We start from the raw sequence: 227573 nt of genomic DNA, 5'->3' as shown, positions 1-227573 counted from the left end.
GCGACCGACGCGCTGGTGGCCGCCGGTTTTCCGAAGGCGAACGTGATCGCGGCGCCGCAGGCGAAGACCGACACCGAGAACGCGTTCAACGCGGCGAACATCGCGCTCACGAAGAACCCGCAGTTCAAGCACTGGGTCGCGTACGGCCTGAACGACGAGGCCGTGCTCGGCGCGGTGCGTGCGGCCGAAGGGCGCGGCTTCAAGTCGGACAACATGATCGGCATCGGCATCGGCGGTTCCGATTCGGCGCTGAACGAGTTCAAGAAGCCGCAGCCGACGGGCTTCTACGGCACCGTGATCATCAGCCCGAAGCGCCACGGCGAGGAAACCTCGGACCTGATGTACTCGTGGATCACGCAAGGCAAGGCACCGCCGGCGCTGACGCTGACGACGGGCATGCTCGCGACGCGCGACAACGTGTCGAAGGTGCGGGAGGAGATGGGGCTCGCGTCGAAGTAAGCGGCCCGCCGGCTGCCGCGGCGATGCGGCGGCCGGCGGTCGATCGATTGGGAAGTGAGGAGACGACGTGTCAGCGGCACTGCGTTTTGACAATATCGGCAAGGTATTTCCCGGCGTGCGCGCACTCGACGGCATTTCGTTCGACGTGCATGCGGGCGAGGTGCATGGCCTGATGGGCGAGAACGGCGCGGGCAAGTCGACGCTGCTGAAGATTCTCGGCGGCGAATACCAGCCCGATGCGGGCAGCGTGCTGGTCGACGGCCAGCCCGTGCAGTTCGCGAGTGCGGCGGCGTCGATCGCGGCCGGCATCGCGGTGATTCACCAGGAGCTGCAGTACGTACCCGACCTGACGGTCGCGGAAAACCTGCTGCTCGGCCGCCTGCCGAACGCGTTCGGCTGGGTGAAAAAGCGCGAGGCGAAGCGCTACGTGCGCGAGCGGCTCGCCGCGATGGGCGTCGATCTCGATCCCGACGCGAAGCTCGGGCGGCTGTCGATCGCTCAGCGGCAGATGGTCGAGATCTGCAAGGCGCTGATGCGCAATGCGCGCGTGATCGCGCTCGACGAACCGACGAGCTCGCTGTCGCATCGCGAGACGGAGGTGCTGTTCAAGCTCGTCGACGACCTGCGCGCGCAGGGCCGCGCGCTGATCTACATCTCGCACCGGATGGACGAGATCTACCGGCTGTGCGATGCGTGCACGATCTTCCGCGACGGGCGCAAGATCGCATCGCACGATGCGCTCGCCGACGTGCCGCGCGAGCGGCTCGTCGCCGAGATGGTCGGACGCGAGATTTCGGATATCTACCATTACGCGCCGCGCGCGCTCGGCGACGTGCGGTTTTCCGCCGAAGGCGTCGACGGCCCGGCGCTGCGCGAACCCGCGAGCTTCTCGGTGCGCGCGGGCGAGATCGTCGGTTTCTTCGGGCTGGTCGGCGCGGGCCGCAGCGAACTGATGCGGCTCGTGTACGGCGCGGACCGCCGGCGCGCGGGCGTGCTGACGCTCGACGGCGCGCGCATCGACGTGAAGCGCACCGGCGACGCGATCCGCCACGGCATCGTGCTGTGCCCCGAGGACCGCAAGGAAGAAGGGATCATCGCGATCGCGTCGGTCGCGGAGAACATCAACATCAGCTGCCGCCGCCATTCGCTGCGCGCGGGGCTGTTCATCGACCGCAAGACCGAAAGCGAAACGGCCGACCGCTTCATCCAGCGGCTGAAGATCAAGACGCCGAACCGGCGGCAGAAGATCCGCTTCCTGTCCGGCGGCAACCAGCAGAAGGCGATCCTGTCGCGCTGGCTCGCGGAGCCCGACCTGAAGGTCGTGATCCTCGACGAGCCGACGCGTGGGATCGACGTCGGCGCGAAGCACGAGATCTACGACGTGATCTACCGGCTCGCGGAGCGCGGCTGCGCGATCGTGATGGTGTCGTCGGAACTGCCGGAAGTGCTCGGCGTGTCCGATCGCATCGTCGTGATGCGCGAAGGCCGGATCGCGGGCGAGCTGCCGCGCGAACAGGCGAACGAGCACGCGGTGCTGAACCTCGCGCTGCCGCAGACGAGCGCCACCCAGGCGGCCTGACGCGGCGCACGACATTCGAATCGATCAGGCGCGGCGTGAGCCGCGCGATGCAGGAGCAGGAGACACAATCATGCAAGTCAGGGAAAACCTCGCCGGCGCAGCCGTGAAGCAGTCGGCCGACGCGCTGGTTCCGCAGCAAAGCGACCGGCAGAAGTGGTGGCAGCACCTCACCGAGTACAGCCTCATCGCGATCTTCGCGGTGATGTTCATCACGATGTCGCTGACGGTCGATCACTTCTTCTCGATCGACAACATGCTCGGCCTCGCGCTGTCGATCTCGCAGATCGGCATGGTCGCGTGCACGATGATGTTCTGTCTCGCGTCGCGCGATTTCGACCTGTCGATCGGCTCGACCGTTGCGTTCTCGGGCGTGCTGTGCGCGATGGTGCTGAACGCGACCGACAACACGTTCGTCGCGATCATTGCGGCGGTCGCGGCCGGCGCCGCGATCGGCTTCGTGAACGGCGCGGTGATCGCGTACCTGCGCATCAACGCGCTGATCACGACGCTCGCGACGATGGAGATCGTGCGCGGGCTCGGCTTCATCGTGTCGAAGGGGCAGGCGGTCGGCGTGTCGTCGGATACGTTCATCGCGCTCGGCGGCTTGTCGCTGTTCGGCGTATCGCTGCCGATCTGGGTCACGCTGCTGTGCTTCATCGCGTTCGGCGTGCTGCTGAACCAGACCGTGTACGGCCGCAACACGCTCGCGATCGGCGGCAACCCCGAGGCGTCGCGTCTCGCGGGGATCAACGTCGAACGCACGCGCGTGTACATCTTCCTGATCCAGGGCGCGGTGACCGCGCTCGCGGGCGTGATCCTCGCGTCGCGCATCACGTCGGGCCAGCCGAACGCCGCGCAGGGCTTCGAGCTGAACGTGATCTCCGCGTGCGTGCTCGGCGGCGTGTCGCTGATGGGCGGCCGCGCGACGATCTCGGGCGTCGTGATCGGCGTGCTGATCATGGGCACCGTCGAGAACGTGATGAACCTGCTGAACATCGACGCGTTCTACCAGTACCTGGTGCGCGGCGCGATCCTGCTCGCGGCGGTGCTGCTCGACCAGCTGAAGAACCGCGGCGTACGCGACTGACCTGATTTCACGGAGACGAACCGCATGACCATCGACAATTCCGCGCACGACCCGCACGCCGCGAGCCATGCGCGCTTTGCGCGATACCCGAGCCTCGAGGATCGCGCGGTGCTGATCACGGGCGGCGCGACCGGCATCGGCGCGTCGTTCGTCGAGCACTTCGTGCAGCAGGGCGCGCGCGTCGCGTTCGTCGACCTTGATGCGGCCGCCGGCGCTGCGCTGGCGGAAAGCCTCGCGCACGCACGTCATGCGCCGCTGTTCATCCAGTGCGACCTGACCGACATCGATGCGCTGCGCCACGCGATCGACGCGATCCGCGCGCGCATCGGCGCGATCGCGGTGCTCGTGAACAACGCGGCGAACGACACGCGCCACGCGATCGGCGACGTGACGCCCGAGTCGTTCGACGCGGGCATCGCGGTGAACCTGCGCCACCAGTTCTTCGCCGCGCAGGCGGTGATCGACGACATGAAGCAGCAGGGCGGCGGCGCGATCGTCAATCTCGGCTCGATCAGCTGGATGCTGAAAAACGGCGGCTATCCCGTCTACGTGATGGCGAAGGCGGCCGTGCAGGGCCTGACGCGCGGCCTCGCGCGCGACCTCGGTCCGTTCGGCATCCGCGTGAACTCGCTGGTGCCCGGCTGGGTGATGACCGACAAGCAGCGCCGGCTGTGGCTCGACGACGCGGGCCGTGCGGCGATCAAGGCCGGCCAGTGCCTCGATGCCGAACTGCTGCCGGCCGACCTCGCGCGGATGGCGCTGTTCCTCGCGGCCGACGACAGCCGGATGATCACCGCGCAGGACGTGATCGTCGACGGCGGCTGGGCCTGACCGTTCGCACCGACCCGCATCGTTTCTTCGACGAAGGAAAGGAGCTCATCATGACCGCCACGTCCTCGCGCGCATCGTCGTCCACGAGCCAGTCGCGCCGTGCCCGCCTGGCCGCCGCCGCGCAGCCGGTCAGCCCCGGCCCGCAGACGGCCGCATTCGCGCAGGGCGTGGGCGCCGCGCATGCGGCGGCCGTCTCGCTGTCGAATGCGTCGCTGCGGCTCGACGTGCTGCCGCATCTGGGCGGCGGCATCGCGCGCTTCGACTGGCGCGGCGACAACGGTGCGCTGGTGCCGGTGTTTCGCCGCTGCGAGCATCCGGAGACGGCGACGGACCCGAACGAGCTCGCGTGTTATCCGCTGCTGCCTTACTCGAACCGGATCGGCGGCGCGCGCTTCGAATGCGACGGGCGCAAGGTCGCGGTGCCGCGCAACCGGCGCGACGAGCCGCTGCCGATCCACGGCGACGGCTGGCTCGCGCCGTGGCAGGTGGACGAGGCGACCGACACGACGCTGCAGCTGTCGCTCGATCGCGCGGCCGGCGCGCCGTATGCGTTCCGCGCGATCCAGTCGTTCGAACTCGACGACACGACGCTGTCGATCGCGCTGACGATCGAGAACGCGGGGCGCGCCCGGCTGCCGTTCGGGCTCGGCGTGCATCCGTTCCTGGTGCGCGACGCGGTGACCGAGCTGGCCGCGGCGGCCGGCGGGCTGTGGTTGTCGGGCCCCGATTTCCTGCCGGTGCGGCACGTGAGCGTGCCGCCGGCCTGGCAGTTCGGCGTCGCGTATCCGCTGCCGGGCGCGCTCGTCAATCACGCGTTCACCGGCTGGGGCGGCCACGCGACGGTGAGCTGGCCGCGCCGCGGGCTGTCGCTGACGGTCGCGGCCGACGCCGACGCGTACGTGCTCTATACACCGCCCGGCGAGGATTTCTTCTGCTTCGAGCCGGTCGATCATCCGATCAATGCGGTGAACCTGCCGGGCGGCGCGGCCGCGCACGGAATGACGCTGCTCGCGCCGGGCGAGCGGCTCACGCGGCGTTTCGCGTTCACCGTCGGGCGCGCCGATGCGCGCGGCAATGCCGCGACTCGCGAGGCGCGCCGAAGACGCGGGTAAAATACGCGGTCTACCAATGGTTTGCCGCGAGTACCCGCCATGTCTTCCCCGCTTACTTTCATCGAATCGCTGCGCGCCGCGTGGCAGCGCACGAATTCGCTGCTGTGCGTCGGCCTCGATCCCGAGCCGTCGCGCTTTCCCGTGCAGTTCGACGGCCAGCCCGACGCGATCTTCGAATTCTGCCGGCAGATCGTCGACGCGACCGCGCAGTACGCGAGCGCGTTCAAGCCGCAGATCGCCTATTTCGCCGCGCATCGCGCGGAAGACCAGCTCGAACGGCTGATCGCGCACATCCACCTTCAGCATCAGGGCCTGCCCGTGATCCTCGACGCGAAGCGCGGCGACATCGGCAGCACGGCCGAGCAGTACGCGCGCGAAGCGTTCGAGCGCTATCGCGCGGACGCGGTCACGGTGAACCCGTACATGGGCTACGACTCGGTCGAGCCGTACTTCGAGCACGACGGCAAGGGCGTGATCGTGCTGTGCCGCACGTCGAACCCGGGCGGCTCCGACCTGCAGTTCCTGGAAACGGGGGGGCGGCCGCTGTACCAGGTCGTCGCGGATCTCGCGGCGAACAAGTGGAACGCGAAGAACGGCCAGCTCGGCCTCGTGGTCGGCGCGACGTTCCCGAAGGAAATCGAGATCGTGCGCGGGATCGTCGGCGACATGCCGCTGCTGATTCCCGGCATCGGCGCGCAGGGCGGCGACGTGCAGGCGACCGTCAGCGCCGGCCGCACGGCCGACGGCACGGGCATGATGATCAACTCGTCGCGCGCGATCCTGTACGCGAGCAACGGCGAGGATTTCGCCGAAGCCGCGGCGCTCGCCGCGCAGAAGACCCGCGATACGATCAACGCGCATCGCTAAAACGCTCCGGTCGCCCCTTCGGGCGGCCGACTTTCCGGCAGGCCCGCACCGGCGGGCCGGTGCCGCGTTCCCGCGCAACTTTCCCGCTTCGTCCGCCTGCCCGGTCAGCCCTCGCGCTCGTCGAGCAGCTTCAATAGCCCGCGCAGCGCATGCACGGCCGCCTGCGTGCGGATCTGTTCGCGGTCGCCCTTGAACACGAGCGTTTCGACGTCGGTATGAAGCCGGTTGCTCCAGCCGAACGACACGGTGCCGACCGGCTTTTTCTCGCTGCCGCCCGCCGGGCCCGCGATGCCCGTGACGGACAGCGCGACCTGCGCGCGGCTGTTGCGCAGCGCGCCTTCGGCCATCGCGCGCGCGACGGGCTCGCTGACGGCGCCGTGCTTGTCGATCAGGTCGGGCGGCACGCCGATCATGTCGATCTTGGCCTGGTTCGAATACGTGACGAAGCCGCGCTCGAACCACTGGCTGCTGCCGGAGATGTCGGTGATCGCCGCGGCGATCATGCCGCCGGTGCAGGATTCGGCGGTGGCGAGCGTCAGGTGCTCGTCACGCAGCTTGTTGCCTGCGCGGATCGCAAGCTGGTGGACGACGGAATCGGTTGGCATGCGCGTCGGGAAACGGGAGTCGGGAAATCGGTCAGCCGACGACGGAGCGCCACAGGGCGATCACGAGCAGCGTCATGAACGCGGCGACCAGGTCGTCGATCATGATGCCGAGCCCGCCTTTCAGGCGGCGGTCGAAATAGCGGATCGGCGGCGGCTTGAGCATGTCGAAGAAGCGGAACGCGACGAACGCCCACAACTGGCCGATGAAGGTCGCCGGCGTGACGAACAGCATCACGAGCCAGATCGCGACGATCTCGTCCCAGACGACGGCGCCCGGATCGGACGTGCCCATCTTCCTCGCGGTGAAACCGGTGATCCACGTGCCCGCCGCGAAGCCGGCCGCGATCAGCACCCACCATTCGGGTACCGTCAGGTAGCGGCTCAGCACGACGAACGTGAGCCAGCCGAACAGCGAACCGAACGTGCCGGGCATGATCGGCGCGAGCCCGCTGCCGAAACCGAGCGACACGAGGTGCGCCGGATGCGACAGCATGAAGCGCGCGCTCGCGCGCTTCGGCGCATTCCCGTTCGGTGCGGCGCCGGGTTCGGCCGCGGCGTGCGCGGGCGTCGGGTCAGTCTGCATGGAAGTGGTCGAAGCCGTGCAACGTGAGAGCCAGGGGCGCGCCGGCGGCGTCGCGCCACGCGATCGCGGGCCGCTCCGACGGCGCGGACAACGCGCGTATTGTACCGATTCGCGCGACCGGCACGCCGGCCGTCGCGCCGGCCGCTTCGACCGCCGCGCGGGCCGCGGCCGGGGCCGTGAAGCACAGCTCGTAGTCGTCGCCGCCCGCCAGCGTGCAGCGGCGCTGCACGTCGGGCGGCAGCGTCGCGAGCGCGGCCGAGCGCGGTACCGCGTCGGCGTCGATCTCGGCGCGCACGTTCGAGCGCGCCAGGATGTGCTGCAGGTCGCCGGCGAGGCCGTCGGAGATGTCGAGCGCCGCGTGCGCGACCCCCGCGAGCGCGAGGCCGAGCGCGACGCGCGGTTCGGGGCGCTCGAGCGCGTGCCGGAACGCGGCCGCTTCGTTCGCGCCGGCCGCCCATTCGCCGCGTGCGACGCCGAGGCCGGCGCGTGCGTCGCCGAGCGTGCCGGACACCCAGACGTCGTCGCCGTCGCGCGCGGCATCGCGCCGCAGCGCCGCGTCGGGCGCGACTTCGCCGAATACGGTCACGCACAGGTTCAGCGGCCCGCTCGTCGTGTCGCCGCCGACCAGCTCGCAGCCGAATCGCTCGGCGAGCGCGAACAGCCCGTTGCTGAACGCCTCGAGCCACGCCGCGTCGGCGCGCGGCAGTGCGCACGCGAGCGTGAACGCGCGCGGCTCGGCGCCCATCGCCGCGAGGTCGGACAGGTTGACCGCGAGCGTCTTGTGGCCGAGCGCGTCGGGCGCGACGTCGGGGAAGAAGTGGCGGCCCTCGACCAGCATGTCCGTCGAAATGGCCAGCAATTTCCCGGATCGAGGTGCGATCAGCGCGCAATCGTCGCCGATGCCGAGCGTCGACGCGCGTGCGCCCTGTGCCGCGCGGCGCGCGAAGAAGCGATCGATCAGCGAAAACTCGGAGAGGGCGGCTGGCACGGCGGGTGGATCCGATACGGTTCAGGGAACGGCATTGTACGAGGCGAACGGCGGCGTTCCTGCACCGTTCGGTTCATTTTTGTCGCGGCTGTCGCACCCGAATCGCCGGTCTGGCGGCCTTCGATTGGCGCTACAATGCCGTCGAACAGTTATTCTAATCCGCCCGTCACGAGACACATGTCCACCCAAGCCTCCTCCAAAGCCAAGCTCCGCGAAGCCGCGCTCGACTATCACGAATTCCCGACTCCGGGGAAGATCGCGATCGCCCCGACCAAGCAGATGATCAACCAGCGCGACCTCGCGCTCGCGTATTCGCCGGGCGTGGCGTATGCGTGCGAGGAGATCGTCGAGAACCCGCTCAACGCGGCGCGTTTCACCGCGCGCAGCAACCTGGTCGGCGTCGTCACGAACGGCACGGCGGTGCTCGGTCTCGGCAACATCGGCCCGCTCGCGTCGAAGCCGGTGATGGAAGGCAAGGCCGTGCTGTTCAAGAAGTTCGCCGGCATCGACGTGTTCGACATCGAGCTGAACGAGTCGGACCCGCACAAGCTCGTCGACGTGATCGCCGCGCTGGAGCCGACCTTCGGCGGGATCAACCTGGAAGACATCAAGGCGCCTGACTGCTTCATCGTCGAGCGCGAAGCGCGCAAGCGGATGAAGATCCCGGTGTTCCACGACGACCAGCACGGCACCGCGATCGTCGTGGCCGCGGCCGTCACGAACGGCCTGAAGGTCGTCGGCAAGGACATCAAGAAGGTGAAGCTCGTCGCGTCCGGCGCGGGCGCGGCCGCGCTCGCGTGTCTCGACCTGCTGGTCGACATCGGCCTGCCGATCGAGAACATCCTGGTGACCGACCTGGCCGGCGTGGTCTACAAGGGCCGCACCGAACTGATGGACCCGGACAAGGAGCGTTTCGCACGCGAAACCGACGCGCGGACGCTGGCCGAAGTGATCGAAGGCGCGGACATCTTCCTCGGCCTGTCGGCCGCGGGCGTGCTGAAGCAGGAGATGGTGAAGGGCATGGCCGAGCGCCCGCTGATCCTCGCGCTCGCGAACCCGACGCCGGAAATCCTGCCGGAACTCGCGCTCGAAGTGCGCCCGGACGCGGTGCTGGCCACGGGCCGTACCGACTACCCGAACCAGGTCAACAACGTCCTGTGCTTCCCGTTCATCTTCCGCGGCGCGCTCGACGTCGGCGCGACGACGATCACGCGTGAAATGGAGATCGCGGCCGTCAATGCGATCGCCGAGCTCGCGCAGCAGGAACAGAGCGACATCGTCGCGACCGCGTACGGCATCCAGGATCTGTCGTTCGGCCCCGAATACCTGATTCCGAAGCCGTTCGACCCGCGCCTGATCGTGAAGATCGCGCCGGCCGTCGCGCAGGCCGCGATGGACGGCGGCGTCGCGACGCGCCCGATCGAGGACATGGAGGCGTACCGCGTCCATCTGCAGCAGTTCGTGTATCACAGCGGCACGACGATGAAGCCGATCTTCCAGATCGCGCGCAGCGCGCCGGTGGAGAAGAAGCGCGTCGTGTTCGCGGAAGGCGAAGAAGAGCGCGTGTTGCGCGCCGTTCAGATCATCGTCGACGAAAAACTCGCGACGCCGATCCTGATCGGCCGGCCGTCGGTGATCGAGCACCGTATCCAGCGCTACGGCCTGCGCCTGAATCCGGGTGTCGACTTCACGGTTGTCAACACCGAGCACGACGAGCGCTACCGCGACTTCTGGCAGTCGTACCACAAGCTGATGGCGCGCAAGGGCATCAGCGAGCAGCTCGCGCGCGTCGAGATGCGCCGCCGCACGACGCTGATCGGCGCGATGCTGGTGAAACGGGGCGAAGCGGACGGGATGATCTGCGGCACGATCAGCACCACGCACCGCCACCTGCACTTCATCGACCAGGTGATCGGCAAGCGCCCCGGCTGCAGCGTTTATGCGGCAATGAACGGCCTCGTGCTGCCGGGCCGCCAGATCTTCCTGGTCGACACGCACGTGAACGTCGATCCGACCCCGGAGCAACTGGCCGAGATCACGATCATGGCCGCGGAAGAAGTACGCCGCTTCGGTATCGAGCCGAAGGTCGCGCTGCTGTCGCATTCGAATTTCGGCACGAGCAACGCGCCTTCGGCGCAGAAGATGCGCGATACGCTCGCGATCCTGCACGAAACCGCACCGGAACTGAAGGTCGACGGCGAGATGCACGGCGACGTCGCGCTCGACGCGGCGCTGCGCAAGGAAATCCTGCCGGAATCGACGCTGGAAGGCGACGCGAACCTGCTGATCCTGCCGAACATCGACGCCGCGAACATCGCGTACAACCTGCTGAAGACGGCCGCCGGCAACAACATCGCGATCGGGCCGATCCTGCTGGGTGCTGCCCAGCCGGTGCACGTGCTGACCGAATCGGCGACCGTTCGCCGCATCGTCAACATGGCGGCGCTGCTGGTCGCCGACGTGAACGCCGCGCGCTGAGCGAAAACGAACGCGCCAGGCCGGTCGAACCGGCGTGGCGCGTCGGGCGAAATTGTAAACAAAAGCAAAAAGAAGCGTGCCCGCAATGGGCACGCCGTCGGGCAGGGCGCAAACGCGCTTCCCTCAAAGCAACAGCAGCATCTCTCCACTCCAGGTAACGAGCGTGGCAAGGAGGCAGGGTCTTGCCATACGAAAGATGCCGCCTGCATTTTATCTTATGTAAGATAAATGTAGTGTAAATTCGGTAAGAAATACGCACATCCGCACATCGTCGGGCTTTCGATTCCCAAACGGACATTGATTCGCGCGGCCAATAACGCTACGCTAACGCCTTTGTTGGTCGTCAACTACTTGATTTAACAGCGGGAACCCTGGTTCATGGCACGCAAGTGGCTCCGCAACGGCGCGCTCGCGTCCGTCTTCGCGATGTTCGCGATGGGTATCGTCGGCACGCCGACGGGCAGTCTGGTTTCCGCCGCTTACGCACGGGAGGCCGTTTCGGCCGACGTGGCCGCCAGCGGGCTCGATACGATCCCGACCGCCCGTCTTCCGCGCGAGGCCGTGACCACGCTGGGACTGATCGGCGCCGGCGGCCCCTATCCGTACGAGAAAGACGGCGTCGTGTTCGGCAACCGCGAGCGGATTTTGCCGAAGGCGAAGCGCGGCTACTACCATGAGTACACGGTGCCGACGCCGCGTGCCCGCAATCGCGGCGCGCGCCGGATCGTCTGTGGCGGGCCATTGCGCCGGATCGACAACTGTTATTACACGGGCGACCACTACAACAGTTTTAAACGTATTGTTGAATGACTTCGGGACGAATGGCATGAGCGACTCCATCTACGCGCACGATTCGGCGGCGGCGGAACTGTTCGCGGCCGGCGACGGCAACCTGTTTCAGCGCGTGATTCAACTGAACGCGGCGGCACAGGCCGTCGGCGCGCCGGAGCAACAGGAAGCCGAGCCCGGGCTTTCATCGAACGAGGAGCCTATGAGCCTTTTCACGACCGTGCGACCCAATCTCGTGCAGTCGATCCGCGCGTTCCGCGTGCAGGATCTCGCCGACGAAGCCGGTCGGCTCGGCCAGCACTTCCTGTACGCGTATTGCGGCGCCGCGCAGTCGAAGCAGGAAGTGATGGAAACGATCGCGACGTCGTTCCTGTTCCCGAAGCATTTCGGGAAGAACTACGACGCGCTGTACGACTGCCTGACCGACCTCGTCGCGAAGGCCGGCGCGCAGCCCGGTTTCGTGATCGTCCTCGAAGGGCTGCCGATCGCGCAGAAGTTCGACAAGGAAGGGCGCGAGACGCTGCTCGACGTGTTCCGCGAGGCGGCCGAGTTCTGGGCCGAGCGCAAGGTCGCGTTCCGCGTGTTCTACTCGTTCGCGTAAGCGCGAATCGGCCTGCGGCACGGCGAAAAGCCCGCTTCGAGCGGGCTTTTTTGCGTGTGCGCGGCCGGCCCGACAAAATTCCTTATCGATATCGAGCCGTTGAAAGCGGCGCGCTAACGCGCATCGCCGCGCGTCGACGTCATGCCGCGGCGCCTGCCCGGTCGCGCATCACCATCCGCCCCAGCGCGCTGCCAATGCCGCGAGCACGGCCGCGCCGGCCGTCTCGGTGCGCAGCACGCGGGGCCCAAGCGACAACGCGGTGAAGCCGCGCGCGCGGGCCGCGTTTTCCTCGTCGGGCGACAGTCCGCCTTCGGGCCCGATCAGCAGCGTGACGGGCGCTCCGGGCGGCGTGTCTGGCAGCGACGCGAACGGGATGCTCGCGCGCGGCGACAGCAGCAGCCGCAGTTCGCCGTCGGCCGGCGCGGCCGGCAGCGCATCGAGCCACGCGTTGAAGCCGAGTACCGGCGCAACCTCGGGCAAGCGGTTGCGCCCGCACTGTTCGCACGACGCGCGCACGACGCCGCGCCAGTGCGCGACGCGCTTGTCCGCGCGTTCGCCGGCGAGCTTCACGACGCCGCGTGCGGTCGACAGCGGCACGATCGCCGCGACGCCGAGCTCGACGGCCTTCTCGATCACCCAGTCCATCTTGTCGCCGCCGGCGATCCCTTGCGCGAGCGTCACGCGATAGGGCGGCTCGGCCTCGGCCGGCTCGAACGCGTCGATCTGCGCGAGTGCGCTGCGCTTGTCGATCTCGACGAGCCGCGCGCGGTATTGGCCGCCCGTGCCGTCGAACAGCGCGAGCACGTCGCCGGGCTGCAGGCGCAGCACCTGAGCGTGGCGCGCGACGTCGGCCGGCAGCGCGAGCGTGGCGTCGGCGCGCAGTGCCGCGTCGACGAAAAAGCGCGGCACGGCCGCGGTGGTGGTGGCTTCGTTCATGCGTGTGGCGGTTTCGGTCATGCGTCGAGATGGCGCGCGAGTGCCCAGCGGTAGCCGTCGAGATCCTCGATCTGCGCGAACCGGTCGCCCCAGAACTGGTCCTGCGGCGCGCTCAGCGATTTCGCGCCCGCGTCCAGCGCGCGCTGCCAGGTTGCGTCGACATCGTCGACGTACAGATAGAACGACTGCGGCGCGGTGGCGTGCGCGCTTTTCGGCGTGAGCGCGATCGAGCCGAATGCACCTTCGGGTGCGAACATCACGATCAACTGGCCGCGGTAGACCATCTCGACGTGCATGATCGCGCCGTCCTCGTCGTGCACGTCGCGCAGCTCGAAGCCGAATGCGGCCTTGAAGAAATCGATGGCCGCGCGCGCGTTGCGTACGGCCAGGTATGGCGTCAACCAAGGCACGTTGGCCGGACGTGGATCGGTCATCGGTAGTTCTCCTGCATGGGGGAAAGCGGAACGGCTCGGCTGCCCGGACGCTCAGCGGCGAGCGCCCAGTGTATCGCGCAGCGTGTGCGGCAGGGCAAAGAGGGACGCATGCAGCCGCGCGTCGTAGTAGCGCAAGCCCTGGACGTGGCGCGCGGCGAGCCGTTCGTCGATGTCGTGCGCGAACAGCGCGGCCGCATCGAGCGTGTCGCTCGCGATCGCCATCAGCCACTGCGAACCGTACAGCGGCACGTGCGCGGACAGCGGATCGACGACCGCGAAGCTCGCGCGCAGGTCGTCGAGCAGCGCGGCGATGCGCGCGGCGTGGAACACCGGCGAGCCGAGATGCATCGAGATCGCGCCGCACGGCGTGAGGATCCGCTTGAGCCGCGCGTAGAACGCGCGTGTGTAGAGGCCGGCCGCCGGCGAATCGGGCGGCGTGAGGTCGAACACGACGAGATCGAAATGCTCGATGGTCGACTCGACGAAATGCGCGGCGTCGCCGATCACGAGCTCGACGCGCGGGTCGTCGAGCGCGCCCTGGTGCACGTCGTCGAGATAACGACGCGCCATCCCGACCACCTCGTCGTCGAGCTCGGCGATCACGATCCGCTCGATGCACGCGTGCTTGAGCAACTGGCGCGCCGCACCGCCGTCGCCGCCGCCGAGCACGAGCGCCTTCTTCGGTGACGGATGCGCAAGCGCGGCCGGGTGCGTCATGCACTCGTGATAGACGTATTCGTCGCCGACCGACGTCATCGGCCGGCCGTCGAGCGTAAACAGGCGGCCGAGCTGCGGGGTTTCCCAGACTTCGATCTGCTGGTGCAGGGACGCGACGCGCGCGAGCCGCCGGGCATTCGGGAAGCCGTAGGTGGCATCGGGCGTGGGGTGAAAGAGTAGCGTGGTGCTCACGGGCGGGCCGCTAGGGGCAGTCGGTTCTGACGTCTGAATTATAGGAGGCGCGCGGTTTGGCGGAAAACCGTGCCGGAACACCGCGCGCCGACAAGGGAAATGTCGGCCCATCTGTTAAAATGACGAGCTTTGCAGCCCCGTCCGTAGGCTCCGTCCGCTTCGCGTCCGTCAGGCGCCGCACCGCGCGCCGGGAACGATTGACGCTCGAGCTTCCGGATGCCGCCGTGCCCCCGTTTCCTCGACTCGTTCTCCGGACTCGACATGACGACTTCGTCTCCCGCCTCCACCACCCTGATGGCCAACGCGATCCGTGCGCTCGCGATGGACGCCGTCCAGCAAGCGAACTCCGGCCACCCCGGCATGCCGATGGGCATGGCCGAAATCGGCGTCGCGCTCTGGTCGCGCCATCTGAAGCACAACCCGACGAACCCGCACTGGGCAGACCGCGACCGCTTCGTGCTGTCGAACGGCCATGGCTCGATGCTGCTGTACTCGCTGCTGCACCTGACCGGCTACGACCTGCCGATCGAAGAGCTGAAGAACTTCCGCCAGCTGCACTCGAAGACGCCGGGCCACCCGGAATACGGGATCACGCCGGGTGTCGAGACGACCACCGGCCCGCTCGGCCAGGGCCTCGCGAACGCGGTCGGCATGGCGCTCGGCGAAGCGCTGATGGCCGACGAGTTCAACCGTGACGGCGCGAAGATCGTCGATCACCACACGTACGTGTTCCTCGGCGACGGCTGCCTGATGGAAGGCATCTCGCACGAAGCCTGCTCGCTCGCGGGCACGCTGAAGCTGAACAAGCTGATCGCGCTGTACGACGACAACGGCATCTCGATCGACGGCGACGTCGTGAACTGGTTCCACGACGACACGCCGAAGCGCTTCGAAGCGTACGGCTGGAACGTGATCCCGAACGTGAACGGCCATGACGTCGACGCGGTCGACGCGGCGATCGCGAACGCGAAGCTGTCGGACAAGCCGACGCTGATCTGCTGCAAGACGGTGATCGGCAAGGGCGCGGCGACCAAGGCCGGCGGCCACGACGTGCACGGCGCGGCGCTCGGCGCGGAAGAAATCGCGAAGACGCGCGAAGCGCTCGGCTGGAAGTGGGAGCCGTTCGTGATTCCGCAGGAAGTCTATGCGGCATGGGACGCGAAGGAAGCCGGCAAGCGTGCCGAGAACGACTGGGACGCGACGTTCGCGCAATATCGCGCGAAGTTCCCGGCAGAAGCCGCCGAATTCGAGCGCCGGATGGCCAACCAGCTGCCGGCCGACTGGGCGCAGAAGGCTGCGGCGATCATCGCCGGCGCGAACGAGCGCGCCGAGACGGTCGCGACCCGCAAGGCTTCGCAGCAGGCGATCGAAGGGCTGGCCGCTGCGCTGCCCGAACTGCTCGGCGGCTCGGCCGACCTGACCGGCTCGAACCTGACCAACTGGAAGGCGTCGAAGGCGGTTCGCGCGAATCCGGAAGGCGCGGGCGTCGTGCTGGGCAACCACATCAACTACGGCGTGCGCGAATTCGGCATGAGCGCCGCGATCAACGGCCTCGCGCTGCACGGCGGCCACAAGCCGTTCGGCGGCACGTTCCTGACGTTCTCCGACTACAGCCGCAACGCGCTGCGCGTGGCCGCGCTGATGAAGGTGCCGTCGATCTTCGTGTTCACGCACGATTCGATCGGCCTCGGCGAAGACGGCCCGACGCACCAGTCGATCGAGCACGTGTCGAGCCTGCGCCTGATCCCGAACCACGACGTGTGGCGTCCGGCCGACACGGTCGAGACGGCCGTTGCCTGGACGCACGCGGTTGCCGCGGATCGTCCGTCGAGCCTGATCTTCAGCCGCCAGAACCTCGCGTTCAACCCGCGTACCGACGCGCAGATCGCCAACATCGAGAAGGGCGGCTACGTACTGAAGGACTGGGACGAGGAAATCGTCGCGCGCAAGATCATCCTGATCGCGACGGGTTCGGAAGTCGAGCTCGCGATGAAGGCCGTCGAGCCGCTCGCGCAGCAGGGTATCGCGGCGCGCGTCGTGTCGATGCCGTCGACCAACGTGTTCGACCGCCAGGACGCCGAATACCGCGAACGCGTGCTGCCGCACGGCGTGCGCCGCGTCGCGATCGAAGCCGGCGTGACGTCCTTCTGGCACAAGTACGTCGGCCTCGAAGGCGGCGTCGTCGGGATCGACACGTTCGGCGAATCGGCGCCGGCCGGCGTGCTGTTCAAGTACTTCGGCTTCACCGTCGAGCACGTCGTCGAGACGGCCAAGGCCGTGCTGGCCTAAAAGCAATTCGCGACGCGCGCCACCCGTTGCGCGCGTCGCACCGTGAAGCTGCACGAAACGAATTTTTTCAGCCATCAGGAGATAGACCATGACGATTCGCGTCGCAATCAACGGCTACGGCCGTATCGGCCGCAACACGCTGCGCGCGTTTTATGAAAACGGCAAGAAGCACGATCTCGAGATCGTCGCGATCAACGACCTGGGCGATGCGAAGACCAACGCGCACCTGACCCAGTACGACACCGCGCACGGCAAGTTCCCGGGCGAAGTGTCGGTCGACGGCGACTACCTCGTCGTGAACGGCGACAAGATCCGCGTGCTGGCGAACCGCAACCCGGCCGAACTGCCGTGGGGCGAGCTCGGCGTCGACGTCGTGATGGAGTGCACGGGCTTCTTCACGACCAAGGAAAAGGCGAGCGCGCACCTGAAGGGCGGCGCGAAGAAGGTGATCATCTCGGCACCGGGCGGCAAGGACGTCGACGCGACGATCGTCTACGGCGTGAACCACAACGTGCTGAAGGCCGAGCACACCGTCATCTCGAACGCATCGTGCACGACGAACTGCCTCGCGCCGCTCGTCAAGCCGCTGAACGACAAGATCGGCCTCGAAACCGGCCTGATGACGACGATCCACGCGTACACGAACGACCAGGTGCTGACGGACGTCTATCACGAAGACCTGCGCCGCGCGCGTTCGGCCACGCACAGCCAGATCCCGACGAAGACGGGCGCTGCTTCGGCCGTCGGCCTCGTGCTGCCGGAACTGAACGGCAAGCTCGACGGTTACGCGATCCGCGTCCCGACGATCAACGTGTCGATCGTCGACCTGTCGTTCATCGCCAAGCGCGACACGACGGTCGAGGAAGTCAACGCGATCATGAAGGAAGCGTCGGAAGGCTCGCTGAAGGGCATCCTCGGCTACAACGACGCACCGCTGGTGTCGATCGACTTCAACCACAACCCGGCTTCGTCGACGTTCGACGCGACGCTGACCAAGGTGTCGGGCCGCCTCGTCAAGGTGTCGAGCTGGTACGACAACGAGTGGGGTTTCTCGAACCGCATGCTGGATACGGCTGTCGCGTTCGCGAACGCGAAGTAATCCCGCACGTTGCGCGGCCGCGGCAACGCGGCACGCACGGCGAACGAGCCCGGCCCGGTTTTCCGGCCGGGCTTTTTTGTTGTCGCGAGCCGCGAATGCGTCGTCACCGCGCCGCCGTCACCTGCTCGAGCGCGTCGACGAACGCACGCTTCAGCGGGCTGTCGAGGTCGGTCCACGCGAGGCCGATGCCGCTCCGGTGGCCGGCCAGGTCGAGCGGCCGCGCGAGCACGTTCGGCGGCAGCGCGCTGGCGGCTTCCGCCGGGATCAGCCCAATGCCCATCCCCGCCGCGACGAGCGCGAGCATCGTCGTGAATTCCCCGAACTCCTGCGCGATTTCGAGCGTCGTACCCGCGCGGCTCAGCGCGAGCAGCATGTCGTCGTGAAAGCCGGGCGCATAGCGGCGCGCGAGCACGAACGCGGGCTGGCCGCGTAGCGCCGCCGGCGGGATTGTGTCGTGCGCGGCGAGCGGATGGTCGAGCGGCAGCGCGACGACGAAGCCTTCTTCCAGCACCACGCGCGTGTCGATGCCCGCATACGCGGCCGGCAGCCGGATCATCCCGAAATCGATCCGCCGGTCGCGCAGCGCGGCGATCTGGTCGGGCGTCGGCATGTCCTTCAGTTCGAGCGCGATCAGCGGATAGCGCTCGCGCATCGTGCGCAGCACGGCCGGCAGCAGCGCGGGCAGCACCGACGACACGAACGCGATCCTCAGCGTGCCGATCTCGCCGCGGCTCGACAGCCGCGCCATCTGTTCCGCGCGCGCGGCCTGCTGCAGTGTCGCGCGCGCTTCCGGCAGGAACACGCGCCCCGTGTCGCTCAGTTCGACCTTGTGGCGGTCGCGCTCGAACAGCCGCGCACCGAGCTCTTCCTCGAGCGCCTTGATCTGCATGCTCAGCGCGGGCTGCACGATGAACAGGCGCTGCGCCGCGCGCCCGAAATGCAGCTCTTCCGCGAGCGTGACGAAGGCGCGCAATTGCTTGAGTTCCATGGGCGGCGGGCAGGAGAGGGCGGTAATCAGATTTCATGATAACCGGATCAAAAAAGACCATTGGCGCAGCCTCGGGCCGGCAGCAGAAGATACCGTCGACGCGAGACCGGCCGCGACGGGCAGCCGGCTCCACTGGCACGAGGAGACATGCATGACCAACGCACTTGAACGGTTCCGTCTCGACGGCCGCCGCGCACTGATCACGGGTTCCGGACGCGGGATCGGGCTGACGCTCGCCCGCGGGCTCGCGGAAGCAGGCGCGGCGATCGTCATCAACGATCGTAATGAAGAGAAGGCTGCGACGCTCGCGCGCCATTTTCGCGACGAAGGCTTCGCGGCCGACCATGCGGTGTTCGACGTCTCCGAGCATGCGCAGGTGCGCGCGGCGATCGACGACTTCGAGGCGCGCGTCGGTGCGATCGACATCCTCGTGAACAACGCGGGCATCCAGCGCCGCGCGCCGCTCGACGCATTCGAGCCCGACGACTGGCATGCGCTGATGCGCGTGAATCTCGACGGCGTGTTCAACGTCGCGCAGGCCGTCGCGCGTCACATGATCGCGCGCGGCCATGGGAAGATCATCAACATCTGCTCCGTGCAGAGCGAGCTCGCGCGGCCGACGATCGCGCCGTACGCGGCGTCGAAGGGCGCGGTGCGGATGCTGACGAAAGGGATGTGCGCCGACTGGGCGCGCCACGGCATCCAGGCCAACGGCCTCGCGCCCGGCTATTTCGAAACGGAGCTGAATCGCGCGCTGGTCGACGACGCGGCGTTCTCGGACTGGCTGTGCAAGCGCACCCCGGCCGGCCGCTGGGGGCGCGTCGACGAGCTGTGCGGCGCGGCGATTTTCCTTGCGTCGGCCGCATCCGATTTCGTCAACGGCCAGACGCTGTTCGTCGACGGCGGCCTGACGAGCGCCGTATAGGGAGGAAGGTCATGCGTATGCGTTGCATGTGTGTCGTGATCCACGGGCCGAACGACCTGCGGGTCGAGGAACAGGACGCGGGCGAGATCGGCCCGGGCCAGGTGCGCGTCGATGTCGCGATGGGCGGCATCTGCGGGTCCGACCTGCATTACTTCCGGCACGGCGGCTTCGGCGCGATCCGGCTGCAGCAGCCGATGGTGCTCGGCCACGAGGTTGCCGGCACGGTCGCGGAGGTCGCGCCGGACGTGACGTCGGTGAAGGTCGGCGATCGCGTCGCGGTCAATCCGAGCCGGCCGTGCGGTGCGTGCCGCTACTGCCTCGAAGGCCTGCCGAACCAGTGTCTGGACATGCGCTTCTACGGCAGCGCGATGCGGATGCCGCACGTGCAGGGCGCGTTTCGCAACGCGCTCGTGTGCGACGCGGCACAGTGCGTGAAGGTCGCCGATCAAGTGCCGCTGTCGCTCGCGGCGCTCGCCGAGCCGTTCGCGGTCGGGCTGCATGCGGTGTCGCGTGCGGGCCCGCTGATCGGCAAGCGCGTGCTCGTGTCGGGCTGCGGGCCGATCGGCGTGCTGGCGGTCGCGGCGGCGCGCGTGCACGGCGCGGCGGAGATCGTCGCGACCGACGTCGTCGAAGCACCGCTGGAAGTGGCCCGCGCGCTCGGCGCCGACCATACGATCAATGCGGCGGCCGATGCCGGATGGGTCGAGCGCTACGGCGCCGACAAGGGCACGTTCGACGTGATGATCGAGTGTTCGGGCAATGCGCGCGCGTTGCGCGACGGGCTGGACGTGATGCGTCCGCGCGGCGTCGTCGTGCAGCTCGGGCTCGGCGGCGATGTCAGCCTGCCGCAGAACGTCGTGGTCGCGAAGGAGTTGTCGATCTGCGGATCGTTCCGCTTCCATGCGGAATTCGCGCTCGCGGTGCAACTGATCAACGCGGCGCGCGTCGACCTGCGGCCGGCCATCACGCGCGTGTTCCCGATGCGCGACGCGAACCTCGCGTTCGAACTGGCCGGCGACCGGCAGCGCGCGATGAAGGTGCTGATCGATTTCGCGGGCGAGGCCGCGTGATCGTCCGGCGCCAGCGCGTGCTTTTTTCGTGATCGACGCGAATCCGATCGCTGCGGTGTGATGTGCTCGTGCGGCGCGCGCCGCACGGCCGTCAGGCGCCCGGTGTCGGAAAGAAGATGCCCGCGCGCTGCGCGGCGTTCGCGATGTGCGTTTCGATCGCGCTGCCCGCGGCGGCCGCATCGCGCGCGATCAGCGCATCGACGATCGCGCGGTGCTCGTGCCACGTCGACAGCAGCAGCTCGCGCCGGTAGAACGGCATGCGCTGGCTTTCCTTCATGATGTCCGCGCTGCCGCGCAGGATCGATTCGATCGCCGCGTTGCCGGCGAGATGGATGATCCGCATGTGGAAATCGAAGTCGAGCTGCGACGCCTCGTCGAGCGCGTTTTCGGTCAGCGCGACGTGCAGGTCGGCGAGATTGTCCTCGAACCACGCGATGTCGTCGTCGCTGACCACGCGCGCGGCCATCCGCGCGGCGAACCCTTCGAGCGCGTAGCGCATCTGGTAGGTATCGGGCGGCGACGACTGCTCGGCAAACTGCCACGCATGCGCGGCCGTTGCCTGCGCGCTTTCGACGTACACGCCCTTGCCCGCGCGGATGCGCAGCATCCCGAGCGCCTCGAGCGTCGACAGCGCCTCGCGCAGCGACGCACGGCTGATCTCCAGCTCTTCGGAGAGCTGACGCTGGGCCGGCAGCAGGCTGCCGACCGGATAAACGCCTGCCTCGATCCGGTCGCGGATCGTCGCGATGGCGGCGTCGGTCACGGTATGCGGAACATTTTTCATGATGTGAACGATGGCCGGTCTGACCGGCATTGTAATCCGCACGGGCGCAGTGCACGACCGCACTACGGGAAAGCCACGATCAGACCCGTTTTCGGGGCCGCCGGACGCATGCGAAGGGGGGCGGGAAATCCCTATTTTGTCCGTCCTTGACGTCACTATATCGGCTTCCTACTATCCACCATAACATCACTGGTCTTACCAGTATGAACAGACGAAACTGCAACCGTTGGATCGGGAGAGCGCCGTGTCGAAATTCCTCAATTCGCTGTTTGGCCGGGTAGTCGTCGCATTGATCCTGGGGGTCGCGCTCGGCGCGTTCTTCCCGCATTTCGCCGAGTCGCTGCGACCGCTCGGCGACGGCTTCCTGAAGCTCATCAAGATGGTCATCGGCCCGATCGTGTTCTGCGTCGTGGTCAGCGGGATGGCCAACGCGGGCGACCTGAAGAAGGTCGGCCGGGTCGGCCTGAAGGCCGTCATCTACTTCGAGATCATGACGACGCTCGCGCTCGGCATCGGCCTCGTGCTCGCATGGGTCACGCGCCCGGGCGTCGGGATGAACATCGACCTGCATTCGCTCGACGCGTCGTCGCTCGCGTCGTACGCGAAGAACGCCGAAAGCCTGAAGGACACGGCCGGCTACCTGATGAAGATCATCCCCGACACCGCGATCGACGCGTTCGCGAAGGGCGACATCCTGCAGATCCTCGTGTTCGCGGTGCTGTTCGGCTCCGCGCTGTCGCTGCTCGGCGACAAGGCGCAGCGCGTCAACTCGCTGATCGAGGAGCTGTCGCACGTGTTCTTCCGGATCATCGGCTTCATCATCAAGCTCGCGCCGCTCGGCGTGCTCGGCGCGATCGCATTCACGACCGGCAAGTACGGCGTCTCGTCGCTCAAGCAGCTCGGCTACCTGGTCGCGGTGTTCTACCTGAGCTGCTTCGTGTTCGTCACGGTCGTGCTCGGCATCGTGATGCGGCTCGCGGGCTTCTCGGTGTTCAAGCTGATCCGCTACCTGCGCGAGGAGCTGTCGATCGTGCTCGGCACGGCGTCGTCGGATGCGGTGCTGCCGCAGGTGATGCGCAAGCTCGAATACATGGGCGTCAAGGATTCGACGGTCGGCCTCGTGATCCCGACCGGCTATTCGTTCAACCTCGACGGCTTCTCGATCTACCTGACGCTCGCCGTGCTGTTCATCGCGCAGGCCACCAACACGCCGCTGTCGACGCATGACCTGATCGTCGTGCTGCTCGTGTCGCTCGTCACGTCGAAGGGCGCGCACGGGATTCCCGGTTCGGCGATCGTGATCCTCGCGGCGACGCTGTCGGCGATCCCGGCGATTCCGGTGCTCGGCCTCGTGCTGATCCTGCCGGTCGACTGGTTCGTCGGCATCGCCCGCGCGCTGACCAACCTGATCGGCAACTGCGTCGCGACGGTCGTCGTCGCGGTGTGGGAGAACGATATCGACAAGGTTCGCGCGAAGCGCGTGCTGAACCGCGAGCTGCGCTACGTGCCGGCCGAAGAGGAAGGCCGCGCGACCCCGGTCGCCGGCGACCAGGCCCACGCGCTCTGAGCGCGGCTTGTCGCGCGGGGCGGCTTTGCCCCCGGTAGTCCCGCGCGATCGATTTACATGCGGCCGGCGCCTCGATGCGCCGGAACTTAATCAGAAATTGCTTTGCATGGGACGGGAGTAAGCGCTGAAGCGCTAACTCCCATCGACAGGAGACGACATGGCAGCCCCCATCCTCGATCCGAACGCGCCGGCCTTCACGCGGCGCTACATGAACCTCGCCGACCCGCGCCTCGGTGCGCAGGCTTTGTTTGCGAGCGACGAGTTCTTCGCGCCGAAAGAGCGCATGCTGAACCCCGAGCCGGCGGTGTTCATTCCCGGCAAGTACGACGACCACGGCAAGTGGATGGACGGCTGGGAAACGCGCCGCAAGCGCACGACCGGCCACGACTTCTGCGTGGTGCGGCTCGCGCGGCCGGGCGTGATTTTCGGCGTCGATCTCGATACGAGCCACTTCACCGGCAACTTCCCGCCGGCCGCGTCGATCGAGGCGTGCGTCGCCGACGGCGACACGCCGCCCGACGATGCCGAATGGCGCACGATCGTCCCCGCGACGACGCTGCAGGGCAATTCGCATCACTACGTGAGCGTCGACGACGCGCAGCCGGTCACGCACCTGCGCGTGAACCTGTATCCGGACGGCGGGCTCGCGCGGCTGCGCGTGTACGGCCAGCCGCAGCGCGACTGGCGCCATGTGCCGGCCGGCGAACTCGTCGATCTCGCGGCGATCGAGAACGGCGGTTATCTGGTGGCCGCGAACAACCAGCACTTCGGCCCGGCATCGCAGATGCTGATGCCGGGGCGCGGCGCGAACATGGGCGACGGCTGGGAAACGCGGCGCCGCCGCGAGCCCGGCAACGACTGGGCGATCGTCGCGCTCGCGCGGCCGGGCATCATCCGGCGCGTCGAGGTCGACACGGCGTTCTTCAAGGGCAACTTCCCCGACCGCTGCTCGCTGCAGGCCGCGCGGGTCGCGGGCGGCACCGACGATTCTCTGGTCACGCAGGCGATGTTCTGGGCCGAATTGCTCGGCGAGCAGAAGCTGTCGATGGACCACGTGCATACGTTCGACCAGCTCGCGGCGCTCGGCCCCGTCACGCACGTGCGTTTCGACATCTTCCCGGACGGCGGCGTGTCGCGCCTGCGTCTGTGGGGCGAGCCGGCTTGAAGGAGGGCGACGGCATGAGCGGACCCCATATCCTGCGCGTCGAGCGCCTGACCCGCGAAGCGTTCGCGCCGTTCGGCGACGTGATCGCGCTCGAAGGCGCGCGGCATTTCCCGATCAACGGCGGCACGACCGAGCGCTTCCACGATCTCGCGACGATCGACGTCTGCGCGGACGGCGGCCGGCCGCTCGTCAGCGTGTTTCGCGCGCAGCCGCGCGCGCTGCCGGTCGCGGTCACGCTGATGGAGCGCCATCCGCACGGCAGCCAGGCGTTCATCCCGCTCGCGGCCGTGTCGCGCTACGCGATCGTCGTCGCGCCTGCCGGCGAATTCAGGCCCGAAGCGATGCGCGCGTTCCTGGCCGAAGGCTGGCAGGGCGTGAACTATGCGAAGGGCGTCTGGCACCATCCGCTGCTCGCGCTCGACGCGGTCAGCGATTTCGTGATCGTCGATCGCGGCGGCCCGCAGCCGAACTGCGACGAGATCCCGCTCGACCGTGCGTGGGCGCTCGAGTTCGAGCCGGCCTGCGCGAGCACGGCCTGACGCGGCGCGCAGCCGGGGTCGGGTTCCGGTTGCGGGCCGCGCGAGATCGCCGAAGGGCGTTCGGCAGCATTCCGAACCGGCTCGTGCGCGATGCGCGGCACGATCCTGAAAAGAACACGGCCCGGGCGGCGAGATGCCGGCCGGGCCGTGCTTCGTGCGCGGGTGGCGCGATTCAGTGCTTGCGGTGCGGGCAGTTCTCGGTCGTGCAGGAACCGTACATCGCGAGCGAGTGCTCCTGGAGCCGGAAGCCGCGCTCCTTCGCGATCGCCTGCTGGCGGCCTTCGATCTCGGCGTCGAAGAATTCCTCGACGCGGCCGCAATCGAGGCACACGAGGTGGTCGTGGTGCGAGCCTTCGTTCAGTTCGAACACGGCCTTGCCGGATTCGAAGTTGCTGCGCGAGAGCAGGCCGGCCTGCTCGAACTGCGTCAGCACGCGGTAGACGGTGGCGAGCCCGATGTCGAGCTGCTCGTTGAGCAGGTTCCGGTAGACGTCTTCCGCCGTCAGGTGGCGCACGGGGCTCTGCTGGAAGATCTCGAGAATCTTGAGGCGCGGTAGGGTGGCCTTTAGCCCGATATTCTTGAGATCCGTCGGATTGGTCATGGCTAGGCATCCCTAGAGTACAATGCAGGGCTTCAATGTTACCGGCTTTTCGCCGTTCCAGATACACGCGCGGCCTGCGACGCAGGCCAGCACGGTGAAGGAAATGATCCCAGAAACGCTTTCGCACTTTCAGAGGAGTCGCATGCGGAGTGCCATCATCGCTGCCGCCGCCGTTGCGGCGCTGGCTGGTTGTTCGTCGTACGACAGCGTGACGCAGCGCATCGCGCAGAGCATCACGCCCTATCGGATCACCGTCGTGCAGGGCAACTTCGTGTCGCAGGAGAAGGCCGCACAACTGCAGGTCGGCATGACGCGCGAGCAGGTGCGCGCATTGCTCGGCACGCCGCTGCTGGCGGACATGTTCCACGCCGACCGCTGGGATTACCTCTTCTACTTCAAGCGCGGCTCGACGTCGATCGTCCAGCAGCGCGATCTCGTCGTGACCTTCTCGGGCGATCGCCTCGCGGGCTGGACCGGCGCCGAGAACCTGCCGTCCGAGCTCGACCTGCTGGCCGATATCGACGGCGATCGCGGCGGCAAGAAGGCGAAGGCGGCCGCGGCGGCGAAGGCCGCTTCCGAGGCGGCTGCCGCGCGCGCTGCACAAGCGGCGAGCGCGTCGGCGCCGGAGGCTGTCGCCAGCCCGTCCGCCGTGCCGGCGTCCGGCGCGGTGGTCGACCAGGATGCGAACGCGCAGGCCGCCCGCGCGGCGAACCGCGCGACCAACCAGGTGTCGGGTCAGGGCTCGAACGCGCGCCGCTTCACGCCGTCCACGCAGGCTGCCGGCGGTGCGCCGGTGCCGGGCGGCCAGCCGCCGGGCGCGGTGCCGGCGATCCAGCCGCAGTTCCAGTTCCATCGTCCGCCGCAGCCGAATGCGTCGAGCGAGGCGTCGCCGCCGGTCGGCCCGCAAGGCTCGGACACGCTGCAGAACCAGCCGATCACCGCGCCGGCCCAGTCGCAGTAAGCGGCCGGCGTGCGGAAACGGGGCGGCTCGCGCCGCCCGCCTTTAGACCTGTCGTGTAGAAAGCCATGAAGATTGCGATTGCCGGCGCATCGGGCCGAATGGGCCGGATGCTGATCGAAGCCGTTCTCAACGATCCCGACGCACAGCTCGTCGGCGCGCTCGACCGCGCCGATTCGCCGTTCCTCGGCCAGGACGCCGGCGCGTTCCTCGGCAAGGAAACCGGGATCAAGCTGACCGACGACCTCGACGCCGTGTTCGCGCAGGCCGACTACCTGATCGATTTCACGCGCCCGGAAGGTACGATCGCACACGTCGAGGCCGCGCTGCGCCACGACGTGAAGCTCGTGATCGGCACGACCGGCTTCACCGCCGAGCAGAAGGCCGAACTGCAGGCCGCCGCGGGCAAGATCGGCATCGTGTTCGCGGCGAACATGAGCGTCGGCGTGAACGTCACGCTGAAGCTGCTCGAATTCGCGGCCAAGCATTTCTCGCACGGCTACGACATCGAGATCATCGAGGCGCACCACCGCCACAAGGTCGATGCGCCGTCGGGCACCGCGCTGATGATGGGCGAAGCCGTCGCCGGCGCGCTCGGGCGCTCGCTCGACGATTGCGCGGTGTACGGCCGCCACGGCGTGACGGGCGAACGCGATCCGTCGTCGATCGGCTTTGCCGCGGTGCGCGGCGGCGACATCGTCGGCGATCACACCGTGCTGTTCGCCGGGATCGGCGAGCGCATCGAGATCACGCACAAGTCGTCGAGCCGCGTGTCGTATGCGCAGGGCGCGCTGCGTGCGGTCCGCTTCCTGTCGGCGCGCGGCGCCGGCCTGTTCGACATGCAGGACGTGCTCGGCCTGCGCTGACACCCAACGGGGAAACTCCGATGGCGATTCCCACCGGCGTTGTCCACTACCTCGAAAGCGGCGATGCGATCACGCATGCCGTTGCCTATGTGCTGCTGGCGATGTCCGTCGCCAGCTGGTGCTTCCTCTTCATGAAAGCCTGGCTGCTGGTCCGCGCGAAGCGGCAGGGGCCGCGCGCGCTCGCCGCGTTCTGGCGTGCGCCGTCGCTCGACGCGGGCATCGCCGCGCTCGCCGGCGCCGATCGCGAGCGCGTATTCGCGCCGCTCGCCGAAGCCGCGCGCGACGCGGCCGACGATCACGATCCGGCCACGCTGGCCGCACGCGTCGAGCGCAGTGAGCGCGTGCTGCGCGCGTTGCGCCACGCGATGCTGCGCTCGCAGCGGCGTCTCGAATTCGGCCAGGTGCTGCTCGCGTCGATCGGCAGCACCGCGCCGTTCGTCGGGCTGCTCGGCACCGTGTGGGGCATCTACCACGCGCTCGGCAGCATTGCCGCGAGCGGGCAGGCGCAGATCGAGAACGTCGCGGGGCCGGTCGGCGAGGCGCTGATCATGACCGCGTTCGGGCTCGTCGTCGCGATTCCGGCCGTGCTGGCCTACAACATCCTCGGGCGGCTCGTGCGGCAGCTCGCCGAGGAGCTCGACGGCTTCGCGCGCGACCTGCACGTGTTCGTGTGCGCGCAGGAATCCTGACGCGCCCATCCGGGAGGAGCAACCATGGCATTCGGCGGACTCGAGCACCACAAGACCTCCGCGCCGATGGCGGAGATCAACATGACGCCGCTGATCGACGTGATGCTCGTGCTGCTCGTCATCTTCATCATTACCGCGCCGCTGATGACGCATGCGATCCGGCTCGACCTGCCGAAGGTCGCGGCCAGCGTCGCGCGCGACACGCCGCAATCCGTCACGCTGTCGATCGACGACGCGGGCAAGCTGTACTGGGACGACGCGCCGGTTGCGCTTGACGCGCTGCCCGCGCGCTTCCGGGCCGCCGCCGCGGGCGGCGCGCCGCCCGAGCTGCGGCTGCGTGCGTCGCGCGCGACGCGCTACGACGTGATCGCGCAGGTGATGGGCGCCGCGCAGGCCGCGGGCCTCGTGCGGATCGGCTTCGTGACCGACGTGCCGCCGCAGGCGGGCGGTTCCGTCGTGCCGTCTGCGGTGCCGGCGAACCGCTGAGCGGATCTTCCGGCCGGTCCGCGCCCGCCGCGGGATCGGCCGACCGCCGCGAGACCGGCCGAATGGGCCGGCGCGGGCGGTATAATCATCGTTTTTCCCGGTGCAGGCTTTTTCAGGTAACCCGGAATTTTCCAGGCTACCCGGGCATGCTGCGGGTTACCCGGAAAATACCCGGAAACCGTGAACAGGTCCGGCAACAGCGAACCTGCAGGTCCGCCGGGCAAGCACGACTTTCGATCCACTCCAGCGCGCGAGCTGTCGCTGCGCGCCGCTTAAAGCCTAGTCCGAACCACACCATGCACGAGAGATACGTACCCGCCGACGTCGAAGCCGCCGCCCAGGGCGACTGGCGCGCAGCCGATGCCTACAAGACGAAGGAAGATTCGCAGAAGCCGAAGTTCTACTGCGTGTCGATGCTGCCGTACCCGTCCGGCAAGCTGCACATGGGTCACGTGCGCAACTACACGATCAACGACGTGATGTACCGCTATCTGCGGATGAACGGCTACAACACGCTGATGCCGATGGGCTGGGATGCGTTCGGGATGCCGGCCGAGAACGCCGCGATGGCGAACGGCGTGCCGCCCGCGAAGTGGACCTACGACAACATCGACTACATGAAGGGCCAGATGCAGTCGATGGGCCTCGCGATCGACTGGTCGCGCGAGATCGCGACGTGCAAGCCCGACTACTACAAGTGGAACCAGTGGTTGTTCCTGAAGATGCTCGAGAAGGGCATCGCGTACAAGAAGACGGGCACCGTGAACTGGGACCCGGTCGACCAGACCGTGCTCGCGAACGAGCAGGTGATCGACGGCCGCGGCTGGCGTTCGGGTGCGCTCGTCGAGAAGCGCGAGATCCCGATGTACTACCTGCGGATCACGCAGTATGCGGATGAGCTGCTGAACGATCTCGACGGCCTCGGCTGGCCCGAGCGCGTGAAGATCATGCAGCAGAACTGGATCGGCAAGAGCTTCGGCGTGAACTTCGGCTTCCCGTACGAACTCGACGGCGAGAAGAAGCTGCTGCGCGTGTTCACGACGCGCGCCGACACGATCATGGGCGTCACGTTCTGCGCGGTCGCGGCCGAGCATCCGCTCGCCACGCGCCTCGCACAGGACAAGCCCGAGCTGCTGGCGTTCATCGACGAATGCAAGTGCGGCGGCGTCGCCGAGGCCGACGTCGCGACGATGGAGAAGAAGGGCGTCGCGACGGGCTTCTCGGTCACGCATCCGCTGACGGGCGAGCCCGTCGAGGTGTGGATCGGCAACTACGTGCTGATGAGCTATGGCGAAGGCGCGGTGATGGGCGTGCCCGCGCACGACGAGCGCGACTTCGCGTTCGCGAAGAAATACGACCTGCCGATCAAGCAGGTGATCGCGGCCGAAGGCCAGACGTACTCGCTCGACGCGTGGCAGGAGTGGTACGGCGACAAGGAAGTCGCGGCCTGCGTGAACAGCGGCAAGTACGACGGCCTCGCTTACGGCGCGGCGGTCGACGCGATCGCGGCCGACCTGAAGGCCGGCGGCTTCGGCGACAAGCAGGTCACGTGGCGCCTGCGCGACTGGGGCGTATCGCGCCAGCGCTACTGGGGCACGCCGATCCCGATCATCCACTGCCCGTCGTGCGGCGACGTGCCGGTGCCGGAGAAGGATCTGCCTGTCGTGCTGCCGGAAGACCTCGTGCCGGACGGCTCGGGCAACCCGCTCGCGAAGTCGGAAGCGTTCCTGAACTGCACGTGCCCGAAGTGCGGCGCGGCCGCGAAGCGCGAAACCGACACGATGGATACCTTCGTCGATTCGTCGTGGTACTTCTCGCGCTACACGGCGCCGGACGCCGAGACGATGGTCGACGCGCGCACCGACTACTGGATGCCGATGGATCAATACATCGGCGGCATCGAGCACGCGATCCTGCACCTGCTGTATTCGCGCTTCTGGACCAAGGTGATGCGCGACCTCGGCCTCGTGAAGTTCGGCGAGCCGGCGAAGAACCTGCTCACGCAGGGGATGGTGCTGAACGAGACGTTCTACCGCGAAGACGCATCGGGCAAGAAGACCTGGTACAACCCGGCCGACGTGACGGTCACGCACGACGACAAGGGCCGCCCGGTCGGCGCGACGCTGAACACGGACGGCCAGCCGGTCGTGCTCGGCGGCATCGAGAAGATGTCGAAGTCGAAGAACAACGGCGTCGATCCGCAGGTGCTGATCGACCTGTACGGCGCCGATACCGCGCGCCTGTTCACGATGTTCGCCGCACCGCCCGAGCAGCAGCTCGAGTGGTCGGGCGCCGGCGTCGAGGGTGCGAGCCGCTTCCTGCGCCGCGTGTGGAGCTTCGGTTACGCAAACCGCGAAGCGCTCGCCGCGCGCGCGGGCTTCGATGCGGCCGCGCTCGGCGAAGCCGACAAGGCGCTGCGCCGCGAGATCTACAGCGTGTTGAAGCAGGCCGATTTCGACTACCAGCGCCTGCAGTACAACACGGTCGTATCGGCCGCGATGAAGATGCTGAACGCGGTCGACGGCGCGAAGGGCGCGACGCCCGGCGTGCTGCGCGAAACGTACGGCGTGCTGCTGCGCGTGCTGTACCCGGTCGTGCCGCACGTCACGTTCGAGCTGTGGAAGGCGCTCGGCTACGCGGACGAATTCGGCCCGCTGCTCGATGCGCCGTGGCCGAAGGTCGACGAAGCCGCGCTCGAGCAGGCCGAGATCGAACTCGTGCTGCAGGTGAACGGCAAGGTGCGCGGCGCGCTGAAGGTCGCGAAGGACGCGAGCCGCGAGGCGATCGAAGCCGCGGCGGTGGCCGACGACGCGTTCGCGAAGTTCAGCGACGGCAAGCCGGCGAAGAAGATCGTCGTCGTGCCGGGCCGCCTCGTGAACATCGTCGTCTGACGGCCGCCGGCCGTCGGACGTACCCAGAAGGAGCGAAGGTGATCCGCAGATCGTTTTTGATGCTCGTCGGCAGCGCGGTCGCGCTGTCAGCATGCGGCTTCCAGTTGCGGGGCCAGCAGGACTATGCGTTCAAGCACCTGCTGGTGGCCGGCGCGCCGGCGCCCGTCGAGGCGCGGCTGACGCGCCTCGTCGAGGCCGGCAGCGACACGAAGATCGTCAAGTCGGCGGACGACGCCGACGCCGTGCTGCGCATGTGGGAGTCGCGTGGCCAGAACACGCTGACGCTCAACAAGTACGGTTCGGCGCAGGAATACGCGCTGTTCTATACGCTGAACTACACGCTGACGAGCAAGGACGGCACCGTGCTGATCCCGCCGAGCGCGATCGCGCTGAACCGCGCGATGACGTACAGCGACCAGTACACGAACGCGAAGGCGCAGGAAGCCGACATCCTGTACGGCGACATGCAGAACGATGCGGTCGACCAGTTGATGCGGCGTCTCGCGATCGTCCACTCGCTGACGCCGGCGCCGGAGGACGTGGTGCCGGGCGTCGCGCCGCGCGCGCCGCTGCCGCCGCCGCCGCTCTGATCGACGGCGCACGCACCGATGCAATTGCGACTTGATGCGCTGGAGCCGCACCTCGCGAAGGGGTTGGCCGGGCTCTATACCGTCTACGGCGACGAGCCGCTGCTCGCGCAGGAAGCATGCGACCGCATTCGTGCGGCCGCGCGCGCGGCCGGCTTCACCGAGCGTTCGGTGCATACGGTCGAGCGCGGCTTCGACTGGAGCGTGCTGCTCGGCGCGACCCAGGCGATGTCGCTGTTCGGCGAGCGCCAGCTGATCGAGCTGCGCATTCCGTCGGGCAAGCCCGGCAAGGAAGGCGCCGACGCGCTGAAGACGCTCGCGGCCACCGCCAATCCCGATGCGCTGTTGCTTGTCACGCTGCCGCGTCTCGATGCGGCCACGCAGAAATCCGCGTGGTTTACCGCGCTGCAGAACGGCGGCGTCGCGCTGAAGATCGATCCGGTCGACCGCGCGCAGCTGCCGAACTGGATCGGCCAGCGTCTGTCGATGCAGGGCCAGCGCGTCGCGGCCGGCGACGACGGGCGGCGCGCGCTGCAGTTCATCGCGGAGCGCGTCGAGGGCAACCTGCTCGCCGCGCACCAGGAAATCCAGAAGCTCGGGCTGCTGTATCCGCAGGGCGCGCTGTCGTTCGAGCAGGTGCACGATGCGGTGCTGAACGTCGCGCGCTACGACGTGTTCAAGCTGAACGAAGCGATGCTCGCCGGCGACGCCGCGCGGCTCGCGCGGATGATCGACGGGCTGAAGGGCGAGGGTGAGGCGATCGTGCTCGTGATGTGGGCCGTCGTCGAGGAACTGCGCACGCTGCTGCGGATCAAGCGCGGCGCGACGGCCGGCAAGCCGCTGGCGACGCTGCTGCGCGAGAACCGCGTGTGGGGCCCGCGCGAACGGCTGATCGGCCCCGCGCTGAACCGCGTGTCGGAACCCATGCTCGAGAAGGCGCTCGCGTTCGCCGCGCAGCTCGACCGGCAGGTCAAGGGGCTTACGGCCGTCGTGCCGGGCCGCCGCACGCAGGACCAACCGCCGCCCGATCCGTGGGACGGGCTGTTCCAGCTCGCGATGACGGTTGCGGGCGCACGCGGCGAGCGACCGCCGACCGCGGGTCGCGTGCGGCGTTAAGCCCCGTTCGGGCCTTCAGCGCGCGCTGCACAACCCGCTTACAATGCTTCGAAAGCCGGGGCGGCCATCCGCGGCGCGGCCTTTCGGCCGCCGCACCATACGGATGGCCCACCCGCGGATAGCCGCCCCTCGCTTCCCCACGAATTCATGCCGCCCAGCGCGGCTTGCTTCTCGAGTCACACGATGGATATCGATCAGTACATGACCGACCTGGGCCGTCGCGCCCGGCACGCTTCCCGCGCGATGGCGCGCGCCAGCACGGCCGCGAAGAACGCGGCGCTCGACGCCGTGGCCCGCGCGATCGAACGCGACGCGCAGGCGCTGAAGGACGCGAATGCACGCGACGTCGCCCGCGCCCGTGAAAAGGGGCTCGATGCGGCGTTCGTCGACCGCCTGACGCTGTCCGACAAGGCGCTGACGACGATGGTCGAAGGCCTGCGCCAGGTTGCGGCGCTGGCCGATCCGATCGGCGAGATCGGCAACCTCAAGTACCGCCCGAGCGGGATCCAGGTCGGCCAGATGCGCGTGCCGCTCGGCGTGATCGGCATTATCTACGAGTCGCGCCCGAACGTGACGATCGACGCGGCCGCGCTGTGCCTGAAGTCGGGCAACGCGACGATCCTGCGCGGCGGTTCCGAAGCGCTCGAGTCGAACACGGCGCTCGCGAAGCTGATCGGCGAAGGGCTCGCGGCGGCCGGCCTGCCGCAGGACGCGGTGCAGGTCGTCGCGACGGCCGATCGCGCGGCGGTCGGCAAGCTGATCACGATGACCGAGTACGTCGACGTGATCGTGCCGCGCGGCGGCAAGAGCCTGATCGAACGCCTGATCAACGAGGCACGCGTGCCGATGATCAAGCACCTCGACGGCATCTGCCACGTGTATGTCGACGATCGCGCCGATCTCGACAAGGCACTGACCGTCTGCGACAACGCGAAGACGCACCGCTACGGCACCTGCAACACGATGGAGACGCTGCTCGTCGCGAGCGGTATCGCGGCGAAGCTGCTGCCGCCGCTCGGCAAGCTGTATCGCGACAAGCAGGTCGAACTGCGCGTCGACGCGGCCGCGCGCGCGGTGCTCGACGATGCGGGCGTCGGCCCGCTCGTCGATGCGACCGAGGAAGACTGGCATACCGAATATCTCGCGCCGGTGCTCGCGATCAAGGTCGTCGACGGCCTCGACGCCGCGATCGAGCACATCAACCAATACGGCTCGCATCACACCGATGCGATCGTCACCGAGGATCACGACCGCGCGATGCGTTTCCTGCGCGAGGTCGATTCGGCGAGCGTGATGGTCAACGCGTCGACGCGCTTCGCGGACGGCTTCGAATTCGGCCTCGGCGCGGAAATCGGCATCTCGAACGACAAGCTGCACGCACGCGGCCCCGTCGGCCTGGAAGGGCTGACGTCGCTGAAGTACGTCGTGCTCGGGCACGGCGAAGGCCGCCAGTAAAGCGAGGCGCACAACCGATGGCAATGCTCTGGGTCAAGACGTTCCATATCGTTCTGATCGCCGCGTGGTTCGCGGGGCTGTTCTACCTGCCGCGCATCTACGTGAACCTGGCCATGGAAACCGATCCGGCCGCCGTGCGACGCCTGCTGCTGATGGCGCGCAAGCTGTTCCGCTTCATGACGATGATCGCGGTGCCGGCGCTGGCCTGCGGGCTGTGGCTCTGGCTCGCGATCGGCATCGGCCAGGGGCAGGGCTGGATCCATGCGAAGGTGACGGTCGTGCTGCTGCTCGTCGTCTATCACGCATACTGCGGGCACCTGCTGCGGGTGTTCGAGCGCGGTGAGAACCGCCGCACCGACAAGTGGTACCGCGTGTTCAACGAGCTGCCGGTGCTCGGCATGCTCGCGGCGGTCGCGCTGGTCGTGATCAAGCCGTTCTGAGCGGTGCGGCCGGCGAGGCTGCCGGCACAGATTCATGCGCAACGGCGCCCTTCGGGGCGCCGTTGTTCGTATACGCACGGGTTCCGTGTGATTCTGTTCAATCCTTCGTGCCGTCGTCGATCCGCCGGCGCGTGATCGCTTCCTTCGCGCGGCCGACCCGTTCCATCAGCGCGGGGCCGCGCGACAGCGCGACGCCGACCGCGAGGATGTCGCCGATCGCGAGATGCGACATCCGCGACGTCATCGGCGAGAACACGTCGGTTTCCTCGGCGACGTTCGACGCGAGGCTCACCGTCGCGAGCTTCGCGAGCGGCGAATGGCTCTGCGTGATCGCGACGACTTTCGCGCCGCACGCGAGCGCGGAGCGCGCGGCGTCGACGATGTCGCGCGTGCGGCCGGTGTTCGAGATCGCGACGACGACGTCGTGCGGCCCGAGCAGCGCCGACGACATCGAGAACGTGTGCGGATCCGAATACGCGACGCTCGGCACGCCGAGCCGGAAGAACTTGTGCTGGATGTCCTGCGCGGCGATGCCCGAGCCGCCGGCGCCGTAGAACTCGATGCGCGACGCGTTCGACAGCAGCGCGATCGCATCGGCGACGCTGCCCGCGGACAGGCTGTTGCGCACCTCGATCAGCGCGCCGATCGTGCGGTCGAACACCTTGCCGATGATGCCGGGCGCCGGTTCGTCGGGCTCGACGTCGCGATACACCGACGACACGCCCGGCGCGACGCTCTGCGCGAGCCGGATCTTGAATTCGCGAAAGCCGCTGCAGCCGAGTGCCTGGCAGAAGCGCGCGATCGTCGGCTGGCTGACGCCCGCGCGCGTCGACAGCTCGGTCATCGCGAGATCGAGCACCTCGCGCGGTGCGGCGAGGATGTAGTCGGCGAGCTTGCGCTCGGACGGGCGCAGTTCGGCGCGGATCGCTTCAATGCGAGGCAGCATGGGGCAGTGGCTGGAAATCGGGTTCGGATGAGCGAGTGTATCGCAATCGAATTGTAGAAAATCTACAAGAAAATACTAGCGTTATTGCAGTGCCTCTGGTGCGATGGCGATGAGGGTAATTAGGGTTTTCACTAGGTAAAGCCTTACTGGTGGCGGGAATGAGGGTTGCGCGCGAATCGATCTGCATTGCATGCTTGTAGTTTTTCTACTAGACTGGCTTCGTTCGGTCGATGCATTCGACCGTCCCCACGATTCCAACCGCCGGTGTCGGCCGGCATACAGGAGCGCCCAGCATGACGTCGCTGCACCCCACTCTGGCGAAGGTCACCGAACGCGTGATCGCCCGCAGCCAATCGACCCGTTCCGCCTATCTGCACCGCATCGACGGCGCGCAGGGCAAGTTCCCGGCGCGCGGCGCGCTGTCCTGCGCGAACCTCGCGCACGGCTTCGCGGGCCTCGAGGGCAGCGACAAGTTCGCGATCAAGACGATTCGCGAGCCGAACATCGGCATCGTGTCCTCGTACAACGAGATGCTGTCCGCGCATGCGCCGTACAAGGATTTCCCCGACATCATCAAGGCCGCCGCGCGCGAGAACGGCGGGGTCGCGCAGTTCGCGGGCGGCGTGCCGGCGATGTGCGACGGCGTCACGCAGGGCAACCCGGGGATGGAGCTGTCGCTGTTCTCGCGCGAGGCGATCGCGATGGGCACGGCGATCGCGCTCACGCACAACATGTTCGACGCGGCGCTCTGCCTCGGCATCTGCGACAAGATCGTGCCGGGCCTCCTGATCGGCGCGCTGCAGTTCGGCCACCTGCCGACCATCTTCGTGCCGGCCGGCCCGATGACGAGCGGCCTGTCGAACGACGACAAGGCGAAGATCCGCCAGCAGTTCGCGACCGGCCAGGTCGGCCGCGACGCGCTGCTCGAAGCCGAATCGGCCGCGTATCACGGCCACGGTACCTGCACGTTCTACGGCACCGCGAACAGCAACCAGATGCTGATGGAGCTGATGGGCCTGCACCTGCCGGGTTCGGCGTTCGTCCATCCGCACACGCCGCTGCGCACCGCGCTGACGGCCGAGGCCGCGCGCCGCGTGCTCGACCTGACCGTCGAGCGCGGCCGCTACACGCCGATCGGCCATGTGATCGACGAGAAGGCGATCGTCAACGGGATCGTCGCGCTGCTCGCGACGGGCGGCTCGACCAACCACACGCTGCACCTCGTCGCGATCGCGCGCGCGGCCGGCATCCTGATCGACTGGAACGATTTCGACGAACTGTCGGCCGTCGTGCCGCTGCTCGCGAAGATCTACCCGAACGGCAAGGCTGACGTGAACCACTTCCACGCGGCGGGCGGCGTCGCGTTCCTGGTGCGCAACCTGCTCGAAGGCGGGCTGCTGCACGAGGACGTGACGACAGTTGCCGGCAAGGGGCTGTCGCACTACACGAAGGAGCCGAAGCTGATCGACGGCAAGCTCACGTGGGTCGACGGTGCGGCCGAGAGCCACGACACGAAGGTGCTGCGCGGCATCCGCGATCCGTTCCAGCCGGACGGCGGCCTGCGCCTGATGCAGGGCCGGCTCGGCCGCGGCGTGATCAAGATTTCGGCGGTCGCGCCCGAGCACCGCAAGGTGACGGCACCCGCGATCGTGTTCGATTCGCAGGAGGCCGTGCAGGAAGCGTTCGATCGCGGCGAGCTGAAGCGCGATTTCGTCGCGGTCGTGCGCTTCCAGGGCGCGCGCGCGAACGGGATGCCCGAGCTGCACCGTTTGACGCCGCTGCTCGGCGTGCTGCAGGATCAGGGCTTCCACGTCGCGCTCGTCACCGACGGCCGCATGTCGGGCGCGTCGGGCAAGGTGCCGGCGGTGATCCACGTGTCGCCGGAAGCGCTGCTGGCCGGCCCGCTCGGCAAGGTGAAGACGGGCGACACACTCGTGATCGACGCGGAAGCCGGCGTGCTCGACATCGAGGTCGACGACGCCGAGTGGCAGTCGCGCCCGGTCGCGCAGCCGCAGCACCAGGCCGAGAACGAGGTCGGTTTCGGGCGCGAACTGTTCGGCGTGTTCCGCGCGGCCGCGGCGCCGGCCGAGCAGGGCGCATCGGTTTTCGGGACGCTGGTCGGCGAAACGGCCGTCCGCGTCGACGCATGAATTTCAAGGAGCGAATTTGATGAAGACGATTGCTGAAATCGTGAAGCTGGGCCCGGTCATTCCGGTGCTCGCATTCGACTCGGTCGAGCAGGGCGAGCACGTGTCGCGCGCGTTGCACGCGGGCGGCGTGAAGGTGCTCGAGATCACGCTGCGCACGCCGGCCGGCCTGGAGGCGATCCAGCGCGCGAGCCAGCTCGCGGACGACATCGTCGTCGGCGTCGGCACGATCACGAAGCCCGAGCACTGCGCGCAGGCGAAGAAGGCCGGCGCGAAGTTCGGCGTGTCGCCGGGCCTGACGAAGGACCTGCACCTCGCGTCGCTCGACGCGGGCCTGCCGCTGCTGCCGGGTGTGATGACGCCGAGCGACATCATCCAGGCGCTCGAATTCGGCTACGAGATCGTGAAGTTCTTCCCCGCGCAGCAGGCGGGCGGCGTGCCGATGCTGCAGGCGTTCCACGGCCCGTTCCCGGCGCTGAAGTTCTGCCCGACGGGCGGCATCACGGTCGACACCGCGCCGAATTTCCTGAAGCTGCCGAACGTCGTGTGCGTCGGCGGCTCGTGGCTCACGCCGAAGGCTGCGCTCGCCGCGCAGGACTGGGCCGAAGTCACGCGCCTGGCGCAAGCTGCGAGCCAGCTGCCCCGTTAAGACTTGTACGGAATGACGGTTTGACCCTCGGAAGACAAGCGCTTAGTGCTTGTTTTACCGAGGGTTTTTGCTGATGGAACCGGTTCTATCCGCGAACCGTAAAGATAAGTAAAATTCAGCGTCCTGACGGTGGGGGTCTCCCCGCTGTTTCGGAGACCTGCATAGCCGGGCATACTCGCAACGATCCGCCCGGTTCGAATAATCCCAAGGAGGAGTCCACATGGGGGCTGTCCAAGGCAGCATGCTGCTCATCTATACCGTGATCGCGATCGTGGCGTTGATCGTGATGATCGCGCGGTTCAAGATCTATCCGTTCCTGGTGCTCATCATCGTGTCGCTCGGCCTCGGCCTGGTGGTCGGGATGCCGATGGACAAGATCGTCAAGTCGTTCGAGACGGGCAACGGCAATACGCTCGGCCACATCGCGATCGTCGTCGGCCTCGGCACGATGCTCGGCAAGATGATGGCCGAATCGGGCGGCGCCGAACGGATCGCGACCACGCTGATCGACTGGTTTGGTGAAAAGAACATCCACTGGGCGATGATGTTCGTCGCGATCATCGTCGGCCTGCCGGTGTTCTTCGAAGTCGGCTTCGTGCTGCTGATCCCGATCGCGTTCAACGTCGCGAAGCGCACCGGCAAGTCGCTGCTCGTCGTCGGCCTGCCGATGGTGGCCGGCCTGTCGGTCGTGCACGGGTTGATCCCGCCGCACCCGGCCGCGCTGCTCGCGGTCCAGCAGTACGGCGCCGATATCGGCAAGACGATCGCATTCGGCCTGATCGTCGGCGTGCCGACCGCGATCGTCGCGGGCCCGCTGTTCGCGCTGACGATCTCGAAGTTCGTGAAGCTGCCGGAGAACAACCCGCTCGCCGCGCAATTCGTCGACACGCACACCGAAGGCAAGAAGCGCGAACTGCCGGGCTTCGGCATCACGCTCTTCACGATCCTGCTGCCGGTGATCCTGATGCTGGTCGGCAGTTGGGCCGACCTGGTGTTCGCGCCGAAGACGCTGCCGAACAACCTGCTGCGCTTTGCCGGCAACTCGGACGTTGCGCTGCTGATCGCCGTGCTCGTGAGCTTCTTCACGTTCGGCAAGCTGCAGGGCTTCAACCGCGACCAGATCCAGAAGTTCTGCGGCGAGTGCCTGGCGCCGATCGCCGGGATCACGCTGATCGTCGGCGCGGGCGGCGGCTTTGGCGGTATCCTGCGTGATAGCGGGATCTCGCAGCAGATCGTCGCAACCGCCACGCAGGCGCACCTGTCGCCGCTGCTGCTCGGCTGGTTCGTCGCCGCGCTGATTCGTCTGGCCACGGGCTCGGCAACGGTCGCGATGACGACGGCCTGCGGCATCGTCGCACCGATCGCGGCGGCATCGGGCGCGGCGGTCCGTCCGGAACTGCTGGTGCTCGCGACGGGCTCGGGCTCGCTGATCTTCTCGCACGTGAACGACGGCGGCTTCTGGCTGATCAAGGAATATTTCGGGATGACGGTCGGCCAGACGTTCAAGACCTGGACGCTGCTCGAAACGATCATCTCGGTGCTCGGCCTGAGCTTCACGCTGCTGCTGAGCATGGTTTTGTAACAAGGGGTAGTCAATGATTCTGATCGCAATGGGCGTGTCGGGCGCGGGCAAGTCGCGAATCGGCGAAATGCTGGCGGAACGCCTGTCGTGCAGCTATACCGATGGCGACGCGTTTCACAGCGCGGCGAACAAGGAAAAGATGCACAACGGCATTCCGCTCACCGACGACGACCGCTGGCCGTGGCTGCGCTCGATCCGCGAGGCCATCGAGGAAAAGCAGCGCGCGGGCGAGACGGCCGTGTTCACGTGCTCGTCGCTGAAGCGTTCGTACCGCGACGTGCTGCGCGGCACCGACACCGACGTGCGGTTCGTGTACCTGCAGGGTTCGTTCGACGTATTGCGCGAGCGCCTGAAAACCCGCACCGGCCATTTCTTCGATCCGTCGCTGCTGAAGAGCCAGCTCGACACGCTCGAGGAGCCGGGCCCGGACGAAGCGATCGTGGTCAGCATCGAGCTGACGCCCGAACAGATCGTCGATCAGGTGATGGTGAAGATCGGCCTCGCGCAGCAGCACTGAGCGCGGTTCGCGGCAATCGTGATGAAAAAGGCGCCCTTCGGGGCGCCTTTTTCATTGGCGGCGCGCCAGCCGGTCAGGCCGCGTGCGCGCGCTTCGCGATGCCGTCGAGCAACACGTCGAGCATCGTGTCGTGCACGATCTCCGGATCGAGCTGCGCATAGAGCGGGGCGGCCGACCTGACGAGCGGATGCTCGGTGTCCGACAGCGCGTTCATTTCCTCCAGCTCCACGTCGTTCGCGGGCCGCGTGAGACCGCCGGCCTCGGCGGCGGCAAGCCCGATCACGCTCGCATACCAGCCGACGCACACCGACGGCAGCGCCGCGCGCGGGATGCCGGCGTCGACCAGCGCGCGGTGCACGGCCTCGATGTGCGCGAGATCGGCCGGCCCCGTGCTCATGTGACGCTGCAGCAGCGCGAACGCGGCCGGGTGGCGCAGCGCGAGCGCGCGGTACTGGCGCGCGAGATCGCGCAGCCGCTCGCGCCACGGCAGCGCGTCGTCGACCGGCACGAGCGAGCGCGACAGCGCGTTCGCGATCGCGCGGCTCAGGCCGTCCTTCGACTTGAAGTGATACAGCACGCTCATCGGGTCGCAGCCGACCGACTGCGCGAGCTTGCGGACGCTGAACGCGGCTTCGCCGACGTCTTCGAGCAGCGCGAGCGCGGCCGCGACGATCGCGTCCTTGTCGAGGCCGCGCGGGCCCTGGGCGGGTTTGTCTTTCATCGATGCGGGCTGGCAGCCGGAGCGGGGCCGGTCGTAAACTTGACGAAAGCTTATTCTACACTGTAGAATTATTTCTGCGGTGTAGAAATTGGGTGTCCCGGCACTTTTCAATGCGTGCTTTCGCACGGTCCGGGACCCAGGCGGCACGAGCGTGTCCGCCGTCAACACGGGCCATCGCGCCCTTTATCTCGTTGACACCCAAGTGGAACCGGCTGCCCCACCCGCGAAGCCAGAACGGCTCATCGTCAGGCGGCCCAAGACCATGCAAGTGCAATCATGACTTCCAATCACCAACCCCTGATCCAGGGCGAATCGCGTTTCGAGCAAACGCAACTGAACATCGAGAAAGACAACTGGAACTGGTGCAACCCGGCCCGCTACGACGGCGAGCGCCCGGCCAACTGGTACGAGGCGTCGCTGTCGCGCCCCGAGAATAGCGCGCCGCTCGCGCACGACGTGGTGTGCGACGTGCTCGTGATCGGCGCGGGCCTGCTCGGCGCATCGGCCGCGCTGCATCTCGCGGAAGCGGGCGTCGACACGATCCTCGTCGACAAGCATCACGTCGGCTCGGCCGCATCGGGCCGCAACGGCGGGCAGTTGACGCCCGGCCTCGCGCGCTGGGAAGCGGCCGACATGATCGACCACCTGTCGCACGACGATGCGAAGCGGCTGTGGCGCTTCGCGTCGACCGAATCGATGGACCTGATCGATGCGATCGGCGCGCGTTACGCGCTCGATCTCGACCGCAAGCGCGGCCACGTCACGGCGGCGGTCCACCCCGGCCACATGAGCGCGCTGCTCGACGGCGCGGATGCGCGCCGCCATCTCGGCGACGCGGGCGTGACGCTCGTCGGCCGCCATCAACTGCACGACGAATACGTGCGCTCGGGGCTGTACCACGGCGCGGCGATCGACGCGATCGGCGGCCAGATCCATCCGCTCGCGCTGGTGCGCGGCCTCGTGCACGGCTTCCGGCTGAACGGCGGCGCGCTGTTCGAGGGCACCGAGGTGCTCGAGCTCGACGAAACGCCGGCAGGCGTCGTCGCGACGACGCCGGGCGGCACGATCACCGCGCGCAAGGGCGTCGTGCTCGCGCTGCACAACACGACGTTCCGGCTGCTCGACGGCGGCAGCACGACGACCGTGCCGTTCTTCACGTACGTGAGCGTGACGGCGCCGCTCGATGTCGATGTCGCGACGCTGATGCCGGCCGGCATGCCCGTGTACGACACGCAGTTCCAGATCGACTACTACCGGCCGGTGCGCGGCAACCGGCTGCTGTTCGGCGGGCAGGGCACCGGGTCCTGCTGGGCACAACCCGACGTCAACGCGTATCTGCTGACGCGGCTGAACACGGTGTTTCCGCAGGCCGACGGCAGCTTCGCGCTCGACTACTGCTGGAGCGGCGTCAGCGACTTCACGCTGAACGGCGCCACCGACAGCCGCAAGACCGACGGCCGCGTGCCGATGTACATGGTGCAGGGCTGGAGCGGCCACGGCGTTGCGCAGACGGTGCGGATCGGCAAGGCGATCTGCGACGATTTCGTCGGCCGCAACGACGATTTCTCGATGCTGACCGGCATCGACCATCGCGAGATTCCGCTCGGCCGGCAGTTGTCGCCGATCGCGATCCCGGCCGCGAAGGCGGCGATGAGCGTGATGAGCGCGCTCAACCCGGGCCGGATGATTTCGTTCTGAGCGCCTGAAAGGAAAAAGCCCGATGCGATTGTTCGCATCGGGCTTTTGTTCGTCCTGCGACGGCGGTGCTTACGCGATCCGCTTCGCGAGTTCGACGGCCTTGCCGATGTACGACGCGGGCGTCATCGCGAGCAGGCGGTCCTTCGCGTCCTGCGGGATCGCGAGCGTGCCGACGAACTGCTGCAGCGCTTCGCGCGTGATGCCCTTGCCGCGCGTCAGTTCCTTCAGCTGCTCGTACGGGTTCTCGATGCCGTAGCGGCGCATCACCGTCTGCACCGGCTCGGCGAGCACTTCCCAGCAGTTGTCGAGATCTTCGTTCAGGCGCTGCGGGTTCACTTCGAGCTTGTCGAGGCCGCGGATCAGCGAGTCGTATGCGAGCAGCGAGTAGCCGAGCGCGACGCCCATGTTGCGCAGCACCGTCGAGTCGGTCAGGTCGCGCTGCCAGCGCGATACCGGCAGCTTGTCGGCGAGGTGGCGCAGCGTCGCGTTAGCGAGGCCGAGGTTGCCTTCCGAGTTCTCGAAGTCGATCGGGTTGACCTTGTGCGGCATCGTCGACGAGCCGATCTCGCCGGCCTTCGTCTTCTGCTTGAAGTAGCCGACCGAGATGTAGCCCCACACGTCGCGGTCGAGGTCGAGCAGGATCGTGTTCGCGCGCGCGACCGCGTCGAACAGCTCGGCCATGTAGTCGTGCGGCTCGATCTGGATCGTGTACGGGTTGAACGTGAGCTTCAGGCGGTTTTCGATCACGTCGCGCGAGAACGCTTCCCAGTCGAATTCCGGATACGCGGACAGGTGCGCGTTGAAGTTGCCGACCGCGCCGTTCATCTTGCCGAGGATCTCGACCTTCTCGATGCGGGCGATCGCACGTGCGAGACGCGCGGCGACGTTCGCGAGTTCCTTGCCGAGCGTCGTCGGGCTGGCCGGCTGGCCGTGCGTGCGCGACAGCATCGGCTGTTCGGCATGCGCGTGCGCGAGCGCGACGAGGCGCTGGTAGACCGTGCGCAGCGCCGGCACGATCACGTGTTCGCGCGCGCCGGCGAGCATCATCCCGTGCGACGTGTTGTTGATGTCCTCGGACGTGCACGCGAAGTGGATGAATTCGCTTGCCTTCTCGAGTTCGGCCTGGCCCTTCACCGATTCCTTCAGCCAGTATTCGACGGCCTTCACGTCGTGGTTCGTCACGCGCTCGATTTCCTTGATGCGCGCGGCGTCGTGCGCGGTGAAGCGCTCGGCGAGCTGCAGCAGGAACTGCTCGGATGCGTCGGAGAAGCGCGGGACTTCCGCGAAGCCGGCGCGCGACAGCGCGATCAGCCAGTGCACCTCGACGGTGACGCGGTGGCGCATGAAGGCGGCTTCGGAGAGCCAGTCGCGCAGCGCTTCGGTCTTGCTGGCGTAGCGGCCGTCGATGGGCGAGAGCGCGGTGAGGGCGAAAAGCGTATCGGGACGAGTGTCGGACATGATCGGGCGGGCCTTGGGGCCGGGTCGAGCGAGGGTAGGGAGAATCCGGCATTTTACCATTGGCGCGCGACGATCCCGGCCGCGCGCAGCCGGCGGGCGCCGCCGCGTGCCGACGCCGCCCCGGAGCCGGTGCGCAGCGGGCCGCCGGGCCGGGCGCGACGCCGCCGGCCGGGCCCGCCCGCCGGTAGAATGCAGGCTTCTTCCCGACCGCCGCCCGCCGCGCCCGCCTGCATGGAACTGAAATGGCTCGAAGACTTCGTTTCGCTCGCGGAAACGCGCAGCTTTAGCCGGTCCGCCGAACTGCGGCACGTGTCGCAGCCGGCGTTTTCGCGGCGCATCCAGGCGCTCGAAGCGTGGCTCGCGACCGAACTGATCGACCGTTCGGTCTATCCGACGCGGCTCACGCAGGCCGGGCAGATCTTCTACGAGCAGGCGCTGACGATGCTGTCGCAGGCGCACGAGGCGCGCACGCTCCTGCGCGGCCACGTCGGCGCGCCGGTGCCGACGATCGAGTTCGCGGTGCCGCACACGCTGTCGCTCACCTATTTCCCGCGCTGGCTGCAGCGGATCGAGGCGAAGATGGGCCAGGTCCACACGCGGCTGCGCGCGCTGAACGTGCACGACGCCGTGCTGTCGCTGGTCGAGGGCGGCTGCGATCTCGTGATGGGCTACCACCACCCGAGCCACCCGGTCGCGCTCGATCCGGCGCGCTACGACATGCTGATCCTCGGCAGCGAGCCGATCAGCCCGTTCTCGGCGCCCGGCCGCGCGGGCCGGCCGCGCTATACGCTGCCCGGCACGGCCGACGCGCGCGTGCCGTACCTGTCGTATACGCCGAACGCGTATCTCGGCCGGATGACGGAAGTCATCATCGCGAACGCGCCGACGCGGCTGTTCCTCGATCGCGTCTACGAAACCGACATGGCCGAAGGGCTGAAGGCGATGGCGCTCGCGGGGCACGGCGTCGCGTTCCTGCCGCACAGCGCGGTCGAGGACTCGGTCGCGGGCGGCCGGCTGATCCGGCTCGACCGTGCGGCGCGCGGCGGCGCGCATCCGTTCACGCTGACGATGGAGATCCGGCTCTATTGCGACAAGCTCGCGCTGCAGGGCGACGATCCGCGGCAGAAGCTCGTGCGCGCGCTGTGGGAGGTCGTGCGCGACGAACTGCGCGAGACCGCCGGTTAGCAACTGGCTAGCCATCGGCGAGTGCGCACGATCGACCGCGACCGGCTGACGGCGAGCTTGCCGCGCCTGTCGGACGGCTGTCCGGCGGCCGGCCCGCGCGCGGGCAACGTGATTGTTCGCGGACGCGATGCGCGGCCGATCGCGTGCGTTCTTGCGCAAATCGACCGCAGATTTGCGAAAAATCGCGATCATGCAAGAAACGCATAATCGAATAAGCAAACGGCATTGGATAAAAAAAACGGGTTTTTCGACAATGTGCGCACCTGTTGACCGTTGGAGCATCCATGTCTTCGCAATTGCAGTCCATCCCGTCCTACCTGCACGCCGACGATCTCGGCCCGTGGGGCAACTATCTTCAGCAAGTCGATCGCGTCGCGCCGTACCTCGGCTCGCTGTCGCGCTGGCTCGAAACGCTGAAGCGCCCGAAGCGCATCCTGATCGTCGATGTGCCCATCGAGCTCGACAACGGTACCGTCGCGCACTTCGAGGGCTATCGCGTGCAGCACAACGTGTCGCGCGGCCCGGGCAAGGGCGGCGTGCGCTACCACCAGGACGTGACGCTGTCGGAAGTGATGGCGCTGTCCGCATGGATGTCGGTGAAGAACGCGGCCGTGAACGTGCCGTACGGCGGTGCGAAGGGCGGCATCCGCGTCGACCCGCGCAAGCTGTCGCGCGGTGAGCTCGAGCGCGTGACGCGCCGCTACACCAGCGAAATCGGCATCATCATCGGCCCGAACACCGACATTCCGGCGCCGGACGTCAACACCAACGAACAGGTGATGGCGTGGATGATGGACACCTTCTCGATGAACCAGGGCCAGACGTCGACCGGCGTCGTGACCGGCAAGCCGATCGCGCTCGGCGGTTCGCTCGGCCGCAAGGAAGCGACGGGCCGCGGCGTGTTCGTCGTCGGCTGCGAAGCGGCGAAGAAGAAGGGCCTCGAGATCGAAGGCGCGCGCATCGCGGTGCAGGGTTTCGGCAACGTCGGCGGCATCGCGGCGAAGCTGTTCCAGGAAGCGGGCGCGAAGGTGATCGCGGTGCAGGATCACACCGGCACGATCTACCGGCCGGCCGGCCTCGATTCGAACAAGCTGCTCGACCACGTCGCACGCACGGGCGGCGTCGCGGGCTTCGAAGGCGCGGAGCCGATGCCGAACGACGAGTTCTGGACGGTCGAGACCGACATCCTGATCCCGGCGGCACTGGAAAACCAGATCACCGAGAAGAACGCGGCGAAGATCCGCACGAAGATCGTCGTCGAAGGCGCGAACGGCCCGACGACGACGGCGGCGGACGACATCCTGAGCGCGAACGGCGTGCTCGTGATCCCCGACGTGATCGCGAACGCGGGCGGCGTGACCGTGTCGTACTTCGAGTGGGTGCAGGATTTCTCGAGCTTCTTCTGGACGGAAGACGAGATCAACCATCGTCTCGAGCGCGTGATGCGCGAAGCGTTCGCCGGCGTGTGGGCGGTCGCGGAAGAGCACAAGGTGACGGTGCGTACGGCGGCGTTCATCGTTGCGTGCACGCGCATCCTGATGGCGCGCGAAATGCGCGGCCTCTACCCCTGATCATTGACTATGATCTAGCCATGACGCAATCCAACCGGTTGCGTGCATGAACCCTCGCGGGCGGTGCCGAATCCGGTGCCGCCCGCGCGCGCATTGGGGCGCGCAAAGGGTGCCCGGAGCCGGGAGGAAGGCGCCGGACAGCGCGATTCGTAGTTCGGTAAACAACCAGTACTTTCAAAAATATTACTTTGATACACTGGCGCGGGTTTTAGCCAAGGAGATGACCAAAATGAAATACCACAAGGCAGTCCTGATGGTCGCGGCGCTCTGCGCGTTCGCAAGCGGCGCGCATGCTCAGGAGACGGGCACGCTGAAGAAGATCAAGGACACGGGCGTAATCGCGCTGGGCCACCGCGAATCGTCGATCCCCTTCTCCTACTACGACCAGAGCCAGCAGGTCGTCGGCTATTCGCGCGAATTCCAGCTGAAGGTGGTCGACGCGGTGAAGAAGAAGCTGAACCTGCCGAACCTGCAGGTGAAGAACATCCCGGTCACGTCGCAGAACCGCATTCCGCTGGTGCAGAACGGCACGGTCGATATCGAGTGCGGCTCGACGACCAACAACACCGAGCGTCAGCAGCAAGCTGCGTTCTCCGACACGATCTTCGTGATCGGCACGCGCCTGATGACGAAGAAGGATTCGGGCGTCAAGGATTTCGCGGACCTGAAGGGCAAGACGGTCGTGACCACCGCCGGCACGACGTCGGAGCGCCTGCTGCGCAAGATGAACAACGACAAGCAGCTCGGCATGAACATCATCAGCGCGAAGGATCACGGCGACTCGTTCAACACGCTGGAATCGGGCCGCGCGGTCGCGTTCATGATGGATGACGCGCTGCTCGCGGGCGAGCGCGCGAAGGCGAAGCAGCCGGGCGAGTGGGTGATCGTCGGCACGCCGCAATCGGAAGAAGCGTACGGCTGCATGATGCGCAAGGGCGATGCTGACTTCAAGAAGGTCGTCGACGACGCGATCTCGCAAGTCGAGAAGTCGGGCGAAGCCGCGAAGATCTACGCGAAGTGGTTCGAGAACCCGATCCCGCCGAAGGGGCTGAACCTGAACTTCCCGCTGTCCGAATCGATGAAGAAGCTGTACGCGAACCCGAACGACAAGGCACTCGACTGACCGCACGGCCGTTGATGCAGAAATGACGCTAATGAGACGGAAGAGGCCACGCTTCTTCCGTTTCTTTTTGCTGGAGTCTTGCCCATGTCTTACCACTGGAACTGGGGCATCTTCCTGAGCCCCGTGTCGACCGGCGAGCCGACGACTTATTTCGGATGGCTGATGTCCGGCTTCCGGGTGACGATCGAAGTGTCGCTCGCCGCCTGGGTCATCGCGCTGATCGTCGGTTCGTTGTTCGGCGTGCTGCGCACGGTGCCGAACAAATGGCTGTCCGCGATCGGCACCGCGTACGTGTCGATCTTCCGGAACATTCCGCTGATCGTGCAGTTCTTCATCTGGTATCTCGTGATACCGGAACTGCTGCCCGCATCGATCGGCACCTGGATCAAGCAGTTGCCGCCGGGCACGCAGTTCTTTACCGCGTCGATCGTCTGTCTCGGCCTGTTCACGGGCGCGCGCGTGTGCGAACAGGTGCGCTCGGGGATCAACGCGCTGCCGAAGGGCCAGCGCGCCGCCGGCCTCGCGATGGGCTTCACGCAATGGCAGACGTACCGCTACGTGCTGCTGCCCGTTGCGTACCGGATCATCGTGCCGCCGCTCACGTCGGAATTCCTGAACATCTTCAAGAACTCCGCCGTCGCGTCGACGATCGGCCTGCTCGACCTGTCCGCGCAGGCGCGCCAGCTCGTCGACTACACCGCGCAGACCTATGAGTCGTTCATCGCGGTCACGCTCGCGTACGTGCTGATCAACCTCGTCGTGATGTCGCTCATGCGCTGGATCGAAGGCCGTACGCGGCTGCCCGGCTATATCGGAGGCAAGTGATGCATCAGTTCGACTGGAGTAGTATTCCCGGCGCGCTGCCGACGCTGTGGACGGGTGCGATCGTCACGCTGCAGATCACGCTGATCGCGATCGTCGTCGGGATCGTGTGGGGCACGCTGCTGGCACTGATGCGGCTGTCGGGCGTCAAGCCGCTCGCGTGGTTCGCGCAGGGCTACGTGACGGTGTTCCGCTCGATCCCGCTCGTGATGGTGCTGCTGTGGTTCTTCCTGATCGTGCCGCAGCTGCTGCAGGGCGTGCTCGGGTTGTCGCCGACGATCGACATCCGCCTCGCGTCGGCGATGGTCGCGTTCTCGCTGTTCGAAGCCGCGTATTATTCCGAGATCATCCGTGCCGGCATCCAGTCGGTGCCGCGCGGGCAGGTGAACGCCGCGTTCGCGCTCGGCATGAACTACGCGCAGGCGATGCGCCTCGTGATCCTGCCGCAGGCGTTCCGCGCGATGGTGCCGCTGCTGCTCACGCAGGCGATCGTCCTGTTCCAGGATACGTCGCTCGTGTACGTGATCAGTCTCGCGGACTTCTTCCGCACGGCCGCCAACGTCGGCGATCGCGACGGCACGACCGTCGAGATGGTCCTGTTCGCCGGCGCATGCTATTTCGTGATTTGCTCGTTGGCGTCTGTTCTCGTCAAGAGTCTCCAGAAAAAGGTCACACGATGATTTCCATCAAGAACGTTTCCAAGTGGTACGGCCAGTTTCAGGTTCTTACCGACTGCACGACCGAGGTCAAGAAAGGCGAAGTGGTCGTCGTGTGCGGCCCGTCGGGCTCCGGCAAGTCGACGCTGATCAAGACCGTCAACGGCCTCGAGCCGTTCCAGCAGGGCGAGATCCTCGTGAACGGCCAGTCGGTCGGCGACAAGAAGACGAACCTGTCGAAGCTGCGCTCGAAGGTCGGGATGGTGTTCCAGCATTTCGAGCTGTTCCCGCACCTGTCGATCACCGAGAACCTGACGCTCGCGCAGATCAAGGTGCTCGGCCGCGGCAAGGACGAAGCGGCCGACAAGGGCATGAAGCTGCTCGATCGCGTCGGCCTGAAGGCGCATGCGCACAAGTATCCGGGCCAGCTGTCGGGCGGCCAGCAGCAGCGTGTCGCGATCGCGCGCGCGCTGTCGATGGACCCGATCGCGATGCTGTTCGACGAACCGACGTCCGCGCTCGATCCGGAGATGATCAACGAAGTGCTCGACGTGATGGTCGAACTCGCGCAGGAAGGGATGACGATGATGGTCGTCACGCACGAGATGGGCTTCGCGAAGAAGGTCGCGCATCGCGTGATCTTCATGGACAAGGGCGCGATCGTCGAGGACGACCGCAAGGACGATTTCTTCTCGAATCCGAAATCGGAGCGCGCGAAGGACTTCCTCGCGAAGATCCTGCACTGAGCGTTCGTGCACTGCGTGCGTTTCGCGCGCGCCAATGCGAAACCGCCCGGCCGAGCGCCGGGCGGTTTTTTTTGTGCGCCGTTACCAGCTGTACCGGTAGCCGACCTGCCCGACGATGCCGCGCCGGTACGCGCCGCCGATGTTGCGCGCGATCTTCGCGTTCGCGTACAGCTCGCCCGACTTGCCGAAGCCCGCGGTCACGCCGACGCCGAGCTCGTACCACGTGCGGCCGAGATGCGTCGCGAACGGCGTGCCGCCGACGACGGTCTGGCCGGGCGACAGGAAGTCGTGCAGCACGTCGGCCGTGAAGTACGGCGTCGCGGCGCCGCCGCCCGAGTTCGCCTCGAGGTTCGGCCGGAAGATGCGCACGCCGACGCGGCCGCGCAGCGCATGCGTCGTCGTGCCCGACACGGCGGACACGTTGTCGTTGAACCCGTTGAGCTTCAGGTACTGGTACATCAGTTGCGCCTGCGGCTCGATCGCGATCGGCGTGCCGCCGATGCCGAACGGCTTGCCGACCTCCTGCGACAGCGCGATGCCGAAGCCGTTCTGCGACGCCTCGTTGCCGTAGCTGTCGCGATAGCGGTTGCCGTAGTGCGTGACCTGCCCGACGCTGTCGAAGTACGTACCGTCCGTCAGGTAGCGCGTCCAGTAGCCGCCGACGCTCTGCGCATGCATCTCGACCGAGCCCGTCGACGTCGACAGGTTCGGCGAGTCGGCGCGCGCCATGTCGCTGAAGCTCGCGTTCGACACGCCGATGCTGGCCGTCACGCCCGCATGCGTGCTGCCGCCGCCGGGCGCCTGGTCGAGCGTCCAGTCCTTGCCGAACTGCGCGAAGAACGTGCGCTCGTCGGCCGCGAAGCGGCCCGCGTCCGCATCGAGGCTCTGGCCGCCGATGCGGCCCCACACGCCATCGCGGTTGCCGGGCTGCTGCTTGCCGAGGTTGTAGATGTCGCCGACGCGCTCGTGCAGCTTGCCGAGCGTCGAGAAGCCGTAGTCGGCGTTCAGCAGCGGCGTCAGTGAGTAGCCGGCGACGCCCGGACGATACGCGAGCGTGCCGCTGCCGCCATTTCCGCTGCCGCCGCCGGACGGGTGGATCGTCGGGTCGCCGGGGTCCGTCGGATCGAGCTGCGAGCGCAGGTACCAGCCGTTCGCGTCGCCCTGGCCGCCGCGATAGAGCCGGTATTCGTATGCGCCGGCCTGTACCGGGCCCGCGAGATGGAACGCCGACGCGGCGGTCGTGCCGCCGTTGGCCGTGACGACCACGGGAATCCCGTCGCCGGTCGTCTTCGCGCCGGTGCCGGCCGTGTTGGCGATCTTCAGGCCGGTCGTGCCGCTTGCGGCGCCGCCGTTCACGATCAGCCGGTCGGTCGGCGATGCATCGGCGCCGAGATACGTGTTGAGTGCGATCGTGCCGCCGTTGCCGATATAGCTGCCGGTCGTCAGCGTCTTGTAGCTGCCCGTGAGCGTCGGCGAGCCGGCCGGCGCGGCGAACGCGACCAGACCCGCGTTGTTCAGGCTGCTCAGCACCGAGCTGCCCGTCATGCGCCACGTGCTCGTGCCGTCGATCGTCAGCGCGACCGGATCGATCGTGCCGGTCAGCGTCGTGCCGTTCGCGAGGAACACGTTGCCGGTGCACGACGCGTCGGAGACGATGTCGCCCGTGAGGTTCACCGCCGATGCGTTGAACGTCACGTTGCTGCCGTTCGCGAGGTTCAGCAGCGTGCCGTTGCCGGCCGTCACGACCGTGCCGTTGCGCACCGCGATGTCGGCCGTGCCGCCGCGCGCGGCGAATGCCGGCCCGGCGGCGGCCGTCACGCTGCCGCCGTCGACGAGCACCGAGCTCGTCGCGCCGTTCGCGAGCGTGTCGGACGTCAGCACGCCGGCCGTCGCGCCCTTGAGCGTCGTGCCGGTCAACGCGAGCACGCCGCCGCTGTCCGCGGTCGCGCCGTTGCCGGCCGCGCTGGCGATCGCCGATCCCGTATCGCCGATGCGGCCGCCGTTGCGCGCGACGACGCCGTCGGCCGCGGCACCCGATGCGGTGACTTTCGCGCCCGACAGCAGCGCCGTCGCGCCACCGTCCATGACGATCGCGTGCGCGCCGGCGCCCGTCGTCGCGACGGTCGTGCCGTTGGCCGTGAGCGTCGAATCCGCGCCCGATACGAACAGTCCGCGCGCGTTGGCGCCGGCGGTGCGGACGACCGTTGCCGCGTCGGTCGCGATGCGCGCGCCCGCGCCGGTCGATGCGAGGCCGTCGGCGCCATTGCCGGTGGTCGCGACCTGCGTGCCCGACAACGCGATCGCGGTGTTCGCGCCGAGGTTGCGGACCCCGCTGCCCGAGCCGCCGACCGCGATCGACGTCGCGCCGGCCGCGAGCCCGCCGCCCGATACGGTCGAGTCGATCAGCACGCCGTCGGCGCTGCCGTTCGCGACGACGGTGCCCGCGCCCGACAGCGCGACCGATGCGCCCGCGCCCGTCAGGCGCACGCCCGCGATGCCATCGTCGGCTTCGATCGAACCCGTGTTGGCGAGCGTCGCCGACGCACCCTGCACGAGCGCGCCGGTGCCGTCGGCTACGCGGATCGTCGACGCGTTGTTCACCGTGCCGAGCGTGCCGGCCACGACGCCCGTCGAGCCGGCGCCCGTCAGCAGCACCGTGTCGCGGTTCTCGAGCGTGCCGAGGTTTTGCGCGACGAAGCCCGTTACGCCGGCGGTCGACGACGCGACGGCGGCGTCGTTGATCAGCGTCGTCGCGACCGGCGCGCCGGCATTCGCGCCGGCGAGGTCGTGCGCCTGGCCGTCGACGACGCCCGCGGTCGCGCCGGCCGCGTTCAGGTTGATCGTCGCGCCCGCATCGATCGTGCCCTTCGCGCCGCCTTCGACCGCGATCGCGATGCCGTTCGCGCCGTTGACGTTGTAGATTGCGTTGCCCGTCGACAGCGTGGTGCCGGCGTCGGTCGCGAGCACGCCGCGCGAATGCTGGCCGTTGACGTCGGTCGTCAGCGCGCCGGCTGCCGACCTGCCCGTGTAGGTCGCGCCGCCCGCGACACGGAACAGCGTCGAGTCGTCGGTGTCGACGCTGAGGCGCCGCGCGGCGACGTTGATCTTCGAGCCCGCGCCATACGCGTAGAAGCCGATCTGGTTCGTGCCCGACATGAAGGCCGGCACCGCGTTCGCGCCGACGTCGATCGTCGCGCCCGAGCGCGCGTGCACGCCGATCGCGCCGGTGCCCGTCAGGTTGAGCGCGCCGTCGAGCGTGGCCTTCGCGAGCGGCCCTTCGGCCCAGACGCCGTAGTTGCGCGTGCCCGAGGCCGGATCGAGGCCGCCGGCCACGTTGATCGTGCCGGTCGACGTCACGACCGTCGCTTTCGTGCCGGTCCCGACGACCATGATGCCGATGCCGTTCACGCCGTTCAGCGTGATCGTGCCCATGTTGGTCACGGTCGCGGCGCTATCGGCCGCAAGCATGCCGACGTTCGCGAGCGGCGTGCCGTTGACGACGATCGAGCCCGCGTTGGTCAGCGTGCCGGACGACGAGCCGATGCTCGCCAGCGCGGCGCCGTTCTGCGTCTGCGAGCCGATCACGATCGTGCCGAGGTTGCTCGCGGTGCCCGATGCGCCGAGCAGGATGCCGTACGCATGCGCGGAAAGTGCGACGTCGTTCGCGGCCTCCGTCGACGCGGCGTCATACTGGGCCGCGCGGCCGAGGTAGATCGTGCCGCCGGCTTCGTTCGTGAAGCTGCCGCCGGCGACGAGGCCGCCGATCACCTGGCTGTCGAGCGTCGTCGCGTTGACGCCGACGTTGATCGTGCCGGTGTTCGACCCGCTCGCGCCGTCCGTCGCGGCCACCGCGTAGTTCTGCAGGTCCGGGCGATTGCCGACGAGGTTCCACGCGCCGACGTTCATCACGCCGTTGTTGACGAACGTCGTGCCCGCGCCATTCGCGTATACGCCGTTGCCTTCCGTGTACGCGTTGAAGCCGAAATTGCCCGGCTGCGCGCTGCCGCCCGTGTTGAAGTTGTCGCCGGACGCGTACCCGGACGAGATCGCGCCGTTGTTGACGCCGCTTGCGCCGGTCAGCAGGCGCACGAGCGTGAAGTCGCCCGACAGGCGGCCGTCGTTGACGAAGCGCGCGCCGTTTTCCGCGAGGACCGCCGAGCTGGAGTCGATCGTATCGGTGCCGCGGAAGTCGATCTGGCCGTCCTTGCCGATGTGCAGCGTCGCATTCGCGCCGGTGCCGTGCATCACCGACAGGTGATCGATCGGCAGCGTGTTCTTGTCGCCCGCGGATACGTTGTTCGCGTACTGGAAGGTTTGCTGCGAGAACGTGACGGCCTGGCCGAACGCGCTGTCGTAGGCTGCTTGCGAGCCGAGCGCACCGCTTTGCACCGAGCGCACCAGAAAGTCGTTGTAGGCGGCCAGCGACGCGGCATCGGTGACGCTCCAGGCGCTGCCGTCGAACGCGGTGAATTTGCCCGCGTAGGCCGGCACGTCGAGCCGGATGCTGCCGACCGGGCCGCCGCTCGCGAGATAGTCGCCGGTGCCGAGCCAGATCTGGTTGCGCGAATTCCAGTTGACGACGCTTTTCGCCGAGCCCGTACCGTCCGCGAAGGTCAGGTCGGTCTGCTTCGGCGCGATCGAGATCGCGTTGCCGGCCGCGTCGGGCGCGTTCGCCGGATTGCCGATCGACACGTTCAGCGTGCCGCCGGAGTTGTCGACGGTGCCGATCCGCGTGTTGACGTACTGGTTGCCGTTCACGTCATGGTAGACGGGCACGTTGGTCGAGCCGGCCGTCGACGCGGAGAACGCGGACGAGTTGTAGGTGGCGACCGACGTCCGGGTGTCCGTGATCGAATCGGGCGTGCTGATGCTCTGCGTCTTGCCGCCGAGCGACAGCAGCGGCTGGTTCGGGTTGCCCGAGACGACGGTCGCGCTGCCGATCGGCGTGAGGGTGTAGCCGGGGTCGCCGCCGGCGCCGGTCCATGCACCCGTCACGCCGACCGTGTCGCCGCCCGACACGGTGGTTGCGCCGGCCAGGTTGTCGTTGACGGTCGGGCTGAAACTGCCGAGCGCGCAGGTGCCGCCGCTCGCGACGGCCGCGCCGCTGCCGCAGGTCGATGCGTACGCGGAGCCGGCCGACAGCGCGGCCAGCGCGGCGCCGAGCGCGGCGACGCGAAGCGGCGACCGGCGTGTTGCCGTGTGTGCAGCGCCGCGGCTTGCGCCGGATTCGCCGCCCGAGCGCTTGCCGCGCGCCCGTGCCGTTTCCGCAACCGCGACCCAGCAGCCGGCGGTTTCGCTCCATATCGATCGAAATGAGTGATTCACGACAAGCCCCTCTCTCTTTTTTTGAAGTGGTATTCACCGCGGTGCAGTGAAATCGCAATCCGCGGTGGAGTAATGGCCTGAATGGACGTGCAGCGGCCGTGGCCGTTTCTGCGCCAATCGTGATTCGTTACACCGAGGATGGGAGGAGTCTAATGATCGGAAGGGTGGCCGATTGTCAAAAAAATAATGAATGTGGCAATAATGCCGACTTCATTCGGTATTTTTTGATTGTGTGATGAATCGAACTGAAAGCCTTTGTGGGTAAGGGTTTGGGTGGTTTTGTCAGCGTGGGCGCGTGATTGCCGGATCGGTGGGGTGGCGCACGGTTCGCATCGGGGTGGTGCGTTAGAATGCGGTTTCCGGATTATATGTGCTCCGGATTTTCGGATTTATTTATTTCGGATTTGAGTTATTTTCGCTTGGAAATTAATAAAATCAAGCGAATGTTGTGTCGCATTGAATCGATATGCCGGAATGTAGTCCGGATGAAACGAAACCGGCGCGCGGCAGGCGATTTTCCCCGACGGTGAAAGCCGTACGCATCGCGTGCGCACGAAATCGCCCGCCACGCCCGAACGTTGCGGACGACGGTCTCGCCGTGCGGGAATTGGAAAGCGGGAAGGGCGCCGGCGCGCGGCGCTCAGAAGTCGATCGCGTCGTCGGAATCGCCGTCGGCGGCGGTGGCGAGCGCTTCGCGTGATTCGTGCGGTGCCGAGGCCGACGCGTCGAGCGCCGGATTGCGCAGCTTCTCGAGCACGCGTTCGGGCACCGGGATCTGCATCCGCGCGGCGACGTCGCCGCACTGGAACATGATCAGCTCGCCCGGCTCGAACGCGGTCCAGACCTCGTTGTCGGTGAGCGGCTGCGTCGCGATCACCGCGACACGATCCTCGGGCGTCGTGTATTTCGCGAAGTCGATCGACAGGTCTTCGTCGACGAGATGCGCGGTCGAGAACGGCCAGCGCCGCACGAGGTAGTGCAGCCGCGTCGAGCAGTGCGCGAAGAGCGCCTGGCCGTTCGACATCAGGAAGTTGAACACGCCGTGATCGGTGATGCCGCGCGTGAGCTCGCCGACGCGTTCGAACAGTTCCGGCAGCGGCGGCTGCGCGCCGGGAAATGCCTCGCGCAGCCCCTGCATCAGCACGCAGAACGCCTGTTCGCTGTCGGTCGTGCCGACCGGGTGGTAGACGCTGCCGTCCATGTTCGGCGCGTAGTCCTGCAGGTCGCCGTTATGCGCGAAGATCCAGTGCCGGCCCCACAGCTCGCGCATGAACGGATGGCTGTTCTCGAGCAGGATGTGCCCTTGCGTCGCCTTGCGGATGTGCGCGATCGTGTTCTTGGACTTGATCGGGTAGCGCTTCACCATTTCGGCGATCGGCGAGGTAGCCGATGCCTGGTGATCGATGAACAGGCGGCAGGCCTTGTCTTCGAAGAACGCGATGCCCCAGCCGTCGGCATGGTGATCGGTGAGCCCGCCCCGGGCCGCGAAACCTGTGAAGGAGAATGTGACGTCCGTCGGCGCGGCGCAGTTCATTCCTAGGAGTTGGCACATTTTACTTGGGGCGGCAGGCAGAAGCGGGGGGGTAACGAACCGGGCGAACCCCGGTACAATGCGGCTTCTAGCATATCACCGAGCCCTGAGCGGTAAAAAGCGGATTCCGCTGGCCAAAGGCCTCGTGTTGCGGTTTGCCGTCAGTCGGCCCGCGCACGTGTGTTCCGGCCCCGCTGATGGCCAGTCCGTTCCTCACGACGCCTCCTATGACTGCCTCGAACGCTTCCTCCCCGGCGACGCTTTCGCTCGCCCGTCCCGACGACTGGCACCTGCACCTGCGAGACGGCGACATGCTGGCCGCCGTGCTGCCGCACACCGCGCGCCAGTTCGGCCGCGCGATCGTCATGCCGAACCTGAAGCCGCCGGTGACGACCACCGCACAGGCGCAGGCCTATCGCGAGCGCATCCTCGCCGCGCTGCCGGCCGGGATGACGTTCGAACCGCTGATGACGCTGTACCTGACCGACAACACGCCGCCCGACGAAATCCGCCGCGCGCGCGAAAGCGGCTTCGTGCACGGCGTGAAGCTGTATCCGGCAGGCGCTACGACGAACTCGGACCACGGCGTCACCGATCTCGCGAAATGCGCGAAGACGCTCGAGGCGATGCAGGAAACGGGCATGCCGCTGCTCGTGCACGGCGAGGTGACCGATGCGTCGATCGACCTGTTCGACCGCGAGAAAGTCTTCATCGACCGCGTGATGACGCCGCTGCGCCGCGATTTCCCGGGCCTGAAGGTCGTGTTCGAGCACATCACGACGAAGGACGCGGCCGACTACGTGCGCGATGCCGACGCGGCGCCCGGCCTGCTCGGCGCGACGATCACCGCGCATCACCTGCTGTACAACCGCAACGCGCTGTTCGTCGGCGGGATTCGCCCGCATTACTACTGCCTGCCCGTGCTGAAGCGCGAGACGCATCGCGTCGCGCTGGTCGAGGCCGCGACCTCGGGCAACCCGCGCTTCTTCCTCGGTACCGACAGCGCACCGCATGCGCGCGGCGCGAAGGAAACCGCGTGCGGCTGCGCAGGCTGCTACACGGCGCTGCACGCGCTCGAACTGTATGCGGAAGCGTTCGACCACGCCGGCGCGCTCGACAAGCTGGAAGGTTTCGCGAGCTTCTTCGGCGCCGATTTCTACGGGCTGCCGCGCAGCGCCGAGACGGTCACGCTGCGCCGCGAGGCGTGGGAACTGCCGCGCGAGATCTTCGCGGGCGATACGCCGGTCGTGCCGCTGCGCGGCGGCGAGACGATCGGCTGGAAACTCGTGTGACCGGCGCGCCGCCGCGCGAAGCCGGCCACACGGCCGGCAGCGGGGCGGCGGATTTCGCGCGGATCGACTGGTCCGCGCCGTGGCTTGCGCAGTACGCGGAGCCCGGCCGAGCCGCGCAGGCGGCCGCACGGGCGGGCGATGCCGCGCTGCTCGACGCGCTGAACGGCGTTTTGCGCGACGGCGGGCGCGTCAGCGGTCGCGGCAGGCCGCTGCGGTTCGTGCCGCAGGCCGAACTGCCGCCTGGTGTCGCGTACGAGACCCATATTGCCGACACCGGCGGCGTGCCGACCCGCCACAATCTTCACGACTTCTTCAATGCGCTCGTCTGGTTCGCGTATCCGCACATCAAGGCCGCGTTGAACGCGCGCCAGGCCGCCGCGATCGACGCGGCGGGCGGCGTCGGGCCCGTGCGCGGCACGCTGCGCGATGCGCTCACGCTGTTCGACGAGAATGCCGCGCTGTTCGTGACGGCCGACCGCGCGCTCGTCGATGCGCTGCGCGGCTTCGACTGGCCGCGGCTGCTGGTCGCCGCACGCGACGCGTGGGGCACGCGCTGCGAAGCGCGGCTCGTCGGCCATGCGCTGCTCGAGAAGCTCGTCGCGCCTTACAAGTCCTGCACGGCGCACACGTGGATCGTCGAAGTGAGCGCCGACTATTTTTCGTGGCCCGACGCGCAGCGCACTGCGCATGTCGATGCGCGTGTCGCCGCCGAACTCGCGACGCGCGAGTTGGCGAGCCGCGATTTCTCGCCGCTGCCGGTGCTCGGCGTACCGGGCTGGTGCGACGCGAATGCCGGCGCCGCGTTCTACGACGATCCGGCCGTATTCCGCAGCGGTCGCCGCACGCGCGCAGCCGGCGGCGGCGCGCAGTGCTAGAATGCGCGTCGCAAAGCAGGCTAGGCAGTCGCGGCCTCGCCGCCTTCGGGCGCGCGGGGGCGAGGAAAGTCCGGACTCCACAGGGCAGGGTGATGGCTAACGGCCATCCGTGGCGACACGCGGAACAGGGCAACAGAAAGCAAACCGCCGATGGCCCGGCGCAAGCCGGGATCAGGTAAGGGTGAAACGGTGCGGTAAGAGCGCACCGCGGCGACGGCGACGTTCGCCGGCACGGTAACCTCCACCCGGAGCAATTCCAAGTAGGCAGGCGCGCATCTTCGGATGCAGGACGGGGCCCCCGTCTCGTCTGCGGGTAGGAAGCTTGAGCGCGTCAGCAATGGCGCGCCTAGAGGAATGGCTGCCACGCGCTGTGCGCTTCGGCGCGCAGCGTGCACAGAATCCGGCTTATCGGCCTGCTTTGCCATTCGAATGCGAAAGGGCCGGCGTCTCCTTGCGGAGCGCCGGCCCTTTTTTCGTGCGCGAGCGCCGTGCGTTCAGGCGGCGACGATGTCGAACGAATGCGTGAGTTCGGCCGTCTTCGCGATCATGATTGACGCGGAGCAGTACTTGTCGTGCGACAGGTTGATCGCGCGTTCGACCGTGGCCGGGTTCAGGTTGCGGCCGGTGACGGTGAAGTGGAAGTGCACCTTCGTGAACACCTTCGGGTCTTCGCTCGCGCGTTCGGCCTTCAGCGTGACCGAGCAGCCGGTGACTTCCTGGCGGCTCTTCTTCAGGATCAGCACGACGTCATAGGCCGTGCAGCCGCCGGTGCCGAGCAGCACCATTTCCATCGGGCGCGGCGCGAGATTATGGCCGCCGCCTTCGGGCGCGCCGTCCATCGTGACGAGATGCCCGCTTCCGGTCTGGGCCGAAAACGCCATGCCGTCCTGACCCATCCAGCTTACTTTGCATTCCATGCTTGCACTCCAGCGTTGCCTGATTCGGATTCGATCCGGCATTGTAGCCCGCAGCGCTTCGGTCGGCTGATGCGGTGCACGACGTGCAGCACCGGAGCCGCGCGAGCGGTGCGCGACAGCGTGCCGAGCGGCGATTTCCCTGTTGTTTTTAGGGGTTTTACTCTAGGTGTGGGCTATCTTTGTTCGCCTTGGTCGGAGTCATGTGGTTGATTTTAAACAGGAAATTGAATTTTTCTGCCAATCGTCCGAAATTTCGCATTATGGTCTTTGATTTCGCAATGTAAATTTTCTTGTGAAGCCGGCGGCACGTTCGTATAATGAGCCTCATTGGTTGTCGCGCTGCGGCAACCTCCGAATGTCTCCTCCACCCTCCTCCTAAGGTGGATTAAGCCCGAACCAGCCGTTCGGGCTTTTTTTCGTCCCATGCAAACATCGGCGCGCGGCTTGCGCGCCCCGGCATCCCCCGGCATTCATTACGCAGGCTGCCGTGCGGCCGGCTGCGATGTCGCGTCGGGCGGTGTGCCGCGCAAGCGTGCGTCGGGTGCCGGCGCGGTCACGGCCGACGCATGGCCGTGGCCACGTGCGCAGAAGTGGCGGACGCGTTCGCGCACCGCACGCAGGCGGGCGACGCGATCCTCGGCATGGGCGGTCCGGGCTTCGGCAATGCGCGCATCGAGCGCGTCGAGCTTGGCTTCGCAGCCGACCTGGGCGGCGACGGCAGGCGCCGCGGCGGCCAGCAGCGCGGCCGCGAAGAAGGGCGTAAGTCGTTGTTTCATCATGCTTGTTTGTTGTTTTCCGTATTCGGCCGGTCTGGCGCGGCAAGGTCATGTGCCGCGCGTCGATGGGTGCCTCCCCGGGCGCTCGGATCGCCTGGCTTGTCGGGGCACGACCGAATTTTCGCCCATTTCGGGCGCCGCGGACACGGGACGTGGATTCCCTTTGACCGCGTTGCCGTATTTCCTTTATAATTCAGGGCTTTTCCGCATTCATGCCCACGGAAAAAGAACAGGGAGAGCCTGCACCGCGCCTCGAAGCGCACACAGACAAGCAGGAAGAACACATCGGGCAAAGCATTTTTTTTGGATCGATCATGAAGACGTTTTCCGCAAAAGCCCATGAGGTGACGCGCGAATGGTACGTGATTGACGCGACGGATAAGGTTCTCGGCCGTGTTGCCAGCGAAGTGGCACGCCGTCTGCGCGGCAAGCACAAGCCTGAGTTCACCCCGCACGTCGACACTGGTGATTTCATCATCATCATCAACGCGAGCAAGTTGAAGGTCACGGGCAACAAGACGCTGGACAAGAAGTACTACCGTCACTCGGGCTACCCGGGCGGTATCTATGAAACGACGTTCGGCAAGATGCAGGAACGCTTCCCGGGCCGCGCGCTCGAGAAGGCGGTCAAGGGCATGCTGCCGAAGGGCCCGCTCGGCTACGCGATGATCAAGAAGCTGAAGGTCTACGCAGAAGCGACGCATCCGCATTCGGCTCAACAGCCGAAGGCGCTCGAGATCTAAGGGGACCCACATGATCGGTAACTGGAACTACGGTACGGGCCGCCGCAAGAGCGCAGTCGCACGTGTCTTCATCAAGGCTGGCAAGGGCGACATCATCGTCAACGGCAAGCCCATCGCTGACTACTTCTCGCGCGAAACGTCGCTGATGATCGTGCGTCAACCGCTGGAACTCACGAACCACGGCCAGACGTTCGACATCAAGGTGAACGTGAACGGCGGCGGTGAAACGGGTCAGGCAGGCGCAGTGCGCCACGGCATCACCCGTGCACTGATCGACTACGATGCGACGCTGAAGCCGTCGCTGTCGAGCGCAGGCTTCGTGACGCGCGATGCGCGTGAAGTCGAGCGTAAGAAGGTCGGTCTGCGCAAGGCACGCCGCGCCAAGCAGTTCTCGAAGCGTTAATTTCCGCTTCATGGCCGCGCCGCTTTCGGGCGGCGCCCGCCGGAAAAACCGCCAGCTTTCGCGCTGGCGGTTTTTTTATGCCCGCTGCGAGGCCCGTGCTGCGGCGGCTTGCACGGGCAGGTTTGATGAAATCGACAAGAACCTATTGATTTCATGGACTTCAGCACGATCTTCTGATCGGCCCTACAATAGCGGCTAAAGCTTCTTGGAGAGTTCGCAATGAACGCTGTTACCGAATCCGCAGCAACGACGACCGAAATGCCGCTTCCGTTCGTCTTTACCGACGCAGCGGCCGACAAGGTCAAGCAACTGATCGACGAAGAGGGCAATCCCGACCTGAAGCTGCGCGTGTTCGTGCAGGGTGGCGGCTGTTCCGGCTTCCAGTACGGCTTTACGTTCGACGAGGAAGTCAACGAGGACGACACCGTGATGAACAAGAACGGTGTCCAGCTCCTGATCGACTCGATGAGCTACCAGTATCTGGTCGGCGCCGAGATCGACTACAAGGACGACATCAACGGCGCCCAGTTCGTGATCAAGAACCCGAACGCGACCACCACCTGCGGGTGCGGTTCGTCGTTCTCGGTCTGAGCGCACGACAGATCAGCGCCGGTTCGCCGGAATGAAAAACGGGGCATGAAGCCCCGTTTTTTTATGCTCGTGCGCGGCGCCTGCCGGGCGGCAGGCTTTACGTCAGCCCGGATAGAGCGCGCCGAGCACGCGGTGGCCGGCCGCACCGGTGACCGTCGCGAGATTGCCGGGCTGGCGCGCGGTGAAGCGATACGCGAGCCACGCGAACGCGAGCGCCTCGACCTGTTGCGGCGGCACGCCGAGCGCGGCCGTCGTATCGACCGTGGCCGGCACGCCGGCCTCGCGCAGCGCGTGCCGGAGCGCGTCGAGCAGCACCGGATTGCGTGCACCGCCGCCGCACACGAAGACGGCCTTGCAGCCGGGTGCGTGCTGCGCGATCTCCCGTGCGACCGAGACCGCGGTGAGTGCCGTGAGGGTCGCCTGCACGTCCTCCGGCGCGACCTGCGCGAACGCGGCGAGCTTCGCGTCGAGCCACGCGGGATTGAACAGGTCGCGTCCGGTGCTTTTCGGCGGCGGCGCGGCGAAATACGGTTCGTCGAGCAGCGCATCGAGCAGCGGCGCGTGTACGGTGCCGCGCGCGGCGAACTTGCCGCCGTCGTCGTAAGGCTTGCCCAGATGGCGGGTCGCCCACGCGTCGATCAGCGCATTCGCGGGGCCGCAGTCGAAGCCGCGCACGTTGCCGCCTTCGCCGGGCAGAATCGTGATGTTGCTGATCCCGCCGAGATTGCAGACGACGCGCGTCTCGCCCGGCGCACCGAACACCGTCGCATGGAACGCCGGCGCGAGCGGCGCGCCGTGGCCGCCGGCAGCCACGTCGCGGCTGCGGAAATCGGCGATCACATCGACATGGGTCAGCTCGGCGAGCAGCGCCGGGTTGTTGAGTTGCCGCGTATAGCCGCGTTCGGGGCGATGGCGCACCGTCTGGCCGTGCACGCCGATCGCGCGAATCTCGTCGCGCGACAGCCCCGCGGTGCGCTGCAATTCGTGGCAGCACACCGCGTAGCGCGTGACGAGCGCGTTCGCCGCGAGCGATTCGCGGTCGATCTCGTTGTCGCCGGGCTGCTGCAGCGCGAACAGCGCGTCGCGCAGCGATTGCGCGAAACCGACGAACGCTTCCGCGAGCACGGCCGGCGCCTTGCCGGCCTCGAAACGCACGGCGACGCCGTCGACGCCGTCCATGCTGGTTCCCGACATCAGCCCGAAGTAGATGCCGTCGGCCGGATGGACGTTTTGCGGCTGTCGTTGCGGCACGTTGGGTTCTCCTGGATCGTATGGCGCGGGCCCGTGCCGCGCACCTTGCGCCCGATTATCCGCGCAACGTGACGCGCCGTTAAGCGATGCGCGCGCAAGTTATGGGAAAATCCCTGTTTTTGCGACATTCTTCCTGGCACCGATGAGCACCGAACCCAGTTCCAAGCCCGTTTTCCCGATCACCGACGAAGTCCGGCATGCGCTCGCCGTCACGAAGCGCGGCGTCGACGAGCTGCTGATCGAGGAGGAGTTCGCGCAGAAGCTCGCGCGCAGCGCGGCCACCGGCACGCCGCTTCGCATCAAGCTCGGCCTCGACCCGACCGCGCCCGACATCCACATCGGCCACACGGTCGTGCTGAACAAGATGCGTCAGCTGCAGGACCTCGGCCACACGGTGATCTTCCTGATCGGCGATTTCACGTCGCTGATCGGCGATCCGTCGGGCCGCAACGCGACGCGCCCGCCGCTCACGCGTGAGCAGATCGAGTCGAACGCGAAGACCTACTTCGAGCAGGCCGCACTCGTGCTCGATCGCGAAAAGACCGAGATCCGCTACAACAGCGAATGGTCGATGCCGCTCGGCGCGGACGGGATGATCAAGCTCGCGTCGCGCTACACGGTCGCGCGGATCCTCGAGCGCGAGGACTTCACGAAGCGCTTCCAGGGCGGCGTGCCCATCTCGATCCACGAATTCCTGTACCCGCTGATGCAGGGCTACGATTCGGTCGCGCTGAACGCCGATCTCGAACTCGGCGGCACCGACCAGAAGTTCAACCTGCTGGTCGGCCGCGAACTGCAGAAGCAGTACGGCCAGGAACAGCAGTGCATCCTGACGATGCCGCTGCTCGAAGGCCTCGACGGCGTCGAGAAGATGTCGAAGTCGAAGGGCAACTACGTCGGTATCAGCGAGAAGCCGACCGACATGTTCGGCAAGCTGATGAGCATCTCGGATACGCTGATGTGGCGTTACTTCGAGCTGCTGTCGTTCCGCAGCATGGACGAGATCGTCGGCTTCAAGCGCGAAGCCGAAGGCGGCCGTAACCCGCGCGACTTCAAGGTGCTGCTCGCGCAGGAAATCGTCGCGCGCTTCCATTCGCAGGCCGACGCCGAGCGTGCGCTCGAAGACTTCAACCACCGCGCGAAGGGCGGCGTGCCGGACGACATTCCGTCGGTCACGCTGGCGGGCGCACCGCTGGCGATCGGCCAGTTGCTGAAGCAGGCCGGCCTCGTGCCGTCGACGAGCGAAGCGCTGCGCAACATCGAGCAGGGCGGCGTGAAGATCGACGGCGCGACCGTGTCGGACAAGGGCCTGAAGGTCGAGGCCGGCGAGTTCGTCGTGCAGGTCGGCAAGCGTCGCTTCGCGCGCGTCACGCTGACCGCATGATCGCGCTGATCCAGCGCGTGAAGCGCGCCGACGTGCGCGTCGGCGACCGCACGACGGGCGAGATCGGCGCGGGCCTGCTCGCGCTGGTCTGCGCGGAGCGCGGCGACACCGACGCGGCGGCCGACAAGCTGCTGGCGAAGATGCTCGGCTACCGCGTGTTCAGTGACGCGGCCGGCAAGATGAACCTACCGGTGTCGAATATCGACGGTGCGGGCCGCGCGGGCGGCCTGCTGCTCGTGTCGCAGTTCACGCTGGCGGCCGATACCAACAGCGGGCTGCGCCCGAGCTTCACGCCGGCCGCGCCGCCCGACGAAGGCGCGCGGCTGTTCGACTATTTCGTCGCGGCCGCGCGGGCGCGCCATCCCGTCGTCGAGACGGGCGAGTTCGGCGCCGACATGCAGGTATCGCTCGTCAACGACGGCCCCGTGACGTTCTGGCTGCAAGTGCGGCCCTGATGCTTCCCCGGAGACGCGCCGCGATGGCCACCACGCAGATTCTTTTCATCCGCCATGGCGAGACGGCCTGGAACCGCATCAAGCGCATCCAGGGGCATATCGACATCCCGCTGGCCGATTCGGGGCTCGCGCAGGCGCAGCGACTGGCCGCGCGGCTCGAGCGAGAGGCGCGCGAGGGTGCGCGGCTCGACGCGGTCTATTCGAGCGACCTGATGCGCGCGCAGCAGACCGCGCAACCCTTTGCCGATGCGCTCGGGCTGCCGCTGCAGTTGCGGGACGGGCTGCGCGAACGCTCGTACGGCGCATTCCAGGGGCACGACAGCACCGAGATCGAGGCGCTGTTTCCGGACGCGTACGCGGCCTGGCAGACGCGCGATCCGGGTTTCGCGCCGGAAGGCGGCGAGTCGCAGCGTTCGTTCTATCACCGCGTGCTGCATGCGCTCGAACCGATCGTCGCCGCGCATCCGGGCGGCCGGATCGCGTGTGTCGCGCATGGCGGCGTGCTCGACTGCGTGTACCGTTTTGCGAATGGTCTCGATCTGTCGGCGCCGCGCAACTACCAACTGCTCAATACGAGCATCAACGTCGTCGATTACGTGGATGGCCGCGCGCAGGTCGTGCAGTGGGCCGACGTGTCGCACCTGGACGCCGAGAGCGACGACGACGGTTATCGCAAGGTGCTCTGAGCACGCGGGGCCGGCCGGGATTCCCCCTTCCTCCTGCGTGACGCTTACTGCGGCAGCGCGTGGCGCGCCTTGTAGTCGGGCGCGTATGCGATCTTGCCAGGCTGGTCGGCCGTGATCGGCTGGCGCAGCTTGTCGAATTCCCCGACGGTTTGTCACAGGTATTTGACAGTAAATTGAAATAATCTGAAGAGGCGAATCGTCAGGCGGAAGGTGCGCCGTCGGGCGGAGGCGCGGTCGCGCGACGGCGCGCACGCTTCGACGCGCCGTTGACGAGCGCCCAGCGCAGCACGGGTGCGACGGCCCGTACGCCGGGCCGGACCACCGCGCGTCGCAATGGCGCGAACGTCGACACGCGGAGCATCCGCTGCGCCCACGGCGGCAGCAGGTCGATTCCGGCATGCATCACCAGCGACGCGGCCGGCCGCAGCGCGGGCTTCGCGACCGGCACATTCAGCAGGATGGACATCACCTCGAAGGTATGCGGTCCGGCCTCGAGTTCGGGCTGCATGCGCGCGAGATACGCGGCGACCTCGGCGCGCGAACGGGGCACCTCGTGCGCGCCGAGCAGTTCGGCGATCAACGCCGTTTCGGCGTAATAGCGGTCCTGCAATTCGCCCGACAGCGCCGGATTCACGTAGCACAGGTGCGCGGCGAGGAAGCTCGATACTTCCGCGATATGCACCCAGGTCAGCAACGCCGGATCGTCGGCGCGGTACGGCCGACCGTCGGGCGCGATACCCGATACGCGCGAGTGGATCGTTTTCACGCGCTCGATCAGCGCGAGCGCGTCCGCGCGACTGCCGAACGTCGTGCCCGTGATGAACGTGGCGGTGCGCCGCAAGCGGCCGAGGATGTCGGTGCGAAACGACGAGTGATCCCAGACGCCCGCGAGCGCGAGCGGATGGAGCGCCTGCAGCAGCAGCGCGGCGATGCCGCCTGTCATCATCGACGTGAAGTCGGCATGCACGCGCCAGCAGACGGCATCGGGGCCGAACAGCCCGGGATCGCCGGGCGGTGAAGAGAGATCGAGCGACGGGCCGCCGCCGCCCACGGTCAGGTGCGTGATGCCGGCCACGAGCCGCTTGCGGATCGGCTCGGCCCAGCGCGGGCCCGGTGCGGGTGCGGCGGGGTGGTGGCTAGGCGGCGTCGTCATGGCTGGCGTGGCTCGGGCGGCCGGTTACTTCCCGGCGGGCGTATCCCACATGCCGCGTTCGGTGCTGCCGGCGTCGGGCGCGGAGAGCCCGAAGTGGCGGTACGTGAGCAGCGTCGCGACGCGCCCGCGCGGCGTGCGCTGCAGGAAGCCCTGCTGGATCAGGTACGGCTCGAGCACGTCCTCGATCGTGTCGCGTTCCTCGCCGATCGCCGCTGCCAGGTTGTCGATGCCGACCGGGCCGCCGTCGAACTTGTACAGGATCGCCTCGAGCAGCTTGCGGTCCATCAGGTCGAAGCCGACCGGATCGACGTCGAGCATCGCGAGCGCGGCATCGGCAACGGCTGCGGTGATCTGGCCGTCGGCCTTCACTTCCGCGAAATCGCGCACGCGGCGCAGCAGCCGGTTCGCGATCCGCGGCGTGCCGCGCGAGCGCTTCGCGATTTCCAGCGCGCCGTTCGGATCGATCTGCGCGTTCAGCAGCGACGCCGAGCGCCGCACGATGCGCGACAGTTGATCGGCGTCGTAGAACTCGAGGCGCGAGACGATCCCGAAACGGTCGCGCAGCGGGTTGGTCAGCATCCCCGCGCGGGTGGTCGCGCCGACCAGCGTGAACGGCTGCAGGTCGAGCTTCACGCTGCGCGCGGCCGGACCTTCGCCGATCATGATGTCGATCTGGTAATCCTCGAGTGCCGGATACAGGATTTCCTCGACGACCGGCGACAGCCGGTGGATCTCGTCGATGAACAGCACGTCGTTCGCTTCGAGGTTCGTCAGCAGCGCGGCGAGATCGCCCGCGCGTTCGAGCACGGGGCCCGACGTCTGGCGCAGGTTCACGCCCATCTCGCGCGCGATGATGTGCGCGAGCGTCGTCTTGCCGAGACCCGGCGGCCCGAACAGCAGCACGTGGTCGAGCGGCTCGGAGCGGCGCTTGGCCGCTTCGATGAAGATCTCGAGCTGGCCGCGCACCTTTTCCTGGCCGACGTAGTCGTCGAGCTGGCGCGGCCGCAGCGCGCGTTCGAACACCTCCTCGTGCGACGAGGTGGGCGTGGCGGCGATGATCCGCTGCTCGGGGGCGAGTTTGTCGGTTTCAATCATGCGGCCATTGTACCGCGCGCCGCTCGCGGTCCGAACTGGCCGGACGGCCGACTGGCGCGCGCCGCGCGGCGGCACGACACTGCGTCCGACAGTCGGTTCCGGCGGGCGTTACGCCTTCGACAGCGCCTTCAGCGCGAGCTTGATGCCTTCGGACACGCCGGTGCCGGCCGGCACGTTCTTGATCGCGGCGAGGCCTTCCTTTTCGGAGTAGCCGAGCGCGAGCAGCGCGTTGAGGATGTCGGTCGCGTGGTCGGACGCCGACGCGGCGCCGGCGAGCGCGCCGAGGTCGGCGCCGAGCTTGCCCTTCAGCTCGAGCAGCAGGCGCTCGGCCGTCTTCTTGCCGATGCCGGGCAGGCGCGTGAGGCGTGCGGCGTCCTGCATCGTCACGGCCTGCGCGAGCTCCTGCACGCTCATGCCGGACAGCACGGCGAGCGCCATGCGCGCACCGATGCCGGTGATCTTCAGCAGCTCGCGGAAGGTCGTGCGCTCCTGCGGCGTCAGGAAGCCGTACAGCAGGTGCGCGTCCTCGCGGACGATCTGCTGCGTGAGCAGCACGACGCGCTCGCCCGTCTGCGGTAGGTTGTAGAAGGTGCTCATCGGCACGTCGATTTCGTAGCCGACGCCGTTGCAGTCGACGAGCAGGTGAGGCGGGTTCTTTTCGAGCAGGATGCCGGCGATGCGACCGATCATGGATGGCGGGATGCGAGGAAGAAAGCGCGAGTGTAGCGCACGCGCGGCGCAATGCCGATGGGCTTGGCCGTCAGGCCGATGCGGTGCGCGTCGCGTGTGCGCCGCGCGCGGGCAAAACAGTCGGTCCGGTGTGCCGGGCGATGGCGCGCGCCGGCATCAGCCGACCAGCCGCCCGCGCCGCACGCGCAGCCCTTTCTTCGCGAGCGCCGGCGCGAGGCCGCCGAGCGTGCTGAGCGTGTTGCCGCCGTGCGCATGGCAGATCGCCATGCCGAGCGCGTCGGCCGCATCGGAACCCGGTTGGCCGGAGAGGTTGAGCAGCCGCGTGACCATCTCCTGCATCTGCGTCTTGGTCGCGCGGCCGTAGCCGACGACGGCCTGCTTGAGCTGCAGCGCCGTGTATTCGGCGACCGGCAGCCCGCCCGCGACGAGGCCGCAGATCGCGGCGCCGCGCGCCTGGCCGAGCAGCAGCGTCGACTGCGGGTTCACGTTGACGAACACCTTTTCGATCGCGGCCTGGTCGGGCGCATGTTCGCGCACGATCGTCGACACGCCCTGGAAGATCGTGCCGAGCCGGGTGGCCAGATCGGCCGTCGGCGTGCGGATCACGCCGCTCGTGACATAGGCGAGCCGATGGCCGCTGACGTCGATGACGCCGAAGCCGGTGACGCGCAGGCCGGGGTCGATGCCGAGAATTCGCATGAGTGAGGAGAGATGCGTGATGCAGCGATACTACAACGAATGGCGCGGCGAGCCGGTCGCACAGTCGCGCGCCGGCGCCGCGCAATAAAAAACCCGGCGGGTGCGACGCCGCCGGGTTGTCGTGCAACGGCCGCGCGGGCCGCATGCGATCAGTGACGGAAGTGGCGCACGCCCGTCAGGATCATCGCGATGTTGTGCTCGTCGGCTGCCGCGATCACTTCGTCGTCGCGCACCGAGCCGCCCGGCTGGATCACGCAGGTCGCGCCGGCCGCGACGACGACGTCGAGGCCGTCGCGGAACGGGAAGAACGCATCCGACGCGACGGCCGAACCGGCCAGCGTCAGGCCCGCGTTCTGCGCCTTGATGCTCGCGATGCGAGCGGAATCGACGCGGCTCATCTGGCCTGCGCCGACGCCGAGCGTCATGCCGTTGCCGCAGAACACGATCGCGTTCGACTTCACGTACTTCGCGACGCGCCACGCGAACAGCAGGTCGTCCATTTCCTTCGGCGTCGGGTGGCGCTTCGTGACCACGCGCAGCTCGTGCGGCTGCACGTTCTTCGAATCGAGCGACTGCACGAGCAGGCCGCCGCCCACGCGCTTCAGGTCGAATGCGTTATGGCCGTCGCCCAATGCGATTTCGAGCAGGCGCACGTTCTGCTTCGCGGCGAACACCTGCTTCGCGACGTCGGAGAACGACGGTGCGATCAGCACTTCGACGAACTGCTTCGCGACAGCCTGCGCGGCCGCTTCGTCGACTTCGCGGTTGAACGCGATGATGCCGCCGAACGCGGAGGTCGGGTCGGTCTGGAACGCCTTCGCGTACGCGTCGGCCGAGTCGTTGCCGACCGCGACGCCGCACGGGTTCGCATGCTTGATGATCACGCAGGCCGGCGCGTCGAACGTCTTCACGCATTCCCACGCCGCGTCCGAATCCGCGATGTTGTTGTACGACAGTTCCTTGCCCTGCAGCTGGCGGTAGTTCGCGAGCGCGCCGGCCGGCGTCGTGATGTCGCGGTAGAACGCCGCGCTCTGGTGCGGGTTCTCGCCGTAGCGCAGGTCCTGCACCTTGTCGAACGCCATGTTCAGCGTCGCCGGGTACGCATTGCGCGATGCGTGCTTCAGCTCGTCGGTCAGGCTCGTCAGGTAGTTCGTGATCGCGCCGTCGTATTGCGCGGTGTGCGCGAACACCTTCGTCGCGAGGCGGAAGTTGGTCGGGTAGCCGACCGTGTTGCCGTTCGCCTTCATTTCATCGAGCACGACCGCGTAATCGGCCGGATCGACGACGACCGTCACGTCGCGGTGGTTTTTCGCGGCCGAGCGCAGCATCGTCGGGCCGCCGATGTCGATGTTCTCGATCGCGTCGGCGAGCGTGCAGTCGTCCTTCGCGATCGTCGCGACGAACGGATAGAGGTTCACGACGAGCAGGTCGATCGTCGGGATGCCGTGCTGTTCCAGCGCCTGCATGTGCTCGGGCAGGTCGCGGCGCGCGAGGATGCCGCCGTGCACCTTCGGGTGCAGCGTCTTCACGCGCCCATCGAGCATTTCCGGAAAGCCCGTGTAGTCGGCCACTTCGGTAACGGGCAGGCCCGCGTCGGCGAGCAGTTTCGCGGTGCCGCCCGTCGACAGCAGCTTGACGCCGAGGTCGGACAGCGACTTCGCGAAGTCGACGATGCCGGTCTTGTCGGAAACGGAAATGAGCGCTTGCTTGATCATGATGGAACCACCAATAGCCAGGGAAACGGGGACGGGACGGCCGACTACAGCAGGCCGTGCTGCTGCAGCTTCTTGCGCAGCGTATTGCGATTGATGCCGAGGTACTCCGCGGCGAGCGACTGGTTGCCGCCTGCCTGTACGAGCACGACCTCGAGCATCGGCTTTTCGACGCAGGACATCACCATTTCATAGACGTCGTGCGGATTGGAGCCGTCTAGATCCCGGAAATACACGTCCAGGCTCTCGCGGACACATTGTTCGATGTTGTGCTTGCTCATGCTGCTAACTGGTTATGGTCGTCCGACTCGCCCTGGCCGTTTTCCTCTTCGTCATCGACGTAGACGAGGTGGTCCGACAGCGCCTTTTGCGCGTCGAAGAATGCATTGACGGCGGCGAGTTGCTCGCGGGTGGAATCGAGCGTGTTCATCCTGTGCCGGAACCCGTTGGCACCGGAAAGGCCGCGAGTGTACCAGCCGATGTGCTTGCGCGCAGTACGGACTCCCGTGAATTCACCATAGAAAGCGTAGTGGTCTTCCAGGTGTTCGTTCATCACGTGCTGGATCTCGTCGATCAGCGGCGGGGCCAGCAGCTCGCCGGTTTGCAGGAAATGATCGATTTCGCGGAACAGCCACGGCCGGCCTTGCGCGGCACGACCGATCATCAGCGCGTCGGCACCGGTTGCATCGAGCACGGCCTTCGCTTTTGCGGGCGACGTGATGTCGCCGTTCGCGACGACCGGAATCCGCACGGCCGCCTTCACGGCCGCGATGGTGTCGTATTCGGCGTCGCCGCGGTACAGGTCGGCGCGCGTGCGACCGTGCACGGTGAGCATCGCGATGCCGGCGGCTTCGGCCAGGCGCGCAACCGTGATCGCGTTCTTGTGCTCGCGATCCCAGCCGGTGCGGATCTTCAGCGTGACGGGCACCGCATCGGGCCCCGTGCCGACCGCCGCGACGACGGCCTCGACGATCCGCTGCACGAGCGGCTCGTTCTGCAGCAGCGCGGAGCCGGCCGCGACGTTGCAGACTTTCTTCGCCGGGCAGCCCATGTTGATGTCGATGATTTGCGCGCCGTTGTCGACGTTGTAGCGGGCCGCTTCGGCCATCATCGCCGGATCGGCGCCGGCGATCTGCACCGCGATCGGCTCCACTTCGCCTGCGTGGTTCGCGCGCCGCATCGTCTTCGCGCTTTTCCACAGCTGCGCGTTGGACGCGACCATCTCGGACACGGCGTAACCGGCCCCCAGCCGCTTGCACAGCTGGCGGAACGGACGATCCGTCACCCCGGCCATCGGGGCGACGAACAGGTTGTTACGCAATACGTGAGAGCCGATAACGGGCATCGCAATGGCACCGCCCGCGACCGGCGCGGGCATGAAAAGGGCGGAGGGAAAACGCGCATTTTACCGTATTCCCATGCCCCGCCGATTTGACCCGGTTTGTGTGGTCCGGCCGGGCGCACCGTACGGTGCGCCCGCGCGTCAGTTGCGCTGGCCGAACATCATCTGGCGCGCGATCGCCTTCTTGAGCGGCGGCACGAATTCGAGCGCGGTGAGCGCGGCGCCGCGCAGCAGCGGGAGCGGACCCGCATCGATCGTGAACAGCCGCGCCAGCGTGTCGGTCGCGCCGATCGTGAAGCGCCGGTCGAGCGCGCGGCGCGCGTTGAAGGTCGCAAGTGCGGTCGCATCGAAGCCTTGCGCGGACAGCGCGTCGACGAGCGTATGCGCGTCGCGCAGCCCGAGGTTGAGCCCCTGGCCCGCGACGGGGTGCAGGGTTTGCGCGGCATTGCCGACGATCGCGACGCGGCCGCTGACGAGCGTTTGCGCGGCGTTCAGCCCGAGCGGGAACGACGCGCGGCCCGCGATCGCGACGAACCGGCCCATGCGTTCGCCGAACGCGCTGCCGAGCTCGCGCAGGAACGCGTCGTCGGGCAGCGTCGCGCGGCGCGCCGCTTCGTCGGGCGTGCAGCACCAGACGAGCGCGTAGTCGGCCTGGCGCGGCCCGCCGAGCGGCAGCAGCGCGAGCGGGCCTTCGTGCGTGAAGCGTTCCCATGCGACGTTCGGGCGCGGCGCCGATACCGTGACCGTGCCGACGAGCGCGGTCTGCCCGTAGTCGCGGCGATGCTTGCCGGCGTCGGCCTGCTGTTCGTGGAACAGCCCGCCTTCGGCGTTGATGACGATGCGCGCGCGCAGCGTGCGCTCGCCCTGCGGGCCGTCGAGCGTCAGCGTGACGCCGTCGGCGTCCTGCTGCGGCGCGCGCGCGGTGGTCGACGTGAGCCAGTCGACGCGCGTGCCGTGCACGGCGCCCGCGAGCGCCTGCACCAGCGAGCCGTAGCGCACGACATAACCGAGCGCGGCGAGGTCGTGCTCGTCGCGGTCGATCAGCGTGCGGCCGAAATGGCCGCGCTGCGACACGTGGATATGTTCGATCGGCGTCGCGTCGGCAGGCCACGCGAGCGTGTCGAGCAGCACGCGGCTGCCGTGCGACACGGCGATCGCGCGCGGGTCGTTCATGCTCGCGGCCGGTTCGCGCGCATCGATCAGCGCGATCGACGCGTGCTGCGTTGCGCTGCGGCGCGCGAGCCAGCCGGCGAGCGCGAGCCCGACGGGGCCCGCGCCGACGATGGCGAGGTCGTAATCCGGTGTGGCCGGGGAGGAAGCGGTCGTCATCTTGATTCGTGAAACGGAGGTAACGGTCGGCAGCGGCCGGTCATGCGCCCGCGCGCATCAGCGCTTCGATCTCGGCGGCGTCGACAGGCACGCCGCGCGTGATTAGCTCGCAGCCGTGCTCGCGCACGATTGCGTCGTCCTCGATGCGGATGCCGATGTTCCAGTACTCGGGCGGCACGTCGTCGGCCGCGCGCACATACAGGCCGGGCTCGACCGTCAGCGTCATGCCGGGCTTCAGCGTGCGCCACGGCAGCGCGCCGTTGCCGTCGCGCTCGGCGAGCCGCTCGCGGTAGTCGCCGCAGTCATGCACGTCCATGCCGATCCAGTGGCCCGTGCGGTGCATGTAGAAGCGCGTGTACGCACGCTCGGCGATCACGTCGTCGACGTTCGAGAAGCGCGCTTTCGGGATGATGCCGGTGTCGAGCAGCCCCTGCGCGAGCACGCGCACGGCCGCATCGTGCGGCGCCTCGAACGGCACGCCCGCGCGTGTCGCATCGATCGCGGCCTGCTGCGCGGCGAGCACGATGTCGTATAGCGCACGCTGCGCGGGCGAGAAGCGCCCGTTGGCCGGGAACGTGCGCGTGATGTCCGACGCGTAGCCGTCGAGTTCGCACGCGGCGTCGATCAGGATCAGGTCGCCGTCCTGCGCGGCCGCGTTGCCGGCCGGGTAGTGCAGCACGCACGCGTTCGCGCCGGCCGCGACGATCGAGCCGTATGCCGGCGCCTGCGCGCCGTGCTTGCGGAACGTATACAGCAACTCGGCCTCGAGTTCGTATTCGCGGATGCCGGGGCGGCACGCCTGCATCGCGCGGCGGTGCGCGAGCGCGGAGATGTGCGCGGCGCGCATCATGATCGCGAGTTCGTGCTCGTCCTTCACGAGCCGCATGTCGTCGACGAGCGGCGTGAGGTCGAGCATCGCGTCCGGCGCGGCGACGCCCGTGCGCGCGAGCGCGCGCACCGCGTCGAGCCAGCCCGCGAGCTGCCGCTCGAAATCGGCCGACGCGCCGAACCGGTAGTGCACGGTGCCCGCATCGGCGAGCAGGCGCGGCATCTCGGTGTCGATCACGTCGATCGCGAACGCCGCGTCGAAGCCGAACGCGTCGCGCGCGGCTTCGGGCCCGTAGTGGAAGCCTTCCCAGATCTCGCGGTCGACATTCTTGCCGCGGCAGAACAGGATCGACTCCGGCGCGCCGTGCGGCGCGGCCGCGTTCAGCACGAGCACGGCATCCGGTTCGGTGAAGCCCGTCAGGTAGTGGAAGTAGCTGTCGTACCGGTACGGGTAGGCCGTATCGCGGTTGCGCAGCAGTTCCGGCGCGGTGGGGACGATGGCGACGCCGCCGCCGGCGGCGCGCAGTGCGGCAAGCACGCGTTCACGGCGCTGGCGGTAGACGTCGACGGCGATGGCGGTATCGTGGGGCGCATTCATCGTGCGATTGTAGCGCCGCGGGACGCGGCGCGTGAGAGAGGGGCGGGAAGCCGCGCCGGAAGGCCCGCGGCGGCGGTTGTTGCAAACCATCCACAGGCCGGCCGGGCGATTTTCTACCGCGCGACGCTGGCCGGTTATGATCGGCGACAACGTATACTCTCGGCGGTTCCCTTAAAAAGGCAGATGATGAAATTAATCGGTTCGCTCAGCAGCCCGTACGTCCGAAAGGCGCGGATCGTGCTCGCTGAAAAGAAGATCGACTACAAGCTGGAGCTCGAGAACGTGTGGGCGCCGGAGACGGATATTCATGCATCGAATCCGCTCGGCAAGGTCCCGTGCCTCGTGATGGAGGATGGTGCCGCGGTGTTCGATTCCCGCGTGATCTGCGAATACGTCGATACGCTGTCGCCGGTCGGCAAGCTGATTCCGCCGTCGGGCCGCGAGCGCGTCGAAGTGCGCTGCTGGGAAGCGTTGGGCGACGGCGTGCTCGACGCGGCGGTCGCGATTCGTCTCGAACACACGATGCGCGACGAGGTGCAGCGCAGCGCGAGCTGGATCGCGCGCCAGCAGCGCAAGATCGACGATGCGCTCGTTGCGATGTCGCAGGGTCTGGGCGGCAAGACGTGGTGCGTCGGTAATCATTACTCGCTCGCCGACATCGCGCTCGGCTGCGCGCTCGGCTATCTCGACTTCCGGATGCCCGAGGTCAACTGGCGCGATCGCCACCCGAACCTCGACAAGCACTTCGTGAAGCTGCTGCAGCGGCAGTCGTTCGCCGACACGCTGCCGCAGAACTGAACCGCTGCCGGCCACGCGGCCACACATTCGGCAGACGAAAGAAAAGCGCCCCGCGGGGCGCTTTTCTTTTTGCCGCGCCGCCCGGAGCGGCCGCGAGCGTCACTCGATCGACGCGTAGACGGTCTCGCCGAGCGTGAACGAATCGCTGCGCGCGATCGGCCACCACTTGTCGTACAGCGAGAAGCCGCAATGGTTGCCGTCGAGCAGCGCGCCGGGCTTCAGGTATTTCAGCAACTGCGACATCAGCCGGACCTCGTGCGGCGCGACGCGCTGCACGATGTGATGCGCGCGCAGCTCGGACGGATGCGCGAGGCCGGCCGCCTGCACGAGTTCCTGCAGCGCGTGCAGCGTATTGCGGTGGAAGTTGTACACGCGGTCGGCCTTGTCGGGCACGACGAGCGCGCGCTGGCGCACCGGGTCCTGCGTCGCGACGCCGGTCGGGCAGCGGCCCGTGTGGCAGGTCTGCGCCTGGATGCAGCCGACCGCGAACATGAAGCCGCGCGCCGAGTTCACCCAGTCCGCGCCGATCGCGAGCGTGCGCGCGACGTCGAACGCGGAGATGATCTTGCCGCTCGCGCCGATCTTCACGCGGTCGCGCACGCCGATCCCGACGAGCGTGTTGTGCACGAGCAGCAGCCCTTCCTGCAGCGGCACGCCGACGTGGTCGGTGAATTCGAGCGGCGCCGCGCCCGTGCCGCCTTCCGCGCCGTCGACGACGATGAAGTCCGGCACGATGCCGGTTTCGACCATCGCCTTCGCGATCCCGAAGAACTCCCACGGATGGCCGACGCACAGCTTGAAGCCGGTCGGCTTGCCGCCCGACAGCGTGCGCAGGCGCTCGACGAATTCGAGCAGCCCGCGCGGCGTCGAGAATTCCGAATGCGTGGCGGGCGAGATGCAGTCCTTGCCCATCGGCACGCCGCGTGTCTCGGCGATCTCCGGCGTGATCTTCGCGGCCGGCAGCACGCCGCCGTGGCCGGGCTTCGCGCCCTGCGACAGCTTCACCTCGATCATCTTGACCTGCGGATCGGCGGCCTGCTTCGCGAACTTGTCGGGATTGAACGTGCCGTCGTCGTTGCGGCAGCCGAAGTAGCCCGACGCGATTTCCCAGATGATGTCGCCGCCGTTTTCGCGATGGTATTTCGACAACGAGCCTTCGCCGGTGTCGTGCGCGAAACCGCCTTTCTTCGCGCCGAGGTTCAGCGAGCGGATCGCGTTCGCGGACAGCGAGCCGAAGCTCATTGCCGAGATGTTGAAGATCGAAATGTCGTACGGTTGCGCGCGATTCGCGCCGACGCGGATGCGGAAATCGTGGTTCGGCAGCTTCGTCGGCGCGAGCGAGTGGCTGATCCATTCGTGCGCGACGGCCTTCACGTTCAGCTCGGTGCCGTACGGGCGATTGTCGGCGACGTTCTTCGCGCGCTGGTAGACGAGGCTGCGCTGCGCGCGCGAGAACGGTTTCTCGTCGGTGTCGTCTTCGACGAAGTACTGGCGGATCTCGGGGCGGATGAACTCGAACAGGAAGCGGAAGTGGCCCCAGAGCGGGTAGTTGCGCAGGATCGCGTGGCGGTCCTGCTTCAGGTCGTACAGGCCGAGCACGACGAGGGCGGCGGGGATCAGGATCCACAGCCAGGAGAGTGCGTGGATCGACGCAAGCGAGGCCGTCGCGGCGAGCAGCAGGACGGCACACCACATCGCCAGATAGCGTCTTGAAAGCATGGGGACTCCGTAAGAATCTTGAAATACCGCCATGCGTGCGCTGCGCGGCGGTCTGCCGGCCTCGGCGGAATCATGTTCCTCCGGGCGCGGCGTGCCGCAAGTCTAAACCGAATGTGTGTCAGCGTGCTTCGGCGAGCGCCGGTGCGTGGCCTTCCGCGGGCGCTGCCTGGCCGGGCTGGCCGGTTGCCGCGAACTCGATGATGCCGCCGCCGAGACAGATCTCGCCGTCGTACAGCACGGCCGACTGGCCGGGCGTGACGGCCCACTGCGCGTCGTCGAAGGCGAGCGAGAAGCGCTCGCCGCCGGCACGTGCAAACGTGCATGCGGCATCGGCCTGCCGGTAGCGCGTCTTCGCGCCGCATGCGAAGCCTTCCGCCGGCGGCTCGCCGGCGACCCAGCTCACGTTGCCGGCGACGAGCTGCCGCGACAGCAGCCACGGATGATCGTGGCCCTGCACGACATACAGCGTGTTCGACGCGATGTCCTTCGCGGCGACGAACCACGGCTCGCCGCTGCCGCTCTTGCTGCCGCCGAGGCCGATGCCCTTGCGCTGGCCGAACGTGTAGAACGCGAGGCCGATGTGCTCGCCGACGACCTTGCCGTCGGGCGTCTTCATCGGGCCGGGTTTCGTCGGCAGGTAGCGGTTCAGGAAATCGCGGAACGGCCGTTCGCCGATGAAGCAGATGCCGGTCGAATCCTTCTTCTTCGCGTTCGGCAGCCCGATCTGCGCGGCGATCTCGCGCACCTTGGTCTTCGGGATCTCGCCGAGCGGGAACATCGTCTTCGACAGTTGCGCCTGGTTCAGCCGGTGCAGGAAGTACGACTGGTCTTTCGTATGATCGAATGCCTTCAGCAGTTCGAAGCGCCCGCCGCGCTCGCGCACGCGCGCGTAGTGGCCGGTCGCGATCATTTCCGCGTCGAGCGACATCGCGTGATCGAGGAATGCCTTGAACTTGATCTCGGCATTGCACAGCACGTCGGGGTTCGGCGTGCGGCCGGCCGAGTATTCGCGCAGGAACTCGGCGAACACGCGGTCCTTGTATTCCGCTGCGAAGTTGACGGCTTCCACGTCGATGCCGATCAGGTCGGCCACCGACACGACGTCGATCCAGTCCTGGCGCGTCGAGCAGTATTCGCCGTCGTCGTCGTCTTCCCAGTTCTTCATGAACAGGCCGACCACGTCGTAGCCCTGTTCCTTCAGCAGCCACGCGGTCACCGACGAATCGACGCCGCCCGACATGCCCACCACTACACGGCGCTTGCTCATTTGTTGACCGCCTGACGTTCGAATGCTTCGGGGCGCGGCGCGACCGAATGCGTGTGCACGAAATCGAGCGGAATGCGCCGCCCGGCGAGATAGTCGTCGACGCAGCGCATCACCGCGGGCGAGCGATGGCGCTCGCTGCATGCGCGCAGTTCGTCGGCCGTCATCCACAGCGTGCGGACGATGCCGTCGTCGAGCACGTGGCCCGCGACCGGCTCGCCGGCCTTGCCGCAGAACGTGAAGCGCAGGTAGGTCGCGCCGGCGCTGCCGGGGCGGTCGTAGTGCGCGAGATAGACGCCGACGAGCGCGTCGGGCGTGAACGGGTGCGCGGTTTCCTCGAGCGTCTCGCGGATCACGGCGTCGGCCAGTGTTTCGCCGGCTTCGAGATGGCCGGCCGGCTGGTTGATGCGCAGGCCCGTCGAGGTTTCTTCCTCGATCACGAGAAAGCGGCCGGCGTGCTCGACGAGCGCGGCGACCGTCACATGCGGGGTCCAGATTTCGGGTTTCATGGTTCGGCATTTTACCGGTTGCGCCCGAACGCTGCCCGGCATCTCGTTAGACGAATCCGACCCCCGCAAATCGTCCGTCCCGCCGACGCGTGGCGCTACGAGCCGGGTTAATGTCGCATTCGAGCACGATCGTGCGGAATGTGCTGGCGCAACCATCGCTTTCGGTTAAAGTGCAGCGTGAACGCCGTTGCCCGTGAGCCGGTAAGTCAGCCTGTCCGGCTCGTTGTGCAGTAAAAATCGCAAGAAAAGAAATACTGACAATGACTGGAGGAACTGACGATGCATATTGGAGTGCCTGCTGAAACGCGGGCGAACGAGGCGCGTGTGGCTGCGACGCCGGAAACCGTGAAGAAATACGCGGCTGCCGGCCATCGCGTCAGTATCGCGAAAGGGGCCGGCGTCGCAGCCAGTTATCCCGACCAGGCCTACGCGGCCGCCGGTGCCGAATTGACCGACCAGTCGGCTGCTTTTGATGCCGACATCGTGCTGAAGGTCCAGGCGCCCACCGACGCGGAACTGCCATCGCTGAAGCGCGGCTCCGTGCTGGTCGGCATGCTCGAGCCGTTCAACGGCGAGCAGGCGGCGAAACTGGCCGCGGCCGGCGTGACGGGCTTCGCGCTCGAAGCCGCGCCGCGCACGACGCGCGCGCAGAGTCTCGACGTGCTGTCGTCGCAGGCGAACATCGCGGGCTACAAGGCCGTGCTCGTCGCCGCGGCGCTGTATCCGCGCTTCTTCCCGATGCTGATGACGGCCGCGGGCACCGTGAAGGCCGCGCGCGTGCTGATTCTCGGCGCGGGCGTCGCGGGCCTGCAGGCGATCGCGACCGCGAAGCGGCTGGGCGCCGTGATCGAGGCTTCCGACGTGCGGCCGGCCGTGAAGGAGCAGATCGAGTCGCTCGGCGCGAAATTCCTCGACGTCCCGTTCGAAACCGACGAAGAGCGCGAGGCCGCGCAGGGCGTCGGCGGTTATGCGCGCCCGATGCCGCCGTCGTGGCTCGGCCGCCAGGCCGCGCTCGTGCACGAGCGCGCGAAGCAGGCCGACATCGTGATCACCACCGCGCTGATTCCCGGGCGCCCGGCGCCGACGCTGATCTCGGTCGAAACCGCGCAGTCGATGAAGCCCGGCTCGGTGCTCGTCGATCTCGCGGCCGGCCGCGGCCCCGAATTCGACGGCAGGAAGAGCGGCAACTGCCCGCTGACGGTCGCCGACCAGGTGATCGTGCACAACGGCGTGACGATCGCCGGCTACACGAACCTCGCATCGATGGTCGCGTCGGACGCGTCGGCGCTGTACGCGCGCAACCTGCTCGACTTCATGAAGCTGATCGTCACGAAGGAAGGCACGCTGAACATCGACCTGACCGACGACATCGTCGCCGCGACGCTGCTGTGCCGCGATGGCGAAGTCACGCGCAAATAACGGGGGAGACATGGAAGTCATCAATCACACGGTGATCAACGTGATCATCTTCGTGCTGGCGGTGTACGTCGGCTACCACGTCGTCTGGAACGTCACGCCGGCGCTGCATACACCGCTGATGGCCGTGACCAACGCGATCTCGGCGATTGTGATCGTCGGCGCGATGCTCGCGGCGGCGCTCACCGTCGGCGTGACCGGCAAGTTCTTCGGCACGCTCGCGGTCGCGCTCGCGGCCGTCAACGTGTTCGGCGGCTTTCTCGTGACGAGGCGAATGCTCGAGATGTTCCGCAAGAAGGAGCCCAAGCGTGTCGAGGGCGGCAAGGAGGGCGCGCGATGAGCATGAACGTCGTTACGCTGCTGTACCTCGTCGCATCGGTGTGCTTCATCCAGGCGCTCAAAGGCCTGTCGAACCCGAAGAGCGCGCGGCGCGGCAACCTGTTCGGGATGGTCGGGATGGCCATCGCGATCCTCACGACGGTCGCGCTGATCGTCAAGCAGGCGGCCTGGCTCGGCGCGAACCTGCCGCTCGGCATTGCGCTGGTGCTCGGCGCGCTGGTCGTCGGCGGCGGTGTCGGTGCGTTCGTCGCCGCGCGCGTCGAGATGACGAAGATGCCGGAACTCGTCGCGGCGATGCACTCGCTGATCGGTCTCGCGGCCGTGTGCATCGCCTATGCGGTGGTGTCGGAGCCGGAAGCGTTCGGGCTCGTGCCGCAGGACGCCGTCGCGTCGAACTTCATCCCGTACGGCAACCGCGTCGAGCTGTTCATCGGCACGTTCGTCGGCGCGATCACGTTCTCCGGGTCGGTGATCGCGTTCGGCAAGCTGTCGGGCAAGTACAAGTTCCGGCTGTTCCAGGGCGCGCCGGTCGTGTATGCGGGCCAGCACCTGATCAACCTGATGCTCGCGATCGCGATGCTCGGCTTCGGCATCCTGTTCGTCATCACGCAGGCGTGGCTGCCGTTCATCATCATGACGGCGATCGCGTTCGTGCTCGGCGTGCTGATCATCATCCCGATCGGCGGCGCGGACATGCCGGTGGTCGTGTCGATGCTGAACTCGTACTCGGGCTGGGCGGCGGCGGGCATCGGCTTCTCGCTGAACAACGCGATGCTGATCATCGCGGGCTCGCTGGTCGGCTCGTCGGGTGCGATCCTGTCGTACATCATGTGCCACGCGATGAACCGTTCGTTCTTCAACGTGATCCTCGGCGGCTTCGGCGGCGAGGCGGCGGCCGGCGGCGCGGCGGGCGCGCAGGAGCAGCGCCCGGTGAAGTCGGGTTCGGCCGACGACGCGGCGTTCATGCTCGGCAACGCGGAATCGATCGTGATCGTGCCGGGCTACGGGCTGGCCGTCGCCCGCGCGCAGCACGCGCTGAAGGAGTTGACCGACAAGCTGATCGAGAAGGGCGTCGACGTGCGTTATGCGATCCACCCGGTTGCCGGGCGGATGCCGGGACACATGAACGTGCTGCTCGCGGAAGCGGAAGTGCCGTACGACATCGTGTTCGAGATGGAGGACATCAACGGCGAGTTGGGCCAGGCCGACGTGGTGCTCGTGCTCGGCGCGAACGACGTCGTGAACCCGGCCGCGAAGAACGATCCGAAATCGCCGATCGCGGGGATGCCGATCATCGAGGCTTACAAGGCGCGCACGGTGATCGTCAACAAGCGCTCGATGGCGTCCGGCTACGCGGGCCTCGACAACGACCTGTTCTACATGGACAAGACGATGATGGTCTTCGGCGATGCGAAGAAGGTCATCGAGGACATGGTGAAGGCCGTCGAGTAACGCGCGCACCGGCAACCCGGGCGCCTGCTTCGATGCAGGGGCGGCCCGCCCGGACAGGCCCGACCGGCGCAAGCCGGCCGGGTCTTTTTCATGGCGCGACGAGGTTCGCGATCCGGCGATCGCGTCAGCGCATCGGCGCTTCCGCGATCCGCATGTAGTCGGCGATCCGCCGTCCTTCCATGTCCGGAAACTGCTCGTGCACGGTGATGTCGCCCATCCGCGCGATGTCGAAGGTGCGGAAATCGTCGCGCAGCTCGCACCACGCGCCGATCGTCCAGCGCCCGCCCCAGTAGACGAGCCCGAGCGGCCACACGCGGCGTTGCGAATGCGCGCCGAGCCGGTCGCGGTAGCCGAAGCTGACGATGTGGCGCGTGTCGATGGCCTGGTGGATCGCGTCGACCTTCGCGCAGAACGTCTCGTCGATGTGGAACGACGGCGCGAACACGGGCAGGCGGTCGAGCGCCGTGCGCTTGTCGGCCGGCATCGCCGACGCGATCTTCGCAAGCGCCGAGCGGGCGCCGCTCGCGAAGCGCGCACCGCCCCAGGTCTCGAGCATGCGCGCGCCGGTGGCGAGCGCCGCGAGCTCCTCGGCCGTGAACGTGAGCGGCGGCAGGCTCGCGTTGCGGTTCAGCCGGTAGCCGATGCCGGCTTCGCCTTCGATCGGCACCCCTGACAGTTGCAGGTCGCGCACGTCGCGATAGACCGTGCGCGGCGACACCGACAGCCAGTCGGCAAGCTGCTGCGCGGTCGTGAGACGGCGCCCGCGCAACAGCTCGGCGATCTGGAACAGGCGGTCGGCACGGCGTGTCATGGCAGCACCTCGATTCCAACGGCTAAGGGGACTTCGCGATGATAGCGCCGCGCTGCCCCGATGGCCGATGCGCTCAATGGCATTTCGGCGCGTGCAGGCCGACGCGGTTGCCTTCGGTATCGATCAGGTAGCCGATGTAGCCGTAGTTGTTCGGCAGCTCGACGACGGAGCCCTGCACGATACCGCCCGCGCGCTTCGCGCGTTCGAGCGCCGCGACGACCGAGTCGCCGGCGTTCAGGTAGACGAGCACGCCGTTCGCGCTCGGCTTCATCTGCTGCGGATCGAACACGATGCTGCCGCCCGTGCTTGACGCCTCGTGATCGAACATCGCCATCGGCACGCCGCCGATCACTTCGCGCTGCAGCGTGGTTTGCAGCATGGTTTCGTAAAAACGGATCGCGCGATCGAAATCGAGGGACGGAATGTCGAACCACGCGATCGCGCGTTCCAGGGTTGCGGTGGCAGTTGCGGACGTCATGACGAACTCCTTGTTGCGTTGTTATTCGGGTTCTGTGTGGAAACCAGCGTTGCATTGCGCCGGGATTGCAGTGTGAGCGCGGCCTGCTGACACCGTATTGTCAGTAGAGTTGTCATTCTTGACATGCAACCGTTTGGTTGCATAATAGGGCCATCGACCCGGGAGCGGCATGGATCTCGTTTTCAAGGCGCTGGCCGATGCCACGCGCCGTCAGTTGCTCGACCTGCTGCATGCGAAAAGCGGCCAGACCCTGTCCGAACTGTGCGACGGACTCGCGATGAGCCGGCAGGCCGTGAGCAAGCATCTCGCGCTGCTCGAGGCCGCGAACCTCGTCGCAACCGCATGGCGCGGCAGGGAGAAGCTGCATTACCTGAATCCGGTGCCGATCCACGACATCGCGGAACGCTGGATCGGCAAGTTCGAGCGTCAGCGCCTGCAGGCGCTGGCGGATCTCAAGCGCGGGCTGGAAGCGGCCCGCGGCACAGGAGACGACGATGGGTAATCCCGCCTTTGTGTACGTGACCTTCATCGCGGCGACGCCCGAGCGCGTGTTCGACGCACTGACCAACGCCGAGCTGACGAAGGACTACTGGGTCCGGCATCGCAACGCATCGCCCGACTGGCGGCCGGGATCGCGGTGGGAACATCAGGACTACGACGATCCGTCGCGGGTCGACATCGTCGGCGAAGTGGTCGAGAACGATCCGCCGCACCGGCTGGTCGTCACGTGGCGTGCGCCGTCGGGAGACGGCGAGGAATCGCGCGTGACCTATCTCGTCGAACCGCACGAGGGCGTCGTGAAGCTGACCGTCACGCACGACGGGCTCGTGGCCGGTTCGGAGATGGATCGCGGGATTCGCGGCGGCTGGCCGGTCGTGCTGTCGAGCCTGAAGACGCTGCTCGAGACGGGGCACGCACTGCCGTTCACGATGGCGCGCTGGTCGAAGTCGAAGCACTGACGCGCGCCGGCGGGAGGAGCGCGCGGGCGCCGCGATGGCGGCCCCGCGCGACGGTGTCGCTTACGCGTCGCCTTCCGGCGCGGCCGGGCGCGCCTTCACGCTGCCGGCGATCAGGTCGAAGCGGAACAGCCGGCATTCGAGCGCGCCGTTGAACAGCGGCGTCTTCGCCGATTCGCGCAGCCGCAACTGGCCCGGCAGCGAACGGTCGGACGTCAGCAGGAATGCCTGCCAGCCCGTGAAGCGCTGCTTCAGCGCATCGCCGAGCGCGTTGAAGAACTCGCTGTCCGGCGCGTCGGTGTGCGTGCGGCGGAACGCGTCGTCGTTGCCGCGGTTGCGGCCGGTTTCGCGCACCTCGCCGCGCGCGCTGCGGCCGCGCACTTCGATCCGCTCGCCGTACGGCGGGTTCGCGAGGATGATGCCCGGCCCGTCGCACGGCGGCGTCATGCCGCGCGCGTCGACCTGCTTGAGCCACACCGACGGCACGCCCGCGCGCTCGAGGTTCGCGCGCGCCTTCTCGAGCATGTCGCCGGAAATATCGCTGCCGTACACGCCGAGCGCATCGCCGCGCTTGCCGCGCGCCGCGCGCTTCGCGTCCAGCGCCGGCACCTTCAGCCCCTGCCATGCGGTGATGTCGTACTGCTTGAGCTTTTCGAAGCCGAACCGGCGTTCGACGCCCGGCGCCACGCCGAGCGCGATCTGCGCGGCTTCCGCGAGGAACGTGCCGCTGCCGCACATCGGGTCGTACAGCGGCGTGCCGGGCGTCCAGCCCGTCAGGCGCAGGATGCCGGCCGCGAGGTTCTCGCGCAGCGGCGCCGCGCCCTTGTCGAGGCGCCAGCCGCGCTTGAACAGCGGCTCGCCCGACGTGTCGAGGTACAGCGTGCACTCGTTGGCCGTCAGGAACGCGAACACGCGCACGTCCGGCGCACCCGTGTCGATGCTCGGGCGGGCGCCGGTCTTGTCGCGCATCCGGTCGCAGATCGCGTCCTTCACGCGCAACGTCGCGAATTCGAGGCTTTTCAGCGGCGACTTGATCGCGGTGATGTCGACGCGCAGCGTCTGCGTCGCCGCGAACCAGCGCTCCCACGGCTGCTCGAGCGCGAGCGCATAGACATCCTGCTCGTTGCGGTACGCGCGGTGCGCGATCTTCAGCAGGATCCGGCTCGCGATCCGCGAATGGAGGTTCGCGGCCATGCCGGCGGCCCAGCCGCCGCTGAAATGGACGCCGCCCGGCACCTGCGCGCCCGCGGTGAACGGCGCGCCGTTCAGGTGGCGGCCGGCGATTTCGGCCAGCTCGGCGGCAAGCGCCGCTTCGAGGCCGCGCGGGCAGGGGGCGAAGAATTCGTACAGGGTGGGCGAGGACATAAGGCGGGTGAGGACGTGCAAAAGTCCATCATTGTACGCGGCGCGGGCGACCGGGGCCGGCGTTTCGGCGCGGCGGCGCAGGCGCGACGGCCGCGTTCGCGCGGGGAGGCCGGCGCAGCGGCGCCCGGTGGGGCACCGCCGCGCCGCCTCAGGCTCAGTGCGCGCCCGGCTGGCCGGTGCGCGCGGCCTGGCCGGCGGCCGGCCAGAACAGCGCGAGCGGATTCGACAGAACCGTGCGCACGATCGCGGCGACGAGCGCGCGCACCTTGGTCGGGCGCAGGCTGCGCGAGCGCACGGCCATCGTGAACGCGAGCGCGAAGCTCACGAGCACGTTGAGGATCGCCATGCTGAGCACGCCGGCGCCGGCCCACCACAGCTCGGGCGTCCCGAGCGCACCCTTGCCCAGCACGCCGAGCGCGATCCCGATCGAGCCGGCCGACAGCGTCACGTGCCGGACCTCGAACGGGAACATGAACACGGTGACGATCGCCGGAACGAGGCCGAGCATCAGGCCGAGGCCGACGTTCGCGACCACGCCCGCGACGTTCGACCGGCAGAAGTGCGCGAGCTTCGCGGCGCCGGCCGCGCCGAGCGTCAGGCGCAGCCGGCGGTTGTAGGTGAGCGCGTCGCCGACCCGGTGCAGCACGAACCAGTTGTCGGCCCAGCCCGCGAGCAGGCTCGACGCCCACAGCAGCACGCCCGTCAGCGCCGCGTAGAGCGGCGTCGGGCCGAGCAGCGAGAACGAGTGCAGCGTCGCGTGCGCCTTCTCCGGCGAGATCAGGTTCGCGTGCAGCACATTGCCCGCGAACAGCTGCACGAGCAGGCACACGGGCAGCACGACGAGCACGTTGCCGGAAATCGCGGCCGCCTGCGTGCGGATCAGCGCGATCACCGACGACACGAACGCCTTCACGCCTTCGTCGTGGCCGGTGTCGTCGAGTTCGCGCGCGAGCGTCGGCGCGGTCATCGCGGGCTGCTTGGTCGCGAGCGTGAAGTGCAGGAAGTGCATCAGCATGAAGCTGGCCGCATAGTTGATGCCCGCGAGCAGCCCTTCGAGCATCGACTGCAGGTGCGCGCCCGTGATCGCGAACTTCACGCACACGGTCACGACCGTGACGAGGCCGCCGCCGGCGGCCATCCGCAGCATCTTCAGGTACTCGGCGCGGCCGCGCGAGATGTAGTGCTCGCCGGTGTCCGCGTTGGTCTCGACGAGCTTGCGCGCGAACAGCGAGAAGTTGCTGCGCACGAGGTGCGTGACGCTCTGGCTGTTCTGGTTCGCGTCGACCAGCTCGGCCGTCAGGCGTGCCATCCCGTGCAGGTCGTCGCGTGCCATCCACGCGTTCAGCAGCGTTTCGGCGCGCAGGATGCGCATGCGCATCCGTTCGACCTGGAACACGATGTCGACCGACACGCCGTTGCGATACAGGTGCGAGAACACGTTGTCGACCGCGATCCGGCATTCGTCGAGCAGCACGCGCAGGTAGTTCACCTCGTGCAGCAGCTTGCTCGGGTCGCCGCCGTCCTCGACGGCCGCGTGCGCGGTCTCGACCGCGAGCATTGCACGCGTGAGGCGATAGAGCGGCTGCGTTTCGAGCGGCTGGCGCGCATCGTCGTCGGACAGCCGGCTGCGCACCGTCTGCGACAGGCCGGTCGAGCTGATCTGGCAGGTCAGGTTGTGCAGCGCGGCCAGCAGGTCGCGCGAGAACGAGCCGGGCTCGTGGCGCTCTTCGTCGGTGACGTCGAACGAGAACAGCTCGGCGAGGCGCGCGAGCAGGTCGTCGGGCAGCGCGTCGATCCATTGCGCGTCCCCGGGGGCAGGGAACATCAGCGTGAACAGCGCCGACAGTTCGCGGCGGTTCGGCGCGGGCGGGATCAGCGACGAGTCGATCCGCTCGAACAGCGCGCCGAAGAAGCCCGAGTGCACGGGCATGCCGGCGTCGCACAGCAGCGAGATGCCGTCGCACTCGCGCAGGATGCCGCGCAGGATGCGCGCGGCATGCGATTTCCATGCGGGGTTGCGATCGAGCACGTGGAACAGGTAGCGCAGCCGCGCATGGGCCGGATACGCGCGTGCATCGGCGTCGCGCTCGGCCGGCGCGTCCTGCATCGTACCGTTGCGGCGCAGCCAGTGCGCGAGCTCGATCAGCCATTCGCTGCGCTCGGCGTACGACGCATCGGCGTCGGCGTGCGCGAGCAGCGCATCGAGCTGGTGGCCGGCATTGCGCGACGCGCGCCACTTCTTGATCAGGGTCGTCAGGGAACGAAACATAAACGGAATAGCGAAAGCCCTGGACGGGCGGGTTCGGGATGCCGGCCGGGAATGCGGCACGGCGCCGGGGAGAACGGGTGAGACGGGGCCGGTTGCCGGACGATGCGCGGCGACCCGCGGTACGGCTGCCCCGCTGCGGTGCACGCCGATCGCGTTCGGGCGCCGGGAGGCACGGCAGTCGGGCCGAACGCGGCCCGGCGCCGCCGGCTCGCGCGCACGACGAGCGGCGCGAGCCTGAAAGTGCGTAGGATCGTCAATCGGGCCGGAAAACGCAAGCCGACCGCGTTGCATGGTGCCGGTTCCGGCCGACTTTGACAAACAATGCAAAGTCGCCGTTCGGCCGATGAAGCGCTATGCGATCGGCTGCGGCAGCGTCTGCGTCATGCAAGCGGCTGCCGGCAGACGCGCCGCGTCGGACCAAGCCGCACCGGCGAACGGTTCTTCGGATGTCCGTCAGCGCTGCCGGCTCATGCGCCGCCGGATTTGCCCGTCGCGCCGGCGTCGCCGCCGGACGTCGGGATTGCCGGGCACGGCACGACCGGCGCGGCGGCCGTCTTGCTGCCGGCCGCGGGCGCCGTCGCGGGCGTCGTGCCGCGGCTTGCGGCCATCGCGCGCACGCCGGCCGCGGCCTGCGTGGCGATCACGTCGAGCGCGCGCCGGTGGCCGGCGACGAGCGCGTCGTAGCTGTCGGCGACCGGTTCCGCGACGCTCGTGCGGCAGGTCATCACGGCCTGCGTGCCGAGCGGGCGCACGCTCCACACGGCGTCGACCGCTGCGCGCTTGCCGGGCCACGACTCGAAGCGCTGTACGTTCACGCTGATGCGATACACGGGCACGCCGGGCGGGTACGCGGAATTCGCGACGTCGATCGTGCCGAGCTGCGCGGCGAGATCGTCCGACAGCGCGCGGCGGATCTCGTCGGCGGGCGGCGATGCCCAGCGTTCCTGCTCGAGCACGTCGACCTGCGCGGCGTTCTTCTGCACGACCAGCTGGTTCTTCGCGACCTGCTCGGGCACGCCGACGGACGGCACCTCGATCAGGAACGCCGGGTTGGCCGGCGCGGTGCGCACCGGGGCCGCGGCGTCGGCCGGGCTGAGCGTGTAGAACCGCGCGGGCGGCGAGCTGCACGCGGCGAGCGCGAGTGCGGCGAAGGCCGCCGCCGCGCCGCTCGCGAAACCGTTCACGCGTGTCGTCATTGTTTATCTCCTGGCTTGCCCTTGAGCAGCGATTCGGGGTGACGCTCCAGATAATCGGCGAGCGCGTTCAGCGACTGCAGCGTGCGCGTGAGCTCCTTCAGCGCGCCGCGCACGTCGGATTGCAGCGGCGAATCCTGCTGCAGCGTCGCCTCGGCGGTAGAGAAGGTCTGCTTCGCGGCCGACAGCGTGTCGCGCGCTTCCGGCGCGACCTGCGTGTCGAGCTGCTTGAACAGCTTGTCGGCGTTCGACAGCGCGCTGTTCAGGTTCGCGCCGATCTGGTCGAACGGCACCTTGTCGAGCTTCTTCGCGATGTCGGCGACCTGCAGCTGCAGTTCGTCGAGCGTGTTCGGCACGGTCGGCAGTTCGAGCGGCTGGCGCGCCGTGTCGATCTTCACGACCGGCGCCTTCGGGAAGAAGTCGAGCGCGACGTAAAGCTGGCTCGTCAGCAGGTTGCCGGTGCGCAGCTGGCCGCGCAGCCCGTGCTGGACGAGCCGCTCGACGATCTCGCGGCGCGCCGGTTCGCCCTTGCTCTCGATCGTTTCGCGGAAGCGGCGGCCGAGGCGCTCCGGATACACGTTCATCGTCACCGGCATCGTGAAGTTCTTCGTCTTCGGATCGTAGTCGATGCCGATGTTCGTCACTTCGCCGAGCACGATGCCGCGGAAGTCGACCGTCGCGCCGACGGCGAGCCCGCGCAGCGACTGGTTGAAGTTCATCACGACCTGCAGCGGCTGGCCGTCCGGGTCGCGCATCGCGTCGCCCTCGTCGGAGGCCAGGCGGAACGTCGTGTTGTTCGGCGCCGTCGTGCCGCTGCCCTGGTTCGGCGGCGTCTGGAATGCGATGCCGCCGAGGATCACCGTCGCGAGCGACTGCGTGTTCAGCTTCAGGCCGCTCGAATCGAGCCGCAGGTCGACGCCGCTGGCCTGCCACCAGCGCGAGTTCACGCCGACGTACTGGTCGTACGGCGCAGTAACGAACACGTTGACCGTGACGCCCGTGCCGTCCTTGTCGAGCGAGAAGCCGACCACCTGGCCGACCTGCACGCGGCGGTAGTAGACGGGCGAGCCGATGTCGACCGAGCCGAGCGAATCGCCGCGCAGCACGTATTGCGTGCCTTTCTGGTCGCCCGTGACGGCGGGCGGCGTTTCGGAGCCCGTAAAGTCGGTCAGCGTATCCTGCCCGTGGCCGGCGTCGACGCCGATATACGCGCCGGACAGCAGCGTGCCGAGCCCCGACACGCCGGTCGCGCCGACGCGCGGCCGCACGATCCAGAAGCGCGAGCCCTTGACCGCGAAGTCCTCGGCTTCCTTCTTGAGCTGCACCTGGACGAGCACGCGCGACAGGTCTTTCGACAGCTTGATCGTCTTGACCATGCCGATCTCGACGTCCTTGTACTTGACCTGGGTCTTGCCGGGCTCGAGCCCTTCGGCGCTGTGGAAGCTGATCGTGATTTCCGGGCCGCGCTCGCGCACGGACTTGATCACGAGGCCGATGCCGATCAGCGCGGCGATCAGCGGCACGAGCCAGACGAGCGACGGCAGCCAGCCGCTTTTCGTCGAGATCGTCGGATCGGGCGGCCGGGGCTGGTCGTGCTGCGGGCCTTGCGGACTATTCATGGTGATTCCCTGAGGTTTCTACTGGATCCCAGATCAGGCGGGGATCGAACTGCATCGATGCGAGCATCGTCAGGATCACGACCGAGCCGAACGCGAGCGCGCCGGGGCCGGCCGTGATGACGGCGAGCGAACGGAAATGGACGAGCGCGACGGTGAGCGTCACGACGAAGATGTCGAGCATCGACCAGCGACCGATGCGCTCGACGATCCGGAACAGGCGCGTGCGCTGCAGCGGCCGCCAGGTGGTGCGGCGCTGCGCGCTGATCACGAGGATCAGCAGCACGCCGAGCTTGAGCATCGGCACGAGGATGCTCGCGACGAATACGACGACGGCGAGCGGCCAGTCGCCCGACACCCAGAAATAGATGACGCCGCTCATGATCGTGTCTTCCTGCGAGCCGACGATCGACGCGGTGCGCATGATCGGCAGCAGGTTCGCCGGAATGTAGAGGATCGCGGCCGCGAGCAGCAGCGCCCAGGTGCGCATGATGCTGTTCGGGATGCGGAAATGCAGCGCGGTGCCGCAGCGCGCGCAGTGCGCATGCGGCCGGTCGAGCGTCTGCACGAGTCCGCACGTGTGGCAGCTCGCATAGCCCTCGCGGGCGGCGGTCGGCGTCGTCATCGGCGGGCGGCCTCGGGCGGCGGCGCGGCGGTGTCGGGCGGCTCCGGCTGTCCGGGCGGGCGCCCGGCGCGCAGGTCGTCGGCGATGTCCCACAACGTGCGCGGATCGAACATCAGCACGACGGCGATCATCAGCGTGAGCGCGGCGAACGCGAACAGCGCGGCATCGGGAACGACACGTGCGAGGCTCACCATCTTCACGATCGTCACGACGATCCCGAGCATGAACACCTCGATCATGCCCCATGGCCGCACGAGCTCGATCGCGCGCAGCACCAGGTTGAAACCGGGCGGCACGACGCCGCGCCGGATCGGCAGCAGCAGGTACAGCAGCGCGGACATCTCGACGAGCGGGAACAGCACGGTCGAGCAGAACACCATCACGCCGACGGCCGCCATGTCCTGGCGCCACAGCGAGTCGATCGCACCGATCAGCGTCGTCTGCACGCGGTTGCCGTTCACGTCCATTTCGAGGATCGGGAACGCCTGCGCGATCGTGAACGTGATCAGCGCCGCGAGCGCGAGCGCGCAGATCCGCTCGATCTGCGTGGTGCTGTCGCGATAGAGCAGTGCGCCGCAGCGCGGACAGCGCGCGATTTCGCGGTGGCCGAGGCGCGGTTTGTGCAACAGTGCGTCGCACTCGTGACAGGCAATCAGGTCGTTTCGTTGCATGGAAAAAGCGGTTGCGCGACGGCGGGAAAACGCGTCGACGGGGCCGAAACCCGCGCCAATCTTACCAAAACGCCTTTTTCGCGGTGTCAACGATCGTATGGTTAGTGACCGATCGGTAACATGGCGGGAAGCGGGCAGCAGGCTGACACGCCTGTCCTCAGAGTCCGCGCGGGTCTAAAGGTTGCGGTAGCATGGCGCCCTTGACAAGCGTCGGACTCATGGCCGGCGCGGCTGTTCGCTGAACTGAGGAACCCAAGATGGCATCGAATTCGCTGCCGGCCACGCCGGTACGCTATACGCAGAGCGCGATCGCGCTGCACTGGCTGATCGCGCTGCTGATCGTCTGCGCCTTCGCGCTGGGCTGGGTGATGACGGACATCCCCGGCTTCACGCCGACGAAGCTGAAGTACTTCTCGTGGCACAAGTGGCTCGGCGTGACGGTGTTCGCGCTGGCCGTGGTGCGCGTGCTGTGGCGTGCGACGCACGTGCCGCCGCCGCTGCCGGGCGGCACGCCGGCGTGGCAGCGTGCGGCGTCGCACGGCGTGCACATCCTGCTGTACGTGCTGATGCTGGTGATCCCGATCACGGGCTACCTGTACAGCTCGGCGTCGAACATCCCGGTCGTGTACCTCGGCATCGTGCCGCTGCCGCGGCTGATCGATCCCGATCCGGTGCTCAAGGAAACCTTCAAGACGCTCCACGTGTCTTTGAATTACATTCTGCTTGCGCTCGTGTCGCTGCACGTGCTCGCGGCGCTCAAGCACCAGTTGTTGGACCGCGACGGCCTGCTGTCGCGGATGCTTCCCTTTGCCAAATGAAGGATTCCATGAAAGTGTCTTTCTCCCGCTCCATGCTGACCGCGTTCGCCGCGGTGTCACTTGTCGCGTCGGGCGCGGCGCTCGCCGACGTCGATCTCGCGAAGAGCAAGGTGTCCGCCGTGTCGAAGCAGATGAACGTGCCGACCGAAGGCGCGTTCAAGAAGTTTTCCGCGCAGGTGAAGTTCGATCCGGCGAAGGCCGCGCAGGGCAGCGCGCAAATGACGATCGACGTCGCGAGCTATGACCTCGGCGACAAGATGTACAACGACCAGGTCGCGGGCAAGGACTGGTTCGACGCGAAGGCGTATCCGCAGGCGACGTTCGTGTCGTCGGCGATCGCGCCGGCCGGCGGCAACAAGTACAACGTGACCGGCAAGCTGACGATCAAGGGCAAGTCCGAGGCCGTCACCGTGCCCGTCACGGTCACGCAGAGCGGCGCGACGCAGACCTTCGACGGCGTGCTGCCGATCAAGCGTTCGGCGTTCAACGTCGGCACCGGCGAGTGGAAGGACACGTCGATCGTCGCGGACGAAGTGCAGATCAAGTTCCATCTGGTCGCCACGAAGTAAGCGGCGGCCTGTCGCATCACCCGAATGCCGCGCGAGGGCGCGGCGCCGTTCCAAGGAGAATGAGTTGAAAAAGCATCTGATGATCGCCGCCGGCGCACTGGCCGCTTCGCTGTCGTTCTCGGCATTCGCCGATAGCGCGACCTACCAGTTCGACCCGAGCCACACGTACCCGAGCTTCGAGGCCGACCACTTCGGCGGCCTGTCGGTCTGGCGCGGCAAGTTCGACAAGTCGAAGGGCTCGGTGACGCTCGATCGCGCGGCGAAGACCGGCACGGTCGACGTGACGACCGAGGTCGGCTCGATCAGCACGGGCAGCACGAAGCTCGACGAGCACCTGCAGACGGCCGAGTTCTTCGACGCATCGAAGTACCCGGAAGCGACCTACAAGGGCGCCATCAAGTTCGACGGCGACAAGCCGGTGTCGGTGGTCGGCAACCTGACGCTGCATGGCGTCACGAAGCCGCTGACGCTGAAGATCGATTCGTTCAAGTGCATGCCGCACCCGATGCTCAAGCGTGAAGTGTGCGGCGTCGACGCGGTCGGCGAATTCAGCCGCGACGATTTCGGCCTCGACTACGGCAAGCAGTACGGCTTCAAGATGAAGACGAAGCTGCTGATCACGGCCGAAGCCGTCAAGCAGCAGTAACGCCGTCGGCCGGGCCTGCCGCCGCGCCGGCCCGCCGCGAGCCAACCGCCGCGTTCCCGTTACCGGGGCGCGGCGGTATTTTTTTGCGCGCCTATAATCGCCCGAGCGCCGCTCGCGGCGCCCGGCGGGCCGACGGCGCGGGCGTGGCCGCGGCCGCCTCGAACAGAACGTACAACGACAAGGAGATCGCCGATGCATGCCGCCACGCAGTCCCGTTCCATTGCCTCGTCGCCGCGCGTGTGGCGCGCGGTGGTCGCCGCGTCGATCGGCAACGCGCTCGAGTGGTTCGATCTCGTCGTCTACGGCTTCTTCGCGGTGACGATCTCGAAGCTGTTCTTTCCGGCCGGCAACGACACCGTGTCGCTGCTGCTCACGCTCGGCACGTTCGGCGTGTCGTTCTTCATGCGGCCGCTCGGCGCGATCGTGCTGGGCGCCTATGCGGACCGCGCGGGTCGCAAGGCCGCGCTCACGCTGTCGATCCTGCTGATGATGGTCGGCACGCTGATCATCGCGGTGCTGCCGACCTACGAGACGATCGGCGTCGCCGCGCCGGTGATCCTCGTCGCCGCGCGGCTGATGCAGGGTTTCTCGGCCGGCGGCGAGTTCGGCAGCGCGACCGCGTTCCTCGCCGAACACGTGCCGGGCCGGCGCGGCTTCTTCGCGAGCTGGCAGGTCGCGAGCCAGGGGCTCACGACGCTGCTCGCCGCCGGCTTCGGCACCGTGCTGAACGCGCAGCTGTCGGCTGCGCAGATGGCCTCGTGGGGCTGGCGCGTGCCGTTCTTCTTCGGCCTGCTGATCGGGCCCGTCGCGTACTACATTCGGGCCAAGGTCGACGAGACGCCCGAATTCCTCGCGGCCGAGGGCACCGCGAGCCCGCTGCGCGACACGTTCGCATCGCACAAGGCGCGCCTGGTCGCCGCGATGGGCGTGGTCGTGCTCGGCACCGTCGCAACCTATCTCGTGCTGTTCATGCCGACCTACGGCGTCAAGCAGCTCGGCCTCGCACCGTCCGCCGCGTTCGCGGCGATCCTCGTCGTCGGCGTGATCCAGATGGCGTTCGCGCCGCTCGTCGGCCACTGGTCGGACCGTTACGGCCGTGTGCGCGTGATGATCGCGCCGGCCGTCGGCATCCTCGTGCTGATCTATCCGGCATTCGCGTATCTGGTCGCGCATCCGGGCTTCGGCACGCTGATCGCGCTGCAGGTGCTGCTCGCATTCCTGATGACCGGCTACTTCGCGGCGCTGCCGGGCCTGCTGTCCGAGGTGTTTCCAGTGCAGACGCGCACGACCGGGATGTCGCTCGCGTATAACGTCGCGGTGACGATCTTCGGCGGCTTCGGGCCGTTCATCATCGCGTGGCTGATCCGCGCGACCGGGATGAAGACCGCGCCGAGCTTCTACCTGATGTTCGCGGCCGTGCTGAGCCTCGCGGCGCTGGTCGTGCTGCGCCGGCGATTCGGCTTCCGGTAGAAGGGCGGCGGCGCGTCAGTTGCCGCCGCGTTCGCACACGGGCTGCGCGGGCATCAGTTGCGCCGGCGCGTCGACGGTCCGCACGGGGCGCCCCGCGAGCGCGGCGAGCGCCTGCTGCAACTGCCAGTCGTCGGCGGTGCCGAATGCGCGCTGCGGCAGCGCCGCGCTCTTCGACGTGTCGACCTTCGCGCGTACGCGCTGCTCGCGCAGCTTTTGCCGTTCCTTGCGCACGGGCGCGAACGGGTCGGGCGCCAGCCGGTCCGCATACGGCGCGCGTGCGAGATCGACTTCCCGGTACCACAGCAGCACGCCGTCGACGTCCGAGTCGCGGCGCGGCGGCACGAGCCAGTCCGGCACGACGCCGTAGCCGTCCATCGGGCAGCCGTTCGGCCGCAGGTTGCGCGCGAACGTGAAATTCAGGCGCGTGCCGTCGATCAGGTCGACGCCCGTCTGCGCGAGCCCCTTCCCGTAGGTCGGCATGCCGAGCAGTTTTGCGCGGCCGAGATCCTTCAGCGCCGCCGCGGTCGCTTCGGCGGCCGATGCGCTCTGTCCGTCGACGAGCACGACGAGCGGCACGGTGTGCCACCAGTCGTCGGCCTGCAGCGGCGCGAGCGGATCCTGCCCGTGCATCACCGGCAGTTCGTAGTCGGGCCAGTTGGTCGAGAAGCGGCGGCGGTGGGTGTCGCCGCGCTCGACCGTCACCGTCGCGGTGCGGTCGCGTCCGGCGAACAGCGCGGCGATGCCGATCGCCGCATTGAGCGCGCCGCCGCCGTTGATGCGCAGGTCGAGAATCATCCCTTTCACCGGCGGGCCCGCGCGGCGCGCGACCTGCACCGCGTCGATGAAGTCGCCGACCGCCGGCTCCGGAAAGCTCGACAGCCGCGTGTACAGGATGTCGCCGTCGAGCCGCTTCGCGATCGCCGGATGCGGCTTGACGATCTCGCGTACGGGCGCGAAGTTCAGCACCGCATGGTTCGGGCCGCGCTGCACCGTGAGCTTCAGCGGGACGCCCGCATCGCCCTTCGCGAGTTTCACGAGCTCGCTGCTGTCGATGCCGACGACGCTCCGGTCGTTCATCGCGACGACGAGATCGTCGGGACGCACGCCGGCCTTCTCGGCCGGTGCGTCGGGAATCACGTCGATGATGTGCAGCCCGTCGGGCCGCGTCTCGAAGACGATCCCGATGCCGGGTGTGCCGTCGCGCGAGCGTCGTTCGTTGTCGCGCCGCTCCTGCTCCTCCTTCGCGTTGAAGAAGCGTGCGTACGGCAGCGTCTTGATCCCGTCGTGGGTCGCGGCGTCGAGCAGCTCGCCGATGTCGACGTCGGTCAGGTGCTGCTTCTTCAGCACTTCGACGGCGGCCTTCAGTTCGCAGATCTGCGGCTCCCAGTCGGGCGGGCAGGGCGACGGCGATGCGGCGGCAGGCTGGGAGGCCGGGGGGACAGGCGGGGCGACGGGTTGTGAGACAGGCGGTGCGGCGGGCGGTGCGGCTGTTGGTGCGGATGCCGACTGTGCGCCGGCAGGTTGCGTGAACGGCAGCAACGCAGCTGCGACGGCTGCGCAGCCGGCGAGGCGACGAACGACACACATCGGAGGCATCATCGGGACCGCATGTTCGGACGGGGGGCGAGGGTGCTTGCACGCCGGCGAGTGGCCGGCATGCTGCTGGGCAGGGCGGAGACGATTGTAGCCGACACCCGTGACGGCGCCTGTCGGGCTGGCCGCACGCTGCACGGCGGCGGCCCTCGCATGAAAAAAAGGCCGGTCCAAACAGGACCGGCCTTCTTGCGTTTGCCGAAACGGCGCGGCGCTTAAACCTGCGCGCCCGCGTTCGGATCGTCCGGATCGTGCGCGGTCTTCTTGTCCTTGATCAGGTCTTCGCGCTTGATGCCTAGCCACATCGCGAGCGAGCCCGCGACGAACACCGACGAGTAGATGCCGAACATGATGCCGACCGTCAGCGCGAGCGCGAAGTAGTGCAGCGTCGGGCCGCCGAAGAAGAACATCGACAGCACCATCATTTCCGTCGACGTGTGCGTGATGATCGTCCGCGACATCGTGGTCGTGATCGCGTGGTTGATCACTTCCTGCACGCTCATCTTGCGTTCGCGGCGGAACGTCTCGCGGATCCGGTCGAAGATGACGACCGACTCGTTGACCGAGTAGCCGAGCACCGCGAGGATCGCCGCGAGCACCGCCAGCGAGAACTCCCACTGGAAGAACGCGAAGAAGCCGAGAATGATCACGACGTCGTGCAGGTTGGCGATGATGCCGGCGACCGCGTACTTCCATTCGAAGCGGAACGACAGGTAGATCACGATGCCGATCACGACGCACGCGAGCGCGAGCAGGCCGTCGGTCGCGAGCTCCCGGCCGACCTGCGGGCCGACGAACTCGACGCGCTGCAGCGTGACGTCCGGGCTCTGCGCCTTCAGCGCGGTCATCACCTGGTCGCTCTGCTGCGCGGACGTGAGGCCTTCCTTCAGCTGCAGGCGGATCAGCACGTTGCGCGACGTGCCGAAGTTCTGCACCTGCGCGTCGGCGTAGCCGAGCTTGCCGAGCGTCGCGCGCACGGGTTCGAGCTCCGCCGCCTGCTGGTACTGCACCTCGATCACCGTACCGCCGGTGAATTCGACGGACAGGTGCAGCCCGCGGTGGAACAGGAAGAACACGGCGGCGAGGAACGTGACCAGCGAGATCACGTTGAACACCAGCGCGTGCCGCATGAACGGAATGTCTTTACGGATGCGGAAAAATTCCATGGTCTCGTCTCCGGGGCCTTATTGGGTCGAGCCCGGTTTCTTCGGCGACACGCCTTGCTGCGCGCGGTTGCGCAGCTGCGGCTTGCCGGCGCGCGGCGCATTGCCCTTCGCGGGTGCGGCGAGCTTCGCGGCGCGCGCGGTGTCGGTCGATTCGTCCGCGTCGGTGAACGACGCGGCGGCAGCGGCGCCTTCCGGCCTCCACACCTGGCCGATCGCGAGCGACTTCAGCTTCTTGCGGCCGCCGTACCAGAGGTTGACGATCCCGCGCGAGAAGAACACCGCGGAGAACATCGACGTCAGGATACCGAGGCAGTGCACGATCGCGAATGCGCGAACCGGGCCCGAGCCGAACGCGAGCAGCGCGAGGCCGGCGATCAGCGTCGTGACGTTCGAGTCGAGAATCGTCGCCCACGCATGCGCGTAACCGGCCTGGATCGCGAGCTGCGGCGGCTGGCCCGCACGCAGTTCTTCACGCACGCGCTCGTTGATCAGCACGTTCGAGTCGATCGCCATGCCGAGCGCGAGCGCGATTGCGGCGATACCGGGCAGCGTCAGCGTCGCCTGCATCAGCGACAGCACGGCGACGAGCAGCAGCAGGTTCACCGACAGGCCGATCACCGAGACCACGCCGAACAGCATGTAGTACGCGATCATGAACACGGCGATCGCGCAGAAGCCCCAGATCACCGAGTGGACGCCCATCTTGATGTTGTCGGCGCCGAGGCTCGGGCCGATCGTGCGTTCCTCGATGATGTCCATCGGTGCGGCGAGCGAACCGGCGCGCAGCAGCAGCGCGAGGTCGGCCGCGGCCTGCGGCGTCGGCTGGCCCGTGATCTGGAAGCGGTCGCCGAGTTCGGACTGGATCGTCGCGACCGTCAGCACTTCGCCCTTGCCCTTCTCGAACAGCACCATCGCCATCGGCTTGCCGATGTTGTCGCGCGACACCGTGCGCACCGCGCGGCCGCCGGCCGAGTCGAGGCGGATGTTGACCGACGGACGCTGGTGTTCGTCGAAGCCGGCCGATGCATCGATGATGCGGTCGCCGGTGAAGATCACGTCCTTCTTCAGCAGCACGGGTGCCTGGATGCCCTGCGTGAACAGTTCCTCGCCCGGCGGAACCGGGTCGTTCGGGTTCGGGTGCGTGTTGATCGGGTCGGCGAGGCGTGCCTCGAGCGTCGCGGTGCGGCCGATGATGTCCTTCGCCTTCGCGGTGTCCTGCACGCCCGGCAGTTCGACGACGATGCGGTCGCTGCCTTGCTGCTGCAGGATCGGTTCCGACACGCCGAGTTCGTTCACGCGGTTGTGGAGCGTCGTCAGGTTCTGCTTGAGCGCGGCGTCCTCGACGGACTTCTGCACGGCCGGCGTGAACGTGCCGACGACCTGCGTGCCGCCGCCGCCGGGCTGGGTCGCCCATTGCAGTTCGGTGACCGACTGCGCGAGCACCTTGCGGGCGTCTTCCGCGGTCTGCGCATCGCTGAAGTTGACGACGACGGACTGGTCGACGCGGCTCACGCCGCCGTCGCGGATGTTCTTGTCGCGCAGCAGCGAGCGCGCGTCGGATGCGTCGGAGTCGAGCTTCTTCGTGAGCGCGCCCGTCATGTCGACCTGGAGCAGGAAGTGGACACCGCCGCGCAGGTCGAGGCCGAGATACATCGGCAGCGCGTGCAGGGCAGTCAGCCAGCGCGGCGACGCGCTCTGCAGGTTCAGCGCGACGACGTACTGCGGATCGTTCGGGTCGGTGTTCAGCGACTTCTGCAGCAGATCCTTGACGCGCAGCTGCGTATCGGTGTCCTTCAGGCGCACGCGGATGTTCGCGCTGGTCGCCGTGTTCTCGAAGGTGACGTCGTCCGGCGTGATCTGCGCGGATGCGAGTGCCGATTCGACCTGGGTCAGCGTGGTCGAGTCGAGCTTGACCGTGGCCTTGCCGCTCGACACCTGCACCGCCGGCGCTTCGCCGAAGAAGTTGGGCAATGTGTACAGAAGGCCGATGGCGAGCGCCACGACCATCACGACATATTTCCAGAGTGGGTAACGATTCATGAGGGGGCCGAACGGGTGGTTGGCGTGAAAGCGTCGCGTCCGGCGCCGCGGCGGCCCGCTCTCTCAGGCGGGCACGGCGCGGGGGGCCGGACGCTCGGTGAAGGGCTTACAGCGACTTGATCGTGCCCTTCGGCAGAATGGTCGTGACCGCAGCCTTCTGCACGGTGATTTCAGTGCCTTCGGCGATCTCGACGCCGATGTAGCCTTCGGTGACCTTCGTCACCTTGCCGACGAGGCCGCCGCTCGTGACGACTTCGTCGCCCTTGGCCATGGCCGCGAGCATGTTGCGGTGCTCCTTCTGACGCTTCATCTGCGGACGGATCATGATGAAGTAGAGCACGCCGAACATCAGGATGAGCGGCAGGAAGCTCATCAGGCTCGATTCGGCGCCACCGGCACCTTGAGCGAAGGCATTGGAAATGAACGGCACGTTGGTCTCTCCGTAGGGGAAGATCGAAAAATAAGCCGGTTATTCTACCACCGGCCCCATGCGCAAACGGCGCAGCAAATGCGCTTTCGGATCAAGCTGTTAAAGCACGAACCGGCACCATTGCGACTTGTTTGGAAAGGCAATTGTAATATTTGGCGGTCGGGTCCGGCAGTCGGAGCACGTTATTTAGTACATGTCCCATGTGGCGAACCGCCGCGCGGCCCGTCGGCCCGTCAGTCGACGCCTCTGGCGCGGTCCTCCGCGAAGCGCTGGCGGAACGCGTCGAACGTATGGGTCTCGATCGCTGCGCGGATCTCGCTCATCAACTGCAGGTAGTAGTGCAGGTTGTGGATCGTGTTGAGCTGCGCGCCGAGGATTTCGCCGACGCGGTGCAGGTGATGCAGGTAGCCGCGCGAGAAATTCCGGCACGTGTAGCACGCGCAGCTCGCATCGAGCGGCTTCAGCGAGTTCTTGTGCGTCGCGTTGCGGATCTTCACGTCGCCGAAGCGCGTGAACAGCCAGCCGTTGCGCGCGTTGCGGGTCGGCATCACGCAGTCGAACATGTCGATGCCGTTGGCGACGCCCTCGACCAGATCCTCCGGCGTGCCGACGCCCATCAGGTAGTGCGGCTTGTTGGCCGGCAGCTTCGGGCCCACGTGCCGCAGCACGCGCATCATGTCTTCCTTCGGCTCGCCGACCGACAGCCCGCCGATCGCGAGGCCGTGGAAGCCGAGCTCCGACAGGCCCGCCAGCGATTCGTCGCGCAGGTCCTCGAACATCCCGCCCTGGACGATCCCGAACAACGCATTCGGGTTGCCGAGCCGGTCGAACTCGTCGAGCGAGCGCTTCGCCCAGCGCAGCGACATGCGCATCGATTCGGCCGCTTCCTTGTGCGTGGTCGGCACGCCGTCGGTCGCGTACGGCGTGCATTCGTCGAACTGCATCACGACGTCGGAGTTCAGCACCTTCTGGATCTGCATCGACACTTCCGGCGACAGGAACAGCTTGTCGCCGTTGATCGGCGACGCGAACGTGACGCCGTCCTCGGTGATCTTGCGCAGGTCGCCGAGCGAGAACACCTGGAAGCCGCCCGAATCGGTCAGGATCGGCTTGTTCCAGCCCATGAAGCCGTGCAGGCCGCCGTGCGCGTCGATCGTGTCGAGGCCGGGGCGCAGCCACAGGTGGAACGTGTTGCCGAGGATGATCTGCGCGTTGATCTCGTGCAGCTCGCGCGGCTGGATCGCCTTCACGGTGCCGTACGTGCCGACCGGCATGAAGATCGGCGTTTCGACCACGCCGTGGTTGAGCTTCACGCGGCCGCGGCGCGCGTGGCCGTCGGTCGCCAGCAGTTCGAATTCGAGCCCGCCCGCCGGGCGGTCGTGCACGGGGGCGTGCGTATCGTGATCGTGGGATGAACCTTCGGTCATCGCGTCATTCTCCTTGCTACCGGAAATGCTTTGCATGGGACCGGAGTATGCGCTGAAGCGCTGACTCCGGATCGCAAGTCCGGCGCATGTTGGGAATGCCGCCGGCAAGCCGGCGGCGGGAAAAATCGGGGCGCGTCATCGTAGCGCGCGGCGGGCGAACGAGGCGGCCGCGCTGCGTGCGGGCCGTCGCGCCTGCCGCGCTTAAACGCGCGGCGCCTCCGGCGTGTCGCGCCGCGTGAGCAGCATCGCGTCGCCGTAGCTGAAGAAGCGGTAGCGTTGGTCGATCGCGTGCCGGTACGCGGCGCGGATCGTCTCGACACCCGCGAACGCCGACACCAGCATCAGCAGCGTCGACTTCGGCAGGTGGAAGTTCGTGACGAGCCGGTCGACCACGCGAAAACGATAGCCGGGCGTGATGAAGATGTCGGTCTCGGCCTGCGTCGCCGCGAGCGGGCGGCCCGCTTCGTCGGCCGAGCGCGCGGCGGCTTCGAGCGCGCGCATCGACGTCGTGCCGACCGCGATCACGTTGCCGCCGCGCGCGCGGGTCGCGGCGATCTTGTCGACGAGCGACTGCGGCAGGTCGTACCACTCGCTGTGCATCTTGTGCTCGGCGATGTTGTCGACGCGCACCGGCTGGAACGTGCCGGCGCCGACGTGCAGCGTCAGCGTCGCGCGCTCGACGCCCATCGCATCGAGCTTCTCGAGCATCGGCTGGTCGAAGTGCAGCCCGGCCGTAGGAGCTGCGACCGCGCCGGGATTGCTCGCGTAGACGGTCTGGTAGCGCGTCTCGTCGGTTGCGTCGGGATCGTGCTCGATATACGGCGGCAGCGGCAGGCGGCCGTACTGCTCGATCAGTGCGAGGCACGGCTCGGGGAAGTGCAGCGTGAAGAACGGCTCGACGCGCTCGCCGACCGTCACGTCGAACGCATCGGCGAGGCGCAGCGTCGTGCCGGCGCCCGGCGACTTGCTCGCGCGGATCTGCGCGAGCGCCGTGTGCGTGCCCGTCACGCGTTCGATCAGCACCTCGATCTTGCCGCCGCTGGCCTTCTGGCCGAAGAAACGCGCCTTCAGCACCCTGGTATCGTTGAAGACGAGCAGGTCGCCGGGTGCGATGCACGACGGCAGCTCGGTGAAACGGCGGTCGACGAGGCGCGCGGGCTCGACGGTGCGGTCGACCTCGAGCAGGCGGCTCGCGGTGCGGTCGGGCAGTGCGGTTTGCGCAATCAGCTCGGGCGGCAGATTGAAATCGAAATCGGAAAGCGTGAACATGCGGGCTGGTTCGAAGCGGCCGGCGGGCGTCGCCGGCAGGGCGGAAACGCGTAAATGGGGCGCGCGAGCCGCTATGATGACGGGATGCGCGGCCTGGCCGGCGTCGTTCGTTCGGACGACGTGAAAGCCGCTATTGTACTTGCCTTGCGAAGCACCCAGACGATCCGATGCCTGTGTCACCACGCCGTTCCACCGCCACCGTTGCCGATTCCGCCGATCCGTTCGACACGGAGGATGTTGTGTTGCCCGCGCATCGCGCGGCGGAGCGTGACGCGCAGGAGCCTGCCGAGCCGCAGCGCGCCGCGCCGCGCCGTGCCGGACCGAAGCGCGGCGCCGACGGGCGGCTCGCGCAGCCGGCCGCCGCCGCGCCCGATGCCGAAGGCGCCGTCTCGAGCGACGAAGCGGGCGCAACCGGCACGAAGCGCAAGAAGAAGGCGGCCGCCGACAAACCCGTGAAGACCGTCGACAAGCTCGCGAAGCTCGGTCTCACGCGCTCGATCGATCTCGTGCTGCATCTGCCGATGCGCTATGAGGACGAAACCACGCTGACGCCGATCGGCGAACTGCTGCCGGGCGGCATCGCGCAGACCGAAGGCGTCGTGTTCGACAACGAGGTCGCGTACCGGCCGCGCCGCCAGCTCGTCGTGAAGATCCAGGACGACGACGGCGAGCACCTCGTGCTGCGCTTCCTGAATTTCTACGGCTCGCAGGTCAAGCAGATGGCCGTCGGCCAGCGGCTGCGCGTGCGCGGCGACGTGCGCGGCGGCTTCTTCGGGATGGAGATGGTGCATCCGGCGGTGCGCGTCGTCGACGCGGATACGCCGCTGCCGCAGGTGCTCACGCCCGTCTATCCGAGTACGGCCGGCGTGTCGCAGGCCTATCTGCGCAAGGCGATCGAGAACGCGGTCGAGCGCACGCCGCTGCCCGAGCTGCTGCCGCCCGAGATCGATCGCGCGTACCTGCGGCCGCTCGGCGTGCCGTCGCTCGAGCAGGCCGTGCGCATCCTGCACCACCCGGGCGTCGATTCCGACGAAGCCGCGCTGATGGACGGCTCGCATCCGGCGTGGACGCGCATCAAGTTCGAGGAACTGCTCGCGCAGCAACTGTCGCTCAAGCGCGCGCACGAGGAGCGCCGCACGCGCGCGGCGCCCGCGATGCCGCGCCGCACCGCGAGCGATGCCGATGCGCTGACCACACGGCTCTACGCGGCGCTGCCGTTCACGCTGACCGGCGCGCAGTCGCGCGTCGTCGACGAGATCGCGCACGACCTCACGCTCGCGCACCCGATGCAGCGCCTGCTGCAGGGCGACGTCGGCAGCGGCAAGACGGTCGTCGCGGCGCTGGCCGCCACGCAGGCGATCGACGCCGGCTACCAGGCCGCGCTGATGGCGCCCACCGAAATCCTCGCGGAACAGCACGCGCGCAAGCTGCGCGCATGGCTCGAGCCGCTCGGCGTCACGGTTGCGTGGCTGGCGGGCAGCCTGAAGGCGAAGGAGAAGCGCGCGGCGATCGAGGCGGCCGCGCTCGGCACCGCGCAGCTCGTGATCGGCACGCACGCGATCATCCAGGACACGGTCGAATTCGCGCGGCTCGGCCTCGTGATCGTCGACGAGCAGCATCGCTTCGGCGTCGAGCAGCGTCTCGCGCTGCGCGCGAAGGCCGCGAACGCGGCCAACGGCGCGCGCGATTTCCAGCCGCACCAGTTGATGATGTCGGCCACGCCGATTCCGCGCACGCTCGCGATGACGTACTACGCCGATCTCGAAGTCTCGACGATCGACGAGCTGCCGCCGGGCCGCACGCCCGTGCTGACGCGCCTCGTCGGCGACGCGCGGCGCGAGGAGGTGATTGCCCGCGTACGCGAGGCCGCGCTGACGGGGCGCCAGGTGTACTGGGTGTGCCCGCTGATCGAGGAAAGCGAGACGCTGCAGCTGCAGACGGCCGTCGAGACCTACGAGACGCTCGCCGCGGCGCTTCCCGAGCTGAAGGTCGGGCTCGTGCACGGCCGGCTGTCGCCGGCCGACAAGGCGGCCGTGATGGAAGCGTTCACGCGCAACGACGTGCAGCTGCTGGTCGCGACGACCGTGATCGAAGTCGGCGTCGACGTGCCGAACGCATCGCTGATGGTGATCGAGCACGCGGAGCGCTTCGGCCTCGCGCAGCTGCACCAGTTGCGCGGCCGCGTCGGGCGCGGCACTGCGGCGTCGGTGTGCGTGCTGCTGTACACGGGGCCGCTGTCGATTACCGGCCGCGAGCGGCTCAAGACGATGCGCGAGACGACCGACGGCTTCGAGATCGCGCGGCGCGACCTCGAAATCCGCGGTCCCGGCGAATTCCTCGGCGCGCGCCAGTCGGGCGCGGCGATGCTGCGCTTCGCGAACCTCGAGACCGACGGCTGGCTGATCGATCCGGCCCGCGAGGCCGCGACGCGACTGATCGCTGCGTACCCCGACGTCGTCACGCAGCATCTCGCGCGCTGGCTCGGCGCTCGCGAGCAGTACCTGAAGGCCTGATCCACCGGTTCGGGGCCGGATCCTGAGCCGCCAAAACCGTCGATCGACGCATCGCGATGCAGAGAAACTTGGCGAACCGGTGCCAGAGGGTGTATAAATTAAACCTATCGCATGTATATCTCTGATTGACCCACAATGACGCTGACTGAATTGAAATACATCGTCGCGGTCGCGCGCGAGCGGCATTTCGGCCGCGCGGCCGAAGCATGCTTCGTGAGCCAGCCGACGCTGTCGGTGGCGATCAAGAAGCTCGAAGACGAGCTCAACGTGCAGATTTTCGAGCGCGGCGCGAGCGAAGTGAGCGTGACGCCGATCGGCGACCAGATCGTCACGCAGGCGCAGCGCGTGCTCGAGCAGACCTTCGCGATCAAGGAGATCGCGAAGCAGGGCAAGGACCCGCTCGTCGGCCCGTTCCGTCTCGGCGTGATCTACACGATCGGGCCGTACCTGCTGCCGACGCTCGTCAAGCAGATGATCCAGCGTGTCCCGCAGATGCCGCTGATGCTGCAGGAGAACTACACGCTGAAGCTGCTCGAACTGCTGAAGCAGGGCGAGATCGACGCCGCGATCATGGCGCTGCCGTTCCCGGAAACCGGCCTGATGGTGCGCCCGCTGTACGACGAGCCGTTCGTCGTCGCGCTGCCGGCCGGCCATCCGTGGGAGAAGCGCGAGGAAATCGACGCCGAGGACCTGAAGCAGGAAACCATGCTGCTGCTCGGCAACGGCCACTGCTTCCGCGATCACGTGCTCGGCGTGTGCCCGGAGCTGATGCGCTTCTCGCAGACGGCCGACGGCATCCAGAAGACCTTCGAGGGCTCGTCGCTGGAGACGATCCGCCACATGGTCGCGAGCGGCGTCGGCATCACCGTGCTGCCGCGGATGTCGGTCACCGAGGTCGGCCCGCGCGCGAACGGCCCCGATGCCGAGTTGCTGTCGTACGTGCCGTTCCACGAGCCGGTGCCCGACCGCCGCGTGGTGCTCGTGTGGCGCAAGAGCTTCACGCGGATGCCCGCGATCGACGCGATCAGCGATGCGATTTCCGCATGCGAACTGCCGGGCGTCGCGAAGCTCGACATGCCGGCGACGATGAACTGACCGAGCCGCGGCTGCGTGCGTGACAACACGATGAACGGGGTCTTGCGACTCCGTTTATTTTTTCCTATCGCATAGATGAAATTAATCAAATTCAAATAATCGATAGATTTTCCTAAAATTCTCTACATGGATCGGCGTCATGTCGACGGTCGATTTGCACGCTGAATGCAAGCGTCAAAGGAGGATGTCATGATGCGGTCGGTATTGCAGCACGCGCAGCGGAACATCCCGTCGTGCGACGAGGTCGTACATCGCGCCAGGGTTGCGGTTCGGCGCCTGCGTCCGATTGCGTTCGCATACCTGGCGGACCGTGTGTATGGCGGATGAACGTTGCCGCATGCCGGTCCTGCGTGCCCCCGCGTCACTGCCGCCAAGCCATGAGAGAGCATCGCATGTCCGAAAGCTGGAACACCACGCGCATCACCGGCACGACGCCTGCCGGGGGCCGGTTCCCGGAGCGCCCCGCCTGCGGCGCGTCGCAGCGGGAACGCGCGGCGAAGGCCTCGCACGACATTCCGTAGTACGACAGGAGGGACCCTACCTGTTCCGTTTCCCATCCCCGCAATGACACTCCACAGACAGCGCCCGGCATGCCGCCGGAGCGAGCAGGTGGAGGCATACGAGCAAGCCAAGGAGAAAACGCATGTCGACCGAAACGAAGTGCCCGTTCAACCACACCGCAGGCAGCGGCACGACGAACAAGGACTGGTGGCCGAATCAGCTGAACCTGAACGTCCTGCACCGGCACTCGGCGCTGTCCGATCCGATGGACAAGGATTTCGACTACGCCGAGGCGTTCAAGAAGCTTGACCTCGCGGCAGTGAAGAAGGACCTGCACGCACTGATGACGACGTCGCAGGACTGGTGGCCGGCCGACTTCGGCCACTACGGCGGCCTGTTCATCCGCATGGCCTGGCACAGCGCCGGCACGTACCGCACGGCCGACGGCCGCGGTGGCGCGGGCGGCGGGCAGCAGCGCTTCGCGCCGCTCAACAGCTGGCCGGACAACGTGAGCCTCGACAAGGCGCGCCGGCTGCTGTGGCCGATCAAGCAGAAATACGGCCGCAACATCTCGTGGGCCGACCTGCTGATCCTGACCGGCAACGTCGCGCTCGAATCGATGGGCTTCAAGACCTTCGGCTTCGCCGGCGGCCGCGTCGACACGTGGGAACCGGACGACGTCTACTGGGGCTCGGAAAAGATCTGGCTGGAACTGAGCGGCGGCCCGAACAGCCGCTACTCGGGCAAGCGCGACCTCGAAAGCCCGCTCGCCGCGGTGCAGATGGGCCTCATCTACGTGAACCCGGAAGGCCCGGACGGCAACCCCGACCCGGTTGCGGCCGCGCACGACATCCGCGAGACGTTCGCGCGGATGGCGATGAACGACGAAGAGACGGTCGCGCTGATCGCCGGCGGTCACACGTTCGGCAAGACGCACGGCGCCGGCCCGGCATCGAACGTCGGCCCCGAGCCGGAAGCCGCGGGCCTCGAGCAGCAGGGTCTCGGCTGGAAGAGCGCGTTCGGCACGGGCAAGGGCGCGGACGCGATCACGAGCGGCCTCGAAGTCACGTGGACGTCGACGCCGACCAAGTGGAGCAACGACTTCTTCAAGCACCTGTTCAGCTACGAGTGGGAGCTCACGAAGAGCCCGGCCGGCGCGCACCAGTGGGTCGCGAAGGACGCCGGCGAAGTGATTCCGGATGCGTACGACGCGTCGAAGAAGCATCGCCCGACGATGCTGACGACCGACCTGTCGCTGCGTTTCGACCCGGCATACGAAAAGATCTCGCGCCGCTTCTACGAGAACCCGGCCGAGTTCGCCGACGCGTTCGCACGCGCGTGGTTCAAGCTCACGCATCGCGACATGGGGCCGCGTGCGCGCTATCTCGGCCCGGACGTGCCGACGGAGCAGCTGCTGTGGCAGGACCCGATCCCGGCCGTCGACCACAAGCTGATCGACGATGCCGACGTCGCGGCGCTGAAGGCGAAGGTGCTCGCATCGGGCCTGTCGGTGTCGCAGCTCGTGTCGACCGCATGGGCGTCGGCTGCGACGTTCCGCGGTTCGGACAAGCGCGGCGGCGCGAACGGTGCGCGCATCCGCCTCGCGCCGCAGAAGGACTGGGAAGTGAACCAGCCGGCTGAACTCGCGAAGGTGCTCGCGACGCTCGAAGGCGTGCAGAAGGCGTTCAACGACGCGCAGACGGGCGGCAAGAAGGTGTCGCTCGCCGACCTGATCGTGCTGGCCGGTGCGGCCGGCGTCGAGCAGGCCGCGAAGAATGCGGGCGTGGCGGTGACGGTGCCGTTCGCACCGGGCCGCGCGGATGCGTCGCAGGAGCAGACCGATATCGACGCGATGGCCGTGCTCGAGCCGGTGGCGGATGGTTTCCGCAACTTCCTGAAGCATGCGTACAAGACGCCGGCCGAGGCGCTGCTGGTCGACAAGGCGCAACTGCTGACGCTCAGCGCGCCCGAGATGACGGTGCTCGTCGGTGGCCTGCGCGTGCTCGGCACGAACGTCGGCGATGCGAAGCACGGCGTGTTCACCGACCGTCCGGAAACGCTGACGAACGACTTCTTCGTGAACCTGCTCGACATGGGCACGGAGTGGAAGCCGGTGTCGGCCGCGAACGACGTGTTCGAAGGGCGCGATCGCGCGACGGGCAAGGTCAAGTGGACGGGTACGCGCGTCGACCTGATCTTCGGCTCGCACGCGCAGCTGCGCGCGCTGGCCGAGGTGTACGGCAGCGCGGATGCGAAGGAGAAGTTCGCACGCGACTTCGTCGCGGCCTGGAACAAGGTGATGAACCTCGACCGCTTCGATCTCGCATGAGCCTGGCCGCCGCGTAATGCGGCAGTGCGGTAACGCAGCAACGCAGTAACGTGAAACGGCCGGTCGAACGACCGGCCGTTTTTTCTCGAACCGATGTCTTGTCGAAGGAGTGACGACCATGACGCAAATGATGCTGGACATGCGCGCCGCGTTCGCGGCCCCGGTCACGCGGGCGCCGGCCGCGATCGTGCGGCGCTTCGTCGGTTTTGCGATCGTTGGCGGCGGTGCGGCCGTGCTGGTCGCGCAGGCGCTGCACGCGCTTGCGCCGGTTGCGGGCAACTGAGCGCGAAATTTCGCGTGGGCCGAACCTGTCCCTTGATTTCCGTGCATCGCTGCGCCGCCGTGTGCAGCGGGCCCCGGCGGCCCGAGCGCGTCCGGCGGCTGCCGACTGCGGGCCGCGCCGACATGACGGGAAGCGCCGCTCGGCTCTAAAATGCCGGGATTCTCTTCCCGGTGCTTCGCCATGCTTGCCCGCTTTCCCCTGTATCTGCGGCTCGTCCGGATGGACAAGCCGATCGGCAGTCTGCTGCTGCTCTGGCCGACGCTCAATGCGCTGTGGATCGCGTCGGACGGCCACCCGCGCTGGCCGCTGCTCGTGATCTTCACGCTCGGCACGCTGCTGATGCGCTCGGCCGGCTGCGCGATGAACGACTACGCCGACCGCGATTTCGACCGCCACGTGAAGCGCACGGCCGACCGGCCGCTGACGTCGGGCAAGATCCGCGCATGGGAAGCCGTCGCGATCGCGGTCGGGCTGTCGTTCATCGCGTTCCTGCTGATCCTGCCGCTGAACACGCTGACGAAGGAACTGTCCGTCGTCGCGCTGTTCGTCGCGGGTTCCTATCCGTTCATGAAGCGTTTCTTCGCGATTCCGCAGGCGTACCTCGGCATCGCGTTCGGCTTCGGCATTCCGATGGCGTTCGCGGCCGTGCAGGACACGGTGCCGGCGATCGCGTGGGTGATGCTGGTCGCGAACATTTTCTGGTCGGTCGCGTACGACACCGAATACGCGATGGTTGATCGCGACGACGACATCAAGATCGGCATCCGCACGTCCGCGCTGACGTTCGGCCGCTTCGACGTCGCGGCGGTGATGGCGTGCTATGCGGCGACGCTCGGCATCTACGTGTGGATCGGCGTGACGCTCGGGTTCGGCCTCGCGTACTGGGCCGGCTGGGCGGCGGCGGTCGGCTGCGCGCTGTATCACTACACGCTGATCAAGGACCGCGAACGGATGCCGTGCTTCGCGGCATTCCGGCACAACAACTGGCTCGGCGGCGTGCTGTTCGCAGGGATTGCCGTGCATTACCTGCTGGCCGGCAACTGAGCGAAGCAGCGCGCCGGCGCGCGTTGCCAATAAAAAAGCGGCCCGATGGCCGCTTTTTTTACGTCCGGTGCCGGGGCGCCCGGCACCATGGGCGCGCTTACGCGCGGCCGAGCTCGTCGCCCATTTCCATCGCGCGTGCCTCGGCCGCGAGCGCGCCGCGCACGATCGCTTCCTTCACGCCCTGCGCGTCGAACGACGCGAGCGCGGCGGCCGTCGTGCCACCCTTCGACGTCACGCGCTCGCGCAGCACGCTCGCCGGTTCGCCCGATTGCGCGGCGAGTTGCGCGGCGCCCGCGAACGTCGCGACCGCGAGCGCGCGGCCCTGTTCGTCGTTCATGCCGAGGCGGCGCGCGGCTTCCTGCAGCGCTTCGATGAAATAGAACACGTATGCGGGGCCGCTGCCCGAAATGGCCGTGACGGCGTCGAGTTGCGATTCGTCGTCGAACCACACGATCTCGCCGACCGCGCCGAGCACGTTCGACGCGAGTTCGCGGCCCGCCGCGTCGACGCCCGGCAGCGCGGCGAGGCCCGTCACGCCCATGCCGACGAGCGCGGGCGTGTTCGGCATCGTGCGCACGACGCGGGCGTAGTCGCCGAGCCAGCGCGCGAGGTCCGTGCCGCGAATGCCGGCCGCGATGCTGATCACGAGCTGCGACTTCAGGTGCGGCGCGAGCGCCTGCGCGACGTCCTTCAGCACCTGCGGCTTCACCGCGAGCACGACCGCGTCGTAATCGGCGAGCGTCGCGTCGACGGCCGCGCCGGTGCGCACGCCGAATTGCTGCGCGGCGCGCGCGCGGACGTCCTCGTTGATGTCGATGGCATACAGGCCTTCAGCGGCGACGCCGCGCTTGATCAGGCCGCCGATCAGGGCCGCGGCCATGTTGCCGCCGCCGATGAATGCGATTTTCATGATGTCCGATTGAGCGAGTGAGTGAACGGAAAGGCGGAAAGGGCGCGGCGCTCAGTGCGAATAATCGCGCGCGCCGAAGATCGCGGTGCCGACGCGCACGATCGTCGCGCCTTCGAGCACGGCCGCGTCGAGATCGGCGGACATGCCCATCGACAACGTGTCGAGCGGCAGGCCGCCGGCACGCAATGCGTCGAACAGCGCGCGCAGCGCGCGATGCGGTGCGCGTTGCGCTTCGATATCGCCGGCCGGTTCGGGGATCGCCATCAGGCCGCGCAGCCGCAGCGACGGCAGCGCGGCGACCGCGCGCGCGACGTCGGCCACGTCGGCCGGCGCGACGCCGCTCTTCGACGCCTCGCCGCTGATGTTCACCTGCACGCACACGTTGAGCGGCGGCAGCTGCGCGGGGCGTTGTTCCGACAGGCGCTGCGCGATCTTCAGCCGGTCGACCGAATGGACCCAGTCGAAGCGCTCGGCGACCGGGCGCGTCTTGTTCGATTGCAGCGGCCCGATGAAATGCCATTCGAGCGACGCGCGCAGATCGGCGAGCGCGTCGATCTTGTCGATCGATTCCTGCACGTAGTTTTCGCCGAATGCGTGTTGCCCGGCCGCGTGCGCGGCGCGTACGTCGTCGGCTGGAAACGTCTTCGAGACGGCGAGCAGCGACACGGTGGCGGGATCGCGGCCGGCCGCGCGGGCGGCGTCGGCGATGCGGCGATGAACGGATTCGAGACGGGCGGCGAGATCGGACATGACGGGTACGAAGGCAGGCACGGAAGCAGGCACGAAGCGGATGCGCCGCGGCACGCGGCGCATCGATCCGCCCATTATACGGACGCCGCGCGCGACGCCCGCGTCAGCCGTACAGCAAATGCTCGACGAGCTGGACCCAGTGCACGACCGGAATCTGCGTGCCGCTCTGCAGGTGCGCGATGCAGCCGATGTTGCCGGACACGATCATCTGCGGTTCGAGCGCCTGCAGCTTCAGCAGCTTCTGCTTGCGCAACCGGTACGACAGCGACGGCTGCGTCAGCGAATAGGTGCCGGCCGAGCCGCAGCACAGATGGCTGTCGGCCGGCAGCCGCACGTCGATGCCGAGCGTCTCGAGCAGGCGTTCGACCTTGCCGCGCGACTGCTGCCCATGCTGCAGCGTGCACGGCGGGTGGTACGCGACGGTATGGATCGCGCGGCGCCGTGCGAGCGTCGCGAGCTCGGCCTCGAATGCGAGCAGCACGTCGGAGATGTCGCGCGTCAGCGAGACGATGCGCTGCGCCCGCTCCGCGTAGGCCGGGTCGTCGCGCAGCAGGTGCGCGTATTCGAGCACCGTCGCGCCGCAGCCCGACGCGTTCATCACGATCGCCTCGGCGCCTTGCTCGACATGGGGCCACCATGCGTCGATGTTGCGGCGTGCGTCGTCGAGCGCCTCGTCGTGATAGTTCAGGTGCAGGCGGATCGCGCCGCAGCAGCCCGCGTCGGGCGCGACGACCGTCTCGATGCCGAGCGCGTCGAGCACGCGCGCGGTCGCGATGTTGATGTTCGGCAGCATCGACGGCTGCACGCAGCCGCCGAGCATCAGCATCTTGCGCGTATGCGTGCGGTGCGGCCATTCGAGCAGCCGCGTGCGCGGTGGCACCTTGTCGCGCAGCCGCTTCGGCAGCAGCGGCCGCACGTGCTGGCCGAGCCGCATCATGGGCGAGAACAGCGCGGCGTTCGGCACGAGGCTCGCGAGCACGCGGCGCACGATCCGCTGCTGCACGGGGCGCCGCACCTGCGCCTCGACGTGCTTGCGGCCGATCTCGACGAGCCGGCCGTACTGAACGCCGGACGGGCAGGTCGTCTCGCAGCTTCGGCACGTCAGGCAGCGGTCGAGATGCTGCTGCGTGCTGCGCGTGACGGGCGCGCCTTCGACCATCTGCTTGATCAGGTAGATGCGCCCGCGCGGGCCGTCGAGTTCGTCGCCGAGCAGTTGATAGGTCGGGCAGGTCGCGGTGCAGAACCCGCAATGCACGCACTTGCGCAGGATCGCGTCGGCTTCGTCGCCGTCGGGCGTGTTGCGGATGAAATCGGCGAGGTTCGTTTGCATCGAGCCCTCAGAGATCGGGGTAGAGCCGGCCGCGGTTGAAAATGCGCGCGGGATCGAACGCGGCCTTCAGCCCGCGGTGGATTTTCATCATCGGGGCGGGCAGCGGCGTGAACACGCCCGCGCTGCGGTCGTACGTGTCGCCCGCGCGGAACAGCGTCGCGTGGCCGCCGGCCTGCTTCGCGCTCATGCGCACGGTCTGCGCATCGGCGTCGGTGATCCACCAGCGCTGCGCGCCGCCCCATTCCATCAGCTGGGTGCCGGGCAGGTGCATCGGTTCGGTGATCGACGGCAGCGCGAGGCGCCACAGCGCATAGCCGGGCGGGATGCCGTTGAAGAACGGATCGGTATGCTCGCGCAGGCCGGCCCAGAAGCGCTCGGCTTCGACCGCGTCGACGACTTCGCCGCCGAGCAGCGCCTTCGCGGATTTCACGGCCGCTTCGGCGCCCGACAGGCGCAGCACGAGCGTGCCGTTGCGCCACGCGCTCGCGCTGACGGGCAGCGGATGGCCGCCCCATTCGTTGAGCTTGCGCACCGCGTCGGTCGCGGTCATCTCGAACTTCAGCGTGACTTCGGCGACGGGCATCGGCAGCACCTTGATCGACAGGTCGAGCATCAGCCCGAGCGTGCCGAGCGAACCGGCCATCAGCCGCGACACGTCGTAGCCGGCGACGTTCTTCACGACCTGACCGCCGAACCGCAGCACCTCGCCGCGGCCGTTCATCAGCGTGACGCCGAGCACGAAATCGCGCGGTGCGCCGCAGGTGGCGCGGCGCGGGCCCGCGAGGCCCGCCGCGATGCAGCCGCCGACGGTGGCCGCGCGGCCGAAGTGCGGCGGCTCGAACGGCAGCATCTGGCCGCATTCGGCGAGGACGGCTTCGAGCTCGGCGAGCGGCGTGCCCGCGCGGACCGTGACGACGAGTTCGGCCGGGTCGTACGACACGATGCCCTGAAACGCGCGCGTGTCGAGTATTTCGCCCTCGAGCGCCTGGCCGTACCAGTCCTTGGTGCCGCCGCCGCGAATCCGCAGCGGCCGGCCGTCGGCGCTGGCCGCGCGGATGCGCTCGGCCCATCCGGCGACGATGTCGTCCTCTTCCATGTTCTGTTGCTGCCTCGACTTGTTGTTCGGTCGATTGTACCGGGGTGGCGCGATTCCACATCGCGACTATCCCTAAGCCCCGTATTGCAGACCGCATGCCCGCGCCGCCGCGCGAATGGGCCGCGCGGGCACGGCAGCACGGCGCGGGCCGTGCCGCCGGCGCGCGCCGCGCCCCGCGCGACGCTCAGAAGCGCGGCAGGTCGGGGTGCGGCAGCAGCCCGCCGCGCACGTGCTGGCGGCCGTACTCGGCGCAGCGCGCGCGGGTCGGGATGCCCTTGTCGGGGTTCAGCAGCCCCGCGGGATCGAATGCGCGCTTGACCGCGAAGAACGCATCGCGCTCCTGCGGCGAGAACTGTACGCACATCGAATTGAGCTTCTCGATGCCGACGCCGTGCTCGCCCGTCACGCTGCCGCCGAATTCCACGCAGCATTCGAGGATTTCCGCGCCGAACGCCTCGGCGCGGTGCAGCTCGTCCGGATCGTTCGCGTTGTAGAGGATCAGCGGATGCATGTTGCCGTCGCCCGCATGGAACACGTTGATGCAGCGCAGCCCGTAGCGCGTCTCGAGCTGCTCGATGCGCGCGAGCAGCGGGCCGATCGCGCGGCGCGGCACGGTGCCGTCCATGCAGTAATAGTCGGCGGAAATGCGGCCGGCGGCCGGAAACGCATTCTTGCGGCCCGACCAGTAGCGCAGCCGCTCCTGTTCATTGCGCGACACCTGGATGCGCGTTGCGCCGTGCTCGCGCAGCACGGCCGTCATCCGCACGATCTCTTCCGCGACTTCTTCCGGCGTGCCGTCCGATTCGCACAGCAGGATCGCCTTTGCGTCGAGGTCGTAGCCGGCGTGCGTGAACGCCTCGACGGCCTGCGTGGCCGGCTTGTCCATCATCTCGAGCCCGGCCGGGATGATGCCCGACGCGATGATCGCCGCGACGGCCTCGCCGCCCTTGACCACGTCGTCGAAGCTCGCCATCACGAGTTGCGCGGTCTGCGGCTTCGGGATCAGCCGCACCGTGACTTCGGTGACGATCGCGAACATCCCTTCGCTGCCGATCATCACGGCGAGCAGGTCGAGGCCCGGCATGTCGAGCGCGAGCGAGCCGAACTCGACGATCTCGCCGTCGATCGTCACCGCGCGCACGCGCATCACGTTGTGCACGGTCAGCCCGTATTTCAGGCAATGGACGCCGCCGGAATTTTCCGCGACGTTGCCGCCGATCGTGCAGGCGATCTGCGACGACGGATCGGGTGCGTAATACAGGCCGTACGGTGCGGCGGCTTCCGAGATCGCGAGGTTGCGCACGCCGGGCTGCACGGTCGCCGTGCGCGCGTACGGGTCGACTTCGACGATGCGCGTGAAGCGCGCGAGCGACAGCACGACGCCGAGCGCGATCGGCAGCGCGCCGCCCGACAGGCTGGTGCCCGCGCCGCGCGGCACGATCGGCACTTCCATGCGGCGGCAGATCTGCACGATCCGCTGCACCTGCGATTCCGTTTCGGGCAGCGCGACCGCGAGCGGCAGGCGGCGGTACGCGGACAGGCCGTCGCATTCGTATGGCGCCGTGTCTTCGTCGCGGTACAGCAGGCAGTGCGTCGGCAGCACGGCCATCAGGGCCTGCACGACTTCGCGCTGGCGCTGCGCGCGTGCTGCGCTCGACAGTTCGACGGGAGCGTTCATGGGGTCTCCTGCAGCAGGCGGCGCGACGTCGCGCCGCCGTCTCAGCACGTGAAAATCTTGCCGGGATTCATCAGGTTGCGCGGATCGAGCGCGAGCTTGATCGCGCGCATCGTGTCGATCGCGTTGTCGCCGTGCTCCTTCGGCAGGAACCGCATCTTGTGCAGCCCGACGCCGTGCTCGCCCGTGCAGGTGCCGCCGAGGCGCAGCGCGCGCTCGACGATCCGGTCGTTGATGTGCTCGGCTTCGGCGAGTTCCTCGGGCTTGTCGGGATCGATCAGGATCGCGACGTGGAAATTGCCGTCGCCGACGTGGCCGACGATCGGGCAGGGCAGCGACGACGCGCGCAGGTCGACTTCGGTTTCCTCGACGCACGCGGCGAGCTGCGAGATCGGCACGCAGACGTCGGTCGTCACCGCGCGGCAGCCCGGCTTCAATTGCAGCATCGCGAAGTACGCGTTGTGGCGCGCGGCCCAGAGCCGGCTGCGGTCCTCGGGGCGGGTCGCCCATTCGAAGCCCTGGCCGTTGTTCTGGCCGGCGAGCGCCTGTACGAGTTCGGCCTGTTCCTTCACGCCGGCCTCGGTGCCGTGGAATTCGAAGAACAGCGTCGGCGCTTCGGCAAGCGTCAGGTTCGAGTGGCGGTTGATCGAACGCACGGCGAGCGAATCGACGAACTCGACGCGCGCGATCGGCACGCCGATCTGGATCGTCTCGATCACGGTGCGCACCGCGTCGCTCATCGTCGGGAACGTGCAGATCGCAGCCGACACGGCTTCGGGCAGCGGGTGCAGGCGCAGCGTGATCTCGGTGATCACGCCGAGCGTGCCTTCGGAGCCGACGAACAGGCGCGTGAGGTCGTAGCCGGCCGACGACTTGCGCGCGCGCGAGCCCGTTTTCACGACGCGGCCGTCGGCGAGCACGGCGGTCAGGCCGAGCACGTTCTCGCGCATCGTGCCGTAGCGCACGGCGTTGGTGCCTGATGCGCGGGTCGCGGTCATCCCGCCGATGCTGGCGTCGGCGCCCGGGTCGATCGGGAAGAACAGGCCGGTGTCGCGCAGCGCTTCGTTGAGCGCCTTGCGCGTGATGCCCGGTTCGACCGTCACGGTCAGGTCTTCGGCGTTGATCGACAGCACGCGGTTCATTTCGGACAGGTCGAGCGATATGCCGCCGCGCACCGCGAGCAGGTGGCCTTCGAGCGACGAGCCTGCGCCGTACGGAATCAGCGGCACGCTGTAGAGCGAGCACAGCGACACGGCTTCGCGCACGTCGTCCGCGCTGTGCGCGAACACGACGGCATCGGGCAGTTGCGGATCGAACGGCGATTCGTCGCGGCCGTGGTGCTCGCGGACCGCGTCGGCGGTCGACACGCGCTCGCCGAAGGCGGCGCGCAGCGCATCGAGCATGGCGGGGGGGAGCGGGCGGCGCGTGGCGGCAGGCGGGGCGGGGTGATTCACGAATGTCTCCTGACTGCTTGTCGAACTTTCGGCCCATTCTACGCTGTAACGCCTGCTGCGAGCCTCGCCGCGGGCTGCGATAATCGTGCTTCAACCCAACCGGGCCGCATCGCGGCCGCGTACGAGAGGACATTCGCATGGGCAACCGCTTGAGCAAGATCGCGACGCGCACGGGCGATGACGGCACCACCGGCCTCGGCGACGGACGGCGCATCGGCAAGGACGACGTGCGGATCGCGGCGATCGGCGACGTCGACGAACTGAACTCGAATCTCGGCGTGCTGCTCGCCGAGACGCTGCCGGACGATGTGCGCACCGCGCTCGTCACGATCCAGCACGACCTGTTCGATCTCGGCGGCGAGCTGTGCATCCCCGGCCATGCGGTGCTCGACGACACGCATCTCGCGCGCCTCGACCGGTGGCTCGCCGACTACAACGCGACGCTGCAGCCGCTGAAGGAATTCATCCTGCCGGCCGGCTCGCGCGCGGCGTCGCTTGCGCACGTGTGCCGGACGGTGTGCCGCCGCGCGGAGCGCTCGATCGTCGCGCTCGGCCGCGACGAAACGCTCAACGATGCACCGCGGCGATACGTGAACCGGCTGTCCGACCTGCTGTTCGTGCTGGCGCGCGTGCTGAACCGTGCCGACGGCGGGACGGACGTACTGTGGGAGCGCGGGCGCGTCCGCTAGCGCGCCGTGGCGCTTTTGCGCACTGCGACAATTTGTCCGGGTGAAGCAGGTTTTTAAACATGTATCTTATGGGCATGTTTAACGGAGAACCGAACATGACCCAGATCACCGCTGACCAGATGGCTCGCGTGAAGGCCACTGCCCCTGTCCTCGCCGTGCACGGCGCGACGATCACGAAGCATTTCTACCAGCGCATGTTCGCGCGCCATCCGGAACTGAAAAACCTGTTCAACCAGACGCACCAGAAGACCGGCAGCCAGCCGGAAACGCTCGCGAAGGCGGTTTATGCGTATGCGGCGAACATCGACAATCTCGGCGCGCTCGGCGGCGCGGTGTCGCACATCGCGCACAAGCACGCGAGCCTGAACATCCGCCCGGAACATTACCCGATCGTCGGCGAGAACCTGCTCGCGTCGATCGTCGAAGTGCTCGGCGATGCGGTCGATGCCGATACGCTCGAAGCCTGGCGCGTCGCGTACGGCCAGCTCGCGCAGATCCTGATCGGCGCCGAGGCCGACCTGTACGCGGGCGCCGCGTGGAGCGGCTTCCGTCCGTTCAAGGTGGCGCGCAAGGTGCGCGAGAGCGACGAGATCACGTCGTTCTACCTGAGCCCGGCTGACGGTGGCACGGCGCCGACCTTCGAGCCGGGACAGTACGTCACGGTGAAGCGCTTCGTCGGCGATCTCGGCGTCGACCAGCCGCGCCAGTACAGCCTGTCCGACGCGCCGCACGGCAAGTGGCTGCGTATCTCGGTGAAGCGCGAGTCGGGCCAGCCCGAGGCGATCCCGGCCGGCAAGGTATCGACGCTGATGCACGACGGCGTGGAGGAGGGCGCGATCGTCGAAGTGACCGCGCCGATGGGCGAATTCTCGCTGAAGCGCGGTGTCGAGACGCCGGTGGTGCTGATCTCCGGCGGCGTCGGCCTGACGCCGATGGTGTCGATGGCGTCGACGCTGGTGTCGGAAGGCAGCAAGCGCGACGTGCGCTTCGTCCATGCATGCCGTTCGGGCGCGGTGCACGCGTTCCGCGACTGGCTGAACGATGCGGTGCGCGAGCACGCGAACGTCAAGCGCACGGTGCTGTACGAACTGGTCGGCCCGGACGATCGCGCAGGGATCGACCATGACCTCGAAGGGCGGCTCACGCCGGAACGCGTGAAGGAATTCGCGCTGGTGCCGGGCGCCGACTACTACATCTGCGGCCCGATCGCGTTCATGAAGGCGCAACGCGATGCGCTGGTCGCGCTCGGCGTCGCGCCGGAACGCATCAATACCGAAATCTTCGGCTCGGGCGCGCTCGAGTGATGCGCTGACGGGTGGTCTCCGGCCAATAAAAAATGCCCGGCGCGAGCCGGGCATTTTCGTTGCGATGCCAGTGATCAGTTGCCGCTGCCGCGCGCCACGCGCCGCGCCTTGACCGATTCCGCGAGCCCTTCGAGCACCTTCACGCTGTCGTCCCATGCGATGCACGCATCGGTGATGCTCTGGCCGTAGGTCAGCGGGCAGCCTTCCTTCAGGTCCTGACGGCCTTCGACGAGATGCGACTCGATCATCACGCCGACGATCCGCTCGTCGCCCGCCGCGATCTGGCGGCCGATGTCCGCGCACACCGGGATCTGGTTCTCGTGCTTCTTCGAGCTGTTCGCGTGGCTCGCGTCGATCATCAGGCGCGCGGCGAGGCCGGCCTTGCCGATGTCCGCGCAGGCGGCGTTCACGCTGTCCGCGTCGTAGTTCGGCGTCTTGCCGCCGCGCAGGATCACGTGGCAATCCTCGTTGCCGGCCGTCGACACGATCGCCGAGTGGCCGCCCTTCGTCACCGACAGGAAATGGTGCGGTTGCGATGCAGCCTTGATCGCGTCGACCGCGATCTTCACGTTGCCGTCGGTGCCGTTCTTGAAGCCGACCGGGCACGACAGCCCCGACGCGAGCTCGCGGTGCACCTGCGACTCGGTCGTGCGCGCGCCGATCGCGCCCCACGAGATCAGGTCGGCGATGTACTGCGGGCTGATCATGTCGAGGTATTCGGTCGCGGCCGGCAGCCCCATCTCGTTGATCTGCAGCAGCAGCTCGCGCGCGGTGCGCAGCCCTTCGTTGATCTTGAAGCTGTTGTCGAGGTGCGGATCGTTGATGAGCCCCTTCCAGCCGACCGTCGTGCGCGGCTTCTCGAAGTACACGCGCATCACGATTTCCAGTTCGCCCTTGAAGCGCTCACGCTCCTTCACGAGCCGGCCCGCGTATTCGATCGCCGCCTTCGTATCGTGGATCGAGCACGGCCCGATCACGACGATCAGCCGGTCGTCCATCCCGTGCAGGATGCGGTGCATCGACTGGCGCGAGTTGTAGATCAGCTCGGACGCGGCTTCGGAGCACGCGAATTCGCGGATCAGGTGGGCGGGCGGCGTCAGTTCCTTGAGTTCGCGAATGCGGACGTCGTCGGTATTGTGCGGGGGCATGCTGTTTCTCCTGGTTTTGCGGGCGCCGTTCGGTCAGTGCGCGTGCGGCAGATTCATCAATTCAAGCGATTCAGTGGTTTCGGTCGGGGCCGCGGGACCGCTGCGACGGCGACCGGGTGCGAAGGGCGAAAAAAAACCGCCGGGTTCGCCGGCGGTTTTTTCGGGAATTTCGGTTGCGCTTTACGCGCCATCAACCCTCTCGATCCGCCAGCGGTCTGAGATGCCAAAAAAAGTAAAAATAAAACTTGGCGGACATGACGGAGATTCGGTTCGTCAAAAAAGTTGATTCGGAATTTATACCCCGTCGCCGGGCGGCTGGCAACCGGGAGGCGTCAAAAATGCGGACAATCCGCGCGTTTTCTTCAAAATACGCGGATTGTCTGCGCTGCGATGCGGTTATGCCGTACCGCCGACCGTCATCTTGTCGATTCGCAGGGTCGGCTGGCCGACGCCGACCGGCACGCTCTGGCCTTCCTTGCCGCACACGCCGACGCCCGTGTCGAGCGACATGTCGTTGCCGATCATGCTCACGTACTTCAGCGATTCGGGGCCGCTGCCGATCAGCGTCGCGCCCTTCACCGGGTAGGTGATCTTGCCGTTCTCGATCATGTACGCCTCGGACGCCGAGAACACGAACTTGCCGTTCGTGATGTCGACCTGGCCGCCGCCGAAGTTCACCGCGTACAGGCCGTTCTTCACCGACGCGATGATTTCCTGCGGATCCTTGTCGCCGTTCAGCATGTACGTGTTCGTCATGCGCGGCATCGGCAGCGCCGCGTACGACTCGCGCCGCGCGTTGCCCGTGACCGGCATCTTCATCAGGCGCGCGTTCAGCGTGTCCTGGATGTAGCCCTTCAGGATGCCGTCCTCGATCAGCGTCGTGCACTGCGTCGGGTTGCCTTCGTCGTCGATGTTCAGCGAGCCGCGGCGGTTCGGCAGCGTGCCGTCGTCGACGACGGTCACGCCCTTCGCGGCGACCTGTTCGCCGATCCGGCCCGCGAATGCCGACGAGCCCTTGCGGTTGAAGTCGCCCTCGAGGCCGTGGCCGATCGCCTCGTGCAGCAGCACGCCCGGCCAGCCCGGCCCGAGCACGACCGTCATCGCGCCGGCCGGCGCGGGGCGGGCGTCGAGGTTCACGAGTGCCGCGTGCACGGCGTCGTCGACGTAGCGCGACAGCACTTCATCGGTGAAGTAGCCGTAGTCGAAGCGGCCGCCGCCGCCGCCGGAGCCGATCTCGCGGCGGCCGTTCTGTTCGGCGATCACCGTGACCGACACGCGCACGAGCGGGCGGATGTCGGCCGCGAGTGCGCCGTCGCTGCGCGCGACGAGCACGACGTCGTATTCGCCGGCGAGGCCCGCCATCACCTGCGTGACGCGCGGGTCGCGGCCGCGCGCCATCTGCTCGATGCGTTCGAGCAGCTTGACCTTGGCCGTCGCGTCGAGCGACGCGAGCGGATCGGACGGCAGGTACAGGTCGCGGCCCGAGATGCCCTTCAGCGACGTCGCCGCCTTGATCTTCTGCCGGCCGCCGCCGGCCGCCGCGATCGCCTTGGTGGCCGCGGCCGCCTGCGCGATCGCTTCCGGCGACAGGTCGTCGGAATACGCGAACGCGGTGCGGTCGCCCGCGACCGCGCGCACGCCGACGCCCTGGTCGATGCTGAAGCTGCCCGACTTGACGATGCCTTCCTCGAGGCTCCACGCTTCGCTGCGGGTCGCCTGGAAGTACAGGTCCGCGTAATCGACGCGATGCGTGAAGATGTCGGCGATCGTGCGCGTGAGCAGGCTTTCGTCGAGGCCGTACGGCGTGAGCAGGATGTCCTTCGCCAGCGCGAGGTTGCGGATGCCGGGTTCGATGATGTTCATGCGGATATCGGGGTTTCTCAAAAAGTTGTCGGGTGCTTCTGGGCAGATGGGTTGGCCGCGCGGCGTTTCAAGCGGCGCGGCGGATTCAGGTCAGCACGCGGTGCCGCCACGCGGGCAGGCTCTGGCGCACGTCGGCGATGCGCTGCGGATCGATCGCGCCGAGCACGACGCTTGCGCCCACGTCGCGGACCGCGACGACTTCGCCCCACGGGTCGATCAGCATGCTGTGGCCCCAGGTGCGCCGGCCGTTCTCGTGCTTGCCGCCCTGAGCGGCCGCGAGCACGTAGCACTGGTTCTCGACGGCCCGCGCGCGCAGCAGCGTTTCCCAGTGCGCGCGGCCCGTCGTATACGTAAACGCGGACGGTACGACGATCATCGCGCAGTCGCCCATCCTGCGATACAGCTCCGGAAAGCGCAGATCGTAACAGACCGACAGGCCGACCCGCCCGAACGGCGCGTCGAACGCGACGACCGTATCGCCCGCGCGGATCGTGCGCGCCTCGTCGAACGATTCGTCGCCTTTCTCGAAGTTGAACAGGTGGATCTTGTCGTAGCGCGCGGCCTCGTTGCCGGACGGATCGAACACGAGCGTCGTGTTCAGCACGCGATCGGGCTCCGGCGCCTTCAGCGGCAGCGTGCCGCCGATCACCCAGATGCCGTGGCGGCGCGCGGCGTCCGCGAGGAAGCGCTGGATCGGGCCGTCCTGGTAGGGTTCGGCGAGCGCGAGCTTGTCGGTGTCGCGGTGGCCCATGAAGCAGAAATACTCGGGCAGCAGCACGAGCTGCGCGCCTTCGCCGGCCGCTTCCGCGATCAGGCGGCGGGCTTCGGCGAGATTGCGCGTGACGTCCGGCGTGCTCACCATCTGCAGCGCGGCGACCCGAAAGGGCGTGGCGGAACGGGTGTGGTCGGTCATCGCGGGATCGGTTGCGTCATAAATGGGGTGCGGCCCGGCAGCGCGCGGAACTCAATGGTTCGTTGCATCGGCCGGACCGTGATTCATCTTACCCTGATCGCCCCGCACCCGCTCGATGTGCGGGTGCGCCCACGAACCCGTGATCGCGTAGTCGAGCGCGAACGCGCGCGACAGCGTCTCCGACAGCGCGTAGTTCGCGGCCAGCACGCCGACGCCGAGCAGCGGATTGACGATCGCGGCTGCGATCGCCGCCGTGCCGGCGCCGATCTTCGGGGCGACGTGCGCGTGCAGGTCCTGCGTTTCGGCGCCGAGGTCGACCGCGCCGCGCACCGTCACGTTCGCGGGCCCCGTCGTCATCGAAAAGTCGTCGGTGCGCGCGATCCCGTTCGAGATCCGGCCGGTGCCCGTGATCTTGTCGAACGGCAGCCCCTTGCCGACCACGTCGCGGAAATTCAGCGTCAGGAAGCGCGCGAGGCTCTGCAGGCTCAGTACGCCGAGCAGCTTCGCGGCGCCCGGATCGACCTTCAGGATCTGCCCGTGTTCGAGGTCGACTGCGACCTGGCCGCCGAGCGACGGGAAGTCGACCGCGGTCGGGCCGCCGCGCCAGCCGACCTTGCCCGTTACCGTGCCGTGTCCGTCCGCGAGCGTGCGCGGCAGGCCGACGCGGTCGAGCAGCGCGCCCGCGTTGTCGATGTCGAGCTTGAAGTCGAACACGGTGCGGCGCGGCGCATCGTTTTCGTCGGCGCCGCGGGCGAGCGCGCGGCGCGACGTGCGCCAGTTGCCGGTCGCCGTCAGCTTCGCGGCCGGATTCGACAGTTCCAGCTTGTCGAGCTGCCACACGGGCGTGCCGTCTTCGTCGATGTTGCGCGCGTTGACGACGAGGCGGCCGATGTCGTGGGCGCGCGCGACGACCTGGTCGACGATCAGGTCGATCGACGGTATCGGGCGGTCGGTCGGCGTCGGCAGGTTCATCGCGCGGCCGACGAGGTCTTGCTGCGCGCTGTCCGGAATCACGAGCTTCGCGAGCCGCGCGTTCAATACGCCCGCGCCGTTGTGGCCGCCGCCCGGCGCCCACGACAGGTAGCCCGACACCTGGTTCGACGCGATGTTCGCCTGCCACAGCTCGTCGACGTGCGATGCGCCGACGATCACGTTTTCCCAGTTGCGCTTGAGCAGCTTCAGCGTGCCGAAGTGGAACGCGAAGCGCTTCGGCGCGAAGCTCGCGAGATCGACGCGCGGCGCGGCCTGCGGCTCCGGCGCGCGCGGCGTGTCGGGCTTCAGCGTGCGGGCGAGCGCGAGCCACGCGTCGGCATCGAGTTCGTCGACGTCGACGGCCGCGCTCACGCCGTCCTGCGGCATGTCGGGCATCCGGTGGATGCCCATCGCGCCGCGCACCGCGCGCAGCGGCTGGCCGCGCGTCGCGTCGAGCAGGTAGGTCGCGGACACGGGGCCGAGCGTCAGGTCGGCGTGTTCGAGGCGCTTGCCGTCCGCCTGCGGCGCCGGCTGCAGCGTGAAGCTGAACGGCATCGGCGTGCCGGCCGCTTTCGCGAACGGCGCCGGGAAGTCCAGCGCGACGCCGGTCAGGTCGGAGCGCGCGGCGACGTCGGGCAGGCGGCCCGGCGTGCCGCGCACGGCGACCTTGTACGGCGCGTCGCCGATCACATGTTCGAGCAGCGCCGCGGCCGCGCCGTGCAGGTTCAGCCCGCGCGCGGCGTCGAGCGCGAGCCGGCCGTCGACGTCCACCGCGTACGGGCCGTGCGACCGGAAGCTGCCGTTCGCGTGTACCGGACCGCCGAGGAATCGGCCCGACAGGTCGTGCAGCGACGCGCCGGCATCGGTGAAGCGGACCTGGCCGCGCAGTGCGGACAGCGGCGGCACGCCGTCGGCCGACAGCGTGTTGCCGCCGAACGCGAGCGCGCCTTCGATGGCCGTGTGCTTGTGTGCGATGCGCTGCGGAATCGTCAGCTTGAGCGACAGCGCCGCGGGGCCCTGCGCGTCGAGACGCTGCGCCACGTGGCCGCTCATCGCGCCGAGCGAGCTGTTGTCCGCGTAGTCGAGCAGGTCGGCGAGCGGGCCGTTCGCATGGCCTTCGATCACGAGCGGCGAATCGGCCGGGCGGCCGAGATCGTCGATGCGGCCCGTGACCTTCGTCAGTGCGACGCGCTTGTAGTGCGCGCGGTCGATGTCGAAGCGCAGCTTGTTCTGCGCGAGCTCGAACACGCCGTCGATCCCGTCGAGCGCCGGCCAGACGCTCGGCGTGCCGTTCGCGAGCTTGCGCGGCGGATACGGCGTCGGCTCGAAGCGGCCGCCGGTGAACGGCGCGACGATGTGGAACACGCCGGCGTCCGGCTCGTGTTCGAACGGGAATTTCTCGAGCGGGCCGCGGGCGACGATCGACGCGCCCTTGGTCACCTTGCCGTCCTGCAGCGCGTGGCCGAGATAGTTGCGCAGGTGCTCGGACATCCCGGTCGGCAGGTAGCGCGGAATGCGCGCCACCGACGCGCGCGCGAAATCGGCGCGCAGGTCGAGCGAGCCGCGGCCGTGGCCGGGGTTCGTGTACGAGCCCGACACCGCGATTTCTGCATCGGGGTTCGAGACGAGCAGGTCGGGCAGCGTCACGTCGACGCGCGCGTGCTTGTCGCCGGGCGCGGGCGTGATCACCCATTTGGCGTTGCCGCGCAGCCGGTCGAACGTCAGGCGCGGCTCGTCGAACTCGCCGGGCACCGTGACGGCCGCGTTGACCGTGTCGAAATGCGCGGCGCCGCCCGTCTCGTTCGCATCGACGCGGCCCCACAGGTTCTCGACGCCCGGCCAGCCGGCACGCGGGTGGCCGCGCGGCGACAGGCCCGGCGGCGGCTCCTGCGCGGCGAAGCTGATGCCCTGCAGGTCGCCGAGGAAGCGGTAGCGGACGATCGGCGCGGCGCCGGTGCGCCGCTCCTCGTCGGCGAGTTCGGCCCGCGCGGGTTTCGCGCGCTCGACCTCGATGTGATAGTTCGACACCATCCCGCGCGGGTCGATCTTGACCAGCTCGTTGCGCAGGTGCGCCGGCAGCGGCAGCCCGCGGATGAATTCACTGAGGATGCCGAGATCGACGCGGTCGCCGACGACGCTGATCAGTTGCCCCTGGCTGGCCGTCGGCACGCGGTAGCGGGCCGTCAGCGTCGACAGCGCGAGCGAGCGCGCGAGCGGCGTGCCGTCCGGCAGCGGCGGCTGGCCGAGTTCCGCGTTGAAGCGCGTCAGGTGCAGCGTGTAGTCGTGGCCGGCATCGAGCACCATGTCCCAGCCGAAGCCGACCGTCGGCACGTCGAGCCGCGGTTGCGTCGGACGCACGCGCAGCGCGACGTCGGCACCCTGCAGGTCGCCGCCCGCCGAGCGCAGGTGGCCGTCGCTGAAGGTCGCCCAGATCGCGTTGTCGATCCGGCCCGCGTGGATCATGAGCGGTATGTCGAGGTAGCGGGCGAGCGTCTGCAGATCGACGGGGCCCGTCGACAGGTACGCGTCGCCGGTCCAGTTCGACGGCTTGCCGACCGGCGCGAGCGCCTTGTGCGTGAAGCGCGCGCGGAAATCGAGCGGGCCGAGCAGCAGCGTGCCGTTCGCGGGCGCCTGCAGCGCGGCCCTGTGTACGCGACCGTGGTTGAGCACCGCGATCCGGATGCCCGACAGCACGAGTTCCGGCGCGTCGTGCTGCGCGTCGCGCCAGCGCAGCGTGCCGCCGCGCAGCACGATCGCTTCCTGCCTCAGCAGCCACGTGCCGAACGTGTCGCTGCCGCCGTGGGTGGTCGCCACGCCGACGCCCGCGACGCTCAGCGAGCCGTCGGCCGCGCGCGCGACGACGAGGTCGGGCTGGTCGACGATCAGGCTCGACAGCGCGGGCGACAGCCGCAGCAGCGACATCCACGACAGCGCGGCCGTCGCATGCGGCACCGACAGCGCGACCTTGCCGTCGCGGCCGCGGATCGTCAGGTTCGTGAGTTCGACGCCCGGCTGCATGCCGGACCAGTTCGGGGAAAGCTTGCCGATCGAAAGCTGCGCGTGGAGCTTGTCGGAGACGACGCGCTCGATGCGCGGGCGGAATTCGTCGATGCGGGGCAGCAGCACGTAGCGCAGCCCGAGGAACGCGCCGGCCGCAACGAAGTAAGTGCCGATCCCGACGGCCAGCGTCACCTTGAACACGCGACGCAGGACTGGATGATCGTGCTTCGGAGGTCCCGCTTCGGGCGCAGCTACGGCGGATTCCTGACGGTCGGACATGCGGCGGACGGGCGGCGATATGGTAGTTTTGCAGACTGACGTTGAAATGTATCACACGGGTTCGTGCCGGCGGCCGTTGCGGCAGCACGGCACGGGCTTTCCGGCGCGCGGTTTCGCGGCGGACGCACGCGCGTCCCGCGATGCCGCGCCGAGTCCACGGGGCCGGCCGGCAGCGGGGCGCGCACGCGTTTGCCCGCGCCGGCCGGCCTTACCGCCAGGCCCGCTTCTCGATGACCGACGCTTCCGCCCTGATCAGCACGTCTTATTCCCGTTATATCGCGCGCGCGGCCGCCGCGCGGCCCGCACTGGCCGAGCAGGTGGCCGCGTGGGCCGCCGCGCCGCTCGCTCGTGCGCAGCTCGATGCGCGCCTCACCGAACTGCTCGCGATGCCGGACGGCGCGGCCGCGCCGTCCGAGGAGCAACTGAAGCGCGCGCTGCGGCAACTGCGCGCCGAGGCGTTCGGCGCGATCGCGGAGCGCGACCTGCGCGGGCTGGCGGACGTCGCCGAGGTGACGGGCGCGATGACCGATCTCGCCGAAGTGGCCGTGCAGCGGTCGCTCGCGCTGCTGTCGGCCGAACTCGAGGCGCAGTACGGCGAGCCGCGCGGCGCCGACGGCCAGCGCGTCGTGCTCGGCGTGGTCGGGATGGGCAAGCTCGGCGGCCGCGAGCTGAACGTGTCGTCGGACATCGACCTGATCTTCGTGTACGAGGACGACGGCGAGACGACCGGCGGCGCGCGCGCGCCGCTGTCCACGCAGGAATACTTCACGCGGCTCGGCCGGCGCCTGATCGGCGTGCTGTCCGAGGTCACGGCCGACGGCTACGTGTTTCGCGTCGACATGCGGCTGCGCCCGAACGGCGATTCGGGGCCGCTCGTGTGCAGCATCGGGATGCTCGAGGAATATTTCTACGTGCAGGGGCGCGAATGGGAGCGCTATGCATGGATCAAGGGGCGGCTCGTGTCGGAAGGCGACAGCGACGCGGCGCGGCGGCTGGAGTCGCAGCTCGAGTCGATCGTCAAGCCGTTCGTGTATCGCCGCTATCTCGATTTCGGCGTGATCGGCGCGATCCGTTCGCTGCACCAGCAGATTCGGCAGGAAGCCGCGCGCCGCGCGTCGATGCGGCCCGACAAGGCCGACGACATCAAGCTCGGCCGCGGCGGGATTCGCGAGATCGAGTTCAGCGCGCAGGTGTTCCAGTTGATCCGCGGCGGCCAGGATGCGGAGTTCCGCGTGCGGCCGACGCTCGCGGTGCTGCGCCATGCGCAGGCGCGAGGGCTGATCGGCGAGGACGTGTGCGCACGCCTGACCGACGCTTACACATTCCTGCGCACGCTCGAGCACCGGCTGCAGTACCGCAACGACGCGCAGACGCACGCGATGCCGGTCGAGCCCGACGAACGCGCGGCACTGGCCGCGTCGCTCGGCTTTGCCGATTATGCGGCGCTGATGACGGTGCTGGACGAGTACCGGAACTTCGTCGAGGCGCAGTTCGACCAGATCTTCGCCGACAAGGTGACCGGCGCGCCCTGCGGCGCAGGCGAAGAGACGGCCGCCGCGTGGATCTGGAGCGGCGCGCTCGCCGACGACGGCGAGGACGACGCACTCGCGGCCCGTCTCGACGGCCTCGGCTTCGCCGATCCGGCGGCGGTGCTCGCGCGGCTGCGCGCGGTCTGGCAATCGTCGCGCTACACGGGCCTGCCGGAAAAGAGCCGGCACCGCTTCGACCGCGTTGCCCAACGCGCGCTGGAGGCCGCGCCGCGGATCGACGCCGCGCGCCGCGACGACACGATCGTGCGCCTGTTCGACCTGCTCGAGACGGTCAGCCGGCGCGGCGTCTATCTCGCGCTGCTGACCGAATATCCGGCCGCGCTCGACCGCGTGCTGTCGGTGCTCGGCGCGACGCGCTGGGGCGGCGGTTACCTGATCCGCCACCCGCAGCTGCTCGACGAACTGCTCGACGACGAGGCGATCGCGAGCCCGTTCGACTGGCCCGCGTTCAAGGACGCGCTGCGCGCGCGCCTCGCGGCGGCCGACGGCCCCGAGCAACAGATGGACCTGCTGCGGCACGCGCAGCACGCCGAGGTGTTCCGGATCCTGCTGATCGATCTCGCCGGGCAGCTGTCGGTCGAGCATGTGAGCGACCGGCTGTCCGAGCTGGCCGACGCGGTGCTCGACGTGACGATCGAGGTCGTCTGGTCGCAGCTCGCGAAGCGCCATCGCGACGTGCCGAAATTCGCGGTGATCGCGTACGGCAAGCTGGGCGGCAAGGAACTCGGCTACGCATCGGATCTCGACCTGATCTTCCTGTACGACGACCCCGACGAGCGCTCGGCGGACGTCTACACGACCTTCACACGGCGGCTCATCACGTGGCTCACGACGGCGACGGGCGCGGGCGCGCTGTTCGACATCGACCTGCGGCTGCGGCCGAATGGCGAGGCAGGGCTGCTTGTCACCGATCTCGACGCGTTCCGCCGCTACCAACTGCGCGAGGGCGACGCCGCGAATACCGCGTGGGTATGGGAGCACCAGGCGCTGACACGCGCCCGCTACAGCGCGGGCGACGCGCAGATCGGCGCGGACTTCGAGGCGATCCGCCAGCAGGTGCTGACGACGCCGCGCGACGGCGGCGTGCTCGCGAAGGAGATCGTCGACATGCGCGGCAAGGTGTTTGCCGGCCACCCGAACCAGACCGAGCTGTTCGACCTGAAGCACGATCGCGGCGGGATGGTCGACATCGAGTTCATCGTCCAGTACTGGGTGCTGCTGCACGCGTCGAGCGACGCCGAGCTGATCCGCAACACGGGCAACATCGCGCTGCTGCGCGAGGTCGCGCGCTTCGGGCTGATGGGCGCGGACGAGGCCGAACGCGTCGGCGCGGCCTACCGCAAGTACCGGAAGCTGCAGCACAAGCTGCGACTCGACGGGATGGAGAAGGCGCGCGTCGATCCGGCCGAGGTGGCCGACGAGCGGGCGGCCGTGACCGCGCTGTGGACACGTGTGTTCGGGGCGATTGAAACGAACGTTTGAACGAGGGCGGGGCGGGTTGCGGGCGCTTCATCCGCAGGCGCTCCGCGCTGAAAGCCGAACGGTGCGAGCCCGTTCGGCGTGGGCGGGACAGTCTGACGGCCGCGTCAGGCCGCCAGCATTTCCTTCGCGTGTTTGCGCGTCGTCGCCGTGATCTCGAGCCCGCCGAGCATCCGCGCGACTTCCTCGATCCGGTTGGCGCGATCGAGCGCGACGACCGTCGACACCGTGCCGCCGCGGTCGTCGGCACCCTTTGCGACCTGGAAGTGGTGGTCGCCGCGCGCGGCGACCTGCGGCAGGTGCGTCACGCACAGCACCTGGCGGTCGCGCCCGAGCTGGTGCAGCAGGCGGCCGACCACTTCGGCGACGCCGCCGCCGATCCCTGTATCGACTTCGTCGAAGATCAGCGTCGGCGTCGGGCTCGCCGCGCTCGCGATCACGGCGAGCGCGAGGCTGATCCGCGCGAGCTCGCCGCCCGACGCGACCTTTGCGAGCGGCCGCAGCGGCACGCCGGCATGCCCGGCGACCCGGAACTCGACCTGCTCGAGCCCGTGCGGGCCGCCGTCGGCGAGCGGCACGAGCGCGACTTCGAAACTTCCGCCTGCCATCGACAGTTCCTGCATGCCGGCCGTGACGGCCGTGCCCAGCGCCTTGGCGGCCTGCGCGCGCGCCTTCGACAGGTGTTTCGCGTCGGCGAGATAAGCTTCCCGCGCCTTGGCCTGCACCGCCTCGAGCGCGCCGAGATCGGCGGCCGCGTCAAGCGCGGCGAGCTGCGCGCGGCGAGCCGCATGTTCTTCGTGCAGCGTGTCGGGCGGTAGCCGGAACTTGCGGGCGGTCGAGTGCAGCGCATCGAGACGCGTTTCGACCTGCGCGAGCCGCTCGGGATCGAGATCGACGCGCTGCGCATAGTGCGACAGCGAATAGACGGCTTCCTGCAGCTGGATTTCGGCCGGTTCGAGCGACGCGAGTGCGTCGCCGAGCGCGGTGTCGTAGTCGGCGAGGCTGCGCAGCTTCGACACGATCGCGCCGAGCTGCGCGAGCATCGCGTCGTCGGACTCGGACAGCGCGTTGAGCGCGCCGCGCACGCCTTCGATCAGGTTCGCCGAATGCGACAGGCGCTTGTGCTCGTTGCTGACTTCGTCCCATTCGCCGGCTTGCGGCGCGAGCTTGTCGAGCTCCGCGAGCTGCCACGCGAGCTTTTCGCGTTCGAGCTGCAGCTCGCGCTCGTGCGCCTTCGCGGCGTCGATCGCCTGCGTCGCGTCGCGCCAGACGCGCCACGCGCGCGCGACGTTCGCGGCATCGGCGACGAGCCCCGCGTGCGTGTCGAACAGCTCGCGCTGCGCGTCGGGCCGCATCAGCAACTGGTGCGCATGCTGGCCGTGGATGTCGACGAGCATCTCGCCGAGTTCGCGCAGTTGCGCGAGCGTCGCGCTGGTGCCGTTGATGAACGCGCGCGACCGGCCGTTCGCGTCGATCACGCGGCGCAGCATCACGGTGTCCTCGGCGTCGAACGCGTGTTCGTCGAGCCAGCGCGCGACGCGGTCGTGCGGCGTGAATTCGGCCGTGATGTCGGCGCGGCCGCAGCCGGTGCGTACGACGCTCGCGTCGGCACGTTCGCCGAGCGCGAGGGCGAGGGCGTCGATCAGGATCGATTTCCCGGCGCCGGTTTCGCCGGAAAAGACGGAAAAGCCGCTGTCGAATTCGAGATCGAGCGCGGCCACGATGACGAAGTCGCGGATCGAGAGGTGGCGGAGCATGGTGTCGGGCGGTGAGGCGTCAGGACGCCGTGTCGTCGTCTTCGTTCGACGCGTGTTCGTTCCAGTGCAGCTTCTTGCGCAGCGTCGCGTAGTAGCTATAGCCGATCGGGTGCAGGAACGGCACCGTGTGCTTCGAGCGGCGTACCTCGATCGTGTCGTTCAGTTCGAGCGAGGTGAACGACTGCATGTCGAAGTTCACGTTGACGTCGCGCCCGCCGACGATCTGGATCGCGATCTTGGATTCGTCGGGCAGCACGATCGGCCGGTTCGACAGCGCGTGCGGCGCGATCGGCACGAGCACGATGCCCTGAAGCTGCGGATGGAGGATCGGGCCGGCCGACGACAGCGCATACGCGGTCGAGCCCGTCGGCGTGGCGACGATCAGGCCGTCCGAACGCTGGTTGTACATGTACCGGCCGTCGACCGACGCGCGCAGCTCGACCATCCCGGAGAAGCCGCTGCGGTTCACGACGACGTCGTTGAACGCGAGCGCGTGGTAGATCGGTTCGCCGTCGCGCATGATCCTGGCCTCGAGCAGCGAGCGCTCCTCGCGCTCGAACTTGCCCGCCAGCATCACGGGGACGAGCGCGTGCATGTCGGCCGCCGCGATGTCCGTGATGAAGCCGAGCCGCCCGTGGTTGATCCCGATCAGCGGTGTCCGGTACGGCGCGAGCTGGCGGCCGATGCCAAGCATCGTGCCGTCGCCGCCCAGCACGACCGCCACGTCCGCACGCGCCCCGATTTCGGCCGGGGTGAGCGCCGGATAGCCGGTGATGCCGAACTCGCGCGCGGTATCGCCTTCGAAGACGACCTCGAAGCCCAGCTTCGCTAGGCTGGCAGCCAGTGTGGCGAGCGGCTCGGCGATGCCGGGCGTGTTGCTCCGGCCGACGAGCGCGACAGTATTGAACTGATTACCGGTTTTCATGCCGGCATTACACCATAGCTCGTTGACGAAAAGAACCGGCTGTGCGCGGACGGGGCCGGATCGTGCCGGCCCGCGCAACGGTGGCCGACGCCACTCGCCGCGGTCGCGCGGTTGCGCTAAAATTTTCCACCATGCTAGATCCTCGCGCACGAACCCTCCTGAAAACCCTGATCGAACGGTATATCGCCGACGGTCAGCCAGTCGGATCGCGCACGTTGTCCCGTTATTCCGGGCTCGAGCTGAGCCCGGCGACGATCCGCAACGTGATGTCCGACCTGGAGGAGCTCGGCCTCGTGTCGAGCCCGCACACGTCGGCCGGCCGCGTGCCGACGCCGCGCGGCTACCGGCTGTTCGTCGACACGATGCTGACGGTCGAGGCGCCGATCGACGCCGAGGCCGTCGCGCGGCAGGTGCAGAACACGCTGCAGGCCGGCGAGCCGCAGCAGCGGGTGGTGGCTGCCGCCGCGAGCGTGCTGTCGAACCTGTCGCAGTTCGCGGGCGTCGTGCTGACGCCGCGCCGCAGCCACGTGTTCAAGCAGATCGAGTTCATGCGCCTGTCGGACAAGCGCATCCTGCTGATCATCGTCACGCCCGAGGGCGACGTGCAGAACCGGATGCTCGCGACGCCGCGCGACTATTCGCCGTCGCAGCTGACCGAGGCGTCCAACTACATCAACGCGCATTTCGCCGGCCTGTCTTTCGATGAGGTGCGCCGCCGCCTGCGCGACGAGATCGACCAGTTGCGCGGCGACATGACCACGCTGATGCACGCGGCCGTGACGGCCAGTACCGAGGTGCCCGACACCGAGGACACCGTGCTGATTTCCGGCGAGCGCAACCTGCTCGAGGTGGCGGATCTTTCGTCCGACATGGCGCGGCTGCGCAAGCTGTTCGACGTGTTCGACCAAAAGACGGGCCTCCTGCAACTGCTCGACGTGTCGAGCCACGCCCAGGGCGTGCAGATCTTCATCGGCGGCGAATCGACGCTCGTGCCGATCGAGGAAATGAGCGTCGTCACCGCGCCTTACGAGGTGAACGGGCAGATCGTCGGCACGCTCGGCGTGATCGGCCCGACCCGCATGGCGTACAACCGCGTGATACCGATCGTCGACATCACCGCGCGCCTGCTGTCGCTCACGCTGAGCCAGCAATAGCCAGCGGTAACCAGCCCGATCCCGCCCCGTCATCGTGCCGCGGCGCCGCCTGCGCCGACAGTCGGCCGAACGGCACGGGGCGGCCCGCTATAATTGAGAGCCGTCCGGTCCCGTGCCCCGAGCACGTTCTTGCCCATGCGTTTCGATCTTGAGCCGCCTTCGAGCACCGCGGCCGCCCATCGCATCGGCGTGCTGCTGATCAATCTCGGCACGCCCGACGCCCCCACGCCGCGCGCGGTGCGGCGCTATCTGGCCGAATTCCTGTCGGATCCGCGGGTCGTCGAAATCCCGCAGGCCGTCTGGCAGGTGCTGCTGCGCACGCTGATCCTGCCGCTGCGCGGCCGCGCGTCCGCGAAGAAATACGCGGCCGTGTGGATGCCCGAGGGCTCGCCGCTGCGCGTGCACACCGAGCGCCAGACCGACGGCGTGCGGCATCTGCTCGTGTCGAACGGCTATCACGTGCTGGTCGATTACGCGATGCGCTACGGCAGCCCGAACATTGCGCACGCGCTCGCGCAGTTCAAGCGCTCGGGCGTCGAGCGCGTGCTGCTGATGCCGATGTATCCGCAATACTCGGCATCGACCACGGCCACCGCGTTCGATGCCGCATTCGGCGCGCTCGCGCGCATGCGCAACCAGCCGGAGGTGCGCACGGTGCGGCACTACGCCGACCATCCGGCCTATATCCACGCGCTTGCCGAACAGGTGCGCCAGTACTGGGCGCAGCACGGCCGGCCCGACTTCGCGGCCGGCGACAAGCTCGTGCTGAGCTTTCACGGCGTGCCGAAGCGCACGCTCGACCTCGGCGACCCTTATCACGACCAGTGCCAGCAGACGGGCGCGCTGCTGATGGCCGCGCTCGGGCTGTCGACGACCGAATGCCGCGTCACCTTCCAGTCGCGCTTCGGCAAGGCCGAATGGCTGCAGCCTTATACGGCGCCGACGCTGCGCGAGTTCGGCGAGGCCGGCGTGCGGCGGGCCGACGTGTTCTGCCCCGGCTTCACGGCCGATTGCCTGGAGACGATCGAGGAGATCGGCATGGAAGTGCGCGACGAATTCCTCGCCGGCGGCGGCAAGGCATTCCACCGCATTCCGTGCCTGAACGGCGCGCCCGCGTGGCTCGGCGCGATCGGCGAGATCGTCGCCGAGAACCTGCAGGGCTGGCCCGTCAGGGCCGCGCAGCCCGAAACGGTGAGCTGACATGGAACGAATCGCTCGCTCGCTTCATTCGCTGCGCCCTGGGGAGGCGGTTGGCCTCCTTGGGGCGGCCCGGCGGAGGCCGACATGAACTACAAGATTTCCACTGAACCGGGCGCGAAGCTGCGCATCGACAAATGGCTGTGGGCGGCCCGGTTCTTCAAGACGCGCTCGCTCGCGACCGATGCAGTCGACAAGGGGCACGTGAAGATCGGCGGCGCGGCGGTCAAGCCGGCGAAGGAGGTGCGCGTCGGCGACGAGGTCGAGATTGCGATCGACGGCATCGTCTGGCACATTGCCGTGCTGGGCGTGTGCGACGTGCGCGGGCCCGCGAGCGTCGCGCAGACGCTTTACGTGGAAACGGAAGCGGGGCGGGCCGCGCGGCTCGCCGAACTGGAGCGGCGCCGCACGTATCGCGAGCCGGCGGCCGAACTGCACGGCCGGCCGACGAAGCGCGACCGGCGCATCATCGACAGATTTTCTGGTGGGAGCTGAACATCTGGTCGAAGGTCGCCCGCGCGCTTCCGTATTCGGTCGTGCGGTCGGTAACGGCTCCCGACAGGCAGATGGTGGTGGTGCCGGCAATGAGTACCAGCGCGACCACCGATATCGCAAAGGTCAGTTTCACGGTACTCCCCTCGAGAAGAAGGGTGAAAACGGCGCCAGGTGGATTGGATGTAAGGCGACGGTCAGCTAGGGTAAACACGCTTTTCCGACGCTTGACTGGAGTGTAGTGCAGCCGCGCTGTGCCGAGCTAGTACTTGCCTGGTAAGCGTTGTTACAGCCCGTTTCGCCCGGTCTGGCGAACTCTGCGGGGAATGCACCGGCGAGACGCGCGGTTGTTTCGCGGCATTGGAGAATGCCGGCGAATAACCCTCTTGAAATCGCAGTTTTCACCCTTATTTGCACCAACGATGTGCGGTGCCGCCGGGTATACGATCCGGCGGTTGCCGATTTGGCTTCAACCTCTAATCGACTTTCAGCGACATGGAAAACACGCAAGAGAACCCGTCTACCCAATCGGCCGAAGACATCGGCAGCGAGAAGCAGGCGGCGCAAGGCGCCGCTCCCGCCGCCGAAGCAGCCGACGCGGCGCTCGCGGAGGCTCAAGCCAAGGTCGCCGAGCTGCAGGAGAGCTTCCTGCGGGCGAAGGCCGAGACCGAGAACGTGCGCCGCCGCGCGCAGGACGACGTCTCGAAGGCGCACAAGTTCGCGATCGAGAGCTTCGCGGAACACCTGCTGCCCGTGCTGGACAGCCTGGAAGCGGCCGTCAGCGACACGTCCGGCGACATAGCGAAGGTGCGCGAAGGCGTCGAACTGACGCTGCGCCAGCTGACGAGCGCGCTCGAGAAGGGCCGCGTCGTCGCGATCAACCCGGTCGGCGAGAAGTTCGATCCGCACCAGCACCAGGCGATTTCGATGGTGCCGGCCGAGCAGGAGCCGAACACCGTCGTCGCGGTGCTGCAAAAGGGCTATACGATCGCCGACCGCGTGCTGCGTCCGGCGCTCGTCACCGTCGCGCAGCCGAAGTAAGGCCGTCGCGATGGTTCCCGCCGGCGTCGATCCGGCCGCTTTCGACGCGTTCGACATGCAGGCGCTGGCCGCCGACACGTTCGACGCGGGGATCGAAGGCGCCGGCGACGCGCTCGCGGTGGTGTTCTTCTGGGGCGTCGACTGCTTCAACTGCGAGATCGCGAAGAAGGCGATGCTCGCCCAGCCGGACGCGATCCGCGCGCTGGACCTGAAGTGGTTCCATTGCAACGTGTACGAACACCATCAGCTCGGGCGCCGCTTCGGGCTGCACGGCGTGCCGACGTGGTTCTTCTTCCACCGCGGCAAGCGCTCGGCCGCGCGACGGGCTGGCATGGCCTCGCGCAGTTCCAGGCGGCCGTTTCGGCGGCGCGCGCGAAGATCGCGGCGGCAAGCCGTGAATCGGCTGGCGGCGATCCGGCGGCCGGCGATCCGGCGGCCGGCGATCCGGTAGCCCGTGGCGATTGAAAAAATTTAATATCCGCATCGCCTGTCGGGTCTTGAAAACGGACCGGACGGACGCATTTCGGAAACAGAGTTGAATTCTGGCGCGCGAAACCGCCAAAAAAGGCAGGGTTTCGTGCAGCAAACAGGCATTTCTGGAGATTAGGAAAATGGGAAAGATCATCGGTATTGACCTCGGCACCACGAACTCGTGCGTCGCCATCATGGAAGGCAACCAGGTCAAGGTCATCGAGAACTCGGAAGGCACGCGCACCACGCCGTCGATCATCGCGTACATGGACGACAACGAAGTGCTCGTCGGCGCGCCGGCCAAGCGTCAGTCGGTGACCAACCCGAAGAACACGCTGTTCGCGGTGAAGCGCCTGATCGGCCGCCGCTTCGAAGAGAAGGAAGTCCAGAAGGACATCGGCCTGATGCCGTACACCATCATCAAGGCCGACAACGGCGATGCATGGGTCGAGGCACATGGCGAAAAGCTCGCGCCGCCGCAGGTTTCGGCGGAAGTGCTGCGCAAGATGAAGAAGACGGCCGAAGACTACCTCGGCGAGCCGGTCACGGAAGCCGTGATCACGGTGCCGGCTTACTTCAACGACAGCCAGCGCCAGGCGACCAAGGACGCCGGCCGCATCGCGGGCCTCGAAGTCAAGCGGATCATCAACGAGCCGACGGCAGCCGCGCTCGCGTTCGGCCTCGACAAGGCAGAGAAGGGCGACCGCAAGATCGCCGTGTATGACCTCGGCGGCGGCACGTTCGACGTGTCGATCATCGAGATCGCGGACGTCGACGGCGAAATGCAGTTCGAAGTGCTGTCGACCAACGGCGATACGTTCCTCGGCGGCGAAGACTTCGACCAGCGCATCATCGATTACATCATCGGCGAGTTCAAGAAGGAGCAGGGCGTCGACCTGTCGAAGGACGTGCTCGCGCTGCAACGCCTGAAGGAAGCCGCCGAAAAGGCGAAGATCGAGCTGTCGTCGAGCCAGCAGACCGAAATCAACCTGCCGTACATCACGGCGGACGCGTCGGGCCCGAAGCACTTGAACCTGAAGATCACCCGCGCGAAGCTGGAAGCGCTGGTGGAAGACCTCGTCGAGCGCACGATCGAACCGTGCCGCATCGCGATCAAGGACGCGGGCGTCAAGGTGTCGGACATCGACGACGTGATCCTGGTCGGCGGCCAGACCCGCATGCCGAAGGTCATGGAGAAGGTGAAGGAGTTCTTCGGCAAGGATCCGCGCCGTGACGTGAACCCGGACGAAGCCGTCGCGGTTGGCGCGGCGATCCAGGGCCAGGTCCTGTCGGGCGACCGCAAGGACGTGCTGCTGCTCGACGTGACCCCGCTGTCGCTCGGCATCGAGACGCTCGGTGGCGTGATGACGAAGATGATCAGCAAGAACACGACGATCCCGACGAAGCACGCGCAGGTGTATTCGACGGCGGACGACAACCAGGGCGCCGTGACGATCAAGGTGTTCCAGGGCGAACGCGAAATGGCGGCAGGCAACAAGCTGCTCGGCGAGTTCAACCTCGAAGGCATCCCGCCGGCACCGCGCGGCGTGCCGCAGATCGAAGTGACCTTCGACATCGACGCGAACGGCATCCTGCACGTCGGCGCGAAGGACAAGGCGACCGGCAAGGAAAACAAGATCACGATCAAGGCCAACTCGGGTCTGTCCGAGGCTGAAATCGACCAGATGATCAAGGACGCGGAAGCGAACGCAGCGGAAGACCACAAGCTGCGCGAGCTGGCCGATTCGCGCAACCAGGGCGACGCACTGGTCCACAGCACGAAGAAGGCGCTCGCCGAGTACGGCGACAAGCTGGACGCGGGCGAGAAGGAAGCGATCGAAGCGTCGCTGAAGTCGCTCGAGGAAGTGCTGAAGGACACGTCGGCCGACAAGGCGGCGATCGACGCGAAGGTCGAGGAACTCGGCAAGGTTTCGCAGAAGCTCGGCGAGAAGATGTACGCCGACATGCAGGCCCAGCAGGCGGGTGCCGCCGGCGCGGCGGGTGCAGCGGAAGGCGCGGCCCACGCGGGTGGCGCGCAGCAGGCTGCCGACGACGTCGTCGACGCCGAGTTCAAGGAAGTGAAGAAGGACTAAGCCGGGTTGCAACGGCACCGCACGCCGCGCGCTCGAACGCGCGCGGCGCGGCTGACAAGCGGTCTGTCTTTCCTTCCGGATGGCCGGATCGACTCCACGCCTGGCGGGCTTCGCGGCCCTCCGGGCACATTTGTTTTTTGGCGGGTGCTGCGCGAGCCGTCCGCGGACGGGCGCAGCGCCAGACGAGTCGAGAGACTTTACTGCGGGCGAAAGGAGCCGCCGCGTGCGCGATGCGTGGCGGCACAGTGAATCGATATGGCGAAACGGGATTACTACGAGGTTCTGGGCGTCGCGAAGAATGCGGGCGACGACGAAATCAAGAAGGCATATCGCAAGCTTGCGATGAAGTATCACCCTGACCGCAATCCGGACAGCAAGGATGCGGAAGAGCATTTCAAGGAGGTGAAGGAGGCCTATGAAATGCTGTCGGACAGCCAGAAGCGGGCCGCGTACGACCAGTACGGCCACGCGGGCGTCGATCCGAACATGGGCGGTGCGGGCGCACAGGGCTTCGGCGGCTTCGCGGATGCATTCGGCGACATCTTCGGCGATATCTTCGGCCAGGCCGCGGGCGGCGCCGCGCGCGGCGGCCGCGGCGGCCCGCAGGTGTACCGCGGCGCCGACCTGCGCTACAGCATGGAAATCACGCTCGAGCAGGCCGCGCACGGCTACGACACGCAGATCCGCGTGCCGAGCTGGGTGTCGTGCGAGGTCTGTCACGGGTCGGGCGCGAAGCCCGGCACGAAGCCGGAAACCTGCCCGACCTGTCACGGCCAGGGCACGGTGCGCATGTCGCAGGGCTTCTTCAGCATCCAGCAGACCTGCCCGAAGTGCCATGGCACGGGCACCTATATCCCTGAGCCGTGCGTGCACTGCCACGGGTCGGGCAAGGTGAAGGAAACCAAGACGCTCGAAGTGAAGATCCCGGCCGGGATCGACGACGGGATGCGGATCCGCTCGGCCGGCAACGGCGAGCCGGGCATCAACGGCGGGCCGCCGGGCGACCTGTACGTCGAGATCCACATCAAGCCGCACTCGGTGTTCGAGCGCGACGGCGACGATCTCCACTGCCAGATGCCGATCCCGTTTACGACCGCCGCGCTCGGCGGCGAGATCGAGGTGCCGACGCTGGCCGGCCGTGCGTCGTTCCCGGTGCCGGAAGGCACGCAGTCGGGCAAGACGTTCCGCCTGCGCGGCAAGGGCATCAAGGGGCTGCGTTCGAGCATCGCGGGCGATCTGTACGTGCACGTGCAGGTCGAGACGCCCGTGAAGCTGACCGACCAACAGCGCGACCTGCTCAAGCAGTTCGAGAAGTCGCTGGCCGAGGGCGGCGCGCGTCACAGCCCGCAGAGCAAGAGCTGGTTCGACCGTGTGAAGAGCTTCTTCGAGTAACGGCATGACTGAAGGCAGCGAGAGCGCGTCGTTCGCGCTCTTGGACGATTGCGACTCGACCGCGTCCGCGCGGTCGAGTCGCTTGTATTCCGGCTTCGTGCACGAACGCGTGTGCACGGATCCGGCGCGGCTCGACGAAATCGACGCGGCGGTGGCGCAGGACCTGCGCGACGGGCTGCATGCGGTGGTCGTCGGCGATTACGAATTCGGACGCAACCTGCAACGAGCGCAGCCGGGCGATGCCCCGCTGCGCTTTTTGCTGTATGCGCGCTGCGAGCGCTTGTCGCGCGACGAAGTCGACGCGTGGCTCGCGCAGCAGGACGGCGGCGGTTCGCCGTCGATCGCGGGCGTCGCGCATGTCGCGAAGAGCGTGTCGCGCGACGCGTTCGACGCGGCGATCGCCGCGGTGCACGACGCGCTGCGCGCGGGCGATTCGTACCAGATCAACTACACGTACCGGCTGAATTTCGACGTATTCGGCACGCCGCTCGCGCTGTACCGGCGGCTGCGCGCGCGCCAGCCCGTGCGTTATGGCGCGCTGATCGCGCTGCCGGGCGGCGCGTGGGTCGTGTCGTGCTCGCCGGAACTGTTCGTCGAGAAGCACGGCGACGTGCTGCGCGCGCGGCCGATGAAGGGCACCGCGCCGCGTTCGGCCGATCCCAGCGAAGATGCGGCAGCTGCCGCGTTCCTCGCGAGCGATCCGAAGAACCGCGCGGAGAACGTGATGATCGTCGACCTGCTGCGCAACGACGTGTCGCGGATCGCGCGCACCGGTACGGTCCGCGTGCCGGCGCTGTTCTCCGTCGAGCCATATGCGTCGGTGTGGCAGATGACGTCGACGGTCGAGGCCGGCTGGCGCGACGGCACGACGTTCGCGCAGATGCTGCGTGCGCTGTTTCCGTGCGGATCGATCACGGGCGCGCCGAAGCACATGACGATGCAGTTGATCGACACGATCGAGTCGACGCCGCGCGGGCTCTATACGGGTGCGATCGGCTGGCTCGATGCGCCGCAGGACGGCGCCGGTTCCGATGCGCGCGGCAATCGCGCGGCCGGTTGCGGCGATTTCTGTCTGTCGGTCGCGATCCGCACGCTGACGCTGGCTGCTACCGTCGAAGGCGCGGCTGGAGACGGTGCGGCCGCCGCCGCTACCGAAGAAACACGCGATCCGGCAACGGCAACCGCAACCGCCGACCGGCGCCGCGGCACGATGGGCGTCGGCGCGGGCATCGTGCTCGACAGCGTCGCGGCCGACGAATATGCGGAGTGCGAATTGAAAGCGCGATTCCTGACGGACGCCGATCCCGGCTTCCAGTTGTTCGAAACGACCGCCGCCACGCGTGCGGACGGCATCCGGCATCTCGATCGTCATCTCGCGCGGCTGCAGCGCGGCGCGGATGCGCTCGGCTTCCGCTTCGACGCCGATGCGTTGCGCCGCGAGATCGACGCGCGCTGCGCGGCGCTCGACGGCGACGGGCCTTACCGGATGAAGCTCTCGCTCGCGAAGGACGGCACGGTCGAGATCGTCGCGGCCCCGCTCAAGCCGCTGCCTGCGGGGCCGGTCGGCGTGCTGCTGGCGTCCGCGCACGGGTTCGCGCCGACCCGCGCGAGCGATGCGCTGCTGCTGCACAAGACGACGCGCCGCGCCGAATACGACCGCGCGTGGCAGGCGGCGGAGGCGCTCGGCGGCTTCGACATGCTGTTCGTCAACGAGCGCGGCGAGGTGACGGAGGGCGGGCGCTCGAACCTGTTCGTGAAACTCGACGGCCAGTGGGTGACGCCGCCGCTGGCGTGCGGCGTGCTACCGGGCGTGATGCGCGGCGTGCTGCTCGATGACCGTGCGTTCGGTGCGGCGGAGCGCGTCGTGACCTGCGACGATCTTGCGCGCGCGCAGGCGCTGCTGCTGACCAACGCGCTGCGCGGCGCGCTCGACGCGGTATTGAAGTAACGAAGCGATGGATCGCACACCGCGCTCATGCCGGTGCCGCGACGCTTTTCATCGATGCAGCGACCAACAAAAAGCGCGGCGCCCCGCAAAGGGCGCCGCGCTTTTTTCATATCCGGGTGCCGGCGAACGCGCCGCCGGCCGTACACGTCAGAACGAATGTTCCGGACCGGGGAACGAACCGTCCTTCACCGCGCGCACGTACGCTTCGACCGCCGCCTGGATGTTCGGCTGGCCCTGCATGAAATCCTTCACGAAGCGCGGCCGCTTGCCGGGGAAGATCCCGAGCATGTCGTGCAGCACGAGCACCTGCCCCGAGCAGTCCGCGCCCGCGCCGATGCCGATCGTCGGAACGCGCAGCATGTGCGTGACCTCGGCCCCGACGAGGGTCGGCACGGCCTCGAGCAGGACGACCTGCGCGCCGGCCGCTTCGACCGCGCGCGCATCGCGCAGCAGTTGCGCAGCGCCGGCCTCGGTCTTGCCCTGCACCTTGAAGCCGCCGAACGCGTGCACCGATTGCGGCGTGAGACCCACGTGCGCACACACGGGCACCGCGCGCTCGACGAGGAAGCGGATCGTATCGGCGAGCCATTCGCCGCCTTCGAGCTTGATCATCTGCGCGCCCGCGCGCATCAGCTTGACGGCGCTCGCGAATGCGTCGGACGGCGTGCCGTACGTGCCGAACGGCAGGTCGGCCATGATCAGCGCGCGCGGCTGCGCGCGTGCGACGCAGGCCGTGTGATACGCGATGTCGTCGAGCGTGACGGGCAGCGTGGTCGTATGGCCCTGCAGCACGTTGCCGAGCGAATCGCCGATCAGCAGCACGTCGGCGCCCGCGCGATCGAGCAGTGCGGCAAAGCTCGCGTCGTAGCACGTGAGCATCGCGATCTTATCGCCGGCGTCGCGCATTGCCTGCAGCTTGGGCACCGTCACGGCAGGCCGGCTCGATTCCTGGAGATAGGTCATGGGAAATTCGGTTCGATGGGTGAAGAACGACAGGCGGGACGCGTCAGAGCGTCGTCTCGCCCTTGACGAAGAATTCCTTGCGGCCGCGCATCGTCTCGATGCGCTCGATCAGCAGCGCAAGATCTTCGGGGGAATCCAGCGGGTTCAGGTGTTCCGCGGCGACCGTCAGCACCGGCGTGCGGTCGTAGTGGTAGAAGAATTCGTTGTACGCGTCGACGAGCGAGCGCAGGTACGTGTCGCTGATCTGCAGTTCCATCGGCAGCCCGCGCTTCTGGATGCGCGAGAACAGCACTTCGGGGCTCGCCTGCAGATAGACGACGAGGTCGGGCGACGGCGCCTGCGGCACGTCCACGTGCGTCGCGATCGACCGATAGAGCTGCCATTCGTCTTCCGGCAGGTTCAGCCGCGCGAAGATGTCGTTCTTCTGCGGCATGAAATCGGCGACGACGGGGCGGCCCGTTTCCAGTGCGCCGACCAGCTCGCGCGCCTGCTGCGCGCGCTGCAGCGCGAACGACAACTGCACGGGCAGCGCGTAGCGCGCGGTGTCGCGATAGAAGCGTTCGAGGAACGGGTTGTCCTGTGGGCGTTCGAGCAGCGTCTGCATCGACCAGCGCTCGGCGAGCAGGCGCGCGAGCGTCGTCTTGCCGACGCCGATCGGGCCTTCGATCACGAGATAGCGGTGCGGGGCGCGCAGGTCGGGGGCGGTGACGGTCAGCGGAGTGGGGTTCATCGGCAGCGGTTCTTGTCGGTGTCGTCGCCGGCCGCGAGCGCCTTCTGCATCAGGCACTGGCAAGTCTGTACCTTTTCGACGCGTTGGTCCGCGACGGCGGCGAGGAACGCATCGGCGCGGCCGCGCGCGGGGATGTCGAGTGCCGGCTCGATCTCGACGAGCGGCACGAGCGCGAATGCGCGGTCGGTGAGGCGCGGGTGCGGGACGATCAGGTCGGGTTCGTCGATCGAGTCGGCGCCGAACAGCAGGATGTCGAGGTCGAGCGTGCGCGGCGCGTTGCGATACGGGCGCTCGCGCCCGAAGTGATGTTCGATCTTCTGGCAGAGCGCGAGCAGCTCGCGGGCAGACAGCGTCGTGTCGAGCTTGACGGCGCAGTTGTAGTAGTCGTCGCCGCCCGCTTCGAACGGCGCCGTGCGATACAGGCTCGATTTGCCGAGGATCGAGATGGTGCGCTGCTGTGCGAGGCACACCACCGCGTCCTTCAGGGTCTGGCGCGCATCGCCGAGATTCGCCCCCAGTCCGATATATGCAACCGTCATGGCATCACTTCCTACGTCGTTCGCCGGCGCGTGCGTCAGTCGTCGGAACCGCCCGCGGTGTCCGGTGTCTGCTCGGCAGCACCTTCACCCGGCTTGCGGTTTCGCGCGCCGCCGCGGCGGCGCCGCTTGCGGGGCGATTTTTCCTTCGAGCCGCCCTGCGTGAGCAATGCCTCGCGGGCAGCCGCGTCGCCTTCGATGAAATCCGTCCACCACTGTCCGACATCCGCATCGAGCTCGCCGGATTCGCAGCGTAACAGGAGGAAATCATACCCCGCTCTAAACCTTTGGTGTTCCAGCAGCCGCATCGCGCTGCGGCCCGAGCGTTTCTCGAGGCGCAACTGCAGGCCCCAGATTTCGCGCATGTCGGCCGAATAGCGCTTGTGGATCGCGAGTTTCTCGGTCTGCATGTCGATCACGTCGTCCATCGCGCGATGGAGCGCCGGCACCGGGATCTCGCCTTCGGCCGTGTATTGCTCGAAGCGCTGGCGCATGTCGTGCCACAGCAGCGTCGCGAACAGGAAGCCGGGCGATACCGTCTTGCCGGCGCGCACGCGCGCGTCGGTGTTGTTCAGCGCGAGCGTGATGAACTTCTCGCCCTGCGGCTGTTCGAGCACGACGTCGAGGAGCGGCAGCAGCCCGTGGTGCAGGCCTTCCTTGCGCAACTGCTTCAGGCACGCGAGCGCATGGCCCGACAGCAGCAGCTTCAGCATTTCGTCGAACAGGCGCGCGGCCGGCACGTTGTTGATCAGGTCGGCCAGCGCGTTGATCGGCTCGCGCGTATGCGGCTCGATCTCGAAGCCGAGCTTCGCCGCGAAGCGCACGACGCGCAGCATCCGCACCGGATCCTCGCGGAAGCGCGTGGCCGGGTCGCCGATCATCCGCAGCAGGCGGGCGCGCATGTCGGCCATCCCGTCGTGGTAGTCGAGCACCGTCTGCGTCGACGGGTCGTAGTACATCGCGTTGATCGTGAAGTCGCGGCGCGCGGCATCTTCATGCTGCTCGCCCCACACGTTGTCGCGCAGCACGCGGCCGCTCGCGTCGACCGCGTGCGTGCGGCGATCGAGTTCGTCGCGCTTCAGGCGCCTCGGCGGCTCGGCCGACGGGGCAGCCTCGGGCGGCGCGTCGACCAGCGCGCGGAACGTCGACACCTCGATCAGTTCCTGGCCGAACTGCACGTGGACGATCTGGAAGCGGCGACCGATCAGGCGCGCGCGGCGGAACAGGCGCTGCACCTCGGTCGGCGTCGCGTCGGTCGCGACGTCGAAGTCCTTCGGCGCGATGCCGAGCAGCAGGTCGCGAACCGCGCCGCCGACGATGAACGCGCGAAAGCCTGCCTGCTGCAGCGTGTCGGTCACGCGCACGGCATTTCTCGAGATCAGCGACGGATCGATCTGGTGCACGCTGGCCGGCACGACGGTCGGCTCATGGTTGCTGCGCGGCTTCTTCGTGCCGCCGCGTGCGCTTTTCGTGGGGCGTGGGGCAGCAGGGGCCGCTTCGTCGGCCTGAGCCGCTTCGGGGGGCGTTTGCTGGGCTTCGTCCTGGCCGAGCAGCTTGCGGATGAATTTTTTGATCACGACGTTCAGAATAAATCGAGGATACGCCAGCCGCGGGTGCTTGCATGCGCACGCAGCGTGTCGTCAGGGTTGGTCGCGATCGGGTCGGTGACTTTCTCGAGCAGCGGGATGTCGTTGTGCGAGTCGCTGTAGAAGTAGCTGTGCGCGAAGTCGTCCCAGTGCTTGCCCAGCGACGCGAGCCATGCTTCGGTACGCACGATCTTGCCTTCGCGATAGCTCGGCGTGCCGGTCGGCCGGCCCGTGTACGGCGAATCGGGATGCCCGTCGGTCGTTTCGACCTCGCATGCGATCAGCGTATCGACGCCGAACGCGGTCGCGATCGGGCGCGTGATGAATTCGTTGGTCGCCGTCACGACGCAGCACAGGTCGCCCGCGTCGAGGTGCTTGCGCACGAGTTCGAGCGCGGCGGGCGTCATCGCGGGCCGGATCACCTCGTGCATGTACTGCTCGTGCCATTCGGCGAGCTGCGCGCGCGAATATTTCGCGAGCGGCGTGAGCATCGCCGTCAGGTACGCGTGGATGTCGAGCTTGCCGGCCTTGTAGTCGGCGAAGAACTGATCGTTCTGACGCGAGAAGCTTTCCGCGTCGACGATGCCGAGCTTCACCATGAAGCGGCCCCATTCGTGGTCGCTATCGGTCGGGATCAGCGTGTGATCGAGGTCAAAGAGTGCCAGATTAGTCATGGAAGCGCATTTTACTCGAAGCGGTTCGGGCCCGTGCCCGGTGGTGTGATGTCGTCGCCGGGACGCGCGAGCATGCGGCGCAGCAGCGGCAGCGTGACGGCGCGTTTCTGTTCGAGCGAGAAGCGGTCAAGCGCGTCGAGCAGCGCCATCAGGCTCGGCATGTCGCGGCGGAAATGGGTCAGCAGGTAGGCGGCGATGTCGTCGGTGAGCGCGATCCCGCGCTCCTTCGCCGCGAGCTTGAGCACCGCGATCTTGCCGGCGTCGGACGGCGGCGACAGGTGGAACACGAGCCCCCAGCCGAGGCGCGTGCGCAGATCCTCTCGCACGTCGAGCGCGAGCGGCGCCGCGGGGCCTGCCGCGACGAACGCGCTCGACGGATGCGCGCGGACTTCGTTGAACAGGTTGAACAGCGCGACCTGCTGCGTGTCGGTCATCCGGTCGCAGTCGTCGATCGCGTAGATGCCGATGCGCGGGTCGAACGTGAACGCGCCGAGCGGGCTCTGCGGCGTCAGGTAGCGCGCATAGCCGTACGATGCATCGCTCACGAGCGCCTGCAGCAGGTGGCTGCGGCCGCTGCCGGGCTCGCCCCAGATGTAGAACGACCGGTCCGGCACGGGGCCCGCCGCGAGCGCGAGGTCGAGCTTCTGCAGCCGCGTGACGAGCTCGTCGTTCTCCTCGCTCATGATGAAGTTGTCGAACGTGGCGGGCGGCGGCGTGCCGAGATCGAGCGTCAGTTGACGGGACACAGTCACAATGCGGGTCGGTTGAGAATACGCGTGCCGTACGCCGGGCACGCGCCGGGGACCGCGGCTCCATGGGCTGCACGCGCGACCGCACGCACGGCGGCGCGCCGGTTTCGGCGCGGCTCGCTGGGCGATGAAAACGGGGACGTGTTGACCAAGATGCAATCCCTGACGATTCGGTGCTGGGAATTCCGGCCAACGGGCCGGCTTCGGGTAAAATCGCATTTTACCGACCTTCTCGCATTCCCCCATGAATCCTCCGAAATCTGCTCCCGACGCTCAGGGTCTGTCCTATCGCGACGCAGGCGTCGACATCGACGCTGGCGACGCGCTCATCGACAAGATCAAGCCTTTTGCGAAGAAAACCCTGCGCGACGGCGTGCTCGGCGGCATCGGCGGGTTCGGCGCGCTGTTCGAGGTGCCGAAGAAGTATCGCGAGCCCGTGCTCGTGTCGGGCACCGACGGCGTGGGCACCAAGCTCAAGCTGGCGTTTCATCTGAACAAACACGACACCGTCGGCCAGGATCTGGTCGCGATGAGCGTGAACGACATCCTCGTGCAGGGCGCCGAGCCGCTGTTCTTCCTCGACTACTTCGCGTGCGGCAAGCTCGACGTCGACACGGCCGCGACGGTCGTCAAGGGCATCGCTCAGGGCTGCGAACTGTCGGGCTGCGCGCTGATCGGCGGTGAAACGGCCGAAATGCCGGGCATGTACCCGGACGGCGAATACGACCTGGCCGGCTTTGCGGTCGGCGCGGTCGAGAAGAGCAAGATCATCGACGGCAGCACGATCGCCGAAGGCGACGTGGTGCTGGGCCTCGCATCGAGCGGCATCCACTCGAACGGCTTCTCGCTCGTGCGCAAGATCATCGAGCGCGCGAACCCCGACCTGTCGGCCGATTTCCACGGCCGCTCGCTCGCCGACGCGCTGATGGCACCCACGCGCATCTACGTGAAGCCGCTGCTCGCGCTGATGCAGAAGCTGTCGGTGAAGGGCATGGCGCACATCACGGGCGGCGGCCTCGTCGAGAACATTCCGCGCGTGCTGCGCGAAGGCCTCACGGCCGAGCTCGACCAGAACGCGTGGCCGCTGCCGCCGCTGTTCAAGTGGCTGCAGGAGCACGGCGGCGTCGCCGACGCGGAAATGCACCGCGTGTTCAACTGCGGGATCGGCATGGCCGTGATCGTCGCGGCGGCCGATGCCGATGCAGCGATCGCCGACCTGACCGCCGCCGGCGAACAGGTGTGGAAGATCGGCACCGTGCGTGCGACCCGCGAAGGCGAGGCGCAGACGGTCGTGGTCTGACGCGCCACCAGCAGCAGATGCAGCAAGAAAAGCCGCCCGGAGTCGATCCGGGCGGTTTTTTTTCGGGTGCCGCGGGTGGCGCCGATGAAGGAGGGACGACGATGACCGAAGACGAACATGCGATCCGCGAGCTCGTGGAAAACTGGTTCGTGTCGAGCCGGCGCGGCGATCTGGCGACCGTGCTCGACCTGATCGCCGACGACGCGATCTTCATGGTGGCCGGCAAGCCGCCGTTCGACAAGGCGGCGTTCGCGGCCGCGTCGCGTGAAGCGAACGCGGGTGCGGAGCACGCACCGAAGGTCGACGGCCGCTATCGGATCGACGAGCTGCGCGTGATCGGCGACTGGGCGTACATGCGCAATTTCCTCGAGATCGACGCGACGCCGCCGGGCGGCGAAACGATCCGCCGCTCGGGCCATACGCTGACGATCTTCCGCAAGGCCGGCGGCCGCTGGCAGCTCGTGCGCGATGCAAATCTCGTGACGCTCGCGCACTGAGCGCGGCGATGCGTACGGCGGCGCCTGTCGCCGCTCAGGCGGACGGCCGCGGTGCGCCCGCCGGCCGCGTGCCGGCCAGCAACGGCGGCACGAGCAGATAGAGCAGCGCGGCGGCAGCCCATACGAGCCCCGGCCACGTCGCGCGCGTCGCCGCATAGGTCGCGGTGACGACCAACGGGCCCGCCACGCCGATCAGGCTGGCCACGCTCGCGAGCGTGCCCTGCAGTTCGCCCTGGCGCGCATCGTCGACCTGCCGCGCGAGCATCGCCTGCAGCGCCGGCAGCGTCATGCCGCCCGCCGCGAACAGCGGCAGCAGCGTGAACGGCACCCATGCGGCGGTCGCGAACGCGATCACCGCGAGCCCGAGCGCGTCGCCCGCGAGCCCCAGCGCGAGCGCGCGACGCTCGCCGAGCCGCGCGATCAGCGGCCCGATCGCGAACGCCTGCGCGAGCGCATGGCACGCGCCGTAGCCCGCGAGCGACAGCCCCGCGATCGGCGTCGACCAGCCGAAATGTTCCTGGCCGTACAGGATCCACAGCGTCGCGGGCGCCTGCGATACCAGCGCGACGATCACGTAGATGCCGATCAGCGGCACGAGCGCGGGTGCGCCGCTCAGCCGGCGCAGGCTCGCGAACGGGTTGAGCGCGGCGACCGCGCGGCCTTCGCGGGCCGAGCGCGGCCGCGATTCCGGCAGCGCGCGCCATACGAGCACGAGATTCAGCGCATTGAGCAGCGCGGCCGCGACGAACGGCGCGCGCAGGTGCAGCGCGCCGAGCAGCCCGCCGATCAGCGGGCCTGCGATGAAGCCGATGCCCATCATCGCGCCGAGCTGGCCGAAGCGCCGTGCGCGGTCGGGTTCGGCCGTGACGTCGGTGACGTACGCGGTCGCGACCGCCACGTTCGCGCCCGTGATGCCCGCGATCAGCCGCCCCGCGTAAAGCCAGGCAAGCGTCGGCGCGAGCGCCATCAGCAGGTAGTCGAGCGCGGCGCCCGCGAGCGACGCAAGCAGCACGGGCCGACGGCCGAAGCGGTCGCTCAGCGCGCCGAGCAGCGGCGCGCACAGGAACTGCGCGAACGCGTACAGCGCGAGCAATACGCCGTAGTGCGTGTCGGTGCTGCCCGCGCCGGCGAGCGAGCGCAGCAGGCCGGGCAGGATCGGCATCACGATCCCGACGCCGATCGCATCGAGCAGGACCGTGGCCAGGATGGCAATCAGGGACGGATTCAAGGGGGTGACTCTATCGATGATAGAGTGGCGATTATTCCATAGTTTCCCTATCGGTGATAGAGATGAAGGACACAGGGGCGCGATTGACGCGCGACACGGTATTGCGCGCGGCGCTCGAACTGCTTGATGAAGTCGGTATCGACGGGCTGTCGACGAGGCGGCTCGCCGAGCGGCTCGGCGTGCAGTCGCCGACGCTTTACTGGCATTTCAAGAACAAGGCCGAGCTGCTCGACGCGATGGCCGAAGCGATCATGCTCGAGCGCCACGGCGCGTCGCTGCCGCGGCCTGGCGAAGCGTGGGATGCGTGGCTTGCCCACAACGCGCGCAGTTTCCGCCACGCGCTGCTCGCCTATCGCGACGGCGCGCGCCTGCATGCCGGTACGCGGCCGCGTGCGCTGCATTTCGGCTCGATCGAACGCAAGGTCGCGCTGCTCGGCGAAGCGGGCTTCGCGCCGGATGAAGCGGTCGACGTGATGTATGCGCTCGGCCGCTTCGTGGTCGGATGGGTGATGGAGGAACAGGCAGAGCAGGACGGTGAGGCCGATGCGCCGCTGCCGGACGCGGCCGAGTATCCGCTGCTCGCGAAGGGCTGGGCCGCGCTGCGCGAGCGCGGCGGCGACGAAGCGTTCGAGCGCGGCGTCGCGCTGTTCGTCGATGGCGCCCGCGCGCATCTGGCAGCGCGCCGGCGCGGCTGACGCGGGCTGCCGGCGGCCCGCTCAGCCCGGCGCGCGGCCGTCGAGTACGCGTTCGAGCGCGTCGAGCGCGCGGGCCGTCGAATCCGGCGCGATGCAGTCGACGACGATCCGTTCCGGCATCGCGCGCAGCCAGGTGAGCTGGCGCTTGCACAGCTGGCGCGTCGCGAAGATGCCCTTGTCGCGCATCGTCCGGTAGTCGGTGTCGCCGTCGAGGAATTCCCACGCCTGCCGATAGCCGACGCAGCGCATCGACGGCAGGTCGGGATGGAGATCGTCACGACGGCGCAGCCGTTCGACTTCGTCGATGAAGCCCGCGTCGAGCATCGCGTCGAAGCGCTGCGCGATGCGTGCGTGCAGTACCGCGCGATCCGACGGTTCGAGCGCGACCGGCACGAAGCGGTACGCGGCGGCCGCATCGTCCGCGCGCCGCGGCGCGGCGAGCAGCGCCGACATCGGCTGCCCGCTCAGCATGAAGATTTCGAGCGCGCGCTGGATCCGCTGCGAATCGTTCGGCGCGAGCCGCGCGGCCGTGCCGGGATCGACCTGCGCGAGCCGCGCGTGCAGCGCGGGCCAGCCGTCGCGCGCGGCGTCGGCGTCGAGCTGCGCGCGCACGTCCGGATCGGCGCCCGGCAGGTCGTTGAGCCCCTGCGTCAGCGCCTTGTAGTACAGCATCGTGCCGCCGGCGAGCAGCGGCGTGCGACCGCGCGCGGCGATCTCGCCGATCAGGCGCAGCGCATCCGCGCGGAATTCCGCGGCCGAATACGCGTCGGCCGGGTCAATGACGTCGATCAGGTGATGCGGCACGCTCGCGCGTTCTTCGCGAGTCGGCTTCGCGGTGCCGATATCCATGTCGCGGTAGACGAGCGCCGAATCGACGCTGACGATCTCGATCGGGCGGCGCGCGGCGAGCGCCAGCGCCGCGGCCGTCTTGCCCGAAGCGGTGGGGCCGAGCAGGCAGGCGATCGTCGTCGGGGTGGACTGCGAAGGAGCGCTCATTGCCCGCGCATGAAGAGACGGTCGAGATCGTTCAGCGTGAGCTGATACCAGGTCGGACGGCCATGATTGCATTGGTCCGCGCGCTCGGTCGCCTCCATCTGGCGCAGCAGCGCGTTCATCTCGTCGAGCGTCAGGCGCCGGTTCGCGCGCACCGCGTGGTGGCACGCGAGCGTGCCGAGCAGTTCGTGCTGACGCTCGGTGAGCACGCGCGAGCCGCCGAACGCGTGCAGGTCGGCGAGCACCGCGCGCGCGAGCGACTGCAGGTCGGCATCCTTCAGCAGCGCCGGCACCGCGCGGATCGCGAGCGTCGTCGGCGACAGCACCGCGAGATCGAAGCCGAGCGATTCGAGCGTGTCGCGTTCTTCCTCGACCGTGCCGATCTCGACCGGCGTGGCCGTCATCGACACCGGCAGCAGCAGCGACTGCACGGCGACCGAGCGATCGGCGAGCGCGTTCTTGAACTGTTCGTACAGGATCCGCTCGTGGGCCGCGTGCATGTCGACGATCACGAGCCCGTGCGCGTTCTGCGCGAGCACGTAGATGCCGTGAATCTGGCCGAGCGCGAAGCCGAGCGGCTGCTCGTCGTGCGCGGTGGCGGCGATCGGCGACGCGCTGAAGCCCGGCAGCGGCGCACCCGGCGCGTCGGCCGAATCGCGGGCGACGGTGGTCGTGCCGTCCGGCGTGCCCGCGCCGCTGTCCTTGCGGCCGAACAGCGCATCGTAGAGCGCGAGCGGCTGCGCGACGGGCAGCGTGCCCTGCGTCATCCGCGCCTGGCGCATCCAGGTGTTGCCCGCCGACGATGACGACGACGGAGACGAGAAGCCGCTGCCGCCGGTGGCCGGGCCGTGGCCCTGGCCGAGCGGCGTGTCCAGGAACGACGCGGGCCCGCGCGGCGCGGGTTCGATGTGCGCGGCGTGACCGCCCGCGGTGGTTTCCGGCGACGCGCCCGCGTGGCGCGCGAGCGCGCGCTGGACCGCGTGGAACACATACTGGTGGATCGAGCGCGAATCGCGGAAGCGCACCTCGATCTTCGACGGATGCACGTTCACGTCGACGGCTTCGGGCGGCAGGTCGAGGAACAGCACGTACGACGGGTAGCGGTCGCCGTGCAGCACGTCCTCGTAGGCCGCACGCACCGCGTGCGTCAGCAGCTTGTCGCGCACGAAGCGGCCGTTGACGAAAAAATACTGCTGGTCGGCGCGCCCGCGGCTCGCGGTCGGCAGGCCTGCGCAACCGTAGACGGCGAGCGGGCCGGCTTGCTCGTCGAGCGGCAGGTGCGCGGTCGCGAAGCTGTCGCCGAGGATCTTCGCGACGCGCTGCGCCGGCTCGGTCGCATTCCAGTGCTCGACGGCCTTGCCGTTGTGCAGCACCGAGATCGCGACGTCCGGCCGCGCGAGTGCCGCGCGGCGGATCATGTCCAGGCAGTGGCCGAACTCGGTCTGCTCGCTCTTCAGGAACTTGCGCCGCGCGGGCGTGTTGAAGTACAGCTCGCGCACCTCGATCGTCGTGCCGGTCGAGCCGGCGGCCGGCGACAGCACGCCTGTCTGCGCATCGATCTTCATTGCGTGCGCGGCATCGGTGGTCCGGCTCGTGATCGACATCTCGGCGACCGACGCGATCGACGCGAGCGCTTCGCCGCGGAACCCGAGCGTCGCGACCGCCTCGAGCTCCTCGAGCGAGCGGATCTTGCTGGTGGCATGGCGCATCAGCGCGAGCGCCAGCTCGTCGGGCGGAATCCCGCAACCGTCGTCGGTGATCGAGATGCGCTTGACGCCGCCTTCTTCCAGCACGATGCGCAGCGTCGTCGCGCCGGCATCCATTGCGTTCTCGAGCAGCTCCTTGACGACCGACGCCGGGCGTTCGACGACCTCGCCCGCGGCGATCTGGCTGATCAGCTGGTCGGGCAGGGGCTGGATCGCGCGCAGCGGGCGCGGAGCGGGGGCGGGCGCGGCGCCCGCGGCCGTTTCGGTGATATCGGACATGGCCGAATTATAGCGAGGCGGCGAATGCGTGCCGGGGCGACCGGCGGTTACGTTTTTTCACGGAGCCTTAAGGTAGTTTCGGTATGATGGCTCCGTCGCGCGCGCCGCCTTGGCCGGCGGGTGCTTCCGCCTTTTCGACCATTCCGGCCCTTTCGCCCTTTCGCCTTCGAGGAATCGCATTTGGATACGCTGCTTCATTTCGTCAACCTTGTCCTGCATATCGACGCATTCCTCGGCGATTTCATCCGGCAGTACGGCGCATGGGTCTATCTCGTCCTGTTCCTGATCGTGTTCTGCGAGACGGGGCTCGTCGTGTTCCCGTTCCTGCCCGGCGATTCGCTGCTGTTCATCGGCGGCGCGTTCGCGGCGACAGGCGAAATGAACGTCGGCGCGCTGATCGTACTGCTGCTCGTCGCGGCGATCTCCGGAAACACTGTGAACTACCTGATCGGCCGCTGGGTCGGCCCGAAGGTATTCAATACCCATATCCCGGTGCTCGAGCGCTTCCTCGATCGCGCCGCGCTGCAGAAGACCCACTCGTTCTACGACAAGCACGGCGGCAAGACGATCGTGCTCGCGCGCTTCATCCCGGTCGTGCGTACGTTCGCGCCGTTCGTCGCGGGTGCGTCGTCGATGAGCGCCACGCGCTTCCAGCTCTTCAACGTGATCGGCGCGCTGGTCTGGGTGCTGCTGCTCGTGCTGCTTGGCTATTTCTTCGGCAACATCCCGTTCGTCCGCCAGTACCTGAACGTGATCGTGCTGGTCGGCATCGGCGCGGCGATCGTGCCGGTCGCGCTCGGCGCGGTATGGAAGCTCGTGCGCGGGCGGCGGTCGGACCATGCGCAGAAGACGGGTGGGCGCTGAGCGGGGCGCTTCGCTTCCTTTTCGGTGCAAAAAAAGCGCGGCAATTTGAATTGCCACGCTTTTTTTTCGTCCGGCGCCGCCGTTACGCGTTGCGATGCAAGAGCGGCGTTTCGGGCGTCGGGTATTGCGCGTCGCGGAACGTCTCGATGATCACGCGGTTGGTATCGCAGTACACCTGCCAGTAGTTCTCGGGTGCCGTGGACGGGCGCACGAACAGCAGCGGGCCTTCCGGCGTGAACTGCAGCACGCCGACGTCCGGCGCCGGGTCGGTCAGCACGTTCGGGATCTGCTGGATCGACGTCTTCAGGCGATTGATCGCGTCGACCGCGTCGACGCCGTTCGCGATCTTCGCGGTCAGGTCGACGCGGCGGTGCGACGTTGCGCTGTAGTTCGCGATGTTGTCCGAGAAGATCTTGTTGTTGCCGACGATCGTCACGATGTTGTCGGCGGTGACGATCGTCGTGCCGAACAGGCCGAGCTCCTTCACCGTACCCGTGACGCCGCCTGCGCTGATCACGTCGCCGATCTTGAACGGGCGCAGCACCTGCATGAACACGCCGGCGGCGAAGTGCGCGAGCAGGCCGCCCCAGGCCGTGCCGATCGCGAGGCCGAGGCCGGCGAGCAGCGCGGCGAACGAGGTCGTCTGCACGCCGAAGATCTGCAGGATCGCGAGGATCAGCAGGATCGTCAGCAGCACGCCGACGACGGAGGTCAGGTAGTCGGTGAGCGTCGGGTCGACCTTGCCGCTGCGGCGTACGACCTTGCCGAGCAGGCGCGTGCCGATGCGGATCGCCCAGCGGCCGATGAACCACAACACGATCGCGGCGAGAAGGTTGAGGCCGAAGTCGAGGCCGCGGGTCATCAGGAATTGCTGGGCGGTGGCGAGGTCGGGCATGGAGTCTCCGGGAGTGGGAAGGGTGAAGATCGAACGTAAGGGGGCTCGATCGATGGGCCCTTTATAGCCGACGCGGCGTCATGAGACAACGGGCCTGGTGGTCGGCGCGTTCATCAACGCTTTCCGGAGACCTCGATCCGCAACGATTCCTTATATCTCTGTCTATTTGCGGTTCGTGCGCCGCGCCTGACGGCGCGCACGGCGCCGGCCGCTACTTCTGCCGCGGCCCGAACGGCCGCTGCTGCACGTCCGCCCCGTGCGCGACGATCGCCATGCCCTCCGGCACTTCCTCCCACGCGCCGCGCAGGTCGACGAGCGGCTCGGACACGACCATGAACGCGTCGTCGCCGACTTCGGCGATGCGCGGGTCATGCGGATACAGCTCGTGCAGGTGCTTGAACGACGTGCTGTGGAACAGCGAACGCGATTGCCGTTCGCTCGAGTAGCGCACCGCGATGATCCGTTCGCCGTCGGTCGCGCAGACCGTCATGTTGAGCGGGTCGGCCACGCGATGCCGCGCGGCGGTTTCCTCGACCACGCCGGCCATCCGTTCGAGCGCCTGCAGCGGCATCTGCTCGAGGCCGTACGTCAGCGCGAGGCGGAACATCAGCTCGGAATCGGTCGAGCCTTCGAGCGTCGGGAACAGTGCTGGATCGACCTTCATCGTCAGGTCGCGGCGCAGCTTGTGGAAGCCGCGGATCAGCCCGTTGTGCGCGAACAGCCAGCGGCCGTGGCGGAACGGGTGGCAGTTGGTTTCCTGCACGGGCGTTTCGGTCGCCGCGCGGATATGCGCGATGAACATCCGCGAGCGGATCGCGCGCGCGGCTTCGCGCAGGTTGCGATCGTTCCACGCGGGATGCACGGAGCGATAGCGGAACGGCAGTTCGTCGGGGTGCCCGTACCAGCCGATGCCGAAACCGTCGCCATTGGTGGTCGTGGCGCCGAGCTCCGAATGCAGGCTCTGGTCGATCAGCGAATGCTTCGCGCGGAACAGCACGGTCTCGAGATGGATCGGATTGCCCGTATAGGCGAGCCAGCGGCACATGGAGCGCTCCCTCACGATGAATCGTTCGCGCATGGTAGCCGACTTCGCCGCGCGGCCGCGTCTGCGGCCTGCCGGCACGGTTGTCCGTGCGAGCGCGCTGCCCAATGCTCACATGTAACGCACGCGCATGCGCAACCGCCCGGCCAGGCGGCCGGGCGTCGCGCAGCGAGGCGGCCCGCGACGGCGCCGCCGCGGCCGTCATGCTCAGTCGCCGAGCGCGTCCATCACGCGCGCCGAATAGACGAGCGCGGCACCCGCATTCAGCGCAATTGCGACGCCGAGCGCTTCCGCCACTTCCTCCCTGGTCGCGCCATGCTTTGTCGCTTCGGCCGTGTGAACGGCGATACAGCCGTCGCAGCGCGTCGTGACGGCCACCGCGAGCGCGATCAGCTCGCGCGTTTTCGCGTCGAGATGGCCCGTCTTGGCACCGGCCCCTGCCAGCGCCTGGTAGCCGGCCAGCGTATCGGGCGACAGCTTGGCGATATCGCCGATGCGCGTCGAGAGTTCCTTCCGGTATTCGTTCCAGTTCAGCATGATGCGTCCTTTCGAGTAGAGGTGAGGAGGGCGGCGGGCGCCGCGATCTCGGGCGATGCAGGGCTATTCTGATCGTTCGCGCTGAGGGTTTCGATACGTTAGAGTGTCAATTTTTAGCGCGATCGTCTCATGGATGCATTGAGTCAACTGTTGTCGCTGGGCCGCAGCCACGTCGAGCTCGACGTGCGCTGCCTGCTCGACGGGCCGTTCGCGATGCCGCACGATCCGCTGCCGCCCGGCGAGGCGGCGTTCCACCTGCTGCTGGCCGGCACGTGCCGGCTGCGTACCGCCGACGGGCGCACGCTGCAGCTCGCCGACGGCGATTTCGTGCTGCTGCCCGCGGGCGGCGCGCACGACCTGCTCGACGCGGGAGCCGGCCGGTCGCGGCCGGTCGCGCCGCTGCGCGAACCGGACGCCGCCGGCGGCGCGGTGGTCCCGGTCAAGTCGAATCTCGATCCGGCCGAATCGGGCAGTGCGAGCGTGGACCTGCTGTGCGGACGTTTCGTCTATGCGCGCGGCGCGGGCGAACTGCTGATGCGCACGCTGCCGCAGGTGCTGCATGTCGGGTTGCGCGAGGCGTCGGGGTTCGCGCCGCTGCAACTGCTGACGAGCGTGCTGCGCAGCGAGGCGTCGAATGTGCAGCCGGGCGCCGGCGCGATCGTGAATGCGCTCGGCCAGGCGCTGCTCGCGTATGCGTTGCGCGCGTACGGCCGCGACGCGCGCGTGCCGTCCGGCTGGCTCGCGCTCGCGGCCGATGCGCGGCTCGGCCCGTCGGTCCAGGCCGTGTTGCAGGCGCCGGAGCAGCCGTGGACGGTCGAGTCGCTCGGCGACGCAGCGGCGATGTCGCGCGCGACCTATGCACGGCATTTCCGCGAGAAAGCCGGGATGAGTGTCGGCGCGTTCGTCGCGCAGATCCGGATGATGCATGCATGCGCGCTGTTGCAGGATACGCAGCGCGGGCAGGCGGAGATCGGCCAGGCGGTCGGTTATCAATCCGAGGCGGCCTTCGGCAAGGCGTTTCGCGCGGTGCTCGGCACGACGCCCGGGCGCTGGCGGCGCGCGCAGCGCGGAACGTAAGACTGCAGGCGAGGTCGTCTTGTGGCGAGCGCCAAAGCTGCTACCATGCGCGAAACGCAGTTCAACGAAAACGATTTCGAACAACAAGAAAGAGAGGGCAAAGCAATGAACCAGACCACCATCCAGCAGCCGTCGTTCGCATTCGTGGCCGCGTCGTGGGCCGCACTGATCGCAGGTTTTGCGGCATTCCTGATCGGGCTCTGGAACGCCGGCATGCAGCTCAACGAGAAGGGCTACTACTTCACCGTGCTGGTGTTCGGCCTCTATGCGGCGATCTCGCTGCAGAAAAGCGTCCGCGATCGCGCGGAAGGCATTCCCGTCACCGGCATCTACTACGGCATCAGCTGGATCGCGCTGCTGCTGTCCATCGCGCTGCTGGTCGTCGGCCTCTTCAACGCAACGCTGCAGCTGAGCGAGAAGGGCTTCTACGCGATGTCGTTCGTGCTCGCGCTGTTCGGCGCGGTGGCCGTGCAGAAGAACACGCGCGACCTGCAGGGCGCGAAGCCGCGTTATACCGACGCCGATTCCGCGCCGTCCGTCCAGGAGTAACGGCACACGGGGCGGGCGCCTGCGAAGGCCGCCCGTTTCGAGACGACGCCAGCTGCGCCCCGCATTCGCCGGCGTGCCGCAGGCTCCCCGTCCATTCGTTTCATCAGATGCTCCGAGAAACCCCGTCCTTCAGGGCGGGGAGGAAAGGAGCGCCGCTGTTTGACAGCGGCATTCCAACGTTAAAATGACCGGCATGATTCTTGTATACCGCTACCGGGTGAAGTCGCTCAACGGACTCTTGAACAAACAGAGCCGGGCGGTGAGCTACGTGTGGAACTTCTGCAATGACACGCAGAAGCACGCGCTCAAGTGGAGCAAGAAGTGGCCGACGGGGTTCGACCTGAACGTGCTGACCACCGGCAGCAGCAAGGAACTCGGCATTCACTCGGGAACGGTCAACGCAACGTGCGAGCAATACGCGAAGTCGCGCAGCCAGCACCGTCGCCCATACCTGCGCTATCGCGGCAGGAAATCGCTGGGCTGGGTGCCGCTGAAGGGCCGCGACCTGAAACGCGAGGGCGACGCGTTTCGCTTTGCCAGCAACACTTTCCGTGTATTCAGTAGCCGGCCGCTTCCCGAAGGGAAGATCAAGGACGGCACCAACTTCGCGCAGGATGCGCGCGGCAACTGGTTCCTGAATATCGTGATCGAGATACCCGATGTTCAGGTGCGCCCGATCCGTTCCGGTGTCGGCCTTGATCTCGGCCTGAAAGACTTCGCCACACTTTCGACCGGCGAGAAGCTGCTCAACGACCGGTTCGGCCAGCGTGCGGCTGAGAAGCTGGCGAAGGCGCAGCGGGCACGCAAGCACAAGCGGCATATCGCGAAGCTGCACACCAAGGTGGCGAATGCCCGCGCCGATTTCCAGCACAAGCTCGCGCTCGATCTGGTGCGGCGCTTCGACTACATCGCGGTCGGCAACGTGTCGGCAGCGAAACTCGCCAGAACCAAGATGGCAAGAAGCGTCTACGACGCATCGTGGTCGTCCTTCCGAAACAAGCTCCGCTACAAAGCGATCGCGCACGGAGCCACGTTCGAGGAAGTCGACGAAAGCGGTTCTACCCAGTCCTGTTCGGCGTGCGGGTCGACAGACAGCACGACGCGGCCGAAAGGTATCGCGGGACTGAGAATAAGGGAGTGGAAGTGCAGCAACTGTGGTGTCGAGCATGATCGCGATATCAACGCTGCATTGAACATTCTCCGATGCGGACGTGCATCGCCAGGTGTGGGAATCACCTCCCTTTAGGGAGGCGAGGACGTCAACCGTGCCGCTGCGCATGACGATGGAGATATTCAGGATGCCAGACATCACAGACATCGCACCGCGCACGCGCGCGGCAGCCCGTGCCGTGGCCGCGAAGGCCGCGCTCGTGCTGGAGACGAACAACCTGCGCGGCGGCGCCGGCCTCGCACAGGCCGTCGACAGCCTGAAGCGCCTCGTGTCGGCGCTGTCGAAGCAGACCGTGCCGCCCGCGGCACTCGCGCAATGGATCATCACGCACGACGGCTTGCCCGCCGATGCGTGCGCACAGATCGTCGCGCTGGCCGGCCGCCCGATCGACTTCGTCGAGATCGGCGCGAGCACCGGCTACTACGATGCGAAGAACGACGGTTTCGATCGCGTCGACGCGGCTCGCTGCGAAATCGTCGTGTTCGGCGATGCCGATTGCCGGCCGGCCGGCGACTGGCTCGAGCACCTGCTTGCACCGTTCGCACGCGATGCCGGCGATGCACCCGTCGCGGTGGCGGGGCGGACCAGCTATGCGCCGAACGTGCTCGGCATCGCGCTGACGTCGATCGATTTCATGTATTTCCCGAGCCCGCTGCGCGACGGCGCGACACGCAACTTCTACGCGAACAACGTCGCGTTCCGGCGCGACGTGTTCGCGCAATTTCGCTACGAGCCGCTCGACGGCGTCTATCGAGCCCATTGCCAGGTGATGGGGCTGCGGATGCAGGCGGCCGGCGTGGCCGTCGAGTTCGCGCCGGCCGCGCACACCGAGCATCGGCTGCCGGACACGCATCGCGAATCGCTGAAGCTGCGCTGGATGCGCGGCGAGGACAGCGTCGGGCTGACGCCGTATCTCGTGAACGCGTACCTGCCGCGCCAGTGGCAGTGGCTCGGCCGCAGCGGCCCGCTCGGCCCGTTCTGCGTGATGGCGATGCGGCTCGGATACAGCCTGCGCGCGCTCGATCGCCAGCAACTTCCGCGGCTCGGCGCCGTCCGTTATCTCGCGGCCGTCGGCGTCACGATCGCCGCGTCCGCCGTCGATACGCTCGGCGCGCTCGCGCGCGGTTTCGGGCTCGCGGGACGGGCGTCGGCCCGGCGCGATCTCGAAGCGCTGTCCTATCACCGTCATTGAAACGGCACCGCGCACCGCGGCCCCGCCACTCCGACTCCCTGCATTCATCCCGACGACCATGCCTTCATTTGCCACCCGAGTTGTCTGCCTCGCCCTGTTTGCCGCCAGCGCCGGCGCCCATGCCGCGCCGGTCGATCACGCGGGGCGCGGGATCGTCCACTTCGCGTCGCAAAGCGGCTGCCCGTTCGCGAGCGCGGCCGCGACGGACTGCAATCGCGTCGCGCTCGATGCGCCCGACGTTCACGCGAGCATCGATACCGACGCGCACGCGATCGTCTTTTCGAGCGACGCGAATCGCCGCACGAAGGACGTGCTCGGCGACGTGCTGCTGCAGGGCACGGGCGTCGACGGCGACGGCCGGCGCGTGCCGTTGAGCGTCCACGTGCTGCTGCGTCGCGACGGTGCGAAATGGGGCCGCGACGTGTATGTCCATGCGCCGGTGCGCGGCAAGTTCACCGATGTCCGGATCGATCCGTATCGCGTGCGCGTGAAGGAGGGCGACGGCGAGCGCGACGTGCTGACGCCGGACGAAACGCTCGCGCTGTTCGCGCATCCGCCGCTGGCATCGCGGCTCGCGCGGCATCTCGTGAAGGTGAGCGCGACCGATCCGAAGCAGCCGTCAGCCGACGACATCACGATCGCGCTCGGCGTCGGCGGCCTGACGAAGCCGGTCGCACGAGCGAGCTTCACGTCGAACGCGCCGCACGATGCGGACGTCGATCGCGCACTCGCGGCCGGCACGTGGTCGATTCGTTTCGAAGCACTGAGCAATCACATTCCGGTGTGGGTCGCGCAGCGCGAGCTGTTCCTGTTCGGTCTCGACGGCAGCGCGCTGTTGAAGGAGGTGCGCGAGCGCGGTTTCAGGAAGAACGACCGGATCGAATTCGGCGCGCGCGGCGGCAGCGGCTATCTGCGCGTGAACGGCCGCGAGGAGGCATTCGCGGGCGCGGCCGCATCCGCGCATGCGTTCATGCAGGAAAGTTTCGTCGGCCTGATTCTCGGCTGGCGTCGCGATCCGGCTGCCGCTGCGGCATCCGCGGCGAAATCCGCGTCCGCACCGGGCGTGCACGCATGACAGCGGCAAGCGAACTGCCCGCATCGCCGCAGGCGATGCACGGCGAGCGCTTCGACTGTCTCGATGCGCCCGTGCCGCACGGCGCGGCGCGGGTACGTGCGTATCTCGTCGATCGCATCAAGCGGGCGGCGATCCGGCAGCTTCATCGCAGCACGCATGGCGAGCGCTGGATGCTGCGCATGTACCTGATCGGCGAAGAAGCGACCGAGTGCGCGTTGCACGACGGCTGGACCGGACAGCCGCCGGACTGGCTCGCGCCGCGCATCGAGCAGCATCTCGCGGACGAGCGCCGCCACGCGGCCGCGTTTGCCGAGGCGCTGCGCCTGCGCGGTGTCGCGGCTTCGACGGAGCCGCACGAACCCGACTGGCTGAGCCGGCGCAAGATCATGCGATGGCGCCGGCTCGCGCAGCGCTACGCGCCGCAGTTCGCGCAAGGCGTGCTCGTGCCGACCTATGCGACGGGCCTGTGCGCGGAACAGATGGCGATGCGCGTGCTCGCGCGTCACTGCGCGACGATCGGCGACGCGCATCCGCTGTATCCGCTGCTCGCGCGCGTGCTCGCCGACGAGACGCGGCACGTCCGGCTCTGTTCGGACACGCTGCGCCGTCTCGTCGCGCCGTCCGAGGCGGCGCATCTCGCCGCGTTGCTGGACGAGATCCGCGCGATCGACGCCGGTTTCGGCGTGACGGGGGCGCTGGCGATGTACGCGGCCGGCTGGATCCAGTCGCTTCGCCCGCGGGCATGATGCCGCGGATCGTCTATCTCGCGACGGCCGACGCGCGCGGCCATCTGATGCGCGCGCAACTGCTCGTGCATGCGTTGCGCACGGCCGGCGTGCAGGTCGACGTGCTGACGACGTCCGATGCGGGGCAGGCATTCCTGTCCGCGTTCGGCATCGACGCGCCCGTGCTGTCCCGTCACTACGCGGTGCAGTTCGACGCACGGCAGAACATGCTGCGCGACGCGACCGATCGCAACGTCGCGCATTACGTGTTCAGGCCGACGCGCATGTTGCGCGACATCGCGCGGCTGCGATCGCTCGTTCGCGATGCCGATCTCGTGATCAACGACTCGTTTCATCCGGCGCTGCTGTTCATGGGCGCGATACCGGGCTGGCGGCGCCGTATCGTTCATGTGTATGGCGGCAGCCTGCGCCGCGCGTTGACCGCGAATTTCGATGCGCGGCTGCCGCGTGCGCTGGCGCGTGCGTTTGCGCGGATCGTCGACTGGCAGATCGATTCGGCGCGGTGCTGCATCGAGCACGATTTTGCGTACGAGGTGACCGGCGATGCGCAGCGATCGCGCGAGCATTGCAGGTTGCCGACGCCGGTGCCGGTCGTCGCCGAACTGCCGGCTTCGGAGCCGGCTGTCGCCGCCGTTTATCTGAATCCGCACTTTCGCGATGTCGCGCTCGCCGATGCGCTGTCGGCCGGCATGCGCGACGCGGGGCTCGCCGCGCACCGCGTGGGCGAGGGTTACGCCGGGCACGACGGCTGGACCGGTGTCGATACCGACTGGGCGATGCGTGCCGCGCACGCGCCGCTGATCGTGTCCGCACCCGGAATGGCCGCGCTGTCGATCGCGCGCGTATATCGCCGCCCGATCCTGCTCGTGCTGACCGATCAGCCCGAGCAGGCGAGCAATGCCGCGCGCGCGGCACGGCTGCAGCTCGTGCATCGCATCGTCACGTGGCGCGGCGATGCGGCCGCGTTCCGGCAGGAGGTCGGGCAGGCCGCAGCGGACCTGATGCGCAATCCGGGTACGCGAGCGGGAACGATCGCCGGCCGCGAGCACGCGTGTGCGCGCGTGGATGCGTGGACGTCGCGCATCCTCGCGCTGCGGCCGCATGCACGGACGGCCGATGCGGATCCCCGATGCGAGGCGCCGGCGCCGCGATGAACACGATGCTGCTTCGTGACGATCGTCGACCCGATATCCGGCAGATGCTGGCCGCGACGTTCGGCATGACCGCGGGCCTCGCGATCTTCTTTCTGCTGGAGCGCAGCGTCACGCCGCGCTACGTGTTCGCCACGCCGATCGATGCGCGGATTCCGTTCATCGCATGGTCGTGGTTCGTCTATGTCGGCTTCTTTCCGTTCGTGATTGCGCTCGCCGCGTATGCACGGCCGCCCGCGTTCGCCGCGTTCAAGGAGGCCGTGCTGATCGCATTCGTGCTCGGTGTCGTCTGCTTCATGCTGTTTCCGGAAGCCGTGCCGCGGCCCGACGTCGCGGAGATCGGCAATACGTTCGTGCGCGACCGTCTCGCGCGCATGTGGCAGCTCGATCTCGCGGCCAACGGTTTTCCGAGCCTGCATGTCGCGGTGACGTGTCTTGCGTGCCGGATGCTGACGGACCGGCGCTGGAGCCGGCATCGGTTCGTGGCGACGGCGATCGGTCTGCTGATCTGTGCGTCGACGCTCACGCTCAAGCAGCATACGGTCGCCGACGTATTAGGCGGTGTCGCGCTCGCGATGGTCGGCGCGCTGTGGGTCGAGCGGCGTTCGCTGCGCAGGAGGCTCGCGTGACGACGGATGCCCATGTTCATCACGCCGGGCCGAACGCCGAGCTTGCGTTGTTCGTGCCCGATCCCGCGCTGTTTCGCGTGAGCGCGCCACGTGTCGGCGCTGCGCTGGCAGGCGACTGGCTGATGATTGCCGGGGCGTTCGCGATGGCGATCGCGTTCCCGCATCCGCTCGTATACGCATTTGCCGCGGTCGTGATCGCGCGCAGCCAGCTTGCGCTCGCGGTCATGATGCACGAAGGCGCGCACGGGTTGCTGGCACGGAACCGGCGCGTCAACGACGTGCTGGGCCAGTTGTTCGCGGCCGGCCCGCTGTGGCTGTCGCTGCGCACGTATCGTGCGGGGCATCTGAAGCATCATCGCGCGCCGATGCAGCCTGACGATCCCGTCGCGCTGCTGTTCGGCGTGCACGACTATCCGGTGACGCGCGGCCGGCTGATCGGCCGCCTGCTCGCGTACGCATGCGGGATCGGCTACGTGACGAGCGTCGTGAAGCTCGTGCGCGGCGAGTTTGCGCATGCGTTGCCGACGGTCCGGAAATCACGCGCGTATGCGGCGTGGGAAGTCGCGTCGATGCTGGCCGGCAACGGCTTGTTGTTCGGTGCGCTCGCACTGGCCGGACATCCGCTGTTGTACATCGGGTTGTGGGTCGTGCCGTCCGTCACGCTGTTGCCGCTCGCCGGGCAGGTCCGGGCGATCTTCGAGCACGCGGGGCTGCCGGCTTGCGACGACCAGAGCCGCAACGCGCGCACGATCGTCCGGCGTTCGTGGCAGACGTTCCTGTTCGGGCCGCACGCGATCCATTTCCATATCGAACATCACCTGTACATGCGGATGCCGTTTCATAACCTGCCGGTCGTGCATCGACAACTCGCGCAGCGGCAGTTGTTGCCTGAAGGCAATCTGTACGCGGGATACGGTGCGGTGCTGCGTGACGTGAGCGTGCGCTGACTTGCGAGCGGGGATTGTGCGGTTGTATGCGCCGGGGCGACGGTGGACGAGGATGCCGGATGCTTGCGCGCACAATCGGATACGAAGTGGAAATTTCGAGCCCGACACGGCAAGAGGCAGACGCAAAAAAGCCTCCACGCGGGAGGCTTCAATTGCAACTATCGAAAAGATAGATGGTAGGGTGGGAGGGACTCGAACCCTCGACTCTCTGATTAAAAGTCAGATACTCTAACCAACTGAGTTACCACCCCACGTCCTCAAAAACTGCTCGAGAACGAGAAAAACGGCTTCAGGCTGTAGCTGATGCGGCTTGCTTGCGACCCGAAGAGCAAAAGATTATAGCGACGGATTTTCGGTGAGTCAACAATCCGCCACGATAATTATTTGATCGTTTCGAGCTTGCCCTGCGCCGTCTGCGCCGCGTTCGACCCGGCGTACTGCGACACCACCTGCTCGAACGTCTTCTTCGCGGCCGCCTTCTGGCCTTGTTCGAGCTGGTTCGTACCGATCGCCACGAGGGCGTCGGCCGCGCGCGGGTGTTGCGGGTACTTGCTGACGATCCCTTGCCACGTCGCCGTCGAACCGCGGTAGTCGCGCAGCGCGTATTGCGCGTTGCCGAGCCAGTACTGCGCGGTCGGCTGGTGGGGGCTCTGCGGATACTTCGCGATGAAGCTGCGGAACGAAGCCGCCGCCGCCTTGAAGTTGCCGTTGCGGAACTGCTGCTGCGCCGCGTTGAGCGCATCCGTTTCACCCGGCTGCACGGTGCCTTCGACACCGTCGATCGTCGCCTGCTGCGGCTCGAACTTCTTGAGCCGCGTGTCGAGATCCTGGTAGTACTCCTTCTGCTGCCGCTCGAGCGTCGTCAGCCGGTTCGTCAGGTCCTCGTTCTCGCCGCGCAGCGTCGCGACCTGCTGGTTCAGCTGGTCGAGACGGCCGGATTGATCGAGGATCGTACGCTGGGCGGCGGACAACTGGCTCGCCAGGTTGTCGGTCTTGCTGCGCAGGTCGAGCACGGCGCGGCGCGCTTCGTTGTCGTCGAACACGCCGGCGTGCGCCGGCGCGGCCGACCACGCCGCGCCGGCGACGCAGAATGCTGCGGCAACGCGCAGCCAGGATACACGATGCGTCATACGGCGATTCTTCCGTTACTTACTGTTGGTAGACGAGGTCTGCGCGACGGTTCTGCGCCCACGACGCTTCGTCGTGACCCGTTGCCTGCGGCTTTTCCTTGCCGAGGCTCACGGCTTCCATCTGCGAATCGTTCACGCCGAGCAGCGCCATCGCGCGGCGGACGGCTTCCGCACGCTTCTGGCCCAGTGCGAGGTTGTACTCGCTCGTGCCGCGTTCGTCGGTGTTGCCCTGGATCAGCACGTGGCGCTGCGGATGGCTCTTCAGGTACTGAGCGTGCTGCTGCATCAGCGGCTGGTACTCGTCCTTCACCGAATAGCTGTCGAAGTCGAAGTAGATGCTGCGCTTCGCGAGCGGGCTGTTCGGGTCGTTCAGCGGATCGACGTTCACTTGCGCGACGTTGTCGGCGCTCGGTTGCGTGCTGACTGCACCCGCGTTTGCCTTGTCGTCGAGCTTCACGCCCGATTTGCACGCTGCGAGCGCGCTGATCATCATCACGGCCAGAGCCAGACGAGCTTTATTCGACATCATGGTTACTCTCCTTGTGGTCATTGCATGAAGGGCCCCCAAGACGGCTCACGAACGGAGCCGCCCTGGACGGACAGGATCTGTGGCGGCGCGCTGCCGTCGGAGGGCACTGCAGCCAGAACGTTGCGACCACCCGACTGGGTAGCGTACAGAAGGTACTGGCCGTTTGCCGCGAAGCTCGGCGATTCGTCGTGATTCGTATTCGTGATGGCGTTCGCCGCGCCGGATTGCAGATCCTGAACGTACAGCTTGAAGCCCCCACCGGTGCGGGAGATGTAGGCGAGCAGCTTGCCGTCCGGGCTCACACGCGGGCTCGTGTTGTAGCTGCCGGTAAAGGTCACGCGCTGCGCGGCACCGGCGCTTTCGCCCTGTGCTGGCATCCGGTAGATCTGCGGCGCGCCGCCGCGATCGCTCGTGAAGTAGATCCAGCGGCCGTCCGGCGAGTAGTACGGCTCGGTGTCGATCGAGCTGCTCTGCGTGAGACGGCGCAGGCCGCCGCCGTTCGCATTGACCGTATAGATTTGCGTGTTGCCGGTCAGCGACAGCGCGACGGCGAGCGTGTTGCTGTCCGGCGACCATGCCGGTGCGCTGTTGTTGCCCTTCTGGTCCGAGACGATGTATCGGCGGCCGGTCGGCAGGTCGTGGATGTAGACGATCGGCTTCTTGCGCTCGAACGACACGTACGCGACCTTCGTGCCGTTCGGCGACCAGGCCGGCGAGATGATCGGCTCGGTGCTCGTCAGTGCGCTGATCGCATTCTGTCCGTCGGAATCGGAGACCTGCAGCTTGTACTTGTTGCCGATCTTGACCACGTACGACAGGCGCGTGGCGAAGACGCCACGCGTGCCGAGCAGCTTCTGGTAGATGTAGTCGGCGATCTGATGACCGACCTTGCGCAGCGAGCCGTCGTTTGGTGCCGTCAGCGACAGGCCGCCGAGGCTTTGCTGCTTCACGGTGTCGTACAGGATGAAGTTGACCTTGTACTGGCCGTTCGCGTCGCGGTTCACGCTGCCGGCGACGAACGCATTCGCGCCCTTGGCCTTCCATGCGCCGAGATCGACCGAGGCGGTCTCGGGCACGGGCGTGCTGCCCGCGTCGATGTTGGTGAATTTGCCGCTGCGGGCGAGGTCGGCGCGGACGATCGACGTGACCTGCTGCGGCAGGCCCGCCTCGTTCGCGAAATTCGCGGTGGCAATGGGGAACTGGGTCGAACCGACACCGGTGATCAACACGTTGACCTGGGCGTTAGCGGCGCTGCCCGCCGCAATCAGACACGAGGCCACGAGTGCCCTGAAACCTAGTTTTGTCATCAAACTCATGCTTCTTGCTTCCCGTATGACTTGGATCGCTGCGCAACCGCAGAGAGACAGTAAAAATACCCGATTCGTTCCCGTCCGACAGCGACGCCCGGAGTGTAAGCGTATTTCCTTTCACTCCGCCGCCTTGAAGGTAATCGTAATGTCCGACGGGGTACGACCGTTAGAATCGGGCGGCAACGGGACCGATGCCTGGATCGCATTGACCACGGCTTGATCCCACCCCGAATTCCCGCTGGAGCGGGAGACCGATGCGCTCAATACGTCACCGGACGGCGTGCACCGAATCTTGACGACGGTGGTCAGGCCTGCTCGCTCGCCGCCCCAAACGATGTTCGGCTTGACGCGGCGGCGCACCTTGTCGGCATAGCCGGGCGATGCGGCGTTGCCGCCGGAGCCCGTGCCCGTGCCGCTCTTCGCAAGGCCTTCGCCGCCGCCTTCGCCGGCGCCGGACAGGCCCTGCATCTGAGCGAGACGCGCGCTGCGTTCGCGGTCGAGCTTCGCCTTCGCCGCCGCATCGGCCTTTGCGCGCGCCGTGGCTTCGGCCTTCGCCTTGGCCTGGGCTTCCGCCTTCGCCTTCGCGGCCGCGTCGGACTTCGCCTTCGCCGCCTGCTGCGCTTCGAGCTGCGCCTGCTTCTGCTGCTGGAGTTTCTGCTGTTCGAGCTTTTGCTGCTCGGCGAGCTGCTGTTGCTTGAGCTTGTCGGCCTGCTTCTGCCTGTCGCGTTCCGCGGCCTTCTGCGCGGCGAGCGCGGCAGCCTGCTGTGCCGCGAGCTGCGCGCGCCGGGCGTCCTCTTCCTGCTGGGCCTTCAGTTGCTGGGCGCGGCGCTGCTGCTCGAGCAGCGCTTCGCGCGCGGCTGCTTCCTGCTGCCGCTTCTTCTGCTGCAGCGCGATGTCGGCCTGTTCGTCGCGCACCGGGGGAGGGGGCGGCGCGACCTTCGCGGGCGGCGTCACGACAGGTCGCGGCGCGGCGACGTCGGGCACTTCGGTCCACAGCTCGGCTTCGGCGCCGGCCGGCGTGCTGTTCTGCCACTGCACGCCGTGATAGAGAAACAGCGCGAGCAGCACGTGCATCAGCGCGGCGAGCGCGAATGCACGCCAGGTGCCGCGCTCGCGAGGTGGCCGAGGCGGATAGCCGGTGCTGCGCAGGGATTGCTGCCGGTTCATTGCGATTTGACGAGGAGGCCGACGCGCTTGACGCCGCGCGCCTTCAGATCCGACATCACGGTCATGACCGCATCGTACTGCACGGTCTTGTCGGCTGCGATCACGACCGGCTGGTCGGGATGATCGGCCTGCCGGGCCGAGATGAAGCCGTCGAGCTCGGCCTTCGTCATCGTGTCTTCCTGGGTCGCGCCCGAGTCGCCCTTGTACTTGACGCTCATCGTGCGGTCGGCCTTGATGTTGACGACGACGGGCGGCGTCTGCTCCTGCGGCGCGGCATTGCCGACGGTCGGCAGGTTGATGATCGACGGGGCGACGAGCGGTGCGGTGACCATGAAGATCACGAGCAGCACCAGCATCACGTCGATGTACGGCACGACGTTGATGTCGGCCATTGCGCGGCGCGAGCGGCCGCCGCGCATGCTGGATCGGATGGGACTTCCTGCCATGGCGAGCTCCTTACTGGGCCTGACGCTGCAGGATGTTCGAGAACTCTTCGATGAAGGTCTCGAAGCGGATCGCGAGGCGGTCGATGTCGTGCGCGTAGCGGTTGTACGCGACCACCGCCGGAATCGCGGCGAACAGGCCGATCGCTGTGGCGACGAGCGCCTCGGCGATGCCCGGCGCGACGTTCGCGAGCGTGGCCTGCTGCACGTTCGCGAGGCCGCGGAACGAGTTCATGATCCCCCAGACCGTGCCGAACAGGCCGATGTACGGGCTGACCGAACCGACCGATGCGAGGAACGCGAGGTTCGCTTCGAGCACGTCCATTTCACGCTGGAACGACGCGCGCATCGCGCGGCGTGCACCGTCGAGCACGAGGCCCGGATCGCTGAGGCGCTTTTCCTTCGCCTTCAGGAATTCGCGCATGCCCGATTCGAAGATCCGCTCGAGCGCGCCGATCGTGTGGCGGTTGTTGGCCGCACTCTGGTACAGCGCCTGCAGGTCGCCGCCCGACCAGAAATCCCTCTCGAAGCGTTCGGTCTGCGCGCGTGCGCGGCGGATCGCAAACCACTTGCGGAAGATGAAGGTCCACGACATCAGCGACAGCAGCAACAGCAGCCCCATCACGGCCTGGGCCAGCACGCTCGCGTTGAGGACGAGGGAAATGATCGACAGGTCTTGAGAAGTGTTCATAGAGGTTTGAGTAACGTCCCTTCGGGGCGCCCGGTATGCGTGCGGCGCGGCGCGCCGGCCGAGCCTGGCGCCGAACCTTGCTTAGTATCGAATCAGGAAGGCAAGTTCATAGGCTTTGTCTAAACGGCGCTCATGCGAGCTTCGTTGACAATACAGTCTGCCCGGTATCGATGACGGGCCCGCGGTGCAGCGCGTCGAGCACGGCCGGCGGGATGGCCGCGGGCCGGATACCGTTACGGTCGACGCAGCCGAGGCGGATATGTCCGGCCACGAGCAGCGTGTCGCCACACCAGGCTTCCTGCGTGAATTCCACCGATGCGCGGCCGATGCGTCCGGGCCGGCTCGTGATCGCCAGCGTGTCGTCGAGTCGCGCCGGTGCGCGGTAGTCGAGCGACGTGCTGCGGACGATGAAGATCGCGCCGGTGTCGTCGGCGAGCCGACGCTGGTCGATGCCGCATGCGCGCAGCCACTCGGTGCGGGCGCGCTCGAAGAACTTCAGGTAGTTGGCATAGAAGACGATGCCGCCTGCATCGGTATCCTCGTAGTACACGCGCACCGGCCAGGTAAAGCCGGAACGCCCTTCCGGGGAGCGGGTAGGCTGAGTCATGGCGCGCATTCTACCGGAACGCAGGAACCGGATTCGTAACCGTTTCGTAACGGAATGTAGTACGACGCGGCACACCGCGGGCCGGCCGGAGGCCGGCCGCAGCTGCGCGCGATGGGTCAGCCGCGATGGATCGTGAGGCCCGCCGGCGCCTGGGCGACCGGCATCATCTCGATCGTGTTGATGTTCACGTGTGCCGGGCGCGTCGCGATCCAGTAGATCGTGTCGGCGATGTCCTCGGACGTGAGCGGCTGGACGTTCTGGTACACGTTCGCCGCCTTTGCGTCGTCGCCGCGGAAGCGGACGTTCGAGAATTCCGTGCCGCCGCACAGGCCCGGCTCGATGTCGGTCACGCGCAACGGCGTGCCGATCAGGTCGGCGCGCAGGTTCAGGCTGAATTGTCGGACAAAAGCCTTGGTTGCGCCGTATACGTTCCCGCCCGGATACGGATAGGTGCCGGCAACCGAACCGAGATTGAAGATATGGCCGCGGCCGCGCTCGATCATGCCGGGCAGCAGCGCGTGCGTGACGGTCACCAGGCCCGAGCAGTTCGTGTCGATCATGGTCTGCCATTCGTCGAGGCTGGCCTTGTGGGCCGGCTCGACGCCAAGCGCGAGGCCGGCGTTGTTGACGAGCACGTCGAGCGCCGCGAATTCGGCGGGAAGGGCGGCCGGCACGGCTTCGACGGCCGCGCGGTCGCGCACGTCGAGCTCGAGCGGCAGAAGGGCATCGCCGAGCTCGGCGGCGAGCGCATCGAGACGATCCTTGCGACGCGCGGTCGCGACGACGCGGTGGCCTCCTTTGACGAAGGCACGGGCGATGGCGGCGCCGAAGCCGGCGGACGCGCCTGTGACGAACACGATCATTGCTGCTCCTGGTCGATAACAAAGTAGCGGGTGATATCCCGCAAGCCTACTGAGATTGCCGCACCGCGGCAAGGCGGCAAAGCGTTTCGGCACGGGCGCGTAGAGTCTGGCCCCAATTGCTCCCGGCGCGCTGCCGTGCGGTTGCCTATTCATGACGCATCCAATACACTAACGCGCTCATCACCCCTGCGTGACTGGCGATAGAACCCTTCGGGTTCAAGGTGGAGCATCCCACCGTGAAGCGCGGGGCGCCGTTTTTGCCGTTCGCCTGGGCAGCCGTTGTGCGCCGTCGCGTGCATCGCCGGTGGCTGTCCTGCCTCGCGTCATCCGGATTCTTCCGCCACGTCGAGCTGGTCCCGCCAGCAGCGCACCGTACTCGGCCACCCCGGTCAACCTGTACACACTTAACGGAAACCGTATGTTTGACAGAGCCCAAAGCACCATCGCGAACGTCGATCCCGAAGTCTTTGCAGCGATCGAGCAGGAAAACCGCCGCCAGGAAGATCACATCGAGCTGATCGCGTCGGAAAACTACACGAGCCCGGCCGTGATGGCCGCGCAGGGCTCGCAGCTCACGAACAAGTACGCGGAAGGTTATCCGGGCAAGCGCTACTACGGCGGCTGCGAGTACGTCGACGTGGTCGAGCAGCTGGCGATCGACCGCGTGAAGCAGCTGTTCGGCGCGGAAGCCGCGAACGTGCAGCCGAACTCGGGTTCGCAGGCGAACCAGGGCGTGTTCTTCGCGATGCTCAAGCCGGGCGACACGATCATGGGCATGAGCCTCGCGCACGGCGGCCACCTGACGCACGGCTCGCCGGTGAACATGTCGGGCAAGTGGTTCAACGTGGTGAGCTACGGCCTGAACGAGAACGAAGACATCGACTACGAAGCGGCCGAGAAGCTCGCGCAGGAACACAAGCCGAAGCTGATCATCGCGGGCGCGTCGGCGTTCTCGCTGAAGATCGATTTCGAACGTCTGGCTAAGATCGCGAAGTCGGTGGGCGCGTACCTGATGGTCGACATGGCGCACTACGCGGGCCTGATCGCGGCCGGCGTGTACCCGAACCCGGTGCCGCACGCTGATTTCGTGACGACGACGACGCACAAGAGCCTGCGCGGCCCGCGCGGCGGCGTGATCCTGATGAAGTCCGAGTACGAGAAGCCGATCAACTCGGCGATCTTCCCGGGCATCCAGGGCGGCCCGCTGATGCACGTGATCGCGGCGAAGGCGGTGGCGTTCAAGGAAGCGCTGTCGCCGGAATTCAAGGCATACCAGGAAAAGGTGGTCGAGAACGCGCGCGTGCTGGCTGAAACGCTGGTGAAGCGCGGGCTGCGGATCGTGTCGGGCCGTACGGAAAGTCACGTGATGCTGGTCGACCTGCGCGCGAAGAACATCACGGGCAAGGCAGCGGAAGCGGCGCTGGGTGCGGCGCACATCACGGTGAACAAGAACGCGATCCCGAACGACCCGGAAAAGCCGTTCGTGACGAGCGGCGTGCGCCTGGGTTCGCCGGCGATGACGACGCGCGGCTTCGGGCCGGCGGAAGCGGAGCAGGTGGGCAACCTGATCGCCGACGTGCTGGACAACCCGGAAGATGCAGCGACGATCGAGCGCGTGCGTGCGCAGGTCGCCGAGCTGACCAAGCGTTTCCCGGTCTATCGCTGATCGACGATGCGCTGCCCGTTCTGCCGGCATGACGACACGCAGGTCGTTGACTCGCGCGTGTCCGAAGATGGCGCCGCGATTCGGCGGCGCCGTCGCTGCTCGGCTTGCGACAAGCGCTTCACGACGTACGAGCGGGTCGAGCTGTCCCTGCCGTTCGTCGTGAAGAAGGACGGCAGCCGTACGGAATTCGACCGTCGCAAGATCGTCGCCAGCATGCAACTCGCGCTGCGCAAGCGGCCGGTTGCTGCCGACGCGATCGACGCGGCGGTCGCCCGCATCGAATATCAACTGCTCGCGACAGGCGAGCGTGAAGTGCGTAGCGAGAAGCTCGGCGAACTCGTGATGAACGAGTTGCTCGGCCTCGATACGATTGCTTATGTCCGCTTCGCATCGGTGTATCGCCGGTTCGAGGACGTTTCCGAATTTGCCGACGTGATCGAAGAGTTCCGTCGCGCCTCTCCCGCCAAGACTCCGCGTAAGCGCTGACGCGCTGCGTCCGTTCATCGTCTTCTCCGTTGGTTCAGTTCGCGCCGATTGTGTCGGTCGCGATCGCATGTCGCCAGTCGGCCGTTCGGCAAATGGCGTGCGTCCGCATACGTCGCTACAGTCGTCGCATCACCTTGGCGGAGGACGACTGCGATGGGACTGCGCTATCCATCCTTGAAAAACGTGGTGCGACGCTCGGGCGGGTTCACGCTCGTCGAGCTGATGGTCGTTATCGCGCTGGTGGCCGGGCTCGCGCTCCATGCGGCGCCCGCGTTCGACCAGTGGCGCATACGCGAACGCGTGGACGCGCGCTCGCTTGCGTTGCTCGGGGCGCTGTCGTTCGCACGTACCGAGGCGACGCGTCTCGGCGTGCGCGTCACGCTGTGCCGGGCCGGGAACGACGGCGCCTGTTTGCGTGCCGGCGAGCGGTGCGATCCAGCCGAATGGTCGTGCGACTGGCTCGTCAGCGGGCAATTCGACGGGCAGTCGCGCGTGCTGCGGCGCTATCCGCGCGATGCCGAAGTGGCCGTCGCGGGCGCCGCGCACGATCTGGCTTTCGCACCGCCGGTCGGCCAGGCGATCGGCGGAATCCGGCGTTTCGAATTGCGTCCGCGCCGCGACCCGTCCGGAGCCGACGACGCACACGCTTCGCGTTGCGTGCGGATTGCGGCGGGCGGCCGCGCGCGCGTTGTCGCCGGCCGTTGCGACGCGGCGTGATGACCATGCGCAACGCAATGCGCGGCACGTCGCTGATCGAGGCGATGCTGGCCGTCGCGCTGCTCGCGACCGTGATGCTGGCGGTGGCCGGCAGCCAGCTTGCGATGGCGCGCACGCAGCGGGCGACGATCTGGCGTGAACGCGCGCTGTGGCTGGCCGATGCGCGTATCGAGCGCCCGCGCGCCGGCGCAGGAGCCGACGACGGTCTCGCGGCGCTGGCGGCTGCATCGTTGCCCGGCGGTGCGATGACGCTCGACGACGAGCCGGCCGGCGTCCGGTACGCGATTGTCGGCTGGAGAGGCGGCAATGCAGCGGTTTCGCCGCGATGCGAAGGTGCAGGTGCATCGGCGCAGCCGCCGTCTTGCGTCCGGATTCCGTTTCGGGAGGCTGGTGCAGATGAACGCTGATTGCCGCATGCGTGCGCATACGCTGCTCGAAGTGCTGATCGCGATGACCGTCGGTCTCCTCGTGCTGGCGGCAGCCGGTGCGCTGTATCACGCGCAGCGCGTTGCGCAGCGGCGCGCGGAAGACGGGTTCCGGATGCGCGATGCAGCCGGCACCGCGCTGATGCTGATCGGCCAGCAGCTCCAGATGGCGGGATTCCGGCCGCTCGATGCCGAAGGCGCGTCATCGTTGCCGCCTGTGTTCGGTTGTTCGATGGCGCGCGTGCGCGGCGACGGTGCGCAGGTGCGGTGCGAACCTGCGCGCGCTTCATCGGACGCACTGCTGATCCGGTATGTCGGCGATGCCGTGTCGACGTGGCCGACGGTGAGCGGCCAGGTGTCGGATTGCCTCGGGCAGGGTGTCGGCGTGTCCGGCGAACGGGCTCCGGTGGAGAACCGCTTCGATGCGCACGTCAGCCCGTCGACGGGCGAGCCCGAACTGTACTGCGAAGGAAACGGCCGTCCAGGCACGCCACAGCCGGTCGTGTCGGGCATCGATCAGTTGCGTGCGCGCTATCTTCGCCGCGGTGGCATGCAGTTCGTCGATGCCGATGCAATGCGTGTCGACGACTGGCGCGATGTCGTGGCCGTGCATGTCTGCGTGCGGGCGCGCGGCGAACCGATGCGCGAGCCGGCCCGTCACGTCGATTGCGACGGTCGCGCTGCGGTTGCACAGGACGGCCATGCACGTTTGACGCTGCATCGTGTCGTCGCGTTGAGGAATGCAGCGATCGCATTCGACGATACGTTGCGCGACGCAACGCACGCACGCGAGGTGTTGCGATGAGCGAAGCAGGACGATACGCGCGGGAGATATCGCGATGCGTTGCGGCCGGCGACATGCATGGGCGCATTGTGGCAAACGGTGAAGAACCGAGCCAGGCCGCGCGCACGGGAGCCATGGCAACGAACCGGCGCGAGCCGCGCATACGTTTCCGGTCGGCCGGTCGCGATTGGCGTCGCGACGCGGGCCTTGCATTGCCCGCTGTGATTGCGGTCAGTGCCGCCGTTGCGGCACTGACAGGCACGTGGTTCGAATCCGCGCTGACGGAATCGCGCCGTACGCGTGCGTTGTCGGATCGGCTGATCGCATTCCACGCGGCTGATGCCGCGCTTGCGGCGTGCACCGCGCGATTGCTCCGTGGCTCGGCACCCTACGTGAACGAAGGCGAATCGCGCGCGGAGCCCGACGCGTGGCGGCGCATGCCGGCGATGGCGGCCGCCGAAGCGTTCGCGCCGTTCGCCGGATGGCCGATGGCCGCGCAGCCGCCGCGATGCCTGATCGAGGCGTGGCGCGGGGCAGGGCCGATCGGCGGCCGCGCTTACGTCGTCACCGCGCGTGGTGTTGGCGCGCACACGTCGAGCGCCGTCTGGCTGCAACACCAGGTTGCAATACGCGACGGACGCATCGTCGCGCTGCGCTGGCGGCGCGTCGCGGCGGGGCTTCGATGAACGGTTCCGCGTCCGTGGACCGATCGGCGGGATTCACGCTGCTCGAGCTGATGATCGTGCTCGCGATCGTCGCGGTGCTGGCCGGATGGGGCATCCCGTCGTATCGCGAGCATGTCGTGCGCGTTCACCGCGCGTCGGCGGTGTCCGCGCTGTATCGGGCGGCCCAATATCTCGAAACGCTGGACGGTGCGCCGCCTCCGGCGCTGCCGGACGCGCTCGCGCAGGCGCCGCCGGACGGGCGGGTCGTTTATCGATTGACGCTCAGGCGGCCGGACGGCGACGACTCGCCGGTAACCTACGAGCTGGAAGCAAGCCCGCTCGACACGGGCCCGATGCACGACGATGCGTGCGGCGCCTTCACGCTGCGTTCGGACGGGACGAAGGGCAATGCACGACGGGATGGCGCCGACGCACAGGGTGCTGCTTGCTGGGGCGTGCGCTGAATTCGCACGAAGGGCGCGCAACGGCGCATGGCCGTGCGCGCCGGTCGCCGAGTATCAGTCGTCGTGTGCGTCGAGCTCGCGCTCGTCGCGCGACTGCTTCCAGATCCGGTAGACCTCCCATGCGGCGAAGCCGAGCGTGCCCCACTTCAGCGCGGGGCCCGCGCTCGCGCGCAGCAGCGAGCGAACGGGTTTCGCCAGCACGAGCGACGCGAGCGAACTCAGCATCGGATACTGGTTGACGAGGTGGCCGAGGCTCGCGTTCAGGTTTTTTGCGGACTGGCTGAACTTGCTGCCGGAAAGGCCGGGGATGAATACCTTGAGCCAGCTGAAGCGCGTGACGGCCTGGCGCATTTCGCCGGCGGCCGCCGCGAGTTCGAGCCGCTCGACTTCGGATCGCAGGATCAGCAATTCCTTGCGGAGCGCGCGATGTTGCGATGCGCTCCAGTGCGATCGCGACGAATGGGGGCGGTGTGCATTGCCCGTGACGTTCTGGCTCATGGCGCGTCGGCGAAGTAGGTGGGAAGGGTGAACACGACTGCGTTCACGGCTTGCCGCGGAACAGTTCGCGGTCTTTGTCGAGTTCGGCGAGCGTCGCCTCGAACACGGTCGGCGCGTCGCGCAGGCCCGAGCGCGCCTTCAGCGCGCACACGATGCCGCCTGCGGCATACAGCGCGGTGATCGCTGCGAGCGATTGCCAGCGATAGGTATCCCAGAACGCGATCGCGACGAGCACGGTCAGGCTCATGAGCGCCATCGTCGCTAGCATCATTGCGGCGAGCCCGAGGAACAGCACGCCCATCAGGCGTTCCTTCTCTTCGGCAAGCTCGATGCCCACCAGTTCGAGGCGCGTTTGCAGAAGCCCGATCGCGGAGCCGACGAGGCGGCGCAGCGGTCCTTGGCCGGATGGCTGCGAGGTGGTGTCTGTCGTCATGGGTGAGGTGCTTGCGCGTGCAGTGAGCAGCTAGGACAAAGCCGGCCGGCGGCAACCGCCGGTCGGCTTCGACGCCCGCAGGCCGCGCGACGCGGCCCACGGGACGGAACGGCGCAGCGCGCGTTACTTGCGGTTGATCAGCAGACCGATCAGCACGCCGACGCCGGCTGCAACGCCGATCGACGTCCACGGATGCTCGTGCACGTAATCGTCGGTCGCGCGCGCGGCCTTCTTGCCTTTCTCGACGACCACGACCTGGACGTCGGCTGCCTTGTCCTTGGCCTGCTTCAGGCGCGACATGGCTTTCTCGCGCAGCTCGGCCGCACGGTCGCCCGTGCTGCTGGCGGCTTGCTTGAGCAGGTCTTCGGCGTCCGCGAGAACGGTTTTGATATCCGACATCAGTTTCTCCTTGTTGATTTCCGACATTGCAACTCCCTTCGTGCTGTCATGCTGCAGGTTCACATCGTAGCGAAACGCCTGCCTGCTGGCGAGCCGGGAAGACGCACGGCGGCAGTGCAAGTTCGCATGGTAAACGATTTGTAATTATCGGCGGAGCGGCAAACGAGGTGAAAAGTTTCCCACGTGGCCGGCCGTCTTGCCGCGACACCGCGCAAAAATGACAAAAAAGTATGAATATCAAACGGAATAATCGTTCGCACGGCCCATTGCTTCCCGTAAGCTGATGGACTGTCCCGTGCCATACGGCGCGCGGTTTCAACCAGCATCGTTCGAGGAGGGAACATCATGAGTCTGCGTCTTGGCGACATCGCACCGGATTTCGAGCAGGAATCGAGCCTGGGCCCGATCAAGTTTCACGAGTGGCTCGGCGACAGCTGGGGCGTCCTGTTCTCCCACCCGGCCGACTACACGCCGGTGTGCACGACGGAACTCGGGCTGACCTCGAAACTGAAGGGCGAATTCGAGAAACGCAACGTGAAGGTGATCGCGCTGTCGGTCGACGGCGTCGAATCGCACAAGGGCTGGATCAACGACATCAACGAAACGCAGTCGACGGTCGTCGGCTTCCCGATCATTGCCGATGCGGACCGCAAGGTTTCGCAGCTGTACGACATGATCCATCCGAACGCGAACGAAACGCTGACGGTGCGCTCGCTGTTCGTGATCGACCCGAACAAGAAGGTGCGGCTCACCATCACCTATCCGGCCAGCACGGGCCGCAACTTCGACGAAGTGCTGCGCGTGATCGACTCGCTGCAACTGACCGACAACTACAAGGTCGCGACGCCCGGCAACTGGAAGGACGGCGACGATGTCGTGATCGTGCCGTCGCTGCAGGATCCGGAAGAGCTGAAGAAGCGTTTCCCGAAGGGCTTCAATGCGGTGCGTCCGTATCTGCGCCTCACGCCGCAGCCGAACAAGTAAGCATCGGCGCGTGAACGCGGTACCGGGCCGGCGGCCCGGATCGCGGATCCGATATCGGATGAAAAACGGCCCGCCCGGCAGTCATGCCGGGCGGGCCGTATCTTTTTGCGCGTACGCGGCATCGCTGCCGGGCGCGCCGCATCCGGACGATCAGAAGAATGCCTGGATGCCTGTCTGCGCGCGGCCGAGGATCAGCGCGTGGATGTCGTGCGTGCCTTCGTACGTGTTGACCACTTCGAGATTCACGAGGTGGCGCGCGACGCCGAATTCGTCGGAGATGCCGTTGCCGCCGAGCATGTCGCGCGCGAGCCGTGCGATGTCGAGCGACTTGCCGCACGAATTGCGCTTCATGATCGACGTGATCTCGACGGCCGCCGTGCCTTCGTCCTTCATCCGGCCGAGGCGCAGCACGCCTTGCAGGCCGAGCGTGATTTCGGTCTGCATGTCGGCGAGCTTCTTCTGGATCAACTGGTTCGCGGCAAGCGGCCGGCCGAACTGCTGGCGGTCGAGCACGTACTGGCGCGCGGTGTGCCAGCACGATTCGGCGGCGCCGAGCGCGCCCCATGCGATCCCGTAGCGCGCCGAGTTCAGGCAGGTGAACGGGCCGCGCAGGCCGCTCACGTTCGGCATCAGGTTCTCTTCGGGCACGAACACCTCGTCGAGGACGATCTCGCCGGTGATCGATGCGCGCAGCCCGACCTTGCCGTGGATCGCGGGCGCGGACAGGCCCTTCCAGCCCTTCTCGAGAATGAAGCCGCGGATCGCGTCCTTGCCATTCTCTTCGAGCTTCGCCCACACGACGAACACGTCGGCGATCGGCGAATTCGTGATCCACATCTTCGCGCCGGACAGCGAGTAGCCGCCGGGCACCTTCTTCGCGCGCGTGACCATGCTGCCCGGATCGGAGCCGTGGTTCGGCTCGGTCAGCCCGAAGCAGCCGATCCATTCGCCGGTCGCGAGCTTCGGCAGGTATTTCTGCTTCTGCGCGTCCGAGCCGAATTCGTGAATCGGCACCATCACGAGCGACGACTGCACGGACATCATCGACCGGTAGCCCGAATCGACGCGCTCGACTTCGCGCGCGATCAGCCCGTAGCTCACGTAATTGAGGCCGGGGCCGCCGTATTCCTCCGGAATCGTCGGGCCGAGCAGGCCGACTTCACCCATCTCGCGGAAGATGGCTGCGTCGGTGCGTTCGTGGCGGAACGCTTCGGTGACGCGCGGCGCGAGCTTGTCCTGCGCGTAAGCCTGCGCGGCATCGCGCACCATCCGCTCTTCCTCGGTCAGTTGCTGGTCGAGCAGCAGCGGATCGTCCCAATGAAAAGTTGCAGCACTCATCGTCTCATCTCCTGTCGGTCCGCGTTGGCGCTTCAGCGCTTACGCGGACCCCATGCTTTGCGGTCGTCCCCGGTTTGGCCGGGCTCATGCCAAATGATCGCTTGACTGAAGTTCCGCTGTGCGGAACAATGTTTTGCAAATCGAACCCAGTGTAGCACCAGATGACACTTTCAACCATCGACGAAACCACGATCGACGAACGCAAGTTCGTCGTCGCGCTCGCGCGCGGGCTCGACCTGCTGCGCGCATTCCGGCCCGGCGAGACGATGCTCGGCAACCGCGACTTCGCGGAGCGCACGGGGCTGCCGAAGGCGACCGTGAACCGGCTGGCCTATACGCTGACGGTGCTCGGCTACCTGCGCTACGACGAGACGCTCGGAAAGTATGCGCTCGACGCCGGCGTGCTGTCGCTCGGCTACGCGCTGCTGTCGGGCTCGGGGACGATCGATCTCGCGCGGCCGCACATGCAGGCGCTCGCGCGCGAGATCGGCGCGGCCGTATCGCTCGGCTGTCGCGACGGGCTCGACATGATCTATCTGGAAACGATTCGCAGCGAGACCGCGCTGACGCTCGGGCTCGCGCCCGGTTCGCGGCTGTCGATGCTGACGAGTTCGATGGGGCGCGCGTACCTGGCCGTGCAGCCGGAGGACGTGCGCCGCGCGCTTTATACGGAACTGCATCGCGCGGCCGGCGGCGCGGCCGACGCAGATGCGCTCGTCGCCGCCGCACAGCATGCGGTGGCCGAATTCTCGGCGGGCGGTTGCTGTTATTCGTTTCACGCGTGGCACATGGACGTGAACGCGGCGGCCGTGCCGTTTCGCGAGCCGCGCGAGGGGCGCTGGCTGATCCTGAGCTGCAGCGGCCCCGCATCGTCGATGAACGAGGACGTGTTCCGTACGCAGGTCGGGCCGAAGCTGAAAGCGCTCGCGCAGCGGCTTGGGCAGACGGCGTGAGCAACGCGGCGCGCGGCCATCGCCGTCGCGCCGCAGCGGTTTCGGCTCCGGTTGGTGAGAGAGGGTGGAGCGGGTGAGGGCTGCCGCCGTCTCTTGTGCTGCGGTCGAACCGCGCTCATCATCGTTCGCCAGCTTCCCGACGACGAGGTTTGCGATGTCTCACCCGGAATCAATGGAAGGCGGATGCGCGTGCGGCGCGATCCGCTACCGTATCGCCCACGTTCCGACCGATGCCGGCTTCTGCCACTGCCGGCTCTGTCAGCGCACGACCGGCGCGGCGGTCGTCGCATCGGCATCGGTGCCGATCGACGCGTTCGAATACCTGCAGGGCGAGCCGACCGTCTACGCGTCGAGCGCGTGGGGCGAGCGGCGCTTCTGCGGCCGTTGCGGCGCGCAGCTCGAATACCGGCTTGGCGACGCGCCGAAAACGGTCGAGATCAATTATGCGACGCTCGACGAGCCGTCGCGGCTGCGCCCGGCGTGGCACGTCTGGTATGGGGATCGTTTCCCGGGCATTGAGATCGACGACGATCTGCCCAAGTACGACGATGGCGGACGAGCGTAAGCGGTAACCATCGGCGCAGACGCGCAGACGCGCAGACGCGCAGACGCGCAGACGCGCAGACGCGCAGACGCGCAGACGCGCAGACGCGCAGACGCGCAGACGCGCAGACGCGCAGACGCGCAGACGCGCAGACGCGCAGACGCACCAGACGCACCAGACGCACCAGACGCGCAGACGTCGGGCGGCGGGTCGCGCCACGCGACCCGATCTCGCTATTCCGCAATCAGCACAACACCCGCAACAGGCATCCGGCATCCGGCGCGCCGCTCTCCGCGCGCGCCTGCCCCCCATCCGCTCAGGCCGTCACGACCTTCGCGAACGCTGGCCCCTGCATGAACCGCACGTCGTGCTGGCGCAGCAGCTCGCACTGCGTCTCGTCGACGACACCGTCGAAGATCAGCGGAATCCGCACGCGCTGCGCATACGCGACGAGCGCCTTGACCATCCCGTCGCGCAACGCGATGCCCGCATCCATCTTGATGTAGTCGGGTCGCGCCATGTCCGATTCGACCGCGAGGATGCGGCCCGGATCGGGCAGCTTGTCCGCGACCTTGAAGCCGTGATGCTGGTAGCTGCGCGTCAGGTAGCCGAGGAAGGTCTTGTGCGCGACCGCGACCGCCGGCAGCTCGATCACGATCCGTTCGGTCGGCAGCCCGAAGCGCTGCAGCACCGACGAGAAATGCTTGCCGTGGTCGTACTTCACGCTCTTGAGCAGCCGTTCGTGCACGCGCAGGAACAGCAGCCCGTGGCGCTGCGCGCCGAAGAAGTTGATCGCGTGCAGCGCGCGCGACAGGCGGTCGATCGCGACGAGCGTCTGGTCGTCGACGGCCGAGTCGACCGGATCGTGTGCGGCACCGGTGACGACCGTAACAGCCTGGAAGCCGAGTTCGTCGCCGTAGCGCTCGATCGCGTCGGTGAACGACGTCGATTGCGGCGCGCCGGGCATCGTCACGTCGTAGATCGGTTCGTAGGCGCTGCCGAGCGTGCGCTCGGGCAGATTCGCGCTCGCGGTGCCGCCTTCGGCAAGCGCGAGGTGATCCCGCAGATACGGCAGTTGCCCGGCACGGGCGACCAGCTCGGGAATGGTGGGCGGAATCATCGGCGTATGAAGGAAAAACGGCGGCCGAACGGGCCGCCTCGTATCTGGATATTAGCAGCGCGCGCCACGCTCGGCTCGGCGTTTCGCTCATATGGTTATCCCGTTCTCGAGCCCGCGCCTAGGGTTTACGTTGATTTCACTATTCGTAATTGGTTTTACTATTCGTAAATCCAGGATTTGTCGCCGATCAAGAAATGCGGCATTCGGGCGCCGCTCGACGGCGCCGTTCGCGAATCAACAGGAAGCAAGGAGCGAGACGTGGCGGTTGACAGGAAAGGCGGGCGGGAGCGCCGGCAGGCGACGGGCGGGACGACAGGCGCGCCGGCGCGCGCACGGCAGGGTTGAGGAGCGGATGGCGACCATGAGCATCGATTACCAGACGCTGAAGTTCGAGTACCGTCCGCGCGCGCATGACGCGGCCGTTCACCCGGTGATCGTCGTCGGCGCGGGCCCGGTGGGCCTGTCGGCCGCGATCGACCTCGCGCAGCAGGGCGTGCCCGTCGTGCTGCTCGACGACGACGACACGCTGTCCACCGGCTCGCGTGCGATCTGCTTCGCGAAGCGCACGCTCGAGATCTTCGACCGGCTCGGCTGCGGCGAGCGCTTCGTCGACAAGGGCGTGAGCTGGCACGTCGGCAAGGTGTTCCTGCAGGACGAGCAACTGTATGCATTCGACCTGCTGCCCGAGGAAGGGCATGCGCGCCCCGCGTTCATCAACCTGCAGCAGTACTACGTCGAAGGCTATCTGGCCGATCGCGCGTTCGAGCTGCCGAACATCGACATCCGCTGGAAGCACAAGGTGACGGGCGTCGAGCAATCGGCCGAGCATGCGGTGCTGACGATCGAGACGCCGGACGGCGTCGCGACGCTGCGCGCGCAATACGTGATCGCGGCCGACGGCTCGCGCAGCCCGATGCGCACGATGATGGGCCTCGAAAGCCACGGCCGTACGTTCAAGGACCGCTTCCTGATCGCCGACGTGAAGATGAAGGCGGAGTTTCCGACCGAGCGCTGGTTCTGGTTCGATCCGCCGTTCCACCCGAACCAGTCGGTGCTGCTGCACCGCCAGCCAGACAACGTGTGGCGCATCGACTTCCAGCTCGGCTGGGACGCCGATCCCGTCGCCGAGAAGCAGCCGGAGCGCGTGATCCCGCGCGTGCGCGCGCTGCTCGGGCCGGACGCCGAGTTCGAGCTCGAATGGGTGAGCGTCTATACGTTCCGCTGCCAGCGGATGGAGTCGTTCCGTCACGGCCGCGTGCTGTTCGCGGGCGACTCCGCGCACGGCGTGTCGCCGTTCGGCGCGCGCGGCGCGAACAGCGGCGTGCAGGATGCGGACAACCTCGCGTGGAAGCTGAAGCTCGTGCTCGACGGCCGCTCGGCCGACCGCCTGCTCGATACGTATGCGAGCGAGCGCGAGTTCGCGGCAGACGAGAACATCCGCAACTCGACGCGCTCGACCGACTTCATCACGCCGAAAAGCCCGGTGTCGCGCGTGTTCCGCGACGCGACGCTGAAGCTCGCGCGCGATTGCGAATTCGCGCGCAAGCTCGTGAACAGCGGCCGCCTGTCGGTGCCGGCCGTGCTGGCCGATTCGCCGCTGAACACGCCGGACCGCGGCGGCGACGCATTCGCATGCGCGATGCGGCCGGGCGCGGCGGCAGCCGATGCGCCGGTGCGTGTGCAGGGTGCGGCGGGCTGGCTGCTGCAGTACCTGCGCGGCGGCTTCACCGGCGTGCTGTTCGGATTGCCGGGCGACGCGGCCGCGCTCGCGCAGGCCGTCGAAGGCCTCGCGCTGCCGGTGCGGCCGGTGCTCATCGTGCCGGCCGGGCACGCGCAGCCGGTGGCCGGCATCGACGTCGTGGAGGACGTCGGCAGTTTCGCCGCGCAACGCTATGACGCGAAGCCCGGCACGTTCTACCTGCTGCGTCCCGACCAGCATGTCTGTGCACGGATGCGCACGCTCGACCGTCAGGCGCTTGCCGACGCACTGGCGCGCGCGACCTGCGCACGCTGAATACCGCATTGGACACGAAAAAAACACCGGAGACTCCGTCATGCCCTCACTCGACACCCGCCCGCGCCTGGCCGATCCGGACGCGTTCTATGAAGCGCTGATCGACATGCATCGCGACCTGTCCGACGCCGACAGCCAGCTCGTCAACGCGAAGCTGATCCTGCTGCTCGCGAACCAGATCGGCGACGCCGACGTGCTGCGCGAAGCGATGGCGCTCGCGCGCCAGGGCGTGACGCCGCCCGTGCATCCGGCCGCCGAGGTCGCGCAATGAGCGCGGCGCCGGCCGACGCGCGCGTGCTCGAAGTCGAGCGCGTGATCGACGAGACCCATCGCCCGGGCTTTCACTGGATGCTGCTCGCGTTGTGCGGGCTGTGCCTCGTGATCGACGGTTTCGATGCACAGGCGATGGGCTATGTCGCGCCGAGCGTGATCGCCGAATGGGGCGTGCCGAAGCAGGCGCTCGGCCCGGTGTTCAGCGCGAGCCTGTTCGGGATGCTGCTCGGCGCGCTCGGGCTGTCGGTGCTGGCCGACCGGATCGGGCGGCGCCCGGTGCTGATCGGCTCGACGCTGTTCTTCGCGGTGACGATGCTCGTGACGCCGTTCGCAAGCTCGATTCCCGTGCTGATGGCGTTGCGCTTCGTCACGGGCCTCGGCCTCGGCTGCATCATGCCGAACGCGATGGCGCTGGTCGGCGAGTTCAGTCCGGCCGCGCATCGCGTGAAGCGGATGATGATGGTGTCGTGCGGCTTCACGCTCGGCGCTGCGCTCGGCGGCTTCATCAGCGCCGCGCTGATTCCGGCGCTCGGCTGGCGTTCGGTGTTCTTCGTCGGCGGCGCGGTGCCGCTCGTGCTTACGATCGCGATGGTCGCGCGGCTGCCCGAGTCGCTGCAGTTCCTGGTGCTGAAAGGGCGTGTCGCGCAGGCGCGCGACTGGCTCGCGCGCTTCGCGCCGCAGGCCGGCATCGATGCGAACACGCGGCTCGTCGTGCGCGAGCGCGCCGCGACCGGCGCGCCGGTGGCCGAGCTGTTCAGCCACGGCCGCCTGCCGGTCACGCTGCTGCTGTGGGCGATCAGCTTCATGAACCTGATCGATCTGTACTTCCTGTCGAACTGGCTGCCGACCGTGATGCGCGATGCGGGCTATTCGCCGGGCACGGCGGTGATCGTCGGCACGGTGCTGCAGACGGGCGGCGTGATCGGCACGCTGTCGCTCGGCTGGTTCATCGAACGCTACGGCTTCGTGCGCGTGCTGTTCGCGTGCTTCGCGTGCGCGGCCGTGTCGGTGGGGCTGATCGGCTCGGTCGCGCATGCGCTGCCGTGGCTGCTGGTCGTCGTGTTCGCGGGCGGGTTCTGCGTGGTCGGCGGGCAGCCGGCCGTGAATGCGCTCGCGGGCCAGTATTACCCGACGTCGCTGCGCTCGACGGGCATCGGCTGGAGCCTCGGCATCGGCCGGATCGGCTCGGTGCTCGGGCCGCTCGTCGGCGGACAACTGATTGCGCTCAACTGGTCGAACGATGCGCTGTTCCACGCGGCCGCGGTGCCGGTGCTGTGCTCTGCGCTGTTCGTCCTCGGGCTGGCTGGTGTGACGCGGCGAAACGGTGCGCACGCGCCGAATGCCGCGATGAATTGATGGAGAAAGGAAACGATGACGCTTGACCTGTCGAAACCGGCGACCGCCGGCTACCTGAGCGGTTTCGCGAACGAATTCGCGACCGAGGCGCTGCCCGGCGCGCTGCCGCACGGCCGCAACTCGCCGCAGCGCGCGCCGTACGGGCTGTATGCGGAGCAGCTGTCGGGCACCGCGTTTACCGCGCCGCGCGGCCACAACCGCCGCTCGTGGCTGTACCGCATCCGCCCGGCGGCCGTGCATCGGCCGTTCGAGCCGTACGCGGGCCCGCAGCGGCTCGTGTCGGAATTCGGCGACTCGGCCGACGTGCCGCCGACGCCGCCGAACCAGCTGCGCTGGGATCCGCTGCCGATGCCGGTCGAGCCGACCGATTTCGTCGACGCTCTGGTGACGATGGCCGGCAACGGCTCGGCGGCCGCGATGAACGGCTGCGCGATCCACCTGTACGCGGCGAACCGCTCGATGCAGGACCGCTTCTTCTACAGCGCGGACGGCGAACTGCTGATCGTGCCGCAGCAGGGGCGGCTGTTCATCGCGACCGAATTCGGCCGGCTCGACGTCGAGCCGTTCGAGATCGCGGTGATCCCGCGCGGCGTACGTTTTTCCGTCGCGCTGCCGGACGGCGACGCGCGCGGCTACATCTGCGAAAACTTCGGCGCGCAGCTGCGCCTGCCGGACCTCGGCCCGATCGGCTCGAACGGCCTCGCGAACCCGCGCGACTTCCTGACGCCGCAGGCCGCGTACGAGGATCGCGAAGGCGCGTTCGAGCTGATCGCGAAGCTGAACGGCCGCCTGTGGCGCGCGGACATCGGCCATTCGCCGCTCGACGTCGTTGCGTGGCACGGCAACTACGCGCCGTACAAATACGACCTGCGCCTGTTCAACACGATCGGCTCGATCAGCTACGACCATCCCGATCCGTCGATCTTCCTCGTGCTGCAGTCGCAGAGCGATACGCCGGGCGTCGACACGATCGACTTCGTGATCTTCCCGCCGCGCTGGCTCGCGGCCGAGGATACGTTCCGTCCGCCCTGGTTCCACCGCAACGTCGCGAGCGAGTTCATGGGGCTCGTGCACGGCGTGTACGACGCGAAGGCGGAAGGCTTCGTGCCGGGCGGCGCGAGCCTGCACAACTGCATGTCGGGCCACGGGCCCGACGCGGACACGTTCGAGAAGGCGTCCGCGAGCGACACGACGAAGCCGCACAAGGTCGACGCGACGATGGCGTTCATGTTCGAGACCCGCACGCTGATCCGGCCGACGCGCTACGCGCTCGACACCGCGCAACTGCAGGCGGACTACTTCGAATGCTGGCAAGGCATCAAGAAACACTTCAACCCGGAGCAACGATGAGCGACACCCAAGACTGGCGCGCGACGCTCGACCCGGCCCGCAAGAGCTGGGTCGACACGGCGAACGATCCCGCCTGCGATTTCCCGATCCAGAACCTGCCGTTCGGGATCTTCAGCGATGCGAAGCACGCGGCACGCCGTGCGGGCGTCGCGCTCGGCGACCAGATCGTCGATCTCGCGGCGCTTGCGCGCGCGGGCCTCGTGACGCTGCCGGCCGGCGCCGACGCGTTCGCCGCGCCGACGCTCAACGCATTCATCGCGCTCGGCCGCGATGCATGGCGCAGCGTGCGCGTGCAGCTGTCGGACCTGTTCTCGCGCGACAACGCGCGGCTGCGTGACGATGCGGCGCTGCGCGCGCAGGTGCTCGTCGCGCAGCGCGACGCGACGCTGCATCTGCCGGTCGAGATCCCCGGCTACACCGATTTCTATTCGTCGAAGGAGCACGCGACCAACGTCGGCTCGATGTTCCGCGATCCGAAGAATGCGCTGCTGCCGAACTGGTCGGAGATGCCGATCGGCTACAACGGCCGCGCGTCGTCGGTGGTCGTGAGCGGCACGCCGGTGCGGCGCCCGAACGGGCAACTGAAGCTGCCCGACCAGGAGCGCCCGGTGTTCGGCGCGTGCCGCAAGCTCGACATCGAGCTGGAGACGGGCTTCATCGTCGGCAAGGGCAACGCGCTCGGCGAGCCGATCGCGTGCGAGGACGCGGAAGCGCATATCTTCGGGATGGTGCTGCTGAACGACTGGAGCGCGCGCGACATCCAGCAGTGGGAATACGTGCCGCTCGGCCCGTTCAACGCGAAGACGTTCGCGACGACGATTTCGCCGTGGATCGTCACGCTCGACACGCTCGAACCGTTCCGCACCGCGCAGCCGGAGCAGGTGCCGCAGCCGCTCGCGTATCTGCGGCACGCGGGCAGGCATGCGTTCGACATCGCGCTCGAAGTGACGCTGCGCGCCGAAGGGGCGGCGCATGCGACGTCGATCTGCCGCACCAACTTCAAGCACATGTACTGGACGATGGCGCAGCAGCTCGCGCATCACACGGTCGCGGGCTGCAACACGCGGGTCGGCGACCTGATGGGTTCGGGCACGATCAGCGGGCCGACGAAGGATTCGTTCGGCAGCCTGCTCGAACTGACGTGGAACGGCAAGGAGCCGGTTGCGCTGGACGGCGGCGGCAGCCGCGCATTCATCGAGGACGGCGACGAGCTGACGCTCGCCGGATGGTGCCAGGGCGACGGCTATCGCGTCGGCTTCGGCACGTGTGCGGGCAAGATCCTGCCGGCGCGGGGTGCGTGACGGATCGCTGCGTGACACGTAACGCGTAGTCCGGCAGGACAGGGCGGCCCGCTTTGCGCGGGCCGTTTTCGTTTTGCCGGCGCGTGGCGGTGCGTGTGCGCCGATGTGTGACGCCGCGCACGAATGTCTGTGCCAGCGTCTGCGTCAGACCGCGCGTTGCAACGCGGCGCGACGTTCCCACAGCGCCGCCGCGACGAATGCCGCGACGCAGACGACCAGCACGCCGACCAGCGCGTTGCTGCCCAGTTGTTCCATCAATGCGCCCGCGACGAGCGGGCCGCCGAAGCTCGCGGCGCTCCACGACGCCGACACGAGCGAGCTCGCGGTGACGAGCGCCGCGCCGCGGAAGCGTTCGCCGCATGCGACGAGCGACAGCGTGTAGATGCTGCCGGCCGCCGCGCCGAGCACGAACAGCAGCGGCCAGCACAGCCACGGGTTCGCGATCACGAGCGGCAGCAGCGGCAGGCCGGCCAGCACGATCCAGCCCGCGCCGAGGTGCACGCGTTCGCGGCCGAGCTTGTCCGCGAGCCAGCCGATCGGGAACTGCATCGCGGTATCGCCGAACAGCATGATCGACGCGAGCAGCACGGCGGTCGCGCTCGCGACGCCGTGATCCATCGCGTAGAGCGGCAGCAGCGACAGCGCGAGCGTGTCGAACAGCGCGAAGAACCCGGTGCCGATGATCAGCGCGGGCATGCGCGGCAGCACGTCGAGCCAGCGACCGTGCGCTTCGTGATGTGCATCGTCACCCGCGAGCGGCGCGCGCCGGATCGTCGCGAGCGTCGGCAGCGCGAGCAGGAACAGCGCGCCGCACAGTGCGAAGCGGATGCTCGTCGCGCCGGCGATCTGGCTGACGAGCACGGGGCCCGCCATCTGGAACAGCGTGAAATTGGTCGCGTAGATCGCGACGACGCGGCCGCGCGTCGAATCGTCGGCGAGCTGGTTGACCCACGCCTCGCCGATCGTGAACAGCAGCATCAGCGCGGCGCCGCACAGCACGCGCAACACGCCCCACAGGATCAGGCTCGACGTGAACTGCATCAGCGCGGTGGCCGCCGCGAGCAGCACGACCGACACGACGATCGCGCGGCGCGAGCCGATGTGCCGCGCGAGCGCGGTGACGAACGGAACGATCGCGAGGCCGCCGAGGGCCTGCGCGGCCGTCAGCATGCCGACGACGTTGGTGCCGTGTCCGGCTTCGGTCAGTGCGAGCGCGGTGAGCGGCAGCGTGGCGCCGGTCCCGAGGCCGACGACCGCGACGCTCAGGATGAGCGCGAGGAAATCACGATTGAGAATGGCTTTCATCGGCCGGGATGCTACACCGCGGACCTTGAAAGGTCCATGAAGGCCGTCAGGATCGAATGCGTTGCGCGCGCAACGAATGCGCGCCGGCGCGTTACACGTATTCGGTCGGCGCGGCCAGCGGGCGGCGTTCGAGCGACGCCGACCACAGCGTGAGCGCCAGCGCCGCGACGGCCATCGCGACGCCGACCCACGGCAGGTTCACGAGCGACACGCCGGAGCCGATCGCCATTCCGCCGAGCCACGCGCCCGTCGCGTTGCCGAGGTTGAACGCACCCTGGTTCAGCGTCGACGCGAGGTTCGGCGCGTCGCTCGCGCGATCGACGATCAGGATCTGCAGCGGCGGCACGATCGCGAACGCGAGGATGCCCCACACGAAGATCGTCGCGAGCGCGGCGAACGGCAGATGCATCGTGCCCGCGAACAGCGCAAGGACGATGCCGATCAGCGCGAGCGTCGCGATCAGCGACGGCATCCGGCGCCAGTCGGCGAGCCTGCCGCCGAGCGTGCCGCCGACCGTCAGCCCGAGGCCGAACAGCAGCAGCACGTAGGTGACCTGACGCGGCGAGAAGCCGGTCACGTCCTCGAGGATCGGCGTGATGTACGTGAACACGCTGAACAGGCTCGCGGACGCGAGCACGCTGATGCCGAGCACCATCAGCACCTGCGGGTGCTTCAGCACGCTGAATTCGCGCGTGATGCTGGTGTCGGGCATCGCGAGGTTCTTCGGCAGGCAGACCGCGAGCGCGGCGGCCGCGGCGATGCCGATGCCGGTGACGGCCCAGAACGTCGCGCGCCAGCCGAACGCCTGGCCGAGCGCGGTGCCGAGCGGCACGCCGAGCACGTTCGCGAGCGTGAGGCCGGTGAACATCAGCGCGATCGCCTGCGCGCGGCGGTTCGGCGCGACGAGGTTGCTCGCGACCACCGAGCCGATCCCGAAGAACGCGCCGTGGCAGAACGCGGTGACGACGCGCGCGGCCATCAGTACCGCATAGCCCGGTGCGATCGCGCAGAACAGGTTGCCGGCGATGAACAGCCCGATCAGGCCCATCAGTGCGCGCTTGCGCGGCATCTTCGCGGTGACGATCGCGAGGATCGGCGCGCCGATCGTCACGCCGAGCGCGTAGCCCGACACGAGCATCCCGGCGGCCGGAATCGACACGCCGAGGTCGCGTGCGACATTGGGCAGCAGCCCCATGATCACGAATTCGGTGGTACCGATTCCAAATGCGGCGACGGCAAGGGCGAAAAGAGGCAAGGGCATCGCGGTAGGCTCGGGAAAAGCCGCCGCTCGGGTGGGCGCAGGATGCGCGGTGCGGGCGGACGGGAAGGCGAACGACAGCGCGATTCTACTTCAGTGAAAACCCTGATGCTCGGGGCCAAAACGGATGTTGCCGGCGTGCGACGGGGCAGCGGGCGGGAAGCTCACAATGTGGGATTTGGCGGCGGTTTGCGGCGTGCGAATTCGTCGGGGTCGGAACGATGGTGCTGCCGGGCCGTGCTCAGGAAATTTGAACGACATTTCTCGGAAACCCCAAAAACCGATCCCGATTGACAGCGGGAGTCATATCAGCTGTTCGGGTGGACCGTCGGTGAGCGCGGCTGATCGTGCCGCTTCGGTGCTGGCGTCCGATGTGCGTGGCGCGTTTGCATCCGGTTCCGCGTTCGTGTCCGCAGGCGACGAAGGCGATCCGGCGGCGTCGAGCGCGGCCGGATCGTCCCAGCCGTTCTCGGACAGGCACGCTTCGATCGGCATCCGCGCGGCCCAGCGTTCCTGCTCGAGCATCGGCTTTGCATAGAACGCGTCGACGTGCCCGACGCACAGCACGGCGATCGGCTTCGCGCCGCCGGGCATCCGCAGCAGCGTGCGCAGCGCATCGACGTCGAACAGCGACACCCAGCCCATCCCGAGCCCTTCCGCGCGCGCCGCGAGCCACATGTTCTGGATCGCGCACGCGGCGGACGCGAGATCCATCTCCGGCAGCGTGCGGCGGCCGAACACGTGGCGCTCGCGGCCGTCGGCGAGCGCGACGACCAGCAGCTCGCCGCATTCGCGCACGCCTTCGACCTTCAGCCGCATGAATTCGTCCTGGCGCTCGCCGAGCGCGTCGGCGGTCGCGCGGCGCTCGGCCTCGACCAGCGCGTGGATCGCGGTGCGCAGCGCGGGATCGGTGATGCGGATGAAGCGCCACGGCTGCATGAAGCCGACGCTCGGCGCGTGGTGCGCCGCGCGCAGCAAGCGCGCGAGCACGGCCGGATCGACGGGCGCCGGCGTGAAATGGCGCATGTCGCGCCGTTCGAAAATGGCGCGGTAGACGGCGGCGATGTCGGAGTCGTCGAAACGCATGAGCGGGAGGAGGCGGGTAACGTCGGCGCAACGATAGCAGACGGCGCGCGGGAATCGTTACATCAGTCGCAACAAAACGAGAAATTGTTCATGAAAAAGGCTGGCTGCGCAGCAGCGGGCGCAAGCAAACGATTGCGGTGGTGCCGGCAACCGTCAAATGAGCCAATTTCGTCGATTTGTCAGCGAATCGCCGTCACGACGTTCTGCGGCGTGCCCGCATGCCAGGCCTCGATGTTCAGCAGCGTCGTGTGCGCGATCTCCGCCAACGCCTCGCGCGTGAAGAATGCCTGGTGCGACGTGACGATCACGTTCGGGAACGTCAGCAGGCGCGCGAGCACGTCGTCCTGCAGCGGCAGGTCGGAGTGATCCTCGAAGAAGAGCCCGCTTTCCTCCTCGTACACGTCGAGCCCGAGATGGCCGAGCTGGCCGCTCTTGAGCGCGTCGATCAGCGCCTGCGCATCGACGAGGCCGCCGCGGCCGGTGTTGATCAGCATCGCGCCGTGCTTCATCCGCGCGAGCGTCTGCGCATTGATCAGATGGTGCGTCGACGGCAGCAGCGGACAGTGCAGGCTGACGATGTCGGCCTGGTGCAGCAACGCGTCGAGCTCGACATAGCGCGCACCGAACGCGATCAGCTCGTCGTTGTACGGCGGCACCGAGTGCGCGAGCACATGCATCCCGAAGCCCATCATGATCTTCGCGAACACGCTGCCGATGATGCCGGTGCCGATCACGCCGACGGTCTTGCCGTGCAGATCGAAGCCGAGCAGGCCGTTCAGCGAGAAGTCGCCTTCGCGGGTGCGCGCGACGGCGCGCGGCAGGCGGCGGTTGAGCGCGAGGATCAGCGCGACTGCGTGCTCGGCGACCGCGTGCGGCGAATACGCGGGCACGCGCACGACCGCGATGCCGAGCCGCTCGGCGGCCGCCAGGTCGACGTGGTTGAAGCCCGCCGAGCGCAGCGCGATCAGGCGCGTGCCGCCGTCCGCCAGCCGTTCGAGCACGGCTGCGTCGACGGTGTCGTTGACGAACGGGCAGACGACGTCATAGCCGTGCGCGAGGATCGCGGTTTCCGCGTCGAGGTGCGACGGCTGGAAGTGCAGCCGATAGCCGAACTGCCGGTTGGCGGCGGTAAACGAATCGTCGTCGTACTGCCGGCTGCTGAACAGGATCACGCGCACGCTGCACCTCCGATGGCTGACGCGCGCAGTTTACTGCAGGCCCGTGACGATGTCGGAGCGGTCGGGGCCGCGCGACGGACGCAGGAAGCCGTAATCCTTCCGCTCGCGGGCGGTCTGCGCGCTGAAGTGGTCGAGTGCGTGCTCGACGAAGCTGCGCGTGCGGGCCGGCACGTACTGGCGGTTCGGATAGACGAGCGATAGTTGTGCGTCCGGGTCGTCGATCCGGTAGCCGGGCAGCAGCCGCACGAGCGTGCCGCTGTTGAGCGCGTCGGCGACGCACGGCTCGGGCAGCACCGCGATGCCGGCGCCGGCAATGGCGGCCGCCTGCACGAGTGCGAGCTGGTTGAGCGTGCAGGCCGGGCGCACCGTGACCGAATGCGCGACGCCGTCGTGGCCGACCAGCTGCCACGCGGGCGCATGCTGGTGCGGTGCGAGCGTGACCCAGTCGTGGCCCGGCAGGTCGTCGGGCGCGCGCGGCTCGCCGCGCCGGTCGAGATAGGCCGGCGCCGCGCAGGCGACGAACGGGTTCGGCGCGAGCGCATGGCCGATCAGCGTCGGGTTGCCGTCGAGCCGGTTGCCCGTGACGATGCCGACGTCGTAGCCCGATTCGAGCACGTCGAGCGGCCCGTCGGCGACGGTCAGCTGCACGCGCAGCTCGGGGTAGCGGTGCCGGAAGCTGCTGACGAGCGGCGTCAGCGCGAGCGGCGACAGCAGGCCCGACGCGACGACGCGCAGCGTGCCGGCCGGTTCGCGCACGGCATGCGCGACGGACGACTCGAGGTGGTCGAATTCCTCGAGCAGCGCGCGGCAACCGTCGAGGTAGCGCACGCCGGCCTCGGTGAGCGACAGGTTGCGCGTGGTGCGGTGGATCAGCCGTGTGTTCAGGTGACCCTCGAGCATCGCGATCGAACGCGTGACGAGCGCATTGGACACGCCGAGATGGTGCGCTGCGCGCCGGAAGCTCTGCTGCTCGGCGACGCAGACGAATACACGCATGGTCTGAATCTGGTTCATGGCTTGTGTATTTCTGGCCCGGTTGATTGATTATGGTTGTGATTTTTCGCCGCGCAACCTCGAAAACGCATCGCGCGGCACCCAGTTCTCCCTCGTATCGAAAAATCGGTTTTCGATTCCGCAGACGATTGTTAAATACAGTTGCGATATCCGTCAACCTGAGAAAACGGGCGGGTTGCGGAAAATCGAAATCGCGAGTACCGGTTAAATGTCGGGCTATCTCGCGTGCCTGCCGTTCAAAGGCGGCAGAGTATTGGAATATGCATCGTGGCGGCGAATAATTCGTATGTTAATCAATTGGTTGTTCGTGATTCGATCCGGTTTGCTCCGGTAATTTGGGGAGTCGATCCCTAATACATGCTGCAGTAATGGATGTTTTTACCCGTGCGCTGGTTTTGCGTATCGCATTCCGTGCGGCGATTTTTATCGAACATCCGGTCTATTTCGTTCGATACGCAAGTCGCGCTGAACCGTCGGTATCGATGAAACGCGGCGATATTGGCGGAGAAAATCGCGCGCATGGAACCGTTTCACAACCGGCCGGCAATGCCGTTCCAATCCGGAACGCCGGCGCGCGATGCCTGGGCGGCCGGCTGGCCCGGTCCGGCGACCGGGCCACCGTCGCGCGGTCCGGCCGTGCGTGCCTCTTGCGCGAGGTCGCGGAACGCGGAATCATCGATCAGTTCGCCATGCAGTTGGTTTGGCGGGCGTCCGTGTATTTCCCTTCCTCACCTTTTGCCAGCCATGTCCATCGATTACTCGCCGATCCCCTGTCCCGTCGTCGTGCCGCTCGACGCGATCCTGCCCGAAGAACCGCTGCTGATGATGGGGGCCGGCCCGGTTCCGATCCCGGCCGCCGTCGCGAAGGCGAACACGATCGTGATCAACCACCTCGGCGCGACGATGGCGAAGATCATCGAGCAGGTGAAGGAGATGGCGCGCTACGTGTTCCAGACCCGCACGAAGTGGGTGCTCGGCGTCGCGGGCCCCGGCTCGGCCGCGATGGAAATGGCGATCTCGAACCTCGCCTGGCGCGGCACACGCGTGCTGTCGATCCGCAACGGCTTCTTCAGCGCGCGGATGGCCGAGATGGCCACGCGGGTCGGCGCCGACGTCGCGACGCTCGAAGTGGCCGACCGCGCGGTCGCGAGCCTCGACGAGATCGCGGACGCGATCGCGCGCGAGCGGCCCGAGATCGTCACGATCGTGCAGGGCGAGACGTCGAACACCGTGTGGAACCGCGACCTGCGCGACATCGCGGCGCTCGCGAAGGCGGCCGGCGCGCTGGTGGTCGTCGACGCGGTGTGCACGCTGTCGACGATGCCGCTCGACATGGACGCATGGGGCATCGACGCGGTGATCACCGGCGGCCAGAAGGGGCTGTCATCGATCCCGGGCGTGTCGCTGATCGCATTTTCCGACGCCGCGTGGGAGCGCATGAAGCATCGCCCGGAGCCGAATACGCACTGGTGCCTCGACATGGCGCTCGCGGAGAACTTCTGGCACAACGCCGGCTATCACTACACGGCGCCGGTGTCGGGCGTGCTCGCGCTGCACGAGGCGCTGCGGCTGGTTTGCGCGGAGACGCTGGAAAGCCGCTTCGCGCGCCACCTGCGCTGCTCGCTCGCGCTGCAGGCGGGTGTCGAGTCGATGGGGCTCAAGCTTTATGCGCCGAAGGACTGCCGGCTCAATTCGGTGGTCGGGATCGAGACGCCGGAAGGGCTCACGCCCGGGATGGTCTGCGGCCATATCTCGAAGCAGTATCAGGTCGAGATCTCGGGCTCGTTCGGGTTGCCGATCGTGCGGATCGGGCAGATGGGCGAGCAGTGCCGCGAACATAACCTGTTCCGCACGCTGCATGCGTTCGGCCGCACGATGGTCGACCTGAAGGTGCCGGTCGACCTGCCGGCCGGCGTCGCGGCGCTCGAACAGGAACTGTCGCGACGCGGCGCGTAACGCCGCACGCGGCCGACCGGCGTCGGGGGCAGGCTGGGCCGCGATCGGGCGATCGCGCTCAGCGGCCCTGCATCGCGCGCCGGTACATATTCGGCGTCGTGCCGTGCGCGTCGCGAAAGCGATGGCTGAAGTGGCCGGCGTTCGCGTAGCCGCAGTCGGCCGCGACCTGCGCGAGCGGCAGCGACGTCGTGCGCAGCAGTTCGCGCGCCCGCGCGAGCCGCTGCTCGGCGACCCACGCGTGCGGCGCGCGGCCGAACGACAGCCGGAACATCCGCGAGAAGTGGTATTCGGACAGCGCGGCGACGTCGGCCAGTTCGCCGAGCGTCAGCGGCTGCGTCAGGTACGTGTCGATGTAGTCGCGCACGCGGCGGCGCACGGCCGGCGCAAGCCCGCCGCGGAACGACGCGTCGGTGCGCGTCGTGCTCTGCCCGCGCAGCAGCAGGCTCAGCACCTCGTGCGCGGTCTCGTTCACGCGCAGCCGCTCGTCGGCATCGTCCCAGCCGTCCAGCGCGAGCGAGCGCAGCAGCGCGGCGACGCGCGCATCCTCGAAATAGGTGCGGTCGGCGAGCTTCAGCTCGCGCGGCTCGCGGTCGAGTTCGCGGATCGCGCGCTGCGTGAAGTGCTCGGGCAGGAAGTACAGGTGAATGAAGTGCATCTCGCCGCGCACCCACCAGCGCGATTCGTGGTCGCCCGGCAGCGCGCACAGCAGGCTCGGCGCGCCGTAGCGCGGCACGCGTTCGCGCTCGGTCCGGTAGCCGCCGTCGAGGTAGCACGACAGCGTGTGGTGGCCGGGCTGCTCGTAGATCGTCTCGCTTTCGTCGGTGATCCGCGTCCATTCGGCGATCGCGAGATGGTCGCCGAGCCACGCGAAGCGCTCGAGCGTCGCGTTCGCGTCGGCGAGCGTGCGGCAGACCGACTGCAGGCCGAACGGCAAATCGCCGCCGGCCAGGGTGGCGGCGCGGTCGACGGGCGGGGCGGAGAGGGAGAAGCTCATGGTGCGACGAGTATAAGCGGGCGCGCCGCACCGGGTGCGGCGGCCGGAAAAAGACCGCAATTCCGGACAATCGGCGCGCGCCGCGCGGCGGCATAGTCGGAGTCCCGTTTCATCTGATTTCCGGACCATCGCCGCCATGAACCTGTCGCTTTATTTCGTCACCGTGCTGATCTGGGGCACCACCTGGATCGCGATCAAGTGGCAGCTCGGCTCCGTGCCGCCGCCCGTGTCGATCGCATGGCGCTTCTGGCTCGCGGCCGCCGTGCTGTTCGCGCTGCTGCGCGTGATGCGCCGGCCGGTCCGGCCGCCGCGCGAAGCCTGGCGCTACCTCGTCGCGCAGGGCTTCGCGCTGTTCTGCCTGAATTTCCTGTGCTTCTACTACGCGGAGCAGGTCGTGCCGAGCGGGCTCGTCGCGGTGATCTTCTCGACCGCGCCGCTGCTGAACTCGATCAACGGCCGGCTGTTCATGGGCCGCCCGCTGCGGCCGTCGGCGGTTGCCGGCGCGCTGCTCGGCCTGATCGGCATCGCGTGCCTGTTCTGGCAGCAGATGGCCGGCCATCTCGACGATCACGCAACCTGGATCGGGCTCGCGATCGCGTTCGCGGGCACGATGTGCTTCTCGGCCGGCAACCTGCTGTCGAGCCGGATGCAGTCGATGGGGCTGCACCCGCTCGCGACCAATGGCTGGGCGATGCTGATCGGCGCGGCGATCCTGACCGTCGGCAGCGCGGTGGCCGGGATGTCGTTCACGCTCGACATGAGCCCGCGTTATCTCGGCGCGCTCGTCTACCTCGCCGTGCCGGGCTCGGTGATCGGCTTCACCGCGTACCTGACCCTCGTCGGCCGGATCGGGCCGGAGCGCGCCGCGTACTGCACGGTGCTGTTCCCGATCGTCGCGCTGGCCGTGTCGACGGTATTCGAGGGTTACCAGTGGTCGCCGCTCGCGGTGATCGGGCTGCTGCTCGTGGTGGCCGGCAATCTCGTCGCGTTCGACCTGACGCGCCGGCTGTTTCTCCGGACGGCGTGACGACGGCCGGACGGGTGACGCGCTGCATGGCGCGACCAGGCGTCAGGTTGACTTGGTTGACTTGGTTTCGATTCGAGGCTAGGCTTGAACCTCCGGTTGGATAAGGAGGCGGAGATGGTCAGGCAGGCTCATGCACTTGAAAGCGCGGCTGCGATTCTCGATGTCGAGACCGAGGAGGCGTTGCGCAGCGCCGTTGGTGCCGCGACCATGCTCGGTCCCGATCGGGCGCGTGCGCTGCTCAAGCTGTCGGACGAACAGCTCGGGCACCTGTTCAAGATCGGCATCGCCCAGGTCATCGATCTGGCGGGCACGATCACGTTCGGCATCGCTGCCGCTGCGACCCGCGACAGGCAACCTTCCGGCCGCACGAAGCAGCATGCGAAGCCGGCGGCACGCGCGGATGCTGCGGCCGCTGATTTCGAGCGGCGCGCGCTGGCCGAACGGCGGGCGCTCGTCGCGCAGGGCGCGCTGCTGCCGGCCGCGGAGATCTGGGCAAGGCTCGGCATGACGCGGCAGGCGCTCAGCAAGGCGGTCGTGTCCGGGCGCATCTTCACGGTCGACGTGGGGGCGGTGCAGTACTACCCGGCCTTTTATCTGACGGGCGATATCGATCGCAAGACGCTGGGAAAGGTGACGCAACGCCTGGGTGGTTTGCCGGGATGGAGCAAATGGCAATTCTTGACGACGCCCAAGGCGTCCCTTGGCAACGTCACGCCGCTGAAAGCGCTGTCGCAAGGAAGGCGCGAAGAGGTGGAGCGTGCCGCGGCGGCGTTCGCGGAGCGCTAGGGGGTGCGGTCGACGTTGAGGCCACCGAGCGAACACTTCGCGAATGCGACGCTGGTTACGCGGGAGATTGCGCCGTCGGCGCTGGTGCGCGTCTCCCGATACGAGACAGGCGAGCCATACTTCGGCAAGTCGGGCGGCAACCGTTTCGACGACCCGCGCCAGCGGCGCTGGTATGGCACCAGCTATTTCGGTTTCGACCTGCACTGCGCGTTCGCCGAGACGGTGCTGCACGACGAAGTCGCGGATCTCGCTGTCGGTGGCTTCCCGCTCGTGACGACCGAGCTTGAGCGCTTCGTGCTTTCGTTCACCGGCTCGCCGCTGACGGTGGCCGTCCTGCACGGCCTGCCGCTGAAAAACCTCGGCGGCGACGGGGCGCTGTCGACCGTCGCACCGTACGATATCCCGCAGCAATGGTCGCTCGCCGTACACGGGCATGGTCGTCGGGTCGACGGCTTTCTGTATATGTCACGTCATCTCAACACGTCGGAAGCGCTTGTGCTCTTCGATCGTGCCGAATCCAAACTCAGGCTCGAGCGCGCCGTTCCGTTCCGGCACCACACCGAGGCTGCCCGCGTGCTGCGGGACTTCAACATATTGCCGCGTTAAGCCGCGTATCGCCGGCCGCCCGACGGGCGGCTTCGGACGGTATTCCGTCAGAAGGGACGGCGCGCGCGATTCCTCGCAGCCCGTTCATGCGGCCGCGCCGCTTCCGGCAACACGCGCCTGTCGCTGGTACAGCACCATCGACAGCGCGACGCCCGCGGCGGCGGCCACCGCCGCGAACAGGAACACCTGCGGATAGCCGAACGCACCCGCGACATAACCGGCGAGAGGGCCCGTGATGCCGAGCGACAGGTCGAGGAACACCGAGTACGCGGACAGCGCCGCGCCGCGGCTCGCGGGCGGCACGAGCGCGACGGCCTCGACGCCGAGCGCCGGGAAGATCAGCGCGAAGCCGAAGCCCGTCAGCGCCGCGCCGACGAGCGCGACGTGCGGCACCGGCGCGAGCCACAGCAGCACGAGGCCCGAGCATTCGAACGCGAACGACACGATCGCGACGCGGAAGCCGCCGTAGGTCTTGATCGTGTTCGCGAACAGCAGGCGCGCGCCGATGAACAGCGTGCCGAACACGGTCAGCGACAGCGCGGCGTTCGGCCAGTGGCGCGCCGCGTAGTACAGCGTGACGAAAGTCGCGATCGAGCCGAAGCCGGCCGAGCCGAGCGCGAGGCCGAGGCCGTGCGGCAGCACGCGCGTGAACACGCTCGCATACGACATCCGTTCGCCGTGCACGAGCGGCACGGAATCGATCAGGCGCGCGAGGTAGAAGCCGAGCGCGGCGAGCGCGATCACGATCACGCCGATCAGCGCCGGATTCAGCGTATGCGCGATCGCGACGCCGACCGGCGCGCCGAGCGCGAGCGCGCCGTAGGTCGCGATGCCGTTCCACGAGATCACCTTCGCGTTGTGCGCGACGCCGACCCGCCCGATGCCCCACAGGATCGCGCCGGTGCCGCACAGGCTCTCGCCGACGCCGAGCACGAGCCGGCTCGCGACCAGCAGCACGAGGCTCGCGACCGGCCAGTGCGCGAGCAGCAGCGCGACGAGCAGCAGCACACCCGACACGCCGCAGCCGACCAGCCCGCGCAGCACCGTCTGCTTCGGGCCGAGCGTATCGGCGAAGCGCCCGGCGAGCGGCCGCGACGCGAGCGTCGCGAAATACTGGACGCTGATCGCGCCGCCCGCGACGATCGCGGAAAAGCCGAGGTCGTCGTGGACGAAGCCCGGCAGCACCGCGAGCGGCAGGCCGATGGTCAGGTAGCAGATGAACGTGAAGCAGACGACGGACACGATTTGCAGCGTGACCGCGAACCCGCTGCGTGCTGGTGTGGCGGAATCGGATGACATGGGGTCGGAACGAATGAGCGAAACGGAGCGTGACGGAACGGAAGACGGCGCAAAACGGAATCGGGATTTTCCCATGGAACCGGTTTTCACGCAGGTACCATTTAGTTAATCGCGACCCGTTTTCGCGTATCACGGATCGGCGCCGGCCGCCGGGAAGGCAGTGCGGAAAAGGCGTCGGGCGGCCCCGGCGCTCATATCGCGGCAGTTATATGGGCCTCATGCGTGATGGGCTATGGGTTGCGAAATTTGATGGTGATAGCGTGCAAACTGTCAGAAAGACGTCGGTCGAGCGCTTCGCGCAGGCCGCCTAGCCCCCCAATTGAAGAACCATCGAGACATGAGTGAGCCGATCCGCTTCTACCATCGTCACGCAATCCGCGAAGTCAGCGGCGCGGACGTTACCCGCACCGTGCTGCAGTACCTGCGCGAGGACGCGCATTGCACCGGTACCAAGGAAGGCTGCGCGGAAGGCGACTGCGGCGCGTGCACGGTCGTCGTCGGCGAGCTGACCGACGCCGGCGCGGTCGAGTTCAAGGCCGTCAACGCATGCATCCAGTTCCTGCCGACGCTCGACGGCAAGGCGCTGCTGACGGTCGAGGACCTGCGCCAGCCGGACGGCGCGCTGCATCCGGTGCAGCAGGCGATGGTCGACTGCCATGGTTCGCAATGCGGGTTCTGCACGCCCGGCTTCGTGATGTCGATGTGGGCGTTGTACGAGAAGCACGGCCACGAAGGCTGCGGCAGCGCGTGCGCGAAGGCGAAGGACGTGCCGACGCGCACCGAGATCGCCGACGCGCTGACGGGCAACCTGTGCCGCTGCACCGGTTATCGCCCGATCGTCGATGCGGCCGTGCAGATGTTCGATGCGCCGGCGCCGTCGGCACCGGTCGACGCGGCCGCGCTCGCCCGCACGCTCGCGTCGCTCAGGCGCGACGACACGTTCGACTATGCGACGATCGACGGCGCGCGCTTCGCGGCGCCGCGCACGCTCGACGCGCTGGCCGCGCTGAAGGTCGAACGGCCCGACGCGCGGATTCTCGCGGGCAGCACCGACATCGGCCTGTGGGTCACGAAGCAGATGCGGCGGCTCGACGACCTGATCTACGTCGGCCAGATCGCCGAACTGCAGCGCGTCGAGGAGCGCGGCGACTGGATCGAGATCGGCGCGGGCGTGACGGTCGAGAACGCGTATGCGGCACTGGCCGGCATGTATCCGGAGCTGACCGAGATGTGGAAGCGCTTCGCATCGCTGCCGATCCGCAACGCGGGCACGCTCGGCGGCAACGTCGCGAACGGCTCGCCGATCGGCGATACGATGCCGGGCCTGATCGCGCTCGGCGCGCGCGTCGTGCTGCGCGGCGGCGACACGGTGCGCGAGCTGCCGCTCGAGGCGCTCTACACGGGCTACCAGCAGAAGGACATGGCGCCGCACGAATTCGTCGTCGGCGTGAAGGTGCCGACCCGCACCGGCGCGCGCGAGAAACTGCAGTTCCGCACGTACAAGCTGTCGAAGCGGTTCGACTCCGACATCTCGGCTGTCTGCGCGGCGTTCGCGTTCATCGCGGACGGCGACACGATCCGCGAGCCGCGCATCGCGTTCGGCGGGATGGCCGCGACGCCGAAGCGCGCGGCGCGCACCGAAGCCGTGCTCGACGGCGCGCTGTGGCACGAAGTCACCGCGCAGGCCGCGATGCAGGCGCTCGAGCGCGACTACCAGCCGCTGTCCGACATGCGTGCGACGAGCACGTACCGCCTCGATACCGCGAAGAACCTGATGTATCGCTTCTGGCTGGAGACGCGCCCGCACGACCCGCTGCCGCCGCAAGCCCTGAATGTGCGTGAAGTGGCCGCCGAAGCCGGCGCCGACGCGGCGCGCGTCTGAAGACGGAGAACACCGAAGATGAACCAGCAAGCAGAACCGTTCCTGAGCACCCTCGACCCGCAGGCCGACGCCGCGCAGGTGCACGTATCGCGCGCGCACGAATCCGCGCACCTGCACGTCAGCGGGCGTGCCACCTACACCGACGACATTCCGGTCGTCGCGGGCACGCTGCACGCGGCGCTCGGATTGTCGGCGAAGCCGCACGCGAAGATCGTGTCGATGAACTTCGACGCGGTGCGCGCGACGCCGGGCGTGGTCGCCGTGTTCACGGCCGACGACATCCCGGGCGTCAACGATTGCGGCCCGATCATCCACGACGATCCGGTGCTCGCCAAGGGCATCGTGCAGTTCGTCGGCCAGCCGATGTTCATCGTCGTCGCGACGTCGCATGAAACCGCGCGGCTCGCCGCGCGCCGCGCGAAGGTCGACTACGAGGAACTGCCCGCGATCCTGACCGCGCAGGAAGCGCGCCAGGCCGAAACCTACGTGATCCCGCCGCTGAAGCTCGCGCGCGGCGACGCGGCCGCGCGGCTCGCCGCCGCGCCGCACCGCGAGTCGGGCGAGATGCTGCTCGGCGGCCAGGAGCAGTTCTACCTGGAAGGGCAGATCGCGTACGCGGTGCCGAAGGACGACGACGGGATGCACGTGTACTGCTCGACGCAGCACCCGAGCGAGATGCAGCACCTCGTCGCGCACGTGCTCGGCGTCGCGTCGCACAACGTGCTGGTCGAATGCCGCCGGATGGGCGGCGGGTTCGGCGGCAAGGAATCGCAGTCGGGCCTGTTCGCGTGCTGCGCGGCGCTCGCCGCGTGGAAGCTGCTGTGCCCGGTGAAGCTGCGCCCGGACCGCGACGACGACATGATGATCACCGGCAAGCGGCACGACTTCCATTACCGCTTCGACGTCGGCTACGACGACGACGGCCGCCTCGACGGCGTGGCGCTCGAGATGACGTCGCGCTGCGGCTTCTCGGCCGACCTGTCGGGCCCGGTGATGACGCGCGCGGTGTGCCACTTCGACAACGCGTACTGGCTGGGCGACGTCGCCATCGCCGGCTACTGCGGCAAGACCAACACGCAGTCGAACACCGCGTTCCGCGGCTTCGGCGGCCCGCAGGGCGCGTTCGCGATCGAATACATCCTCGACGACGTCGCGCGCGCGCTCGGCCGCGATCCGCTCGACGTCCGCTACGCGAACCTGTACGGCAAGACCGAGCGCAACGTGACGCCGTACGGGCAGACGGTCGAGGACAACGTGCTGCAGGAGCTGCTCGGCGAACTCGAGACGACGAGCGACTACCGCGCACGGCGCGCGGGCGTGCGCGAATTCAATGCGCGCAATACGGTGCTGAAGAAGGGCATCGCGCTCACGCCGGTGAAGTTCGGGATCGCGTTCAACGTCACGCACTTCAACCAGGCCGGCGCGCTGGTGCATATCTACACCGACGGCTCGGTGCTCGTGAACCACGGCGGTACGGAGATGGGGCAGGGGCTCAACACGAAGGTCGCGCAGGTCGTCGCGCACGAGCTCGGCATCCGCTTCGGCCGGATTCGCGTGACGGCGACCGACACGAGCAAGGTCGCGAACACGTCCGCGACGGCCGCGTCGACGGGCTCGGACCTGAACGGCAAGGCCGCGCAGGATGCGGCGCGCCAGTTGCGCGAGCGGCTCGCGGTGTTCGCGGCGAAGCAGTTCGGCGACGGCAAGGCCGATGCGGCCGACGTGAAGTTCGGCAACGACGTCGTGTGGGTCGGCGGCCAGGGCGTGCCGTTCGGCGAAGTGATCGCGAAGGCCTACCTTGCACGTGTGCAGTTGTGGTCCGACGGTTTCTACGCGACGCCGAAGCTGTACTGGGATCAGTCGAAGCTGCAGGGCCGGCCGTTCTACTACTACTCGTACGGCGCAGCCGTGTCGGAAGTCGTGATCGATACGCTGACGGGCGAGATGCGCACGCTGCGCGTCGATGCGCTGCACGACGTGGGTGCGTCGCTGAACCCGGCGCTCGACATCGGCCAGGTCGAAGGCGCGTTCATCCAGGGGATGGGCTGGCTGACGACCGAGGAGCTGTGGTGGAACCAGGGCGGCAAGCTGATGACGCATGCGCCGTCTACGTACAAGATCCCGACCGTCAACGACACGCCGCCCGAATTCAACGTGCGGCTGTTCGAGAACAGCAACGTCGAGGACAGCATCCACAGGTCGAAGGCCGTCGGCGAGCCGCCGCTGCTGCTGCCGTTCTCGGTGTTCTTCGCGGTGCGCGACGCGGTCGCGGCGGTCGGCGACTACAAGGTGAACCCGCCGCTCGACGCGCCGGCCACCGGCGAGTCGATCCTGCGCGCGGTGAATGCGGTGCGTGCGGCCCGCGCGGGTCAGGCAGGCTGACATGAAACGGCCCCCACGCTCACTTCGTTCGCTGCCCCCCGCGGGGGCGGTCAGCTTCCTTGGGGCGGCCCGGCGGAGGCTGAGATGAAACGCCCCCCACGCTCACGTTGTTCGCTGCCCCCCGAGGGGGTGGTCAGCCTCCTTGGGGCGGCCCGGCGGAGGCTGACATGAACGGGCCCGCACGTTCGCTTCGCACCGCGTCGACCCCGACGTTCGCGCCGGGCACCGGCCGGCGCAACCGCGCGACCGGCGCGCCGGCGCCGATGCACATCGTGCTGTTCGGCGCCGGGCACGTCGGTCACGCGCTCGTCACGCTGCTCGGCGCGCTGCCGTGCATCGTGCAGTGGGTCGACACGCGCGACGAGCTGTTCCCGGACGAATGTCCGCCGAACGTGCAGCCGGAGCCGACCGACACGCCGGAGGCCGTCGTCGATGCGGCGCCGCCCGGCGCGTACTTCCTCGTGATGACGCACAACCACGCGCTCGACTTCGCGCTCGCCGCGCAGATCATGCGGCGGCGCGACTACGCGTACTTCGGGATGATCGGCTCGCGCACCAAGCGCGTGAAGTTCGAGCGCCGGCTCGCCGCGCGCGGCGTCGATCCGGCGCGGCTCGTGGAGATGGTGTGCCCGATCGGCGTCGCGGGCATCGTCGACAAGACGCCGGGCGCGATCGCGGTGGCCGTGTGCGCGGAGCTGCTGCAGGCGCGCTCGGGCGTGCCGGTGGCCGACGCGAAGGCGGCCGCGGCAGGGCGCGCGCGCGACGACGTGTCCTGCGCGCGGTAACGCGGAACGGGTAGGGCACGTTCCCCCGTTTGGAAAAATCATTCGTGGGGCCAGCGTAAGCCCGTTACTAGCGGGAACAGGCCCTGGCGCACGGCCGCGCGTTTTTGCATACACTGCACGGCAACGCGCGGCATCGGGCCGCGCCTTTCCGTGCAGGCGCCATGTCCGATCACCCGATCTATCTCGACGCGCTCGATGCGAGCCTCGTCGCCATCGAGCGCTGGCTGTCCGGCGTCGACACCGCGCCCGCGGCGCTCGACGCGCTGCTCGCGCCGTTTTCCACCGGTTTCACGATGATCCTGACCGACGGCCGCGTAATCGACCGCGACGGCACGCGCGCGCTGTTCGCGAAGCTCGCCGGCGCGAAGCCGGGGCTGCGCATCATGCTGTCGGAAATCCGCGTGCTCGCGGCCGACGCATCGCATGCGGTGATCACCTATCTCGAAGCGCAGCACGCGGCATCGGGCGAGCTGCCCGCGCGGCGCGCGACTGCCGTGTTCGACCGCGACGCGGCGGGCGTCGTGCGCTGGACCCATCTGCAGGAAACCTTCTGCACGGCCTGAGCCGTAAGAGCGACCGCGCCGCGTATCAACGCTTGCGGGTGCGGGCGACCGTCAGCTCGTCGGACACGCTCTGCATCAGCGCGCACAGCCACGCGATGTCGGTCGGGCGGTCGGGCTGCGGATGCGTGAGCAGGTAGCTCTTGATGCGCGGGAACGGCACCGGCGGCGTGACGACGACGAGCGGCAGCAACTGCGCGTAGTGCGTCGCGAAGCGGCGCGTCGTCGTGAAGATCAGGTCCGACTGCAGCAGCACCTGCGGCACGATCCCGAAGTAAGGCAGCGTCGTCACGATGCGCCGCGCGAGGCGCGCGCGTGCGAGGCCGATCTCGATCGCGTTGCGCTTGTCGCCGGTGTACGGCGTGGGCGCGACATGCGCGGCCGACGCATACGCTTCGCGCGTGAGCGGCACGTGCGCGAGCGGGTGCGCTTCGCGCATCAGGCACACGATCGTGTCGGAGAACAGGTCCTGGCGCGCGAACTGCGGGTCGGGCTTCGGCCAGTTGCCGATCACGAGATCGAGCGCGCCCGATTCGAGCGCGCCCGCGTGGTCGAGCGCGGGATTCAGCGAATCGATTTCCAGATGCGCATGCGGCGCTGCGTCGCGAAAGCGCTCGATCAGCGTCGGCATGAAGAAATCGTTCAGATAGTCGGGCGCGGCGACGCGGAACGTGCGGCGCGCGGACGACGGGTCGAAATCGCCGTGCGGCGTCGCGATGAAGTCGACCTCGCGCAGCGCGCGCTGCGCGGCTTCGAGCAGCGACGCGCCGTATTCGGTCGGCACCATCCCGGATTTGCCGCGCACGAGGATCGGGTCGTTCAGCGTCTCGCGCAGCTTGCGCAGCGCGGTGCTGATCGCGGGCTGGGTCTGGTTCAGCCTCAGCGCGGCCTGCGTGACGCTGCGCTCGAGCAGCAGCGTGCGCAATACGCGCACGAGCCAGATGTCGAGCGAGGCGGTACGGTCGTCGTCTTCCATCGGTGCGGGTGATTCGGGCGAAGCGTAACCTTACCGCAGCTGCACGTTGCCGTGCGTGATACCGGCCATCACGCCCGGCCCTTCGGCAGCGTGCTGATCCGCTTGACCTCGCTCGATTCGAGCCAGTTCGGCGTGCGCGCGCAGTACAGCACCATCGGCAGCGCGTCTTCACCCCAGAACAATTGCTTGTTCATCCAGAACGTCGGCACGCCGAACACGCCGAGCGCGATCGCGTCGGCATTGTTGCGGGCCAGTTGCGCACTGGTCTCCTCGAATTCGATCAGCTCGTCGCCGTGGCCGACGCCGACGCGTTCGCACAGCGCCGCGAAACCTTCGGGCGTCGACGGATCGTTGCCTTCGCGCCAGATGAAGCGGTACATCTCCAGCACCGTTACGATATCGGCGCGCAGCGCGATCGCGAGGCGCAACACCTTGTCGGAATCGAACGGGTGCGCGGGCGGCATCTTGAAGCGGATCCCGAGCTGTTCCGCGCGAAACAGCGCGTGACGGTACGTGAACACGCGTTTGGCCGGCACGTCGGCGCTCGGGCGTTGACCCCAGTGGCGCTGCAGGTCCATGAGCGACACGGCGACCGGTTCGAACGGCACGTCCGGCCATTTGTCGTGCTGTTCGAGCAGCAGATAGGAGAACGGCGACACGAAGTCGAAGAACCAGGCGGGCTGGGCGGTGTCGAGGCCGGTTGTCATGACGATCTCCAGAGGGTGGGGCATACGGCGGCCTCCATGGTACGCGGGCGGGCGCGCATGCAGCAATGATCGCGGATCGTCCGCCTACGCGGAACCGGGAGTCGCCCGGGGGGCCTCGCCGGCCGGAGGCGACCCGGCGTCGGCTGGTGCCTGCGGCTTTCCGCCGGCGCCGGGCGACCCCGCCGGCGTGTCCTGGTCGTGCGCGGTGAGCCGTTCGCGCACGAAGCCGATGTGCTCGCGCAGCACGTAGAACTGCCCCGCGTAGGCGAGCGGCATCTTCATCCGGTTCACCGCTTCCTCGATGTCGTCGAGCTCGTCGAGCAAGCGGACGCGTTCCTCGGCCGTGTGCTCGCCGAGCGCGCGGCGCTCGAGCGCGATCAGCGCGCCATACCAGCGATAGATGCGCGAGCGCACGCGCCAGCCGTACAGCGACGGCACGAGCCGCAGCCCGGGGATCAGCACGACGATCAGCGGCACGATCACGACGAGCAGCCGGTCGACGAGGCTCGCGACCCAGAACGGCAATCTCCGGTACAGGAAGGTCTTGCCCGACTTGTAGTAGCGCGCGGCATCGTCGGACAGCGGGAAGCCGCGCGTGACGGACGACGGGAATTCGCCCGCGTGCTGCAGGATCGTCGCGTGGCCGTGCACCTCGCGCGCGGCCTCGATCAGCAGGTCGGACAGCGCGGGGTGCAGCGAGTCGCGCGCGACCAGCTCGATCGTCGGCGCGACGGTATGGATGTCGGCGGGCGGCAGGTTCCGGCCGAGATCGTAGACGCCCATCGGCAGCGTGATCGCGGTCAGGTACGGAAAGCGCCGCGCGTACGCTTCGGCCTGCGTGAACGAATACACGTGCACGCCGGGCGCGCGGAACAGTTTCGCCATCACGGGGATCTGCGTCGAGTCGCCGGACAGGAACGCGGCGTCGATCTTGCCGTCGAGCAGCGCGGTCGCGGCGTCCTCGCCGGCGGTGGGCAGCAGCTCGGTCGGGCCGCCCGGCACGATGCCGTTCATCTTCAGCAGCGCGAGGCTCAGCTCGCGCGCGCCGCTGCCTTCCGCGCCGAGCGCGAGCCGCTTGCCCTTGAAGTCGGACAGGCGCGCGACGATCGGGCCGCGGTACATGATCGCGAGCGGCACGTAGCCGATGCTGCCGAGCGATACGAGTTGTTCGTCGCGCTCCTTCGGGCCGATGCCGCTCTGCACGAAGCCGACGTCGACCGGCGCGTTCGGGTTCGACAGCCGTTCGAGATTCTGCGCGGATCCTTCGGACGATTGGACGTCGAGCGTGACGCCGTTCTTCGCGAGGATGGCCTTGTATTTCTGCGCGGCGTTCCAGTACGTGCTGCCGGGCGGCCCGGCCGAGATCACGAGCGTGGACGGCGGCGCCGGCTGGATCAGCCTGACCGCGAGCCAGACGGCCGCGCCCGCGAGCAGCACGGTCGGGCCGATCGACAGCGCGAGGTCGCGCCACGACACCGCGACGAAGCGGGCGAGGATGCGGCGAGGCGGGCGAGGGAGGGCAGGCTTCATGGGGTAGGCGGATGACGCTGGCGTGACGCATCGATGACGGCCGTCATGGACGATGCGGATTCTCGCGGCGATGGTACCCGGTTTCGCCGCGCATGCGCGAGTCGGGCGCCGCGGCGCGGCGCCGCGACGACAGCGGCGGGCGGCGCTTCGTCAAAAGCTTTGCGCTTCCGCGGGCGCTGGATTACATTGTGCGACGCAGCCGCGCCCGATTCGCGCGCGACCCGGCACGCAATTAGACCGGGCGCGTCCGGCCGGCGGCTGTCCGGCCCGGCCGGCCCGCTATCGCGCGCGCCGGCTGTCGGCCCGTCTCGCCTCTCTCGCATCGCCGTGGAAATCACCGGCTGTCCCGCCCGTTCGCGCGCGGGCCGGCTGTCTTTGGGGGTATCCGGCCGTACTGTGCACGGCCGTTCCGGAGTTACAAGGAGATAGCATGAAGTCGATCGTGTTGAGAGCGTTGGGCGTCGCCGCCGTGGCGGCCTGTTTGTCGGGCAGCGTGTATGCGCAGTCGAGCGATGCGGCGGCAACCGAAGCGCCGGCGGCCGCGACGAGCGCGCCGAAGGCCGCCGCGAAAACCGCGAAGAAGGCGAACCGCAAGCTCGGCTACGCGGTGCGCAAGGCGATTTCGAAGGAAAGCGGCGTGGATGTGGCGAACCTCGTCGTGCGTTCGAAGGGCGGCGCGATCTCGCTGGAGGGCACGATGCCGGCCCAGGATCAGATCGACAAGGCCGAAGCTGCAGCCAAGGGCGTGAAGGGCGTGACGTCGGTCACGAACAAGCTGACGGTCCAGCAGCAGTGATGCCGGGCGGCGGCGCGTGAGCGCCGCAGGTGCCCGCTTTCGGGCGGGCTCCGGCATGCCGGGGCCCGTTTGCGCTTCAAAGTCTGCAAGCCGCGTGCGACGCGGCGGTGGACCGATAACGATATCGAGAGGGCGGCGATGGCGAGGCTCGGGTGGGGCAGGCGGATGGTTTTCGGCGCGGCGCTGGCCGCTGTCGCGATGCTCGGCGCCTGCAACGGCGACGAATCGGCCGAGCGCAACCGGCTGCCCGGCTTCGTGTCCGGCAGCGTGCGCACGACGGCCTACGACGGCGCCAGTGACGATTTGTTGACGGCCGGCCTCGGCAAGACGGGGCTCGCGGCGGCGACCGCGCCCGGCTTTGCGAATCCGTCCCGGCCGACGAGCGCCGAGCTGCGCCGTCTCGCGATCTGGTCGAACTACCGCGCGCTCGTCGACATGAGCGCGAACGGCGGCTACGGCCGCTTCTGGGGGCCGAACGTCGACCTCGACGGCAACGACACGCTCGGCGAAGGCAAGATCCCCGGCACCGAATATCTCGCGTATTCCGACGACGGCAGCGGCAGCAAGAACGTGACGCTGCTCGTGCAGGTGCCCGCCAGCTTCGATCCCACGCAGCCGTGCATCGTCACCGCGACGTCGTCGGGCTCGCGCGGCGTGTACGGCGCGATCTCCGCGGCCGGCGAATGGGCGCTCAAGCGCGGCTGCGCGGTCGCGTACAACGACAAGGGCGGCGGCAACGGCGTGCACGAGCTCGGCACCGATACGGTCACGCTGATCGACGGCACGCTCGCCAACGCGGTGCTCGCCGGCACGGCGAGCCTGTTCACCGCGAACGTGACGAGCGGCGATCTCGCCGCGTTCAACAGCCGCTTCCCGAACCGCTATGCGTTCAAGCACGCGCATTCGCAGCAGAATCCCGAACAGGACTGGGGGCGCGCGACGCTGCAGGCGGTCGAGTTCGCGTACTGGGCGCTCAACGAGCAGTTCGGACCGCTGATCGACGGCGCGCATCACGGCGTGCGCTATCGCGCGGGCGACATCACGACGATCGCCGCGTCGGTCAGCAACGGCGGCGGCGCGTCGCTCGCGGCGGCCGAGCAGGACAACCGCGGCTGGATTACCGCGGTCGTGGTCGGCGAACCGCAGATCAACGTGCGGATGTCGCCGAACGCGATCGTGCGCACGGGCGGCCAGCCCGTGCCGTCGTTCGGCCGGCCGCTGGCCGACTACGCGACGCTCGCGAACCTGCTGCAGCCGTGCGCGGCCGCGTCGGCGTCGCTCGCCGGTGCGCCGTACCTGAGCGCGCTGCCGGCCGCGACCACGCAGTCGATCCGCACGCAGCGCTGCGCGACGCTCGCCGCGGCCGGGCTCGTGTCGGGCGCCGACCCGCAGAGCCAGGCCGCCGACGCGCTCGCGCAGCTCCACGCAGCCGGCTATCTGGCCGATTCCGACCTGCTGCAGGCGCCGATGTGGGATTCGCAGGCGATTCCGGCGATCGCGGTCACCTATGCGAACGCGTACACGCGCTCGCGCGTCATCGACAACCTGTGCAATTTCAGCTTCGCGACGACGAATGCGGCGACGGGTGCGGTCGCTTCGCCGGCCGCGTCGCCGATGACGGCCGTGTTCGGCGTCGGCAACGGCGTGCCGCCGACTGCCGGCATCAACCTCGTGTTCAACACGGGCGCGGGCATCGACCACCGGCTCGCGACGCCCGATGCGAGCTTCGCGGGCGCGCTGTGCCTGCGCCAGCTGTGGACGAACGGGATGCTCGGGATGCCCGCGAACGTCGACGCGGTGCGCGTGAACGCGAACCTGCAGGGCAAGCCGGCGATCATCGTGCACGGCCGCAGCGACGCGCTCGTGCCGGTGAACCACGCGTCGCGCGCGTACGTCGCGCAAAACGGCATCAGCGAACGCGGGCGCAGCCAGCTCGTGTTCTACGAAGTGACGAACGGCCAGCACTTCGACGCGTTCCTGCCCGTCGCGGGCTTCGACACGCGCTTCGTGCCGATCCACTACTACAACCTGCAGGCGCTGAACCTGATGTGGCGGCACCTGAAGAACGGTGCGCCGCTGCCGCCGTCGCAGGTGATCCGCACGGTGCCGCGCGGCGGCACGCCGGGCGCCGCGCCCGCGCTGACGAGCGCGAACCTGCCGCCGATCTCGGCCGCGCCGGGCGCGAACGCGATCACGACTGGCGCCGGCGCGATCGACGTGCCGCTCTGACGGCGCCCGCCGCGCCGCCATCACGAAGCCGGACAGCCGTCCGGCTTTTTCTTTTGATCGCGTGGAATCGGTCCCGTGCCGCCTTTTATCCGAATGGCGAGTGCCGTAACAAATTATTACTTTACGGCGGTAAATCGGGAACCTAATATGCGCCGGTATTTTCACTTAATTTAATAAATTACAGATACGAGATATTCCTTTCCATTTAATTAATCTATCCTTTCGATTTTGTTAAATCGGCTCGAGTTGTGATTGGTCGCTGTTCTGCGATTAATCGGCATCTCGCCGGCGGGGATTGTTCGTCTGCTCTAAGCGAAGCGGCCTTGTCGGGGCTGGCTTTGCGGGGCGTGCTTTTGCCGTCGATTGTGTGCGTAAGCGAATGCGCGGAATGAATTCGTATTGCTGCGGATTATCGAATTGTCGTGCGCAATGGAATTGATTTCATTGTGCTGTCGCAAAAAATATGGGTGGGGTAAATCGTGCCGATCGGTATTCGCCGATCCGGTAAAAAACTCGGAGTGCGTCGCATAACGAATGCATTCCCGGTGCGGAGCGCCGGCGCAAACGATCCTTTGCGGCCGGCGGTATTTATCGTTCTGTTCGAGAGGCAATAATGACGACACGGAAGTCCTTGAAAGACGGTTTCGCGCTATTTGGAACGACACTGAGCGTGCCGCTCGCCGCCGCCGCCGCGGCCGCGGCGCTGCTCGTCACGGGGTGCGGCGGCGACGACGGGCCGAGCCCGTCCGCTTCGGCTGCAACCGCGGCCGCGACGACGTCCGGCGGCAGCACGTCGGCCAGCACCGACGCAACGGCCGCCGCCGCGGCCGACCAGCCGTACGTCGACAACGACGTGTACGGCACCGGGCCGAACGACGCGGTCACGGATTCGACGGAAGGCGCCGCGGTCGTGCACCGCCAGGTCACGATCGGCGGCAAGACCGTCAAGTACACGGCCACCACGGGCCACCTGACGACGATCGATCCGATCACGTCGGCGCCGAACGCGAAGATGTTCTACGTCGCGTACACGCAGGACAATCCCGCTCCGTCGAAGCCGCGCCCGGTCACGTTCTTCTACAACGGCGGCCCCGGCTCGTCGTCGGTCTACCTGCTGCTCGGCTCGTACGGGCCGAAGCGCCTGCAGTCGTCGTTCCCGAACTTCACGCCGCCCGCGCCGTACAAGCTGCTCGACAACCCCGACAGCCTGCTCGACCGCACCGACCTCGTGTTCATCAACCCGGTCGGCACCGGTTATTCGGCGGCGATCGCCCCGGCGAAGAACAAGGACTTCTGGGGCACCGACCAGGACGCGCGCTCGATCGACCGCTTCATCCAGCGCTACCTGACCAAGTACTCGCGCTGGAATTCGCCGAAGTTCCTGTACGGCGAGTCGTACGGCACCGCCCGCAGCGCGGTCGTGTCGTGGGTGCTGCACGAGGACGGCATCGACCTGAACGGGATCACGCTGCAGTCGTCGATCCTCGACTACGCGAACGCGCTGTCCGCGCCGGGTACGTTCCCGACGCTCGCGGCCGATGCGTTCTACTGGAAGAAGACGACGGTCAACCCGACGCCGACCGATCTCGACGCGTACATGGTCCAGGCCCGCAACTACGCGGACAACACGCTCGCGCCGCTCGCGCAGAAGCCGAACCCGCAGGACGGCGGCTTCGTGAACGTGCGGCTGAACCTGAACCTGCAGACCGCGCAGCAGATGGGTTCGTACATCGGTACGGATCCGACGTCGCTGATCCAGACCTTCGGCAACCCGGCCGCGCTCGGCAACGTGCCGTCGTCGAACGACAACCCGCCGTACACGTTCTTCCTGACGCTCGTGCCGGGCACGCAGATCGGCCAGTACGACGGCCGCGCGAACTTCACGGGCAAGGGCATCGCGCCGTACATCCTGCCGAACTCGGGCAGCAACGATCCGTCGATCACGAACGTCGGCGGCGCGTACACGGTGCTGTGGAACAGCTACATCAACACCGACCTCAAGTACACGTCGACGTCGTCGTTCGTGGACCTGAACGACCAGGTCTTCAACAACTGGGACTTCAGCCACACGGACCCGACCGGCGCGAACCGGGGCGGCGGTAATACGCTGTACACGGCCGGCGACCTCGCGTCGACGATGAGCGTGAACCCGGACCTGAAGGTGCTGTCGGCGAACGGCTATTTCGATGCGGTCACGCCGTTCCACCAGACGGAGCTGACGCTCGCGCAGATGCCGCTCGACCCGACGCTCAAGGCGCAGAACCTGACGATCAAGAACTACCCGTCGGGCCACATGATCTACCTGAACGACGCGTCGCGGACCGCGCTGAAGGGCGATCTCGCCAACTTCTACGACGGCATCCTCGCGAACCGCACCGCGCTGCAGCGCGTGCTGAAGCTGCAGGCGCGCACGCAGCAGCTCAAGCAGCAGCAACTGAAGCAGCAGGGGCAGTAAGCGCCGCGGGCGGCCTTGTGCCGCCCCGGATGGACGACAGCCCGATCGGCGCAGGCCGGTCGGGCTGTGTTTTTTTGCGGTGGGCGATGGGCCGGCGCGTCGTGCGCCGGCGGGGCAGGACGTGATGAAGGAGGAAAGCGCGGCCGGCCCGCTTACGCGAGCACGAGCCGCACGCCGACCGCGACGAGCGTCGCGGCGAGCAGGTTGCGCAGCAGCCGCTCGGGCGCGCGCGCCGACAGCAGGCTGCCGAGCACGATGCCGGGCAGCGAGCCGAGCAGCAGCGACAGCAGCATCGACCAGTCGACCGAGCCGAGCAGCCAGTGGCCCATGCCCGCGACGAGCGTGAGCGGCACCGCGTGCGCGATGTCGGAGCCGACGATGCGGGTCGTCGCGAGCATCGGATACAGGAGCAGGAGCACGGTCACGCCGATCGCGCCGGCGCCGACCGACGTCATCGAGACGAGCACGCCGAGCATGGCGCCCGTGAGCACGGTCGACCACAGCGTGCGCGCGGGGCTCGGCGCGAGCGGGTTGCGCGCGGCGAACGCGGTGAGCTGCGGCCGGAAGATCAGCGCGAGCGACGTGAGCAGCAGCGCGATGCCGAGCACGAGCTGGATCATCCGCGCGGTGCCCGGCGTGTTCATCCCGTGCGTGTGCAGCCACCACAGCGTGAGCGCCGCGGCCGGGACGCTGCCCGCCGCGAGCCGGCCCGTGATGCGCCAGTCGATCGAACCCTTCAGGCCGTGGACCAGCGTGCCGGTGGCCTTGGTCGCGGCCGCGTACAGCAGGTCGGTGCCGACCGCCGTCGCGGGGTGGACGCCGAACAGCAGCACGAGGATCGGCGTCATCAGCGAACCGCCGCCGACGCCCGTCAGGCCGACGAGGATGCCGACGAACAGACCGGACAGGGAGTACAGCAGATCGATATGGGGAAGCGACATCGGAAGCAGGCGGTTATGCGGCGTTCGGCGGCGGCGCGCGGCTGCGGCGCGCGCGTCAAAGTCCGCCATTGTCGCAAAAGTGGCAGGTCGATGTACGACTGTGTTAAAAATCGGCCGCAAAGGCCCGTGCGGCGGGCCGCCGGACAAGTGTGAAACGCGTGTTCGAGCGAGGGCGGGGCCGATAACGGTGACGGCCCGAAAGGTATGACGAACCGGGAATGCGTGCCGCGGCTCGGCACCCGCAAAAAAGGGCGCGACACGGCGCGCCCTGGTTCGATGCCGGCGACCGGCTTGGTCGGCCGGCGGTCAGTGCATCGCGGGGCCGACGCTTTCGACGCCGTTCTGCGGCCGGATGCGCAGCGCGAGGCCGATCAGCGCGGCCGCGGCGGCGAACGCCGCGCCGAACGCGAATGCCGCGTGATAGCCGCCGTTCAGCGCGTCGAGCGGCGCGGCCTGCGCGGCCGCGAGCGCGTCGGTGCGGGCCGCCGCGAGGCTCGCGAGCACCGCGAGGCCGAGCGCGCCGCCCATCATGAACGCGGTGTTGACGATCCCCGACGCGAGCCCGGAATCGGCCGGATCGACGTCGCTCATCGCGGCGAGCAGCATCGGGTTGAACGCGACGCCCGCGCCGATGCCGAGCAGCGTCATGCCGGGCAGCACGTGCCAGACGAAACCGCCGTCGACCGGTGCGCGCGAGAACAGCGCAAGGCCGCAGGCCGCGATCAGCAGGCCGGCCGCGATCGGGCCGCGGATCCCGAAGCGCATCACGATGCGCGCCGACAGCCCGAGCGAGAACGCGGCCATGATCAGGTTCGCCGGCAGGAACGCGAGGCCGACCTGCAGCGGCGCGTAGCCGAGCACGCGCTGCATGTACAGCGCGGACAGGAAGAACCACGCGAACATCGCGGCCGCCCACAGCACGCCGATCACGTTCGCGAGCGCGACGTTGCGCGCGGCGAACAGCGTGAGCGGCATCAGCGGATGCGCGGCGCGCGCCTCGATCGCGATGAACAGTGCGAGCAGCGCGACGGCCGCGCCGATCAGTGCGACGGTCTGTGTCGACAGCCAGCCGGCCTCGTTGCCGCCGACGATCCCGTAGACGGCCAGCATCAGCGATGCGGTCACCGTGACCGCGCCCGCGACGTCGAGCCGCGCGGCGCCGGCCGGCGCGCGCATGCGCGGCAGCAGCGCGACGCACATCGCATAGACCGCGATGCCGATCGGCAGGTTGACGAGGAAGATCCAGTGCCACGACAGCGAGCTCGTCAGCAGCCCGCCGAGCAGCACGCCGATGCTGCCGCCGCCCGCGCACACGAAGCCGTAGACGCCCATCGCCCGCGCGCGTTCGCCGGGCTCGGTGAACAGGTTCATGATCAGCGACAGCGAGACGGCCGACACGACCGCGCCGCCGAGCCCCTGCACCGCGCGCGCGGCGATCAGCATCGTCTGCGATTGCGCGAGGCCGCATGCGAGCGACGCCAGCGTGAACACGACGAGGCCCGCGAGGAACATGCGGCGCTGGCCGTACAGGTCGCCGAGCCGGCCGCCCAGCAACAGGCAGCCGCCGAACGTCAGCAGGTACGCGTTGACGACCCACACGAGGGCCGTTTCGGTGAAATGGAGGTCGGTGCTGATCGACGGCAGCGCCACGTTCACGATCGTGTTGTCGAGCACGATCATCAACACGCCGAGGCAGAGCACGATCAGCGCGTACCAGCGCTTCTCGCCGTGAATCCCGTGTGTCATGGGCCTGCAGCCTTCTGATAGTTATTTGAAAGGATGCATTGTAGACGTCCTCGGCGCGGGCTTCCTGCCGGTTTGTGGCAGCAGCGACGCGTAGTGGCGTGTCCGGACGGGACGCGCGGGATCGGCGTTGCGCGTGTTACGAGCGCGCCGGCAGTTCGCAGCCGTCGGGGCCGCATGCAGCCGCGTCGCTGCCGGCGAGTTCGACGATACCGTCGCGCCACGCCTGGTCGAGCGCCTGCGCGAACGCGTCGGCCGGCTGCGCGCCCGACACCGCGTAGCGGCCGCCGAACACGAACAGCGGCACGCCGCGCCCGCCGAGCTGCGCGGCGCGCGCGATGTCGGCTTCGACTTCGGCGCGGTACGCGTCGCTGCGCAGCACGTCGTCGACGGTCGAACGCTCGAGCCCCGCTTCGACCGCGAATTCGGTCAGTTGCGCATGATCGAACAGCGAGCCGTGCTCGCAGAAATACGCGCGGTACAGCCGCTCGGTCAGCGCATGCGCGCGGCCGGTCGATTCTGCGAGCTTCACGAGCCGGTGGCCGTCGAGCGTGTCGCCGACGAGCGTGCCGGGCAGGTCGTAGCGCAGCCCGACGCTCGCGGCCGCGTCGGTCACCTGGCGCAACATCTGGTCGACCTGCGCGGGCGACATCCGGTACTTGCCCGCGAGCATCGCCTCGACCGGCTCGACGGGCTGGCCGGGCATCAGCCGGTACGCGCGCAGCACGACGTCGACGCGGTCGGCGTGCGCGAACGCGGCGAGCGCCTCGTCGAAGCGGCGCTTGCCGATCCAGCACCACGGGCAGATCAGGTCGGACCAGATTTCTACGGTCAGGGTCGGGCGGGCAGTCGGGGCGGGAGCGGTCGTCATGGGCGGTCCGGGCGGTAAAAAAGTGTAACCGAGACTATATCATTTCGTGCTTCGACGCCTGGTCCTGGCCGGGCTCGTGCGGAACGGGCCCGCGTCCGACGTGTCACGAAGCGTGGACGCGGAAGTCACGGGCCGACAGCGATTGCCGATGCCGGATGCGGCGGCGGGGCGCGGCGAACCGGTCCGCGGGCGTGATGAACGCATCGGCCGTCGTGCTGTTCCTGGCGTCGCCGCAGCTGCATTGGGGCACGGCACTCGCGCTCGGCGGCGGGGCGCGGCGAACCGGCCCGCGGGGCATGCTGCCGCTTACGCGTCGCCCTGCGTTTCCTTCAGGTGCTTGAGGTGCTTGTAGACCGTCGCGCGCCCCATTCCGAGCACGTTCGCGACATAGTTCGCCGCGCTCTTGCCGCGGAACGCGCCTTCCGCGTAAAGCGCCTCGACGAGCTCGCGCCGGTGCTCGCGCGTGAGCCCGTTCAGCCCGACCTGCCGCTCGCGCAGCCAGCCGTGCAGGAATGTGTTGATGCGCTCCTGCCAGTCGTCGCGGAACAGTTCGTCCGGCTGCGCGACGACGCCCGCGCCCTTGATGAACAGGTCGAGCGTCGCGCGCACCTCGTCGAACACCGCGATGTTGAAGTTGATGCACATCATCCCGGCCGGGCGGCCTTCGTCGTTGAACAGCACGTTGCTGACGCAGCGCATCCGCCGGCCGTCCCAGTTCAGCTTCTCGTACGGGCCGATCACGCGCTCGCGCGCCGAATGATCGATTTCCTCGAGCGCGGAATCGTCGCCGACCTCGCGCTTGGACAGGTTGTTCGCGAGATACAGCACGGTCTGGTCGTGCAGGTCGTGGATCACGACTTCCGCGTACGGGAAGAACAGCGCGGCGATACCGTCGGCGATTGGCGCATAGCGGGTGAGCAGCAGGTCTTTGACGGGGGATTTCTTCTTGCGCATCGGTGTCGCCATCTCGGGTGGACGGGGGCCGGGCGGCACATCGGGCCGGCGTGCCGGCGCGCCGGTGGCCGGCATGCCCGTGCGCCCGCGCGCGGCCGCCGCGGCGGTTGCGCCATTGTATCGGCCCCGCGCCCGCGTGATGCTCATGCGCGCGTCAGGTGCGTGTACAGCGCGTGCGCGATCGCGATGTCCTCGAGCCCGAGGCCGATCGAGCGGAAGAACGCGTGACGCGTGCGCGACGGCGCCGCGCAGGTGCCGGCGACGAGCGCCGGCAGGTCGCCGACGATCCGTCCGGCGTCCCAGCCGTGATCGGCCGCCGCGATTTGCATCTCGCCGGCGCTCGCGGGCGTCGTGTGCCGGTAGTCGCAGTACACGTCCATGTCGGGCAGCCACGCGGGCGGGATCTCGTGCGCACGTGCGACGTTCGTGCTGATCGACGTGACGAGCGCGGGGCGCGAGAGCATCCCGTCGCCAAGTACGGGCGTGCCCGACGACGTGCACAGCATCACGACGTCCGCATCGCGCACGCAGGCTTCGACGCTCGCAGCCGCGCGTGCGCGCGGGTCGAGCTCGACGAGCGTCGCCTGCAGCGCCGGGGCGCCGGCGAGCGCGGGCGAGTACACGCGGATCGTCTCCCAGTCGCGCAATGCCGCCGTGTGCCGCAGGTGCGCGAGACCGACCGCGCCGGCGCCGACGACCGCCAGATGGCGCGCGTCGCGCGGCGCGAGGCAGTCGACCGCGAGCGCGGTCGTGCCGGCCGTGCGTTCGACGGTCAGCCGCCCCGCGTCGCACCACATCAGCGGCTGGCCGGTGCGCATCGACATCAGCGCGGTCCAAGCGGTGACGATTGGTCTCCCGTCGGGCTTGCTTCCCGTCACGACGTAAGGCGACAGCTTCGCGCCGAACACCTGCTCGTCGGCGAGCGCGCCGAGATACGTGATGAAGTCGCCGGCCTGGTCGGGAAACAGCGTGAGGGTCTGCGGCGGCTGCACCGCGCGCGCGGAGGCGAGCGACGCGAACATGCGGCGCAGCGTGCCGAGCACGTCGAGCGACGGCAGGGCCGCGCGCACCGCGGCTTCGTCGACGGTCAGCGGCAGGGGCGGGACGGTTTGCGTCATGGGGACATCTCCGGTCGGGGCCGGACAGGGATGTCTCGAAAGACGGTGTCCGGCGGTGTTCGTGATGGACGAAAAGTCTAATATAGACAAACTAAATCTGGAGGATTTTTCTTTTCGAGACTTTGTGTCGTTGCTGTCTTCATGAAAAACATCGGGAAATCAACGGTGTTTTTGACGATCGACGAGATTTCGACGCAGCGAGACAGCGCGTGATCCTCGTATCCCCTATAGTCTAATATAGACTTTGAGTCTATATTTCGCATGCAGGACACGACGTGTCGCCGTGCGGCGGCCGCCTGTGTCGACTGTCGATCCGGCGCCCGGACGAGGGCGCCGCGCGACCGATTTTCATCGCCCCAATCCAGAACGGAAGGACCGTCTCATGAACTGGAAGCTTTCCCTCTGCGCCGCCGCGGCGCTTGCGTGCGCGGCCGTCACGGCCCACGCGGAACAGACCACGTTGCGCTTCGGGATCGAAGCCGCCTATCCGCCGTTCGAGAGCAAGACGCCGGCCGGCCAGCTGCAGGGTTTCGACGTCGACATCGGCAACGCGGTGTGCGCGAAGCTGAACATGAAATGCGTGTGGGTCGAGAATGCGTTCGACGGCCTGATCCCTGCGCTGCAGGCGCGCAAGTTCGATGCGATCAACTCGGCGATGAACATCACCGCGAAGCGCAAGCAGAGCATCGACTTCACGCCGGCGATCTACGTGGTGCCGATCGTGATGGTCGCCAGGCGCGGCTCGCCGCTGCGGCCCGACGTCGCGAGCTTGCGCGGCAAGCATGTCGGCGTGCTGCAGGGCTCGTCGCAGGAGGATTTCCTGAAGGCGCACTGGGCCGATGCGGGCGTGGCCGTCGTGTCGTATCAGGACCAGGACCAGATCTACGCCGATCTCGTCGCCGGGCGCCTCGACGCGGCCGTGCAGGAAGCGCAGACCGCGCAGGACGGTTTCCTCGACAAGCCGGCCGGCCGCGACTACCAGATCGTCG

Annotated in this window: 206 protein-coding genes, 1 tRNA gene, 1 other RNA gene, 2 pseudogenes and 1 riboswitch (2 of these 211 only partly in view); of the genes and pseudogenes, 112 read left to right on the top strand and 98 right to left on the bottom strand. The window is 67.9% G+C overall.

Annotation, left to right across the window (positions count from 1 at the left end):
* The 6 genes from ACM6JT_RS30975 to pyrF form a co-directional block, all read left to right on the top strand.
* Positions 1-459, top strand: partial view of an arabinose ABC transporter substrate-binding protein gene (locus ACM6JT_RS30975; RefSeq protein ID WP_034182691.1) — the final stretch only. 537 nt of this gene lie to the left of the window's left edge; the window shows 459 of its 996 coding nt (coding positions 538-996); the start codon falls outside the window, past its left edge; the stop codon is at positions 457-459.
* A gap of 67 nt (positions 460-526) precedes the next feature.
* Complete coding sequence (araG, locus tag ACM6JT_RS30970; RefSeq protein ID WP_414857861.1) at positions 527-2038, top strand: L-arabinose ABC transporter ATP-binding protein AraG; 1512 nt, start codon at positions 527-529, stop codon at positions 2036-2038.
* 70 nt (positions 2039-2108) lie between these two features.
* Positions 2109-3125, top strand: a complete 1017-nt coding sequence (gene araH / locus ACM6JT_RS30965) for an L-arabinose ABC transporter permease AraH (RefSeq protein ID WP_034182693.1) — start codon at positions 2109-2111, stop codon at positions 3123-3125.
* A 24-nt stretch (positions 3126-3149) separates the two neighbouring features.
* A complete protein-coding gene (locus tag ACM6JT_RS30960; RefSeq protein WP_414857860.1) occupies positions 3150-3956 on the top strand; it encodes an SDR family NAD(P)-dependent oxidoreductase in 807 nt (268 codons plus the stop codon).
* Positions 3957-4006: 50 nt separating this feature from the next.
* Positions 4007-5068 (top strand): aldose 1-epimerase, encoded by a 1062-nt coding sequence (locus ACM6JT_RS30955; protein WP_414857859.1) that lies wholly within the window; start codon positions 4007-4009, stop codon positions 5066-5068.
* A 39-nt stretch (positions 5069-5107) separates the two neighbouring features.
* Positions 5108-5935, top strand: a complete 828-nt coding sequence (gene pyrF / locus ACM6JT_RS30950; protein ID WP_414857858.1) for an orotidine-5'-phosphate decarboxylase — start codon at positions 5108-5110, stop codon at positions 5933-5935.
* 104 nt (positions 5936-6039) lie between these two features.
* On the opposite strand, the gene ACM6JT_RS30945 is transcribed toward pyrF, so the two are convergent.
* From ACM6JT_RS30945 to thiL, 3 genes are read right to left on the bottom strand one after another with little or no spacing between them, the layout of a single operon-like run.
* Positions 6040-6540, bottom strand: a complete 501-nt coding sequence (locus ACM6JT_RS30945) for a CinA family protein (protein WP_034182697.1) — start codon at positions 6538-6540, stop codon at positions 6040-6042.
* A gap of 31 nt (positions 6541-6571) precedes the next feature.
* Positions 6572-7123 carry a phosphatidylglycerophosphatase A gene (locus tag ACM6JT_RS30940; RefSeq protein WP_034182698.1) on the bottom strand — a complete coding sequence of 184 codons (552 nt, stop codon included), beginning with the start codon at positions 7121-7123 and terminating at the stop codon, positions 6572-6574.
* Positions 7113-8111 (bottom strand): thiamine-phosphate kinase, encoded by a 999-nt coding sequence (thiL, locus tag ACM6JT_RS30935; protein ID WP_407971148.1) that lies wholly within the window; start codon positions 8109-8111, stop codon positions 7113-7115. The genes ACM6JT_RS30940 and thiL overlap by 11 nt, the downstream gene beginning before the upstream one ends.
* 135 nt (positions 8112-8246) lie before the next feature.
* Between thiL and ACM6JT_RS30930 the strand changes: the two genes are divergently transcribed.
* The 3 genes from ACM6JT_RS30930 (at position 8247) to ACM6JT_RS30920 (ending at position 11979) form a co-directional block, all read left to right on the top strand.
* Positions 8247-10589: an NADP-dependent malic enzyme gene (locus ACM6JT_RS30930; protein WP_414857857.1), complete on the top strand. Its 2343-nt coding sequence runs from the start codon at positions 8247-8249 to the stop codon at positions 10587-10589.
* Between the two features lie 378 nt (positions 10590-10967).
* Positions 10968-11399, top strand: coding sequence for a ribonuclease domain-containing protein (locus ACM6JT_RS30925; protein WP_034182701.1), 432 nt, complete (start codon positions 10968-10970; stop codon positions 11397-11399).
* 16 nt (positions 11400-11415) lie between these two features.
* Positions 11416-11979: a barstar family protein gene (locus tag ACM6JT_RS30920; protein WP_027783519.1), complete on the top strand. Its 564-nt coding sequence runs from the start codon at positions 11416-11418 to the stop codon at positions 11977-11979.
* Positions 11980-12147: 168 nt separating this feature from the next.
* Here ACM6JT_RS30920 and ACM6JT_RS30915 read toward each other — a convergent pair whose 3' ends face one another.
* Genes ACM6JT_RS30915 through speE form a run of 3 tightly spaced genes read right to left on the bottom strand, consistent with a single transcriptional unit; the run spans position 12148 to position 14258 of the window.
* Positions 12148-12915 (bottom strand): 16S rRNA (uracil(1498)-N(3))-methyltransferase, encoded by a 768-nt coding sequence (locus ACM6JT_RS30915; protein ID WP_034183404.1) that lies wholly within the window; start codon positions 12913-12915, stop codon positions 12148-12150.
* 17 nt (positions 12916-12932) lie between these two features.
* Positions 12933-13349 (bottom strand): VOC family protein, encoded by a 417-nt coding sequence (locus ACM6JT_RS30910; protein ID WP_034182702.1) that lies wholly within the window; start codon positions 13347-13349, stop codon positions 12933-12935.
* 51 nt (positions 13350-13400) lie between these two features.
* Positions 13401-14258 carry a polyamine aminopropyltransferase gene (speE, locus tag ACM6JT_RS30905; RefSeq protein WP_243565195.1) on the bottom strand — a complete coding sequence of 286 codons (858 nt, stop codon included), beginning with the start codon at positions 14256-14258 and terminating at the stop codon, positions 13401-13403.
* A gap of 216 nt (positions 14259-14474) precedes the next feature.
* Here speE and tkt point away from each other — a divergent pair, with 216 nt between their 5' ends.
* Both tkt and gap read left to right on the top strand, forming a co-directional pair.
* Positions 14475-16547: a transketolase gene (gene tkt / locus ACM6JT_RS30900; protein WP_034182704.1), complete on the top strand. Its 2073-nt coding sequence runs from the start codon at positions 14475-14477 to the stop codon at positions 16545-16547.
* 88 nt (positions 16548-16635) lie between these two features.
* A complete protein-coding gene (gap, locus tag ACM6JT_RS30895; RefSeq protein ID WP_107314676.1) occupies positions 16636-17646 on the top strand; it encodes a type I glyceraldehyde-3-phosphate dehydrogenase in 1011 nt (336 codons plus the stop codon).
* Between the two features lie 103 nt (positions 17647-17749).
* Here the strand turns inward: gap and ACM6JT_RS30890 are convergent, their stop codons facing one another.
* Positions 17750-18634, bottom strand: coding sequence for a LysR family transcriptional regulator (locus tag ACM6JT_RS30890; protein ID WP_258282481.1), 885 nt, complete (start codon positions 18632-18634; stop codon positions 17750-17752).
* A gap of 151 nt (positions 18635-18785) precedes the next feature.
* Between ACM6JT_RS30890 and ACM6JT_RS30885 the strand changes: the two genes are divergently transcribed.
* Positions 18786-19559 carry an SDR family NAD(P)-dependent oxidoreductase gene (locus ACM6JT_RS30885; RefSeq protein WP_414857856.1) on the top strand — a complete coding sequence of 258 codons (774 nt, stop codon included), beginning with the start codon at positions 18786-18788 and terminating at the stop codon, positions 19557-19559.
* An 11-nt stretch (positions 19560-19570) separates the two neighbouring features.
* Positions 19571-20629 carry an L-idonate 5-dehydrogenase gene (locus ACM6JT_RS30880; protein WP_414857855.1) on the top strand — a complete coding sequence of 353 codons (1059 nt, stop codon included), beginning with the start codon at positions 19571-19573 and terminating at the stop codon, positions 20627-20629.
* Positions 20630-20720: 91 nt separating this feature from the next.
* Here ACM6JT_RS30880 and ACM6JT_RS30875 read toward each other — a convergent pair whose 3' ends face one another.
* Positions 20721-21443, bottom strand: coding sequence for a FadR/GntR family transcriptional regulator (locus tag ACM6JT_RS30875; RefSeq protein ID WP_081938529.1), 723 nt, complete (start codon positions 21441-21443; stop codon positions 20721-20723).
* Positions 21444-21657: 214 nt separating this feature from the next.
* Here ACM6JT_RS30875 and ACM6JT_RS30870 point away from each other — a divergent pair, with 214 nt between their 5' ends.
* From ACM6JT_RS30870 to ACM6JT_RS30860, 3 genes are all read left to right on the top strand, one after another.
* Entirely contained in the window at positions 21658-22980 is a 1323-nt protein-coding gene (locus ACM6JT_RS30870) for a C4-dicarboxylate transporter DctA (protein ID WP_034182709.1), read from the top strand.
* 157 nt (positions 22981-23137) lie between these two features.
* Positions 23138-24145, top strand: a complete 1008-nt coding sequence (gene alc, locus ACM6JT_RS30865; protein ID WP_414857854.1) for an allantoicase — start codon at positions 23138-23140, stop codon at positions 24143-24145.
* Positions 24146-24159: 14 nt separating this feature from the next.
* Entirely contained in the window at positions 24160-24684 is a 525-nt protein-coding gene (locus tag ACM6JT_RS30860) for an ureidoglycolate lyase (protein ID WP_105389854.1), read from the top strand.
* Positions 24685-24856: 172 nt separating this feature from the next.
* Here ACM6JT_RS30860 and fur read toward each other — a convergent pair whose 3' ends face one another.
* Positions 24857-25285: a ferric iron uptake transcriptional regulator gene (fur, locus tag ACM6JT_RS30855; protein ID WP_034182711.1), complete on the bottom strand. Its 429-nt coding sequence runs from the start codon at positions 25283-25285 to the stop codon at positions 24857-24859.
* Positions 25286-25427: 142 nt separating this feature from the next.
* On the opposite strand from fur, the gene ACM6JT_RS30850 reads away from it, so the two are divergent.
* From ACM6JT_RS30850 to ACM6JT_RS30810, 9 genes are all read left to right on the top strand, one after another.
* Positions 25428-26246 carry an outer membrane protein assembly factor BamE gene (locus tag ACM6JT_RS30850; protein WP_034182712.1) on the top strand — a complete coding sequence of 273 codons (819 nt, stop codon included), beginning with the start codon at positions 25428-25430 and terminating at the stop codon, positions 26244-26246.
* A 65-nt stretch (positions 26247-26311) separates the two neighbouring features.
* Positions 26312-27109 (top strand): 4-hydroxy-tetrahydrodipicolinate reductase, encoded by a 798-nt coding sequence (dapB, locus tag ACM6JT_RS30845; protein ID WP_034182713.1) that lies wholly within the window; start codon positions 26312-26314, stop codon positions 27107-27109.
* Between the two features lie 20 nt (positions 27110-27129).
* Positions 27130-27798 (top strand): MotA/TolQ/ExbB proton channel family protein, encoded by a 669-nt coding sequence (locus ACM6JT_RS30840; protein ID WP_034182714.1) that lies wholly within the window; start codon positions 27130-27132, stop codon positions 27796-27798.
* 24 nt (positions 27799-27822) lie between these two features.
* Entirely contained in the window at positions 27823-28284 is a 462-nt protein-coding gene (locus tag ACM6JT_RS30835; protein WP_034182715.1) for an ExbD/TolR family protein, read from the top strand.
* A 296-nt stretch (positions 28285-28580) separates the two neighbouring features.
* Positions 28581-31175: a leucine--tRNA ligase gene (gene leuS, locus ACM6JT_RS30830; RefSeq protein WP_414857853.1), complete on the top strand. Its 2595-nt coding sequence runs from the start codon at positions 28581-28583 to the stop codon at positions 31173-31175.
* A 38-nt stretch (positions 31176-31213) separates the two neighbouring features.
* Positions 31214-31765, top strand: coding sequence for an LPS assembly lipoprotein LptE (gene lptE, locus ACM6JT_RS30825; protein WP_034182717.1), 552 nt, complete (start codon positions 31214-31216; stop codon positions 31763-31765).
* 18 nt (positions 31766-31783) lie between these two features.
* Complete coding sequence (gene holA, locus ACM6JT_RS30820; RefSeq protein ID WP_414857852.1) at positions 31784-32878, top strand: DNA polymerase III subunit delta; 1095 nt, start codon at positions 31784-31786, stop codon at positions 32876-32878.
* 183 nt (positions 32879-33061) lie between these two features.
* Positions 33062-34333, top strand: coding sequence for a glutamate-5-semialdehyde dehydrogenase (locus ACM6JT_RS30815; RefSeq protein WP_414857851.1), 1272 nt, complete (start codon positions 33062-33064; stop codon positions 34331-34333).
* Between the two features lie 17 nt (positions 34334-34350).
* Positions 34351-34773 carry a CopD family protein gene (locus ACM6JT_RS30810; RefSeq protein WP_105389850.1) on the top strand — a complete coding sequence of 141 codons (423 nt, stop codon included), beginning with the start codon at positions 34351-34353 and terminating at the stop codon, positions 34771-34773.
* Positions 34774-34870: 97 nt separating this feature from the next.
* Here ACM6JT_RS30810 and ACM6JT_RS30805 read toward each other — a convergent pair whose 3' ends face one another.
* Positions 34871-35719: a MurR/RpiR family transcriptional regulator gene (locus ACM6JT_RS30805; protein ID WP_027783542.1), complete on the bottom strand. Its 849-nt coding sequence runs from the start codon at positions 35717-35719 to the stop codon at positions 34871-34873.
* 293 nt (positions 35720-36012) lie between these two features.
* Here ACM6JT_RS30805 and edd point away from each other — a divergent pair, with 293 nt between their 5' ends.
* From edd to ACM6JT_RS30785, 4 genes are all read left to right on the top strand, one after another.
* Positions 36013-37869: a phosphogluconate dehydratase gene (edd, locus tag ACM6JT_RS30800; protein WP_131947996.1), complete on the top strand. Its 1857-nt coding sequence runs from the start codon at positions 36013-36015 to the stop codon at positions 37867-37869.
* 19 nt (positions 37870-37888) lie between these two features.
* The gene (gene eda, locus ACM6JT_RS30795) at positions 37889-38515 is read left to right on the top strand and encodes a bifunctional 4-hydroxy-2-oxoglutarate aldolase/2-dehydro-3-deoxy-phosphogluconate aldolase (protein ID WP_034182721.1); all 627 of its coding nucleotides are present in this window, start codon (positions 37889-37891) and stop codon (positions 38513-38515) included.
* Between the two features lie 220 nt (positions 38516-38735).
* Complete coding sequence (locus ACM6JT_RS30790; protein ID WP_034182722.1) at positions 38736-40097, top strand: GntP family permease; 1362 nt, start codon at positions 38736-38738, stop codon at positions 40095-40097.
* 13 nt (positions 40098-40110) lie between these two features.
* Positions 40111-40614: a gluconokinase gene (locus tag ACM6JT_RS30785; RefSeq protein ID WP_034182723.1), complete on the top strand. Its 504-nt coding sequence runs from the start codon at positions 40111-40113 to the stop codon at positions 40612-40614.
* A gap of 73 nt (positions 40615-40687) precedes the next feature.
* On the opposite strand, the gene ACM6JT_RS30780 is transcribed toward ACM6JT_RS30785, so the two are convergent.
* Positions 40688-41335 carry a TetR/AcrR family transcriptional regulator gene (locus ACM6JT_RS30780; protein WP_047899800.1) on the bottom strand — a complete coding sequence of 216 codons (648 nt, stop codon included), beginning with the start codon at positions 41333-41335 and terminating at the stop codon, positions 40688-40690.
* Positions 41336-41611: 276 nt separating this feature from the next.
* On the opposite strand from ACM6JT_RS30780, the gene ACM6JT_RS30775 reads away from it, so the two are divergent.
* A complete protein-coding gene (locus tag ACM6JT_RS30775) occupies positions 41612-43033 on the top strand; it encodes an NAD(P)/FAD-dependent oxidoreductase (protein WP_414857850.1) in 1422 nt (473 codons plus the stop codon).
* A 69-nt stretch (positions 43034-43102) separates the two neighbouring features.
* Here ACM6JT_RS30775 and purB read toward each other — a convergent pair whose 3' ends face one another.
* The gene (gene purB / locus ACM6JT_RS30770) at positions 43103-44491 is read right to left on the bottom strand and encodes an adenylosuccinate lyase (RefSeq protein WP_047899802.1); all 1389 of its coding nucleotides are present in this window, start codon (positions 44489-44491) and stop codon (positions 43103-43105) included.
* Between the two features lie 231 nt (positions 44492-44722).
* Between purB and ACM6JT_RS30765 the strand changes: the two genes are divergently transcribed.
* From ACM6JT_RS30765 to ACM6JT_RS30740, 6 genes are all read left to right on the top strand, one after another.
* Complete coding sequence (locus ACM6JT_RS30765; protein WP_034182727.1) at positions 44723-45676, top strand: LysR substrate-binding domain-containing protein; 954 nt, start codon at positions 44723-44725, stop codon at positions 45674-45676.
* A gap of 284 nt (positions 45677-45960) precedes the next feature.
* A complete protein-coding gene (locus ACM6JT_RS30760; RefSeq protein ID WP_034182728.1) occupies positions 45961-47247 on the top strand; it encodes a Glu/Leu/Phe/Val family dehydrogenase in 1287 nt (428 codons plus the stop codon).
* 229 nt (positions 47248-47476) lie between these two features.
* Entirely contained in the window at positions 47477-48370 is an 894-nt protein-coding gene (locus ACM6JT_RS30755) for a glutamate/aspartate ABC transporter substrate-binding protein (RefSeq protein ID WP_034183407.1), read from the top strand.
* A gap of 84 nt (positions 48371-48454) precedes the next feature.
* Entirely contained in the window at positions 48455-49195 is a 741-nt protein-coding gene (locus ACM6JT_RS30750) for an amino acid ABC transporter permease (RefSeq protein ID WP_034182729.1), read from the top strand.
* Positions 49195-49872, top strand: coding sequence for a glutamate/aspartate ABC transporter permease GltK (gene gltK / locus ACM6JT_RS30745; protein WP_034182730.1), 678 nt, complete (start codon positions 49195-49197; stop codon positions 49870-49872). The genes ACM6JT_RS30750 and gltK overlap by 1 nt, the downstream gene beginning before the upstream one ends.
* Positions 49869-50594, top strand: a complete 726-nt coding sequence (locus tag ACM6JT_RS30740; protein WP_034182731.1) for an amino acid ABC transporter ATP-binding protein — start codon at positions 49869-49871, stop codon at positions 50592-50594. Before gltK ends, ACM6JT_RS30740 begins: the two co-directional genes overlap by 4 nt.
* A gap of 81 nt (positions 50595-50675) precedes the next feature.
* On the opposite strand, the gene ACM6JT_RS30735 is transcribed toward ACM6JT_RS30740, so the two are convergent.
* Together ACM6JT_RS30735 and ACM6JT_RS30730 are read right to left on the bottom strand one after the other, a co-directional pair.
* A complete protein-coding gene (locus tag ACM6JT_RS30735; RefSeq protein WP_414857849.1) occupies positions 50676-55919 on the bottom strand; it encodes an autotransporter outer membrane beta-barrel domain-containing protein in 5244 nt (1747 codons plus the stop codon).
* A gap of 640 nt (positions 55920-56559) precedes the next feature.
* The gene (locus ACM6JT_RS30730) at positions 56560-57471 is read right to left on the bottom strand and encodes a class II glutamine amidotransferase (RefSeq protein WP_414857848.1); all 912 of its coding nucleotides are present in this window, start codon (positions 57469-57471) and stop codon (positions 56560-56562) included.
* Between the two features lie 206 nt (positions 57472-57677).
* On the opposite strand from ACM6JT_RS30730, the gene pyrC reads away from it, so the two are divergent.
* From pyrC to rnpB, 3 genes are all read left to right on the top strand, one after another.
* A complete protein-coding gene (gene pyrC, locus ACM6JT_RS30725; protein WP_034182734.1) occupies positions 57678-58742 on the top strand; it encodes a dihydroorotase in 1065 nt (354 codons plus the stop codon).
* Positions 58739-59617 carry a DUF3025 domain-containing protein gene (locus ACM6JT_RS30720; RefSeq protein WP_414857847.1) on the top strand — a complete coding sequence of 293 codons (879 nt, stop codon included), beginning with the start codon at positions 58739-58741 and terminating at the stop codon, positions 59615-59617. Before pyrC ends, ACM6JT_RS30720 begins: the two co-directional genes overlap by 4 nt.
* Before the next feature lie 12 nt (positions 59618-59629).
* An RNA gene (rnpB, locus tag ACM6JT_RS30715) (RNase P RNA component class A) lies at positions 59630-60041 on the top strand.
* A 70-nt stretch (positions 60042-60111) separates the two neighbouring features.
* Here rnpB and ACM6JT_RS30710 read toward each other — a convergent pair.
* Together ACM6JT_RS30710 and ACM6JT_RS30705 are read right to left on the bottom strand one after the other, a co-directional pair.
* On the bottom strand, positions 60112-60576 hold the full coding sequence (locus ACM6JT_RS30710; protein ID WP_072436316.1) for an OsmC family protein: 465 nt from the start codon (positions 60574-60576) through the stop codon (positions 60112-60114).
* Positions 60577-61007: 431 nt separating this feature from the next.
* On the bottom strand, positions 61008-61313 hold the full coding sequence (locus ACM6JT_RS30705) for a DUF1090 family protein (protein WP_105389842.1): 306 nt from the start codon (positions 61311-61313) through the stop codon (positions 61008-61010).
* A gap of 311 nt (positions 61314-61624) precedes the next feature.
* Between ACM6JT_RS30705 and rplM the strand changes: the two genes are divergently transcribed.
* From rplM to erpA, 3 genes are all read left to right on the top strand, one after another.
* On the top strand, positions 61625-62053 hold the full coding sequence (rplM, locus tag ACM6JT_RS30700; RefSeq protein WP_009687896.1) for a 50S ribosomal protein L13: 429 nt from the start codon (positions 61625-61627) through the stop codon (positions 62051-62053).
* Between the two features lie 10 nt (positions 62054-62063).
* Positions 62064-62456 carry a 30S ribosomal protein S9 gene (rpsI, locus tag ACM6JT_RS30695; protein WP_006476904.1) on the top strand — a complete coding sequence of 131 codons (393 nt, stop codon included), beginning with the start codon at positions 62064-62066 and terminating at the stop codon, positions 62454-62456.
* 219 nt (positions 62457-62675) lie between these two features.
* Positions 62676-63047, top strand: a complete 372-nt coding sequence (gene erpA / locus ACM6JT_RS30690; protein ID WP_034182738.1) for an iron-sulfur cluster insertion protein ErpA — start codon at positions 62676-62678, stop codon at positions 63045-63047.
* Positions 63048-63149: 102 nt separating this feature from the next.
* Here the strand turns inward: erpA and ACM6JT_RS30685 are convergent, their stop codons facing one another.
* Entirely contained in the window at positions 63150-64298 is a 1149-nt protein-coding gene (locus ACM6JT_RS30685; RefSeq protein WP_131948002.1) for an anhydro-N-acetylmuramic acid kinase, read from the bottom strand.
* Between the two features lie 142 nt (positions 64299-64440).
* Between ACM6JT_RS30685 and tyrS the strand changes: the two genes are divergently transcribed.
* From tyrS to ACM6JT_RS30670, 3 genes are read left to right on the top strand one after another with little or no spacing between them, the layout of a single operon-like run.
* The gene (tyrS, locus tag ACM6JT_RS30680) at positions 64441-65682 is read left to right on the top strand and encodes a tyrosine--tRNA ligase (RefSeq protein ID WP_034182740.1); all 1242 of its coding nucleotides are present in this window, start codon (positions 64441-64443) and stop codon (positions 65680-65682) included.
* The gene (gene dtd / locus ACM6JT_RS30675) at positions 65679-66137 is read left to right on the top strand and encodes a D-aminoacyl-tRNA deacylase (RefSeq protein ID WP_034182741.1); all 459 of its coding nucleotides are present in this window, start codon (positions 65679-65681) and stop codon (positions 66135-66137) included. Before tyrS ends, dtd begins: the two co-directional genes overlap by 4 nt.
* A 23-nt stretch (positions 66138-66160) precedes the next feature.
* Complete coding sequence (locus tag ACM6JT_RS30670; protein ID WP_414857846.1) at positions 66161-66823, top strand: histidine phosphatase family protein; 663 nt, start codon at positions 66161-66163, stop codon at positions 66821-66823.
* A gap of 199 nt (positions 66824-67022) precedes the next feature.
* Here ACM6JT_RS30670 and ACM6JT_RS30665 read toward each other — a convergent pair whose 3' ends face one another.
* From ACM6JT_RS30665 to ACM6JT_RS30625, 9 genes are all read right to left on the bottom strand, one after another.
* Positions 67023-67976 carry an oxygenase MpaB family protein gene (locus tag ACM6JT_RS30665; protein WP_034182743.1) on the bottom strand — a complete coding sequence of 318 codons (954 nt, stop codon included), beginning with the start codon at positions 67974-67976 and terminating at the stop codon, positions 67023-67025.
* A 24-nt stretch (positions 67977-68000) separates the two neighbouring features.
* Positions 68001-69071 (bottom strand): Holliday junction branch migration DNA helicase RuvB, encoded by a 1071-nt coding sequence (ruvB, locus tag ACM6JT_RS30660; RefSeq protein ID WP_414857845.1) that lies wholly within the window; start codon positions 69069-69071, stop codon positions 68001-68003.
* Positions 69072-69179: 108 nt separating this feature from the next.
* Entirely contained in the window at positions 69180-69761 is a 582-nt protein-coding gene (gene ruvA, locus ACM6JT_RS30655) for a Holliday junction branch migration protein RuvA (protein ID WP_006401679.1), read from the bottom strand.
* 156 nt (positions 69762-69917) lie between these two features.
* Positions 69918-70460 carry a crossover junction endodeoxyribonuclease RuvC gene (gene ruvC / locus ACM6JT_RS30650; RefSeq protein ID WP_034182746.1) on the bottom strand — a complete coding sequence of 181 codons (543 nt, stop codon included), beginning with the start codon at positions 70458-70460 and terminating at the stop codon, positions 69918-69920.
* A 149-nt stretch (positions 70461-70609) separates the two neighbouring features.
* Positions 70610-72175: a bifunctional phosphoribosylaminoimidazolecarboxamide formyltransferase/IMP cyclohydrolase gene (gene purH / locus ACM6JT_RS30645; RefSeq protein WP_414857844.1), complete on the bottom strand. Its 1566-nt coding sequence runs from the start codon at positions 72173-72175 to the stop codon at positions 70610-70612.
* 44 nt (positions 72176-72219) lie between these two features.
* Complete coding sequence (locus tag ACM6JT_RS30640) at positions 72220-72453, bottom strand: Fis family transcriptional regulator (RefSeq protein WP_006476892.1); 234 nt, start codon at positions 72451-72453, stop codon at positions 72220-72222.
* A complete protein-coding gene (gene dusB, locus ACM6JT_RS30635; RefSeq protein WP_414857843.1) occupies positions 72450-73517 on the bottom strand; it encodes a tRNA dihydrouridine synthase DusB in 1068 nt (355 codons plus the stop codon). Before dusB ends, ACM6JT_RS30640 begins: the two co-directional genes overlap by 4 nt.
* Before the next feature lie 138 nt (positions 73518-73655).
* Positions 73656-74843 carry a UbiH/UbiF/VisC/COQ6 family ubiquinone biosynthesis hydroxylase gene (locus tag ACM6JT_RS30630; RefSeq protein ID WP_105389836.1) on the bottom strand — a complete coding sequence of 396 codons (1188 nt, stop codon included), beginning with the start codon at positions 74841-74843 and terminating at the stop codon, positions 73656-73658.
* Positions 74844-74883: 40 nt separating this feature from the next.
* Complete coding sequence (locus ACM6JT_RS30625) at positions 74884-76269, bottom strand: aminopeptidase P N-terminal domain-containing protein (protein WP_175748709.1); 1386 nt, start codon at positions 76267-76269, stop codon at positions 74884-74886.
* Between the two features lie 186 nt (positions 76270-76455).
* On the opposite strand from ACM6JT_RS30625, the gene ACM6JT_RS30620 reads away from it, so the two are divergent.
* Positions 76456-77067 carry a glutathione S-transferase family protein gene (locus ACM6JT_RS30620; RefSeq protein WP_034183409.1) on the top strand — a complete coding sequence of 204 codons (612 nt, stop codon included), beginning with the start codon at positions 76456-76458 and terminating at the stop codon, positions 77065-77067.
* Between the two features lie 99 nt (positions 77068-77166).
* Here the strand turns inward: ACM6JT_RS30620 and ACM6JT_RS30615 are convergent, their stop codons facing one another.
* The 3 genes from ACM6JT_RS30615 to ACM6JT_RS30605 all read right to left on the bottom strand — a co-directional run bounded on the left by ACM6JT_RS30615 (position 77167) and on the right by ACM6JT_RS30605 (position 80559).
* Positions 77167-78786, bottom strand: coding sequence for an FMN-binding glutamate synthase family protein (locus tag ACM6JT_RS30615; protein WP_034182750.1), 1620 nt, complete (start codon positions 78784-78786; stop codon positions 77167-77169).
* Between the two features lie 118 nt (positions 78787-78904).
* Complete coding sequence (gene mnmA, locus ACM6JT_RS30610; protein ID WP_175748710.1) at positions 78905-80053, bottom strand: tRNA 2-thiouridine(34) synthase MnmA; 1149 nt, start codon at positions 80051-80053, stop codon at positions 78905-78907.
* Positions 80050-80559 carry an NUDIX hydrolase gene (locus ACM6JT_RS30605; RefSeq protein WP_175748711.1) on the bottom strand — a complete coding sequence of 170 codons (510 nt, stop codon included), beginning with the start codon at positions 80557-80559 and terminating at the stop codon, positions 80050-80052. The genes mnmA and ACM6JT_RS30605 overlap by 4 nt, the downstream gene beginning before the upstream one ends.
* A 279-nt stretch (positions 80560-80838) precedes the next feature.
* On the opposite strand from ACM6JT_RS30605, the gene ACM6JT_RS30600 reads away from it, so the two are divergent.
* The 3 genes from ACM6JT_RS30600 to ACM6JT_RS30590 are packed head-to-tail and all read left to right on the top strand — an operon-like array spanning position 80839 to position 83766.
* Entirely contained in the window at positions 80839-81978 is a 1140-nt protein-coding gene (locus tag ACM6JT_RS30600; protein WP_034182753.1) for a Re/Si-specific NAD(P)(+) transhydrogenase subunit alpha, read from the top strand.
* 10 nt (positions 81979-81988) lie between these two features.
* Entirely contained in the window at positions 81989-82315 is a 327-nt protein-coding gene (locus ACM6JT_RS30595) for an NAD(P) transhydrogenase subunit alpha (protein WP_034182754.1), read from the top strand.
* Entirely contained in the window at positions 82312-83766 is a 1455-nt protein-coding gene (locus tag ACM6JT_RS30590) for an NAD(P)(+) transhydrogenase (Re/Si-specific) subunit beta (protein WP_034182755.1), read from the top strand. The genes ACM6JT_RS30595 and ACM6JT_RS30590 overlap by 4 nt, the downstream gene beginning before the upstream one ends.
* Positions 83767-83890: 124 nt before the next feature.
* On the opposite strand, the gene ACM6JT_RS30585 is transcribed toward ACM6JT_RS30590, so the two are convergent.
* Both ACM6JT_RS30585 and ACM6JT_RS30580 read right to left on the bottom strand, forming a co-directional pair.
* Complete coding sequence (locus tag ACM6JT_RS30585; protein ID WP_034182756.1) at positions 83891-84577, bottom strand: helix-turn-helix transcriptional regulator; 687 nt, start codon at positions 84575-84577, stop codon at positions 83891-83893.
* 73 nt (positions 84578-84650) lie between these two features.
* On the bottom strand, positions 84651-85055 hold the full coding sequence (locus tag ACM6JT_RS30580; protein WP_034182757.1) for a VOC family protein: 405 nt from the start codon (positions 85053-85055) through the stop codon (positions 84651-84653).
* A 169-nt stretch (positions 85056-85224) separates the two neighbouring features.
* Here ACM6JT_RS30580 and ACM6JT_RS30575 point away from each other — a divergent pair, with 169 nt between their 5' ends.
* Together ACM6JT_RS30575 and ACM6JT_RS30570 are read left to right on the top strand one after the other, a co-directional pair.
* Positions 85225-85557, top strand: a complete 333-nt coding sequence (locus ACM6JT_RS30575; RefSeq protein WP_034182758.1) for an ArsR/SmtB family transcription factor — start codon at positions 85225-85227, stop codon at positions 85555-85557.
* Complete coding sequence (locus ACM6JT_RS30570; RefSeq protein WP_131948014.1) at positions 85550-86014, top strand: SRPBCC family protein; 465 nt, start codon at positions 85550-85552, stop codon at positions 86012-86014. The genes ACM6JT_RS30575 and ACM6JT_RS30570 overlap by 8 nt, the downstream gene beginning before the upstream one ends.
* Positions 86015-86074: 60 nt before the next feature.
* Here ACM6JT_RS30570 and ACM6JT_RS30565 read toward each other — a convergent pair whose 3' ends face one another.
* The 6 genes from ACM6JT_RS30565 to ACM6JT_RS30540 form a co-directional block, all read right to left on the bottom strand.
* A complete protein-coding gene (locus ACM6JT_RS30565; RefSeq protein WP_072436300.1) occupies positions 86075-87376 on the bottom strand; it encodes a THUMP domain-containing class I SAM-dependent RNA methyltransferase in 1302 nt (433 codons plus the stop codon).
* A gap of 154 nt (positions 87377-87530) precedes the next feature.
* Complete coding sequence (locus ACM6JT_RS30560) at positions 87531-89645, bottom strand: site-specific recombinase (RefSeq protein ID WP_175748712.1); 2115 nt, start codon at positions 89643-89645, stop codon at positions 87531-87533.
* Positions 89646-90112: 467 nt separating this feature from the next.
* The gene (locus ACM6JT_RS30555; protein ID WP_034182762.1) at positions 90113-90841 is read right to left on the bottom strand and encodes a membrane integrity-associated transporter subunit PqiC; all 729 of its coding nucleotides are present in this window, start codon (positions 90839-90841) and stop codon (positions 90113-90115) included.
* Positions 90838-92457: an intermembrane transport protein PqiB gene (locus ACM6JT_RS30550; RefSeq protein WP_034182763.1), complete on the bottom strand. Its 1620-nt coding sequence runs from the start codon at positions 92455-92457 to the stop codon at positions 90838-90840. Before ACM6JT_RS30550 ends, ACM6JT_RS30555 begins: the two co-directional genes overlap by 4 nt.
* Entirely contained in the window at positions 92450-93079 is a 630-nt protein-coding gene (locus ACM6JT_RS30545; RefSeq protein ID WP_034182764.1) for a paraquat-inducible protein A, read from the bottom strand. The genes ACM6JT_RS30550 and ACM6JT_RS30545 overlap by 8 nt, the downstream gene beginning before the upstream one ends.
* Positions 93076-93750, bottom strand: coding sequence for a paraquat-inducible protein A (locus ACM6JT_RS30540; protein ID WP_034182765.1), 675 nt, complete (start codon positions 93748-93750; stop codon positions 93076-93078). The genes ACM6JT_RS30545 and ACM6JT_RS30540 overlap by 4 nt, the downstream gene beginning before the upstream one ends.
* 257 nt (positions 93751-94007) lie before the next feature.
* On the opposite strand from ACM6JT_RS30540, the gene ACM6JT_RS30535 reads away from it, so the two are divergent.
* The 4 genes from ACM6JT_RS30535 to ACM6JT_RS30520 all read left to right on the top strand — a co-directional run bounded on the left by ACM6JT_RS30535 (position 94008) and on the right by ACM6JT_RS30520 (position 97253).
* Entirely contained in the window at positions 94008-94568 is a 561-nt protein-coding gene (locus tag ACM6JT_RS30535; RefSeq protein ID WP_034182766.1) for a cytochrome b, read from the top strand.
* 8 nt (positions 94569-94576) lie between these two features.
* Positions 94577-95137, top strand: coding sequence for a YceI family protein (locus tag ACM6JT_RS30530; protein WP_034183410.1), 561 nt, complete (start codon positions 94577-94579; stop codon positions 95135-95137).
* Between the two features lie 64 nt (positions 95138-95201).
* A complete protein-coding gene (locus ACM6JT_RS30525) occupies positions 95202-95783 on the top strand; it encodes a YceI family protein (RefSeq protein ID WP_034182767.1) in 582 nt (193 codons plus the stop codon).
* A gap of 192 nt (positions 95784-95975) precedes the next feature.
* Positions 95976-97253, top strand: coding sequence for an MFS transporter (locus ACM6JT_RS30520; protein WP_105389829.1), 1278 nt, complete (start codon positions 95976-95978; stop codon positions 97251-97253).
* Between the two features lie 15 nt (positions 97254-97268).
* Here the strand turns inward: ACM6JT_RS30520 and ACM6JT_RS30515 are convergent, their stop codons facing one another.
* The 6 genes from ACM6JT_RS30515 to queA form a co-directional block, all read right to left on the bottom strand.
* Positions 97269-98840, bottom strand: coding sequence for a S41 family peptidase (locus tag ACM6JT_RS30515; RefSeq protein ID WP_414857842.1), 1572 nt, complete (start codon positions 98838-98840; stop codon positions 97269-97271).
* A 221-nt stretch (positions 98841-99061) separates the two neighbouring features.
* Positions 99062-100012, bottom strand: coding sequence for a protein translocase subunit SecF (secF, locus tag ACM6JT_RS30510; protein ID WP_034182770.1), 951 nt, complete (start codon positions 100010-100012; stop codon positions 99062-99064).
* Between the two features lie 18 nt (positions 100013-100030).
* A complete protein-coding gene (secD, locus tag ACM6JT_RS30505; protein WP_034182771.1) occupies positions 100031-102052 on the bottom strand; it encodes a protein translocase subunit SecD in 2022 nt (673 codons plus the stop codon).
* Between the two features lie 106 nt (positions 102053-102158).
* Positions 102159-102482 (bottom strand): preprotein translocase subunit YajC, encoded by a 324-nt coding sequence (yajC, locus tag ACM6JT_RS30500; protein WP_034182772.1) that lies wholly within the window; start codon positions 102480-102482, stop codon positions 102159-102161.
* Between the two features lie 233 nt (positions 102483-102715).
* Positions 102716-103909 (bottom strand): tRNA guanosine(34) transglycosylase Tgt, encoded by a 1194-nt coding sequence (gene tgt, locus ACM6JT_RS30495; protein ID WP_034182773.1) that lies wholly within the window; start codon positions 103907-103909, stop codon positions 102716-102718.
* A gap of 201 nt (positions 103910-104110) precedes the next feature.
* Positions 104111-105178, bottom strand: a complete 1068-nt coding sequence (gene queA / locus ACM6JT_RS30490) for a tRNA preQ1(34) S-adenosylmethionine ribosyltransferase-isomerase QueA (RefSeq protein ID WP_034182774.1) — start codon at positions 105176-105178, stop codon at positions 104111-104113.
* Between the two features lie 167 nt (positions 105179-105345).
* On the opposite strand from queA, the gene recG reads away from it, so the two are divergent.
* The 6 genes from recG to ubiA all read left to right on the top strand — a co-directional run bounded on the left by recG (position 105346) and on the right by ubiA (position 112943).
* Positions 105346-107691 (top strand): ATP-dependent DNA helicase RecG, encoded by a 2346-nt coding sequence (recG, locus tag ACM6JT_RS30485; RefSeq protein ID WP_034182775.1) that lies wholly within the window; start codon positions 105346-105348, stop codon positions 107689-107691.
* A 135-nt stretch (positions 107692-107826) separates the two neighbouring features.
* Positions 107827-108786 carry a LysR substrate-binding domain-containing protein gene (locus ACM6JT_RS30480; RefSeq protein ID WP_034182776.1) on the top strand — a complete coding sequence of 320 codons (960 nt, stop codon included), beginning with the start codon at positions 107827-107829 and terminating at the stop codon, positions 108784-108786.
* 392 nt (positions 108787-109178) lie between these two features.
* On the top strand, positions 109179-109307 hold the full coding sequence (locus tag ACM6JT_RS30475) for a hypothetical protein (protein ID WP_258170479.1): 129 nt from the start codon (positions 109179-109181) through the stop codon (positions 109305-109307).
* Between the two features lie 122 nt (positions 109308-109429).
* The gene (gene katG / locus ACM6JT_RS30470) at positions 109430-111616 is read left to right on the top strand and encodes a catalase/peroxidase HPI (protein ID WP_034182777.1); all 2187 of its coding nucleotides are present in this window, start codon (positions 109430-109432) and stop codon (positions 111614-111616) included.
* Positions 111617-111734: 118 nt separating this feature from the next.
* Positions 111735-111899, top strand: a complete 165-nt coding sequence (locus ACM6JT_RS30465; protein WP_165948128.1) for a hypothetical protein — start codon at positions 111735-111737, stop codon at positions 111897-111899.
* 180 nt (positions 111900-112079) lie between these two features.
* Entirely contained in the window at positions 112080-112943 is an 864-nt protein-coding gene (gene ubiA / locus ACM6JT_RS30460; protein WP_034182778.1) for a 4-hydroxybenzoate octaprenyltransferase, read from the top strand.
* A gap of 97 nt (positions 112944-113040) precedes the next feature.
* On the opposite strand, the gene proC is transcribed toward ubiA, so the two are convergent.
* The 6 genes from proC to ACM6JT_RS30430 form a co-directional block, all read right to left on the bottom strand.
* On the bottom strand, positions 113041-113853 hold the full coding sequence (gene proC, locus ACM6JT_RS30455; RefSeq protein ID WP_414857841.1) for a pyrroline-5-carboxylate reductase: 813 nt from the start codon (positions 113851-113853) through the stop codon (positions 113041-113043).
* A 51-nt stretch (positions 113854-113904) separates the two neighbouring features.
* Positions 113905-114603 (bottom strand): YggS family pyridoxal phosphate-dependent enzyme, encoded by a 699-nt coding sequence (locus tag ACM6JT_RS30450; protein ID WP_414857840.1) that lies wholly within the window; start codon positions 114601-114603, stop codon positions 113905-113907.
* Positions 114604-114706: 103 nt separating this feature from the next.
* Positions 114707-115933: a glycolate oxidase subunit GlcF gene (gene glcF, locus ACM6JT_RS30445; RefSeq protein ID WP_034182780.1), complete on the bottom strand. Its 1227-nt coding sequence runs from the start codon at positions 115931-115933 to the stop codon at positions 114707-114709.
* A gap of 7 nt (positions 115934-115940) precedes the next feature.
* Positions 115941-117029, bottom strand: a complete 1089-nt coding sequence (gene glcE / locus ACM6JT_RS30440) for a glycolate oxidase subunit GlcE (RefSeq protein ID WP_105389823.1) — start codon at positions 117027-117029, stop codon at positions 115941-115943.
* Positions 117030-117213: 184 nt separating this feature from the next.
* Entirely contained in the window at positions 117214-118707 is a 1494-nt protein-coding gene (locus ACM6JT_RS30435) for an FAD-linked oxidase C-terminal domain-containing protein (protein ID WP_034182782.1), read from the bottom strand.
* A gap of 41 nt (positions 118708-118748) precedes the next feature.
* Positions 118749-120158: an FAD-binding oxidoreductase gene (locus ACM6JT_RS30430; protein ID WP_414857839.1), complete on the bottom strand. Its 1410-nt coding sequence runs from the start codon at positions 120156-120158 to the stop codon at positions 118749-118751.
* Between the two features lie 137 nt (positions 120159-120295).
* On the opposite strand from ACM6JT_RS30430, the gene ACM6JT_RS30425 reads away from it, so the two are divergent.
* Both ACM6JT_RS30425 and hmpA read left to right on the top strand, forming a co-directional pair.
* Positions 120296-120847, top strand: coding sequence for a cob(I)yrinic acid a,c-diamide adenosyltransferase (locus ACM6JT_RS30425; protein WP_034182784.1), 552 nt, complete (start codon positions 120296-120298; stop codon positions 120845-120847).
* Between the two features lie 95 nt (positions 120848-120942).
* Positions 120943-122151 carry an NO-inducible flavohemoprotein gene (gene hmpA, locus ACM6JT_RS30420; protein WP_175748722.1) on the top strand — a complete coding sequence of 403 codons (1209 nt, stop codon included), beginning with the start codon at positions 120943-120945 and terminating at the stop codon, positions 122149-122151.
* A gap of 74 nt (positions 122152-122225) precedes the next feature.
* Here the strand turns inward: hmpA and aroG are convergent, their stop codons facing one another.
* From aroG to ACM6JT_RS30395, 5 genes and pseudogenes are all read right to left on the bottom strand, one after another.
* Entirely contained in the window at positions 122226-123299 is a 1074-nt protein-coding gene (gene aroG, locus ACM6JT_RS30415) for a 3-deoxy-7-phosphoheptulonate synthase AroG (RefSeq protein WP_034182785.1), read from the bottom strand.
* 190 nt (positions 123300-123489) lie between these two features.
* Positions 123490-123691, bottom strand: a pseudogene (locus ACM6JT_RS30410) (hypothetical protein).
* 4 nt (positions 123692-123695) lie between these two features.
* The gene (gene tldD, locus ACM6JT_RS30405) at positions 123696-125162 is read right to left on the bottom strand and encodes a metalloprotease TldD (protein WP_021163847.1); all 1467 of its coding nucleotides are present in this window, start codon (positions 125160-125162) and stop codon (positions 123696-123698) included.
* Between the two features lie 85 nt (positions 125163-125247).
* Complete coding sequence (locus tag ACM6JT_RS30400) at positions 125248-126075, bottom strand: carbon-nitrogen hydrolase family protein (protein ID WP_034182786.1); 828 nt, start codon at positions 126073-126075, stop codon at positions 125248-125250.
* A gap of 51 nt (positions 126076-126126) precedes the next feature.
* On the bottom strand, positions 126127-130326 hold the full coding sequence (locus ACM6JT_RS30395; RefSeq protein WP_034182787.1) for a YhdP family protein: 4200 nt from the start codon (positions 130324-130326) through the stop codon (positions 126127-126129).
* Positions 130327-130556: 230 nt separating this feature from the next.
* On the opposite strand from ACM6JT_RS30395, the gene glnE reads away from it, so the two are divergent.
* Positions 130557-133358, top strand: a complete 2802-nt coding sequence (gene glnE / locus ACM6JT_RS30390) for a bifunctional [glutamate--ammonia ligase]-adenylyl-L-tyrosine phosphorylase/[glutamate--ammonia-ligase] adenylyltransferase (protein WP_414857838.1) — start codon at positions 130557-130559, stop codon at positions 133356-133358.
* A gap of 104 nt (positions 133359-133462) precedes the next feature.
* Here glnE and recN read toward each other — a convergent pair whose 3' ends face one another.
* Positions 133463-135112 carry a DNA repair protein RecN gene (gene recN / locus ACM6JT_RS30385; RefSeq protein WP_034182789.1) on the bottom strand — a complete coding sequence of 550 codons (1650 nt, stop codon included), beginning with the start codon at positions 135110-135112 and terminating at the stop codon, positions 133463-133465.
* A gap of 19 nt (positions 135113-135131) precedes the next feature.
* Positions 135132-136037, bottom strand: coding sequence for an NAD kinase (locus ACM6JT_RS30380; RefSeq protein ID WP_034182790.1), 906 nt, complete (start codon positions 136035-136037; stop codon positions 135132-135134).
* Positions 136038-136168: 131 nt separating this feature from the next.
* Here ACM6JT_RS30380 and hrcA point away from each other — a divergent pair, with 131 nt between their 5' ends.
* From hrcA to ACM6JT_RS30365, 3 genes are all read left to right on the top strand, one after another.
* Positions 136169-137191: a heat-inducible transcriptional repressor HrcA gene (gene hrcA, locus ACM6JT_RS30375; protein ID WP_011544637.1), complete on the top strand. Its 1023-nt coding sequence runs from the start codon at positions 136169-136171 to the stop codon at positions 137189-137191.
* Positions 137192-137326: 135 nt separating this feature from the next.
* The gene (gene hemH, locus ACM6JT_RS30370; RefSeq protein WP_034182791.1) at positions 137327-138391 is read left to right on the top strand and encodes a ferrochelatase; all 1065 of its coding nucleotides are present in this window, start codon (positions 137327-137329) and stop codon (positions 138389-138391) included.
* A gap of 84 nt (positions 138392-138475) precedes the next feature.
* Complete coding sequence (locus ACM6JT_RS30365; protein WP_034182792.1) at positions 138476-138883, top strand: RNA-binding S4 domain-containing protein; 408 nt, start codon at positions 138476-138478, stop codon at positions 138881-138883.
* On the opposite strand, the gene ACM6JT_RS30360 is transcribed toward ACM6JT_RS30365, so the two are convergent.
* Entirely contained in the window at positions 138855-139016 is a 162-nt protein-coding gene (locus tag ACM6JT_RS30360; RefSeq protein ID WP_006476841.1) for a hypothetical protein, read from the bottom strand. The two genes, ACM6JT_RS30365 and ACM6JT_RS30360, sit on opposite strands and share 29 nt — an antisense overlap.
* A gap of 359 nt (positions 139017-139375) precedes the next feature.
* Between ACM6JT_RS30360 and grpE the strand changes: the two genes are divergently transcribed.
* The 5 genes and pseudogenes from grpE (at position 139376) to ACM6JT_RS30335 (ending at position 145825) form a co-directional block, all read left to right on the top strand.
* Positions 139376-139921, top strand: a complete 546-nt coding sequence (gene grpE, locus ACM6JT_RS30355) for a nucleotide exchange factor GrpE (protein WP_217588255.1) — start codon at positions 139376-139378, stop codon at positions 139919-139921.
* Between the two features lie 10 nt (positions 139922-139931).
* Positions 139932-140386, top strand: a pseudogene (locus ACM6JT_RS30350) (thioredoxin family protein).
* Positions 140387-140532: 146 nt separating this feature from the next.
* Positions 140533-142485, top strand: a complete 1953-nt coding sequence (gene dnaK / locus ACM6JT_RS30345) for a molecular chaperone DnaK (RefSeq protein ID WP_034182795.1) — start codon at positions 140533-140535, stop codon at positions 142483-142485.
* Positions 142486-142740: 255 nt separating this feature from the next.
* On the top strand, positions 142741-143877 hold the full coding sequence (gene dnaJ / locus ACM6JT_RS30340) for a molecular chaperone DnaJ (protein ID WP_034182796.1): 1137 nt from the start codon (positions 142741-142743) through the stop codon (positions 143875-143877).
* A gap of 4 nt (positions 143878-143881) precedes the next feature.
* On the top strand, positions 143882-145825 hold the full coding sequence (locus ACM6JT_RS30335) for a chorismate-binding protein (RefSeq protein WP_414857837.1): 1944 nt from the start codon (positions 143882-143884) through the stop codon (positions 145823-145825).
* Between the two features lie 147 nt (positions 145826-145972).
* Here ACM6JT_RS30335 and panB read toward each other — a convergent pair whose 3' ends face one another.
* From panB to hda, 6 genes are read right to left on the bottom strand one after another with little or no spacing between them, the layout of a single operon-like run.
* The gene (gene panB / locus ACM6JT_RS30330; protein ID WP_034182798.1) at positions 145973-146788 is read right to left on the bottom strand and encodes a 3-methyl-2-oxobutanoate hydroxymethyltransferase; all 816 of its coding nucleotides are present in this window, start codon (positions 146786-146788) and stop codon (positions 145973-145975) included.
* A gap of 43 nt (positions 146789-146831) precedes the next feature.
* Positions 146832-147518 carry a deoxynucleoside kinase gene (locus tag ACM6JT_RS30325; RefSeq protein WP_034182799.1) on the bottom strand — a complete coding sequence of 229 codons (687 nt, stop codon included), beginning with the start codon at positions 147516-147518 and terminating at the stop codon, positions 146832-146834.
* A complete protein-coding gene (folK, locus tag ACM6JT_RS30320) occupies positions 147515-148057 on the bottom strand; it encodes a 2-amino-4-hydroxy-6-hydroxymethyldihydropteridine diphosphokinase (protein WP_034182800.1) in 543 nt (180 codons plus the stop codon). The genes ACM6JT_RS30325 and folK overlap by 4 nt, the downstream gene beginning before the upstream one ends.
* 35 nt (positions 148058-148092) lie before the next feature.
* Positions 148093-149631, bottom strand: a complete 1539-nt coding sequence (gene pcnB / locus ACM6JT_RS30315) for a polynucleotide adenylyltransferase PcnB (RefSeq protein ID WP_414857836.1) — start codon at positions 149629-149631, stop codon at positions 148093-148095.
* A gap of 5 nt (positions 149632-149636) precedes the next feature.
* Positions 149637-150314, bottom strand: a complete 678-nt coding sequence (locus ACM6JT_RS30310; RefSeq protein WP_034182802.1) for an HAD family hydrolase — start codon at positions 150312-150314, stop codon at positions 149637-149639.
* Between the two features lie 11 nt (positions 150315-150325).
* Positions 150326-151066, bottom strand: a complete 741-nt coding sequence (gene hda / locus ACM6JT_RS30305; RefSeq protein WP_279388899.1) for a DnaA regulatory inactivator Hda — start codon at positions 151064-151066, stop codon at positions 150326-150328.
* Positions 151067-151307: 241 nt separating this feature from the next.
* On the opposite strand from hda, the gene purM reads away from it, so the two are divergent.
* Both purM and ACM6JT_RS30295 read left to right on the top strand, forming a co-directional pair.
* Complete coding sequence (gene purM / locus ACM6JT_RS30300) at positions 151308-152363, top strand: phosphoribosylformylglycinamidine cyclo-ligase (protein WP_034182804.1); 1056 nt, start codon at positions 151308-151310, stop codon at positions 152361-152363.
* Positions 152364-152464: 101 nt separating this feature from the next.
* Positions 152465-152860 carry a YybH family protein gene (locus ACM6JT_RS30295; RefSeq protein ID WP_034183413.1) on the top strand — a complete coding sequence of 132 codons (396 nt, stop codon included), beginning with the start codon at positions 152465-152467 and terminating at the stop codon, positions 152858-152860.
* 34 nt (positions 152861-152894) lie between these two features.
* Here ACM6JT_RS30295 and tet(64) read toward each other — a convergent pair whose 3' ends face one another.
* Positions 152895-154088: a tetracycline efflux MFS transporter Tet(64) gene (gene tet(64), locus ACM6JT_RS30290; RefSeq protein WP_034182805.1), complete on the bottom strand. Its 1194-nt coding sequence runs from the start codon at positions 154086-154088 to the stop codon at positions 152895-152897.
* A 62-nt stretch (positions 154089-154150) separates the two neighbouring features.
* On the opposite strand from tet(64), the gene tetR reads away from it, so the two are divergent.
* Positions 154151-154783, top strand: a complete 633-nt coding sequence (tetR, locus tag ACM6JT_RS30285) for a tetracycline resistance transcriptional repressor TetR (RefSeq protein WP_414857835.1) — start codon at positions 154151-154153, stop codon at positions 154781-154783.
* A 21-nt stretch (positions 154784-154804) separates the two neighbouring features.
* Here the strand turns inward: tetR and miaA are convergent, their stop codons facing one another.
* Positions 154805-155779, bottom strand: coding sequence for a tRNA (adenosine(37)-N6)-dimethylallyltransferase MiaA (gene miaA, locus ACM6JT_RS30280; protein WP_414857834.1), 975 nt, complete (start codon positions 155777-155779; stop codon positions 154805-154807).
* Positions 155776-157761, bottom strand: a complete 1986-nt coding sequence (gene mutL, locus ACM6JT_RS30275) for a DNA mismatch repair endonuclease MutL (protein ID WP_414857833.1) — start codon at positions 157759-157761, stop codon at positions 155776-155778. The genes miaA and mutL overlap by 4 nt, the downstream gene beginning before the upstream one ends.
* A 180-nt stretch (positions 157762-157941) precedes the next feature.
* Here mutL and ACM6JT_RS30270 point away from each other — a divergent pair, with 180 nt between their 5' ends.
* The gene (locus ACM6JT_RS30270; RefSeq protein ID WP_034182809.1) at positions 157942-158625 is read left to right on the top strand and encodes a DedA family protein; all 684 of its coding nucleotides are present in this window, start codon (positions 157942-157944) and stop codon (positions 158623-158625) included.
* A gap of 82 nt (positions 158626-158707) precedes the next feature.
* On the opposite strand, the gene ACM6JT_RS30265 is transcribed toward ACM6JT_RS30270, so the two are convergent.
* From ACM6JT_RS30265 to ACM6JT_RS30255, 3 genes are all read right to left on the bottom strand, one after another.
* Positions 158708-159520 (bottom strand): mechanosensitive ion channel family protein, encoded by an 813-nt coding sequence (locus ACM6JT_RS30265; protein WP_034182810.1) that lies wholly within the window; start codon positions 159518-159520, stop codon positions 158708-158710.
* 211 nt (positions 159521-159731) lie between these two features.
* Entirely contained in the window at positions 159732-160565 is an 834-nt protein-coding gene (locus tag ACM6JT_RS30260; RefSeq protein WP_034182811.1) for a class II glutamine amidotransferase, read from the bottom strand.
* Between the two features lie 204 nt (positions 160566-160769).
* A complete protein-coding gene (locus ACM6JT_RS30255) occupies positions 160770-161099 on the bottom strand; it encodes a carboxymuconolactone decarboxylase family protein (RefSeq protein WP_034182812.1) in 330 nt (109 codons plus the stop codon).
* A gap of 129 nt (positions 161100-161228) precedes the next feature.
* Between ACM6JT_RS30255 and ACM6JT_RS30250 the strand changes: the two genes are divergently transcribed.
* The 9 genes from ACM6JT_RS30250 to ACM6JT_RS30210 all read left to right on the top strand — a co-directional run bounded on the left by ACM6JT_RS30250 (position 161229) and on the right by ACM6JT_RS30210 (position 169636).
* Positions 161229-162176 carry a cupin domain-containing protein gene (locus tag ACM6JT_RS30250; RefSeq protein WP_034182813.1) on the top strand — a complete coding sequence of 316 codons (948 nt, stop codon included), beginning with the start codon at positions 161229-161231 and terminating at the stop codon, positions 162174-162176.
* A 105-nt stretch (positions 162177-162281) separates the two neighbouring features.
* The gene (gene yiaA, locus ACM6JT_RS30245; protein ID WP_034182814.1) at positions 162282-162725 is read left to right on the top strand and encodes an inner membrane protein YiaA; all 444 of its coding nucleotides are present in this window, start codon (positions 162282-162284) and stop codon (positions 162723-162725) included.
* 193 nt (positions 162726-162918) lie between these two features.
* Positions 162919-163971, top strand: coding sequence for an RNA-guided endonuclease InsQ/TnpB family protein (locus ACM6JT_RS30240; protein WP_414857873.1), 1053 nt, complete (start codon positions 162919-162921; stop codon positions 163969-163971).
* A 52-nt stretch (positions 163972-164023) separates the two neighbouring features.
* Positions 164024-165088 carry a glycosyltransferase gene (locus ACM6JT_RS30235; RefSeq protein WP_131948301.1) on the top strand — a complete coding sequence of 355 codons (1065 nt, stop codon included), beginning with the start codon at positions 164024-164026 and terminating at the stop codon, positions 165086-165088.
* A 58-nt stretch (positions 165089-165146) separates the two neighbouring features.
* The gene (locus ACM6JT_RS30230) at positions 165147-166163 is read left to right on the top strand and encodes a hypothetical protein (RefSeq protein WP_131948302.1); all 1017 of its coding nucleotides are present in this window, start codon (positions 165147-165149) and stop codon (positions 166161-166163) included.
* Positions 166160-166909: a hypothetical protein gene (locus ACM6JT_RS30225; protein ID WP_414857832.1), complete on the top strand. Its 750-nt coding sequence runs from the start codon at positions 166160-166162 to the stop codon at positions 166907-166909. The genes ACM6JT_RS30230 and ACM6JT_RS30225 overlap by 4 nt, the downstream gene beginning before the upstream one ends.
* Positions 166906-168063, top strand: a complete 1158-nt coding sequence (locus ACM6JT_RS30220; protein WP_414857831.1) for a hypothetical protein — start codon at positions 166906-166908, stop codon at positions 168061-168063. The genes ACM6JT_RS30225 and ACM6JT_RS30220 overlap by 4 nt, the downstream gene beginning before the upstream one ends.
* Positions 168060-168689, top strand: a complete 630-nt coding sequence (locus tag ACM6JT_RS30215; RefSeq protein WP_034183415.1) for a phosphatase PAP2 family protein — start codon at positions 168060-168062, stop codon at positions 168687-168689. The genes ACM6JT_RS30220 and ACM6JT_RS30215 overlap by 4 nt, the downstream gene beginning before the upstream one ends.
* Entirely contained in the window at positions 168686-169636 is a 951-nt protein-coding gene (locus ACM6JT_RS30210) for a fatty acid desaturase family protein (RefSeq protein ID WP_414857830.1), read from the top strand. Before ACM6JT_RS30215 ends, ACM6JT_RS30210 begins: the two co-directional genes overlap by 4 nt.
* A 174-nt stretch (positions 169637-169810) precedes the next feature.
* Here the strand turns inward: ACM6JT_RS30210 and ACM6JT_RS30205 are convergent.
* The 9 genes from ACM6JT_RS30205 to ACM6JT_RS30165 form a co-directional block, all read right to left on the bottom strand.
* Positions 169811-169887 (bottom strand) — tRNA-Lys (locus ACM6JT_RS30205).
* Positions 169888-170016: 129 nt separating this feature from the next.
* On the bottom strand, positions 170017-170766 hold the full coding sequence (ybgF, locus tag ACM6JT_RS30200) for a tol-pal system protein YbgF (protein ID WP_034182819.1): 750 nt from the start codon (positions 170764-170766) through the stop codon (positions 170017-170019).
* 19 nt (positions 170767-170785) lie between these two features.
* Positions 170786-171295 (bottom strand): peptidoglycan-associated lipoprotein Pal, encoded by a 510-nt coding sequence (gene pal / locus ACM6JT_RS30195; protein ID WP_034182820.1) that lies wholly within the window; start codon positions 171293-171295, stop codon positions 170786-170788.
* A 17-nt stretch (positions 171296-171312) separates the two neighbouring features.
* Entirely contained in the window at positions 171313-172611 is a 1299-nt protein-coding gene (gene tolB, locus ACM6JT_RS30190; protein ID WP_217588226.1) for a Tol-Pal system beta propeller repeat protein TolB, read from the bottom strand.
* A 111-nt stretch (positions 172612-172722) separates the two neighbouring features.
* Positions 172723-173772: a cell envelope integrity protein TolA gene (gene tolA, locus ACM6JT_RS30185; RefSeq protein WP_034182822.1), complete on the bottom strand. Its 1050-nt coding sequence runs from the start codon at positions 173770-173772 to the stop codon at positions 172723-172725.
* Complete coding sequence (gene tolR / locus ACM6JT_RS30180; protein ID WP_034182823.1) at positions 173769-174218, bottom strand: protein TolR; 450 nt, start codon at positions 174216-174218, stop codon at positions 173769-173771. The genes tolA and tolR overlap by 4 nt, the downstream gene beginning before the upstream one ends.
* A 10-nt stretch (positions 174219-174228) precedes the next feature.
* Positions 174229-174906: a protein TolQ gene (tolQ, locus tag ACM6JT_RS30175; protein ID WP_034182824.1), complete on the bottom strand. Its 678-nt coding sequence runs from the start codon at positions 174904-174906 to the stop codon at positions 174229-174231.
* Positions 174907-175036: 130 nt separating this feature from the next.
* Positions 175037-175522, bottom strand: coding sequence for a tol-pal system-associated acyl-CoA thioesterase (ybgC, locus tag ACM6JT_RS30170; protein WP_034182825.1), 486 nt, complete (start codon positions 175520-175522; stop codon positions 175037-175039).
* A 107-nt stretch (positions 175523-175629) separates the two neighbouring features.
* On the bottom strand, positions 175630-176376 hold the full coding sequence (locus ACM6JT_RS30165) for an SDR family NAD(P)-dependent oxidoreductase (protein ID WP_034182826.1): 747 nt from the start codon (positions 176374-176376) through the stop codon (positions 175630-175632).
* A 180-nt stretch (positions 176377-176556) separates the two neighbouring features.
* A riboswitch (ZMP/ZTP riboswitch) is annotated at positions 176557-176657 on the top strand.
* Positions 176658-176794: 137 nt separating this feature from the next.
* Between ACM6JT_RS30165 and glyA the strand changes: the two genes are divergently transcribed.
* The 7 genes from glyA to ACM6JT_RS30130 all read left to right on the top strand — a co-directional run bounded on the left by glyA (position 176795) and on the right by ACM6JT_RS30130 (position 181583).
* Complete coding sequence (gene glyA, locus ACM6JT_RS30160) at positions 176795-178042, top strand: serine hydroxymethyltransferase (protein ID WP_034182827.1); 1248 nt, start codon at positions 176795-176797, stop codon at positions 178040-178042.
* 6 nt (positions 178043-178048) lie between these two features.
* On the top strand, positions 178049-178528 hold the full coding sequence (gene nrdR, locus ACM6JT_RS30155) for a transcriptional regulator NrdR (protein WP_414857829.1): 480 nt from the start codon (positions 178049-178051) through the stop codon (positions 178526-178528).
* A 153-nt stretch (positions 178529-178681) separates the two neighbouring features.
* Positions 178682-179245 carry a GspH/FimT family pseudopilin gene (locus ACM6JT_RS30150; RefSeq protein WP_414857828.1) on the top strand — a complete coding sequence of 188 codons (564 nt, stop codon included), beginning with the start codon at positions 178682-178684 and terminating at the stop codon, positions 179243-179245.
* Positions 179246-179250: 5 nt separating this feature from the next.
* Positions 179251-179652: a hypothetical protein gene (locus tag ACM6JT_RS30145; protein WP_374955251.1), complete on the top strand. Its 402-nt coding sequence runs from the start codon at positions 179251-179253 to the stop codon at positions 179650-179652.
* On the top strand, positions 179642-180475 hold the full coding sequence (locus ACM6JT_RS30140; RefSeq protein ID WP_034182829.1) for a PilW family protein: 834 nt from the start codon (positions 179642-179644) through the stop codon (positions 180473-180475). Before ACM6JT_RS30145 ends, ACM6JT_RS30140 begins: the two co-directional genes overlap by 11 nt.
* A gap of 203 nt (positions 180476-180678) precedes the next feature.
* The gene (locus ACM6JT_RS30135) at positions 180679-181140 is read left to right on the top strand and encodes a hypothetical protein (protein WP_414857872.1); all 462 of its coding nucleotides are present in this window, start codon (positions 180679-180681) and stop codon (positions 181138-181140) included.
* The gene (locus ACM6JT_RS30130) at positions 181137-181583 is read left to right on the top strand and encodes a type IV pilin protein (protein ID WP_414857827.1); all 447 of its coding nucleotides are present in this window, start codon (positions 181137-181139) and stop codon (positions 181581-181583) included. The genes ACM6JT_RS30135 and ACM6JT_RS30130 overlap by 4 nt, the downstream gene beginning before the upstream one ends.
* A gap of 54 nt (positions 181584-181637) precedes the next feature.
* On the opposite strand, the gene ACM6JT_RS30125 is transcribed toward ACM6JT_RS30130, so the two are convergent.
* The 3 genes from ACM6JT_RS30125 to ACM6JT_RS30115 all read right to left on the bottom strand — a co-directional run bounded on the left by ACM6JT_RS30125 (position 181638) and on the right by ACM6JT_RS30115 (position 182940).
* Positions 181638-182081 carry a DUF3318 domain-containing protein gene (locus tag ACM6JT_RS30125; RefSeq protein WP_034182831.1) on the bottom strand — a complete coding sequence of 148 codons (444 nt, stop codon included), beginning with the start codon at positions 182079-182081 and terminating at the stop codon, positions 181638-181640.
* A gap of 43 nt (positions 182082-182124) precedes the next feature.
* Complete coding sequence (locus ACM6JT_RS30120) at positions 182125-182514, bottom strand: phage holin family protein (RefSeq protein ID WP_034182832.1); 390 nt, start codon at positions 182512-182514, stop codon at positions 182125-182127.
* A gap of 123 nt (positions 182515-182637) precedes the next feature.
* Positions 182638-182940, bottom strand: coding sequence for a DUF883 family protein (locus ACM6JT_RS30115; protein ID WP_026044969.1), 303 nt, complete (start codon positions 182938-182940; stop codon positions 182638-182640).
* A gap of 318 nt (positions 182941-183258) precedes the next feature.
* Here ACM6JT_RS30115 and ACM6JT_RS30110 point away from each other — a divergent pair, with 318 nt between their 5' ends.
* Positions 183259-183897 (top strand): peroxiredoxin, encoded by a 639-nt coding sequence (locus ACM6JT_RS30110; RefSeq protein WP_034182833.1) that lies wholly within the window; start codon positions 183259-183261, stop codon positions 183895-183897.
* A gap of 150 nt (positions 183898-184047) precedes the next feature.
* Here the strand turns inward: ACM6JT_RS30110 and ACM6JT_RS30105 are convergent, their stop codons facing one another.
* Entirely contained in the window at positions 184048-185235 is a 1188-nt protein-coding gene (locus ACM6JT_RS30105) for an acyl-CoA dehydrogenase (RefSeq protein WP_034182834.1), read from the bottom strand.
* A 161-nt stretch (positions 185236-185396) separates the two neighbouring features.
* Between ACM6JT_RS30105 and ACM6JT_RS30100 the strand changes: the two genes are divergently transcribed.
* Positions 185397-186188 carry an IclR family transcriptional regulator gene (locus tag ACM6JT_RS30100; RefSeq protein WP_414857826.1) on the top strand — a complete coding sequence of 264 codons (792 nt, stop codon included), beginning with the start codon at positions 185397-185399 and terminating at the stop codon, positions 186186-186188.
* Between the two features lie 154 nt (positions 186189-186342).
* Positions 186343-186753, top strand: a complete 411-nt coding sequence (locus ACM6JT_RS30095) for a GFA family protein (RefSeq protein WP_131948313.1) — start codon at positions 186343-186345, stop codon at positions 186751-186753.
* Positions 186754-187048: 295 nt separating this feature from the next.
* On the opposite strand, the gene ACM6JT_RS30090 is transcribed toward ACM6JT_RS30095, so the two are convergent.
* Positions 187049-187852, bottom strand: a complete 804-nt coding sequence (locus ACM6JT_RS30090) for an EAL domain-containing protein (protein ID WP_034182837.1) — start codon at positions 187850-187852, stop codon at positions 187049-187051.
* Between the two features lie 352 nt (positions 187853-188204).
* Here ACM6JT_RS30090 and ACM6JT_RS30085 point away from each other — a divergent pair, with 352 nt between their 5' ends.
* From ACM6JT_RS30085 to fahA, 5 genes are read left to right on the top strand one after another with little or no spacing between them, the layout of a single operon-like run.
* On the top strand, positions 188205-189866 hold the full coding sequence (locus ACM6JT_RS30085; protein WP_414857825.1) for an FAD-dependent oxidoreductase: 1662 nt from the start codon (positions 188205-188207) through the stop codon (positions 189864-189866).
* 40 nt (positions 189867-189906) lie between these two features.
* Positions 189907-190137, top strand: coding sequence for a DUF2783 domain-containing protein (locus tag ACM6JT_RS30080; protein ID WP_021157152.1), 231 nt, complete (start codon positions 189907-189909; stop codon positions 190135-190137).
* Positions 190134-191495 carry an MFS transporter gene (locus ACM6JT_RS30075; RefSeq protein ID WP_414857824.1) on the top strand — a complete coding sequence of 454 codons (1362 nt, stop codon included), beginning with the start codon at positions 190134-190136 and terminating at the stop codon, positions 191493-191495. The genes ACM6JT_RS30080 and ACM6JT_RS30075 overlap by 4 nt, the downstream gene beginning before the upstream one ends.
* A gap of 15 nt (positions 191496-191510) precedes the next feature.
* Positions 191511-192845 (top strand): homogentisate 1,2-dioxygenase, encoded by a 1335-nt coding sequence (gene hmgA, locus ACM6JT_RS30070; protein ID WP_175748740.1) that lies wholly within the window; start codon positions 191511-191513, stop codon positions 192843-192845.
* A complete protein-coding gene (gene fahA, locus ACM6JT_RS30065) occupies positions 192842-194146 on the top strand; it encodes a fumarylacetoacetase (protein ID WP_414857823.1) in 1305 nt (434 codons plus the stop codon). The genes hmgA and fahA overlap by 4 nt, the downstream gene beginning before the upstream one ends.
* Positions 194147-194290: 144 nt before the next feature.
* Here the strand turns inward: fahA and ACM6JT_RS30060 are convergent, their stop codons facing one another.
* The 5 genes from ACM6JT_RS30060 to ACM6JT_RS30040 form a co-directional block, all read right to left on the bottom strand.
* The gene (locus ACM6JT_RS30060; protein WP_034182843.1) at positions 194291-195451 is read right to left on the bottom strand and encodes an MFS transporter; all 1161 of its coding nucleotides are present in this window, start codon (positions 195449-195451) and stop codon (positions 194291-194293) included.
* A 91-nt stretch (positions 195452-195542) separates the two neighbouring features.
* On the bottom strand, positions 195543-196712 hold the full coding sequence (locus tag ACM6JT_RS30055; RefSeq protein WP_034182844.1) for an MFS transporter: 1170 nt from the start codon (positions 196710-196712) through the stop codon (positions 195543-195545).
* Between the two features lie 300 nt (positions 196713-197012).
* Positions 197013-197795: a 5,6-dimethylbenzimidazole synthase gene (bluB, locus tag ACM6JT_RS30050; RefSeq protein WP_414857822.1), complete on the bottom strand. Its 783-nt coding sequence runs from the start codon at positions 197793-197795 to the stop codon at positions 197013-197015.
* Positions 197796-197974: 179 nt separating this feature from the next.
* Positions 197975-198973, bottom strand: a complete 999-nt coding sequence (locus ACM6JT_RS30045) for a 2-hydroxyacid dehydrogenase (protein WP_034182846.1) — start codon at positions 198971-198973, stop codon at positions 197975-197977.
* A 30-nt stretch (positions 198974-199003) separates the two neighbouring features.
* Positions 199004-199987 carry a LysR family transcriptional regulator gene (locus ACM6JT_RS30040; protein WP_034182847.1) on the bottom strand — a complete coding sequence of 328 codons (984 nt, stop codon included), beginning with the start codon at positions 199985-199987 and terminating at the stop codon, positions 199004-199006.
* 744 nt (positions 199988-200731) lie between these two features.
* Here ACM6JT_RS30040 and ACM6JT_RS30035 point away from each other — a divergent pair.
* A complete protein-coding gene (locus ACM6JT_RS30035) occupies positions 200732-201943 on the top strand; it encodes a pyridoxal-phosphate-dependent aminotransferase family protein (RefSeq protein ID WP_034182848.1) in 1212 nt (403 codons plus the stop codon).
* Between the two features lie 58 nt (positions 201944-202001).
* Here the strand turns inward: ACM6JT_RS30035 and ACM6JT_RS30030 are convergent, their stop codons facing one another.
* On the bottom strand, positions 202002-202937 hold the full coding sequence (locus ACM6JT_RS30030; protein ID WP_034182849.1) for an AraC family transcriptional regulator: 936 nt from the start codon (positions 202935-202937) through the stop codon (positions 202002-202004).
* Positions 202938-203073: 136 nt separating this feature from the next.
* On the opposite strand from ACM6JT_RS30030, the gene ACM6JT_RS30025 reads away from it, so the two are divergent.
* The 3 genes from ACM6JT_RS30025 to ACM6JT_RS30015 all read left to right on the top strand — a co-directional run bounded on the left by ACM6JT_RS30025 (position 203074) and on the right by ACM6JT_RS30015 (position 205356).
* A complete protein-coding gene (locus ACM6JT_RS30025; RefSeq protein WP_105393121.1) occupies positions 203074-203964 on the top strand; it encodes a DMT family transporter in 891 nt (296 codons plus the stop codon).
* 114 nt (positions 203965-204078) lie between these two features.
* Complete coding sequence (locus ACM6JT_RS30020) at positions 204079-204750, top strand: hypothetical protein (protein WP_034183418.1); 672 nt, start codon at positions 204079-204081, stop codon at positions 204748-204750.
* 3 nt (positions 204751-204753) lie between these two features.
* Complete coding sequence (locus ACM6JT_RS30015; protein WP_414857821.1) at positions 204754-205356, top strand: RES family NAD+ phosphorylase; 603 nt, start codon at positions 204754-204756, stop codon at positions 205354-205356.
* 84 nt (positions 205357-205440) lie between these two features.
* Here the strand turns inward: ACM6JT_RS30015 and ACM6JT_RS30010 are convergent, their stop codons facing one another.
* Positions 205441-206655 carry an MFS transporter gene (locus ACM6JT_RS30010; RefSeq protein ID WP_217588206.1) on the bottom strand — a complete coding sequence of 405 codons (1215 nt, stop codon included), beginning with the start codon at positions 206653-206655 and terminating at the stop codon, positions 205441-205443.
* Between the two features lie 337 nt (positions 206656-206992).
* On the opposite strand from ACM6JT_RS30010, the gene xdhA reads away from it, so the two are divergent.
* The 4 genes from xdhA (at position 206993) to ACM6JT_RS29990 (ending at position 212267) form a co-directional block, all read left to right on the top strand.
* Positions 206993-208537, top strand: a complete 1545-nt coding sequence (gene xdhA / locus ACM6JT_RS30005; RefSeq protein WP_414857820.1) for a xanthine dehydrogenase small subunit — start codon at positions 206993-206995, stop codon at positions 208535-208537.
* An 18-nt stretch (positions 208538-208555) separates the two neighbouring features.
* Positions 208556-210919, top strand: a complete 2364-nt coding sequence (gene xdhB / locus ACM6JT_RS30000) for a xanthine dehydrogenase molybdopterin binding subunit (protein WP_414857819.1) — start codon at positions 208556-208558, stop codon at positions 210917-210919.
* Positions 210920-211086: 167 nt separating this feature from the next.
* Positions 211087-211704, top strand: coding sequence for a xanthine dehydrogenase accessory protein XdhC (gene xdhC, locus ACM6JT_RS29995; protein ID WP_414857818.1), 618 nt, complete (start codon positions 211087-211089; stop codon positions 211702-211704).
* A 161-nt stretch (positions 211705-211865) separates the two neighbouring features.
* Positions 211866-212267, top strand: a complete 402-nt coding sequence (locus tag ACM6JT_RS29990) for a polyketide cyclase (protein ID WP_414857817.1) — start codon at positions 211866-211868, stop codon at positions 212265-212267.
* Between the two features lie 25 nt (positions 212268-212292).
* On the opposite strand, the gene ACM6JT_RS29985 is transcribed toward ACM6JT_RS29990, so the two are convergent.
* From ACM6JT_RS29985 to ACM6JT_RS29975, 3 genes are all read right to left on the bottom strand, one after another.
* Entirely contained in the window at positions 212293-213240 is a 948-nt protein-coding gene (locus ACM6JT_RS29985) for a LysR family transcriptional regulator (RefSeq protein WP_034182857.1), read from the bottom strand.
* Positions 213241-213308: 68 nt separating this feature from the next.
* Complete coding sequence (locus tag ACM6JT_RS29980; protein ID WP_034182858.1) at positions 213309-213947, bottom strand: DsbA family protein; 639 nt, start codon at positions 213945-213947, stop codon at positions 213309-213311.
* A gap of 84 nt (positions 213948-214031) precedes the next feature.
* Entirely contained in the window at positions 214032-215477 is a 1446-nt protein-coding gene (locus tag ACM6JT_RS29975; RefSeq protein WP_243565236.1) for a TAXI family TRAP transporter solute-binding subunit, read from the bottom strand.
* A 430-nt stretch (positions 215478-215907) separates the two neighbouring features.
* Here ACM6JT_RS29975 and ACM6JT_RS29970 point away from each other — a divergent pair, with 430 nt between their 5' ends.
* The 3 genes from ACM6JT_RS29970 (at position 215908) to ACM6JT_RS29960 (ending at position 220957) form a co-directional block, all read left to right on the top strand.
* The gene (locus ACM6JT_RS29970) at positions 215908-216273 is read left to right on the top strand and encodes a BON domain-containing protein (RefSeq protein ID WP_034182860.1); all 366 of its coding nucleotides are present in this window, start codon (positions 215908-215910) and stop codon (positions 216271-216273) included.
* A gap of 138 nt (positions 216274-216411) precedes the next feature.
* Positions 216412-218502 (top strand): D-(-)-3-hydroxybutyrate oligomer hydrolase, encoded by a 2091-nt coding sequence (locus ACM6JT_RS29965; protein ID WP_414857816.1) that lies wholly within the window; start codon positions 216412-216414, stop codon positions 218500-218502.
* Between the two features lie 613 nt (positions 218503-219115).
* A complete protein-coding gene (locus ACM6JT_RS29960; RefSeq protein ID WP_414857815.1) occupies positions 219116-220957 on the top strand; it encodes a S10 family peptidase in 1842 nt (613 codons plus the stop codon).
* Positions 220958-221109: 152 nt separating this feature from the next.
* Here ACM6JT_RS29960 and ACM6JT_RS29955 read toward each other — a convergent pair whose 3' ends face one another.
* From ACM6JT_RS29955 to ACM6JT_RS29935, 5 genes are all read right to left on the bottom strand, one after another.
* Entirely contained in the window at positions 221110-221898 is a 789-nt protein-coding gene (locus tag ACM6JT_RS29955) for a sulfite exporter TauE/SafE family protein (RefSeq protein ID WP_034183419.1), read from the bottom strand.
* Positions 221899-222204: 306 nt separating this feature from the next.
* Positions 222205-223644: a DHA2 family efflux MFS transporter permease subunit gene (locus ACM6JT_RS29950; protein ID WP_414857814.1), complete on the bottom strand. Its 1440-nt coding sequence runs from the start codon at positions 223642-223644 to the stop codon at positions 222205-222207.
* A 136-nt stretch (positions 223645-223780) separates the two neighbouring features.
* Complete coding sequence (locus ACM6JT_RS29945) at positions 223781-224512, bottom strand: DsbA family oxidoreductase (protein WP_131946008.1); 732 nt, start codon at positions 224510-224512, stop codon at positions 223781-223783.
* A 306-nt stretch (positions 224513-224818) separates the two neighbouring features.
* Positions 224819-225613 carry a helix-turn-helix transcriptional regulator gene (locus tag ACM6JT_RS29940; protein WP_414857813.1) on the bottom strand — a complete coding sequence of 265 codons (795 nt, stop codon included), beginning with the start codon at positions 225611-225613 and terminating at the stop codon, positions 224819-224821.
* Complete coding sequence (locus ACM6JT_RS29935; protein WP_414857812.1) at positions 225610-226584, bottom strand: ornithine cyclodeaminase family protein; 975 nt, start codon at positions 226582-226584, stop codon at positions 225610-225612. Before ACM6JT_RS29935 ends, ACM6JT_RS29940 begins: the two co-directional genes overlap by 4 nt.
* 382 nt (positions 226585-226966) lie before the next feature.
* On the opposite strand from ACM6JT_RS29935, the gene ACM6JT_RS29930 reads away from it, so the two are divergent.
* Positions 226967-227573, top strand: partial view of an ABC transporter substrate-binding protein gene (locus tag ACM6JT_RS29930; protein ID WP_105393772.1) — the 5' portion only. It continues 173 nt past the right edge of the window; the window shows 607 of its 780 coding nt (coding positions 1-607); the start codon lies at positions 226967-226969; the stop codon falls past the right edge of the window.

This window comes from Burkholderia sp. IT-111MI5, assembly GCF_949752865.1.
In the GTDB taxonomy this organism is placed as follows: domain Bacteria; phylum Pseudomonadota; class Gammaproteobacteria; order Burkholderiales; family Burkholderiaceae; genus Burkholderia; species Burkholderia pyrrocinia_C.
The sequence above is the reverse complement of the archived record's forward strand: the minus strand, read 5'-3'. Positions and strand labels throughout refer to the sequence as shown.

Bases quoted from the DNA above. Each gene is read 5' to 3' on its own strand.
- araH (WP_034182693.1), top strand. From the start codon at position 2,109: ATGCAAGTCAGGGAAAACCTCGCCGGCGCAGCCGTGAAGCAGTCGGCC.
- ACM6JT_RS30960 (WP_414857860.1), top strand. From the start codon at position 3,150: ATGACCATCGACAATTCCGCGCACGACCCGCACGCCGCGAGCCATGCG.
- ACM6JT_RS30955 (WP_414857859.1), top strand. From the start codon at position 4,007: ATGACCGCCACGTCCTCGCGCGCATCGTCGTCCACGAGCCAGTCGCGC.
- pyrF (WP_414857858.1), top strand. From the start codon at position 5,108: ATGTCTTCCCCGCTTACTTTCATCGAATCGCTGCGCGCCGCGTGGCAG.
- ACM6JT_RS30945 (WP_034182697.1), bottom strand. From the start codon at position 6,540: ATGCCAACCGATTCCGTCGTCCACCAGCTTGCGATCCGCGCAGGCAAC.
- ACM6JT_RS30940 (WP_034182698.1), bottom strand. From the start codon at position 7,123: ATGCAGACTGACCCGACGCCCGCGCACGCCGCGGCCGAACCCGGCGCC.
- ACM6JT_RS30930 (WP_414857857.1), top strand. From the start codon at position 8,247: ATGCCGTCGAACAGTTATTCTAATCCGCCCGTCACGAGACACATGTCC.
- ACM6JT_RS30925 (WP_034182701.1), top strand. From the start codon at position 10,968: ATGGCACGCAAGTGGCTCCGCAACGGCGCGCTCGCGTCCGTCTTCGCG.
- ACM6JT_RS30920 (WP_027783519.1), top strand. From the start codon at position 11,416: ATGAGCGACTCCATCTACGCGCACGATTCGGCGGCGGCGGAACTGTTC.
- ACM6JT_RS30915 (WP_034183404.1), bottom strand. From the start codon at position 12,915: ATGAACGAAGCCACCACCACCGCGGCCGTGCCGCGCTTTTTCGTCGAC.
- ACM6JT_RS30910 (WP_034182702.1), bottom strand. From the start codon at position 13,349: ATGACCGATCCACGTCCGGCCAACGTGCCTTGGTTGACGCCATACCTG.
- tkt (WP_034182704.1), top strand. From the start codon at position 14,475: ATGCCGCCGTGCCCCCGTTTCCTCGACTCGTTCTCCGGACTCGACATG.
- gap (WP_107314676.1), top strand. From the start codon at position 16,636: ATGACGATTCGCGTCGCAATCAACGGCTACGGCCGTATCGGCCGCAAC.
- ACM6JT_RS30890 (WP_258282481.1), bottom strand. From the start codon at position 18,634: ATGGAACTCAAGCAATTGCGCGCCTTCGTCACGCTCGCGGAAGAGCTG.
- ACM6JT_RS30885 (WP_414857856.1), top strand. From the start codon at position 18,786: ATGACCAACGCACTTGAACGGTTCCGTCTCGACGGCCGCCGCGCACTG.
- ACM6JT_RS30880 (WP_414857855.1), top strand. From the start codon at position 19,571: ATGCGTATGCGTTGCATGTGTGTCGTGATCCACGGGCCGAACGACCTG.
- ACM6JT_RS30875 (WP_081938529.1), bottom strand. From the start codon at position 21,443: ATGCCGGTCAGACCGGCCATCGTTCACATCATGAAAAATGTTCCGCAT.
- alc (WP_414857854.1), top strand. From the start codon at position 23,138: ATGGCAGCCCCCATCCTCGATCCGAACGCGCCGGCCTTCACGCGGCGC.
- ACM6JT_RS30860 (WP_105389854.1), top strand. From the start codon at position 24,160: ATGAGCGGACCCCATATCCTGCGCGTCGAGCGCCTGACCCGCGAAGCG.
- fur (WP_034182711.1), bottom strand. From the start codon at position 25,285: ATGACCAATCCGACGGATCTCAAGAATATCGGGCTAAAGGCCACCCTA.
- ACM6JT_RS30850 (WP_034182712.1), top strand. From the start codon at position 25,428: ATGCGGAGTGCCATCATCGCTGCCGCCGCCGTTGCGGCGCTGGCTGGT.
- dapB (WP_034182713.1), top strand. From the start codon at position 26,312: ATGAAGATTGCGATTGCCGGCGCATCGGGCCGAATGGGCCGGATGCTG.
- ACM6JT_RS30840 (WP_034182714.1), top strand. From the start codon at position 27,130: ATGGCGATTCCCACCGGCGTTGTCCACTACCTCGAAAGCGGCGATGCG.
- ACM6JT_RS30835 (WP_034182715.1), top strand. From the start codon at position 27,823: ATGGCATTCGGCGGACTCGAGCACCACAAGACCTCCGCGCCGATGGCG.
- leuS (WP_414857853.1), top strand. From the start codon at position 28,581: ATGCACGAGAGATACGTACCCGCCGACGTCGAAGCCGCCGCCCAGGGC.
- holA (WP_414857852.1), top strand. From the start codon at position 31,784: ATGCAATTGCGACTTGATGCGCTGGAGCCGCACCTCGCGAAGGGGTTG.
- ACM6JT_RS30815 (WP_414857851.1), top strand. From the start codon at position 33,062: ATGGATATCGATCAGTACATGACCGACCTGGGCCGTCGCGCCCGGCAC.
- ACM6JT_RS30810 (WP_105389850.1), top strand. From the start codon at position 34,351: ATGGCAATGCTCTGGGTCAAGACGTTCCATATCGTTCTGATCGCCGCG.
- ACM6JT_RS30805 (WP_027783542.1), bottom strand. From the start codon at position 35,719: ATGCTGCCTCGCATTGAAGCGATCCGCGCCGAACTGCGCCCGTCCGAG.
- edd (WP_131947996.1), top strand. From the start codon at position 36,013: ATGACGTCGCTGCACCCCACTCTGGCGAAGGTCACCGAACGCGTGATC.
- eda (WP_034182721.1), top strand. From the start codon at position 37,889: ATGAAGACGATTGCTGAAATCGTGAAGCTGGGCCCGGTCATTCCGGTG.
- ACM6JT_RS30790 (WP_034182722.1), top strand. From the start codon at position 38,736: ATGGGGGCTGTCCAAGGCAGCATGCTGCTCATCTATACCGTGATCGCG.
- ACM6JT_RS30785 (WP_034182723.1), top strand. From the start codon at position 40,111: ATGATTCTGATCGCAATGGGCGTGTCGGGCGCGGGCAAGTCGCGAATC.
- ACM6JT_RS30780 (WP_047899800.1), bottom strand. From the start codon at position 41,335: ATGAAAGACAAACCCGCCCAGGGCCCGCGCGGCCTCGACAAGGACGCG.
- ACM6JT_RS30775 (WP_414857850.1), top strand. From the start codon at position 41,612: ATGACTTCCAATCACCAACCCCTGATCCAGGGCGAATCGCGTTTCGAG.
- purB (WP_047899802.1), bottom strand. From the start codon at position 44,491: ATGTCCGACACTCGTCCCGATACGCTTTTCGCCCTCACCGCGCTCTCG.
- ACM6JT_RS30765 (WP_034182727.1), top strand. From the start codon at position 44,723: ATGGAACTGAAATGGCTCGAAGACTTCGTTTCGCTCGCGGAAACGCGC.
- ACM6JT_RS30760 (WP_034182728.1), top strand. From the start codon at position 45,961: ATGTCTTCGCAATTGCAGTCCATCCCGTCCTACCTGCACGCCGACGAT.
- ACM6JT_RS30755 (WP_034183407.1), top strand. From the start codon at position 47,477: ATGAAATACCACAAGGCAGTCCTGATGGTCGCGGCGCTCTGCGCGTTC.
- ACM6JT_RS30750 (WP_034182729.1), top strand. From the start codon at position 48,455: ATGTCTTACCACTGGAACTGGGGCATCTTCCTGAGCCCCGTGTCGACC.
- gltK (WP_034182730.1), top strand. From the start codon at position 49,195: ATGCATCAGTTCGACTGGAGTAGTATTCCCGGCGCGCTGCCGACGCTG.
- ACM6JT_RS30740 (WP_034182731.1), top strand. From the start codon at position 49,869: ATGATTTCCATCAAGAACGTTTCCAAGTGGTACGGCCAGTTTCAGGTT.
- ACM6JT_RS30730 (WP_414857848.1), bottom strand. From the start codon at position 57,471: ATGTGCCAACTCCTAGGAATGAACTGCGCCGCGCCGACGGACGTCACA.
- pyrC (WP_034182734.1), top strand. From the start codon at position 57,678: ATGACTGCCTCGAACGCTTCCTCCCCGGCGACGCTTTCGCTCGCCCGT.
- ACM6JT_RS30710 (WP_072436316.1), bottom strand. From the start codon at position 60,576: ATGCCGGATCGAATCCGAATCAGGCAACGCTGGAGTGCAAGCATGGAA.
- ACM6JT_RS30705 (WP_105389842.1), bottom strand. From the start codon at position 61,313: ATGATGAAACAACGACTTACGCCCTTCTTCGCGGCCGCGCTGCTGGCC.
- rplM (WP_009687896.1), top strand. From the start codon at position 61,625: ATGAAGACGTTTTCCGCAAAAGCCCATGAGGTGACGCGCGAATGGTAC.
- rpsI (WP_006476904.1), top strand. From the start codon at position 62,064: ATGATCGGTAACTGGAACTACGGTACGGGCCGCCGCAAGAGCGCAGTC.
- erpA (WP_034182738.1), top strand. From the start codon at position 62,676: ATGAACGCTGTTACCGAATCCGCAGCAACGACGACCGAAATGCCGCTT.
- tyrS (WP_034182740.1), top strand. From the start codon at position 64,441: ATGAGCACCGAACCCAGTTCCAAGCCCGTTTTCCCGATCACCGACGAA.
- dtd (WP_034182741.1), top strand. From the start codon at position 65,679: ATGATCGCGCTGATCCAGCGCGTGAAGCGCGCCGACGTGCGCGTCGGC.
- ACM6JT_RS30670 (WP_414857846.1), top strand. From the start codon at position 66,161: ATGGCCACCACGCAGATTCTTTTCATCCGCCATGGCGAGACGGCCTGG.
- ACM6JT_RS30665 (WP_034182743.1), bottom strand. From the start codon at position 67,976: ATGACGACGCCGCCTAGCCACCACCCCGCCGCACCCGCACCGGGCCCG.
- ruvB (WP_414857845.1), bottom strand. From the start codon at position 69,071: ATGATTGAAACCGACAAACTCGCCCCCGAGCAGCGGATCATCGCCGCC.
- ruvA (WP_006401679.1), bottom strand. From the start codon at position 69,761: ATGATCGGTCGCATCGCCGGCATCCTGCTCGAAAAGAACCCGCCTCAC.
- ruvC (WP_034182746.1), bottom strand. From the start codon at position 70,460: ATGCGAATTCTCGGCATCGACCCCGGCCTGCGCGTCACCGGCTTCGGC.
- purH (WP_414857844.1), bottom strand. From the start codon at position 72,175: ATGATCAAGCAAGCGCTCATTTCCGTTTCCGACAAGACCGGCATCGTC.
- ACM6JT_RS30640 (WP_006476892.1), bottom strand. From the start codon at position 72,453: ATGAGCAAGCACAACATCGAACAATGTGTCCGCGAGAGCCTGGACGTG.
- dusB (WP_414857843.1), bottom strand. From the start codon at position 73,517: ATGCCCGTTATCGGCTCTCACGTATTGCGTAACAACCTGTTCGTCGCC.
- ACM6JT_RS30630 (WP_105389836.1), bottom strand. From the start codon at position 74,843: ATGACGACCGCTTCCTCCCCGGCCACACCGGATTACGACCTCGCCATC.
- ACM6JT_RS30625 (WP_175748709.1), bottom strand. From the start codon at position 76,269: ATGAATGCGCCCCACGATACCGCCATCGCCGTCGACGTCTACCGCCAG.
- ACM6JT_RS30620 (WP_034183409.1), top strand. From the start codon at position 76,456: ATGAAATTAATCGGTTCGCTCAGCAGCCCGTACGTCCGAAAGGCGCGG.
- ACM6JT_RS30615 (WP_034182750.1), bottom strand. From the start codon at position 78,786: ATGCTTTCAAGACGCTATCTGGCGATGTGGTGTGCCGTCCTGCTGCTC.
- mnmA (WP_175748710.1), bottom strand. From the start codon at position 80,053: ATGAGCAAGCGCCGTGTAGTGGTGGGCATGTCGGGCGGCGTCGATTCG.
- ACM6JT_RS30605 (WP_175748711.1), bottom strand. From the start codon at position 80,559: ATGAAACCCGAAATCTGGACCCCGCATGTGACGGTCGCCGCGCTCGTC.
- ACM6JT_RS30600 (WP_034182753.1), top strand. From the start codon at position 80,839: ATGCATATTGGAGTGCCTGCTGAAACGCGGGCGAACGAGGCGCGTGTG.
- ACM6JT_RS30595 (WP_034182754.1), top strand. From the start codon at position 81,989: ATGGAAGTCATCAATCACACGGTGATCAACGTGATCATCTTCGTGCTG.
- ACM6JT_RS30590 (WP_034182755.1), top strand. From the start codon at position 82,312: ATGAGCATGAACGTCGTTACGCTGCTGTACCTCGTCGCATCGGTGTGC.
- ACM6JT_RS30585 (WP_034182756.1), bottom strand. From the start codon at position 84,577: ATGACACGCCGTGCCGACCGCCTGTTCCAGATCGCCGAGCTGTTGCGC.
- ACM6JT_RS30580 (WP_034182757.1), bottom strand. From the start codon at position 85,055: ATGACGTCCGCAACTGCCACCGCAACCCTGGAACGCGCGATCGCGTGG.
- ACM6JT_RS30575 (WP_034182758.1), top strand. From the start codon at position 85,225: ATGGATCTCGTTTTCAAGGCGCTGGCCGATGCCACGCGCCGTCAGTTG.
- ACM6JT_RS30570 (WP_131948014.1), top strand. From the start codon at position 85,550: ATGGGTAATCCCGCCTTTGTGTACGTGACCTTCATCGCGGCGACGCCC.
- ACM6JT_RS30565 (WP_072436300.1), bottom strand. From the start codon at position 87,376: ATGTCCTCGCCCACCCTGTACGAATTCTTCGCCCCCTGCCCGCGCGGC.
- ACM6JT_RS30560 (WP_175748712.1), bottom strand. From the start codon at position 89,645: ATGTTTCGTTCCCTGACGACCCTGATCAAGAAGTGGCGCGCGTCGCGC.
- ACM6JT_RS30555 (WP_034182762.1), bottom strand. From the start codon at position 90,841: ATGACGACACGCGTGAACGGTTTCGCGAGCGGCGCGGCGGCGGCCTTC.
- ACM6JT_RS30550 (WP_034182763.1), bottom strand. From the start codon at position 92,457: ATGAATAGTCCGCAAGGCCCGCAGCACGACCAGCCCCGGCCGCCCGAT.
- ACM6JT_RS30545 (WP_034182764.1), bottom strand. From the start codon at position 93,079: ATGACGACGCCGACCGCCGCCCGCGAGGGCTATGCGAGCTGCCACACG.
- ACM6JT_RS30540 (WP_034182765.1), bottom strand. From the start codon at position 93,750: ATGCAACGAAACGACCTGATTGCCTGTCACGAGTGCGACGCACTGTTG.
- ACM6JT_RS30535 (WP_034182766.1), top strand. From the start codon at position 94,008: ATGGCATCGAATTCGCTGCCGGCCACGCCGGTACGCTATACGCAGAGC.
- ACM6JT_RS30530 (WP_034183410.1), top strand. From the start codon at position 94,577: ATGAAAGTGTCTTTCTCCCGCTCCATGCTGACCGCGTTCGCCGCGGTG.
- ACM6JT_RS30520 (WP_105389829.1), top strand. From the start codon at position 95,976: ATGCATGCCGCCACGCAGTCCCGTTCCATTGCCTCGTCGCCGCGCGTG.
- ACM6JT_RS30515 (WP_414857842.1), bottom strand. From the start codon at position 98,840: ATGTGTGTCGTTCGTCGCCTCGCCGGCTGCGCAGCCGTCGCAGCTGCG.
- secF (WP_034182770.1), bottom strand. From the start codon at position 100,012: ATGGAATTTTTCCGCATCCGTAAAGACATTCCGTTCATGCGGCACGCG.
- secD (WP_034182771.1), bottom strand. From the start codon at position 102,052: ATGAATCGTTACCCACTCTGGAAATATGTCGTGATGGTCGTGGCGCTC.
- tgt (WP_034182773.1), bottom strand. From the start codon at position 103,909: ATGACCGAAGGTTCATCCCACGATCACGATACGCACGCCCCCGTGCAC.
- queA (WP_034182774.1), bottom strand. From the start codon at position 105,178: ATGTTCACGCTTTCCGATTTCGATTTCAATCTGCCGCCCGAGCTGATT.
- recG (WP_034182775.1), top strand. From the start codon at position 105,346: ATGCCTGTGTCACCACGCCGTTCCACCGCCACCGTTGCCGATTCCGCC.
- ACM6JT_RS30480 (WP_034182776.1), top strand. From the start codon at position 107,827: ATGACGCTGACTGAATTGAAATACATCGTCGCGGTCGCGCGCGAGCGG.
- ACM6JT_RS30475 (WP_258170479.1), top strand. From the start codon at position 109,179: ATGTCCGAAAGCTGGAACACCACGCGCATCACCGGCACGACGCCTGCC.
- katG (WP_034182777.1), top strand. From the start codon at position 109,430: ATGTCGACCGAAACGAAGTGCCCGTTCAACCACACCGCAGGCAGCGGC.
- ACM6JT_RS30465 (WP_165948128.1), top strand. From the start codon at position 111,735: ATGACGCAAATGATGCTGGACATGCGCGCCGCGTTCGCGGCCCCGGTC.
- ubiA (WP_034182778.1), top strand. From the start codon at position 112,080: ATGCTTGCCCGCTTTCCCCTGTATCTGCGGCTCGTCCGGATGGACAAG.
- proC (WP_414857841.1), bottom strand. From the start codon at position 113,853: ATGAAAATCGCATTCATCGGCGGCGGCAACATGGCCGCGGCCCTGATC.
- ACM6JT_RS30450 (WP_414857840.1), bottom strand. From the start codon at position 114,603: ATGTCCGATCTCGCCGCCCGTCTCGAATCCGTTCATCGCCGCATCGCC.
- glcF (WP_034182780.1), bottom strand. From the start codon at position 115,933: ATGCAAACGAACCTCGCCGATTTCATCCGCAACACGCCCGACGGCGAC.
- glcE (WP_105389823.1), bottom strand. From the start codon at position 117,029: ATGGAAGAGGACGACATCGTCGCCGGATGGGCCGAGCGCATCCGCGCG.
- ACM6JT_RS30435 (WP_034182782.1), bottom strand. From the start codon at position 118,707: ATGAACGCTCCCGTCGAACTGTCGAGCGCAGCACGCGCGCAGCGCCAG.
- ACM6JT_RS30425 (WP_034182784.1), top strand. From the start codon at position 120,296: ATGGGCAACCGCTTGAGCAAGATCGCGACGCGCACGGGCGATGACGGC.
- hmpA (WP_175748722.1), top strand. From the start codon at position 120,943: ATGACCCAGATCACCGCTGACCAGATGGCTCGCGTGAAGGCCACTGCC.
- aroG (WP_034182785.1), bottom strand. From the start codon at position 123,299: ATGCCCCCGCACAATACCGACGACGTCCGCATTCGCGAACTCAAGGAA.
- tldD (WP_021163847.1), bottom strand. From the start codon at position 125,162: ATGAACATCATCGAACCCGGCATCCGCAACCTCGCGCTGGCGAAGGAC.
- ACM6JT_RS30400 (WP_034182786.1), bottom strand. From the start codon at position 126,075: ATGACCGACCACACCCGTTCCGCCACGCCCTTTCGGGTCGCCGCGCTG.
- ACM6JT_RS30395 (WP_034182787.1), bottom strand. From the start codon at position 130,326: ATGTCCGACCGTCAGGAATCCGCCGTAGCTGCGCCCGAAGCGGGACCT.
- glnE (WP_414857838.1), top strand. From the start codon at position 130,557: ATGACCGACGCTTCCGCCCTGATCAGCACGTCTTATTCCCGTTATATC.
- recN (WP_034182789.1), bottom strand. From the start codon at position 135,112: ATGCTCCGCCACCTCTCGATCCGCGACTTCGTCATCGTGGCCGCGCTC.
- ACM6JT_RS30380 (WP_034182790.1), bottom strand. From the start codon at position 136,037: ATGAAAACCGGTAATCAGTTCAATACTGTCGCGCTCGTCGGCCGGAGC.
- hrcA (WP_011544637.1), top strand. From the start codon at position 136,169: ATGCTAGATCCTCGCGCACGAACCCTCCTGAAAACCCTGATCGAACGG.
- hemH (WP_034182791.1), top strand. From the start codon at position 137,327: ATGCGTTTCGATCTTGAGCCGCCTTCGAGCACCGCGGCCGCCCATCGC.
- ACM6JT_RS30365 (WP_034182792.1), top strand. From the start codon at position 138,476: ATGAACTACAAGATTTCCACTGAACCGGGCGCGAAGCTGCGCATCGAC.
- grpE (WP_217588255.1), top strand. From the start codon at position 139,376: ATGGAAAACACGCAAGAGAACCCGTCTACCCAATCGGCCGAAGACATC.
- dnaK (WP_034182795.1), top strand. From the start codon at position 140,533: ATGGGAAAGATCATCGGTATTGACCTCGGCACCACGAACTCGTGCGTC.
- dnaJ (WP_034182796.1), top strand. From the start codon at position 142,741: ATGGCGAAACGGGATTACTACGAGGTTCTGGGCGTCGCGAAGAATGCG.
- ACM6JT_RS30335 (WP_414857837.1), top strand. From the start codon at position 143,882: ATGACTGAAGGCAGCGAGAGCGCGTCGTTCGCGCTCTTGGACGATTGC.
- panB (WP_034182798.1), bottom strand. From the start codon at position 146,788: ATGACCTATCTCCAGGAATCGAGCCGGCCTGCCGTGACGGTGCCCAAG.
- ACM6JT_RS30325 (WP_034182799.1), bottom strand. From the start codon at position 147,518: ATGAACCCCACTCCGCTGACCGTCACCGCCCCCGACCTGCGCGCCCCG.
- folK (WP_034182800.1), bottom strand. From the start codon at position 148,057: ATGACGGTTGCATATATCGGACTGGGGGCGAATCTCGGCGATGCGCGC.
- ACM6JT_RS30310 (WP_034182802.1), bottom strand. From the start codon at position 150,314: ATGACTAATCTGGCACTCTTTGACCTCGATCACACGCTGATCCCGACC.
- purM (WP_034182804.1), top strand. From the start codon at position 151,308: ATGAATCCTCCGAAATCTGCTCCCGACGCTCAGGGTCTGTCCTATCGC.
- ACM6JT_RS30295 (WP_034183413.1), top strand. From the start codon at position 152,465: ATGACCGAAGACGAACATGCGATCCGCGAGCTCGTGGAAAACTGGTTC.
- tetR (WP_414857835.1), top strand. From the start codon at position 154,151: ATGAAGGACACAGGGGCGCGATTGACGCGCGACACGGTATTGCGCGCG.
- miaA (WP_414857834.1), bottom strand. From the start codon at position 155,779: ATGAGCGCTCCTTCGCAGTCCACCCCGACGACGATCGCCTGCCTGCTC.
- mutL (WP_414857833.1), bottom strand. From the start codon at position 157,761: ATGTCCGATATCACCGAAACGGCCGCGGGCGCCGCGCCCGCCCCCGCT.
- ACM6JT_RS30265 (WP_034182810.1), bottom strand. From the start codon at position 159,520: ATGCCCGACCTCGCCACCGCCCAGCAATTCCTGATGACCCGCGGCCTC.
- ACM6JT_RS30260 (WP_034182811.1), bottom strand. From the start codon at position 160,565: ATGTGCCGCTGGCTCGCCTATACGGGCAATCCGATCCATCTCGAGACC.
- ACM6JT_RS30255 (WP_034182812.1), bottom strand. From the start codon at position 161,099: ATGCTGAACTGGAACGAATACCGGAAGGAACTCTCGACGCGCATCGGC.
- ACM6JT_RS30250 (WP_034182813.1), top strand. From the start codon at position 161,229: ATGGATGCATTGAGTCAACTGTTGTCGCTGGGCCGCAGCCACGTCGAG.
- yiaA (WP_034182814.1), top strand. From the start codon at position 162,282: ATGAACCAGACCACCATCCAGCAGCCGTCGTTCGCATTCGTGGCCGCG.
- ACM6JT_RS30240 (WP_414857873.1), top strand. From the start codon at position 162,919: ATGATTCTTGTATACCGCTACCGGGTGAAGTCGCTCAACGGACTCTTG.
- ACM6JT_RS30235 (WP_131948301.1), top strand. From the start codon at position 164,024: ATGCCAGACATCACAGACATCGCACCGCGCACGCGCGCGGCAGCCCGT.
- ACM6JT_RS30230 (WP_131948302.1), top strand. From the start codon at position 165,147: ATGCCTTCATTTGCCACCCGAGTTGTCTGCCTCGCCCTGTTTGCCGCC.
- ACM6JT_RS30225 (WP_414857832.1), top strand. From the start codon at position 166,160: ATGACAGCGGCAAGCGAACTGCCCGCATCGCCGCAGGCGATGCACGGC.
- ACM6JT_RS30220 (WP_414857831.1), top strand. From the start codon at position 166,906: ATGATGCCGCGGATCGTCTATCTCGCGACGGCCGACGCGCGCGGCCAT.
- ACM6JT_RS30215 (WP_034183415.1), top strand. From the start codon at position 168,060: ATGAACACGATGCTGCTTCGTGACGATCGTCGACCCGATATCCGGCAG.
- ybgF (WP_034182819.1), bottom strand. From the start codon at position 170,766: ATGACGCATCGTGTATCCTGGCTGCGCGTTGCCGCAGCATTCTGCGTC.
- pal (WP_034182820.1), bottom strand. From the start codon at position 171,295: ATGATGTCGAATAAAGCTCGTCTGGCTCTGGCCGTGATGATGATCAGC.
- tolB (WP_217588226.1), bottom strand. From the start codon at position 172,611: ATGAGTTTGATGACAAAACTAGGTTTCAGGGCACTCGTGGCCTCGTGT.
- tolA (WP_034182822.1), bottom strand. From the start codon at position 173,772: ATGAACCGGCAGCAATCCCTGCGCAGCACCGGCTATCCGCCTCGGCCA.
- tolR (WP_034182823.1), bottom strand. From the start codon at position 174,218: ATGGCAGGAAGTCCCATCCGATCCAGCATGCGCGGCGGCCGCTCGCGC.
- tolQ (WP_034182824.1), bottom strand. From the start codon at position 174,906: ATGAACACTTCTCAAGACCTGTCGATCATTTCCCTCGTCCTCAACGCG.
- ybgC (WP_034182825.1), bottom strand. From the start codon at position 175,522: ATGCGCGCCATGACTCAGCCTACCCGCTCCCCGGAAGGGCGTTCCGGC.
- ACM6JT_RS30165 (WP_034182826.1), bottom strand. From the start codon at position 176,376: ATGATCGTGTTCGTCACAGGCGCGTCCGCCGGCTTCGGCGCCGCCATC.
- glyA (WP_034182827.1), top strand. From the start codon at position 176,795: ATGTTTGACAGAGCCCAAAGCACCATCGCGAACGTCGATCCCGAAGTC.
- nrdR (WP_414857829.1), top strand. From the start codon at position 178,049: ATGCGCTGCCCGTTCTGCCGGCATGACGACACGCAGGTCGTTGACTCG.
- ACM6JT_RS30150 (WP_414857828.1), top strand. From the start codon at position 178,682: ATGGGACTGCGCTATCCATCCTTGAAAAACGTGGTGCGACGCTCGGGC.
- ACM6JT_RS30145 (WP_374955251.1), top strand. From the start codon at position 179,251: ATGCGCAACGCAATGCGCGGCACGTCGCTGATCGAGGCGATGCTGGCC.
- ACM6JT_RS30140 (WP_034182829.1), top strand. From the start codon at position 179,642: ATGAACGCTGATTGCCGCATGCGTGCGCATACGCTGCTCGAAGTGCTG.
- ACM6JT_RS30130 (WP_414857827.1), top strand. From the start codon at position 181,137: ATGAACGGTTCCGCGTCCGTGGACCGATCGGCGGGATTCACGCTGCTC.
- ACM6JT_RS30125 (WP_034182831.1), bottom strand. From the start codon at position 182,081: ATGAGCCAGAACGTCACGGGCAATGCACACCGCCCCCATTCGTCGCGA.
- ACM6JT_RS30120 (WP_034182832.1), bottom strand. From the start codon at position 182,514: ATGACGACAGACACCACCTCGCAGCCATCCGGCCAAGGACCGCTGCGC.
- ACM6JT_RS30115 (WP_026044969.1), bottom strand. From the start codon at position 182,940: ATGTCGGAAATCAACAAGGAGAAACTGATGTCGGATATCAAAACCGTT.
- ACM6JT_RS30110 (WP_034182833.1), top strand. From the start codon at position 183,259: ATGAGTCTGCGTCTTGGCGACATCGCACCGGATTTCGAGCAGGAATCG.
- ACM6JT_RS30105 (WP_034182834.1), bottom strand. From the start codon at position 185,235: ATGAGTGCTGCAACTTTTCATTGGGACGATCCGCTGCTGCTCGACCAG.
- ACM6JT_RS30100 (WP_414857826.1), top strand. From the start codon at position 185,397: ATGACACTTTCAACCATCGACGAAACCACGATCGACGAACGCAAGTTC.
- ACM6JT_RS30095 (WP_131948313.1), top strand. From the start codon at position 186,343: ATGTCTCACCCGGAATCAATGGAAGGCGGATGCGCGTGCGGCGCGATC.
- ACM6JT_RS30090 (WP_034182837.1), bottom strand. From the start codon at position 187,852: ATGATTCCGCCCACCATTCCCGAGCTGGTCGCCCGTGCCGGGCAACTG.
- ACM6JT_RS30085 (WP_414857825.1), top strand. From the start codon at position 188,205: ATGGCGACCATGAGCATCGATTACCAGACGCTGAAGTTCGAGTACCGT.
- ACM6JT_RS30080 (WP_021157152.1), top strand. From the start codon at position 189,907: ATGCCCTCACTCGACACCCGCCCGCGCCTGGCCGATCCGGACGCGTTC.
- ACM6JT_RS30075 (WP_414857824.1), top strand. From the start codon at position 190,134: ATGAGCGCGGCGCCGGCCGACGCGCGCGTGCTCGAAGTCGAGCGCGTG.
- hmgA (WP_175748740.1), top strand. From the start codon at position 191,511: ATGACGCTTGACCTGTCGAAACCGGCGACCGCCGGCTACCTGAGCGGT.
- fahA (WP_414857823.1), top strand. From the start codon at position 192,842: ATGAGCGACACCCAAGACTGGCGCGCGACGCTCGACCCGGCCCGCAAG.
- ACM6JT_RS30060 (WP_034182843.1), bottom strand. From the start codon at position 195,451: ATGAAAGCCATTCTCAATCGTGATTTCCTCGCGCTCATCCTGAGCGTC.
- ACM6JT_RS30055 (WP_034182844.1), bottom strand. From the start codon at position 196,712: ATGCCCTTGCCTCTTTTCGCCCTTGCCGTCGCCGCATTTGGAATCGGT.
- bluB (WP_414857822.1), bottom strand. From the start codon at position 197,795: ATGCGTTTCGACGACTCCGACATCGCCGCCGTCTACCGCGCCATTTTC.
- ACM6JT_RS30040 (WP_034182847.1), bottom strand. From the start codon at position 199,987: ATGAACCAGATTCAGACCATGCGTGTATTCGTCTGCGTCGCCGAGCAG.
- ACM6JT_RS30035 (WP_034182848.1), top strand. From the start codon at position 200,732: ATGTCCATCGATTACTCGCCGATCCCCTGTCCCGTCGTCGTGCCGCTC.
- ACM6JT_RS30030 (WP_034182849.1), bottom strand. From the start codon at position 202,937: ATGAGCTTCTCCCTCTCCGCCCCGCCCGTCGACCGCGCCGCCACCCTG.
- ACM6JT_RS30025 (WP_105393121.1), top strand. From the start codon at position 203,074: ATGAACCTGTCGCTTTATTTCGTCACCGTGCTGATCTGGGGCACCACC.
- ACM6JT_RS30020 (WP_034183418.1), top strand. From the start codon at position 204,079: ATGGTCAGGCAGGCTCATGCACTTGAAAGCGCGGCTGCGATTCTCGAT.
- ACM6JT_RS30010 (WP_217588206.1), bottom strand. From the start codon at position 206,655: ATGTCATCCGATTCCGCCACACCAGCACGCAGCGGGTTCGCGGTCACG.
- xdhA (WP_414857820.1), top strand. From the start codon at position 206,993: ATGAGTGAGCCGATCCGCTTCTACCATCGTCACGCAATCCGCGAAGTC.
- xdhB (WP_414857819.1), top strand. From the start codon at position 208,556: ATGAACCAGCAAGCAGAACCGTTCCTGAGCACCCTCGACCCGCAGGCC.
- xdhC (WP_414857818.1), top strand. From the start codon at position 211,087: ATGAACGGGCCCGCACGTTCGCTTCGCACCGCGTCGACCCCGACGTTC.
- ACM6JT_RS29990 (WP_414857817.1), top strand. From the start codon at position 211,866: ATGTCCGATCACCCGATCTATCTCGACGCGCTCGATGCGAGCCTCGTC.
- ACM6JT_RS29985 (WP_034182857.1), bottom strand. From the start codon at position 213,240: ATGGAAGACGACGACCGTACCGCCTCGCTCGACATCTGGCTCGTGCGC.
- ACM6JT_RS29980 (WP_034182858.1), bottom strand. From the start codon at position 213,947: ATGACAACCGGCCTCGACACCGCCCAGCCCGCCTGGTTCTTCGACTTC.
- ACM6JT_RS29975 (WP_243565236.1), bottom strand. From the start codon at position 215,477: ATGAAGCCTGCCCTCCCTCGCCCGCCTCGCCGCATCCTCGCCCGCTTC.
- ACM6JT_RS29970 (WP_034182860.1), top strand. From the start codon at position 215,908: ATGAAGTCGATCGTGTTGAGAGCGTTGGGCGTCGCCGCCGTGGCGGCC.
- ACM6JT_RS29965 (WP_414857816.1), top strand. From the start codon at position 216,412: ATGGCGAGGCTCGGGTGGGGCAGGCGGATGGTTTTCGGCGCGGCGCTG.
- ACM6JT_RS29960 (WP_414857815.1), top strand. From the start codon at position 219,116: ATGACGACACGGAAGTCCTTGAAAGACGGTTTCGCGCTATTTGGAACG.
- ACM6JT_RS29955 (WP_034183419.1), bottom strand. From the start codon at position 221,898: ATGTCGCTTCCCCATATCGATCTGCTGTACTCCCTGTCCGGTCTGTTC.
- ACM6JT_RS29950 (WP_414857814.1), bottom strand. From the start codon at position 223,644: ATGACACACGGGATTCACGGCGAGAAGCGCTGGTACGCGCTGATCGTG.
- ACM6JT_RS29945 (WP_131946008.1), bottom strand. From the start codon at position 224,512: ATGACGACCGCTCCCGCCCCGACTGCCCGCCCGACCCTGACCGTAGAA.
- ACM6JT_RS29940 (WP_414857813.1), bottom strand. From the start codon at position 225,613: ATGAGCATCACGCGGGCGCGGGGCCGATACAATGGCGCAACCGCCGCG.
- ACM6JT_RS29935 (WP_414857812.1), bottom strand. From the start codon at position 226,584: ATGACGCAAACCGTCCCGCCCCTGCCGCTGACCGTCGACGAAGCCGCG.